The sequence below is a fragment of the Paraburkholderia sp. J12 genome (assembly GCF_905220215.1).
Lineage (GTDB): Bacteria > Pseudomonadota > Gammaproteobacteria > Burkholderiales > Burkholderiaceae > Paraburkholderia.
On record NZ_CAJMZC010000003.1, the window covers coordinates 56,742 to 283,500 of the forward strand.

The window sequence follows — 226,759 nt, forward strand, 5'->3', positions numbered from 1 at the left end:
GCTCGCCATGGCCACGCACGGGCGCCTGTTCGGCGAGAAGATCCCGCTGAATACGACACCCTTCACGCTGTGCGGCGTCGCGCTCACGATCTTCCTCGCGTTTCGCAACAACGCCAGCTACGAGCGCTACTGGGAGGCGCGGCGACACTGGGGCAACGTGCTGATCGCCGCACGCACGCTTGCTTCGCAGGTTCGCCAGTACGTGCCGGCCAATGCCGCCCATTTCGATCACTTCTCGTTTGTCCGGCTGCTGGCCGCGTTCGCCTGCACGCTCAAGCATCAGTTGCGCAGCACGGACCCCAGCGCCGACTTGACGAGGCTGCTCGGCAAGACCCAGGCATCGATCTATCGCAACCGCGTGTTTGCGCCGATCGTGCTGCTCGACGAAGCGCGCCGTCGACTCGCCGTGCTCAATCGCGCCGCCGTGCTTTCCGATACGCAACTCTGGATGATGGACAAGCAGCTCGACGATCTGGGCGCCTCGGCAGGCGCGTGCGAGCGCATTCACGCCACGCCCATTCCGTTCGCCTACGGGGTGCTGCTCCATCGCACCGTGTATGCGTACTGCGGCCTGCTGCCCTTTGGACTGATCGACTCGATCGGCTTTGCCACGCCGCTCATCTGCGTGTTCGTGTCTTATACCTTGCTCGCACTCGAAGCGATTGCCAGCGAGATCTCCGAGCCGTTCAGCCGCTCGCCCAACAGTCTCGCGCTCGACGCGATGACACGCACCATCGAGCGCTCGCTGTTCGAACTGTGCGACGAAACCGTGCCGCCGGCGTTGCAGCCCAATCCGCACTACGAACTGAGCTGACTGAGCTGACTTAGCGGGCGCAAGCCTTGGCGAGCTTGCCCACGGTCATGACCGCCTGCTCGATCTCGCCCGACCACGGGGTGCTGTAGTTCAGGCGAATGAAGTTCCGGTAGCTGTCCGTAATGGAGAACATATAGCCCGGCCCGATCGTGATGCCGTTCTCCAGCGCGAGCTGATAGAGCTTCATCGAATCGACCTGCTGCGGCAACTCCACCCACAGCACGTATCCGCCCGCGGGGCTCGAAATACGCGTGCCGGCCGGGAAAAAACGCGTGACCAGCGTGCGCATCAGGTTCGCCTGCTGCGCAAAGTATTTGCGCAAGCGTCTCAAGTGATGTTCGTAGCCATCGCGCTCGAGAAACTCCGCAATCGCCAGTTGGGGAATCACGGGCGTGGCCAGCGTGTTGAGGAATTTCAGTTTTTCGACTTCGTCGCGATAGCGGCCAGGCAAGGCCCAGCCAATGCGGTTTTCTGCCGTGAGGCTCTTCGAAAACGAGCTGCAATGCAGCACCATGCCCTTCTTGTCATACGATCTCAGCGTGCTCGGGTGCGACTCGCCGAAATAGAGTTCGTTGTAGACACCGTTTTCGATGATGGGAATGTCCGCGTCGTTGAGCAGCTCGACAAGCGCGCGCTTGCGTTCGTCGGGCATGTGAAAGCCCAGCGGATTCTGGAAATTCGGCATCACCATGCAGGCCGAAATTTTCTGCGTCTCGATGATGCCGGCCAGTTCGTCGACATCGATGCCGTACTCGGGATGCGTCGCCACCTCGATCGCCTTCATGCCCGAACGCTCGATGGCGTGCAGCATTGCGTAGAACGTGGGCGATTCCACCGCGATGACGTCGCCCGGCTTCGCCACCGCCTGCAAGCACAGATTGATCGCCTCCGTCGCGCCCACGGTCACGATGATCTCGTTCGGATCGACGGCCATGCCGTTTTCCAGATGGCGCCGCGCGATCTGCCGGATCAGATTCGGATTGCCCGGGGGCAGTCCGTTCGCCACGCCGCGCAACGACTTGTTGCGCCCCGCCGCGGAAGCGTAGCGATTGAGCTTTTCGAGCGGGAAGAGCACCGGGTCTGGATACGGCGAGCCGAGCGGCACCGCGTCGTCCACGCTGATCGAGCGCAGCGTGGAAAGCACGAGCCGGCTCACATCGACCGAAGCGGAAACGGCGATGGGCCGCGTGGGGCGCAGTTCGTTGGTGTCGTCCTGGCTACCCGCCGCGCGCTGGCTCACGAAATAGCCGGACTGCGGGCGGCTTTCCAGCATGCCCCGACTCTCCAGCAGCAGATACGCGCGTATTACGGTTGTAATGCTGATGCGATGTTGCTGGCTTGCCTGGCGCACCGAAAGAATCCGATCGCCTGGCCGGTAGACGCCTTTGCGGATGAGATTCTCGATGTCTTCCGCAAGCTTTTCATAGCGATTCACTGCCTTTTTCTCCCGAACCCGGACACAGTGCGCAAATTATATGAGGACGCCTGCCGAACTGTACTCTAGAAAGTGGACGGATTCTGTGTGCCTTGGAACATGGCCTTTGCTTTTACGCTTTCGCCTAACCCAACGTATTGCGCAACTGCACTGCGTGCACCGCGCGAGAGCGCGAAGTCAACGGAACCAGGGTCATGGACAAGGCAAAGCCCAAGGGCAAAATCGAGGCATATCATCACCCGGCCGCAGGTTGGGGCGCACTGAAATACGTCGCCATCAACCTCATCAAGGAACGCGTGTCGGGCGGCAACTATCGCACGCTGTTCAAGCAGAACCAGCCAGACGGCTTCGACTGCCCGGGCTGCGCGTGGCCCGACCGCCAGCACGCTTCGACCTTCGAATTCTGCGAGAACGGCGTGAAAGCCGTGGCGGCCGAGGCCACCACCAAGCGCGTCACGCCGTCGTTCTTCGAAGAGCACACCGTCGAGTCGCTCATGAAGCAGACCGACTACGAACTCGAACAGCACGGCCGGCTGACCGACCCGATGGCGTACGACGCCGTCACGGACCGATACCTGCCCATCGGCTGGGACGATGCTTTCGCGCTGATCGCGAAGCACCTGAACCGCCTCGATTCTCCCGACGAAGCCGCGTTCTATACGTCGGGCCGTGCGAGCAACGAGGCCGCGTTCCTCTACCAGTTGTTCGTGCGCATGTACGGTACGAACAATTTCCCCGACTGCTCGAACATGTGCCACGAGGCCACGAGCCGCGGCCTGCCTGCCACGGTGGGCATCGGCAAGGGCACGGTGACGCTGGACGACTTCGAGCACGCCGACACCATCATCATCTTCGGCCAGAATCCGGCGACGAATCACCCGCGCATGCTGGGCGAGTTGCGCGAAGCCTCGCGCCGCGGCGCCATCATCGTTTCGGTGAACCCGCTGCGCGAGCGCGGCCTCGAACGCTTCGCGAGCCCCCAGCATCCGGTGGAAATGCTGACGTTCGGCAGCACGAAGATCGCCTCGACCTTTATCCAGCCGAAGCTGGGCGGCGACTTCGCGCTCATCAAGGGCGTGGCCAAGCACCTCGTCGAACTCGACGACAAGGCCGTCGAGAACGGCACGGAACGCCTGCTCGACCTCGACTTCATCGCGCAGCACACGCTCGGCTTCGAAGCCTTCGCACAGGACCTGCGCGAAGAAAGCTGGCCGCGCCTCGAAGCGGAGTCCGGCGTCGCCCGCGAAGATATCGAAGGCCTCGCCCGCATCTATGTGAACGGCAAGCGCGTGATCGCAACGTGGGGCATGGGCATCACGCAGCACAAGAACTCGGTGCAAACCGTGCACATGCTCTCGAACCTCCTCATGATGCGCGGCAATATCGGCCGCGAGGGCGCGGGCCTGTGCCCCGTGCGCGGCCACTCGAACGTGCAGGGCAACCGCACGGTGGGCATCGAGGAAAAGCCCAGCCAGGCGTTTCTCGACCGGCTCGGCGAGGTCTTCCACTTCGAGCCGCCGCGCGAGCACGGCCTCGATGTGGTCGAGACCGTCGAGCACATGATCGAAGGCAAGGTGAAAGTCTTCATGGGTCTCGGCGGCAACTTCGCCATGGCCACGCCCGATACGCTGCGCACCTTCGACGGCCTGCGTTCCTGCGATCTCACGGTCCACATCACGACCAAGCTGAACCGCAGCCACCTCGTCCACGGCGCCGACGCGCTGATCCTGCCCACGCTCGGCCGCACCGAAATCGACGTGCAGAACGGCGTCGCCCAGGGCGTGACGGTGGAAGACTCGATGAGCATGGTGCACATCTCGTACGGCATGAACAAGCCCGCCTCGCCGAACCTCATGTCGGAGACAGCGATCATCGCGAACGTGGCTCATGCGACGCTCGGCGACGAGAAGATCGACTGGCTCGCCCACGCCGCCGACTACGCGAAGATTCGCGACGCGATCGAACAGACGATCGAAGGTTTCGACCAGTACAACGAGCGCATCCAGCACCCGGGCGGCTTCCATCTGCGCGTGGCCTCGCGCGAGCGCGACTGGAAAACGTCCACGGGCAAGGCGAATTTCGTCGTGCACGCCATCCAGGAGGACACGCCGATCGCGCGCGCCAAAGCGCTGCACGGCGAGCGCCTCATGACGCTCATGACCACGCGCTCGCACGACCAGTACAACACCACCGTCTACGCGCTCGACGACCGCTATCGCGGCGTGTTCGGGCAGCGGCGCGTCGTCTTCATCAATCCGGCGGATATTGAAATGCTGGGTTTCAGGAATGGCGACTGGGTGGACATGACCACCGTCTGGAACGACGGCGTCGAGCGCCGCGCGGATTACTTCCGCCTCGTCGAATACGACATTCCGCGCGGCTGCATCGGCGCGTACTACCCGGAGACCAACCCGCTCGTGCCGCTCTCGAGTGTGGGCGACGTCTGCAACACGCCGACTTCGAAGTCGATTCCCGTGCTGCTGCATCGCTCCTGCGAGCCGGCCGTGCTGCCCGCATTCTGATCGATTTCCCCTTGACCAGCCGGGTGTGCCCCCTCTGACCGTTGTACCGGTTCTCGGGGCGCCGCCCTGTTTTCTACCTGCCTGGTGATTATCATGTCTGTCGAAGCCCTCAACCTGGCGCGCGGTCAGTTCGCGATGACCGCGATCTTCCACATACTCTGGCCGATCCTCACGATCAGCCTTTCCGCGTTTCTGCTCGTCGTCGAGATCCTCTGGGTGAAGACGAGCGATGTGGTCTGGTATCGCCATGCGCGATTCTGGAGCAAGCTGCTGATCCTCAACTTCGCCGTGGGCGTGGTGAGCGGCATTCCCATGGAATTCCAGTTCGGCACCAACTGGGGCCCCTTCTCCGAATACACCGGCCAGTTCTTCGGCAACATCCTCGGCTTCGAAGGCGCGATGGCGTTCATGCTGGAAGCGGGTTTTGTCGGCATCATGATGCTGGGCTGGGGCCGCGTGCCCAAGGGCGTGCACCTCTTCGCCACCGCCATGGTCGCGCTCGGCTCCTCGCTCTCCGCGTTCTGGATCATGGTGGCGAACTCGTGGCTGCAAACGCCGCGCGGCGTGGCCGTGGTGAACGGCAAGCTGGTCGTCACCGACTACGTGCAGGCGATCTTCAATCCGGACATGGCGTGGGGCGTCTCGCACATGTGGTTCGCCGCACTCGAAACCGGCCTCGTGGTCGTTGCCGGTATTTCGGCGTACTACCTGTTCAAGCGCCGCAACCCCGAGTTCTTCGTGCGCTCGTTCAAGCTCGCGCTCGTGATGCTCGCGTTCGTGGCGCCGGTGCAGATCTGGCTGGGCGATTCGAGCGGCGTGGACGTTTTCGCCACGCAACCGGCCAAGGGCGCCGCCATCGAAGGCCACTGGGAAACGAATGCGCCGGGCACGGGCGCAAGCTGGTCGCTGCTCGCCTGGCCCGATGCCGCGAAGCAGCGCAACGACTGGTCGCTCGAAATCCCCGGCATGCTGAGCATTCTGGGTACGCATAGCCTGCACGGCCAGGTCACGGGTCTCAAGGACATTCCCGTGGAGAACCAGCCGCCGATGATGCCACTCCTCTACTACGCGTTCCGCGCGATGGCCGGCATCGGCTTCCTGTTCATGGTGCTCGCCTTCTGGACCGTGTATGCATTGCGCCAGTCGCGCGGCCGGCTCGAAGCCCTGCTCGCACGCCGCAAGCTGCTGCTCGCCTGGGTGCTGGCGATTCCGCTGCCCTATCTCGCCGTGGAGTGCGGCTGGATCGTTCGCGAAGTGGGCCGCCAGCCGTGGGTCGTGTACGGCCTGCTGCGCACGGAGCATGCCGCCTCGGCCATTCCGGCCGCCACCGTGACGGGCAGCATGATCATGTTCGCCGCTTTCTTCGTCGTGCTGATTACTTCGTTCTTCGTGTTTGCACGGCGCTGGCTGCGCCGCGGTCCCGATCTCCAGTTGATGCCGGCCGTGGAGCCGGCCAGGCCGGCGGTCGCGCACGCAGTCGAGTACTGACCGGCTCCGGTCCGTTCATCCGCTCATTCACATTCAACGTACAGGACGTCACCATGACACCCACCTCCGTACAGGACCTGTTGAGTCACGCGTGGTTCGGCCTCATCGGCCTGATGCTCGTGCTTTACGTCGTCACGGACGGCTTCGACCTCGGCGTCGGCGCACTCACGCTGCTGCGCCGCCGCGAGAGCGACCGCGACCTCATGATCCAGTCCATCGGCCACGTCTGGGATGCCAACGAGACCTGGCTCGTCGCGCTCGGCGGCGCGCTCTTCGGCGCGTTTCCTTCGGCCTACGCGATGATTCTCTCGGATCTCTACGTGCCCGTGATGGTCCTCATCGCCAGCTTCATCATGCGCGGCGCCGCCATCGAGTTCCGTCACGCGGCTCACACCAGCAAGGCCGTGTGGGACCGCGTGTTCGGCATCGGCAGCCTGCTCGCGGCGATCTCGCAGGGCATCGTGCTCGGCAAGATTCTCACGGGCTTCGTACCGGGCCTCTCGAGCCTCGGCTTCATCGTCGCGACGGTGATCGGCGTAGTGTCCGGCTACTGCCTGCTCGGCGCCACCTGGCTCGTGAAGAAGACCGTGGGCGGCATCGAACACTGGGCACGCCGCTGCGCGACCTTGGCGACCTTTACCACCGTGGCCGCCGCGCTCGTGGTGTCGCTCGCCACGCTCGAACTGAGCCCGGTGGGCGTGACGCGCTGGCAGGAGCACGGCATCTTCCATCTGCTGATCGCGCTCGGCGTGCTCGCGGCGCTCGCCACGCTTTACGTGCTCTACGCCATCCGCATGCGCGGCGAGCACGGGCCGTTCGTGGGCTCCACCCTGCTCTTCGTGATTTCGTTTGCCGGCCTTGCCATCAGCATGTTTCCCTACATCGTGCCGGGCCAGCTCACCGTGAGCGACGCGGCCTCCGACAGCACCACGCTCACCTTCATGCTGTTCGGGATCGGCATCGTGCTGCCCATCATGATCGGCTACAACCTCTACCAGTACCACCTGTTCCGCGGCAAGGTCGTGCCCGTCAAGCACTGAATCAAGCACCAAAGCCCGAACTGTACTGCTGGAATTGCACGGGGACTGTGCCCCCGATACCGCCGGCCCTCGCCGTATGCTGGGAGGGTGTCGTATCGGGGCGCCTTCGAGGCTGCACGGCAGGTCGCCTGCCACGCGCCTGCGCCCCGGGCTCTTACCCGCTTTGCCAAGCATTGACGACGAGATCGTGAACGCCATCGCCGAACCCGTATTGCACCCGCCGATCCCGGCCACCACGAAGGCGCCCGTTCTGGACACGCTCGAACGCCCGCTACGGGACCTGCGGCTTTCCGTGATCGACCAGTGCAACTTCCGCTGCACGTACTGCATGCCGCGCGAGGTCTTCGGTGCGGACTATCCGTTCCTGCGCGCTTCGGAGCGGCTGTCCTTCGATCAGATGGTGAAGATTGCGAAAGCGTTTGCCGCGCTCGGCGTCGAGAAGATCCGCATCACGGGCGGCGAGCCGCTCCTGCGGCGCGGGCTCGAAACGCTCGTCGAACGCCTCGCCGGGCTCACCACGGCAAACGGCAAGCCGATGGATATCGCGCTCACGACGAACGGATCGCTCCTCGCAGCCAGGGCGCGCGCGCTGCGCGACGCTGGCCTGCGCCGCGTGACCGTGAGCCTCGATGCGATCGACGACGCCGTATTCCGGCGCATGAGCGACACCGACCTGCCTGTGGCCCGCATTCTGGACGGCATCGAAGCCGCGCAGGCAGCCGGCCTCGCGCCGGTCAAGGTCAACACCGTGATCGAGCGCGGCGTGAACGACGGCCAGATTCTCCCGCTCGTGCGCCACTTCCGCGGCACCGATATCGCGTTGCGCTTCATCGAATACATGGACGTAGGCGGCGCGAGCACCTGGTCGAACGCCACGGTGCTCACCGCGCGCGAGATCCGCGCCGTGGTCGAATCCGAATTCCCGCTGGTCGCGCTCGCGCCCGAGCACGCCTCGGCCACCGCCGTCAATTACCGGCACGCCGATGCACGCGGCCAGGTGGGTTTTATCGCCAGCATCTCGCAGCCGTTTTGCGGCGACTGCACGCGCGCGCGCGTGTCCGCCGACGGCCAGCTCTATACGTGTCTCTTCGCCACGCGGGGGACCGACCTCAAGCCTTGGCTGGGAGACGCCGAGCCCGTTGAAGCGCTGGCCGAAGCGCTGCGCCGCCGCTGGAGTGCGCGCGACGACCGCTACTCGGAACTGCGCTCGATCCGGCGCACGTCCGGCACGGGCAAACCCTACCCTACGGTCCGCATGTCGCTCGTCGGCGGCTGAGACGGTCCGTGCAGAGCGGTTATAAACACTGGAGAACAACACAGGAGAACGAATCATGAGGACAGCCGTATCCCAACCCGGCTCCCCGTCTGAAGACTTGCCCGACCACGATGCCGAAGCCCCCGAAGAGCCGCCGCGCGCGAGCATTGCCGCCGGCTTCGAGGTGCGCGTGCAGCGCACCAGCATCGACATTCACGCCGAAATGGCACCCATCATCCGCAATCCGAACGTCGGCGCCGTCGTCAACTTCGTCGGCGTCGTGCGCAACAGCGGCGACAGCGACGACGTGATCGCGCTCGAACTCGAGCACTATCCGGGCATGACCGAGCAATCGCTCTGGAGCATCGTCGAGGAAGCCAACGCGCGCTGGAAGGTGGACGCCGTGAAGATCGTGCACCGCATCGGGCGCGTCGCGCTCGGCAGCCCCGTCGTGCTCGTGGTGGTGGCGGCAGCGCATCGCGTGGCTGCCTTCGAGGCGTGCGAATTCCTGATGGACTTCCTGAAAACGCACGTGCCGCTCTGGAAGAAGGAAATTCGCCGCGACGGCGTCTCCGAATGGGTCGAAGCCAGAACAGGCGACGAGCAGGCCATGCTGCGTTGGGGCTAGGACCACGCCGCCTTCAATTCAAGCTACGGAAAAACCAGCGATGAAACTCACCATCAAGTATTTCGCGAGCCTTCGCGAGCAACTCGGCATCGATCAGGAATCGCTCGACATCGATGTGGCCGCCATCACGGTACACGCACTGCGCTCCCGGCTCGCCTCGCGGGACGAGCAGACATCCCAGGCGCTGCGCGAAGGCCGTCCCGTTCGTGTCGCCGTCAACCACGAAATGGTCACGGAAACATTCGTCGTACGGCAAGACAGCGAAGTGGCGTTCTTCCCACCCGTCACCGGAGGCTGACATTTCCTGAAAACCCCATGCGCTTGGCGCTTTTTTTTGGCCCTCGATGTATCCACAAAAATACAGCGAGGCAAGGCGCCATTCGCGTATCTCCAACCTACCCTACCCACCCCCACACGCTACAGAACAATGAAGAAGACAGTTCTTGCCCTCACGGCATTTGCGCTATCCGCAGGACAAAGCTACGCACAAAGCAGTGTCACGCTTTACGGTATCGTCGATACGGCGCTCATCTACGGCAACAACGAATCCACCGGCGGCAAAACGCCAACGGGCCACCCCGGCATCGAAATGGACAGCGGCGGCATTAGCGGCACGCGCTTCGGCCTGCGCGGCCAGGAAGACCTGGGCGGCGGGCTCTCCGCCATCTTCCGTCTCGAAGACGGCTTCTCCAGCGCGAACGGCAAGCTCAGCAACGCCGGGGACATCTTCGGCCGCCAGGTGTACATGGGCCTCAGTTCGACGACCTACGGCCGCCTCACGCTGGGCCGCCAGTACAGCTACATGTCGCAGTATCTCTCCGCGATCAGCGCGGAGGGCCTCGGCTGGGCCGGCAACCTCGCGGACCATCCGTTCGACAACGACGACATGATCCGCCATCAGAGCATCCGCAATTCGATCCGCTACGAGACGGTGAATTACGAGGGATTCAAGGCGGGCGCCATGTATGGCTTCTCCAACGAACCCGGCGAATTCTCGAATGATCGCGCCTATAGCTTTGGCGCGCGCTACGATCACGGCCCGGTCACGCTGATTGCGAGCTTCCTGCAGATCGACCGCTCCGCAGGCGCCTCGAACGTCAATACGGATGGCGCCGTCACCAACAACGACAGCGATGCCGTGATTTCAGGCGGCCGTCAGCAGATCTGGGGCATGGGCGCAAGTTATGCCATCGGCGCCGGCACCCTGGGTTTCGTCTGGACGCATTCGGCGACCAACGACGTGACGGGTGTGTTCCAGAACGGCAACCTCACGCCGCTCGAAGGCGACCTGCTGCGCTTCGATAACTTCGAGCTCAACGGCCGGTACTTCTTTACGCAGGCGTTCAGCCTCGCCGCGTCCTATACCTATACCGATGGCCACTTCGACTCGTCGACCGGCACCCTCTCGCCGAAGTGGCACGAGGCCATCGTGCAGGCGGACTACCGCTTCAGCCGACGCACCGATGTCTATCTGGAAAGCCTCTATCAGACAGTGAGCGGCGGCGGAGGCAATCCGGTCTTCAATGCGTCGATGTTCAACGTACCGCCTTCCGACGACAACCGGCAATTGCTCGTGGTGGCAGGCATTCGTCACCGCTTCTGATACGGGACGCCCGACTACAAAAGGCGGCTGACCATTCACATGGTCAGCCGCACAAACCACCGATCGCGATTGAATTATTTCAATTGCAATCGAATAAAAATCGGCACAAGACATTTGAAACGAATATCATCACGGAAGTCGCCGTTCAGCCTTCTCACAGGCCTATTATAAATTCTTCTTCATCGATAACGACACGTATTTCACCCTATGTCGATTGCCATTTCCAAAGAATTACCAATTCGAAAATAATTAGATTTTTCTGATTGTTTCCTTCCAGAAAATCAACTGTTTTACTGCGGATGAGCTGGCTAATATCGCATCCAAGGTCAGCGACATATCGAGTGCTCTCTGGACCTGGTCGACTTGCAGCACGACTGCCGGCCCTGCGCGATAGCGCATCTATCGCGAGTCTTTATCTCATCCGCAATGGAAGGAAATGCAAATGACTGATCTGTCGAGACGCAAGATGCTGGTGGGTGCGGCCGCTTCGGCCGCCGCACTCGGCGTGGCCGCCACTGCGAAAGCAGCCACCTTCGGCAACCCCGACAATCCCGCCGAAGGCGCGATCAACGCAAAGAGCCCCACCAGCCTGGACGATCCGGGTCCCAAGAACCCCGGCCTCGCCAGCCAGTTCCCGGACACGGGCAACCCGCCACCCACCGACGTGAACGGCATGGCCGAATTCTGGGCCTCGTTCAACAACGCGCCCAAGCGCATCCAGGACGGCGGCTGGGCCCGTCAGGTCACGCAGGAAGACTTCGCAATCTCCACCGAAATCTCCGGCGTCAACATGCGTCTCGCGAAGAACGGCATTCGCGAACTGCACTGGCACCAGCAGGCCGAATGGGCCGTGATGACCGACGGCAAATGCCGCATCACGATCATCGACGAACTGGGGCGCCCGCAGGTAGCCGACGTGAAGGCCGGCGACCTCTGGTACTTCCCGCCAGGCCTGCCGCACTCGCTGCAAGGCATCGGCCCGACCGGCGCCGAATTCGTGATCGCCTTCGACAACGGCATGGCGTCCGAATTCAACACGCTGCTGCTGACCGACTGGATCGCGCACACGCCGCCGGAAATCCTCTCCGCCAACTTCGGCGTGCCGGCCGACGCCTTCAAGAACATTCCGCTGAACAACCTGTGGATTTTCCAGGGCAAGGACCCGGGACCGCTCGCCGCCGACCAGGCCGCCGTCAAGTCTCCGCTCGGCCCGCCCACGTTCCCGTTCGTCTTCTCGCTGAGCGACCTGCCGCCGGTGCGCAAGACCGCGGGCGGCATGGTGCAGATCGCCGATAGCCGCAACTTCCGCGCTTCCAGCACGGTGGCGGCCGCGCTCGTCACGGTGAAGCCGGGCGGCATGCGCGAGCTCCACTGGCACCCGAATGCCGATGAATGGCAGTACTACATTTCCGGCGAAGGCCGCATGACGGTGTTCGATACGGGACCCCGCGCCATCACCAACGACTTCCGTGCCGGCGACATCGGCTATGTGAAGAAGAGCCTCGGCCACTACGTGCAGAACACGGGCAACACCGACCTCGTCTTCATGGAAATCTTCCGCTCGGATCACTACGCGGAAGTGTCGCTCTCCGACTGGCTGACCCACACCCCGCCGCAGATGGTCATGGAACACCTGAACATCACCCCGGACGTGCTGGCGAAGTTCCCGCGCAACCGCCCGGACATCGTGCCGGTCTGACGCTGCAACGTCCCTGCCCCAACACCTGCCCCGGGGCGTTTGCTCCGGGCAGGTGCGCGCAACGGCGGCAACGCCCGCCCCGCAACCGCTTCAACTCCCGGCAGCCACTCCATAAAGGCTGTTGCGGCCGATGGCGAACGACTTGAAGGCGTTGGCCATGCCGGCGAGTTCCTTCTCGGCGCGATGAACGATATGCCAGTTCCGCACCACGGGAAAGCCGACCACGTCCAGTACCGCAAGCATGCCCGCATTCAGTTCGAGCGATACGGCATGCGTAGAGAGGAAAGAGATTCCCATCCCCGACATGACCGCCTGCTTGATCGCCTCGGTGCCGCGAATCTCCACCGTGTCGCGCAGATCCATCACGCCGGCAAAACGTTGCTGCATGGTGCACCACGTGTCCGATCCTTTCTCGCGAACGATGAAGCGCTCGCCCTGCAGCGCGGCCAGATCGATGCGTTCCTTGCCCACGAGCGGATGCTGCGGCGAGGCGACGATCGCGAACACGTTCGGCGCGAACGGCGTGCTGCTCAGTTTCGGATCTTCCGGAGGATTGGCCATGATGGCCAGATCGACGCGGTTTTCCACGAGGCACCCCAGCAACGCTTCGCGATTCTCGATGGTGAGATCCAGTTCGACGCCCTGATTGCGGCGGGTGAATTCGGCGAGCAGTTTCGGGAGAAAGTAGCTCCCGGTGCTGACCACGCCAATGTTGAGTTTGCCGCCCGGAACCCGGCGCATGTTCGCGAGCGCCTCCTCGGCTTCGCGAAAGCAGCGGATGATCGTGCTGCAATGGCGCAGCATCTCGCGCCCCGCGGCGGTTAGGTAGATCTTCTTGCCGAGCTGCTCGAAGAGCGCCATGCCCGCGTGCTCCTCGAGATGCTTGATCTGTGTGGAAACGGCCGGCGCAGACAGATGTAGTTCGTTGGCCGCGCGCACGAAGCTCAAACGACGGGCAACGGTTTCGAAGGTTCTTATCTGGCGCAGCGTGGCATTTTTTACGTTCACGATGTAGAGGCAAAAGTCGAAGACGGTGAAGGCATCTGGAACGCCGGGTCGCGTCTCGTCGTGACCGGCGTTGGGGGGACCGCCGTAGCATAACCTCGCCGGTGGGCCCACCGGTATCACGCAATCATTGCAGGAATTTCATGTTCCCGGAGCGCCCGTGAAATGGGGACTTCGGCGCTCTCGTTACAGATGAAATCCCGTTGCGCCGCCTTGCAATAAACCGGTAATTCCACTTCGAAATCATTCGCTTGACTAAAGACATTCGAAACGCTCGCTCGTCCCGTCAAGAACAGGTACTCCGGTGAACCATGCGCATCCTTTTTGCCTCCCCGCCTCATCCCGAATCCGACTGGTTGTGCAAGGCGCTGCGCGAAAGCGCACATAGCCTGCAACGCACCCGAACCCTCGAAAGCGCCGCGGACGAAGCCGCGCGAGAGCGCTTCGACGCCATCGTCCTCGTAGTCAGCGATCCGGCGCGGTGCAGCGAGATCGAAGCCGTGCTGGAGCGCGTGTGCGCGGTCGCACGAGGCGCCATCGTCATGGCTTTGCTGCCGGCGGCCAATGCTCAGGACCGCGTGAAGATGCTGCGCGCAGGCGCCGATGCCTGCTTCGCAAGGCCGTTTTCGTTCCTCGAAGTGCACGAGCGGCTTCAGGCGCTGCGGCGCATGTCGGCCACCCAGTTTGCGCCCGTGTCGGAGCAGTTCGATATGAGCGAAGCGCTGCGGCTCGACTCGGTCACACGCGAACTCGTCAACGGCGAGCAACGCCTCCCGCTGACGAAGCGGGAATACCTCTTTTGCGAATGCCTGATGCGCGAAGTGGATGCGCCGGTCGCGCACGACCAGTTGATCCGCTACACGTGGCCCGAAAAGAGCGCTTTCGACTTCAGCAGCGTGAGCCCGCTGGTCTGGCGTTTGAGGAGCAAGTTAAAGAAGTCGCTGCCGTCGGTGCATATCAGCACCGTCAACGGCTTTGGCTATCAATTGCGCTTCGCGTAAGCGAAATATAAGGAGAGAATCATGCGCCCGTGATCACGCGAGTCCGACTGCAGGACCCCGGCCGCCCTGCGCGGCCCATAGCGGTAACTTGAAGTACCGGCCCATAACGACAACATGGCCGGCACCCGTGACGGGGTGCCGGCCATGTCGTGTGCAACGGCGCAGCACGCTGCGCCCCGTACGTCACCCATTACGAATGGGCGTAGACCGTCGAATTCAGGTAGGCAAGCTGGCCGTCCTGCTCGGCCTGGATGAGTTCGTTGTACACCTGTGCACGGGTCTTCTCCGCGACCGGCTGGCCATACGGCGGCACCCATTGACCGGCCTGCGCGGGCTGGCCGGCTTGTGCGACCTGCGCGGGTTGAGCCGCGGTGTTGGCGTCGTTCGATTGAGCAAAAGCAGTAGTCGTAGCCGTGGCACCCAGCATTGCGATCGCGATCATCAGGTATTTCATGACGGTTTTCCTTGAAACGGTGAGGGAGAGAGCCTGACGGCGTTTGCGTTGCGCCGTTCGGTGATCAAACGATACGCACCTGCCTCTAGCCGGGCCATTTCATCAAGATGAAATCAAATTTAAACGGCGGCGCGCGGTCGGCGCATCGCCCATGAGATCGCGTGTCATTCGAGCGGGCGCGAAACCGGGTACCCTGTCGTGCCGGCCCTGCGTAGCGGCCGCCCCTCCGTCCCGTTCAATCACCCGGATAATCGATGAAACCGATGCCCGTGACCACGCCGATACTGGCCGCCCTTGGGGCCGCCCTCGCCCTTTCCTGCCTGCTGCCCGCGGCCGCTTCGGCCGAGCCCGTGGCAACGCCGGAACAGCTTGCCGCCCCCGGCACACAAACGGTTCTCTCCCTGGAGGCCAGCGGCGTGCAGATCTACGAATGCAGGCAGGATCAGGAGGGCAAGCTCGCCTGGGCGCTCAAGGCGCCCGAAGCCGATCTCTACGACGATGCCGGCGTGCTGGAAATCCATCATTTCGCCGGTCCGTCCTGGCGCGCGAACGACGGCAGCCAGATCGAGGGCAAGCTGCTGCGGCAAGTGCCGGGCGACAGGCCCGGCAGCATCGCCCAGTTGTTGCTGGAGGCTAAAAGTGTAGGCTCGGACGGCGTCCTCTCGAACGTCCGCTTCGTGCAGCGCCTGGCCACGGCGGGCGGCGTGGCCCCGGCGCAGGCGTGCGCCACCGCGGGCCAGACGGGCCGTTCGCCCTATATCGCGCGCTATGTTTTTCTAAAGTGACGAGGCGCGAGGCGCACCGTCTCGCGAACCGCGCGTCCGGCGAAATGAGGGCGGCGCCTCGTAACCCTCCGGCTGCTCGCTCCTGAGCGCATGGAACATGCGCCCCAGCCGGCCATAGGCCGTGTCGTACGCCACCAGCGGCGCAACGTGCAACTGGCAGTCGTGCAGATTCACGAAATCGGCGAACTGGTGGTAGGTCGCTTCGTCCAGGCACCAGCGCCCCGACCGCTTGCCGGTATCGAGCACGTGCGCAATGGCGCGTTGCGCGCGTGCCATCGCCTCCTTGTCGAGAATTCCATATCCGCTATCGCTCAGGAATCCTGTCAACATGAGCATGCGCGTCATGGTCTCGGCAGCACCGAACCAGCCCTTGCCTCGCCGCAAGGCTTCGAGTGCGCCATGAAAGCGAAGGGAAATCAGGTCTGCCCGAGCCCGGCTCATGGGCAGGAGTGCCGCCTTTTTCGCGCGGGCCTGGAGGCCTTGCTTCAAGCGGTTATACGGGTTGGAGTGTGACATGGGCTATCAGGAAATGAAGGGTGAAACGCTTTGTCAACCAGCATAGCAATGGCCCCTTGACACCCATCTGTTGAAACCGTGAAAAACGTTTCATTCGCCCCATAAAACATCCTTCATCAAGGCGAAGAGTTATTTCAACAAGCAGTGCGAAATGCTGCGGCACAATCGTTCGACCTGTCTGTCCTCTTCCCACTCCTCCAGACCATGAATCAGCTACAAGCGATGCGCGTGTTCGTACGTGTAGTCGATCTGGCCAGCTTCAACCTCGCGGCCAGACAGCTCGGCATGTCGGCGGCGGCCGCGACGCGCAGCATCAACACGCTGGAATCGCACCTCAAGATTCGCTTGCTCAACCGCACCACGCGCAGCTTTTCGCTGACCGAAGTCGGGCGCGAGTATCTCGAAGGCTGCCGCACGATCATCGAAAAGCTCGACGAAATCGAGTTCAACCTCACACAGTCGAGCAGTTTTCCGAGCGGCAAGCTGCGCATCGGCGCGCCGGCGACTTTCGCAAACGCGCGGCTGGGCATGCTGCTGGCCGGCTATCGCCTCGCATACCCGGACGTGGATTTCGAGGTCACGACCTTCGACACGCAGATCGACCCGGTCGAGAACGGCTTCGACGTCTGCTTCGTGGACGACCGCAGCTTCAGCAGCTCGACGCTCGTGACGCGCTCGCTCACGCGTGTCGAGGAAGTGCTCGTGGCATCGCCTTCTTATCTGGCCGCGCACGGCACGCCGCAAACGCCCTCCGAGTTGAACGACCACGGGCTGCTGGCCGTGACCGACGGCACATCGAAGAGCTGGGAATTCGCCAACGACGAATGCGTGAGCCGCGTCAACGCCGGGAAGACGCTGAGCTCGACCAGCAGCACGCTCGTGCGCACGGCTGCGCTCCAGCACATGGGCATTGCCCTGCTCTCGCGCGAATTCGTGCAGCGCGACCTCGACCGCGGGCGTCTCGTGGCCTTGCTCGCGGACTTCAAGATCAACGGCGGCCCTCGCAGTCTTTCGATGCTGTATTCGGGCCGCAACTATCTCTCGATGAAGGTGCGCAGCTTCGTGGACTTCGTCGTCAACGAGTATCGCCATGCCGGCAAGCGGGCGAGGGCGGCACAGGCGGATTAAGCGCCATGAAAAGAAGCCTGCCGATCCCCGCAGCGAGCCCGAACCCGCCTGCGGGCGCTCAAACCATGGCAGGCGATCAACAAACACAACATCTTGCGTTCGACCTATATTTCGAATATATTGGAAATATGGAAGAGAACGATGTTATCCGCGCTCTCGGAGCGCTTGCTCACGGGCTACGTCTGCGTGTGTTCCGGATGCTGATCGTAGCCGGTCCGGATGGACTGACGCCCGGCGCCATCGCCGAGCAACTTGACGTTCCCAACGCAACCCTCTCCTTTCACCTGAAGGAGTTGACGAATGCGGGGCTGGTTACGCAGGAACGCGACGGGCGCAGCCTGATCTACCGCGCGGCGTACGAGCAAATGAACGGGCTGCTCGGCTATCTGACCGAAAACTGCTGCCAGGGCCAGCCCTGCCTCGAACCGGGCGCAGGGGCATGCCGGTGCTGAGCCGCCAGAACGAACCATCGTCAGAAGCGCCCGACTGCTGCCGGGACTCACCGCCATGACCACGAACATACTCATACTCTGCACGCACAATTCCGCACGCAGTGTGCTCTCCGAAGCGATGCTGAATCACTGGGCGCACAAGCTCGGCAAGGACGTCCGCGCGTTCAGTGCAGGCAGTGCGCCGAGTGGCCGGATCCACCCCTTCGCCATCGAAGCGCTGACCCGTGCGGGCATCGATACGCAAGGCTATCGCAGCAAGAGCTGGGATGAGTTCGTTGCGAACGGCGCGCCGCAGATGCGCATCGTCATCACGGTCTGCGACAGCGCGGCTGCCGAAGCTTGCCCCTTCTGGCCGGGCAGCCCGGTCAAGGTCCATTGGGGTTATGCGGACCCGTCGAACACGCCGGGCGGCGACGAAGGCAAGCGACAGGCGTTCGAACTCACACGCCAGGCGATCGGCTATCGCATGTTGCAGTTGCTCGCGCTGCCACTGGGCTCTCTGAGCGACGCCGGGTTGCAGCAGGCACTCAACGACATCATGCAGAGCTGAACCCAACTCTATCGATTAGTCTCATGAACACCCCCCATGTCGCCGCTTCGGAGAAAACTGCCTCGAAGCCGGCCATCGGCTTTTTCGAACGCTACCTGACCCTCTGGGTTGCGCTATGCATCGTCGCGGGCATCCTGCTCGGCCAGCTATTGCCCGCGGTATTCCAGGCGATTGGGCGGATGGAGTACGCCCACGTCAATCTCCCGGTCGGACTGCTGATCTGGGTGATGATCATCCCGATGCTGGTCAAAGTCGATTTCGGCTCGCTGCACGAAGTGCGGCAGCACATCCGGGGGATCGGCGTCACGCTCGTCGTGAACTGGCTGGTCAAGCCGTTCTCGATGGCGTTGCTCGGCTGGCTCTTCATCAAGCATCTTTTTGCCCCGATGCTGCCCGCCGCGCAACTCGACAGCTATGTGGCCGGACTGATTCTGCTGGCCGCGGCGCCCTGCACGGCAATGGTGTTCGTCTGGAGCCGGCTGACGGGCGGCGATCCGCTCTTCACGCTCTCGCAGGTGGCCTTGAACGACAGCATCATGGTGATTGCGTTTGCGCCGCTCGTCGGCCTGTTGCTCGGTATCTCCGCGATAACGGTGCCGTGGGCGACGCTGCTCACCTCGGTCCTGCTCTACATCGTGATCCCGGTGGTCCTCGCACAGATCCTGCGTAAAGCGCTGCTCCGCAAGGGGCAAACCGCATTCGACGCGGCAATGGCCAGGATCGGTCCCTGGTCCATTACGGCGCTGCTCGCGACGCTGGTGCTGCTGTTCGCCTTTCAGGGCGAAGCCATCCTGGCGCAGCCTCTCGTCATCGTGCTGCTTGCCGTGCCGATCCTGATCCAGGTGTTCTTCAATTCGGCGCTGGCCTACTGGCTCAACCGTGCGGTCGGCGAGAAGCACAATATTGCCTGCCCCTCCGCCCTGATCGGCGCGTCGAACTTCTTCGAGCTGGCCGTGGCCACCGCGATCGGCCTGTTCGGCTTTCATTCCGGCGCCGCGCTCGCAACGGTCGTGGGCGTGTTGATCGAGGTACCGGTCATGCTGATCGTGGTGCGTATCGTCAACCGCTCGAAAGACTGGTACGAGTGTGTATAAGGATTACGAAATAACTCCATGAACATCTATCACAACCCCGACTGCGGGACCTCGCGCAACACGCTCGCGATGATACGCAACGCGGGTGTCGAGCCGACGGTCATTGAATACCTGAAACAGGCCCCTTCGCGTGACGAACTGCGCGAGCTCATCCGCCTCGCGGGGCTGAGCGTACGCGATGTGTTGCGTCAAAAGGGCACGCCCTACGCAGACCTGCACCTGGACAATCCGGCCTTGACGGACGACCAGTTGCTCGATGCGATGATGGCGCACCCCGTGCTCATCAACCGCCCCTTCGTGATGACCTCGATGGGTGTGCGGCTGTGCCGCCCGTCCGAAGTGGTGCTCGAAATCCTTCCCGTGCCGCAGCGCAGCGCCTTCACGAAAGAAGACGGCGAGCCGGTGATCAACGCGGAGGGCAAGCGTGTCAGACTCGATAGCTAAACTCGCGACTGAACTGCCTCAGCTCGACCCATCACTGTTTCGCCTACCCGATATCGAGCACCTGCGGCCCGCGAAAGCCTCGACTCACCCGCCGCGCATCCTGCTGCTTTACGGTTCGCTGCGAGAGCGCTCGTTCAGCCGCCTGTTGACCGAAGAAGCCGCTCGCCTGCTCACGGTCATGGGTGCCGAAGTCCGCACGTTCAACCCGAGCGGCCTGCCGCTGCCGGACGACGCGCCGGACACGCACCCCAAGGTAGCCGAACTGCGCGACCTGGTGCTGTGGTCCGAAGGCATGGTGTGGTGCTCGCCGGAGCGGCACGGCGCGATGACGGGCATCATGAAGTCGCAGATCGACTGGATTCCGCTCTCGGTGGGCGCGATCCGGCCGACGCAGGGCAAGACGCTCGCCGTGATGCAGGTGAGCGGCGGCTCGCAGTCGTTCAATGCGGTCAACCAGATGCGCGTGCTCGGCCGCTGGATGCGCATGCTGACCATCCCGAACCAGTCTTCGGTCGCTAAGGCCTACGCTGAGTTCGACGAAGCCGGCCGCATGAGACCGTCTGCCTACTTCGACCGCGTGGTGGACGTGATGGAAGAACTGGTCAAGTTCACGTTGCTGACCCGCGACATCGGACCGTATCTCGTGGACCGGTATAGCGAACGCAAGGAAAGCGCCGCGGAACTGACCGGGCGCGTGAATCAGGCCAGTATCTGACCCACGACGGGTTGCGAGCCCGATAGTAAGTTAAAGCAGGTGACGCATTTGCTCCGGCTGCCGGATGGTCACCTGCCGTACCGTCTTTCGTGCCTCGCGATCAGAAGCTATGCCGCAAGCCGATGCGCGTAACAAGCTGCTTGTCGTTCGACGACGGATTGAACCCGGCAATCTGCGCCACCGCACCGCCCCCCGCCTTCTGAAGCGCCGCCAGCACATAGACGGCAGTCCGCTTGGACAACTCGTATTCGGCGCTCAGATTCAGTTGCTCGTACCAGGGCTCCTGGCCCGTCGCATGGTCGCGGCCATCGGTATAGGTGAAGCCGGCACCGAGGTTCAACTGCGAGGTCGCCGCGAAGGTACTGGCGATTTCGTAGTTCTGGAACTTCACGTCCTGGCCCGCGTCGCCCTGCTGGAAATCCACGTCCGAGAAGTTGCCCATGAACTTGAAGGCATTGACCTGATACGAGAGACCGGCCACGAAAATGTTCTGGCTGCGGGCGTTCTGCAGATAGCTGCCGTACACGGCATTGGTGTAGCCGTCGCCGTTCTGGTAGCTCTGAATAGCCGTTTCCGGATCGTTCACGCGCAGATAGCCCACACCGGCCGAGAAGCTGCCGCCCGTCCACGCGCCTGCCGCACTCCAGGCGGAATCGTTCGAGAACTGCCCGGGCTTGCCGCCGAACGAGTACAACGCCTCGCCCGTGAAGCCGCCGATTTTCGGGCTGGTGTACTTCACCGCGTTGCTGACCGCGAACCCGTTGTCCAGGTTGTCCATGTCGTTCGGATGCGAGAAGTACCAGCCGCCGTACTGGCTGTTCAGCGAATAGGGTTCGAGGAGATCGACTACCGGATCCCACTGGCGGCCTAACGTCACCGTGCCGGCCGTGGCGCTGGCGAGACCGACGAACGCGTTGCGCGAGAACGCCAGGCTGCTGCCGAGCGCGCCATTGGTCGAGTCGAAGCCGCTTTCCAGATCGAATACGGCCGAAAGACCGCCACCCAGATCCTCGCTGCCTCTCACGCCCCAGCGGCTACCCGCGCTCACGCCGCTGGCTTCCTGCCACAAACGCTGCCCGTTCACGTTGCTGGCGAAGTCCAGGCCGGTATCGATCACCCCGTACAGCGTGACCGTGCTCTGGGCGTGGGCGGCGCTAGCCACACCGAACGCCGCCACCACGCCTGCAATATACTTTGCCACCGCTGCTCTCTTCACGATTCCTCCGATATTGATTCGCATACCAAATTAATTATCAGGCCGCTTGATAAACGCGAAAACCTGCGGTGGACTATATCGGAGCAAAAGGCGATACGCGCTGAAACCCAGTCTTTCAGCCAGTTTGTCTCAATTACGCATCAGGGGTATCGCGGATCAAGGCTTTGTTCTGGCATAGCGATCCCACACAGGCTTTTCCTCTCGCGACGCATTAACTTTCCTTCATCGATATAACAAACACCCGCTCTTCCCCGCCAGGTACGCTTGATTATCGACGAACGATGCTCGTCGTCATTCGATACTTCACTCAACGGGAAAACGATCATGAAACTGGTACTCAGAACCACCCTCGTGGCAGCGCTTGCGGTCTGCAGCGCCTCGGCCTTCGCCGGCCCGCACCTCACGCCCGCGCAATGCAACGACTATCCGTTCACGCCGCTCAAGGGCGAAGTGACCCACGCGCAACTCATGCAGGAACTGGCGGAACTCGAATCGGTGGGCTATGACCCGTCTGCCGACGACGAGTTCTATCCCCACGAACTCCACGTCGCGCAACGCAAGCTCCAGGCGGAATACCATGCGGACTGCCTGCCCGCAGGCGCGCAGAATGCCCCGGGCACGGCGGCCAATGGCGTACCGGCAACGCCGGCAGGCTGAGGATCGGGATGACGCCCGGGGAGTCGCTCCGCGGGCCGTTACTGGGTCAGCCGGTGCAATGCGCGGTGCAGGGCGAGCGCGAGGTCTTCCGCGCGCAGCGGCTTGCATAGCAGTGCCACCGCGCCCACCTCGCGAGCCTCGCGCTCGAGCGCGGCATTGCCATATCCGCTGCACAGGATCACGGGCAAGGAAGGCTGAATGGCGCGGATACGCGCCGTGAGTTCCAGCCCCGTGAGATCGGGCATCGTCTGGTCGGTGAGAACCGCATCGAAGCGCGCAGGCGCCGCTTCGAATGCCGCGAGCGCCGCCAGGCTCGAGCCGTAGCCCACGGGTTCATAGCCCAGTTCGGCCAGCACGTCTTCGGCGAGCGAGACAAGCACCGGTTCGTCGTCCACGATCAGCACGACCTGGCCATCGCCGCGCGGTAGCGACTTCGGCATTTCGTCGGTAGCGGGCGGCGGCGCATCGGTCACGGGCAGATAGACGTCGAATTGCGTCCCCTCGCCCACCACGCTCGCGATATGAATGCCGCCGCCGTATTCGCGCACGATGCCATCGACGAGCGACAGGCCCAATCCCGTCCCCTCGCCGGTTTTTCGCGTCGTGAAGAACGGATTGAAGATGCGTTCGAGCATGTCGGGTGCAATACCCGTGCCGGTATCCGCCACGGTAAGCCGGAGACATTCGCCAGGGCCGACCACGCCATTCGACAGCGTAGTAGCAACAGGCAGGTGCGTCCTTTCGAGCACAACCGTCAGCTTGCCGCCGCCCGGCATCGCCAGCACCGCATTGCTGCACAGATTCATCACGACCTGGTGGATGTGGGTCGCATCGCCGGCCACGTAGGCGTCGGCAGCTTCGAGGCTCGCCGCGAGGTCGATGCTTTCCGGCAGCCTGACCTTCAGCAAATCGAGCGTCTCCATCACAACCGGTTGCACGCGCACCGGTACGCGTACCGTCATGCCCGAGCGGCTGAACGTCAGGATGCGCTCGACCAGCGTACGCGCCCGATTGCCCGCGTTGAGGACATGCTCCACGTAGGACCGCACTTCGCTGGCCGCCGGCAGCGCGCGAAACGCGCGCTCGCCATAGCCGAGAATCGCACCGAGTATGTTGTTGAAGTCGTGCGCGATTCCGCCGGCAAACGTGCCGAGCGCTTCGAGTTTCTGCGACTGCCTCAGTTGCGATTCGAGGCGCCGCCGCTCTCTTTCCGCTTCGCGGCGCAACGTGATGTCCTCGACCGTCACGACGAGCATGCCCGCCGGTAGCCGTGCACCGACGGCCAGCGGCGCCTGATCTCCGGCCACGCGTGCCATGCCCACATCGGTCCACACGATTTGACCGTCGCGATGCAGGTAGCGCACCTGAAAGCGGATCTTGTCCAGCGCGCCCGAAAACAGTTGGTTGGCGTGCTCGCGCGTCGATTGCACGTCTTCGTCATGTATCAGATCGAATGCATTCAGTCGTGCGAGATCTGCAGCCGAATAACCCACCATGCGCTGGAAGGCCGGGTTCGTCGCCTGACACGCCCCCTCCCCGGTCAACACGACGATGCCCAGCGGCGCATTCTCGAACACCGCGCGCCATCTTCGTTCGCTCGTGCGCAACCGCACATTCACTTCTTCCAGACGGCGCATCTGCCGGATCAGCGCATAGGCCAGCAACGCGACGAAGGCCGAGATCAAGGCAGTGCGAACGAACGCGTTGATCGACGTGGTACGCCAGTCGGCCAGCGCCACCGACTGGTCGCGCGAGACCTGTACCTCCAGCGCGAAGCCGGGCACCGGCTTCACCACCGTGCGCACCTCTTCCGATGCGCGCCCCGGTTCTGCGGCCGGATACTGGACAATTGGAATGCCGCCGTCGCGAAGGAGCTCGATCGAAGCGCCGGGCCCGAGATCGGTGCGCCGGTAGAAGTCGCGAAAATAGTCTTCCTCCACGAGTGCGCGCGCTACCCCGGCAAAATTGCCATCGGCATCCTGCAGGCGAATCGCCATCGCAAACGTGGGCCTGCGGCCCAACAGGCTTTCCAGCGGCTCGCTGATGACGAGCGCATTGCCCGAAGCGTTCCTGAGTTCCTGAAAGTAACGGCGCCCCGAGATATCCGGATCGGATTTCGACAACACCATCGTGGACGCGATGCGCATGCCGTTCGTGTCGGTAATGGTGAGCTCGCGAATCTGCGGCAGTCCTTCGATTTGCCGGCGCAGGAAGGCCGTTTCGTCTTCGGGGCCGATGGTCTGCGTCTTCGCTTCGCGTTCCCACACAGCCGTGCGGCGCAGAATCAGATCCACTTCCTGGAGAGAACGGGCCGACTGCTCCGCAATGGCGTTCGCGAGGCTCGACATCTCGCGATCGTTGTCCGCCAGCGTAAAGCGCCGCGCGCGCCACGCATCCCAGCCCGACGCCACCCAGACCAGCAACACGATCAACGCAGCGCCCACGGCAATCACGCGGTACAGATTCGTTCCGCCGATGATCCGTCTGGTTCGTTGCGCGTCGTTCATGATGCTCGCGAGATTAAGGAATGCGATCGTTATGATATACGCAACATCGCGTGCATAGCGCAATGCGAAGTAAAGCACTCGGGCATTTCAAATGTAACCCGAAGCCTGCCGGCTGAAACGCGCGCGTAACCCCACGGGTTTTCAATAGGTATCGACAGGAAGCAGCGTTTTTCAAGGAGAAAATCCGTGGGTTCATTAAGCATCTGGCACTGGCTGATCGTTTTGCTGCTGGTAGCAATCGTCTTCGGCACGAAGAAACTTCGCAACGTCGGCAGCGATCTGGGCGGTGCCATCAAGGGATTCAAGCAAGGTATGCAGGAGTCCGACTCACTTCCGCAAGTGGAAGCACCGGGCATCGCTGCCGCCACCAGCGGCGCGAAGGACAGCGTCCACACGCCGCCGCTCTGAGACGGGCGATCGATCAAGCGCTAAGGAATCTGCCGCCATGCTCGATTTTTCCTTGACCAAGGCCGCCGTGATCGGCGTCGTCTCGCTCGTCGTGCTCGGACCGGAGCGCCTGCCGCGTGTGGCCCGCACCGCGGGCGCACTGCTCGGCCGCGCCCAACGCTATATCGACGAGGTGAAGACGGAGGTCAACCGCGAGATCGAGCTCGACAAGCTGCATCAGTGGAAAGGCGATATCGAAGCGGCAGCCGCCGAAGCCCGCAACGCTGTCGACGAGGGACTGCGCGAGCAGCATGCGCAACTCCAGTCGGTAGTCGAAGCCGTGGATGCCGAAGGCGCGGCTTTGCGCCGTGCGATCGAATCCGATTCGCCGTCCGGTCCGTCGATCGAGGCACTGCCCGAACGGGAGGGCTGGCTGAAGCCGCGTCATGATCTGACGCCCCAGCGCGCGCCGCGCAAGAACTGGCGCATCAAGCGTGGCGCAGCGTCCGCATCGCGGCGATGGGCAACGCTCGCGCATGGCGGCAATCGCCCGCCGCGCACCTTGAGGCGCCCCGCGCTCGCGGCCGGTCAACGCCGCTATTTCCTTTAACCCGCCCCACCGCCCATGGACCTCCGCGTGAGTGAACTTCAGCAGACTCCGAACGAGTCCATCGCCAGCCCCTTTGTCGCCCACCTCGTCGAACTGCGCGACCGGATCATCCGTGCCGGCGTAGCGGTGATCGTGGTGTTTCTCGGCCTCGTGTACTGGGCGCCGGACATCTTTCGCATCCTCGCCCACCCGCTCATGGCGAATCTGCCCGCCGGCGGCAAGCTGATCGTCACGGACGTGACCGGCTCGTTCTTCGTCCCAATGAAGGTCACGATGCTCGTGGCTTTCGTGATTGCGCTGCCAGTCGTGCTCTACCAGATCTGGGCCTTCGTGGCGCCCGGCTTGTATCAGCACGAAAAGCGTCTGGTCGCGCCGCTCGTCGGCTTCAGCTATGGGCTGTTCCTGTGCGGCATGGCATTCGCCTACCTGATCGTGTTTCCGACGATCTTTCGCGTGATGGCGCACTACAACGCGCCGCTCGACGCGGCCATGAACACGGACATCGACAACTATCTGAGCTTCGTGATGACGATGTTCATCGCGTTCGGCGTGACGTTCGAAGTGCCCGTCGTGGTCGTGCTGCTCGTGCGCATCGGCGTGGTTTCGGTGGAAATGCTGCGCAAGAGCCGGCCCTATGTGGTGGTGGGCGCGTTCGTCGTCTCGGCCGTGGTGACGCCGCCCGACGTGCTGTCCCAGCTGATTCTCGCGCTGCCGCTCATTCTGTTGTACGAAGCAGGCGTGATCGTGGCGCGGCTCGGCGGGCGCAAGCGCAGTGCGACGGACTAGAGCGACGCGGCGCTGAACCGCTCCACCGGCGCGGCGAAGATATAGCCCGCGCCCCGCTCGGTTTTGATGAACTGCGGATTCGAAGGGTTCGCCTCGATCTTGCGGCGCAGCCGCAGAATCTGCACGTCGATCGACCGGTCGATGACGTCGTCGTAGAGGCGGCTCGCTTCGAGCAATTGCTCGCGCGACAGCACGCGCCCGGGCGCCGCGAGAAATGCGCTCAGCAGCGAGAATTCGCCGTTGGTGAGTTCCACGCGCAGGCCTGCCGGCGAGGTGAGCTTGCGTGTGCCGGTATTCAGTTCCCAGCCCGCAAAGCGGTAAGCGCGCACGTCGGGCTGGCGCCCCGTGAGCAACTGGACCGCCGCTGTGCGGCGCAAGACGGTGCGAATGCGCGCGAGCAACTCGCGCGAGCTGAACGGCTTGGTCACGTAGTCGTCGGCGCCCAGTTCGAGCGCCATCACGCGGTCGGCCTCTTCGATCCGTCCGGAGACGATGATGATCGGCAGCGACGAATGATCGCGAATGCGCCGGGCAATCTGCATGCCGTCCTCGCCCGGCATCCTCACGTCGAGGATGATCAGATCGATGGCATGTTCTTTGAGCGCCTCGGTCATCTCCTTGCCGCTCGAAGCCACGGTCACGCGCATGTCGTGGTCCCGAAGGTAGTCGGCAATCAATGCGGTCATCGCGGGGTCGTCGTCCACCGCAAGAATATGAGGCGGGTTTTCGTTACTCATGCGTAGTGCTCCCATGGCAACACAGGGCCATGGCGATGAATTATAGCGTGGGCGCCCAGTGGGAATCCGCCTTGCCGGCAGGGTTCACCTTCCTGATGCGCGCCTCGACAGGGAAAGAACGAGCAGGGGAACAGGCAGCGTCAGCAAGAGCAGTATCCAGACGAGCACATACACCGACTGTACCCCGTCGTTCTGCAGATTGACGAAGAGCTTGACCGGAATCCCCTGCGGGAAATAAGAAAATACGGCAACAATGCCGAATTCGCCGATGATGCGAACCCACGCGACCACCGCCCCGACCAGAATCTCGCGCGCGGCGAGACACAAACTCACGTGCCGGAACGTGCCCCACGGCGAACACCCCAGATCCTGGGCCGCCTCTTCGAGCAGGCGCGGGACGTTTTCAAAGGCGGTCCGCGCAGCCATGACGAAATAGGCGAGGCCGCCATAGACCTGCGCCACGATGAAGGAAGACGCGTTGTTGTTGAGCGAAATACCAATACGGTCGAGCAACTCGCCCACCGAACCATACGGACCATAGACCGAAACGAGCAGGATGCCGGTGGCCAGCGACGGCGTCAGCAGCGAAAGCAGAACCAGGGTCTCCACGGCTCCCTTGAGGCGGCATTCGGTTCTCGCCAGCCAGAACGACAGCGGCAGGCCAAGGCCCACGATGGCGATCATGGCCACCGCGCTCAACGTGACCGACACCTCGACAGCATGCCAGTCGCCATACGCGGCTTCCAGTTGCGTCCAATGCGTTTGCCCCACGAGCGCTACCAGCGGCAGCACCAGTAAAACCAACGCGGGCAGCAACAGCGCCCCCGTGGGCGCGCTATTGAAGCGGACCGCCTTTGGGAGGTCCATAGCCGTTCTGTTTGAAAAGCGCCTGCCCCTCGCTGCTCAGCGCGAAGTCCACGAACTGCCTTGCTTGCGTGGGATCCGGGGCATTCTTCAGTACTGCAGCATAAAACACCAGCGGTTGGGGCCGCAGGGTCTTTACGTTGCCGTCCGCATCGCGCAGGTCGAAGGAAACCGTGTCGTACCAGCTCTGGCCGTAGGCCGGATTGCTCAGGTTGATCTCGTCGGGCAGCGCGATGTATGGTAGTCCCGCCGAAATGACCGCGCTCTCATAACCGGAAGACGCATCCACCTGCCCGGCTTCCAGCCGCGTCAGCAAACCGCCGTCCGCAAAGACTTCCTGCGGATTTTCGATCTCGCCCAGCACCTGCTTTGCCAGTTCCGGCTGACCGTAGTAGCGCTGCGCGAGCAGCAGGGTAAAGACGATGTTCTGCCCTTGCGGGTCGATCGCCGGATCGGTGCGCCCGAAGCGCAGTCCGGGCGTGAGCAGCACCTTCCACCATGGGTTGGCGCCGCCGGCCCGGCTCGCCGCCAGCGCCTTCGCGAACGGGCTGCGCGGGTTATACGCGATCACCATGCTCGTGCTCGCGACCGGAACGGCCTGATCGATCAGCCCCGCCTGCTTTAGTATCCGCATGGGGCCCGGCGTGATCGAAACGAACACGTCCGCCACGATCTTGCGCGAGGCGAGGAGTCGCGCCATACCGTAGGCACCCTCGCCCTGCCCCTGATACTGCACATGGTTCACCCGTGCAAAGGCCGGCCCCAGTGCCTTGTCCATGACTACGCCCATGGATCCCGCATAGGTCACGCGTATCGACTCCTCCGCCCGGGCGCTGCCGATCGTCAGCGCAGCAAGAAGGGCTGCCGCCCCCCATACGGTCATGCGTCGTTTCACTTTCATCCTGTTGCGAATCCTCTCGCGATTCGTTGTGGCAACACATTATTCCTCGACATGCAGCATGAAATATAGCGATCCGCGAGGACCCGGTAGAAGCACAGTTCGCGAACCGCGCGAGGAACACAGTCGAAAGCGCGCACCGCCCGGGTGCGATCCCCGGTTGCGGATCAGTTGCCAGGCAGGCCCGGAATATTCACGCCGAACGTCTGCAGAATCAGCACGATGTTGAGCACCAGAATGATCACCGTTCCCGCAATGGCCGCCGTGCTCACGAGCCTGCTGCTCGTGTAGGCGCCCATGATGTCGCGCCGGCGCGTAAACATCACCAGCGCAATCATCGGCACCGGAAGCGCGAAACTCAGGACCACCTGGCTATAGACGAGGGCATCGGTGGGGTTCAGGCCCAATGCGACCACGATGAACGCGGGCGCCATGGTCACCACCCGGCGCAGCCACACAGGGATGTGGAAACCCACGAAGCCCTGCATGATCATCTGCCCGGCCATCGTGCCCACCACCGAACTGGAAACGCCCGACGCCAGCAGCGAAACGAGGAACACCCCTGCCGCACCCGCGCCCAGCAGCGGCGTGAGAATGTGGTAGGCCGTTTCGATTTCGGACACATCGGAGTGCCCCGCATGAAACGCGCTGGACGACATGACGACCATTGCCATGTTGACGAGCCCGGCCACGCTCAGCGCGATGAGCACCTCGCGATTGGAAAAGCGGATCAGCATGCGGCGGCCTTCTTCCGTGCGCGGCACCACGCGCTTCTGGGTCAGGCCGGAGTGCAGGTAGATGGCATGCGGCATGACCGTCGCGCCCAGAATCCCGACTGCAACCGTGAGCGCTTCGCCCGAGTGGAGCACCGGCACGAACGTGCCGTGCAGGGCCGCGCCCCACGCCACCGGCGCGATGAACAGTTCGACCACATAGCACAGCGTAATGGTCGCAACGAGGCCGCCGATAATCAGCTCGATCGGCCGGAAGCCCTGTCTTTCGGCAAGCAGCAGCGCATAGGTCACCACGCCGGTCACGATCATGCCGTCGATCAAGGGGAAATGGCACAGCAGCGACAAGCCGATCGCCCCGCCCAGAAACTCCGCGAGGTCGGTCGCCATGGCCGCGATTTCGCTCACGGCCCACATGCTGTACACCACGCGCGGCGGAAAGTGCTCGCGGCACAGTTCCGCGAGATTGCGGCCAGTCACGATGCCAAGCCTGGCGGACAGTGCCTGAAACAGCATGGCAATCACATTGGCGGCCAGCACGACCCACAGCAGCGAATAACCGAATTGCGCACCGGCCTGAATATTGGTGGCGAAATTGCCCGGATCCATATAGGCAATCGACGCCACCACGGCCGGTCCCGCAAACAGCAACCGGCTCAGCCCGCTGCTTCGTCGGCGGCCGGCCAGGACATCGTGAATTGCCAGCATCGTTCTATCGGTCAATCTTTGCGACATTTCACCCGTGTTCATGACAAAAACCTCTCGACGAATATTGAACGGTAAAAATCTGGGACCGTAGCCGCGAGCGCGAGCCACAGCGTTCCGGGATATCCCCGGTGCCATATCGGGTTAAACAAGATCAGTGAAAAAGTTACGATAAGCTTCCCATCTCGAACGAGACGGCAGCTCTTGTCGAATCGCTGCGGGTGCCCGATCTGCCGGGTCAGCGCCGCGGATTCATATGGTCGCAAGAATACGGTATGAAGCCGTTCTCGCGGCATCACCAATCCATGAAGGAAAATTCATGGATTGAGCCATGCGATTTCCCCCGCCCTTTTTAAAACTGTCCGAAAGCGGCAGCCGCGCTGTTCGGCATTGCGCTTTATGTCCACCGGCTGAAACTGCCGTTCGAGGCCGCTTCAGGTCAACCCTCACGCCAGATAACAGATTGGTAATCAAGGCGTCATTGGGCTGGAAACTTCAACCTCATAGGATGCATGCACCTTCATACCGTGCCAGGAACATGATGCTCGCCTCCCGCTCCCGAATTGCAACCGTTGCCGCAACCGTCGTTGCGATGATCGTACTGGCCGCCGGTGCCACCCTCGTCTTCATCCAGTCCGGCTGGTACGACGTATCGGCCAGTTCGAAAGACAACCCGCTGCTGGCGTGGATGCTGCACAGCACGTATGAAGCCTCGCTGCACCGGCACGCGAAATCCGATAGCGCGCCCGCCGATCTGCTCTCCCTCGAAAACATCCGCGCGGGCGCGCAAATGTACGACGCCAGCTGCGCGGCGTGCCACGGCGCCCCAGACCGGCCGCTCAGCCCCATCGGCCGCGGCATCCAGCCGGCGGCGCCGTCGCTGCTGGCCGCGAGCCGCCGCAATAAGCCCGACCTGATGTTCTGGACGATCAAGCACGGCGTGAACATGACGGCCATGCCCTCGTTCGGCAAGACGCAATCCGACCAGACGCTCTGGCAGGTGGCCGCGTTCATCTTCGCCGAGCGCGGCGTATCGAAAGACCATTACGACCAGATCGTGCACGGCGACACGCCGGGTGCCTATGCGGCAATCTCGCAGACAGCCGTCGTGCCGCCGTCCCACTAGCGGTCCCCTGCCCGCGGTTCCGAAGTGGAAATGTCCGAAATTCCGAAGTGTCTGTCCAAACAGCCGTTCGCATGCAAGCTAAAGTCCCCCTAACGACAAAGGACGGACTGTCACGCGGGCTGGAGGTCAGATACACGGGGCAGACACGATCGACGGAGGAATATAGTGGACGTACTCACAGCCATGCGGGTGTTCGTCAAGGTAACCGAAGCGAACAGCTACGCGAACGCGGCGGATGCGCTGGACATCAGCGTTCCGCGCATCAGCCGCATCATCAGCGACCTTGAAGAGCACCTGGGTGCGCGGCTCTTGCAGCGCACGACGCGCAGAATGTCGCCCACCGAAGCGGGGCGCCTTTATCTGGACCGCTGCCGCCAGACTCTGGGCGAGATCGAGGAAACCTACTCGATGCTTTCCTCGAACGCGAGCAGCACCTCCGGGCGGCTGCGTATCGTTGCGCCCGCACTCTTTGCCATGCGCAAGCTCGCGCCCATTCTCACGGCTTACCGGCAAGCCTACCCTAACGTCACCGTCGACCTCTCGCTGGCCGATCGGGCCGTCGACCTGATCGAAGAAGATTTCGATCTCGGCATTCTTGCCGCGCGCAACGTGACGGGGCAAACGCTGGTGTCCCGGCACCTCACGTCGACGGACTATTACACCTGCGCTTCGCCGGAGTACGTGGCGCGTCACGGCACGCCCGCTCATCCTCAGGACCTCGAACGACATCTCTATCTGGCGTTCCGGACCCGCCACACGAGCAACGAAATCGTATTCCACGGCCCGGACGACACGGAAACCATCGTCGCGCCCAAGCCCGTCCTGTGCACGGACAACATCGGCATGGTGCGCAAATGCGCGCTGGCCGGCCTCGGTGTCGCGACGCTCTCGGCCTATCTGGTGGACGACGACATTCGCACCGGCAAGCTGCAACGCCTCCTGCCCGACTACAGCCTGCCCGACCGCGAGTTTCGCATCGTCTACTCGAACCGCAAATTTCTCCCGCTCAAGGTGAAGGCGTTTGTCGAGCTGGCCGTCGAGCACTTCCAGCAAGAGTGATCCTCCTATGTCTATCGCCGCGCCGCCGAACCTCCCGGACGACATCCGACTACTCGAATGCGAATGGAAGCCTTTTGAAAAACTGATTTTCGAGTTTTCTTTCCAGCCTCGACTCACTATGCTTTCTCTTTCGCGAAGCCTATGGTTCCTATAGGCGTACAGATCGCTATAAATCCTGGGAGCACAGTGAAAAAGAACCCGGTTTTTTATGGATCGAAACCGGATTTGCTGCTCCAATTCCGCTCCGGCTGCGCGCGTCGCTGCAGCCGCCTTGAAGTGCCCGCGTGGAAACCATGCTGAAAGGGCACACCCCGGAGTCACGCATGTACGCAGACAGCATCGATAAATTCGCCAAAATCGGCGCCCACAAGGCGTTTTCCATTCTTAACACGCCCCTTGCCTTTCTGATTGGTGCCGCCATGGCCGGCGCCTATATCGGATTCGGTGACATCCTCATGTTCTCGGTCGGCTCGCATGTCGATCCGGCCTACGTTCACCTCGTCATGGGCGCCGTGTTTGCCTGTGCGCTCACCATCGTCATCTTTGCCGGCTCCGATCTCTTCACCGGCACGGCCATGTACATGCCGTTCGCACTCCTGCGCGGCGAATCCGGCGTGGGGCAGGTGCTGTTGGTGTGGGTGGTGAGCTGGATCGGGAACCTGATCGGCGCGGCGGTCCTCGCCGCAATCCTCCATGCAGCCGGCGGCGGCGTGCTGCTGACCGATGGATCCGCGGTGTTCTTCAAAGCCGTGGAAGTGAAGATGTCCACGCCGGCGATGCCTCTCTTCGCCAAGGGCCTGCTGTGCAACTGGCTGGTGTGTCTCGCCGTGTGGATGACGAGCCGCACGCAGAACGACGGCGCCAAACTCGGTCTCATCTTCTGGCCCGTGTTCGCCTTCGTGGCGAGCGGCTTCGAGCACAGCGTGGCCAACATGTTCGTCTTCGCGCTCGCGCTCATCGGCAGCCATCCCGCCGACGTCACGCTTGCCGGCGCCATCCACAACGAAATCTTCGTCACGCTGGGCAACCTCGTGGGCGGCGCACTCTTTATGGCCATGGGCTACTGGCTGCAGGAAGGCGGTATCGGCCATCCCTCGAATGCGAAGGTGCCGACTGCCGTCACGACGGTACGCACGCACTGATAGCGGTTCAGGCAGGCGCTCAGGGGACGGTTGGACGAACTGTCATGCGCCTGCTCGCCCATTGAAAACGACCCGAATATTCCGGGCAATCTCTGATGACTTGCGACGACGCCTGAGCGGGCGTCGTCATCCGCATAAACGCCGTGTACCGCGTACGGCGTACAATCGCCACCCGTCTCTTGTTCTGACCTTCCCGCCTGACTCGCTGCGCTCGCTCGTATCCACCTGGACCGTGAAGCGGCTGGAAATGCATCTCCCTCTTTTTCATGAATGTGTCTGCACGTCGATGCAGGCGCCGACCCGCATGCACGCGGAAGCGGGCAACGCAGCCCGAAGGATTCATCGAGGAAGTCGCATCCAAACAACAGCGCGCGCATGAAACGGCCTCACGCAGGCGGCTTCTTTCCGCTTTCTCAACCGTGCTCCTGCGATGCAGCAAGCATTGGGAAAGATGTGTCTTTTTTGTGAACGGAAATTTCGAATTCTGAACAATTCAGTTTCATACGACGAAGCCCACGCTCATTAGGGCTATCCCTATACTCCGCCCGTTCCACAGTCGCCGTAATCGTTGCGGGGAACGGAATCTAGAACGGAGAAGAATCTCATGAACTACCGGCAATTCGCCGTCGCGGCATCGGTGCTGTTCGCCAGTGTCGCCGCACATGCTCAAAGCAGTGTGACGCTGTTCGGCGTCATCGACACCGGCGTGGTCTACAGCAGCGACGCCCGCGCCAACGCAGCGAAACCCGCCGCCGGCGGCGGAGCGCAATGGCAAGAGTTCGCAGGCAGCGTCTACACTCCGCGCTGGGGCCTGCGCGGCACGGAAGACCTGGGCGGCGGCCTCTCGGCGGTCTTCTGGCTGGAAAACGGCTTCAATTCCGCTAACGGCACGCTCAAGAACGGCGGCGACCTGTTCGGCCGGCAAGCCTGGGTGGGCCTGAGCTCCACGCAATACGGCACGCTCACGCTCGGCCGCCAGTACGACTTCATGGTGAGCTATCTCGCGCCGCTGAGCGCAACGGGCTCCGGCTTCGGCGGCAACATTGCCGAGCACCCGTACGATAACGACAACCTGAACAACGACCTGCGCCTGAACAACTCGGTGAAGTTCAGCAGCGCCTCGATCAACGGTCTGAAGATCGGCGCGATGTACGCCTTCGGCGGCGAAGCCGGCGACATCTCGAACAACAGCGCCTACAGCGCGGGCCTCGCCTATTCGTTCGGCCCGGTCAACCTCGCGGCCTCGTACCTGCAGATCAACCGCGATCCGAATGCACAGAACGCCACCGGCGCGGTCAGCACCGGCGACGGCGACGCACTGACCATCGGCGGCACGCAGAAGATGTTCGGTCTCGGCGCGCAATACATGTTCGGCAAGTCGTCGGTCGGCCTCGTCTGGACGCACACGTCCACCGACAGCGTGTCGAGCCTCTGGTACGGCGGCAGCACGAGCAACGGCGCGCTGCCCGGCCCCTCGAACGGCGCCGGCAACTACATCAAGTTCGACAACTTCGAACTCAATGGCCGCTACTTCGTGCGTCCGGACTTCAGCCTGGGTGCGTCCTATACGTACACCATGGCAACGTTCAACTCGTCGGCCACCAACGCCCACCCGCACTGGAACCAGGTCATGGCGCAAGCCGACTACCTGTTCTCGCCGCGCACGGACGTGTACCTGGAAGGCGTGTATCAGCGCGTTGGCGGCGGCAACAACATCTCCGCCTTCGACGCCGGCGTCTATACGCTGAACCCGTCGACGGGCAACCAGCAGGTGGTTGTCGCGGTCGGCCTCAAGCATCGCTTCTAAGCGTTGGCTCGATGCGGGCGAGGCTTCGGGTGCCGCGTGCATCCGGGGCCTCGCCCGTTGTCGTTTGCGAATCGTATGCGAGGTATGAAAACGACTGGAAACGAAGGATCCGGCGCGACGGAATAATCCGGATGAGGTGACTGTTCTCTTGTTTCGGGCGTGCGGCAAGCACGAACCCTTCTCCCCATTGCAACGGAACTCTCGCCATGATCCCATCGCAACTTTCACGCCGTCAGCTGCTGACGGCCGGCTCGCTCGGCACGGCCGCGCTCATGATCTCGAAGCTGGGCCTCGCCGCCTCGACCAACATGCCTGCCCCCGGGCATCCCGACGACGCAGCGATCCTCGCCTACCTGGGCACCTCGCCACTCACGCTGCCTGAGCTGCCGTTCGCCCAGAATGCGCTCGAGCCCGTGATTTCCGAACGCACGATCGGCATCCACTACGGCAAGCATCACCGGGCTTACTTCGACAATCTGCACAAGCTGCTCGACGGCACGCCGATGGCCTCGCTGCCGCTCGAACAGATCGTGCTCGAATCGCACGGCCGGGCCGATCTGGAAGACGTGTTCAACAACGCGGCGCAGGCGTGGAATCACAACTTCTACTGGAAGTCGCTGAGCCCCGTGAAAACGGCGCCGGACGAGAAGCTGCAGGCTGCGATCGACAGCAAGTTCGGCTCGCTAGAAGCCCTCTCGAAGCAGCTCGTGACCACTTCGGCCTCGCAGTTCGGCAGCGGCTGGGGCTGGCTCGTCGCGGATCGCGGCGAACTGGCGGTCGTGAAGACCGGCAACGCGGAAACACCCTATACGCGCAGCGGACAGCTGCCGCTGCTGACCGTCGACGTGTGGGAACACGCCTACTATCTGGACTATCAGAACCGCCGTCCTGACTATCTGATGGCGACCATCGGGCAGCACCTGAACTGGAAGTTCGCTTCGGAGAACTACGCACGTCTCCGAGCTTAGACGGCGTGCGAGCGTGTTGCCCGCGCAGCGGGCAACACTTCGTCGCTCTTTATTCAGGACTCCGCTATGAACGTGCTGACCGGCTAGCCGGCAGCAGGTTCGAACCCGCCGTCTGCGATCTGCTTCGCGATCGCGGTCAAGCCTTTGGCGTCCGGGTCGCCAATCAAGGCATAACCGAGCTGATTGCGCCGCCAGGTGACGACGGCCATGGAGTCCACCTGTGCAGCGCGCGGCGACGCATCGGCCCCTGCTTCCTGCATCACGCACAGCGCGACCGGTGCGCCCTGCTGCGGCAGATACACGATCTGCACCAGCGGGCGGCCCTGAAACCGCAGGCGCTGGATACGCTTGAACGTCAGCCCGGCCGGCCGTAAATCCGGAATCGCAATGGCGAGGCCATCGTCGCGATGGATTTCCGCCACGGTCTGCGCCACCACCGGGTCGTTCACGGAGACATGCGCGAGCGTGTCGCGCGTGTAGAGCGCCTGATAACCCGCCGCAGCCGCGACCCATGACGAAGCGAGGCTCGCCGGCGGTTCGACGGGCCGTGTCAGAACGTGCAAACCGACGCCGGCCACCAGTAAGCCCGCCGCGAAGGCCGCGCCCAGCCAGTGCGGCGCAACCTTCGCCGCCGCAACGCCGCCGCGGTCCCGGCGCTGATCGGCCAAGGCACGTTTATCGGGTTTCGCCGACGTATTGCGCCGAAGCGCAGCCTGCGCTTCAACGAAAGTCCGCAGACTATCCGGCAGCGGCGGCACATTCGCATGCTCGAAGGCCGTCACATAGGGCAACTGCGACGCGCGCAACAACCGCACCTCTTTCGCGATCTCCGGCGAGGTCGCCACGAGCCGCTCGACTTCCACGCATTCCTCGCGCGTCAGCCTGCCTTCCACGTAATCCAGCAGTTGCAGGGAGGTGATCTTCATAGCGCCGTGCCTTTGCCGAGCACGGCCAGTTTCGCTTCGACCGTGCGTGCTTCCTCGAACCGCGCGCCGATAGCAACCCGGGCACGATACAGCCGGCTCATGATCGTACCGATCGGCACATCGAGCACTTCTGCGGCTTCACTGTAACTCAGTCCCTCCACCGCCACCAAAAGCATCACCACACGTTGTTTTTCCGGCAGCGCGAGCACTGCCCCGAGAATCTGGCCATGGATCGCATTCTGTTCGGGTGTCTGCGCACTCGGGTCGGCCACCTGGGCGAGCAGGTCGTCGTCCCATTGCACCATGGCGCGGGTGCGTACCGCCCGCATGCGCAGTTCGTTGATCCACGTGCTGTGCATGATCGAGAACACCCAGCTCAGCGTGGACGATCCGGGCCGGCATTGATCCGCGCGCTCCAGTGCGCGCACGCAGCTGCGCTGAACCAGGTCCTCGGCGTCCTGGCGGTCGCCCGTCAAACGCAGCGCAAAGGCCCACAGGCGCGGCAGCAATTCGGGCAGCACAGTCGCCACGTCCGGACTGGCATCCGGCGAGCCGGGCTCGTGCGCGGTCCATCGCTCGCGTAATCTCATCCAGAACATAGTGGTGTGCTTAGCCCGCGTCGATGTCTTGTGCGACGGCGACCCGCAAGGGTGCGGGCCAGCCGGCCGGAGTCCGGCATGGCGGCATTATTCAACGTCTGGCGTGCGGCGAATAATTGGACCTTTTTATGGTCATCATTGACGGCTGCTATGGGAAGCGGTGCATGTTGTGAAACGCTTTCAATATCCATGCAAGAACGGGATGGGCTGCCAGGCGGCTCTATGTTTTCCTTTTATGCGAGGCCCGTCAATGTGGGCAGTACAGCGGCGAATGCCCCATGGCGATGGAGAGCGCCGTGCGCCGACCGTTTTTTGAGTCTCGGTCAATCTCGTGGAAGGTCTCGAGAGCGGCAAGCTAAAGGCTCCGATCATCGCCCATCGCTTCGATCTCGAATACGGGCAGGATGCCTGCCTATCGTGCTGTCGCTGCGGGAACTGCGGAGACTGCGGGGCGGGTGGTCATCAATATGTAGTTCTTCGTTTGGAATTTGCCTCGAGAGACAGACCACCGCGAGCACGGCCTGTCTCTGCGCGGTTGTCATGTCCGCGAGATTGGGACGGGTCGTGACAGTCGCAGAGCCTGGACGGGACCGTATAAGGCATAACGATGACCGAAAGATGAAGCGGGCTTGATCGCCGACAAGATATCCTGGCTTCGTTAGCGTTAACTTGCCGAGTCCACCAGATCAGGGAGACACCGTCATGCCGGCCGTCCATCCACGCACGCGCCAACCGTTACATCATCCACAGCAGGTCGGCTGGCGCGAAAAGCCTGCCAGCGTCGTTCCACCTTCGTCGCAACAAGCCCTTCGGGATGCGATGAAAGAGGAAGGCGTCTCTTCCGCCGACTACGACGACCTTCTATGGATCATGGCCCAGGAGTCTGCGGGCATAGTCGATGCACGGAACGGTGGTTCTACGGCTCGCGGCCTGTTCCAGCTTCTACACGCACAATACGAATTAAACCCGCACGGCGAAGCATCGTTCGGCAACGCAGTCGAGGAGTGTCAGGGCGGAATCCGCTACATTTACGGGCGCTATCAAACAGCGCACCGTGCACGCGACTTCTGGAAACGTCACCACTGGTACTAACCCATGCGCAAAGCACTCATCCCCATCGCGCTGTGCGTCCTGTCTGCTGTGTCAGGCGTTGCGCACGCGCAGCGTGCGCCCGCGCTCGAGGACTGCCCGGCAACGGTCCAGGCGAAACATGCACTGCCGCGCCTGAGGTTCGACGCCCCCTCACACGCATACCGTAGCGCCATTAAAGAAGCCGCGCGTGGTCCGATCAATTTTGCAGGACACTACATACTCGCCGAATGGGGCTGCGGTGCCGGTTGCATTATGGCGGCGGCTGTCGATACGGCAACCGGCCGCGTGACTTCATTGCCGTTCACCGTTTCCGACTGGCCGCTGGACGTGACGAAGCCGCTAACCTACCGCGCGAATAGTTGCCTGCTGATCGTCCGGGGAAGTCGCAACGAGAGCGCGGAACACGGCACCTACTACTATCGCTTCGACGGCAACGCATTCCGGCTCGGCGCAACAGTCTTGCAACCGGCACACCAGGCGCACCGGAACACCCAGATAACAAATCCGTAATTTCCGGGTCAGCAGCAGGTAAGCGCCCGATTCCCATACTTGTGTCCATCCCGCCGCCCCGCGGCCGCCGGCAAGCGTCATACCGGTGGCCGCGGGTCGTCCCTGCCTCGAACCGGACACCGTCATGTGGATCGTCAAGCTGGCCCTCAGGCGCCCCTACACGTTCATCGTGCTCGCCGTGCTGCTCTTCATCCTCGGGCCGCTCGCGATCATGCGCACGCCCACGGACATCTTCCCGAACATCAACATTCCCGTCGTCAGCATCGTCTGGACGTATAACGGGTTTTCCGCGGAAGACATGGCGCATCGCATCACCTCGAACTACGAGCGCGCCCTCACCTCCGACGTCGACGACATCGAGCACATCGAATCGCAGTCGCTCAACGGCGTCTCGGTCGTCAAGATCTTTTTCCACCCCGGCGCCGACATCAACCGCGCAATCGCCGAAGCCGCGTCGAACTCCGCGTCGATCCTGCGCATCCTGCCGCCGGGCACGCTGCCGCCCAACATCATCACGTACAGCGCCTCCACCGTGCCGGTGCTGCAACTCGGCCTCTCCAGCAAGACACTGTCCGAACAGTCGCTCTACGACCTCGGCAACAGCTTCGTGCGCACGCAGCTCGCCACCGTCGAAGGCGCGGCCGTGCCGCTGCCCTATGGCGGCAAGATTCCGCAGATCATGGTCCAGCTCGACCCGAAAGCCCTGCAGGCGAAGGGACTCGCGCCCATCGACGTGGTGAACGCCGTCAACGCACAAAGCCTGATCCTGCCGGGCGGCACTGCCAAGATCGGCACGCGCGAATACAACGTGGAGATGAACGGCGCGACCCAGACCGTCCAGGAACTGAACGACCTCCCCGTGAAGACCGTGAACGGCACCGTGATCTACGTGCGCGACGTCGCCCACGTGATCGACGGCTTCGCGCCGCAGACCAACATCGTGCGCGCCGACGGCATGCGCGGCGCGCTCCTGACCGTGGAAAAGACCGGCAGCGCCTCCACGCTCACGATCGTCCAGCAAGTCAAGGACATGCTGCCGAAGATCGCTGCGGGCCTGCCGGGTGCACTGAAAATCACGGCGCTCTCCGATCAGTCGGTGTTCGTGAAGTCGGCCATTTCCGGTGTCGTGCGCGAAGCGCTCGTCGCCGCGGGCCTCACGGCCGCGATGATCCTGCTCTTTCTGGGCAGCTGGCGCGCCACGCTCATCATCGCCGTGACAATTCCGCTCGCGGTGCTCACGTCGATCATTGCGCTCTCGGCACTCGGCGAGACCATCAACATCATGACGCTCGGCGGCCTCGCGCTCGCCGTCGGCATACTCGTGGACGACGCAACGGTCGCCATCGAGAACATCACGCATCACCTCGAACGTGGCGCGCCGCTCCACGACGCCATTCTCAACGGTGCGGGCGAAATCGCCGTGCCCACCTTCGTCTCGACGCTGTCGATCTGCATCGTGTTCGTGCCGATGTTCCTGCTCTCGGGCGTCGCGCGTTATCTGTTCGTGCCGATGGCCGAAGCGGTGGTGTTCGCCATGTGCGCGTCGTACTTCTTCTCGCGCACGCTGATCCCGACGCTGGCCATGTATCTGCTGCGCGCGCGAGCGAAAAATGCTGTGCCCCGGCGGGGTCTCGCAGGCGTATTGAGCCGTTTCCAGGCCCGCTTCGAACGGCGCTTCGAGGCCCTGCGCAACCGCTACCGCGGCGTGCTCGCGGCCGCCGTTTCGCGGCGCGGCCGCTTCATCGCCGTGTGGCTCGCGCTGTGCCTCGGCTCGCTCGTGCTGGTGCCGTTCGAGGGCCGCGACTTCTTCCCCTCGGTCGATACCGGCGAAATCCGCCTGCACCTGCGCGCCCCCACGGGCACGCGCATCGAACAGACCGCGCGCATTACCGACGAGGTGGAAGCGAAGATCCGCACCGTGATTCCGGCGAGCGAAGAAGCCCTCGTGCTCGACAACATCGGCCTGCCGGTGAGCGGCATCAACCTGACCTACGACTCGTCCGATCCGATCGGCTCCGAGGATGCGGACGTCCTCATCACCCTGAAGCCGGACCACAAGCCCACTGCGCAATACGTGGCAAAACTGCGCAACGTGCTCAATGCGTCGTTTCCGGGTGTGACCTTCGCCTTCCTGCCCGCCGACATCGTCAGCCAGATTCTGAACTTCGGCCTGCCTGCGCCTATCGACGTGCAGATCGTCGGCAACAAGCTGGCGCAGAACCGCGTGGTGGCGAACCATCTGCTCGATGAGTTGCGCGGCGTGCGCGGTCTCGTCGATGCCCGCATCCAGCAGCCCGGCGACGAACCGACGCTCAACGTGAACGTCGATCGCACCAAGGCGATCCAGGCCGGACTCACGCAGCGCGACGTCGCGCAGAACCTGCTCATCGCGCTCTCGGGCAGCTCGCAGACCACGCCCAACTTCTGGCTCAATCCGAAGAACGGCGTGAGCTACCCGCTCATGGCCGAGGTGCCGCAGTACGACATCCACTCGCTGCAGACGCTCGCCAATATCCCCGTGACGACGCCCGCGGTCGCGTTCAATCCGCAGAACCAGATCGGCACGCTCGGCACGATCTCGCGCAGCGAGGAGGAGGCCGTCGTCTCGCACTACAACGTGCAAACCGTGCTCGACATCTTCGCCTCGACGCAGGGACGCGATCTGGGCGGCGTAGCCGACGACGTAAGCCGGCTGGTGGACGCGGCGCGCGCGCAACTGCCGCCCGGCTCCTCGATCGTGATACGCGGCCAGGTACAGTCGATGAACACGTCGTTCGCGGGCCTCGGATTCGGGCTCGTGTTCGCCATCGCGCTCGTCTACCTGCTGATGGTCGTGAACTTCCAGTCGTGGGTCGATCCGCTCATCATCATCAGCGGCCTGCCTTCCTCGATGGCGGGGATCGCGTGGATGCTGTTCGTCACGCAGACCACACTGAGCGTCCCCGCGCTCACCGGCACGATCCTCTGTATCGGCATTGCGACGGCCAACAGCATTCTGGTCATCAACGCTGCGCGCGAAGCGCTCGACGGCGGCATGGCGCCGCTCGCCGCTGCGCTCGACGCGGGCTTCAACCGCTTCCGCCCGGTGCTCATGACGGCGCTCGCCATGATGATCGGCATGCTGCCGATGGCGCTCGGCCTCGGCGACGGCGGCGAGCAGAATGCGCCGCTCGGACGCGCCGTGATCGGCGGCCTGGCGGTCGGCACGATTTCCACCCTTGTCTTCGTCCCCGTGGTGTTCGGCATGGTGCACGGCTGGCTGGCGAAGCGCCGCGCCGCCCGCCCCGCCGACGCGACGGACACCGCACTCGATACGAATACTCACGCTGAATAAGGATTCCTCATGACTGCGTCCACTCCGCCCGACGACCGCGATACCGCCGGCCAAGAGCCGGCGGCGCAAGCCGGATCCGCTCCTTCTACGCCTTCCGCGCCCGACGCCGAACCCGCGCCGGCTGCCGCCCGCGTGCCGCGCCGCGCCATCGCACTGGCCGCAGGCATCGCCGCCGTGCTGCTCGTGGCCGGCATCGTGCCGCGGCTCGACGCGCGCCGGGCACAAGCCGCGCAGGTGAGCGTCCAGCACGAGCTGATCGTCTCGACTCTCACGCCGACGCGCGCACCCGCCACCCAGGAACTGCTGCTTCCCGGTTCGGTCACGCCGTGGGCCGACGCGGCAATCTACTCGCGCACGAGCGGCTATGTCCAGAACTGGTACGTCGATATCGGCGCGCATGTGAAGTCGGGGCAGTTGCTCGCACAGATCGACACGCCCGAACTCGACGCACAGCTTCAGCAAGCCCACGCCGACGAAGCCACGGCTCAGGCGAACTACCAGTTTGCCGACAGCACGGCCCAGCGCTGGCAGACCATGCTGCAAACGCAATCGGTCTCGCAGCAGGACACCAATGCGAAGACCAGCGACGCCGCCGCGAAGCTCGCCACGCTTCAGGCGGCGCGTGCCAACGTCGCGCGGCTTTCGGAGCTGGTGGGTTACCAGAAGGTGAGCGCCCCGTTCGACGGCGTGATTACCGTGCGCAACGTGCAGGTCGGCGCGCTCGTCACGGCGGGCGGCACGCCCGGCCTCGCCACCCTGCCGGGCGAGCTTTTCCACATCGAGCAGACCGACCGGCTGCGCGTGTACGCCGACGTGCCGCAGGACGACGCAAGCCTCGTCACGCCCGGCACCTCCGTGTGGCTCACCACGCAGCAGTATCCGGGCCGCCATTTTCCCGCCACGGTCGCGCGCGACTCGCAGGCCATCGATCCCGTGAGCCGCACGCTGCACGTGGAAGTCGATGTCGACAATCGCGACGGCGCGCTCATGCCGGGGGCCTATGCGCAGGTTCATTTCGCGCTCGCCACGGCCACGCCCGCGCTCGAACTGCCGGTCAGCACCCTGCTCTTTCGCCCCAACGGGGTAACGGTTGCCGTGGTCGATGCGCAGAACAAGGTGCAATTGCGCGAAGTGACCATCGGCCGCGACTTCGGCACTTATGTGGAAATCGCCACGGGTCTCGCGGCCACCGACCGCGTCATCAACAACCCCGGCGACGCCATCGCGAACGGCCAGACCGTGAAGGTGGCCGCGACTGCGCCGGCCGCCGGGGCTTAAGGCGGCTCATCATGACCGACAAACTCGACACACCGATGGCCGCCCTGCGCCGTATCGCGGCAGCCTGCCTCGCAGCCACGCTGGCCGCGTGCACGACGCTGCCGCATTACAGCGTGCCGGACGTTGCGGTACCGTCGCACTACGCTTCGGCACCGCAGCCCGCGCAGGGATGGTCCGTCGCCGCGCCCGCCGATGCGCAGCCGCGCGGGCCCTGGTGGAACCTCTTCGGCGACAACACGCTCGACGGGCTCGAATCGCGCGTCGATATTTCGAATCAGACGGTGCAGCACGCCGTGGCGCAACTGCAGGCCGCCCGCGCGATGCTCGCTTACCAGCGCGCCGGCTACTCGCCCGTCGTCACCGCAGGCAGCGGCGTGCAGCGTTACCGCACTTCGCAGAATCTCATCGACCATTCGCTGGCCGGCAAGACGATCCCCGACTATTCGGCGGGCGTGGGTGCGAGCTGGGAACCGGACCTCTTCGGCCGCGTGAAGGATGCCACAGTCGAAGCGCGCGATAACGCGCAGGCCAGCGAAGCCGATCTGGAGTCGGTGCGTCTCGCCGTCACGAGCGAGCTGGCCACCGACTACTTCGACCTGCGCTCGCTCGATCGCCAGAAGAAGCTGCTCGACGACACCGTGACTGCCTACGCCGCCGCGCTCGGCATCGTGCAGCAGCAACTCGACGACGGCGCCATCGATGCCTCGGCCGTGGCCGAGGCGCAAACGCAGCTGGAAAGCGCGCGCACCGCCGACCAGGACATCGACGTGCAGCGCGCCCAGCTGGAGCACGCCATCGCCACGCTGACCGGTGTACCGGCCTCGTCGTTCGCGCTGCCCGCGAGCACCGCGCCCGCCGTGCTTCCCGCCATTCCGGCGGGCGTTCCCGCGGCGCTCCTCGAACGCCGGCCCGATATCGCGGCGGCCGAGCGTCGCGTGGCCGCCGCCAATGCGAAGATCGGCGAGGCCCGTGCGGCCTTTTATCCGGACCTCACGCTCTTTGCCTCGGCAGGGCTCGAAAGCACGTTCTACGCGCCCTGGCTCACCGCATCGAGCCTCTTCTGGTCGCTCGGCGGCCAACTTGCGGGCACGATCTTCGACGGCGGGCGGCGCGACGCCACGCTCAAGGGCGCCGATGCGCAGTACGACGCAACGGTCGCCGGCTATCGGCAAACCGTGCTCACGGCCTTCCAGCAGGTGGAGGACAACCTGAGTGCACTTGGCACGCTGGCCGGCGAAGCGGCCAGCCAGCAACGCGCGACGCAAGCCGCCGAGCTTTCCCTCAAGCTCACGACCAATCGCTACCAGGCCGGCGCCGTGAACTATCTGGACGTGGTGACGGCGCAGACGATCGCGCTCCAGAACGAGCGCAACGAAGAGACGATCGAGCAGCGCCGGCTGGAAGCGAGCGTGCACCTGCTCGAAGCGCTGGGCGGCAACTGGAACCGCACGACGCTCAGCGGCGCGGGAACGCCAGGATGAAGCGGTTGCCGTCCGCGCCGCTCCCGGCGCGCGCCGTGCCGCCGTGCAGCGTCATGATCGTGCGCACGATCGCGAGACCCAGCCCGGCCGAGGCACCGGCATGCCCGTCGCTATGCCGCGACGCGTCGGCCCGGTAGAAGCGGTCGAAAATGCGTTCGAGCAGCGCCGGGTCGATCGGCGTGCCCGGGTTCGTCACGGCCACTTCGAGCATTTCGTTCTTTTGCTCGACGCTCAAGGTGATTTCGGAACCGCGCGGCGTATAGCGCAGCGCGTTGGCGAGCAGGTTGCTCACGGCGCGGCGGAAAAGCTCCTTATCCGCGCGCAGGCGACCGCTTCCCGCGACGTGAATAGACACGCCCGCATCTTCGGCCGGCCCTTCGAAATAGTCCGCAATCTGCTGCAGGGCTTCGCGCGCGTCGAATTCGGCGAGCGTCGTGATGAACTGCGGATGCTCCGCACGCGCGAGAAAGATCACGCTCTCGATCATGCGTGAAAGTCTGTCGCACTCCTCCAGATTCGATTCGAGTAGCGCCTCGTACTCCGCCGTGCTGCGCGGCCGCGCAAGCGCCACTTCGTTCGCGCCGCGCAGATTGCCCAGCGGCGTGCGCATGTCGTGCGCGAGATCGGCCGTGTATTGCGACATCCGTTCGAAGCCGCCGTGCAGGCGGTCGAGCATGGCATTGAGCGACTGCGTGAGCGCTTCGAGTTCGCCCGGCGCGCGCTCGATATCCACGCGCGTATCGAGCTGGTCCACGGTGATGGTGGAGGCGCGCGCGGCCATTTCGCGCAGCGGACGCAACGACTCGCGCACGAGCAGCCAGCTCATCAGAAAGGCCAGCAGCATGCCCGCGAAGCCCGCGGCGTAGAGCCGTTCGCGATAGCGGTCGAGCAACCGCCAGCGGTCGGTCATGTCGCGTGCGATCACGACCGTCACCGGTGCGCCGTCGCGCAGGGTCGCGTCGATGGCCAGCCCGCGCACCGGCGTGCCGCGCGCGTTCTGCCACTCCACCACATCGCTGCCGGTGATGCGTTGCGTGGCGCCCAGGCGCCGCGCGAGCGCCACCGCCGGAAACCCGGCATCGGCCACGCTCGCGGTGTTGTGCTCGACGAGGTTCGTGCCGCTGGCGTCGCGCACCTCCATGGAAAGCGCAGGATTGCCAAGTACCTGACTCGTCAGCCGCTCCGCGTGATCGCGCACGTCGGCGGTGGAGCCCAGTTCCTCGGCCAGTCGGCGCGTGTGCCGGGCGATCAGCACGATGTCGAGATCGTCCTGCTGCTTGATTTCGCTGTTGAGCGTGTAATACAGCGAACTGCCGACCAGCGCGAACACCGCGAGCGTCGTGCCCGCGAAGCTCAGCGCCAGGGTCGTGGTCAGCGAGCGCGCGGCCATCAGTCCGGCTCTTTGATTTCGGCCACGTAACCCGCCCCGCGCACGGTATGAATGAGCTTGACGGGGTAGCCTTCGTCGATCTTCGCGCGCAGGCGCCGGATCGCCACTTCGACCACGTTGGTGTCGCTGTCGAAGTTCATGTCCCACACATAGGAGGCGATCTGCGTGCGCGTGAGCACTTCGCCCTGGCGGCGCACGAGCAGTTGCAGCAGCGAGAACTCCTTCGGCGTGAGGTCGATGCGGGTGGCGCCGCGCCGCACGCGCCGCCGCGTGACGTCGACTTCGAGGTCGCCCAGCTTCATCACGTCGGTTTCGCGCGGCGGCCCGCGCCGCGCGAGCGTGCGCACGCGTGCCAGCAGCTCGACGAACGCGAACGGTTTGACCAGATAGTCGTCGCCGCCCAGCTCCAGGCCCTTGACGCGGTCGCTGATGTCGTCGCGCGCGCTCAGGAACAGCACCGGCGTCGCGTGCGTGGCGCGCAGCGTCTTGAGCACCGCCCAGCCGTCCATGGCCGGCAGCATGACGTCCAGCACGATCACGTCGTACTCGGCCTCTTTCGCGAGGATCAGCCCTTCGGCACCGTCCGCCGCCACGTCCACCGCATAGCCCGATTCCTCCAGGCCACGCTTGAGGTACGCGCGCGTCTTGGGTTCGTCTTCGATCACGAGGATCCGCATGGCCAGTCTATTCCTCTGTCTGTCTCGTACGATTGTAAGTGCTTCCGGATGAAAATACGGGCGGCGCGCAACGACGCGACAAACCCGCTTCTTTTGCACCGCGGCGCATGCCATCGAATACGAAGCTTACAGCTATGAAAACGAGCGCCTCATCCCGCCATTCCCGGCAACCGGTCCGTGCGCCTGCACGGGTTGCGCCGCCCGATTCGGACTAGACCGATACCGTGCACAAGGCCGCTTCGGGACAATGGCGGTACTGGGTGGCAACAGAGTCGCCGCCCAGCCTCCTGTTGGTGATTCTCTCTTTGCGCCGCCCTTCCCGGGCGGCGTCTTTTTGACACCACGGCCCGACCGTGAGTGCACGCCCCCCGGAATTCCCTCATGAAAGATCGCGCGACCGTATTCTGCCGGCGCGGCGACCGGATCCTCCTGGTCGCGCGCTCACAACAGCCCCGCTGGACCTTGCCAGGCGGCATGGCAAAGCGCGGCGAGTCGCTTTATGAAGCCGCTCGCCGTGAACTGGCCGAAGAAACGGGGCTCGTCTTCGCCGGTGCGCAGCACCTGTTCGCCGTGGAGGGCGCGCACAAGCGTCATCACGTTTTCCTCGCCACGCTCGATGCGCAAGCCGTTGCCCAGCCGGCAGGGGAAATCGCGCACTGCGCGTGGATCGACCGGCAAACGCTCGGGTCGATGAAGTGCAGCCGGCCTACGTGGGCCATCGTCGAGCTCGCCTTCGCCTGGATGGAACTCGACGATGCACGCGAGGCGCCGGTGCACGCAGCGTAATAGACGACCGTGGTCCGTGCAGCGGACCACGGTCGCGCTAACGCCTTCAGATCTTCAGCTTCGTGACCTTCGTGCCGTTGATGGAAACATCGCCCATCAGGCCGGCATTCGTCAGGACAACGACCTCGACCGGCGCGGTGGCCGTAGTCGTGTCGATCGCGCCATTCGCGCCTACGTTCAGGAGGGCCACCGCCGCGCCGGCACCGGCCGTCCAGCCTTCCGACTGGCGGAATTCGTTGAGCGCGTCCTGCGTCATGAACAGAAACACGACCGACTTCGACTGCGCGCCGGCCTGCAGACCCACCGAAAGCGACGACGTGTTGTAGTAACCGATCGTAGCGCCGCCCACGCGCAGCGCGCCGTTGCCCGACTGGCCGCCGACGATGAAGCCGGCCTGGATCACGTCCGGAAACACCAGCACGCCGCGCGACTTCGCCACGAGTTCGCGCGAACCCTTGACGGTGGAGTAGAGGCGCGTGAGCGTGCCGTCGACGCTTGCGTCGATGGCCTGGCGCTTCGACGCATTGGTCGCGGCGTTATCCGGCTTGTCGGGTGTCACGGTGCAACCGGCCAGCGCGAAGGTACCAATCGCAAGCGCGGCTGCCGCTTTGAGTGTGATTTTCTTCAATTGCATTCTTCTTCTCCGGCAGATGATGTGCGAACCCATGTTCGATCGGTGAACCGATCGCGACGAACGTTATAGCACGCACGTTACGCTTCTGTTCAATTCGTGCACTTATTTCATGCGCCAGGACCGGCTTGATTTCATGGGCGCCGCGACCACGCTAACCTGCAGGCGCGTGGCGTCAACAGCCGGCTCGACAGCGGTCGACAGCTCGACCGCGGCTTTGTTTTTTGGGCCGGCTTATCTCTCTCAGGTTCCGGTTTCCGGTCTGCCGCCGGTTCGCTCAATGCGGCTTCCTGCCGAACTCATCGCCCAGGTTTGCCGAACATCCGCGACAATGCCTGCGCCAGTTCTTTCACTACCTTGTCCGCAGTGGGCCGATGGAGCAGCGCGATATCCACGGTTTCCACGGGCGGCAGGCCGCTCTTGCGCGTCAGCACGGTATGTTCGGCAGTGACCGCCCGCAGGGGCAGCAGACTGATGCCCAGACCGTCGGCCACGGCCGCCTGGATGCCGCTCAGGCTCGAACTGATGAAGCTCATGCGCCAGCGGCGCCCGAGCCCTTCGATGGCGTTGGTCATGTCGTCGCGATACAGCCCGCGCGGCGGAAAGGCCACGAGGGGCACGGGATCGAGATCGATCGACGGATTTTTCGCACTGTCGATCCAGCGCAACTGCTCCGGCCACGAAGCCACCGCCTCGCGGCTGTTGCGTCGCTGCTTCACCAGCGCGATGTCGAGATCGCCGCGATCGTAACCGCTGGCCAGATCGCGGCTGAAGCCGCTCGTCACCTCGAGCTTGATTTGCGGATGCTTGCGATTGAACTCCGCCAGCACATGCGTGGTCTGTCCGCCGACGAAGTCCTCCGGCAGCCCGAGGCGCACCGTCAACCCCACCGTCTCGCCGGCGAGCGATTCGAGCATTTCGTCGTTGAGCGCCAGCATGCGCCGCGCGTAGCCGAGCAACGTTTCGCCCGCGTCGGTGGGACGCACTTCGCGGCTGCCGCGCTCGAGCAGCTTGTGTCCGGCCATCTCCTCCAGACGCTGCACCTTCTGGCTCACGGTGGACTGCGTGGAATGAAGCCGCGCCGCGGCCGCCGTGAACGTGCCGCAATCGGCCACCATAACGATGGCCTTGAGCAGATCAAGATCGAATAGCGGCCGATGGCCTTTTGCATTGCCTTTCATCCGGCCATTTTACTACCGGGCTTTGTGCGTCTGCGGCGTGCCGAGCGTGAGTTTCATGTGGCGGTTGACGTCCTTGTACAGCAGGTAGCGGAAGCGCGACGGACCGCCCGCGTAGCAGGCCTGCGGGCAGAATGCGCGCAGCCACATGAAATCGCCGGCTTCCACTTCCACCCAGTCCTGGTTCAGGCGATAGACGGCCTTGCCTTCGAGCACGTACAGGCCGTGCTCCATTACGTGCGTTTCCGCGAACGGGATCACGCCGCCGGGCTCGAACGTGACGATGTTGACGTGCATGTCGTGGCGCATGTCGCTCATGTCGACGAAGCGCGTCGTGACCCAGCGCCCCTCGGTGCCGGGCATGGGGATCGGCTCGATGTCGCGCTCGTTCGTCACGAACGCTTCGGGCAGCGGCACGCCTTCCACTGCTTCGTAATGCTTACGGACCCAGTGGAAGCGGGCACAATCGCCCGAGCGGTTATGCAGCGACCAGTTCGTGCGCGGCGGAATGAACGCATACCCGCCCGGCGACAGCAGGTGCTGGACGCCATTCAGCGTAAGCGAGATCTCCCCTTCCACCACGAAGAGCACGCCCTCGGCGTTTTCGTCCTGTTCGGGACGCTCGCTGCCGCCGCCAGGCCCCACTTCCATGATGTATTGCGAAAACGTTTCAGCAAAACCCGAGAGCGGACGCGCCAGCACCCAGAGACGGGTCTTGTTCCAGAACGGCAGATGGCTCGTGACGATGTCGCGCATCACGCCTTTCGGAATGACCGCATACGCCTCGGTGAACATGGCGCGATCGGTCAGCAATTCCGTCTGGGCGGGATGGCCGCCGTGCGGAGCATAGTAAGGAGTCTTTAACATAGGGTACCTTCTATAACGATGGATACGGCTACTTTTGATGAAACCGCACGTGTTACCAGGCCTGCGAAACCACGAACTGCGAGCCGGCGGCCTCCGACCCGAACTGCCCACGCCGCACGACGATCCGCTCCGCCGGCGAGGTTGAAACGGCCGCCGCCGCATTCTCCGCGTCGACGACGACAAACGATGCCTCGTTGCCGGCCTTCAGGCCGTAGTCCTGCTTCCCGAGTACCGCCGCCGCGGCATGCGTTGCCATATCGAGCGCCACCCGCAGTTCTTCGTCCGTATAGAAGCCGGAGCGATAGCCCACCAGCATGGCCCGCTGCAGCATGTCGCCGTTTCCGTACGGCCACCAGGCATCCTGGATGTTGTCGTTGCCGGTGAACACGCGCACGCCCGCAGCGCGCAGTCGTAAAACCGGGGGAAAAGCCCGGTCGCCTGGCGCGTTCGTCATGATCGAGACGTCTGCTTCAGCCAGCGCTGCGGCAATGCGGTCGACCTTCGCGGCATCGACATCGCCCAGCGCATAGGCATGACTCACCGACACCCGGCCTTCGAGCCCGCAAGCCCGCGTGCGGGCCGCAATGCGATGCAACTGGCGTATGCCCTGCTCGCCGGCCTCGTGCAGATGAATGTCGATCTTGACGCCACGCCGCTCTGCAATGCCGAAGACGATGTCGAGCTGGCCTTCTGCGTCGCCGTCCAGTTCGGTCGGATCGATTCCGCCGACCACTTCCACGCCTTCGCATGCGGCCCTGTCGAGCAGATCCGCCGTGCCTGGGCACGACAGGACCCCGGCCTGGGGAAATGCAACGAGTTCGATGTCCATGAGTTCACGGCACTTTTCGCGCGCTTCCATGACGGCATGAAGGTGGGTAAGGCCCGTCGTCGCGTCGACGTCGACATGGCTTCTCATCGCCACCGTGCCGAACGAGGCGGCCCGGCGAATCAGCGCTTCGGCGCGCGTCGCAATGGGTAATGCGCTCGCCAGCGCCTCTTTTTCGATGGCAAGACGCTCGCGCAGCGTTGCCGCCGGGCGATGAGGGCGCCAGCGGTCGCCGACAAAACTCTTGTCGAGATGGATATGCCCGTCCACGAAGCCCGGCAGCACGAGTTGCCCTTCCAGATCGACGACCTCGGCGCGGCCGGACTCGGGACGCTCGGGGCCCACCACGACGAAGCGTCCATCGTGCACGGCGAGATTCAGAGGGGTGCCGTCGGCGCCGGTGGCGTTGACGAAAATGCGGTCGATCATAGCGATAGCTGGGCGAATCGGAGCAAATCGGGGCGCGCACATTGCGTCCGGATATCGATTGCCGTTGCAACGCCGCGTGTTCTTGTCGAGATGAGTCTCGACAAGATATCGGACGCCATTTGCATTTACAAATTAAATGTTGGAATGCAATCCATTCATTTTCTGGATGGGTTACCCCTCGACGATGACAATGTCACTCAACGCCGCGATAACCCGGCAAAATCGTGTCAGAATCCCTGCGGTCATAGCCACGAGCGGGAGAGATTCAATGATTCAGGGACGCAGGCAGATTGTCATCGGCGGGCTACTCGGTGCGGGCGGGCTGGGCATGTCCGCGCGCGCCTTCAGCGACACCGGTTCCATCGCCCGGCAATTTGCCGAGCGGCTGAGCGCTCACGATATCGAGGGCTTTGGCGCGCTCTTCGCCGACGACTACGTCAACCACCAGACCAGCGCTGCGGCACCCCCTTCGCCTAAACTCACGCCGAAAGAGGCAACGGTCGCCTTCTTCAAGGCACGCCTCACGGGCATGCCGGATCTCAAGGTGGAGATCGAAACGCTGGTGGCGTCCGAAGACAAGGTGGCCGCCAGCTTCGTCTACACCGGCACACATCAAGGTGTGTATTTCGGCATCGCGCCGACCGGCAAGTGGTTGCGCTTTACCTCATGCGATATTTTCAGGGTGCAGTCGGGAAAGATCGCCGAGCACTGGGGCATGGGCGATATTGCCGGCGTGCTCGCCCAGCTCAAAGCGTAGGCGGCACCAACCGTCTTCGCCTGAGCGCCAGGTACGCAATCGAGCAATTGCAACGCGCCGGCCCGCTCGGCGAAACCGTCCGCGTGACGCTCACGGCGCCGACCACTAGCCTCGCGCGATTCTCCATCAGGATGTGCCCGCGGTAGCACAGGATGGCCCGGCTCTCGCGGCTCTTCCTGAATAATCGCGCCTCCAGATCAGTAGTCGACTCGTGCGTGGCATTGCCACGTCGCTTGCCTTTCTAGTCGGTGTCCACGTAGATGACACCGAACAGCCCGTTGAGCCGTTTCAACGCATCATTCGCCGGCAACCGGTTCGGCGACTATCTGATGGATCCTCCACGCGTCGCTCCGCCGCTCGAATCGACCACTTATTTCTATTTAAAATCAGCGGTTTAGACCAAGATGCGCGCGGCGGATTTTGAAGAATCCCGGGCAGGCGTCCGATTGTTCCGAGTGGTTCGACAGTCCGCGTCCGAAGGGCATCTTCTGCATTTTCCTCAATTTCGGGTCCTGGTTTTGCGTCGCGCTCCCGGACTTGTCCTACCTATTTGGCGTGCCGTTCTCCGGGTGGCCGATGTTTGGTGGCCGCTCTGAAATCCATACTTTCATTCATGGTGAGCGGGTGCGGTCAGGACGGTTAGGCCCACGAAACCCCAAGGTATCTGCCGGCGCGGTTGTCAAGTCCCGACGCCGATTCCTGCCTGTCCGCCTATGACTGTCCCGATAGACGGACTGCCTGGCCTTCCTGATCAAACTGAACTGAAGACATTCTCTGGAGAATGAAATGCATAAACTCAATCGACTGACGCTGATTGCTGCGACTGCTACCGGTCTGGGCGTGTTGTGCGGACAGGCAATGGCATCGGCCGTGTTGCCAACCACTTCGGTTCCGATCATCAACGATAAGGGTGCCCGGCACCGTCAACGACGCGAACTACGGCTACATCATCAGGAGCACGCACACTGAGACAACTTTTCAGTCGTCACTGTTCCTCGATCACGGCTACCGAAAGAATACCGACCTCGCTGTGTTCGATTCGACCGGCAATGCTGCAGTCGCCAATACGCACGCGTTTTCTTTCAACGTGTATTCGCAATTGAACACTTCGTCGGCAATCACGACCTCGCAGGAAGTGCCGTTCAACGATACGGCGCAGTTCTACGTGCACTATTTCTAACAGCAACAAAACCGCATTCCTTTAACCACGAGTATTTATCATGCGTATTTCCAAACTTGCAACCTGTTTGGCCCTGCTGGGCACCTTTGCCTCAGCCGGTACCGCTCACGCCCAGTCGACCAACGTCAATGTGCAGGGCCTGATCGTACCGCCGGCGTGCTCGGCGCAGTTTGCCGGCGGCGCCGATCTCGACTGGGGCACGATTTCCCACAACTCGCTGAGCGACAAGACCATGACCGTGCTCAAGTCGAAGAGCGTCACGCTGCAGACGCAATGCGACGACGGCCTGACGACGCACATGGCGCTCTGGGCAGTGGATGCCAATCCGCAGTCGGCACTGACCGGCATCCGGGTGCCCGGCACCAACGGATTAAACGGCGATGACTCGACCCGTATTTTCGGAATCGGCATGGACCCGCTCACCAACCAGAAGCTTGGCAACTTCACGATGATTCCGACCACCTCATCGTACGATGGCACGGTCAATTCAAAGAATTACGGTTTTGTTCGTACGTCTACGCATACCGAGACGAACTTTAGCACCTCGTCCTTCACTGACAATTCCGGTTATGAGACGAACACGGACCATACAGTGGTGGATGCGGCCAATAATCCGGCGGTCGCCAATACGTTTACATACTCGTTCGATGTGTATCCGCAGTTGAACAAGAAATCGGCGATTTCGAACTCGCAGGAAGTGCCGTTCAATGGTACGGCGCAGTTCTATGTGCGCTACTTCTAACCAGCGCTTCGACGCGACGGCCGTGCAGTGTCCTCGCGACGCCTGCCGAGGTAGGCACGGCGCTGGCACGAAGAAACAGGTGGCAACAGGATCGACGCGCCGGTTTCGGGCGGCACGGCAGATGCGACAGCCGGCCCGCCACGCGGTCGTGGCGGGCGGCGATGCCTCGACCATCGAGGCGGCCACCGCGTCGATATGAGCCTATGCCGCGCGCGTGACGTGCATGGGCGAAAGCGGCGCGGGCTGGTTCGGCGACCGCCACGGCAGAAGGCGCGTGTTGATTGTCTCGACGATCGGCATGGGCCTCGTGCCCACCTATGCAAGCTGGGGGCTCGCAGCGACCTGCCTGATGATCGGCCTGCGGCTCGTTCAGGGTTTCTGCCTCGGCGGCGAGTTGCCGGGCTCGATCATGGGCAGCGCGTTTCTACTGTGACGGAGACCGCAAGCCGTGCCCACCATCACCGGTAGCGGGCCAAATGTAAAGCGCAACCGCTCCGCGCCCGGACGCCTGACAAGCTCTTGCAACGATCCGGTTACGGAACCAGAAGGTGTTCGAGACAACCGGCGTTCCCGGCGTCAGCGTCTGGTCCAGCAAAGCGCTGACACGCGCCATCTTGCCCGGCATCAGGTAGCAGATGATTGCGTTCGCAACCGTTAGCTCGCTTCGAAAGAAGCTACCCCATTTCAACGAGACGTTGCGAAGCCGATATGTCCTGAGCCGCGACACGAGGTAGGGAAAGGGAGAAATCTCTATGCCTCGTATCTGCGCCTCGGGAAACTCCTTGGCCAATGCGATGAGGAGCGTCCCCCAGCCACTTCCAAAATCGTAGATAACGGGCCGAGGTGGAAGAGCGGCGTACTTGAGCAGGGCGACGATATCCTTCACTTCGGATTGACTCGATGGCAACGATGGCACGCCCGTCAGGATCGCCATCAACAGGAGCGACAAACAGACAACGACGGCCACCGAGATCAGCGCCCACGATAGAAAAACTGTCATAGTCTGGTTTCGCTGGATTGGAATCCCGAGTCGAACAAGGATGCCAGGTTGCCTTGCGACCCGTTTCCGGCTAAGGCATACGGGCCGCGAGGCCAGCAACAGCACCGTTATGCCGTCGCGTTTTCGGTGTTGAGCTTCGACACCACTCCCGTCGTCACATCGTAGCGATAACCTTGCCGTTCGAGCTGGGCATTGATCGCATCGACGATCAGTTGCTGCTGGACGTCCTTGCGCAGCAATTCGTGCTCCGGCCTGGCTTCGCCGAGCTCGGCGACAAGCCGGCGCGTCAACGCGGCTTCGCCTGCACTGCGGGCATGTGCGACCATCGTCTTCTCGTTGGACTGAACCAGTTGCTGCTTCAGTCCGTTCGCATACTCGGACCACTTCTTCATGTTCTCCCGCGCTTCGTTCATCGCAGCGGTGTGGGTCTGCGCATCGCGCGACAACTGGGCCTTCAGGTCCTCCAGGGCCTGCGAATCGGCACCCGCAGCCGATGCCGATTCGGCAGCCTCAGCCGGCTCGCTCGCCGCTGCGCTTTCGGCGAGTTCGGCGGCGCGCTGCACGGCGATATCGGCGCGCTCTTGCGCCTCGGACAGGCTGACCGTCAGCCTTTCGATTTCGGAGGCGTTCGCGTCGCGCTCCCCGGTCAGGCTGGCAAGCTGCGTCTGGGCATTCTGGAGTTCGACGGCAGCGGCGTCGCGTTGCGCGTGCGCTCCGGCGATCTCTTCGCGCTGGGCGGCATGTGCTTCCTGCTCGGCCTGCAGCGCGGCGCGCGTCGCTTCCAGTTCGCTTTCGAGTCGGGAGACCGCTTCCGAATGCTCGGCCACCAGTGCGGCACGCTCCGCTTCGCCATCGAGGTCCGCCGTCGCGCCGTCGCCCTCGTGCGCGGCGTCGGCCTCCTCGCGGGCGCGCGCTTCGCGCTCCGCGGCGAGTTCGGACAGCGCGCGCTCCAGCTCCGCTTCGAGAGCCGCAACACGCTCCACGAGCTCCTGCGCCCGCTTCTCGGCTACGTCGGTCCGTTGCACCGCAAGGGCGATGTCTTCTTCCAGACCGGCCACCGCATCGACCTTCGCGTCGTGGGCGCGGGTCATGTGCTCCAGCTGCCCCTGCAGCGTATCGAGCTCCTGAACGGTGTTCTGCAGTTCCGCGAGGGCGTCGTCGCGCTCGGTGCACGCATCGTCGACGCGCTGGCGCATGGCGCCGAGGCGTCGCGCGACGGAGCGCTCGGCCTCGTCCTGCGCCGAGGTCCACAGACGGTCGAGCGCCTCGCGCATCGTATCCGTCACGGTCTCCGGCAACGCCGGACGCTCCACGACCTGCGGCACCCGCCGCGTACGCTCTTCGCGCCACTTGCGCAAAGACGCAGCCACGCCGACGACCGATCCGGTATGCACCTCGGACCAGATGGCCAGTGGGGATACCGTCTGGCCTTCGTCCGCCATCCGGTTCGCGATTTCAGCAATCTGCTCGTCCGTGATCGTAATGCTGCTTGACATATCTGCCTCGAAAAAGCGCGAGCGGTGACGAAAACCGTTTCGTCGTTCGACCGGTAGGCGCGCATGCGACCCACCTCGCGTAATACCAGATTGTGGGGTAACGGCCCGGCGGTTAATCGGCCGAAATACCGGGTGTACGGGCGGGTATTCATGCGATCAGGGTCGATCGGCTGCCCGTTTGCGCCGCCGCCACGGCATTCCGCGGATGCCGCAACTCCATCGCGCCCTCCTTTAGCCCCATGCCTTGCAGGCATGCCGGCAAGCCTACAAAGTCTTTTTCGTCTGCGCGGGCGGCAACTAGAGTACGGCACATGGCAGCACGCACGGCACGACGGGCAGAAACGCCGTCCTGTGCGAGCGCATCCGGGCATGCCGCGCAGCGATGGCTCGCGGGCACGGCCGGACCCTTCCACCGGTTCGTCAGGAGATCCGTCATGTCCCAGCTCACGGGCAAGACCGCGCTCCATGACGGCAATCGCCGCGGCTACGCCGACTATCCGGCCGTAAGCGCAGCGGTTGCGGCGCAAGCCCCGGTTCCATCGATCAAAGGATAACGACCATGACGACCGAAGCTCCCGTGCTCTACGAGTCCAAAGCCTCCCCCAACTCGCGCCGAGTGCGAATTTTCATTGCCGAGAAAGGCATCGAGATCGCCACCCGCGCCGTCGACCTCGGCGCAAAGGAGCAGTTCTCCGAAGCCTACAAGGCAATCAACCCGCGCAGCCAGGTCCCGGCTCTGGTGCTTTCCGACGGCACGACGATCGCCGAAGTCACGGCAATCTGGCGCTACCTGGAGGAAGCCTATCCGCAAAGGCCGCTGCTCGGACGCGACGCGCAAACGAAAGCGCTGGTCGCCATGTGGGAGCGGCGTGCGGAACTCGACGGCTTCGCTGCCGTCATGGAGGGCGTGCGTAACGCGGCAGCGGGCCTGCAGGGGCGTGCGCTTTCCGGTCCTCATGGGTACGAGCAGATTCCGGAAATCGTGGCGCGCAGCAGCAAGCGCGTAGCCAACTTTTACGACGACTTCAACGCGCGGCTCACCGCCGAACGTTTCGTGGCCGGCGATGCGTATTCCGCCGCCGACATCACGACGCTGGCGACATTGGACTTCGCAACGAACGCGTTCCGGATGCCGGTGCCTGAGCACCATCGGGCACTGCGCCGCTGGTACGAGGAAGTCACCGCCCGGCCGTCGGCCAGCGCGTGAGCTCCAGCCGACCGGAGTGGCAGAGTGGCAGCGCGACTGCGCCCATGCACGCGAAGCCACCCCGCCGGCATCCGAAGCGACGGGATCCAGTTTGATCAGCAGTCCTTTTTACCAGGCGAGGTCTATCATGTCCCTCTCTGTGCCTCTCCCAGAACGTTCGCTGCGATGGATACAGGTTCTGCTCGCCGTGGCCTGCGGCCTGACCATTGCCAACCTTTACTACGCGCAACCGCTGACGGGTCTGATCAGCACCGGCCTCGGCATGCCGCATTCGTCGGCCGGCCTGCTGGTCACCCTGCCGCTTGCGGGCTATGGCACAGGACTCCTGATGATCGTGCCGCTCGGCGACCTGTTCGAGAACCGGCGCCTCGTGCTGCTCCTGCTCGGCATCGAGCTGCTGGCTGCGCTGGCGCTGAGTTTCGCGTCCTGGCCGCCGCTCTATCTGTTCGTCGCATTCGTCATCGGCCTGGTCGCGTCCGCCGTGCAGCTGCTCGTGCCCTACATCACTTACCTGGTTCCCGAAGCCGCCCGCGGGCGGGCAGTGGGCCGCGTGGTGAGCGGTGTCATGCTCGGCATCATGCTGGCGCGGCCGGCATCCAGCCTGATCGCCCATGCCGCGTCGTGGCGCGAAGTATTCCGCGTTTCCGCGCTGCTGATGGCCAGTGTGATGGTGGCGTTGCGTCTTGCGCTGCCGACGCGCCAACCCGCGCCAGGGCTCACCTACGGCGTACTGTTGCGCTCCATGCGCACGCTGTTCGTGCAGACCGAATTGCTGCGCCGGCGCGGCATCTATCAGGCGTTCCTGTTCGGCGCGTTCAGCGTCTTCTGGACCGCGCTGCCGCTCTGGCTGAGCGGACCCGCATTCGGCCTTGGCCAGCAAGGCATCGCATGGGTGGCGCTCGCGGGCGTGGCCGGTGCAATCGCGCCGCCTTTCGCGGGTCGCCTCGCCGACCGGGGACTCGCGCGCACGGGCACCGCCGCCGCCATGCTGCTGGCCTCCGTGTCGTTTGCGCTGAGCCGCTTCGCACCGGCTCACACACCGCTGTCGCTCGGGATCGTCGTTGTATCCGCGATACTCCTCGACTTCGCGGTCTCGGCAAACCTGGTCCTGAGCCAGCGCGCCATCTATTCGCTCGGCGCCGAACAGCGCAGCCGCATGAACAGCCTCTTCATGACGACGTTCTTCGCGGGTGGCGCGATCGGCTCGGCGCTCGCCGGCTGGGCATACACCCATGCGGGCTGGACCGGCGTCGCGGTATTGGGCACGCTGCTGCCCTTGATTGCCCTCGCCTACTTCGCCACGGAACGGCGGGAAACGGCTCCCGCTTGCACCGCCCCCAGCCTGCCCTAAGCCACGGCAACAAGAGGGGGATAACGCGGCGCAGGATTTTTCAGATCCCTTCAGCCAGTTCCAGCAACGCTTCGCCGGATCAGGGGTATCGTCAACGCTGCCTTGACCTGCCGGATTCACCCATTTGGAGGACACGAGCCATGACCCGCCACACGCACCAGACCGCGCCGACCCAGTATGTCGAAGCGAACGGCATCCGCTTCGCGTATCGCCGCTTCGGCAACCCCGAGGCAGTTCCGCTCGTCATGAACATTCATTTCACGGGCACGATGGATCACTGGGATCCGGCCATCACCGACGGGCTCGCCCAGGGCCGCGAAGTGATCCTGTTCGACAACGCCGGCATTTCGGCCAGTTCCGGCACTGTCCCGGAATCAATAGAGGAAATGGCCGCGAATGCGGCCGCGTTCATCGAAGCGCTGGAATTAAAGCAGGTTGACGTGCTGGGCTTTTCGATGGGAGGGCTCATCGCCCAGGAACTCGCCATCGCCCGACCCGGACTCGTGCGCAAGCTGATTCTGGTCGGCACCGGCCCGCGCAGCGGCGACAGCATGGACTCGCTGACGCCGGAAGCACAGGAGATCTTCGGAGCAAGCTATGAGGAGCCCGATCATCTCTGGCTGCGCGTGCACTTCGCGCCTTCGGCCGCGAGCCAGGCAGCCGGGCATGCCTTCCTGAAGCGATTCCGCCTGCGCACGGAAAACCGCGATCCCGAGGTCAACGAGACAGTCGCGCCGGCCCAGCTCGCCGCACTCGCGAAATGGGGTGCGCCGCGCGAGAATCCCTACGCTTATCTGGAAGCCATCAAACAGCCCACGCTGGTGGTCAATGGCGACAACGACGTCATTATCTATTCGATCAACTCGTGGATTCTCCAGCAGCATATCCCCGACGCCCAACTCATCATCTATCCCGATGCGAATCACGGCTCGCTCTATCAGTACCCGGAGCGATTCGTTGCGCACGTCGCGCAGTTTCTCTCAGAAGAACCCTGATCTGCCTGACCAGCCGGACGCCGGGCAGGACTCCGGCTGGATTGCGACCGAGCGGCGCGGTCGCAGTGCTTGCTCGATTGGGGCGCGGCGGCGCCGGTTTTTTTTTGCGCACTTCATGTAAGTGCGCGCTCTTTTGTATGTCGATATCACAATGATCCGTGGGAATAAAGTGCGCCAGGCCGTCGCCTGCAAGATCATTGATTTTTAAAGAAAATTTTCATACGCAGACAATTCAAAGTCCAATAGCTGAACCATCATGCAGCTTGCCCTCGTTGAGCGGCGGCCCAATTCTTCTCGAACGTCATGGGGCTGACGTAGTTCAATGTCGAATGCAGCCGGCGAGTACTGTAGAAACCAAGCCAGTCGACGATTTCATCCTTCGCAGCACGCCGCGTCGCTAAGTGCCGACCATGCGGTCGCGCGACCTTCAGCGAACCCCACAGGCTTTCGGTCGGCGCATTGTCCCAACAATCGCTATGCCAGTTCATCGACGAACGCATGCCACCGGCATCCTTCCGTCGAGGTGCGACCTCTCTCTTAACCTGACGCCACAAAATAGAGTGGCCGAGATTGTGAGAGCCACGTGCACATATTTGAGCAAGACTTCATATACTGAAGCGGGTTGTTACGTCCTTGGTACGCGACATCACGCCCGGCTCATCGAACATCAATGCATCGAATATGGCGTTCGCACGCAATTGGTGCGGTGTATGGCCCGTTGCGTTCTTGATAAATCGCCGGAAGCTTCGGGCGTCGGAATATCCAAGCCGTAGCGCGATTTCCCTGATGCTGTACGTTCCATCGCCGAGTAGCGTAAGGCTCGCATCCATCAGCATTTCTTGGCGTAAGTCGCGAAAGCGCGTACCTGCAGTGACCATCCTTCTCCGTAAGGTGGATGTGCTAATGTCCAAGCAGGTTGCTAGCACTTTCTCGTTAAGCTTCGTGAGCAACCCGCCTTGACCGGCGCACTCGAGATAGTGCCGCCCGCGGGTACATGAAAGCCAGTGCTGGGAGATACCCCACCAGATGTCGTCAGCAGGCGAACCCTGTCGCTGTTCGGCGAGAAGAATGGCGGGGAAGATCAACGCCGTCGTGCGACCAAATCGCACCGGCGCGCACATGGAATAATGCTTTTTTCCTATAAGCCAGTGCCCTTTGTTGCGAGTCGTCACTTCAAATGCGGGTAACGGCTGCCCCAAAAAGTAGCTAAGGATGCCAAAGAGTATACCCAGGTAGATTTCCTCAACGGAATGTGTGTTCGCACCAGCAAACTTCTCATCGCAATTAACACTCAGCGCTGCGTATATCCCCGACGTTCGAAGACATATTCGGAGAGGGTCGTTGAAGCTGTGAAATTCGGAAATCCCCCTAATCGCTGCGTCCAGTGTACTGCAACCAAGCGCTATGCGCGCAGCCAGAACTTGTCGACTGCCAGACATTGGGTATCGCCCAAGCCCCAGAAAGGTGTCACCCGTCTCAAGAGTCGCGATGAGATGCACCAAGCCGAGCTGCGCGAACGAGATATATTCAGCCGATTCATTAATTAAACTCTGGTTGAATAAGTTCCCCCGATGCAAACCCAGGGCCGCCAAAGAGTCCGAGCGCGCATAAGCCCACGAAATAGGGATACGTTGGAGTACTCCACTGTGCGGACCATTCATTCAATTCCCCCTCATGCATGCCGTTTCACTGAACACCCCCAATCGGCTCGATGGCAGTACGCTGCGGTGTTTAACACGACAAGAACTACCGCCTGGTGGCAGCCGGCATCTCCTTGGAGAATTCAGCGTAGCCGACCGCGCCAGCGAGGATCATAGTTTCGACCACGGCGGTCACCATTTAATCGCGGCCCGTTCGGTGCATCGATTGCTTCACGTGATGCTTGCCGCAAGATACTCGATCAACAGGCTGTACCGTCTGACATGTTTGCTTGCACTTCTCGCAACGACCTATATCTATTGCCAGAGTCACCACTGGGCATCAATGACCACCACGAACACCAAATCTTTCTTTTTCCTTTCACAAATCTCCCCCCCCAAGCTCACGCAATTGAAGCATTATCTCCGGCGCCCCAAGTGTGCTTCGAGTGGTCAAAATACCGCTATCAAGGCACTGCCACTGGTCGGGTGTGATTTCCTCAGAGAAGCTACGCTCGCAGGCACAGATCCAATCAAACCGCGCTGCGCGATGTATTGCGGCGAGAGCATGGCGAGAACGCACCATGGGATCGTAGTGCCCCAAAGCGGGCATCGCGCTGCCATAAGCCTACCGCATGGCAAGCATCTGAAGATCGTATTTTTCGCACTCCCCTCCCTACGCTAACCTATCCATATCGACTCGCCGCTGACAAGTAACACAAAAACGGCGAGTCCGATACTGCAATCCGTGACAGGCATCGTTATCACCGGGATGCTGGAATAGTTCCCCTCAACAGTTGTTTGCTTGCATGAGAAGTACAGACGAATAACGTCGCATACACTCTCGATCAAGCACAAATTTTACTAAGGAGTTCAAAATGAATACGCGCAATGCAATCGCTCTTTCTATTCTTGCCTTGGCTTCCGCGGGTTTCGCCTCCGCGGCTTCTGCACAAGCCCTCACTCGCGCCGAAGTGCGCGCGGATCTGATCCGCGTCGAGCAGGCCGGTTACAGCCCGTCGATCGGTAACGACGTGAACTATCCGGAGGACATTCAGGCAGCCGAGGCTAAGATCGCTGTGCAAGACAGCCAACGAGCGACGAACGATGCTGTGGGGGGTGCAACGATGACCGGCACTTCTGCCTCCGGCTCCCCCCTGCACCTGCCTAAGCCCTCGCCGTCGTCGTGCGTCGGTCCCGCGAGCTATTGCAACGTCTATTTCGGAAGTTGATTGTTTTTTGTCGCCCATTCAAAACTATCGCGCGATAGGCCTGCCCTCGGTACACGCCCCATTCTGCGATCAAATCGAGGACTTTCACCGGCGGCGAGCGGCTCATTGAATCGAGCCGCTCGCCCGCAAACCACCCTGCCGACCACGGAACGACCCGAATCTTCAAAGCCTGCATCTGCAAGATGGGTTTCAGCGTCTTCTAAACGACGCCGTCCTGGACCCACCTATCTGCCGCCTCAAAAGATTCAGCAACTGACGCTTTCTGGCATGACACATGCCGCCCTACACTTCAAGCAACATATAAAAAGTCGCTTCTCTTCGCTTCGGCAAACATCAATGCACGGGCCGGTTGTCTTCCTGCGGCAACGCGGCGGCTCCAGCGGCGCAAGGAGCCTGGCATGACTAATGTGCTCTCCAACCAGATCGTCATTGGTAGCAACGCCTATGATGAATACACCCATGTTACCTGGCTGGATCGGCACGTCTACCGCCGCATAGTGCAGCTAAGTAACGTCTGCTTGCAATAGCAGAATGCGACTCGCCAGTGCAGGGACAACCGATCCTCACGAGGAAAAAGAAACAACACTCAGCGGTGCGAACCGTAATAAGGTCGCATGGAACTTCTTTTCGCATCATTTCAGGTTTTCAAAGTGATGCAAAAACATACATCCCGATGCGTGATGTCAATGTCGTGTCAAGTCCATTCGGACTTGGCGCACCGCATGCAAAGCAACGCAGTTAAGCAATCCGATGAGGATGAGACATGGACATACATGACAACCTGATCGAACAGGTGCCGCGCTTGCGACGCTATGCGCGGGCGCTGGTCAACAACCGGGAACTGGCCGACGATCTCGTGCAGGACACGCTAGAGCGCGCGCTCGGACGTAGCAAACTGTTTTGTTCGGGCACCGACCTGCGTGCGTAGTTCTTCACGATCATGCATAACCTCTGCGCAAACCAGGTACGCAAGTCGTCGTCGCGTGGCACGCACATCTGTCTGGATAACGAGAGCGTGTCCGAAGCCGAGTACGCGATTTCTACGGGCCAACTGGGTATGCTGGAAGTGCGCGACCTCGACTATGCGCTGCAACGCCTTGCTGCCGAGCAGCGTGCGGTGGTGTTACTTGTGGGCCGGGAGGAAATGGGTTGCGCCGATGTGGCACTGCCTCTCGATATTCCGGTTGACACGGTGATGTCGCGGCTGTCGAGAGGGTGGCAGAGACTGATGGCACTCATGGACTGGAGGACGATACGCTTGTCGAAGCGCGAGTCAGTGACTAACTCTTGCCAAACCGCCTGATGCGCACCCGCTACGACCGCGTGTTAGCTAAACCGTCGCTGGCATCGATATCGCCCTGATGATGAGGCTCGATATCGACGGAGGAACGTAACTTTCATGTATAACCGTCATGATGCCATCGCCGAATACTCCAGGCAGCTACCATGCCGCCACCTACTGTTTTAGTAGTCTCGCACACCGTATGATGATCGTTCCGCTGCTGCCATGTACCAACCGCTCTCACTCACTTCGCCGACTCGAAGGCCGCATCGTAAGGCATGCTTGGGCAACTGCGCTTTTATGGCCGCTGCGTCTTCGATGCGTATGCGCTGCGGACGCACAACGATGTCCATGATGCACTGAAGGCGCTGATCGCGTTCACGGTCGAGTGGCAGCGCGTGTCCGACAAACCAGCGTCGCCGTTCGGTCGCCGGCCCACGACGTACCCTGCGGTCTCAATACGGAGGTAGTGTGCGAGGGAGCCCTACCGCGGCCCTTTCCATGTGACGTGCGTACGCCCGGTAACTTTCAGACCGACGTACCTGCATGCGTATTCGAACCGATGCGGCGAACCAGATGTGCGAACAACGTCCCCAGGATCAGCAGCGTTGCGCCGGCAACACTGTTATCGGCACGCAGCAATGCGTCGGTGACATAGAGCGTTATGGAGGTCAACATCATCTGACAGGCGATGCGTATCGGCTTCGGGTTCATCGCTTCACCTGGCTTGTGTGCGACTATCAGAGGAGGGGGCGAATGATGGCCCTGCCCAATACCACGGACGAAGCCGGTTCAATGGCGGGATCGTCCTGGCGGCATCGGGCGGACCATCGACAATCAGCTGCCCGCGAAGATATTGCAATAGCTCACGGGACCGACACAGGCCGGTCGCACGTCTCCCGCCGCGGCAACCGGCGCGCCGGCCGCGGAGGTGCCCGACATCGACGAGCCACCTACCGAACTGTCCGCCTGCAGCGCGGCGACCTTGGCCTCCGCGGCCTGAATGTCCTGCGGATAGTTCTCTGCCGTCCCATTCGGGTTGTAGCCCGCCTGATCGAGGCGGATCAGGTCCGCGCGCACTTCGGCGCGTGTGAGGCCCTGTGCGAAGGCGGTCACCTCGATGCCGAGGCTACCGATCAACAGAATGGACAGTGCTGTTATACGGATAACATACATTTCGAATTCCTTATGTAAATCGATATTCAACTGAAAAGGAACCGATGCGCCGATTTCTCTGTATCCCACAACCGCAAAAACGTGACCGAGGCGACTATTCCAGGCAGCTATCTGCTATCGGCGTCGACTGGTTCTGCTACTTCGCGTTGATCGTCAAGATCCTCAGTAGCGAGCCGATGATTCAAGATTAATGGAAGGGATGCTGCACGAAAAATACGATGTTGCAATGCGTGCCATGTCCTGCAGCTATGGCAATGAAGTCATGTTTTCAGCATCCGGCCGTGCATACCTGGTCAGCCTGGATTGCATAGCTGGGCGTCTTCGTGTCGGATGCTGGCGCCTCTTCTACGCATCGGCGCTCCGACACGAGTTGCAGGCCTGCAAGAACCCGCTTCGCTATCTGGCGGAACCGCTCGACAGTTTCGTTTGATGGCGCCCCGACTGGACGGATGAGTCGGATCTGCCTTTGCACCACGACATCGCATACCGGAAGTAGAGAAAATTTTCCGCTGCGGATTTCCTCGATGACCGACATCAGAGGCAGGTAAGCTACGCCGCCTTGCATCAACAATAAGCGCTTGATGCCTTCCTGACTGTTCATGCGGAACCGGGGGTTGATCTTCAATCCGATGTCGGCATAGGCAGACGTGACGGCCGAGCTCAACCCGGAATGCGGGTCCGTGAGAAGCAACTCCCGATCGACCAGGTCACGTGCGACCGTACGCCGGCTCAGAAGCGGATGCGCCGGTATCGTGACGGCAACGATAGGATCGGCACCGAGGACTTCCGTTTCGAGATCGCCCTGATCGAACTTTTCTTCGACTATCCCAAACGAATTGACGCGCCGACGCACGGCGAGCGCCGCATCGGTCGAGCTCGCGAGCATTACTTCAACATTGAGATCCGGGAAGTCGTTCTGCAACTCGTGAATGATGGCCGGCACGAGATATGCGGCGACGCTTTCGGTCGCGCCAACCTTGAGCGTTGCATCCGTTCCGTTGGTAAGCTGCTTGATTTCGCGCTGCGCGTCGAATGCGAGACCGAAGATCGTCTCGGCATAGCGGAACAGCACGCTACCAGCGTGCGTCAGGATAACCCCGCGCGAATGCCGATCGAATAGCGTAACGCCAAGTCTCGCTTCGAGGTCCTTGATCTCTCTCGTGACGGCAGGCTGACTGACGCATAGCTTCTCTGCGCCGCGGCTCACGCTACCTACTCGTGCGACCTCGAAGAACGCCATCAGGTGTGTGAAATTCATGGTTGCTTCTCCACGTTATCGGTGACGTCGCCAATCTGGTGTGAACCTGCATCGAATGTTCCCGCGATGGACGACGGGAATTTATCCACGCGAACTGGATGGTCTCGAATCGATTTGATCGTGCGCGATTGGACCCATATTGGCGACTCGTTGCATGTTGCATCGAGTGTATGCAGCCATTTGCGGATCAGAAAGCGTCAGTTGATGAGTGTTTTTGGGCAGCAGACAGTGAGGGAACTCGAAGGTGCTGCTTGCTTGAAGCCGCGAAGATAATTCGGAGAGGAGAGTTTTGAGGGAGGCAGAGCGTGAATCCTCGTCGGGCTTGACTAGACTCGATCGTGAAGGATTGTTTTGTACTGCTCCTGGAATTAAAGAAGCTAGACGGGTTACCGTTGCTGCAGCGTGACGAGACGTGTATCGATCGACTCGGTCATCGTGCGGGCAATTCGACGTATTCCTTCCGTCATCTGGTCGTTGCCCGTTCCGCCGAAGGACAGCCGGATTTTCTGGCTAACGACATGTTCGGGGTAGAACAGTGCCCCAGGAGCAAAGATGACACCGCGCGGAGCGGATTGGTCGAGCAGTTTTGCGGTATCGCAGTCAGGCAGCGACCCCCATGCGAACATCCCGCCCTGTAGCGGGTTGGTATCGACAATGAGGTCCCTCAGTTCCCGCCGCAGAATACGCAGCATTGCGGCTGCTTTTGCATGGTAGTGACGGCGGATGCGGCCTAGCGCAACTTCGAACCGACCGGTGTTCAGATAATGATAGGCGACGAGTTGCGTAAGGTGCGACGCGAAATCCGCCGACCGGAACCGCCTGGTCGCATGCCTGAGGAGCGAAGCGTCAGCAACGAACCATCCCAGGCGCAGCGTTTGCGGAAACAGGCTTTCAAGACTCGACGCGTAGATCACTTGCCGGCGTTCAACGTCGTTCGCCAGACTGATCAGTGGCGGTGGTGGAGACTCATGGAAATAGAGCTCTGCATACCCATCATCCTCGAGTACGAAGCAATCGTAGGCCACGGCAAGCTGCAGAATCTGCTTGCGTTTGCGCAGCGACGTGACGAACCCCGTCGGGTTGGCGAAATTCGGTGTGATGCAGAGGAGCGCAGGCCGATGCCTCGCCAACGCGAACTCGAGCTGGTCAAGCATCACGCCGTCCCGATCGACCGGCACTGGCACCACATGAGCGCCGGCCCGCGTGAGCGTATCCACTGATGAGGGTGGCGAAGGCGTCTCGACGAGCACACGGTCGCCTGGAGCAAGCACGGCCGCAGCGATGGTCATCAGCGTGTGCTGGAGATTGCTCGTCAGTACGAGTGCACTCGCATCGACAGGAATGCCTTTCGCTCGCATACGCTCCGCAAGCAGTTCACGTAACGGCAAGTATCCTTCTGGTGCGTTCTGCCGGAAGAGTTCCGTCCCGGAGGCCTTCGCCACGCATTGCATTGCTTCGCGGATGCCCGCAGTATCGATGACGCGGTTGCTGACCGTACCCTGGGCAAACGAAATCAGGCCGGAGGCGGCCGCCATATGGCCTTGTTCTAGCCCGGACAGAATGCAGGCATTCTTCCAGCAAGGATGATTGTGGAGGTTCATAACGGTTTCTATCCAGTCTGCATCCGCTTTCGCGGGCCATGATGCGCGTGCATGGGCGCACGCCGACCTGTGGATAGAAGATATTTCCAACGAGACGGTGTTGACAGCAGCAGATCGCGTTTATTTTGCGGCAGCAGTTTTCGGAAGAGGTTATGTGGTCGTCGTCGACTTTCGGCAGCTCAACTGATGTTCGGGCGGGTTGCGTCGTCGACCGGCAGCAAAGGCTGGGATGGCGAAGGCAACGCGGCGTGGTCATCCCGCGACAGTAGTGTGTCGAGGAGTTCGCCCAGCGTCTTGATCGCGTCGGCCATCTTCGGTGTCCATGGATGTCCGCAGTTCAAGCGAATGTAATTTCCATAGAGGTTGCCGCGGCTGAAAATGGTGCCGGGGGTCACGTTGATGCCATGCGTCAGCGCGCTGGCATGCAACTGCATCGCATCGACTTCCGCCGGCAGGCGCAGCCACAGAAAGTAGCCGCCGGCGGGCCGGTGATAACGGATGCTGCGCGGCAACGCAGCCTGAATGGCCTCCTCCATCGTTTCCATTTGATGATTGAGGGTCGTTCTCAGCTTTCGCAGATGTTTCTCGAATCCGCCATGCTGCAAATATTCGGCCAACCCTGCCTGAATCGGTCCGCTTGTCGAGATACTGGTCATCAGTTTTTGCCGCCGCACAGCGTCCGCGAAGCGTCCGGCCGCGACCCAGCCCAGGCGGTACCCCGGTGCGAGCACTTTCGATAGTGACGTGCAATGCATCACGAGTCCTTCCGTATCGAATGCTTTCGCCGGGGGCGGGCGCTCGGGACCGAAGTACAACTCTCCGTATACATCGTCTTCGATCAGCGGGCACTGGTATTTCGCCAGGAGTGCGACGAGCGCCCTCTTCTTCTCCCGCGAAAGGGACGCACCGGTCGGGTTCTGAAAATTCGTCATCGCCCAGACAGCCCGCACGGGATGCGCCCGGAGTGCGGACTCGAGTACGCCCAGATCGAGGCCAGTGACCGGATCCACCGGAATTTCTACGGCGCGCAGGCCAAAGCGCTCGACGGCCTGCAACGCGGCATAAAAGCACGGCGACTCGATGGCCACGATGTCGCCGGGTTTGGTGACGGCAAGAAGGCACAGGTTCAACGCTTCGAGCGCACCATTGGTGATCAGGATTTCGTCGAGCGTCTGCGGCGCCCCCATCGTGGTGTAGCGCAGTGCGATCTGCCTGCGCAAATGTTCGTTTCCCGGCGGCATGTCGAGCACCGAGTTCCACGGGCCGAGCGTGCGACCCGCCTGGGACATGGCCCGGGAAAGTCGATAGAGCGGAAACAGCATCGGCGACGGGAAAGCCGAGCCGAGCGGCACGATCCCCGGGTGCCGAACCGCGTCCAGCACCGAAAAGATTACGTCACTGACGCTGACGAGAGCCGGCGCCGGTGACTCGTCGCGGGCCGGGTTCTGTTGAACGTTCGCGACGACGCCCTGTGCGACGTAATACCCCGAGCGTTCGCGGACCTGGATGAGCCCACGCTCTTCGAGCAGGTAATAAGCGCGGAATACTGTGGTTTGACCAATCCCATACTGGGTAGTCAGCGTGCGGACCGACGGAAGCCGTGTACCTGCCTTAATGCGGCCCGCAGCAATCTCCGTCGCGATCGTATTGGCGAGTTCTTCATAGCGCTTCATTATCGCCTCACGGACGGACACTGGAAATAAATCGTACGCGTTAGAATCGCACTCCCATTCCGCCGTGCCGGCCACTCCGCGATCTCACACATGGTGAATGACCTCGACGTACTAAGGCGACTGGATCTGTACTGGAGCACCCATGCTTTCCGGCTGCCCCGGAACGATCACCAGATAGCGCCGCTCTGGGGTGGCTGTTTCACTTACCAGTTGCCGAATAGCCCCATCGGCATTGACGATTGCGCTACCCGCTGGATTGGTCATGAAGGCCGCCAAGGGCTGCAGCACTCCATGCCCATCGGGTGAATGCGCCAATGCCAGCACATAGGGTGACTTCGGCACAAGACCCGTAACTGCGGCCTGTAGCACCTGCACAAGTCCTTGATCAAACAAACTCACGCTAGTCATCGGCGCAGCACCTGGTGCCGCCAGTGAGATGTGGGCCGTCTCCCCCGCCAGGCCGAGCGGCTGGAGGTGCTCTCGATCGTCTCCGGGCGCCGCAGCGCCGGACACGTAGGTCACTGCCTGGGGGGCCTGCCCGATAGGGATCGTGGCGATGACACGGTTTTCCAGCGTGTCGATCGCAACATAGCATCCTGATTCTCCAGGCCCACGTAGACCCGCGTTCCATCGCCTGACGGCCATATCCCATGAGGAAGCTTCCCGACTGGAATGGTCGCCACCTGCGCAAAGTTATCCCGGCGGAAAGCCAGAACCTCGTTGAGGCCACCGACCGTGACGTATGCGAATCGGCCCTTCGCGTTGTCCGCGAAATTGACATGGTTGGTGATCGGACCGGTGTCGAGAATCTTCAACGTGTTGAACGGTGGTCGACCATTGATCACAACGGTTTTGCCAACATCCTTGAGTGTGTACCAAACCTGCTCGCCATCCGGGCTCGCCGCGATGTTCGGGCAAAACGGGCTGGGCTGGGGAACCCGCCCGACCTCACTGTGGGACTTAACGTCGAAGACCACCAACTCGGGTATGAAAGAGGAACACACGTAGCCGTACTTCCCGTCGGGAGAGAAAATTGTCATGCCGGGGCCATTCGGCGTGTGGATACGCCCAATCTCCTTGTAGGTCCGGCCATCCAGCACGGCCACGTAATCCTCGCCGCGCACGGTTACCCAAACCTCGCTGCCGTCGGGGGTGAAGAAAGCCTCATGCGGCGAGCGACCGACGTAGGTCGTGGCCTTCACTGTGTTTGTCTTCGTGTCGATAAAGGTCACCGAATTCGATCCGATCGACACTACCGCGATCGTCTGCCTGTCCGGAGAGAAGCCCATACCATGCACAAGGACCTGGCCGCGATAAAGTGGGCTGAAATTGCCCGGCTGCGGGTCTCCCAACCGAATAACGCCCAGCAGTTCGTTCGACGCGGGGTCGATGACCGAAACGGTATTGGAAAATTGCTCCGCCGCATACACCCGATCAGCATGGCTAACCGAGATGTTCGACGCGGAGGTCGCAAAAGGAGCTTGTCCAGCTTGCGCAGCACTGGCCAGGCAACAAACGCTGAATGCGACAGCCAATATCTCTTGGGTCTTCATTTCGACATATCCTCCATCGGATGACCGGTGGGAGTTGGGCCCGAACCCGGTGCGAGAGACGCCCCGGTCTGAGTCGGTGCCGCTGTCGGGGGTGGTAGCTGCTGCCCCAACGCCAGCCGCATGGCGGCGATCTCCTGCTGCTGATCGACGATGATTTCCTGGGCGATCCGGCGCAGTTGCTCGTTGCGCCCGTAGCGCAATTCAAGTACCGCCATGTCAATGGCGCCCTGATGATGAGGGATCATCGTCGCCGCGAAATCCTCATCCACATCGCCTGTCGGCTTTGTCACCATCCCCGTCATCATCTTGTCCATTGCTCGCTGGTTCCCAGCCAGGAACAGCCGTTCACTTTCTCCTGCGGCCGCAGCTCGAGCGGAACAAAGACCGGTATCCGCTACGATTGCACGCTCGCTATCCTTGCCGCTCGCAGTTCGGACAGCGCTTAAAGAAATCGCGGCGATAACCGATAAGACACCGCATAATAGCGAGCCGAAAAAATTCCCTTTTACCATATGGAGTCCAGAATATCTTGAGAACTTCTGCGAAGCGCTATTCGGTGAATGCCCATCGAATGGTAAGGCGAGGTTAAGTCGATGCGACGGCGTTTCTGATCTTTGTGCCCGTATCGGGATCTATGTTGTCCCAATACCAAAGGAAGCGCTCCCGTATTTCTTCGAGCCGAAGTTGCCGATATTGACCGACGAGAGTCTGGATCAGGCGAGCCCGCTGGACTTCACTGTAAACCTCTCGCACAAGCACGCCGGCCTGGCGGAAATCATCATCGTCCGCGCGCCTGGTATACGCTGACCGCATTAGATCCCCGTCAGCCCTCCACCCCCCGATCTCCGCAGCCAGCGTCGGATCGGCCTTCGGGCCACCAAAGGAATTTGGCGCGTATACCGGCATCTTGCCTGGTTTAAAAAAATGACGGAGGTGGCCGTCCTTGGCGTAGCTGTGTACGTCACTTTGGGGCCGATTCACGGGAAGCTCGTTGTAGTTCGAGCCGATGCGGTAGCGGTGCGCATCGGCGTACGCGAACACACGCGCAAGCAACATCTTGTCGGGACTAACATCGATCCCGGGTACGAGGTTTGACGGTTCGAACGCCGCCTGTTCGATCTCCGCGAAGTAGTTCTCCGGATTGCTGTCCAGCACAAACTCGCCAATTCTTACCAGCGGATAATCCGAATGTGGCCACGTCTTGGTGAGATCGAACGGGTTGATCCGGTAGGTCTTCGCCTCTTCATATGGCATCACCTGGATGGATACCGTCCACCTTGGAAACTCGCCGCGTTCGATGGCCTCAAACAAGTCTCGGATATGATAGTCCGAATCCCGCGCCGTGATTACCGCCGCCTCTTCGTCGGTGAGGTTCTGCGAGCCCTGCTGGCTGTGGAAATGATACTTGATCCAGAAGCGCTCGCCGGCGGCGTTTATCCATTGATAGGTGTGCGAGCCGTAGCCGTTCATTTTGCGCCAGTTGGCGGGCAAGCCACGATCGCCCATGAGGTACGCGACCTGATGGGCGCTCTCAGGAGAGAGCGTCCAGAAATCCCACTGCATCTCCGGGTCCCGGAGATTTCTGTCGGGCAACCGCTTCTGCGAGCGGATGAAGTCAGGAAATTTGATCCCGTCGCGGATGAAGAATACCGGCGTGTCGTTGCCGACAATGTCGTAATTTCCTTCGGACGTATAGAATTTCAGCGCGAAGCCGCGGAGATCGCGCCAAGTGTCCGGCGATCCCATTTCTCCCGCAACTGTTGAGAATCGCGCCAGCATCTCCGTCTCGACACCGGGCTGAAAAAGGGCGGCGCGCGTATACGCACTAACGTCTTCGGTAACGGTTAGCTTGCCAAAAGCTCCACCGCCTTTTGCATGAACGACGCGCTCTGGAACGCGCTCACGATTGAACTGAGCGAGTTTTTCGACGAGGTAAACATCGTGCAGAACAACCGGACCATCGGAGCCAACCGTCCGCGAATATTCATCGGACGCTATCGCAGCACCGGCAGTCGTTGTCGTGAAGTTCCTGGCAGTCATGGTCCAGCTCCTCGGCGAGGGTAGCCGCCCCCGATACGCGCGACCAAAGGAAGCCGTGCCGTGAGCGGTGGAAATTCTCGGGCCAGGCATTTGCACTAGTCGCGCACGGTATTCTGAAGATACGACGAAGTCACGATCTTCATGGATCGCGCCAAACTAGAACTGCCATGCGGCCGCTCCGGCTAGACGCTTCCATTGTTCGAACACCTAACCCTTAATGAAGGCCAGGAGATCCGGGTTGATCACGTCCGCATTCGTCGTGAGCATGCCATGGGGAAAGCCTGGGTAAATCTTGAGCGTGCTGTTCTTGATCAACTTGGCCTGAAGCACCGATGCGTCCTTGTAGGGCACGACTTGATCGTCGTCGCCCTGGATGACCAGCGTCGGTACTGTAATCGCCTTCAGGTCCTCCGTCTGATCGGTCTCCGAAAAGGCTTTGATACCCTCATAATGTGCATTAGCGGCACCCATCATGCCCTGGCGCCACCAGTTGTCGATAATTCCCTGAGAAACCTTTGCGCCCGGGCGATTGAAACCATAGAACGGCCCCGACGCCACATCGAGGAAGAATTGCGTCCGGTTGTCGGCGAGAGCCTTGCGGAAGCCGTCAAACACACCGATCGGTGTACCGTCGGGGTTCTTCTCGGTCTTGAGCATCAGCGGTGGAACGGAGCTAACCAGAACGGCTTTGGCGACGCGGCCCTGCGGTTCACCAAATCGCGCGACATACCGGGCAACTTCGCCGCCGCCAGTCGAATGGCCGATATGGACAGCATTCCTGAGGTCAAGATGCTCGGCCACGGCCGAGGCATCCGCAGCATAGTGGTCCATGTCGTGACCGTCACCGACTTGGGTTGAACGGCCATGCCCACGGCGATCGTGCGCAACGACGCGGTACCCATGAGCGAGGAAAAAGAGCATCTGTGCATCCCAATCGTCCGAGCTCAGTGGCCAACCGTGATGGAAGACGATTGGCTGAGCATTCTTGGGCCCCCAATCCTTGTAGAAAATATCAACCCCGTCTTTGGTCCTGACGAATGACATGATGTTAGCTCCTGTTGGCTGCGTGGACTTGTGAGATGCCGCTCCGGTTTTCGTGCCGACTGCAAAGACGGGCGCGCTCACCGCAGAGACTGCGAGAGCTCCCGCGCCGACTAGCACGTCCCGTCGAGAGACAGTAGAGCGTGATGCGTCTGAAGTTGTTTTCATTTTCATGCTCAAGAGAGTGGGGAGACGAACCCGATTCCTGAAACAAACAATGCGAGTTCAGGCGACTATTCACTTCATTTCATTGTCTTACCCTATAGCCTTTCGACTAAACGGCGGGAGACACACGAAAGTTTATCCAGTTGGCTGAAACGGACAAGCTGACAACTTCGCTTAAACTGGGATGCGGATGGGGACAAATTCGCTCAGCAGTTGAGACAGCCCGACGTTGATGCTCCGTTCGGCTATCTTCTTTCATGGATTTCCAATTGTGCCTACGAAAGAATGCGAATTAGCGGCTAAGCCCGTTGGCCACCCCCATGATGCGGGCAATGACTTCGGGTTCGAGCGCCCCCATCGAGGTGGCGTCACTGTTTGTTCGAAGTTGATCAGGCGTTAGCCCGGTTGCACCCTTGATGAAACGCCGGTAACTACGGACGTCGGCGTATCCAAGTTCCGCTGCAATCGAACTTATGCTCCGCGAACCATCGGCCAGGAGGCTGAGACTGGCTCTGACCAACGTTTCCTCGCGGAAATGACGAAAGGTACCTCCAGAGGCGCTATTCTTCCGTCGAAACGTGGCGGGACTGATTCCGAGTTCGTCACAAAGCGCCGTGGTATTGAGTTGCCGGATCGAGGCGGCGCAGTGGCTTACTCTCGTGTGAACTCCGTGGGCGTGCGAGAGCCAGCATTCAAGTACGGCCCACCAGATATCGTCAGTCGGAATACCTTGACGGCGCTCGGCCAACAACGACCTGGAAAACCGGATCGCCGCCACCGGGCCAAGGTGTAGCGGAACCGCAATCGACCAGTGGCGGGTGCTAGAGGCGAAGGCTCGGTTGCGGGTTACGATAGCGGTCACCGGAAAGCGTCGGCCGAGGAAGTAACTCAATCCCCCAAACAGGGTGCTAATGTATATGTCTTCGATGGCGGGCGCGTTCTCACCACCCAATGCGTCGTCACAGAATACGCAGAGTTCGGCTTCCGACGCGCGGATCCTTAGACCGATGGAGATCGACTGTCCCGTTTCATGAAATCGCGCAAGACTACGCAGCGCACATTCAAGCGTGTCACAGCCCATCATCACTCGGAGCATCAGAACGATTTGAGATGGAGGGAACGAGCGCCGCCCGAGGCCGCCAAATTTGTCGTCGGTCTCTTTGATTGAAATTAGATAGAGTAAAACGAGTTGGGCAAAGGAAACATCCGTCTGCGTTTTTGGATCGACGAGAGCCTCTCGAAATATAACGTCGCGTGATAAGCCGCGCGATACCGCACCTTCAGAACGTGCGTACGCCATAGCAATAGGGACGGCAGGCGGATGGCTGATCAGGGGTTTTAATGTCACGCGCTCCCCCTCCCTTTGGGTGAGGTTTAAATTCTAGACGATAGTGGGTCGCCGAACCGGGGCGAGCGTATCTGCACCCGCCGGGCTCACCGAGTCCTTCTTCCCCGTTCGGCTCACCTCAGTCATCATATTTTGACTCATGTCGTTGCCCCCTATTTCTTCGCAGTCAATCCATACCTTGTCGCGACGGAGTCACCGGCACCACCAGCGCACCGCTTCAGCGTGTTTCTTTTCACCGCCTGGCCAACCAGCAGAAGCGCCGCGCGACTGATGGCAAGTCGCAACGAGCTGCCGCGAACACATAGGCTGTTATAAGGCAAGCTCCCCGACAGCCTTGTTGGCCCTCGATACGGCATCGGCGGCCAAATCGGGAATGTTCATGCCCTCGGCCCGAACGGTCTGCACATCCACGATGCCAATGAAGCCAAGAATTTGGCGAAGATAGGGCTCGACAAAATCCCAGGAGCGCCACGGGCCTCCGGTGAAGACGCCTCCTGAAGCCAGAACCAGAATGGCTTTCTTGCCTTTTGCCAGACCGAGGACGCCGCCGTCAGAGTATTGGAAGGTTCTTCCTGGCCGAACGACCAAATCGATCCATGCTTTGAGGGCAGAAGGAATGCCGAAATTCCACATCGGCGTCGCGATAACCAGAACGTCGGATTCCAGGAGCTCGTCTGTTAGTTGATCCGACTGGTGGGCCACTTCCTTCAGCCTTTCCGCCTCGGCCGGGTCCTTCGTCGAGATGGCTGGGAGCGTGATTTCGTCCAAATGAGGAAGATGCTCGGCGGCCAGGTCGCGGCGCACGAACTTTGCCGACGGATAGTGGTCGGTGAGCCGTGCAGCGAGCATATCGGCGACCGCTCGACTCGCCGAGTCCTTGCCCCTCGGGCTCACCTCGATCATCAAAATTTGCGTCATATCGGTATCTCCTAATTCTTGGCAGTCAATGCATTCCAGGCCGCATGAGAGTCCATGTAGTCCCTCCAGGACGTGATCTTCCGGTTTCCGATCTTGATGATTGAGCAGAACCGATTGTTGTATTTCGTGCCTGTCGCGAGGATGGTTCCGTGGACCTCGTATTCGATGACGCAACCGTCGCCCGTCCTGTGGGTAATCAACTTATCGGCGGACTGAAGTGCAATGTTGTCGACATACCCCCTGAACGCAGCCATCAGAGCGGTCCGTCCTTCGATAACGCGAGGCCAACCCAGATCGTAGAGAACCTCGTAGATGACGTCGTCGGCGACGATGTCGAAGAAATGTTCACCATCGACGAAGTCACCTAGCGCTCCTCGAACCAGATTGAAGTAAGGGTCTGCGGCCTCGTAGGCAGCATATTTGGGCTTCGGCATTCCAAACTCCTTGCGCGCTTCGGCAGGTTACTTACAGAATGAGAGTTGAATATAAATCGGAAGCTTTTCTCAAGGAAGAAGGCACCTTAAATTCAGTCACTAACGTCGAGGTAAGTTATGAAGAAGTCGGGCAAAGGCAGTCAACTGGACCCCGCTGCGATTTGCAGAAGCTCGGACCCGATGGCGGTTCGGGAACTGCTGACGAAGATCGGCGACAAGTGGACGATCTTCGTCGTGCTGTCGCTCGACCTCCTCGGCGGACGCGCACGATTTTCCCAGCTTGAACGTGCGGTTCCGGGGATCTCGCAGCGAATGCTTTCCGTGACCCTGAAGAATCTCGAGCGCGACGGACTGGTGATTCGCGAGGTGTTTCCTGAAGTGCCGCCGCGCGTTGAATACGAGATGACAGACCTCGGGCGGAGCCTGCTGCTCCCGACACAGGGATTGGTCGATTGGGCCAAAGACAACTGGGAACAAGTCAGGCAGGCTCAATCCACCTATGACGCGAAATAGCGGCTCTCTTATGCGAGACCGGCACCGAGTGTTTTTGCCGCGACTTATCGCCTGGCACTATCCAGCCGTTAGCCATGCCAAATGTTGTGCCTACAACCTCGAGCCGAATTTCCGCTTCAGCGAGAACCAGCACATGCCGAGCGCGAGTGGCCGACCCAGACGAGCCCTCTGCTCTTCTGAAACTCCGACCGGCCGATGGGATACGGGGCTGACGAAACCATACACGCCGGCCAGGCCTCTCTCCTCCTCCAGGCTGATCAGCCCCGCTGTTCTCAGACAGGAAATCACGGCTCCCCATTTTGCTGCGTTGTAGCTCGGGTCATTCAATGCCGTCAGGCTTTCCGCAAGGTCGACAGCCAGCGTTTCTAGCGCGATACGTGCGTCGTTAAGAGACGCGTTGTAATTCGGAGGTGTCGCACGAAACATTACTGTCGATTCGTTGATCATGCGGGGCGCGGTGCGCCGAAACGATCATGGCCTTCTGGGCTCCGCAGCGAGGACTCTTACACCCGGAGCTCGTGCGGGAACACATCGTTGCCCTCTATTTGGCACTGTCATTCCTCCGCGAAAGCTCAAACGATTCGAGCGGTTTATTAGAACAACAACACCTGACGCACTTTATTCCCACGGATCACACAACACCCTATTGAAACCAGTGTCATCGCCCATATCGTAGAATTACGATATAAACTTCGTCCAGTTACGATGCACCCCGTATGAAGAAACCCGCTTCCGTCCCTGCCGAGCTCGACATCGACGCCATCCACAAGGCCCTCGCCAACCCCGTGCGGCGCGAGATCCTGATGTGGCTGCGCGAGCCGCAGATGTATTTTCCGGAGCAGGAGATTCCGCTCGACCACGGCGTTTGCGCGGGCAAGATCGACGCCCGCTGCGGCCTGTCGCAATCCACCGTCTCGGCTCACCTCGCGGTGCTCCAGAAGGCGGGGCTCGTGACGTCGAAACGCGTCGGCCAGTGGGTTTTCTTCAAGCGCAACGACACCGTCATCGAGGCGTTTCTCGCCCACGTGAACGCCCAGTTGTGACGGGGTCATCGTCCGTTCATTCCCTGCACAAGCACGACGCGGGCCGCGCCCGCCCAAGGTGACATATGGCAACCCTGTTCGACCCCATTCAGATCGGCGACCTCACGCTGCCCAATCGCGTGATCATGGCGCCGCTTACGCGCCAGCGCGCCGGCGAGGCACGCGTGCCCAACGCGCTCATGGCGAAGTACTACGCCGAGCGCGCATCGGCCGGCCTCATCATCAGCGAAGCGACTTCGGTCACGCCGCAAGGCGTCGGCTACGCCGAAACGCCAGGCATCTGGTCGCAGGAGCAGGTTGAAGGCTGGAAACTCGTGACCGATGCCGTGCACGCCGCGGGCGGCCGCATCTTCCTGCAGCTATGGCACGTGGGCCGCATTTCCGACCCCATCTTCCTCGACGGCGAACTGCCGGTCGCGCCGAGCGCCATCGCGGCGCAAGGCTTCGTGAGCCTCGTGCGTCCGCAACGCGAATTCGTGACGCCGCGCGCGCTCGAAACCGACGAAATCCCGGGCGTCGTGGCCGCATTCCGCCAGGGCGCGCTGAACGCGAAGGCCGCGGGCTTCGACGGCGTGGAAGTGCACGCCGCGAACGGCTACCTGATCGACCAGTTCCTGCAAGACAGCACGAACCGTCGCACCGACGCCTACGGCGGCCCGATCGAGAACCGCGCACGCCTGCTGCTCGAAGTCACCGACGCATGTATCGACGTCTGGGGCGCGAACCGCGTGGGCGTGCATCTGGCACCGCGCGGCGACGCGCACACGATGGGCGATTCGAACCCCGCAGCCACGTTCGGCTACGTCGCACGCGAACTCGGCAAGCGCAAGATCGCGTTCATCTGCGCGCGCGAATCGCTCGGCGACAATCGCCTCGGTCCGCAACTGAAGGCCGAATTCGGCGGCCCGTACATCGCGAACGAGAAGTTCTCGCTGGAATCGGCGCAAGCGCTGCTTGCCGACGGCGAAGCCGATGCCGTGGCCTGGGGTCAGCTGTTCATCGCGAACCCCGACCTGCCGCGCCGCTTCGAACTGAATGCGCCGCTCAACGCGCCGAATCCGTCCACGTATTACGCGCGTGGCGAAACGGGCTATACCGACTACCCGGCGCTCGAAAACGTCGCGTGATGTCGCGGGGCGCGCTCGCGCCCCGCATCAATGAAAAAGGGGTGGCCACGGCCGCCCCTTTTTTCGCATGGCGCAACGCGCAACGACTGCGCGCGCAAACGCCGAAAGTCGGCGAGGACCTCCCTTCCTCGGCGCCTATTCCATAGCGCGATTCAATTGGCGCCTGGCGCGCCCGTGCTCTCTAATGGGAACCCTGCCTTTTGCCCCCGCCCCTGCCTCGCCCCGCTGACTGGAGACCCCTCATGCCTCAAGCCGACGTCGCGCAAATCGTCCAGACCATCGCCACCGAAACCAACACGCCCGAGGAAACCGTCGCGCGCATTTACGCCGACACTTTCGACAGCTATCGCGAAGACGCACGCATCCAGGACTATCTCCCGCTATTCGTGGCACGCAAGGTGAGAGCCACGCTGCGCGAGAAGCAAAAGTCGCGACACTAGGCTTTTTCCGGGCGCCCGCCCGGTCTCACTATCTGGACTTTATTCGCGCGGATCGTTCGATCCGTGTGCTCACGCGCAGCCGTTTTTCGGTTGCCGCGTCGCTTCGGCACGCAGGTTCGCTGCATCGCCCCCTCTTAAGCTTCATTTAATTCTTCACTGTAACCATACGATCACCCCTGTTGAGCCGCCGGAGCATTGGCGGCGTTTTTTTATACGGTGCCGTCGCCTGTCTCGCGTCGGCAGTGGCCGGCGAGGCGAAGAAGAACGAAGGAGCCAGTTCATGGTTGAAAACGACGTGCTGATGCACCTGCAGGCGCTGCTGAACGACGGCGCGCGGGCAAACGTCGCGAGCTGCCGGGTTTCGGGTCCGCTGCAGCAGCCTTGGGGCCGCCCCTGCCTGCTCGTCGAATGGACCACGCCGCTCGACGACGGCGCGCGCCGCCAGGTCGTGCCCGCCGATAGCACGGCGCTCGACATCGCGCGTCTCGTTGCCGCGCACGTGCCTGGCCGCCGCATCCTGCTCAACGGCGAACCCGCCGAGCCCGAAGGCGAACGCCCCCGCCGCCGCCGGCGCGCCCGCTCCGGCGCGAGCGTGCGCGTGGCACGCTGAAGGCGCGGCGGCACGCTGCCCTGCCGCAGCCTTACGCCACCCGCTCCCCCAATTCAGCCTCGAGCGCTGCGCTCGCCGTCGTCATCGGCGCGCGCAGTTCGTTGCGGATCAGTCCGCAGCGAGCAAGCGCGGCCTTCACGGGCGCCGGATTCGGTTCCGCAAACGACGCACGCACCAGCGGCACCAGCGCGTGCCAGAGCGAACGCGCCTCGGCCAGCCGCCCCTCGCGCAACGCGTGCTCCATCGCCACGAAGCGCTCCGTCTGCAGATGCGCCGATGCCGCGATCGCCCCGCTTGCGCCCGCGCACAGTACGCCGAACATTTCCAGATCTTCGCCGCAGAGCACCTGCAGCCGCCCGTCGAGAATCAGCGAAAGCGTCTTGTCGAGCGAGCCGCCGCAATCCTTCACCGCGACAATGCGTTCGTGGCCCGCGAGTTCCAGCAGCGTCGGCAGTTCGAGCCGCACGCCGGTGCGCGCCGGAATGTCGTAGAGGATCACGGGCTTGCGGCTCGCGTCGGCGATGGCCGTGAAATGGCCGATCACGCCGGCCTGCGAGGGCCGGATGTAGTACGGCGCGGCCGCCAGCACGCCCGCGAGCGGTAGCGCGTTCAGCTCGCTCACGCGCTCGCACACCGAAGCCGTGTGGTTCCCGCTCACGCCCGCGACCACCGGCGCCGCGCCGGCCGCCGCCAGCACGGTCGCGAGCACGGCATCCTGCTCGCGCGCATCGAGCGCGGCGGGCTCGCCTGTCGTGCCGAGCGCCACGAAGCCGGCCACGCCGGCGCGCACGTAGTGGCGCACCAGCGCGTCGAGCGCGGCGTGATCGACCTCGCCCGCGTTGAACGGCGTGATGAGCGGAATCCAGATACCCGAAAAGTTGGACATGACTTTCCCTAGAACTCGACCGTATCGAAAAGTCCGCAGTGCGGTGCGCAGGAGGGAAGCAAGCCGGGGATGCGGGAGGCAGGGCGCCTTCGACTGACTGTTCCGTCGCACCTCATCTGACGGAACAGCAGGCCCCGGTCAGATGAGCAGCTGTTTTTTGGCTTTGGATTTCACGCGGGCCGCCACGGTGCGCACGAACGCCGGCACCGCGCGCGCAGCGGCGGTATTCGGTCGATCGTGACGGACGGGGACGCGTGACATGCTGCGCAGTGTAACCGGGATGCGGCGATTGCGGGCGCCGCGCTCCCGCCCGAACCGCGGCCGCCTTTCGCTGCGGCACCGCTCCCGACAAAAAGTCTTGACTTCTGTCGGCGTCCAACTAATATACGCACCGCGTACATCAACCCGACTCAAAGGTGCCTGCATGAGCGTCCCGCAACAAGCTTTCCTTCGCGACGCCATGCGGCGTCTGAACATGACCCGCGACGTGTTCGCGAGCCGTATCGGCGTTTCGCGCCGGGCGCTCGACACCTGGCTTCTGCCCGAGGAGTCGCAGGAATCGCGGGCCATGCCGGAGATCGTCGAACGCTTCGTCTCGGAAATCGTCGGCAACGGCGAATTGCGCGAAGGCTATACGCAAAGCGTAGACCCACAGTCGCTCGCCAGCCAGATCCAGTTCGAAGGCCGGCCGCAGCTGCTGTCCGTCGATCAGTTCTCGCGCGACTCCGTCGAAGCCCTCTTCCGCGTGGCCGACATCATGCAGCCCATCGCACGCCGCCGGAAAATCTCGCGCGTGCTCGAAGGCGCGGTGCTCGGCAATCTGTTCTTCGAAGCGAGCACCCGTACGCGCGTGAGCTTCGGGTCCGCCTTCTGCCGCCTGGGCGGTTCGGTGTGCGACACGACCGGCTTCACGTTCTCGTCGATGGCGAAGGGCGAGTCGATCTACGATACGAGCCGCGTGATGGCCGGCTACGTGGATGCGATGGTGATTCGGCATCCTGATCAAGGTTCGGTGGCCGAATTCGCGCGCGCCGTGAACATCCCCGTGATCAACGGCGGCGACGGCCCCGGCGAGCACCCGAGCCAGGCCCTGCTCGATCTCTACACGATCCAGCGCGAGTTCTCGCGCCTCGGCAAGATCGTCGACGGCGCGCACATCGCGCTCGTGGGCGACCTGAAGTACGGCCGCACCGTGCATTCGCTCGTGAAGCTGCTCGCGCTGTACCGCGGCATCAAGTTCACGCTCATTTCGCCGCCGATGCTGGAAATGCCGGCGTACATCGTGGACAAGATCTCGACCAACGGCCACGTGGTCGAGCAAACGACCGATCTCGCGGCGGGCCTGCGCGGCGCCGATGTGGTGTACGCCACGCGCATCCAGAAGGAGCGCTTCACCGACGAATCGTTCGAAGGCTACACGCCCGACTTCCAGATCAACCAGGCGCTCGTCGATTCGGTCTGCGGCCCGGACACGCTGATCATGCACCCGCTGCCGCGCGACAGCCGCCCCGGCGCGAACGATCTTTCGACGGACCTGAACCACGACCCGCGCCTCGCGATCTTCCGCCAGACCGACAACGGCATTCCGGTGCGCATGGCGATCTTCGCGGTGCTGCTGGGTGTCGATACGCTGGTGCAGCACTCGATGCGCGACGCCGCCTGGCGCCCGCCCGTCTATCTGGGCCCGGACGACGCCGTGTTCCACGGCATCGACTGAACCGCGGTCTGATCTTCAGGCCCTGCGGGCCGGGCAGCGCGATGCGTCCCGGCCCGCACGCGGGTTTTACGCATCCACATCCACCACATCCACCGCATCCACCACTATGCAGCGCAACCCTTCCGCCCCGGCCGCCGCGTCGATGGCGGCTTCGAGCTGCCCGAACGGGTAACGCTCCACCTCCACCGCATCGAGCGGCAACTGCCCCGACGCCGCGAGCGCGATCAGCGCCCGGTAATCCGCGCCGCTGTACATGAAGTGACCCATCACCTCCCAGTTATGGATGAGCATCTCCCCGTAACTGAGCGGCAGATCGCACTCCATGCTGCCCATCAGCACCATGCGGCCGTTGCGCCGCAGGCTGCGCAGACAGGCGAGCGTCGCATGGGGATCGGTGGCGTGGCCCACCATGTCGAAGGCCAGATCGGCGCCGCCGCCGGAGGCTTCGCGAATCGCGGCGATATCGCGCGCGGCATCGCCGCTCAGCGCGACGGTGACGACTCGCGTCCCCGCTCGCTCCGCGATCGGCGCCAGTGCCGCCGCGCGGCGCCCCACGGCCACCACCCGGCTTGCGCCCAGCGCCAGCGCATCGAGCACCGCAGCCGAGCCGAACGCCCCAGCCGCACCGTTCACGATCACGGTCTCGCCCGCGGCAAGCCGCCCGCGCCGCAATCCGCCGAACGGCACGACGAGCTTGCCCAGCGCGGCAAGCTGGGCGGACGGCAGCGCGTCGAGCCCGTCGAGCGGAAATACGGTCGAAGCCGGAAACTCGGCGGCTTCGCGCAGGGTGCCGTGCGGAAAGTCGGCCAGCATCGCGTCGCTGCCGGGGCTGATGGCGGTCAGCCCGATCAGGGCCTGCTCCGGCTCGCGCAACGCTTCGTCGGCCACCCAATACGGGCTCAGCGCCACGCGCTGGCCGGCGCGGTAGCGCCCATAGACGCCCTCGCCCACCGCAATCACACGCCCGATACCGTTGGTGCCGGGCGAGAACGGCCCAGGCGGATAAGCGTAGGGCAACTCGCCGCGCAGATACTGGCGGGTATAGCTCAAGAGCGGCACGGCTTCCACGCGCACCAGCAGCGTGCCGCGGCGCGGTTCCGGTTGCGCTTGATCGCGCAGCGCGAGCGGCTGGCTGGGGGTATCGAGCATCCAGGCTTTCATGGTCCTCTCCGTTTGGAATCGATTGACGGATTGAACTGTAGGTGCGCGCCACATATTCTTGAAATCAATTCCTCCGATTCCACCCATCCACGTGACTGATCTCTCCGGCATCGACCTGAACCTGCTCGTCTCGCTCGATGCGTTGCTCGCCGAGTCGAATGTCACGCGCGCCGCTGCGCGGCTGAACCTCTCGCAGCCCGCCGTATCGGCCCAGCTTGCGCGGCTGCGCCAGCTGTTCGGCGACCCGCTCCTGATTCCGGCCGCGAACGGCCGGGGCATGACGCGCACCGCCCGCGCGCTCGAATTGATGGAGCCGTTGCAGTCCGCGCTGCGCACGCTCGAAACCGTGGTGCGGCGGCAGCCTGTTTTCGACCCGCTCGCGGACACGCGACGCTTCGTCGTCGCCGCGAGCGACCAGTCGGCGGTCGTGCTGGGATTGCCGCTGATGGAGAACTGGCCGCGCCTCGCCGGGCCGCAGGTGCAACTGGCGTTCGTCTCCGCCGAACTCGCGGGACTGGCCGAGCGTTTCGAGCAAGGCGAGCTCGACCTGCTGCTCGGCTCGGAACGCATGCTGCCGCCCACGCTCAAGGCGCGGCGCCTCTACGAAGAACGCTTCGTGGCGGCGCAGCGCAAAGGGCATCCACGCGGCACCGCGCCCTACACCCTCGACGATTACTGCGCCTTCGGCCACGTCCTCGTTTCCACCTCGGGCGGCAGCTTCTTCGGCTTCATGGACGAGCATCTGGAAGCGCTCGGGCGCGCGCGACGCGTAGCCCTGTCGGTGCAGCATTTCACGCTCGTGCCCGACGTGCTCGCCCGCACCGACTACATCGCGACGCTGCCCGAGCGGCTGATCGCGCGTTATCAGGACCGGCTCGACCTCTTCGAACTGCCGTTCGATGCGCGCGGCTTCACCATGCTGGCGGGCTGGCATCCGCGCAGCCAGAACGATCCGGCGCATGTGTGGCTGCGCGAGACGGTGGCGGCGATGGTGCCGGTCGCGGGTGGCGCGCAGACGTAGAACGTCGCTCCCGCCGACCAGGCGATTCCTCCGGCATCAATGCAAACGCTTCTCAATTACTAATTTATTGAATAGAATGCTGATCGAAAGAATTTTGTAATTTCTCGCAATGAATCGGTAAGGAACGCCGTCCTCATTGCGACCCACCATGAGGACGAGAGGTATGAAGTCGCGCGCCGACGAGCTGAAGCTCGGCAAACTGAGCACCACCCTGTGCAGCGTGCTCGCGGCGAGCCCCGCGCTCGCACAAACCGCCGCCACCGAGCGGGCTGCCGACCGCGAGGGCCAGCTTGCGCCCATCCAGGTCTCGGGTCAGAACGCGCCCAGCTTCAAGACCGATCACGCCTCCGACATCAAATTCACCGCCCCGCTCGTCGATACGCCGAAGTCGGTCACCGTGATTCCCGAGGCGCTCATCAAGAGCACGGGCGCGAGCACGATGTCCGAAGCGCTGCGCACCGTGCCGGGCATCACCTTCGGTGCGGGCGAGGGCGGCAATCCGCTCGGCGACCGGCCCTTCATCCGCGGCTACGACACCCAGGGCAGCCTTTTCGTGGACGGCATGCGCGATATCGGCGCGACGACGCACGAAGTCTTCAACACCGAAAGCATCGAAGTCATAAAAGGCTCGGATGGCGCGTACGGCGGCCGCGGCGGCGCGGGCGGCAGCATCAACATCGTGAGCAAGGCGCCGCATCTCGGCAATGCGGCCGAAGGCAACGTGGGCCTCGGCACCGACAGCTACCGCCGCTTCACGGCCGACGGCAACTGGCAGTTCGCCGACCACGCGGCCTTCCGCCTGAACCTGCTCTCGCACAACAACGACGTGGCCGGCCGCGACGCCGTGAACAACGAGCGCTGGGGCGTGGCGCCTTCGGTGACATTCGGGCTCGGCACCGCGACGCGCGTGACCGCGAGCTACTACCACCTGCAAACGGACGATCTTCCGGACAGCGGTATTCCGTACTACTACACGAGTTCGAACAAGCCGAAGGGCATGAGCACGCTCTACCCCGCCGATGTCGATCGTCACAACTTCTACGGTCTCGCGGACCGCGATTTCCGCAAGACGCAGTCGGATATCGGCACGGTGCGCATCGAGCACGACATCACGCCGTCGCTCTCGATCCGCAACACCACGCGCTACACGAAATCGAGCCAGGACTATATCTGGACCCAGCCCGACGACAGCCAGGGCAACGTGGCGGACGGGATGGTCTGGCGCCGTGCGAACACACGCGCGAGCGACGTGTGGAGCATCGCGAACCAGACCGAGCTCTACGGCGAGTTCAAGACGGGCTTCCTCAAGCACAACTTCACGACCGGCCTCGAATTCTCGCGCGAGAGCAGCGAGAACGACGCGTACACGGTGGCCACGGGCACGGGCGCGATCTGCCGCACGGCGGGCATCGGCGCGCCCTCGGGCTACAACTGCACGAGCCTGTGGACGCCGAATCCGCACGACCCATGGGCGGGTTCGATACGCAAGAACAACGACCCGACCTACCAGCGCACGATCACCAGGTCGCTCTACGCCTTCGACACGATCGACCTCGCGCCGCGCTGGCAGGCCAATGTGGGCCTTCGCGTGGACGACTACTCCACGCGCTTCCAGAACACGATCGCAAACGGCGGCGCGAAGATCGACCGCGACGACACGCTCTTCAACTACCAGCTCGGCCTCGTCTTCAAGCCCGCGCGCAACGGCAGTGTGTATGCGTCGATTTCCACCTCGTCCACGCCCGCGGGTTCGCTGCTCGGCCAGGGCAGCGAAACGCAGTCGCTCACGCCGGGCCGCGGCGGAATCGGCGCCAATGCGGCGGACCTCGGCCCCGAAAAGAACCGCAGCATCGAATTCGGCACGAAATGGGACCTGCTGAACAATCGCCTCTCGCTCACCGGTGCGCTGTTCCAGATCGATACCACCAACGCGCGCGTGACGCTGCCCGACAACACCTATGCGATGGTGGGCAACAAGCGCGTACAAGGCCTCGAACTCGGCGTGGCCGGCAAGCTCACCGACAAGTGGCAAGTCTTCGGCGGCTACACTTATCTGAAGAGCGAACTGCGCGACAACGGCAAGACCACGTCCGACAACGGCCACCTGTTCCCGAACACGCCGAAGAACAGCTTCACGATGTGGACCACCTACGACGTGCTGCCGCAGTTCACGATCGGCGGCGGTGCGTTCTACATGTCGCAGGTGTATGGCGACACCGCGAATCTGCATGCCGTGCCTTCGTACTGGCGCTTCGACGCGACGGCCGACTACCGCATCAACAAGCATCTCGAAGTACAACTGAACGTGCAGAACCTCTTCAACCGCACGTACTTCGACCAGGCGTACCCCACGCACTACGCGTCGATCGCGCCGGGCCGCTCGGCCTTCGTCACGCTCACGGCGCGGTACTGATCGCCATGCGTCCGCACCGTGAAATCGCTTCGCCCAAGCCCGTGAGCGGCGAATCAGTCAGCGACATTCCGCTCCACGAACGCGTGCCGCTGCGGCAGCTCGCGAACGTCTCGGCCGAGGAATTCGCGGCCATTCTCGCGGGGCCGCCCGAGCGCGCCGCCGCGTGGGTGGCGGCGGCGGCCCACAACGGCATCGTGGAAGCGCAGGCCGTCTATGGGCAATGCCTGCTCGACGGCCACGGCGTCGAACGCGACCTGGAGGGGGCGTTCACGTGGTTTCGCCACGCGGCGCGCCGCGATCATCCGATGGCGATGAACATGCTCGGCCGCTGCTACGAGCATGGCTGGGGCACCCTCGCGTGCGCACCGGTTGCCGTGTACTGGTATCGGCTCGCCGCGCGCGCCGGGCTCGACTGGGGTATGTACAACTATGCGTCTTCGCTCGCGCTTGGCCGAGGCACCGAGGAGAATCGCGCCGAAGCGCTCGCCTGGTTTCGCCGCGCGGCAGCGCTGGGGCATGCGAAGTCGCTGAACTTCATCGGCAGCTTCTACGAGGACGGCTGGGTGGTGGACGCCGATCTCGAACAGGCCCGGCACTTCTACCGCGAGGCCGCGCACGGCGGCGATTTTCGCGGCCAGTTCAACTATGCGCGGCTACTCGCCTCGCACGGCGAAATCGACGAGGCACTGGTGTGGCTCGCCCGCGCCCGCGCGCACGCCACGCCCGCCTTCATCGCGCAGATGCAGGCCTGGCTCGCGCATGCGCCGCTCGATGCGTTCCGGCGCTTCGCTGCCGCGCTCGGCCCGGCTCGTGTGGCGCCCCGGAGTGTCGTCGCATGATGCTGCATATCCCCGGCGTACTTTGCGCCGAGCAGGTGCGCCAATGCCGCGAGGTGCTCGACGCCGCCAGCTGGATCGACGGCAATGCCACCTCGGGCGTGCAGTCGGCGCAGGTCAAGCGCAACGAGCAGTTGCCCGAAGGCTCGGCCGCCGCGCGTTCGGTGGGCCGCGCGATAGAGGACGCACTCGTAAGGAATGCCAGGTTTTTTTCGGCTGCGCTGCCGCTCAAAGTGTTCCCGCCGCTCTTCAACCGCTACGCCGGCGGCGACGGCTTCGGCACGCACGTGGATAACGCCATCCGCCTTTTGCGCGGCAGCGATTTTCGCGTGCGCAGCGATCTTTCGGCCACCCTCTTCCTTGCCGACCCCGAGAGCTACGACGGCGGCGAACTTTGCATCGACGATACCTACGGCACGCACCGCGTGAAGCTGCCCGCCGGCGACATGGTGCTCTACCCCGCTTCGAGCCTGCATCGCGTAACGCCCGTGACGCGCGGCGTGCGCGTGGCGTCGTTCTTCTGGATCCAGAGCATGGTGCGCGACGACGCGGAACGCGCGCTGCTGTATCAACTCGACAACGACATCCAGCGGCTCAACGCCCAACAGGGGGCGAACGACCCGACGGTGGTCAGCCTCACTGGCATTTATCACAATCTGCTGCGACGCTGGGCCGACGCCTGAATCGCGCCAGGCCGGGACGCGATGGTCCGGAACAATTCCTGTCCATCCCGCCAGCCTGACGTCAGCCCCTTGCCATCCTTGCGCCATGCTCGCGCAAGTCACGAAAGTTTCTCTGCCCAACCCTTTACTTTCGCTCCCGGCAGGCGCAACGTGCAGATCTGACGAAACGGCCGCCGGGTTTTTCGCAGCGCCGCTCGTCGCGTATCACGTGGATCGCGCCCGTGCATCCACCGCGTTCGCGGCCGCCTGACGCCGGCCGCGAACCGGAGCACTCTGCGCGAATTCGCGGTATCGGAATTGCTATCAAGCCGAGGTCCGCACGCTGCTGCCGGCCGAGTGTCAAGCGACCGCGCGCAGGTGCGTTTCCGTCCTTCGATGGAGCCACCGAACGCCATGTCCAAAGATCTCCCCAACGACGCGGGCGAGCCCGCGCCGGCCGATGTCTCGCGCCGCCGTTTCCTGCAGTCGGCGGCGGCCGCCGCCGCACTGGGCGCCACACCGCATCTGCATGCACAGAACGGTCCACCTTCCGCCGATCCCGCTGCGCCTCCGCGTCCGACGCCGCCTCAGCCGGTGCACCTGAGCATCAACGGCCGCGAGTATGTTTTGCATATCGAACCGCGCGTCACGCTGCTCGACGCCTTGCGTGACTACGCAGGCCTCACCGGCACGAAGAAAGGCTGCGACCGCGGTCAGTGCGGCGCGTGCACCGTGCTCGCGGATGGCCGCAGAATCAACTCGTGCCTGACGCTTGCGGTCATGCACGAAGGCGAGCGCATCACGACCGTCGAGGGCCTGGCGAGCGCGACGGCCCTGAGCCCCGTGCAGCGCGCCTTCGTCGACAACGACGCCTTCCAGTGCGGCTACTGTACGCCGGGGCAGCTATGCTCGGCCACCGCGTGCATCAGCGAGTTCAACGCGGGCACGGCGAGCGCCGCGACGCACGACGTGAGCGCGCGCCCCGCACAACTGACCGACGCCGAAATTCGCGAACGCATGAGCGGCAACCTGTGCCGCTGCGGCGCCTATGCGAACATCGTGGCCGCGGTGCGCGACGCGCACGCGGCCAGCGCGTGAACGGGGGGCACTCGCGATGGATGCCATCTCCTACCAGCGCGCCGCCGACGTCAATGGCGCGATCCAGGCCGCGCAGCAGCCGGGCGCCGTCTTCATCGGCGGCGGCACGAACCTGCTCGATCTCATGAAGGGCGGCGTGGCGCACCCCGTGACGCTCATCGACATCACGCGGCTCGCGGCCCTGCAGAACGTCGAAACGCTGCCCGACGGCGGCCTGCGCATCGGCGCACTCGTGCGCAACAGCGACGCCGCCAATCACGCCCTCGTGCGCACGCGCTACCCCCTCCTCACGCAGGCGCTGCTCTCGGGCGCCTCGGCCCAGTTGCGCAATATGGCGACGGTGGGCGGCAACCTCATGCAGCGCACGCGCTGCGGCTACTTCTACGACACCGCCTTCACGCAATGCAACAAGCGCATGCCGGGCAGCGGCTGTGCCGCGGCGAGCGGCTTCAGCCGCATGCATGCGATCCTCGGCGCGAGCCCGCAATGCGTTGCCGTGAATCCTTCCGATATGAGCGTCGCGCTCGCCGCGCTCGAAGCCACCGTACAGGTAAGTGGTCCTAACGGTGCTCGCGCGATTCCTTTAGCACAGTTTCATCGCTTGCCCGGCGACCGCCCCGATCTCGACACCACGCTGCAACCGGGCGAGCTGATCACCTCCGTCGATCTGCCGCCACCGGCGTTTAGCGACCACGCGCATTACCTCAAGGTGCGCGACCGCGCGAGCTACGCGTTCGCGCTCGTTTCCGTGGCAGCGGCTTTGCAGATGGACGGCCATACGGTGCGTGCAGCGCGCGTGGCGCTGGGCGGCGTCGCGCATCGTCCCTGGCGCGCAAGCGTCGTGGAGGCGCGGATCACGGGTCAGGCACTCAACGCGGCGACGCTGCGCGAAGCCGCCGCCGCCGAACTCGCGAGTGCGCAGCCGCTCAAGGGCAACGCGTTCAAGGTCGCGCTCGCGCAGCGCTCGATCGTCCGTTCGGTGATGCTGGCCGCGGGCCAGACGGGAGATTTCGCATGAGCAACCTCACGGGTCAGCCGCTCGACCGCATCGACGGCATCCTCAAGGTCACGGGCAATGCGCACTATGCCGCCGACTTTCCCGAGTCGCGCCTCGCGCATGCCGTCCTCGTCACGAGCACGATATCGAGCGGCACGATTACCGCCATCGACATGCGCCGCGCGCAGCAAATGCCCGGCGTGCTGCTCGTGATGACGTATCAGAACGCCATGCGCCTGCCCAACGGCGGCCGCCCGCCGCTCAGCCCGCCAGCAGGGCGGCACCTCACGCTGCTGCAGGACAACGTCGTGCGCTACAGCAACGAGCCGGTGGCAGTGGTGGTGGCCGACACCTTCGAGCATGCAACGGATGCCGCGCGCCACGTGAGCATCACGTACGCGGCCTCGCCGGCCACGCTCGACTTCACGAGCGCGAAGGCCACCGCCCACATCCCGCCCGGCCAGCCGGGGCGTCCGGTCGACTCGGAGCGCGGCAACCCGGATGCGGGGCTGCAGGAAGGCGCGGTGCGCCTCGACGCGGTTTATACGACACCCATGCAGTTCCACAACCCCATGGAGCCCCACGCGACGATGGCGCACTGGGACGGCCCGGACCTCACGCTCTACGACGCCACCCAGGGCGTATCGGGCACCCGCGCGGCAGTGGCAGGAGTGCTTGGCATTCCTGCCGATAACGTGCGCGTGATTTCGCCGTTCATCGGAGGCGGCTTCGGTTGCAAGGGCTCGTCGTGGTCGCACGTGAGCCTCTGCGCGATGGCGGCCAAACAGACGGGGCGGCCCGTGCGCCTCGCGCTCGCGCGTCCGCAGATGTTCGGCTCAGTGGGCAGCCGACCGCGCACCGAGCAGCACATCCAGATCGCGGCCCACCCGAACGGCACGCTCACCGGCATGCGTCACGACACGTTCGCGCACACCTCGACGTTCGAAGACTGGACCGAAATGTCGGGCCTCGTTACGCGCATGATGTACGCCGTGCCGAACCAGAGCACGAGCCATCGCGTGGTGCCGCTCAACGTGGGCACGCCCACTTTCACGCGCGCGCCTGGCGAAACCACGGGCTCGTTCGCGCTCGAATCGGCGATGGACGAACTGGCCTGGCAACTGAACATGGACCCGGTGGCGCTGCGCCTCGCGAACTACGCCGAAGTCGAGCCGCAGGACGGCAAGCCGTGGTCCTCGAAGGCGCTGCGCGAATGCTACGAAACGGGTGCCCAGCGCTTCGGCTGGTCGCGCCGCACGGCCGCGCCGCGTTCGATGCGCGAAGGCAACACGCTGATCGGCCTCGGCATGGCGAGCGCCACCTATCCCGCGAACCGCAGCGAGGCCGCCGCGATCGCGCGCATCCTGCCCGACGGCAGCGCAATGGTGGCCTCCGGCACGCAGGACCTCGGCACCGGAACCTATACGGTGATGACCCAGGTGGCCTCGGACGCACTCGGCTTTCCACCCGATCGCATTCACTTCGCACTCGGCGACTCCACGCTGCCGCGCGCGCCGGGCTCAGGCGGCTCGCAGTCGGCGGCGAGCGTCGCGCCCGCGGTGCAGGCCGCCGGGCAGCAGGTGCGCGACAAGCTGATCGCGCTGGCGCTCGCGGACCCCGCGTCCCCGGTTCACGGCGCGGCGCCCGAAGCGGTCGCGGTGCAGGACGGCTGGGTCGTCCTGCGCGACGACACCTCGCGCCGCGATCCTGCTGCAGCCATTCTCGCGCGCGCGGGCGGCAAGCCCATCGAAGCCGTGGCCACGACGAAGCCCGGCAGCGAGCGCCAGCAGTACGCGTTCCACTCGTTCGGCGCGGTCTACGCGGAGGTTCACGTGGATGCGGATCTCGGCACGATTCGCGTCGCGCGCATCGTGGGCGTGTACGACGTGGGGCGCCTGCTCAACGAAAAGACCGCGCGCAGCCAGTTGATGGGCGGCATGGTCTGGGGCGTGGCGACGGCGCTCGAAGAGGAGGCGCTGCTCGATCCGCGTTTCGGGCGCATCGTGAACGGCAATCTCGCGGAGTACCACGTGCCCGTGAATGCCGATATCGGCGAGCTGGACGTGCAGTTCGTCGGGCCGCCCGATACGCGCTTCAACGCGCTCGGCGTGCGCGGTATCGGCGAGATCGGCATTACCGGCGTGCCCGCGGCGATTGCGAATGCCGTGTACCACGCAACGGGCGTGCGGGTGCGCGATCTGCCCATTACGCTCGACAAGGTCATGGCGCCGATGACAGCCTAGCCCGGCTTCCGGTTCGGCTTGCCGTTCACCCGCGCCGCGCGATCCGCCCACCCCGCGTTCCCATCGGAAACGCTCCCGGGCAGACGGACCGCGCACGCGGGTCTTGCCTCGCGCGCGCTTGCGCCGCACAATCGACGCTTCCCTTCCTCGCGCGCGAGACACCCATGGCCTACGCATCGCTTGCCACCGGCGTTCTTCTCGCCGCCGGCACCGGGTCGCGCTTCGACCCGGAGGGTCTGCGCAACAAACTCCTCGCCCCGCTGCCCGACGGCACCGGCGTCGCGCGCGAAGCCGCGCACCGGCTGCTGCTTGTCGTTCCCAAGGTGATCGCCGTGGTGCGCCCCGGCGCGGAAACGCTCGCCTGGGTGCTCAACGAAGCCGGCTGCGACGTGGTGTTTTCCGCGGATGCGGTGAGAGGTATGGGCGCGAGCCTCGCGGCCGGCGTGAGCGCGGCCCAGGATGCGGAAAGCTGGATCGTGGCGCTGGCCGACATGCCGCGCATCGCGGTCGACACCATCGGCGAGGTGGCGCGCGCCATCGACGAAGGCGCGTCGATTGCCGCGCCCTTCTACGAAGGGCAGCGCGGACACCCGGTGGGCTTCGCCTTCGAGCATCGCGACGCGCTGATGGCGCTCGACGGCGATGCCGGCGCGCGCGCGTTGCTGGCCAGTTATCCGGTCACGCGCATCGACGTGAACGACCCCGGCATCCTGCGCGACGTCGATACGCCGGCCGACCTGAGCCGGATGTAGCGCCGCACGCGCCTCAGGGATGATCGATTGCGGGAGTTTCGGCTGCGGCGGCTGCACCCGCATCCGCAACTTCGGTGGATGACGCAACTGGCGCCGGCACCGTGGCAACTTGCGGCTGCGGTTTGGCATGGGCTTCGTTGTGACCGAACAGCGAGGGCACGCCAAGCAAGCCCGCTACGAACACCACCCCAATCACCACCGCACCCATGACCGCACTCCGCCTGAACAAACCGGGGACGCCTCGCGTCCCCTCAATTTTGAGAAAGGCAGGAGTCTAAGGGCTGAGGTGCGATTGTGAAACCTCGATGACATACAAACAGCGTTGCTTCAACCGCAACAATGGGTGCCGCATCCGTGTCGCGGTTCACGCCTCGTGCCTCATGCCGCGCGAAACTGCGCAGGACGCGCGGCCATCGCCTACGCTGTAGATTGAAGAACGGCCCCGCCGCCACGGGGGGCGCCGCGACACACGAGGTATTCGCGATGATCTGCTCGCACACGAATCCACTGCCCGATCCGCTCGCCGATCCAACGCGCGATCCCGAGCGCGACCCGCTCACTCCACCGCCGCCCGGCCATCACGGCGAAGAGCCGCAACGGCCTGAAGGACCGCCGAGCAAAGACCCGGTATAAGCGCGTCCCACCCACGCCACCCAGGGCGCGACTGCCGCGCCCGCCCACCCGCGCACGCTCGCTATCGTCGGACGAAAAATCCGCCCAACCCGCCGCACCTTCGCGGATGGCTGGATCTTGGCGTAAACAGCCAGAACCATCTCGCTAGACTGAAATCCGGGCAAGTCGTGCGCGCCACCCCCGCGCGTACGAAAAACGAAGCCCGAAAAAGGCGCGCCGCAAGACACCTGGCATCTGGCTGCACACGAGCGGCGCACCCTGCGACAGGAGACCGGGTGGACAGAGGACGCGTCCGCCGGCGTGGAGCGCGCCGGCCATCGCACACCGCTTGCCCATCAGCACGACATGAACGGGTGACCGATGACGACCGTACAAGACCGCGCCCTGCGCGACGGCCTGCTGCCGGCTGCCCCCGCCGGCGCGGCGCCCGCTCGCGCAGCCCATTCGCTTTTTCATGAGCCGTGGTGGCTCGACATCGCCACGCAAGGAAACTGGGCGCTCGCCACGGTGAGGCACAACAACGAGACCATCGGCGAGATGCCCTACACGCTCGCGCGCAAGCATCTCTGGCGCATCTCGCATCTGCCGCCGCTCACGCGCACGCTCGGGCCGGTGATCCCGTCCGTGACGGGCAGCGCATCGCGACAGACCCGCCACCGGCTGGACGTCACCGGCCAGTTGATCGACCAGTTGCCCCATTGCGACAGCTTTTTCCAGGTGCTCGATCCGCGCATCGGCGACGCGCTCGCGTTCGCGCTGCGCGGCTTCACGGTGTCGGCGCGCTACACGTTTCGCATCGGCGCGCAGGCCACGGCCGAAGAAGCCTGGGCGCGGCTCGACAGCAAAACCCGCAATGTGATCCGCAGCGCCTCGCGCGAACTCACGGTCGCGCCGATCGCGACACCCCGCGAATTCCTCGCGTTCTATGAGGCCAATCTCGCGGCGCGCTCGCGCACCAACGCCTATGGCGCGGGCGTGATGCGCCAGCTCGTCAATGCGTTCGTGGAGCGCGGCGCCGGCACGCTGCTCGGCGCCTATGCGGACGGCGCGAGACTCGTCGCCGCGATCGGGCTCGTGTGGGACCAGCAGGCGATGTACTACCTGCTCTCGTCGCGCGTGCAGGACGCGCACTGCGGCTCGATCAGCCTGCTGCTCTGGAACGGCATCCTGCGCGCGCTGGAGCAAAGGCTCACGTTCGACTTCGACGGCTTCTCGAGCCCGGCCACCTTCAGCTTTCTCAACGGCTTCGGCGCCACCCTGACCCAGCGCCTGGGCGTGGAACGGCTCAGCACCTTCTATCTGCTCACGCGCACGCTCAAGCGCAGGTTCACGCCTGCCTCGGAAGTCGTGTTCGTCCCTACGCTGTGATTGGGTGACTCGACGGTTTGGCGTGCAGGCAACGCCCGCGCGCCTCATACGAGGCCATGCCGCGCCGCGCCGCGAGCGCCGCGCAGGGTGGCTTCGGCAAGCTCCAGCGCGCTCGCGGCAAACAGATGCGGCGTCCAGTGCCGGATCGTTTCCAGCGCGCGCGCGGCGAAGCGTTCGCGCAGCGCCTCGTCCTGTCCCAGCCGTTCAATGCGCCGGGCGAGCGCAGGCACGTCGCGCGGCTCGACGATAAAGCCGTTCACCCCATCGAGCACGATTTCGCCGGCCACGCCGGCCGTGCGTGTGACGATGGCCGGGCATCCTGCCGCGAACGCCTCGTTCACGCACAGCCCCCATTGATCGAACTCGCTTGCGAGCACAATGAATTCCGCGAGCGCGTAGAGGTTCGGCATCTCGTCGTTGGCGACCGATTGCAGGATCGTCACGTGCGAAGCGAGTTCAAGCACCGCGATACGCTCGCGCAGCTGCGCCTCGAGCGGCCCCTGGCCGACCAGCACGAGCCCGACGCCCTCGCCGTGCAGGCCGGACTGCGCGTAGGCTTCGAGCACGGCGTCCACGTTCTTGCGCGCCACGAAACGGCTCACGCAAAGCAGATAACGCTGCGGCAGACCGTAGCGCGCACGCACGGCCGCGGCGTCCTCGCGCGCGGCCCCGGCGAGCCGCGAGAAATAGTCCACGTCGATCACATCGAAGCCGACGCGCGAGCGTTCCATCGGAATGCCAAGCGATGCCGCATAGCGCCGATGCCGCTCGCCCGCGACGAGCGCGCCGTCGAAGCGGCTCACGACGAGACGCTTGAGTTGCTCCTTGACCCGGTGACGCACGCCGTCGTCGGCCTTCGAATCCGACATGTAGATGAGCCTGAAGCGCCGCGTGACGAGCCGCAGCAGGCCGAGAATCGCCGAATAGCTCGTGTTGTAGCCGAGCGTGATGACCACGTCCGGCGCAAACGCGCGCAGCCGCGCGACCAGGTGGGCACATTCGCGCGGGCTCAGCGAATCGCCTTCGGCGCCGTCCGCAACGAGCGTTTCGGCCCGGCCGGACCGGTTCGCGAAGAACGCCGCGCGGCGCGGCTGGGGAAAACCGTACACGCCGGAACGCCCGAAGACTTCGATCAGCGCCACTTCGTGCCCGAGGCCCGACGCACTATTGACGAGCGCCTCGTAGCGAGGCACGTGGTAGTCGCCCAGATTGCCAATGACGAAAAGAATGCGCATGGACAATGACCGCTCGATGTGGAGTTACCGGGGACTGCGATACGACGTGTCGGCGTTACGTTACGTCGCAACGTCTTCAGCGTAACCTGAGCACGCCGCCTTGCGGCGTCGTGGCGAGAATCAGCGAAGGTTTGTCCGGGCGGACCCTGTGTCTCCGACAGCCTCCCCGCACCGGCAAAGAAGGCCCGCGCGCGCCTTTCGTGAAGCTTGCGTCTTCGCGGCCGCCCACGTAAAATGCGAACGATTCCCATTTGCACCATCGATACGGCCGTGGTTCCCATCGCGATTGTTACCCACGTGGCGCGCCCCGGCGCTGCCGCATGAGACCCCTGCTTGTCCGCCTGCACCGCTGGTTCGGCCTCGGCACGGCGGCCTTCCTGTTTCTCGCCGGGCTCACCGGCGCGGTCATCGCGTGGGACCACGAACTGGACGCGTGGCTCAACCCGTCGTTCTATCAGGCCCATACGGCCGGCACGCCGTTGCCGCCCGTGCAACTGGCCGAGCGCCTCGAAGCCGCCGACCCGCGCCTGCAGGTGACCTACCTGCCGCTCTCGGTCGAGACGGGCAGCACGCTGCTCGTGCGCGTACAGCCGCGCATCGATCCGGCCACGAAGGCGCCCTACGCACTCGATTTCAACGAGGTGTCGCTCGACCCCGTCACGGGCGCCGTGCAAGGCCGCCGACTATGGGGCAAGCCCTCGCTCGCGCGCCTGAACCTCATTCCCGCCATCTACCAGTTTCACTACACGCTGTTCCTGCCCACCCGCGCCGGCATCGACCTCGGCGTATGGGCGATGGGCGTGGTCGGCATCGTGTGGCTCTTCGACGGACTCGTCGCGATCGTGCTGGCGTTTCCGAATCTCAAGAGCTGGCGCAAATCGCTCGCGTTCCGCGTGAAGCGCGGCGGCTACGCACTCACGTTCGACCTGCACCGCTCGGGCGGCGTCTGGCTTTGGGGACTCCTGATGATCGTCGCGCTCACGTCGATCTCGATGAACCTCGCCACGCCCGTCGTGCGCCCGATCGTCTCGCTCTTTTCGAAGCTCACGCCCGACCCGTTCCTCACCGCGGTGCACGGCCCGCGCCTCACGCCAGCCGAAGAAACGGCCGCGCGCGAGCGTATCGTGGCCGCCGCGCCCGAAGCGGGCCGCCGCGAAAAGCTGGCGCCGCCGCCGGGCGGACTCTTCTTCGTGCCGTCGCTGGGCACCTACAGCGTGGGGTATTTCGCGGCACGCAACAGCCACGGCGATGCGGGTCTCGGCAATCCATGGCTCGTGATGGACGCCCGTTCGGGCAAGCTCCTCGGCACGCAGATTCCGGGCCGCGGCACCGCCGGCGACGTCTTCATGCAGTTGCAGTTTCCGCTGCACTCGGGCCGCATCGCGGGGCTGGCGGGCCGCATCATGGTCAGCTTCGTCGGCCTGTTCGTCGCAACGCTCAGCGTGACAGGCTTCCTGATCTGGCTGAAAAAAGCGCGCGCGCGGCGCAAACCGGCCAGACAGACGACGGCGGTTGCAGCCGCGCGCGAGCGTGCGGTGAACTGAAGCGGGCAACGGCGCTTGCCTGAGAACCCGCACACGCGGCGGTCACCGCGGCGCGGCGCCTGTCTCCTGCGATTGCAGCAGTACCTCCGTCACTTCCTCCGAAAAAAGCGCCGGCTGGCCGTCGATCAGAACGCGTTCGGAATTCGAGGGATCGCGCTCGACCTTCGGCAGCCCATGCATCGCGAGCGCACGGGCGCATGCGCCCCAGTCGCGATAATCGGCGAGAGCCGGTTCGTTCTCCGAAGCCCATGACAGCGTGCCGAGCACATTGTCCCCGTGACCATGCCGCTCTCGCCAGCTGGCCCCATGATCGAGCAGGAAAGCCGTCATATCCGCATCGCCGCGGAACACGGCGTGATTGAGCGCGGAGGCGTCCCAGTCTCCTCCGCGCGCGCCAATCGGCCAGCCGAGTTCGACCATGAGCTTGACCGCGTCGCGCGAGCCCCATGCCGCGGCGTCGGGCAACCTGCGCAGCCGGTCTTCGGGAAGCGAGCCGGGCAAGTCCGGTCGTCGTGCCTGAATGCGGCGGGCCTCGGGGGCGTCGGCGCGCGCGCAGGCCGCGATGAACTCGTCCTCCTCGTCAAGCGCTTCCTCGGCCCCTGCCGCGCGCAGGAGCGCAGCCGCTTCGGGCAAGCCGGCCTGCATCGCCAGCCGGTACGCACTCACGCCCGCTGCCGTTTGCGCACGCGGATCGGCGCCCGCCGCGAGCAACGCGGCGATAGGGCGAGCCGAACGGCGCAGCGCGATCGCGCGCAGCAGCGGTGTCCCCCAAACCTTCGTGGGGCCGCCGGCCGGCGGCGCATTCGGATCGGCGCCATGCGTGAGCAGCATTTCCAGCGCATGCGGCTCGGGCATGTCGAGTGCCCGCCATACGGCGTTCGTACCGTCGACCGCCGCACCGCGTTCGAGCAGCAGACGGGTGACCTCGGGATTCTCCAGCGAGTGGTACACCGATTCGCCGTCGTTGGGGTCCGCGCCGGCCTCCAGCAGCATCGCCGTAAGAACAGGATCGTGGTTGGCACCGGCCGCGCCGTAGAGGGCCGAGAGCGGCTCCGTGTCGTCGGGTTGCGCGAGCGAAGCCGGAGGAAGCCGGTTGCCGATGCGCTGGTTGGGGTCGGCACCGGCAAGCAGCAGCCGGCGAGCACACGCGTGCAGGCGCGCGGCGAATTCGGGAATCTGCAGGAGACACGAATGGGTCACGGCCACGAGCGGCGGCAGATTCAACGGACCGCCCGCGCGCGCCACCCAGCCGGGATCGGCGGCAATGGCTCGCTCCACGACATCCAGGTTCCCCGCTGCGCACGCCGCGTAGGGATCCGCCGCGGCAAGCGCGGGATATTCCGCCAGCAATCGGGCCGCTACGCGCGGACGCGCCGCGGTATAGCTGCCCGTGACATCGCCGCCATAGACGAGCCCGAGCCAGCGGCGAACCCGCAGCGACTGCGCGTGCTCTGCCACAGCGTTCGTTTCGACATAAGCGGCCAGGTCGGCCCACGACGAAAAACCATACTCGCGGGCAAGGCAGGACTGGGCATCGTGCAGCCGCAGCCCGAGTGCCATCACTTCGTCGTGCGTGCGATGCGCGGCAGCCGGCAGGGACCGGGCAAAACGCCCGGTTGCCGCGGCATCGCCCTGGCGGTACAGGCGCAACAACTCCTTGGCCTGCTTCTTGAGGTGTTCGGGATTGGCTTGGTGAGGCAGGATTTTCATACGCATCCTCGTGCATGAATGGCCGAAGGTCCGCAATACCGCCAGCACAGGATGAAAAGACACGCGTTTTCGCTGCTACAGGTGGGTTCAACCCTTTCCGCGGACCCGGAAGCGGCCTGCACCGCTCGCCTTCATGCTAGGTGAGCGCAGATAGTTTCGTCAAGGATGAGGCCGCGCCGGCCGTCCCCGCGCGCGTTCAAGGAGCGTCCGGTCTTTTGATCGCCGTATTGGCCGCATTCAAGGGCCGGCCGTCGTCATGCCGCAGCGTCTGCTTCTTGACCGCGCGCCCGCTCTTTCGATCGATCAGCACGGCGCGCTTCTCTCCCGCGGGAAACAAATTCGCCTCGGCCCACTGGCGCAGCATGACGATCACGGGGAAAAGCCCCTCGCCCTTTTTCGTCAGGACATATTCCTGATAGGCGCTGCCGTCCGAAGCCGGCACGCTCTCCAGCACCCCCGCTTCCACGAGCATCTTGAGCCGGTCGGAGAGGATATTGCGAGCGGCGCCGAGGCTCGCGAGAAAGTCGCCGAAACGACGCACCCCGTCGAACGCATCGCGCACGATCAGCAGGGCCCAGCGGTCCCCCACGATATCGACCGCGCGGCCGACGGGACAGGGCGAATCCGCGAAACTTTTTTGCCTGGCCATCCTGATCTCCTTCGCTGATGCTGCATCGTCCAGACAACAGGTTGCATTTTAAAACAGGTTTTCGCGCCCCTGGTCAGGCTGCATGAGACTGGAGAACCGCCGGGCCGGAACGACGATTCCGGCCCGGCGGTCGATCGGAATGCGCGCTCAGCGCACGATCTCGTCGAACGCCGCCAGCAGCCGTTCGACATCGGGCGCGTGGATATCGCCCATGGTGGAAATGCGGAACAGCTCGGCGGAGAGGCCGCCCTGCCCCGCATAGATCACGAAGCCGCGCGCCTTCAGCGCATCGTGCAGCTTCGGATAATCGACGCCCTGCGGCAGCCGGAACGCACGCAGCACCACCGACGATTCGTCCTTCGGCAGCACGCCCGGCATGCCCCGCGCCGCGAGCCCCGCGCGCACCTGCTCCGAAAGCGCCGCGTAACGCGCGTGGCGCGCCTGCCAGCCGCCTTCGTCGGCGAGTTCGCGCAGCGCTTCGACGAGCGCGTAATACGCGTGCACCGAGGGCGTAAACGGCGTGTTGCGCTGATCCTGCAACGTAGCGAGACGCTTGAGGTCGAGGTAGTAGGTCCGGCTCGCCGCGTTGGCCAGCGCCGCGCGGCGCACGATCACGAAGGCCGCGCCGGGCACGCCGTGCAGGCACTTGTTCGCGGTGGCGGCCACGGCGGCAATGCTGGCGTCGCCGAAGTCGATCGTTTCCGCGCCGAAGCTGCTCACGCCGTCCACGAGCATCTGCACGCCGCGCGCGCGGCATGCTTCGCCCAGCGCGCGCAGGTCGTTCAGGCGGCCCGTGGTGGTCTCGTGATGGATGATCGCGACGTGCGTGATCGCACGATCCGCGTCGAGATGCGCCACGATGCGCGCGAGGTCGGGCGCCTGCATCCAGTCGTGCTTCGCGACTTCATGGGCGATGCCGTACTGCTTCGCGATCTGCGTGATGCGCTCGCCGTACACACCGTTTTCGACGATCAACAGCTTGCCGTTCACGGGCACGAGCGACGCGATCATGCTCTCGACCGCGGCGGTGCCGGAGCCGGTCATCAGCACGGCTTGCCATTGGGTGGCGTCGAGGCCATAGACGTCCACGAGACGCGTGCGCGCTTCTTCCTGCACGTCGAAGAACTCGCTTTCGCGGTGGCACAGGTCTTCCTGCAGCAGGCTGCGGCGCACGCGTTCGGTCAGCGTGACGGGGCCCGGGTTGAGCAACAGCATCGGCCTATCCTTATTGAGCGGACGCGCCGATGTGGCGCATCAGGCGCGTCTTCACATCGGGCGGCGTGATCGTGGGGCGCGGCAGGCCATCCGGCGTGCCGCGGCGGATCGTGAGGCGCACGAAGCGCGTGCCGCTCACGCCGTGGGCGCCGGCGCGGCGCTCGCGCGCGGCGGCCAGCACTTCGTCGAGCGCGGCGAGGTCGTCGCTCTCGACGGCGTCGGCATAACCGCACGCCGCCGCGACGTTCGCGAACGACACCTGCTGCGAAACGGTGGCCTGGCCGCCCGTCGAGTCGTGCGCGCCGTTGTCGAGCAGCACGTGCGTGAGGTTCGACGGACCATACGCGCCGAGCGTCGCGAACGCGCCCATGCGCATCAGCGCGGCGCCGTCGCCGTCGAGCGCGACCACGTTCAGGTCCGGGCGCGCGAGCGCGAGGCCCAGCGCGAACGGTGTGACGCAGCCCATCGAGCCGACCATGTAGAGCTGATTGGCGCGGTCGTCGAGTGCGTACAGCTCGCGACCGCAAAAGCCGGTGGAGGCGACCACCACCGTCGAATCGGCGGGCGTGCCCGCGATCACGCGTTCGAGCGCATCGCGGCGCGACGGCCATTCATCGGCAGTCCTGCCGGTCCACTTCGGCTGCGCGGCAGCCAGCGCATGCTTTGCGGGCGCGGCGCCGTCCTTGAGCTCGACCGGCGCGACGCTGCCCTTCTGCATCACGAGCGCATAGGGCCGGCCCGTTTCGTCCATGTGGCGAATCGCGCGCTCCAGCGCCGGCGCGATCTGGTCGGCCTCGGTGGGGAACGTCTCCCACGGAATCTCCATGGTCTCCAGCATCTGCGGCGTGACGGGGCCCATCAGCGCGTGCTGCGGTTCGTCGGACACACCGGGCTGGCCGCGCCACGTCACGATCAGCAGTTGCGGCAGACGGAAGGTCCACGTGAGCGAAGTGAGCGGGCTCACGGCATTGCCAAGGCCCGAGTTCTGCATCATCGTGATGCCGCGCTTGCCCGCGAGCGCCACGCCCGCGATCAGTGCGACGGCATCGCCTTCGTTGGCCGCCGAAACGTAGTGCAGCGACTCGTCCTGCAGCACGTAGTTGATGAACGGCGTGAGATACGAGCACGGTACGCCCGCATACCACTCGAAGCCGCGCGAGCGCGCCGCTTCGACGAACTGTGCCGCCTCGATCATGCCTTGCCCTCCGCACCCTCGGCGGCCGGCGTTTGCGCCGGCGTATAAACGCCCTGGGCGAAGTCGCCCGCGCTGCGGAAATCGTCGAGGTCGTTCACGCCGCGCCAGTGGCCATGCACGTACTGCACTTCGATCTTCTCGCCGTCTTCGATCAGCGCGTTGAGGAGCGCCGGCATGTCGAGCGTGTCGAAGTCGGCGCGCGTCTGCAGCTGCGCGAGCTTCTTCGCGAGCTTCTCGCGGCCCGCGCCGCGCACGTTCATGAGGCCGATCCAGCGGCCGTGCGGCGCTTCACCCGCGCCCGCGGCGCCCACGTCGCTCGATACGCGCGAGAGCAGCACCTTGTTGCCGAGACCGCGGTCGTCGGCCGAGCTGCACCAGGCGAAGTCGCGCACGCTGCGGTTTTCCGTCGCCGGCGACGAATCGATCACCACGCTGAAGTCCGCCTCGCTCTCCACCAGATCGCGCAGGATGTAGCTGCGGAACACGAGGTCGCCATACGCAATCACGGTGTCGTTCTTGAGCGCGTCCGCGGCGCAGGCGAGCGACGCCAGTTCGTTGGTCTGCGCGTAGCGTTCGTTGCGCACGAGCTTGATGCCGGCGGTGTCGATGGCGTCGGCACGATAGCCGCCCACCACGGTGATGTCGTTCACCTGCTCCTTCTTGAACGCATCGACGAGCCAGCGCAAAAGCGGCTTGCCCGCCACGGGCAGCATGACCTTGGGTTTGTCTTCGGTCACGGCGTCGAGGCCCGAGCCGCGGCTCGCGGCCAGCACGATCGCCGAACCTGCGCCGCGCGAGGTGGACAGGTAGCGGTCTTCCGCTTGCGCGTATTCGTCGGCGTCCTGCAGGCGAAAAATTTCGTTGACCGAAGCAATGCGGTCTTCCACGTCCACCAGCGTCTCGGTGTCGTGAATGGTCTTCGCCACGGCCTGCATGGCCGAAGCCGAGGCGCGCACGAGATGGTTCGCCCAGATCACAACGCTGATGCCCGCCTTGCGGAACACGTCGGTCGGCGTGCTGTAGTACTTGGTCGGCACGATCACGAGCGGGCCGCGGCCGGCCCACTCGCGGGCGAACGTGAGAATCTCGTCGGGCTTCGAGAGCTTGCTGTGGATGAGGATCGCATCGGCGCCCGCGAGGCGGTAGGCCTCGGCGCGCTTGAGCGCTTCGTCCATGCCCCAGCCCGCGATCAGCGCTTCCACACGCGCGACGATCGAGAAGTTCTCGTCGGTCTGCGAGTCCTTGCCGGCCTTGATCTTGCCGCAGAATTCGTCCATGTCGGCGAGCGGCTGCGCTTCGCCCTTGATGAAGCTGTTGGTCTTCGGGAACTGCTTGTCTTCGATGCAGACGCCCGCGATGCCGCGCTGCTCCAGCTTGCGCACGAGGCGGCGCACGTTGTTGAAGTTGCCGTAACCCGTGTCGCCGTCGAGCAGGATCGGCAGGTCGCTCGCGTCGGCCATGAATTCGAGGTTGTCGACCACCTGGGTCCAGCTCGCTTCATTGTTGTCGCGCACGCCGAACTGCGCGGAGATCGAGAGACCCGAGCCCCAGATCGCCTTGAAGCCGGCTTCGCGCGCTATGCGCGCCGAGAGGCCGTTGTGGGCTTCCATCAGGAATTCGAGCTCGTTGGAAAGAAGCATCTGGCGCAGACGGGCGCTGCGGGATACCGGAACCATGGCGGGTTCGCGTGCGTTCATCGTGTCACTCCTACTGGACGGCGCAGTTGCGGCAGCACCTGCTGCGCGGCGCGCGTCACATCGTTGGGAAAATCAATTTCTATCCAGGGGGCGCCGGTCACATCGGCCGTGTCGAACTCCTGGCCGCGTTCGAGCAGCAGGTCGCGCAGGGCCTCTTCGTGCGGCAGGTTGGCGCGGCCGCTTTCGACATAGCCGGCCACGATCTGCGCAAAACGCCGCGCCGTGGCCTCGTTCAGGCGAAAGAAGCCCACCGACTCGCCGATCGTGTCGTACTGCAGGCCCACCGCGAGCTGCTTGCGCAGTTCGACGGGCACGCCGTCACGCAGACACAGCTTCACCGGCTCGTCGCCGGTTTCGAAGTCGCGGTCGATCAGAAGACGGTTCGTGGGCGCGCTGCCGGCCACGAGCGGCGCGAGCACGCGTTCGTCGTAGAGCACGTCGGCGTCCATCAGCAGCACGTCGCCGCCGCGCGTGAGCGCCTCGGCCACGCAGTGCACCGTGAGCACGCTGCCCAGGTCGAAGCGCGTGTTGAGCACGGTTTCGACGCTGTGCGGCCAGCCGGTGCGGGCAACGACGCGCCCGAGTTCCGCCTCCACGCTGTGCGGCTGGAAGCCGAGCGCGAGGACGACCTCCGTCACGCCCGCCGCTTCGAGCAGGCGCAAATGCCGCTCGAGCAGCGACGTGCCGTCGAACTGCAGCAGGCACTTCGGAAACTGTTCGCCCTCGGTTTGCTGAAGCCGCAGGCCGAGCCCCGCGGCAAGAATGATCGCTCGCATGCGTTTTCCAAGGGTGTCGTTCTGGAGCGGTCGGCACCGCCCTCTCTGGTCGCGGCCCACACGGCGCCGGCGCGGCAGGGCCGCGGCGGCCTCTGCTGGTCCTTTGTCTCATGTGGGCCGAAGTCGCGACTATAGCGGAAACGATTCCCAATTGCCTTGCCACACCGCCAATCGTGGCAAAACATGGTGTTGCAGTGAAATTTGTGGCTTTGATGCGGGTTTTTTTGCGTTTTTCCCACATTTCGATCCGGGCGGCGCCAGAGGCTTGATTCGTCGGATGAATTCCGATCGGCACCGGGTTCGCCCTGGGTCACGCGGCCATACCGAAAGGCCGTTAACACAAGGAGGGCAAGAAGGCGCGCGCCGTCCTGCCCGCCCCTCGCAGCCACGAGAAAGAACGACCCCGACCGACCATGACACTGACCAAAAAACTCCGCTCGATGATCACGATCCTCTGGATCGGTCTCCTGCTCATCGTCGCCTTCGGCGCATGGCAAAGCCGCAACGCGATGATCGGCGAACGCGAAGCCCAGTTGAAGACCCTCGTGGAAGAAGCCATGAGCATCGCCAACTACTACTACACGCTCTCGCAGCAGAACAAGCTGTCCGAAGCCGATGCGCAAAAGCAGGCGCTCGCCGTGATCGGCTCGATCCGCTACGGCACCGACGGCTATCTGAGCATCAACAACTCGCAGTCCGTGATGCTCATGCATCCGATCAAGCCCGAACTGGTGGGCAAGTCGCTCGCCGGCTTCACGGACCCGGCCGGCAACCACCTGTTCACCGACCTGTCGGAAGCGGCCAACCGGCCCGAAGGCGGCTTCGCCGACTACCTCTGGGCCAAGCCCGGCCACGACCAGCCCGTGCCCAAGAAGAGCTACGCCAAACGCTTCGCGCCGTGGGACTGGTGCATCGTCACCGGCATGTACATGGACGACGTGCGCGCCGCGTTCTACGAAAGCCTCGGCATCTGGCTCGCCGTGACCTTCGTGCTGGGTGCGATCGCCACGGTCGTGATGATTTTCGTGGTGCGCAGCGTGCGCGCCTCGATCGGCGGCGAACTCGAAGTGGCCGTGGATGCGGCGAACCGCATCGCCGGGGGCGACCTCACCACGCGCGTGCCGGTGCTGGGCGAAAACGAACGCAGTCTCATGCACGCGCTTTCGACGATGCAGGGGTCGCTCGTGCAGACGGTGTCGCGCGTGCTGGGCGGCGCGGAGAACATCAACGTGGGCGCCAACGAGATCGCCGCGGGCAACACGGATCTCTCGCAGCGCACCGAGCAGCAGGCCGCCGCACTCGTGCAAACCGCCTCGAGCATGGACGAGATGACGACCAACGTGCGCCAGAATGCGGACAGCGCCCAGCACGCGGCGCAGCTCGCGAGCCAGGCCGCCGACGTGGCGACGCGCGGCAGCGAAGTCGTGGAAAACGTGGTCCGCACGATGGGCGACATCACCACGAGTTCCCGCCAGATCGGCGACATCATCGGCGTGATCGACGGCATTGCGTTCCAGACCAATATTCTCGCGCTGAACGCGGCCGTGGAGGCCGCGCGCGCGGGCGAGCAGGGACGCGGCTTCGCCGTGGTCGCCGCCGAAGTCCGCAGCCTCGCGCAGCGTTCGGCCACGGCGGCCAAGGAGATCAAGGCGCTGATCGAAAAATCGACCGGCACGGTCGCGGAAGGTGCGCAGCTCGTGACCGACGCGGGCACGACGATGGGCGAGATCGTGCAGTCGGTGCGGCGCGTGCACGAGATTCTCGAGGAGATCAGCCATGCCTCGCGCGAACAGAGCGCGGGCATCGAGCAGGTGAATCGCGCCGTGGGCGAGATGGATCAGGTAACGCAGCAGAATGCCGCACTCGTCGAAGAGGCGGCCGCCGCGGCCCACTCGCTCAAGGACCAGGTGACGAACCTGCGCGAGGCGATTGCGAGCTTCAGGCTGCCCGCTTTCGCCTGACGAAGCCGATGGATGTCTCCTGGGCCGGCCGATCTGTCCGGCCCAGGCTGCGATTTACCCTCCCTGCTTTTCCCCTGGTTAGTCCTCCCATCTTGTTCCTGGGTGCTCCCGCCCTTCGGCAAGCGCAGCGTTGCCGCTCGCCCGCTCGCCCCGAATATTTCATTTAAATTACACTGCATTTACAATCAGCCCCATGACACCCCCGCACGCCACTCGATGACCCGCCGGAACCCGCCGCCGCGCGACCCGCACGCCACGGCCACCCGCCATCCGATGCTCTCCCCGAGCCTGCCCGCGTGGCGCTCGAAGTTCGTGGTCTTCGTGGCGTTCGCCGCCTTCGCGGCGCTCGCCGGCCGGGCGCTGTGGGTCCAGGTGGTCAACCACAACTTCTATGTCGCGCAGGGGCAAAAGCGCTATCAGCGCACGCTCGCGCTCGACGCGATGCGCGGGCGCATCGTGGACCGCAACGGCGCGCTGCTCGCCGTAAGCCTCGAAACCTTCGAAATCTGGGCGAGCCCGAAACTCGTCGACGAAACGGCGCACGAACCGCTCGCGAAGCTCCTCGGCATGCCGGCGGCCGAGTTGCGCCGCCGTCTTTCGGGCGACCGCTCGTTCGTGCTGCTCAAGCGCCAGGTGGATGCGGAAACCGCCGCGCACATCGACGAGATGGCCACCGGCGGCATCACGCTGATCACCGACTCGAAACGCTTCTATCCCGAAGGCGAATCGGCCGCGCACGTGGTGGGCTTCACCGATATCGAAGACGCCGGCCAGGAAGGGGTCGAGCTCGCCGCGAACGACCGCCTGCGCGGCACGCCCGGCCAGCGCGAAGTGATCCGCGACCGGCTCGGACGCGTGGTGTCGGAACCGCGCGAGCGCGTGTTGCCGAAGAACGGCCAGACCGTTCAGCTCACCATCGACCGCCGCGTGCAGCAGCTCGCCTATGCGCAGCTCAAGGCCGCCGTCACGAAGCACAATGCTCAAGCGGGCAGCGTGGTGGTGCTCGACGCACGCAACGGCGACATACTCGCGCTCGCGAACTGGCCGTCGTACGACCCGAACGACCGCGCGCGGCTCACGGGCCGCCAGTTGCGCAACCGCGCCGTGGTCGATACGTTCGAGCCCGGCTCGACCATCAAACCCGTGGTGGTCGCGCTCGCGATGGACCAGCGCAAGGTGGGCCCCGGCACGATCGTCGATACCTCGCCGGGCACGTATCGCATCGGCCCTGCGACGATTCACGACACCTCGAACCACGGCCGCATGACCGTGGCGGAGGCGATCCAGAAGTCGAGCAATATCGCGCTCGCCAAGATCGCGCTGAACCTGCCCGCGCAAACCATCTGGGACACCTATCAGGCCTATGGGCTCGGGCAGAAGCCCGAGGTCACGTTCCCCGGCGCCGCGGCCGGCCGCGTGCGGCCGTGGGCGCGCTGGCGTCCCATCGAGCAGGCGACGATGGCCTACGGCTACGGCCTGTCTACCTCGCTGCTGCAGATCGCCCAGGTCTACACGGCCTATGCGGGCGACGGCACGATGCATCCCGCGCGGTTGTTGCGCACTCCGGGGAATCCGGCAGCCGGCCAGCCCGCGGACGCGACCGGTGCGCCCGCCACCCTGGCCCGCCGCGTCACGACGCCGGCCACGGCCGCGGCGATGCGCGCCATGCTCGAAATGGCGACGAGCGAGGGCGGCACGGGCCGCACGGCGAACGTCGACGGCTATCGGATCGGCGGCAAGACCGGCACGGCGCGCAAGCAGATCGGCGCGGGCTACGCGAAGAACCGCTATCGGGCGCTGTTCGTCGGCATGGCGCCGATGAGCGCGCCGCGCGTGATCGTCGCCGTGATGATCGACGATCCGGCGGGCCGCACCTACTATGGCGGCACGGTCGCGGGGCCGGTGTTCTCCGGCGTGACGGCCGGCACGCTGCAACTGCTCGGCGTGCCGCCGGACGCCTGAAGCCGAGGCGCGGGAGAGCGCGGCAGCAAGGGGGCTTTCACGGTATCCTTGGTGCTTTGCTCTCCACCGCGCAACGAGGCGCACGCCGATCGCCATGAATTTCCTGCCTCAACTCGCCGCCATTGCCGGCGTCATGCTGCTTGCCTGCGCGAGCCCCGGTCCCGACATGCTGGCCGTCACCTCGCACGCATTTGCCCGCCGCCGCGCCGGCCTTTTCGCCGCAGCCGGCATTGCCACTTCGCATGCGCTCTGGGCCACGCTCGCCGTGTTCGGCCTCGGGCTGATACTCGCGCAACTGGCCTGGCTCTATGAAGGCATCCGCATTGCGGGCGCGGTCTATCTCGTGTATCTCGGCGCGAAAACGCTGATGAGCCTGCGCCAGTCGTCCGGCGCAGCCGCTGCGCCCGCGGCCGCGGCGAAAACGGCGAGCAGCGCGCATTCGTATCGGCGCGGCCTGCTGGTCGGCCTCACGAACCCGAAGGCCGCCGCGTTCTTCGGCAGCCTGTTCGTGACGCTGCTGCCGGCTCATGCGCCGATGTGGGTCCACGGCGCGACGGTCGCCACCGTGGCCGCCGTGTCGATCACGTGGTTCACGGCGATGGCACTGCTGTTCTCGACGGGCAGCGTGCAGCGCGGCTACCAGAAGCTGCGCCGCCCCGTGGACGCCGTGATGGGCGGCGTGCTCGTCGCGCTAGGCGCACGGCTCGCGCTCGATCATTAAACGCGTGGCGGCGCGCCCGCGCCGCCGTTTTCAGTGGTGCGGGTACGCCTGCGGCGCTTCGCCCGCCGGTGCATGCGGTCCGTGCGGTACATGCGGCACGTTCGCCGCAGCGGGCGCGCCCGACTCCCCGCCCGGTTCCGGCGGGTTGCCGTAACCCGAGTCCGCCACCTGCCGCTCCTGCGCAAGACGCGTGTCGTTGGCGCGCTTTGCGGCCAGACGCTGCATCGCCGCCTGCGTTTCCTCCGGATAGGTGGCGTCGTTCACGTGCGCCGGGTTGTACCCCACCGACTCCAGATCGACGATCTCCTGCATCACCTGCGCTCGCGTCAGCGGGCCGTTGCCGGCGGTCTGGGCAAACGACATCGCGGGGATCACGGCCATCATCGAAACCAGTGCCGCGCATAGCATGGGGCGCTTCATTTTGCTCTCCTTACGAATGAACGAGACCCGTGCCGCGGACCGAAGGCCGCAAGCGGCGCACGAGTCGATGCACAAAGCTTACGCAGGATGGCCGGCCCCAAAAACCGCCCGCGCCGGAGGAGTCCCTTCCAATCCGCGCAACACTGGGAGGAGAGGCGAGTGGTAACGGGCGCGCAGCGGACTCAGAGCTGATCGCGCCCGTAGGCCCGCAAGCCGTCCAGGTCGAGCACGTCCACGCGGTTGTACGAAAGCGTGACGAGCCCCGCTTTCTCGAGCGCCTGCAACGCCTGGTTGACCCGCTGCCGCGAGGCGCCCGCCAGCATGCCGATCTCCTCCTGCGAGATCTCCAGTGCGCTGCCGGTCTCGGGATAGAGGTCGGGATTGAACATTTGCGCGAGCGATTGCGCCACCCGCGCGTCGATATCGAGCAGACGGCTGTTCTGGATCAGGCCGATAAACTCGCCCATGCGGTTGTTCAACTGATGGATCACGAAGCGGTTGAACGGCAGGCTGCAGTCCATCAGCCGGTGAAACGTATCGGCGGGCACCGCCATCACGAGCGAGGGCTGAAGTGCGATCACGTCGTACTTGCGCGGCTCGCGCTTGATCACGCTGCCCTCGCCGAACCAGCCGCCGTGCGGCACGCCCGAGAACGTGCAGCCCCGCCCCGAAGCGTTGAAGATCGCGAGCTTCACGAGACCCGCGCTGACGCCCAGCCAGTGCAGCGAGGGGGCCTCGCGCGCGGCCACGATCGCGCCCGGCGCATACGTCTGCGCGTGCGAATCGGCCAGCACCCACGCGCGATGCTCCGGCGCGAGCGCGCGGAACCAGGCGCAGCGCGCGAAGAGAGCCGCGAGGCGCGCCGGGTCGGCAGCGTCGATGCGGGACACGGGACGGCCAGCCTCGCCAGAGACTTCGCCGCCCGGCGGTATAGTGAACTGCGTCATCGCGCACACTCTCACGGGAAGGGAAATGGCGGGCCGCTCTGTCGCGCCGGCGACAGACTAAAGCGCGCGGTCCTGCCACGATAGCGCGCATCATACCGACAAAGACAGCGACGGACACACGGCAGACGGCAGGCGCCGAAGTCGTCGTCGTGAACAGGACTCAAGGAGACAACGCCATGGCGCACCCCTACGAAGCCGGCCTCGAACAACGCGACGCCAACTACGTGCCGCTCACTCCGATCGACTTCATCGTGCGCGCGGCCGAAGTGTACGGCGAGCGCCTCGCGGTCGTTCATGGCGACGTGCGCCGCACCTGGCGCGAGACCTACGCGCGCACGCGCCGGCTCGCCAGCGCGCTCGCCCACGCCGGAATTGGCCGCGGCGACACGGTAGCGGCGCTGTTGCCCAACATCCCCGCGATGGTCGAAGCGCACTTCGGCGTGCCGATGGCGGGGGCCGTGCTCAACACGCTGAACACGCGGCTCGACGCCGCGACCATGCTGTTCATGCTGCGCCATGGCGAGGCAAAAGCGCTCATCGTCGATACCGAATACGCGGCGCTCGCCCAGCGCGCGGCGCTGGAGATCCCCGGCCTGAAAATCATCAGCGTGGCCGACATCGCGCCGGCCGACCCCGGGTACTTCCCAAACGCCATCGACTACGAAACCTTCCTCGAAGGCGGCGATCCCGCGTTCGAATGGATCCCGCCCGCCAGCGAATGGGACGCCATCGCGCTCAACTACACCTCGGGCACGACGGGCGACCCCAAGGGCGTCGTCTATCACCATCGCGGCGCGTGCGTGACCGCGGTCAGCAACATCCTCGAATGGGACATGCCGAAGCACGCGGTGTATCTCTGGACGCTGCCGCTCTTTCACTGCAACGGCTGGTGCTTCGCGTGGACCGTCGCGGCGCGCGCGGGCGTGAACGTGTGCCTGCGCAAGTTCGACGCGAAGCTCGTGTTCGACCTGATCCGCCGCGAAGGCATCACCCACTACTGCGGCGCGCCCATCGTGCAGGCCGCGCTCGCCGATGCGCCCGCCGAATACCGCGAGGGCATCGCGCATACGGTGCGCACGATGGTGGCGGGCGCACCGCCCGCGCCGGCCGTGATCGCGAAGATGCAGGCCATCGGCGTCGAGCTCACGCACGTCTATGGACTCACCGAGGTCTACGGCCCCGCCGCGGTGTGCGCCGTGCAGGAGCACTGGAAATCGCTCGACGCCGACGAGCAGGCGCGCCTCGCCGCACGCCAGGGCGTGCGCTATCACCTGCAAAGCGGCCTTTCCGTACGCGACGCCGAGACCATGGAGCCGGTGCCCAACGACGGCCAGACGCTCGGCGAAATCATGTTCCGCGGCAACATCTGCATGAAGGGCTACCTGAAGAACGAACGCGCGACCGAAGACGCGTTCCGCGGCGGCTGGTTCCATACCGGCGACCTCGGCGTGATGACGCCCGATGGCTACGTGCGCATCACCGACCGCAGCAAGGACGTCATCATTTCGGGCGGCGAGAACATTTCGAGCATCGAGGTGGAAGATACGCTGTACCGGCACCCGGCCGTCGCGCTCGCGGCCGTGGTGGCCATGCCCGATGCGAAATGGGGCGAAGTGCCGTGCGCGTTCGTCGAACTGCGCCCGGGTGCGAATGCGACCGCCGAAGAAATCATCGCGCACTGCCGCCAGTTTCTCGCGCACTACAAGGTGCCGCGCGTCGTGCAATTCGGCGAACTGCCGCGCACGGCCACGGGCAAGATCCAGAAATACGAGTTGCGTGCGAAGGTGGGCTCGCAAAGCGCGATCGATTTGAGCGGGGCCACGGCCGCAAAGCGTCCGTCGTGAAACTCGGCCCCCCTGCACGGCCCGCGAATGTAACGTGAGTTGACAACTCGACCCCATTAAGCGCGAGCGGAAACTGTCAAGTTCACTGCTTTATCCTTTCCGCATCAAGGGCCGATTGTCAGGTTGGCCCTTTCTTCAGCCGTTTCGCACTGAAATTTACGCTTACAAGTGCTCACGTATGGGTCGCCTCCCGGCCTATAAGCTCGATTCGTGGGTGACGGCAAGGCATCTCACGCCGCGCTGCCACAACGCAACCTAGAGGAGGAACGAAATGAACATGAAGAGCTGGAAGACCCCCGCTCGCGCCATGGCCGCGGCCCTGATCGCCGGTGGCGCGCTGATGGGCGCGACGAGCGCCTTCGCGCAGTCCGCACCGTTCGCATTGCGTGCCGATTCGCAGCCGCAGTACGGCGCTCCGCAGATGATCCCGGTGGACGTTCACGTCACCATCGGCTGGCATGGCGACCGCTACTGGGACGGCCATCGCTACTGGGCCCACGACGACTGGATGCACCATCATCCGCACGATCCGGGCCCCCCGGGCTGGCACGACGATCACCGTCCGCCCCCGCCGCACTATTGATCGGTTCGGCAATCCGCCGTCACGCATGACGGCGGCTCGCGACGAGGCCGGTTTTCCGCAAGGGAAACCGGCCTCGCGCGTTTACCGGCATTTCCGGCGCGCGGTGCACCAGCGCCATTCCAGAGTCGCTTCGGGATATCAGATAATTTGATTCGCTGTCCGTACGATTCGCCCGCCGCACCGGATGCAATCGCGAATACCCGATCCAGCAGGCATCGCGCCCCGCCGGAAAGGCCATCGCAAGTAATTGCAAGTAATGTGTGAGCCATTGCCTCCGGGCAGGCGGGCAGGTAACTTATCCCTGCGTTTCGTTCCCCGGAGCGCACGGTGTATTCTCATTCGCCCCGGCCGGCAACGCCCGGGGCTTTTTTCGCTTCCGGGCACGAACTTTTATTTTCACATTGCCGTTTGATTTTGGCGGGCGTAAGGTTGAATCGCCTCTTGAGAACAGGCGAGCCTTATGAACCCCCGGTCATTGGAGAAGTCCTGACCGGGGATTTTTTTGTCTGTTGGCACAACCGGGAAACTGCCGGAAAGCGTCGCTGCGGCGTATCGAACGCAGGCGCAACGAGCAGAAAGAAAGGAAATGACGGATCACCGAATGAGGAGTTCGGCTTCGCCCCAGCCAGAGCTAGACCCGTCACGTGACGCATTATCGGGCCTCGAGGCCGGTGCGTCATTACCAGAACCCGCAAGTATCCATTACAAAAACTGGCAAAATTTGGGGCCGGACGTGCTGCTGGCCCTTGGCCGGATCGCTGGCCGGTTCTCTAGCCACATCGGTTAACATGGCGGTTTAGTCTGTGCCGCCCCGCCTGTCTTGCCCACCTTCACGCTTGCCACCCCCGTCAGCGCGGAACTCGAAATCCGCAAGAGCCGATTCATCGCGCATGCCATTCCGGTTGCCGGCCGCGAGGCCGCCATGGCCGAACTGCGCCTGCTGCGCGAGGCGCATCCCACGGCGACGCATGTGTGCTGGGCGCTGCTCGCGGGCGGCCAGTCCGGCATGTCCGACGACGGCGAACCTTCCGGCACTGCCGGGCGGCCTATACTCGAAGTGCTTCGCCATCACGATCTGGACGGCGTGCTGGCCGCTGTCGTGCGCTATTACGGCGGAGTGAAGCTGGGCGCGGGCGGCCTCGTGCGCGCCTATACCGACGCCATCGCCAGCGCCCTGCAGGGCGCCACACGGATCGAGCGCATTGCCCTCGCGCGCCTGACCGTCGAGGTGGGTTATCCCGACGAAACGCGCGTGCGCCACTGGATCGAGCAAACGCAGGCAACGCTGGTGGACAGTGCCTACACCATGACCGTGCGCCTGACGGTCGAACTCCCCGCCACCGCAGCCGATGCGGCCCGCGACACCCTTCGGGATCTCACCCAGGGCCGCGCCGGTTTCCCGAAGCACGACTGAAACGCGAGCAGAAGACGCGGCGATCGATGCGCGCGCACGGAATGCCCGCGCTGACGCAGGGCGAAAAAAAAGCCGCCGATAAAATCGGCGGCCCAACAGGGGACGTGAAGAACAACCGCGAATCGAACTATCGAATCGACCCGACGACTCCATCATGGCGATGCAAAATTAAGGCAAACTTAAATGCCGCCCGAACTTCGCAAAAACTTCCGTCCCGGCCGGAGCGCACCCAGAAAGCACGCCGTCGCGCGGCCGATATAATCGATTGATCGAAGGCACGCAGGCTGCATCGCACCCGCTGGGGTGTTTCGCCCATCGCCAGGGCCGCTGCTGGTTCCCCTGGCTCATCTGGAAAGGCCGCCCATGATATTCGACCGACTCAGGGAAGGCGCCGGCCCCGAACGGCGCCATCGCGTGTGGAGCAAGCTGCGCATCCTCGTCGCGGCCATCGGCACGCTAGGGTCCGCCGCCGGCATCGCCATCGCCGTCTTCGGACTCGTTCAGTTCGACAACAAAATGGTGATCACCGGCGTGTTGGTCATCATCGTCTCGACCACGGTGTATGTGTCGATTCTCGTGCGCGACCGCAACCGGGTCGATTAGCGCGGGTTGGCGCGTCGCGCCAACCGCCCGTTTTGCCGCAGCACGACAATTAATCAGAACAAATGGGCGGATGAAAAGCGCAGATGAAATGCGGGATGCCAGCCGCAAAATGAAATATGCACATAAAACCGCCCATGAAAACCGGCCAATCGGCCCTGCCCGCAAGCCTCGATCGGTAAAAACGAAATACGCAATGCTCATGCGCATTGTTGAGGATTTCGCAGTCGTTTCATTTTTTCCGATAGTCCACGATATCGAGCAAGTCAAGCAGACTATTTTTTTCCGCGCTATACACATTCCCTACAAAAACAATTATTAATATTCGTTGCGGAACGTGATCGCGTTTCGCAAAACACGCGCTCCCCCGAAGAGCGCGCACTTCGCCGTCCGCTACAGGCCAGGCGTCACTATCGCCGGCGCAAGGCCGTGGCAAGCGACAAGACCCGCATGCAGGAACCAGGGTTGACAGCTGTGCATGTGACCCGGCAAGCGCCAAGGCATCCGATGAGGCGCCCGCCCGGATCGACAGGAGCGGCATATCCGCCATGCCGCACTCCCGGAATCTTTCGTCGACGAGTGATCAAATGCTTACCCGAACCGAGAACTTGCCAAGCGTCACGAGAAGAATGGCCGCTGGCCAGATGCTGATCGAAGGCGCAACGGTGAATAGTGTCGCAGACTCCCTGCACCTCTCCGCCCAGACGGTGCGCCGCTACAAATCCATCGTCGAAGACGGGGGCCTCGCCGCGCTCAAGCAGATGAGCGTGGGCGGCCGGCCCTCCGTGCTCGACCAGGCCGCGCTCATCTGGATCGCCAGCGCACTGCACGGCTCCGCGCGCGATCACGGCTTCCCGAGCGATGCCTGGACCAACAGCCGCGTGCGCGAGCTGATCGGCCGCCAGTTCGGCGTGCACTACTCGCGCGTCTATACCTGGCAAATCGTTTCGAACCTCGGTCTCGGCCATCGCCTGTCGAAATCGGCACGCTGACCGGAACGCCCGGGCGGCCGTGCCCCGGGCTCCGCTCCCCGAACCGGACGCGGGTTGAACCTCCCCGATCCTCTCAACCCGGCTCCGGAAGATCGTCGCCCGCCGTGCCGCCGCCCTGAGCCCGCTCAGGAGGCGGCCGGCGGCCCCGCCTCGGCCGGCTCGACGCCGTCCCCGTTCCACTGTTGCGCCTTCACCTGGTTGCGGCCGCCTTCCTTGGCGTCGTAGAGCAGGTGGTCCGCGGCGGCGAGCAGCTTCGCCGCGCTGCCGCCCTGCGGCGGGTTGCAGCTCGTGCAGCCCACGCTCACCGTGACGCGGCCAAAGCTCGAGCCGTCGTGCGCGAGGTTGGTCGCCTCGATCCGCTTGCGGATCTTCTCCGCGATCTTCACGGCGCTCGCGAGCCCGGTGTTGGGCAGCACCACGGTGAACTCCTCGCCGCCGTAGCGCGCGGCCATGTCCGACGCGCGCCGCGTGCCCGCGGCAATGCGCTCGGCCACGAGCGTGAGCACTTCGTCGCCCGCCGCGTGACCATAGGTGTCGTTGAAACGCTTGAAGTGGTCGATGTCGAAGAACAGCACCGCAAGCGGCTCGCGCTCGCGCACCGCGCGCTGCCATTCGGACACAAGGCGCCGGTCCAGCGCGCGGCGGTTGGCGAGGCCCGTGAGCGGATCGGTCACGGCGAGCCGCATCAATTCCCCTTCCGCAACCACCTTGTCGCGCAGCGCGAAGGCCAGCACCCACGAGACGACCACCCACGCGCCGCCGAAGAGCGCCGTCATCGCGATGACAAACGACGCGCGCCGCCGCCAGGGCGCGAGCACGTCGTCCACGGCGGGCGCGATGGCCACGATCAGCGGGGTCGTCCCCACGTGTTCCCAGGTAAAGATGTGCTCCCTGCCGTCGAGGCGCGAGCGCCCGGTGTAGGTGCCCGAGGGCTGCTTCTCCATTCTCTCGAAACTGGATGAATCGGCGTAGCTCGCGCCCGGCCCACGCGGGCCCTGCGGCTTGCTCGCGATCATCGTGCCGTCCTGCATCATGATGAACACGCCGCCGTGGCGGCCCACGTCGATGCGCTCCAGCAGGTGATCGAAGTATTCGATCCGCACGCCGAGCAGCGCGACGCCGGCAAACCGCCCTTCGCGCCCGTCGATGCGCCGCGAGAGCCCCACGGTGAGGCCGCCGTCGCGCAGGCGCGAGCGATAGGGCTTCGAAATGAAGAGGCCGGTGTCGGGGCTGCGCTCTTGGGCGAGAAAGTACTCGCGGTCGGAAGCCGGAATGCCGATCGCCGAGTCGCTGCTCTGCGACGCCAGCACGTAACCGTCGGCGCCGATCACATACGCGCCGCCGAGCGACGAAGCCGCCGTCGCCCGGTTGAACAGCACCTGCTGGCGCAGCGCTTCGGGCAACTGCCAGGTGAGCGGCTGCTGGGCGCCCGTCACCACGGCCTGCAGCGCGAGGTCGTAAAGCTCGACGTTGCGCGCGATATCGCTGCTGACGATCCGCACGATGTTGCGCGAATTCTCCGCCGCATGACGCAGCTCTTCCGCGCGCCCGCTGTAGATGGCGGCAAACGTCACGCCCGCCATCACGGTGGCGACGAGCGTGCCCGCGAGACCGGCGAAAAACGGATAGTTGCCGATGAAGCGCGTCGCGTGCTTGCCGCGCGCAAAGAGCCACCGGCGCGCGCGATGACTGAGCGAGAGAACCCGTCGTGGCACTGGCGCCATCCTCCCTGGTTCATAACGGTTCGTAATGCCGCAAACGTCTGATGATTGCTGTCCATCCAGCCTATACCGCAAGCGCTCCCATTCTCGCTATTTTTGTCAATTGGGGGCCAAAGCTTGCACGGAACTGTCATCAAGCCGACACGCCCGCAAGCCAACATCGGGACGTTGCATTTGCGTTTTTTTTATACAGACAGAGGAGCATGCGGGCCATGCCGGATATTTCCCTCACTCCGCCGCCGGGCGGCGCTACCGAAACGCGCGGGCGCAGCGTGAGCACGCTCGCCTTCATTGCGGTTATCGCCATCGGCGCGGTCTATGTGGGCATGCATCTTTCCGACGACCTGTCGCCCATCCACCAGAGTTCCGTGCTGCCCTGGGTGCTGCTCGGCATCGCGCTCGTGATCGCGCTGGGCTTCGAGTTCGTCAACGGTTTCCACGATACCGCGAATGCCGTGGCCACCGTCATCTACACGCACTCGCTTTCGCCCAACCTCGCCGTGATCTGGTCGGGCGGATGGAATTTCCTCGGCGTGCTGACCTCCACCGGCGCGGTGGCGTTCGGCATCCTTCAGTTGCTGCCCGTCGAGCTCATCCTGCAGGTGGGCAGCAGCGCGGGCTTCGCCATGGTGTTCGCGCTCCTCATCGCCGCGATCATCTGGAACCTCGGCACGTGGTATTTCGGCCTGCCCTCGTCCAGCTCGCACACGCTCGTGGGCTCGATCATCGGCGTGGGGCTCATGAACCAGCTGATGCACGGCAGCTCCGGCACGAGCGGCGTGGACTGGAGCCAGGCGATCGGCGTGGGCAAGTCGCTGCTGTTTTCGCCGATCGTGGGCTTCCTGCTCTCGGGCCTCCTGCTGATCGTGCTGAAGGCGGTCGTGCGCGTGCCCGAGCTCTATGCCGAACCCAAGGGGGACGAGCCGCCGCCGTTCTGGATCCGCTCGCTGCTCATCCTCACCTGCACGGGCGTTTCGTTCGCGCACGGCTCGAACGACGGCCAGAAGGGCATGGGCCTCATCATGCTGATCCTGATCGGCACGGTGCCCACGGCCTACGCCCTCAACAAGGCGGTCACGCCCGCCGAAACGCAGACTTACCTCGCCGTGGCCCAGCAGGCCGCGCGCTCGCTCAACCAGTATGCGAACGGCGCGGCCGCGCCCGCCGAGCCGCGTGCCGAAGTCGAGCGCTACGTGAGCTCGCGCACGCTCACGCCGCAAACCGTGCCCGCGCTCGCCGCACTCTCGAACCAGGTGGGCGAGCAGGTGGGCGGCTTCGGCTCGATGTCGAACGTGCCGCAGTCGGTCGTGGATAACGTGCGCAACAACATGTATCTGACCTCTGAAGCGATCCGGCTGATGCAGAAGAGCAAGCAGCCCGCCTTCGCGCCCGCCGACGCCAAGGCGATCGAAAATTTCCGCACTCAGACCGATCACGCCACCAAGTTCATCCCGACCTGGGTGAAAGTGGCGGTGGCGATCGCACTCGGCCTCGGCACCATGGTGGGCTGGAAGCGCATCGTCGTGACGGTGGGCGAGCGCATCGGCAAGCAGCACCTCACCTACGGCCAGGGCGCCTCGGCCGAAGTGGTGGCGATGGTGACCATCGGCATGGCCGACGTGTACGGCTTGCCCGTCTCCACGACGCACGTGCTCGCCTCGGGCGTGGCGGGCACGATGGCGGCAAACGGTTCGGGCCTGCAATGGAACACGGTGCGCAGCCTCATTCTCGCGTGGGTGCTCACGCTGCCGGCTTCGATCGCGCTGTCGGGCCTGCTGTATTGGGTGTTCCGCCACGTGTTCTGAGTACACCGCACGACACCGTACAAGCCGCAATAAACAACGCCGCGCTCCTCATCGGAGCGCGGCGTTTTCGTTCGTGCCGGTTACGGCGTGTGCACTACCACCCCATCAGTAAATATCCGGCACGACCATCTCGCCCGGCACCGGCTGGCGGATGTAATCGGGATGATGCTCGCGCGCGGGCAGCATGACCTGCGGATGCTCGATCTCGTGATACGGCACCTGGCTCAGCAGGTGATGGATACAGTTCAGGCGCGCGCGCTTCTTGTCCACGCCTTGCACGACCCACCACGGCGCCTCGGGAATATTCGAGCGCTGCAGCATCACTTCCTTCGCCTGCGTGTACGCTTCCCAGCGGCGGCGGCTTTCGAGGTCCATCGGCGAGAGCTTCCACTGCTTGAGCGGATCGTCGATGCGGCTCTGGAAGCGGACTTCCTGCTCGTCGTCGGTGATGGAGAACCAGTACTTGACGATCTGGATGCCGCTGCGCACGAGCATCTTCTCGAACTCGGGCACCGAGCGGAAGAACTCCTCGTACTCGTCGTCGGTGCAGAAGTTCATCACGCGCTCCACGCCCGCGCGGTTGTACCAGCTACGGTCGAACAGCACCATTTCGCCGCCGGCCGGCAGATGCTGCACATAGCGCTGGAAATACCACTGCGTGCGCTCGCGGTTGCTCGGCGCGGGCAGCGCGGCCACGCGGCACATGCGCGGGTTCAGGCGCTGCGTGATGCGCTTGATGACCCCGCCCTTGCCCGCCGCGTCGCGGCCTTCGAAGATCACCACCATCCGGTGGCCCGTGCTCACGATCCAGTCCTGCAGCTTGACGAGCTCGCCCTGCAGGCGGATCAGCTCGCGGAAATAGACGCGGCGCAGTGCGCGTGCATCGTCGCCGATCTCGAGACCCGTACCGTGAAGGTGGTCGTCCACCTCCATTTCGAGCTCTTCGTCGTAAGCATCGATCAGCTCTTCGTCGAGCCGGCGGCGGCGATCCCGCTCGGCTTCCAGTTCGCGGTCGATTTCGTTCATGGCGACTCTCCTGTGTCGATCAAATGGCAATCCGCATCGCCTTCGCGGCAACGATATCCCAGCACTATCGGCGCGGTGGGTGTCATTCGTATTTCAAACGCGTCGATTCCGGCGCGCCCGGACGGTGTCCCGGCGCTCATCCCAACAGTTTCGCAAAGCTCAGTTCATGGCCATCCGGGTCGACCAGATGGAAATAACGCTCGCCCCAGGGCGCGTCGCGCGGCGCGAATTCGGGCCTGTGGCCCGCCGCCAGCGTCGCGCGATAGAACGCGTCCACGTCGGCGACGTAGAAAATCACGCGGCCCCAGCCCGCCACCTCGCCGTGGCCGCCTTCGAGCAGGTTCAGGTACGCGGGCGACGCCTCGCCCAGCGCGAACGACGCAAAACCCGGCACCGCCGGCCCCGGGCGCTGCCGGAAACCCAGCGAGGCGTAAAAGCGCACGGAATGCGCGACGTCCCGGACGGTCAGCGTCACGGCGCTCAGCGATTCGATGCGCGCTGCAGGGTCTTCCATGCCGCGTTCTCCTCTTGTCTCTCGTGCCGGCTAGTCGGGGCGCTTCAACGCAGCGGCTTGCACATATGCTCCTCGTCGTAAAAGCGACCGTCAACGCAAATGGCACGCGGCTCCACGCCAAAGGTCCGGAAACCGAGCGAAGCGTACAGACCCTTCGCGGCGGCGTTTTCTGCATTCACGCAGAGCATGAGCTGGGCGCTGCCCCATTGCTCGTCGGCATGCCCGGCGGCAGCGGCCAGCAGGTCCTGCGCAATGCCCTTGCGGCGATGCGACGGATCGACGAATACGCCCCAGATCGTGGCTTTGTGGCGCACCTGGGCGAACGGCTCCCGACGCACGCCGGCGATCCCCACAAGCGCCTCGCCGGCAAAAGCGCCGAAGACGGACTGGTTCGAAGTCGTCCGGATGCGTGCCGCGACTTCGTCGATCGAGCGGCTCGCCTCTTCCTCGCGCGTGGGCCAGACGGCGGTGGGGGACGTCTCGATGGCAAGGAGACGCAGGGCTTTGAAGCGGTCTGCATCGGCGGCGGCGAGCGCCCGGATCGTGGTCATGGACGAAGAGCGGGTGATGAAAACTCCCAGCATAGCAGCCGCCCGCCGGCCGCTTATTCCGGCTCGGCCGCCGGAACCGGCACTGCAATGCCGCACTGCGCGATCACGGCGTCGACCAGCTCGCGCGGATCCTCAAAGGCATCGCTGGCCGCGGCAATGCGCGTGAGGCGGTTGTCGATGAGCAGCGTGGCGAGGCCATGCACGTAGGCCCAGACCGCAGTCATCGCCACTGCCTGCGGGCCGCTGAGCGCAGCAAACGCGTCATGCGACGACGAACCCGGTGTGCCGCCCACCACATCGCCCAGCTCGCGCCCGGACAGCCGCCGCGCCTCGACCAGCGACGGCCGGTCGACATCGAGCAGCTCGTTGCGCGACATCAGGCGAAACAGATCCGGATTATTCAACGCAAAGTCGATATAGCCTCGCGCGGTGGCCCTGCTGCGCTCGACGCCCGGCGGCACGCCCCGCGCATGATCGACCATCGAGGCGGCCAGCCTGCGGTGGCCGCTCGCGGCCAGTTCGCTCAGCACGCCCGTCGTATCGCCGAAATGATGCTGGGGCGCCGTGTGCGATACCCCCGCTTCGCGCGCGATCGCGCGCAGCGTGAGGCCGCGCAGGCCATCGCGGCGCAGCACGATTTCCGCTGCCTGCAACAGCGCCTCGGGCAGCGAACCGTGGTGGTAACGCCGGGCCGGCGCCGGCTCCTTTTCGCTGCCGCCCGGCTGGCCTGCCGCCGCGCTCCCTGCCCTGATCTTCTTCTGCATGATTGACTTCGACTGCGCGATTGATTTGTCCAATGGAAAAATATCTTGACCACGTTCGGCGCCCAAGTCAAAATCTTTCCATTGGAAACATACGGTGGACCCAGTTGATCCGGAGCATCAGCATGAGGAGAGCGGCATGGCCGTATTCGGACCCGACGTGACGCTGCATCAATCCGCCTTTGTTCACGACACCACGCATCTGTACGGCAAGATGACGGTCCACGAGAACGCTTTCTTCTGGATCGACGTCGTAGCGCGCGCCTGAATACCTGGTTGTACTACCGGAATGCGCTGGCTCCAGGCACGGAACCGGACGCGGAACCGCACATGCAGCAAGACGCGCATCGCGCGCTCGACGACCAAACGCAGCAGATCAATCCCGCGTCACAAGGAGATTACGGTGTCTTTGCCTTTCCCGACCCACGAGCCGTTTCTCAACGGCTACTACGCACCGCTGCACATGGAATGCGACGCGCCCAATCTGCCCGTCACCGGCGCGATCCCGCAGGGACTGCGCGGCACGCTCTACCGCAACGGACCGAATCCGCAGTTCGCGCCGCGCGGCCCGTATCACTGGTTTTCGGGCGACGGCATGCTGCACGCGTTTCATATCGAAGACGGACGCGTGTCCTACCTCAACCGCTGGGTGCGCACGCCGAAATGGCAAATGGAACATGCCAACGGAGAAGGCATGTCGGGCGGCCTGATGAACCGTCACCTGACCGACCCGGCGCTGCTCGAGCTCAATTCCACCGTGGCCAACACCAACGTCGTCTGGCACGGCAACCGGCTGCTGGCGCTCGAAGAAGCCCATGCGCCCTTCGAGGTGGACCCGGCCACGCTCGCCGCGCGCGGCTACCATCGCTACGACGGCAAGCTGCCGGGCGCGATGACGGCGCATCCCAAATACGATCCCGTGACCGGCGAACTGGTTTTCTTCGCGTATGCCGCACGCGGCCCGTTCACGCGCGACCTCATGCTGCACATCGCCGATCGCGACGGCACGCTGCGGCGTAGCGTGCCTGTCGAAGGGCCGTTTCCGAGCATGGTTCACGACTTCGCCGTCACACGCACGCACGTCATCTTTCCGGTGTTCCCGCTCACGGGATCGATGGAGCGGGCAAGGAGCGGACGGCCGCCCTATGCGTGGGAGCCGGAAAAAGGCACGCATATCGGCATCCTGCCGCGCGACGGCAGCGCCGCCGACGTGCGCTGGTTCACCGCCGATCCATGCTACGTATTCCACGTCATGAACGCATTCGACGACGGCAGGCGCATTGTCTGCGACGTGATGAAATACGACACGGCGCCGCTCTTTCCGCGCCCCGACGGCACGCCGGTCAGCGAGGATTCGCCGGACGCCCGGCTCGTGCGCTGGACCCTGGACCTGGACAATCCGGGCCGCGTCGGGGAAGAACGGCTGGACGACCGCCCGGGCGAATTTCCGCGTCTCGACGAACGCTACGCCATGTCGCCCTACCGGCATGGCTATTTCCTGAGCGCGCCCGTCACGGACGGCGCGAAGGGCGACCCTGCGCGCGCGGGCCTCGCGCACATCGACCTGGCCCGCGGCCGCACCGCCGAGTGGCTGCCCGACATCGGCGACTACTGCAGCGAACCGATCTTCGTCGAGCGCCATGCCGGCGCGCCGGAAGGCGACGGCTGGCTGCTCACGGTCGTCTGGCGCGGCAAGGAAAACCGCAGCGACCTCGCGGTGCTCGACGCCACCGACCTCGGCGCCGGCCCGGTTGCGCTCGCGCATCTTTCTCACCGCGTGCCGGCGGGCTTTCACGGCAACTGGCGCCACGCCGCCGCCGGCTGAACGCCACGCACGAATCGACGATCCCGCAGAGGGTGCATTCATGCAGCACTCCGAATCGATATCCGGCGATGCCCGCGCCACACGCTATCGAACCGTCAACGCCGCGGGCGTATCGGAAACCTGATCCGGACGTCTGCGGTTGGCCGATGCGGATCGCCACCATTCCCGCAAGGGCCGAAGCAGCTTATCATCGCCAACGCGCGCGAACGCACAGCATTCGACGCCGCCAGGAGCGAGACATCTGCGAGGCCCAATGAAGCGAATCTGTTTGAACATGATTGTGAAGAACGAGGCGCCGGTCATCGCCCGGTGCCTCACGAGCGTCAAGCCGTGGATCGACAGCTGGGTGATCGTCGATACCGGATCGAGCGACGGCACACAGGCTATCGTCGAAGAGGCGATGAGCGGTACGCCGGGCGTGCTGCACGAACGGCCGTGGCGCGATTTTGCCCACAATCGCAACGAAGCCCTGGAACTGGCAAGGCGCCACGGGGACTATCTGCTCTTCATCGACGCGGACGAAGTCCTCGAAACGGAGCCGGGATTCGGGTGGCCGCAACTGCATCTGGGCGGCTATCAACTGCGCTGCAAGCTGGGCGACTGGAGCTACAACCGCAACGCCCTCGTCGCGACGCATCAGCCCTGGCGCTGGGAAGGCGTGCTGCACGAGTATCTGACCCAGGACGGCGAACACGCGTGGGACCTGCTGCCCGGTGCGTCGATCGTGGTGTCGAGGGACGGCGCGCGGGCGCGCGACGCCAATACCTATCTGCGCGATATCGAGGTGCTGGAGCGGGCCGTGCGCGACGAGCCGCTCAATGCGCGCTACCGTTTCTATCTCGCCCAGAGCTACCGCGATGCCGGGCGCTTCGAGGAAGGCCTGCGCAGCTATCGCGAACGCGCGGCCATGGGCGGCTGGGAGGAGGAACGCTGGTTCAGCCTGTATCAGGCCGCCGCGCTACTGGAGACCACCGGCGCACCGCGCAAGGAGGTCGTGGATGCCTACCTGTGCGCATGGGAAGCGCGTCCTCAACGCGCGGAGCCTTTGTACCAGCTTGCCCGTTATCACCGGTTGCGCAACGAGTTCGCGCTGGCCTGGCTGTTTGCGGGGCAGGCGGTTTTGATACCGCGTCCCGCCGATATCCTGTTTCTCGACGATTCGGTGTATGCGTGGCGCTCGCTCGACGAACTGGCAGTGAGCGCCTACTATGCCGGCGCCGTGGAGCAAGGACGCGCTGCGCTGCGAAAACTGCTCGATGAACGCCTGTTCCCCGCCGAGGAGCGTCAGCGCATCGAGGGAAACAGGCAGTACTTCGGACTATAGGGTGTGAAGCGCGCAGCGGGCCGCATGTCAACGCGCGGCCCGCTTGCCGGGTGGGAAGCCGCTCCTAGCTCGGCGCGATGCCGGTCACGCAGATCATGTAGGTCATGTTGGGATCGGGAGCCAGGCCGGTCAGATTGGGCAGTTCGAAAGTTGAGCCGCTCACGCCGTACGTGGTGCCGATCAATGAGAAGAGTTCCGCGTAGGTGGTCTCGGAGAGGAACTGGCCGTTGGCCGGCAGCGAGTTCGTCATGTGGGCAATGGCCGTGGAATTGGCCGCCGTCAGCCAGACGGAGCCCACCGTGCACGCGGTCGGACCTGTTGCGCCCGTTGCACCGATCGGGCCCGTAGCGCCTGTAGCGCCCGTCGGGCCGTTGGCGCCGGTGGCACCCGTCACGCCCTGAATACCCTGGATGCCCTGCGCACCCGTGGCGCCAGTGGGTCCGGTCGCGCCAGTCGCGCCGGTGACACCCGTTGCACCGATCGGCCCCGTTGCACCCGTGGCCCCTGCGGCGCCGATGGCGCCCGTCACGCCAGTCGCACCCGTTGCGCCCGTGGCACCCTGCGGCCCCGTCGCACCGGTCGCACCTACGGCCCCCGTCGCGCCGGTGACTCCCGTGACGCCCTGAATGCCTTGCACGCCCTGCGGCCCAGTCGCGCCCATGGCACCGGTCACGCCAACGGCACCGGTGGCGCCTGTTGCGCCCGTGGCACCCTGAAGGCCCTGCGGCCCGGTTAACCCGGTCGCTCCCGTGGCACCAGCGGCCCCCGTGACGCCCGTTGCTCCGGTTACGCCCTGAACGCCCTGCACGCCTTGCGGCCCGGTGGCTCCCACGGGCCCCGTGGCGCCCGTCGCACCGGTGAGTCCGTCCGCCCCGGCGGCGCCAGTGGCCCCCGTTGCCCCCGCCACACCCGCAGCGCCCGTGGTGCCGGTCGAGCCCGTAGCGCCCGTCGCTCCCGTGGCGCCGGTTGGGCCCACATTGCCGCTCACCACCCGCTGAGCCACGGTCGTCAGGCTCGTATTCGTGCTGGCGAGCTGCGTCTTCAGTTGCTCCAGCGCATCGTCATACGCATCGCCGTTCGCCGGCTGAAACGACTGATTGAGCAGATTCAGCGACCCGGCGCTGACCCCGAGGTTCGTCAGCAATTGCGTGGTGCTCGAGACCGAATCCGCAAGACGCGCCGAGGCAAGCGATGCCGACGCCGACGAGAACGTATTGAAGAACGTATCGGTATCGGTGCTCATGGCAATGCCGGCCGTCACGAGTTCCGTGAAGGGCGTGACGTCGGTATTGCCGGGCTGCTCGATATAGGAATGAAGCACCTCGCCGGTCGATGTCGCGACACGCGCGACGCAAGGCAACACCAGCCCCCCGGTGGAAACGCTCCAGCTTCCGCTGGCAGAAGTCGTGGTCGTCGCTTGCCCCGACACGCAGTTGAGCGCAAGGCTCGCATTGGCGACAGGCGCGCCGGTGGCCGCAGTGCCGCTAATGGTGGCGGGCGGCAGCGACGGCGTGCTGGAGCCGCCTCCGCAACCGGAAAACAAGGACGCAACCGCCATGGAAACCAGTACCGCTGAATGCTTTTTTCTCATTGTGATCTCGCATAACAGGCTCGCACGACGTGTCGATCGACGACCGGTCGCGCGATGGATAGACGTGAACCCGGTTCACGATGAAAGCCGCGTCGATTGCGTGTTGTTCGTCGTGCTTTTTGCAATCGGATGGACGCGGTGAAGGGCAAGGCATGCAGCAGGCGACGGATTGGCAGGATTCCCTCGGAAATCGCCTTCGCGGCCCGGCCCAACAGGATGGTTATCGGCCAAGCGATTTCGTTCTTTAGGTTTTGAAAGAAATAGATGCGCACGCAACCAGCGAGGTCGCGTCGAACGGTTCGAACGCGCTTTAAGCGACGTTTAAGCCCTACGCCCTACTCTGAATCCGTGCCGTTCGCCGACGCGCCACGATCGCGCCGTGCAAACGTTTGCACGCATCGTCAATGGAGGTCGAAATGAAAGCACGCTCAACCCCGTGGATCGGCGCGGCACTCGCGCTCGCTGTCGTGTTCGGCACACCGGCCGCCTTCGCTGCGGACAACGGCAGCGCCGCACTCACGGCGCCCGCGGACGGCGCCTCGCGCCTGCCGCCGCTCCAGCACTCGGGCGATATTGCGTATCTCTCGGGCGGCATCGGCAGCGACCAGTCGGCGGCATTCAAGGAAGCGATGCCGCGCTACCCGCTCTCGCTCGAATTCGCGCAGCACACCCTGGCAAACGGCAACGAATATCTCGCCAACGTGCCCGTGACCATTGCCGACCTGCACGGCAAGACCCTGCTGCACGCAAACGCGCGCGGCCCGTTCATGCTCGTTTCGATTCCGGACGGCCGCTATGTCGTAACCGCTCACTACGGCGGCAAGACACAGCAGCGCACCGTGGAAATCGGCAAGGCCACCCGCACCCACGAGGCCTTCGTCTGGTCGATGTAACGCGCCAGTCCTCTCGCTCAACCCGGACCCGCGCGCACGATGAACCGTCGCGCGGATTCACCGCTCAGGCACCGATCGGATTCCTCACCAGGTCCGGCACCGTAGCCCCTCGCTCCAGTCCGCACGTCATTCGTGCGAGACATCGTCGTTACCGTGCCTGACACGCATGTGCCCGCTCACGACACGCCTGAACCCGATGACGTAAGACCCGCGGCCATGCAGCCCGCAAAAACGGCCGGTCCGGTCCGAAAAACCCGCTCCCGAGGCCGCCACTCATGCCACGCGCATGAACCCCGCCCCCGTTTCCAGCTATGATCGTGTGCTAGGGCGCCCCGGCATCCGGGGCGCCGCCCCGCTCCCGTCCTTCAATCACGCAGGCGATCAACCGGAGACTCACGCATGGTGTTGGGATGGCTCGTCGTTCTCCCGTTTGCCGCCGCGGCGCTCGTTGCGCTCGCGATGCGCCTCGCCCGTCCGCTCACGACCTGGATCGCCTTCGCGGCGGCTCTCTTCGGCCTGGGGCTGCTGGCCAGCGAGCGGGTAGGCATGGCCACTTACGGGGTGCTGCAATGGCGCCAGGACTGGGTGCCGGAGCTCGGACTCGCACTGAGCCTGCGCCTCGACGGCCTTTCGTTCATGTTCGCGCTGCTGGTGCTCGCCATCGGCCTGCTGGTCTTCATCTATGCGCGCTATTACCTCGCGGGCAGCGAGTCGCTGCCGCGCCTCTATCTGCTCCTGCTGCTCTTCATGGGTGCGATGCTCGGCCTCGTGCTCTCGAACAATCTGCTGCTGCTCGTGATCTTCTGGGAGCTGACAAGCCTCGTCTCCTTCCTGCTGATCGGCTTCTGGCCTTCGCGGCCCGACGCGCGGCGCGGCGCGCGCATGGCTCTCACGATCACGGGTGCGGGCGGCCTCGCGCTGCTTGGCGCCGTGCTGCTGCTCGGCCACGTGTGCGGCAGCTACGAACTCACCACCGTGCTGGCGCAAGCCGGCAAGGTGCAGCAGAACCCGCTCTATCCGGCGATCCTGCTGCTGCTCCTCTTCGCGGCCTTCACCAAGTCGGCGCAGTTCCCGTTCCACTTCTGGCTGCCGCACGCCATGTCGGCGCCCACGCCCGTTTCGGCCTACCTCCATTCGGCGACGATGGTGAAGGCCGGCGTGTTCCTGCTCGCGCGGCTCTACCCCGTGCTCGAAGGCACGGACTGGTGGTTCTACATCGTGAGCCTCGTGGGCCTCGTCACGCTCACGGGCGGCGCGGCCATGGCGCTCGTGCAGCGCGACCTCAAGGGCCTGCTCGCCTATTCGACGATCAGCCATCTCGGCCTCATCATGCTGCTGTTCGGCCTCGACACCGAGCTCTCCACCGTGGCCGCGCTGTTCCATACGTTCAACCACGCGGTCTTCAAGGCGTCGCTCTTCATGGCCGCGGGCATCATCGACCACGAGACCGGCACGCGCGACCTGGGCATGCTGCGCGGCCTGCGCCGCTATCTGCCGTGGACCGCCGCGCTCGCGGGCGTCGCCTCGCTGGCGATGGCGGGCGTGCCGCTCCTCAACGGTTTCCTCTCCAAGGAAATGTTCTTCGGCGAGACGCTCGCGCAGGGGCTTTTCGGCGCCTTCAACTGGGTGATTCCGGCGCTCGCCGTGGTGGCGGCCGGGCTTTCGGTGGCCTACTCGCTGCGCTTCGTCTACGGCGTCTTCTGGGACGGCACGACGCCGCGCGACCTGCCGCAGTATCCGCCGCACGAGCCGCCGCGTTTCATGCGCCTGCCGGTGGAAATTCTCGTGGTGCTCTGTCTGCTGGTCGGGCTCTTTCCGGAGCAGACCATCGGGCGCATGCTCGAATCGGCGGCATGGTTCGCGCTGGGCGGCAAGATCCCCGCCTATAGCCTCAGCATCTGGCACGGCTTCAATCTGCCGCTCATCATGAGCGCGGTGTCGTTCGCCGCCGGTGCGCTGCTGTTTTTCTTCCGCCGCGACGCATTCCGCCGCCACCGCTCCGTGCTCTCCGAAATGAACGCGAGCGAAGGCTTCGACCGCTTCGTGCAGCGTCTCGAACAGATGGCCGCCGCGGTCGTGCGCGTGTTCGAAACCGGCTCGCTGCCCACGTATCTCTCGTGGATGGTGGCCGCGATGATCGTCGTGCCCGGCACGGCGCTCCTCGCCTTCACGCCCGTCGGCGGCACGCTCGCCCGCACGCCACTCGACCCCATCACGCTGACCGGACTCGTGCTCACCGCGCTCCTCGCGCTGGCCGTCGTGCGCGTGCGCACCCATACGCTCTTCGCGCTCGTCATGCTGAGCACCTGCGGGCTGCTCGTGACGCTCGCCTTCGCACGCTTCTCCGCGCCCGATCTCGCGCTCACGCAGATCTCGGTGGAAGTCGTCACCATTCTGCTGCTCGTGCTCGCCATCTACTTCCTGCCCGACGAGCAGCGCGTGATCGAAAGCGTGCCGGCGCGCGTGCGCAACGGCGTGCTCGCGATTGCGGGCGGCACGCTGCTGGCCGTGCTGGCCTATGCCGTGATGACGCGGCCCGCCACGGAAGGCATCGCGCCGTTCTTCCTCGCCAACGCGCTGCCGGGCAGCGGCGGCCACAACGTCGTGAACGTGATTCTCGTGGACTTCCGCGGCTTCGACACCATGGTCGAGATCAGCGTGCTCGTGGTGGCGGGGCTCGCCGTCAAGGCGCTCCTGCGCGGACTGAGGCTCCCCCCGCCCGCCACCGGGCCGGGCGGTCTGCCGTGGTCGTCGCAGTCGCACCCGCTCCTGCTCTCGCTGCTCGCGCGCCTCATGCTGCCGCTCACCACGCTCGTTGCCGTGTTCGTCTTCCTGCGCGGCCACAATCTGCCGGGCGGCGGCTTCATCGCCTCGCTCATCGTTTCGGTCGCGCTGCTGCTGCAATACGTGGCGAGCGGCGTGCTGTGGGCCGAATCGCGCATCCGCATCAACTACCGGGCGCTCGCCGGCATCGGCATCCTCGTGGCGGCGGCGACCGGCCTCGGCAGCCTCGCCTTCGGCCAGCCGTTCCTCACAAGCGCATTCGGGCACCTGCACCTGCCGGTCATCGGCGAAATCGAACTGAGCACCGCCATGCTGTTCGATCTGGGCGTGTTCTGCGCCGTGGTCGGCACCACGCTCACGATCATCTCGCACCTCGGCACGCGAGACAAAGACCTGCAATCCGTGGAGAAAAGCTGATGGAAGCCGCTTTTGCCGTGACGATCGGCGTGCTGTGCGCGTGCGGCCTCTATCTGCTGCTGTGCGCACGCGTGCTGCCCGTGATCCTGGGGATCACGCTTTTCTCGTATGCCGTGAACCTGTTCCTGCTCGGCATGGGCCGGCTCTCGCTGGGCAAGCCGCCCGTGATCGCCGCCGGCGCCCAGTACGCCGACCCGGTGCCGCAGGCGCTCGTGCTCACGGCCATCGTGATCGGCTTCGCCATGACCGCCTTCACCGTCGTGCTGGCGCTGCGCTCGCTCGCGCTGACCGGCAGCGATCACGTGGACGGCAGGGAGGTCCCCGCCGAATGAACCACGGCCTCATCCTGCCCATCCTGATTCCGCTCTTCGCGGCGGGCGCCATCGTCGCGCTGCCGGTGCGCGCGAAGCGCCTGCAGCGCGCGCTCAATGTGATCGCCACCGTCGCGCTCCTGCCCGTTGCGATCGCTCTCGCGGCGCGCGCGTCGACCGGGGAGATCGCCACCTACGCGCTCGGCGCGTGGCCTGCGCCCTTCGGCATCGTGCTGCAGCTCGACCGGCTGGGCGCGCTCATGCTGCTGCTCACCGCCGTGCTCGCGTGCTGCTGCCTGCTCGGCACCTCGAGCGCCGACGCGCGGCGCGGACGCTATTTCCGCGCGCTGTTCCAGTTCGAGCTGATGGGTCTGAACGGTGCGTTCCTCGCGGGCGATCTTTTCAACCTGTTCGTGTTCTTCGAACTGCTGCTGATCGCTTCCTATGCGTTGCTGCTCCACGGCGGAGGCGAGCGCCGCGTGCGCAACGGGCTGCATTATCTGTTGCTGAACCTGGTGGGCTCGTCGTTCTTTCTGATCGCCCTCGGCGTGCTGTACGGCGTGGCGGGCACGCTCAACATGGCCGATATGGGCGAGCGGCTCGCACATCTGGACGCCGCCTCGCTGCCGCTCGCGCAATTCGCGGGCGCCATGCTGATGCTCGTGTTCGGCCTGAAAGCAGCCGTGTTTCCACTCTCGTTCTGGTTGCCGCAAGCCTACCGCAGCGCGATCGGCCCGGTGGCCGCACTCTTCGCGATCATGACGAAGGTCGGGGTCTATGCGATGCTTCGCTGCGATGCGCTCGTATTCGGCGGGGCCGGCCTTTCGGGCTCCGGCGGCCTGCTCGATGCATTCATGCACGACTGGGCATGGTGGCTCGCCATCGCCACCATTGCCTTCGGCGCGCTGGGCGCGCTTGCGGTATCGAGCCTCAAGACCACCACGGCCTATCTGGTGCTGGTCTCGGTGGGATTGCTGATCGCGGCGGTCACGATGCAAAGCGCGGCCGCATGGAGCGGGCTGCTGTACTACCTCATCAGCACTACGTTGTGTTCCGCGGCGCTCTTCCTGCTGGCCGACACGCTGGAGCCGGAAGCGCGGGAATCCGCGGCCGACGAACTGGCTTCGCACGCTGCGCTCGACGACACCACGGCGCCTGCGATCTCGCCTGCCGCCGACGTCGATCACGATACCGAGGCTTCCGCCACGAACGGACGCGCCCGCTCGCCGTGGCCCGCCACACCGGCCGCGCTCCTCTATCTGGGCGCCGCCGTGGGCGCAGCGGGCCTGCCGCCGCTCTCGGGCTTTCTCGGCAAGGCGATGGTGCTGGCCGCCACGCCCATCGCGCAAGCGGCCGTGCTGTGGCCCGCCGTGCTGCTGTCCAGCCTCCTTTTGATCGTGGCGCTGAGCCGCACCGGCACGCGCATCTTCTGGGCCATTCCGGCTTCGCAGGCCTACGCGGCCGCACCGCATACGGCACCGCGCGGCACGCCGGCGAAGCTGGCCGCCTGCACGCTGCTCCTTGCCTGCGTCGTAGCCGTGACACTCGGCGCAGGCGGCCTCAAGCATTATCTCGACGCCACCGCCGCGCAGTTGCTCGACCGCGCGGCCTACGTGCATGCGGTCCTGCCCGCGGCCACGGCAGCGCCCTCGCAGGGCAACGGGAGCTGACCATGCTGAAACGGCTCTTCCCCCATCCCTGGCTCAGCATCATTCTGCTGGTCTGCTGGCTGCTGCTGATGAACGACGTTTCGCCCGGCAACATCCTGCTCGGCGCGGTGCTCGGCTGCGTGATCTCGTTCATGATCGGCGCGGGCCTGTGGATGCGGCCCGTCCACTTCGGCCGCCCGTGGCTGCTCGTGCGCCTCGCGCTGCACGTGCTCGTCGATATCGTGGTTGCGAACGTGGAAGTGGCCCTGCTCGTGCTCGGCCGCACGGACAAGCTGCGCCCCGCGTTCATCGAGGTGCCGCTCGACAGCACGCATGAAATCGCGCTCACCGCGCTCATCAGCATCGTGTCGCTCTCGCCGGGCACGCTCTGCGCCGAACTCTCCGACGACCGCACGCGCCTCATCGTGCACGTGCTCGATCTCGACGACGAAGCCGCGCTCGTCGCGCAGATCAAGACCCGTTACGAAGCCCCGCTGATGGAGATCTTCGCATGCTAGCCATCGCCATTCCGGTCTCGTTCGCGATACTGGGCCTTGCCTTTCTGCTCACGCTCGTGCGTCTCGTGCGCGGGCCGTCGCTGCCCGACCGCATCGTCGCACTCGACACGCTCAACATCAACGCCATCGCGCTGATCGTCGTGTACGGCATCAGCCTGCGCTCGACGCTGTTCTTCGAAACCGCGCTGCTGATTGCCGTCATGGGCTTTATCGGCACCGTTGCGCTGACGAAGTACCTGCAGCGCGGCGACATCATCGAACTCAACTGACGGGAGGGGCCTCATGCAAACCGTCATCGAAGCCATCGTGAGCGTGCTGCTGCTGCTCGGCAGCCTCTTCATGCTGGTCGGCGCAATTGGGCTGGCGCGCCTGCCCGACTTCTTCATGCGCCTGCACGGGCCGACCAAATCGACGACGCTAGGCGTGGGCGGCGTGGTGCTCGCGTCGGTGGTCTATTTCAGCACGCACAACAACTTCGCCAGCTTGCACGAGCTGTTGATTCCCGCGTTCCTCTTCCTCACCGCACCGATCAGCGCACACATGCTCGCGAAAGCGGGCATCCAGCAGCGCGTGCCGCTCACGCCCGCCACGCGCGGCAGGCCGCCCATGACGGGTGCCTGCGAGGCGCCCGACGACGACCCGGCAGGCACACACAACGATAATGCACCGAGTACCTGAGCGCTCGGCTGCACTGCACTTCAGGCCGCTGCCGCACCGCGCCCGGTCTTGCGCGCCTCGTCCAGCACGAATTCGATGAAGGTGGACGCCGCCCGCGTGTGATGGCGGTTCGGCATGTAGAGCATGTACATGTGCGTGCCGAAGATGCTGAGCCGCCACGCGTCGAGCGACGTGACGACCTCGCCGCGGCGCAGGTCGTCGTGCACCACGTAGTCGGGCACGATGCCCACACCGAGCCCGGCCAGGATCGACTGGCGCAAGAACAGAAAGTTCTCCGAAATAATCGACGGCTCCAGCAGCACCTCGTGACGTTCCGCGCCCAGATAACCGGCGAGGCGCAACTGCCTGCCCACCACGGCCGCGGTAATCACGGGCGCGGTGGCGAGATCCTCCAGCCGCTGCGGCATGTCATGCTCGCTCGCCCACTGCGCCGAAGCGCACGCCACGTATTTCACCGGCCCCATGTCGCGCGCGACGAGATTCTGCGGAGGCTCCGACATCACGCGCACCGCGATGTCGACTTCGTCGCGCAGCAGGTCTTCCACGCGGTTTTCGAACATCACGTCGAGCACGATGCCGGGGTAGCGCCGCTTGAACTCGATCAGCCAGTCGGACATCACGAGCTGACCATAGCCGCTCGGCACCGATAGCCGCACACGGCCCTGGAGGCTCTGGCCGAGCGTCGAAACAGACTCGCGCGCGGCAAAAAGCGCATTCTGTATCGCGCGCCCGTGCTCGTAGAGCTTGAGGCCGATCTCGGTGGGCTCCACGCGTCGCGTGGTGCGCCGCACGAGCTGCAGCCCGATCGACTTTTCGAGGTGGTTGAGGTGGTAGCTGACATTCGCCCGGCTCATCTTCAGGCGCCGGGCGGCCTCGCTCAGGTTGCCCGCGTCGAGGATCTCCACCAGCAAGGTCAGCGCATTGACATCCACAATCGGCCCACTGTCAAAGATATTTTGACAGTCTGTCAACAAGCTATGCGATTGTCAATAAAGCTTGGCGAGCCCACAATCGAACGAACATCCGATAATCGGCGCTCCGTGCATGCGCCGCCCGAATTCCTCTCTGGAGACAAGGCAATGGCATCCGACACCGCTTCTTCTGCTGCTTCCACCGCTTCCAATCCCGTCTCCCACGAACTGCGCGGCAAGGTGCTGCTGGTCACGATCGACAATCCGCCCGTCAATGCGCTCGGTGTCGACGTGCGCCGCGGTCTCGCCGCCGCCATCGATTACGCCGAATCGAACGACGCCGTGCAGGCGGTGCTGATCGTCGGCGCGGGGCGCAACTTCATTGCGGGCGCGGATATCCGCGAGTTCGGCAAGCCGCCGCAGCCGCCCGCGCTGCCCGACGTCTGCAACCGCATCGAAGCCTGCCGCAAGCCCGTGATCGCGGCGATCCACGGCGCGGCGCTGGGTGGCGGCCTGGAAGTGGCGCTCGCCGCGCACTACCGCCTTGCCGTGGCCGGCGCGAAGCTCGGTCTGCCCGAAGTGCAGTTGGGCCTCTTGCCCGGCGCCGGCGGCACGCAACGCACGCCGCGCCTGATCGGCGCCGAAGCCGCACTCTCGCTGATGCTGAGCGGCCGCCATGCAAGCACGCAGGAAGCGCTGAAGCTGGGCCTCGTGGACCGCGTGGGTACGAGCGATGACGTGCTCGCCGAAGGCCTCGCCTACGCGCAGGAATTGCTCGCCGCGCACGCGCCGGTGCGCCGCACGCGCGACGCGCAGGGCCTCGCAAATCGCGAAGCCGCGCAAGCGGCCATCGACGCCGCGCGCGCCGACACCGCGAAGAAGTCGCGCGGCCTGTTCTCGCCGCTGAAGATCGTCGATTGCGTGCAGGCCGCGCTGAACGAGCCGTTCGACGAAGGCCTGCGCTTCGAGCGCAAGCAATTCCTCGCCTGCCTCGAAAGCCCGCAGCGTGCGGGACTCGTGCACGCGTTCTTCGCCGAGCGCGAAGTGCAGAAGGCGCCGGAAACGAAGAACGCGACGCCGCGCCCCATCGAAAGCGTGGGCGTGGTGGGCGGCGGCACGATGGGCGCCGGCATTGCGGTGGCGGTGCTCGACGCGGGCCTGCCCGTCACGATGATCGAGCGCGACGAGCCCTCGCTCGCGCGCGGCCGCGCGCACGTCGAGAAGGTGTACGACGGTCTTATCGCGAAGGGCCGCATGACGCCCGAAGCGAAGGCGCAAGTCCTCGCGCGCTTCTCCGGCAGCACCGCTTACGATGCGCTCGCCAGGACCGATCTCGTGATCGAGGCCGTGTTCGAAGACCTCGACGTGAAAAAGGCCGTGTTTGCCGAGCTCGACCGCGTCTGCAAGCCGGGCGCCGTGCTCGCCACCAACACGTCGTATCTCGACATCGACGCCATTGCCGCCAGCATCTCGCGTCCCCAGGACGTGGTGGGCCTGCACTTCTTCTCGCCCGCCAACATCATGAAGCTGCTGGAAGTGGTGGTGCCGAAGCAGGTTTCGGCCGATGTCGTGGCCACCGCGTTCGAGCTCGCGAAGAAGCTGCGCAAGGTGCCGGTGCGAGCGGGCGTGTGCGACGGCTTCATCGGCAACCGCATTCTTGCCGTGTACCGCACGGCCGCCGACCACATGATGGAAGACGGCGCCTCGCCCTACCAGATCGACAAGGCCGTGCGCGAGTTCGGCTATCCGATGGGCCCGTACCAGGTGGTCGATCTCGCGGGCGGCGACATCGGCTGGGCCACGCGCAAGCGCCGCGCCGCCACGCGCGATCCGAAAGCGCGCTACGTGCAGATTGCCGACCGCCTCTGCGAGCGCGGCTGGTTCGGCCAGAAGACGGGCCGAGGCTTCTATCTCTACCCCGAAGGCGCGCGCACCGGCACGCCGGACCCGGAAGTGGAAGCAATCATCGCCGCCGAGCGCGAGCGCGCCGGCATCACGCCGCGCAGCTTCACCGACGAGGAAATCATCCGCCGCTACATGGCCGCGATGATCAACGAAGGCGCGAACGTCGTGCACGAAAAGATCGCGCTGCGCCCGCTGGACGTGGACGTGACCTTCCTCTACGGCTACGGTTTCCCGCGCTACCGCGGCGGCCCGATGAAATATGCGGACATGGTGGGCCTCGCAAACGTGCTCGCCGATATCCGCGAGTTCGCGAAGGAAGACCCGCTGTTCTGGCGCCCCTCGCCGCTTCTCGTGGAACTGGTGGAGCGCGGCGCCACCTTTGCCAGCCTGAACGAGTCGGCCTGATCGCGGCTACGTGATCGTGCCTACCTGAGCTCACGCGCCTGATGGAGTGAAACAAGCATGGACCTGAAATTCACGGCGGAAGAAGAAGCCTTCCGCACCGAAGTGCTGGACTTTCTGCGCGAGCGCCTGCCGCAGCGCATCGCCGAGAAGGTGCAAAACGGCAAGCACCTCACGCGCGACGACATGACCGCGTGGCACGCGATCCTCGACGAAAAGGGCTGGCTCGCGAACCATTGGCCGAAGGAGTACGGCGGCCCGGGCTGGAGCGCGGTGCAGAAGTTCATCTTCGAGAACGAATGCGCGATTGCAGGCGCGCCGCGCATCGTGCCGTTCGGCGTGAACATGCTCGGGCCCGTGCTCATCAAGTACGGCAGCGAAGCGCAAAAACGCTACTGGCTGCCGCGCATCCTGAACGGCGCCGACTGGTGGTGCCAGGGCTATTCGGAGCCGGGCGCCGGCTCCGACCTCGCCTCGGTGCGGACCACCGCGGTGCGCGACGGCGACCATTACATCGTGAACGGCCAGAAGACGTGGACCACGCTCGGCCACTACGCGAACATGATCTTCTGCCTCGTGCGCACCGCCACCGACGTGCGCAAGCAGGAAGGCATCAGCTTCCTGCTGATCGACATGAACACGCCGGGCATCGAGGTACACCCCATCGTCACGCTCGACGGCGAACATGAGGTGAACGAAGTGTTCTTCACCGACGTGCGCGTGCCGGCGGCGAACCTCGTGGGCGAGGAAAACAGGGGCTGGACCTACGCGAAGTATCTGCTCACCTACGAGCGCACCAACATTGCGGGCGTGGGCTTTTCAGTGGCGGCGATTGCGCGCCTGAAACGCGCCGCGCAGAAAGTCATGCGCAACGGCAAGCCGCTCGCCGACGATCCGCAGTTCGCCGCACGCCTCGCAAGAGTCGAGATCGATCTGGAAAACATGAAGACCACGAACCTGCGCGTGATCGCAGCGGTGGCGGGCGGCGGCGTGCCGGGCGCGGAAAGCTCGATGCTCAAGATTCGCGGCACCGAGATCCGCCAGGAGATTTCGTCGCTGCTGCGCCGCGCGATGGGACCGTATGCGGCCCCGTTCGTCGAAGAAGCGCTCGAAGAAGGCTACGCGGGCGAAGCCATCGGTCCCGACGAAGCGGCGAGCGCCGCCGCGCAGTATTTCAACAACCGCAAGCTGTCGATCTTCGGCGGCTCCAACGAAATCCAGAAGAACATCATCGCCAAGATGATTCTCGGTCTTTAAGAGGTCCGGTCATGAACTTCCAGCACACCGAAGACCGCCGGATGCTCGCGGATACGCTCAACCGCTTCATCGCCGAGCAGTACGGATTCGCCACGCGCGATACAATCGCGCGCTCCGCAGAGGGCTTTAGCGCGGACCTGTGGCGCCGCTTCGCCGAACTGGGCGTGATCGGCGCGCTTTTTCCCGAGGCGCAGGGCGGCTTCGGCGGCGCGGGCTTCGACGTCTCCGTGGTGTTCGAGTCGCTTGGGCGCGGGCTCGTGGTCGAGCCGTTTCTCGACACGCTGATCGTCGGCCGCGCGCTAACGCATGCGGGCGACGAGACGCAGCAGGCGCACATTGCCACGTTCATCGACGGCTCGCAGATCGCCGCGTTCGCGCACGACGAACCGGGCTCGCACTACGAAGCCTCGCGCGTGACCACGCGAGCCGCGAAGAACGACAACGGCTGGGTGCTCAACGGTGCGAAGGGCGTCGTGCAGCACGCGGAGCACGCCGATCTGCTGCTGGTCTCGGCACGCACCGAACCCGGCCAAACCGGCGACGAGTTCGACGAAGCGGGCATCTCGCTCTTCCTCGTGCCGCGCACCGCCGCGGGCGTGAGCGTGCGCGGCTACCGGAAGATCGACGGCGGACGTGCGGCCGAAGTCGCGCTGCACGACGTGCAGGTGAGCGCCGATGCGCTTGTCGGCGCCGAAGGCAGCGGCTTCGCCACGCTCGAGCACGCCACGGGCTACGGCCTGCTCGCGCTCGCCGCCGAAAGCGTGGGCGCGATGGAGGTGGCGCGCGACAACACGCTCGAATACCTGCGCACGCGCAAGCAGTTCGGCGTGCCCATCGGCAGCTTCCAGGCGCTCCAGCACCGCATGGCCGACCTGCTGCTCGAAATCGAGCAGGCGCGCTCGGCGGTCATCAACGCGGCGGCGGCCATCGACGCGCCGCGCCGCGAACGCGAGCGCGCGCTCTCCGCGGCGAAGTACACGATTGGACGCATCGGCGCGCGCGTGGCCGAGGAGTCGATCCAGCTGCACGGCGGCATCGGCATGACGTGGGAGCTGCCGCTCTCGCACTACGCGAAGCGTCTCGTGATGATCGATCACCAGCTGGGCGACGAGGATCATCATCTGGCGCGCTACATCGCGCTAGGCCGCGCAGCAGCCTGAGGGCGCGCGGCCTGGCGCGAGGCCTGCCACGAAGCGGCCCACACGACGCGCCGATGCAGGAACCCGGCGAGCCCCGCGCCCGCCAACGAACGAGGACCCTTTCCCGATGCAAACCGAAGCCAGGACCCTGCCGCTCGCCGGCGTGCGCGTACTCGACCTTTCCCGCATTCTCGCGGGACCATGGAGCGGGATGGTGCTCGGCGACCTCGGCGCCGAGGTCATCAAGGTCGAGCATCCGGGCCGCGGCGACGACACGCGCGACTGGGGCCTGCGCATCGGCGAGACCGAAACGGCCTACTTCAACAGCGTGAACCGCAACAAGCGCTCGATCACGCTCGACCTGCAGACGCCCGAAGGCCAGCGCATCGCGCAGGACCTCGCGCGCACCTGCGACGTGGTGATCCAGAACTTCAAGTTCGGCGGTGCGGAGAAACTCGGCCTCGGCTACGCGCAACTGAGCCGCGAGAACCCGCGTCTCGTCTATTGCTCGATCTCGGGCTACGACCGCACCGGCCCCGAAGCCGCGCGCCCCGGCTACGACCTCGTCGTGCAGGGCGAAGCGGGCCTCATGGCGCTCAATGGCGAGGCAAACCAGGCGCCGCTCAAGTTCGGCGTGGCGGCCGTCGATCTGTTCACGGGCATGTACTCGGCGCAGGCCATGCTCGCGGCGCTCTACGAGCGCGAGCGCACCGGCCGCGGGCGCCACATCGAAATGGCGCTGTTCGACTGCGGCCTGATGATCACGGCCTACTACGGGCTCGAGGCGCTCGTGATGGGCGAGGACCCGCCGCGCTACGGCAACGCGCATCCGTCGATCGTACCGTATGGCGTGTTCGATGCCGCGGATGGCCCGCTCGTCATCACCGTGGGCAACAACAGCCAGTTCGAGCGCTTCTGCCGCGAGGTGATCGAGCGTCCCGATCTGGCGGACGACGCGCGCTTCAAGACCAATATCCAGCGTTCGCAGAATCGCGCGGTGCTGGTGCCCGAGCTCACGCGCGAACTGGGCAGCCGGCCGCGCGCGCTGCTGCTCGAACGGCTCGCGCGCGCCGGCATTCCGTGCGGCGAGGTGGCGGGCCTGCGCGAGGCGCTGCTTTCGAAGCGCGCCACCGACGCGGCCCTCGTGACCGAGCAGCCGCATCCGCACACCGCCAGCGGCACGACCCCCGTGCTCGCGCCGCCGTGGCGCTTCGACGGCGAGCGCATGCCCGTGCGGCGCGCGCCGCCGCAGCTGGGCGAAGGCACGCGCGAGGTGCTGCAATCGGTGCTCGGGCTTTCGGAAGCGGCGCTCGCGGAGCTGAAAGACAAAGGCGTGATCTGATGGCGTGGCACGGCAGGTGCGCTGAATCCGGCGCCTGGACCGGCGTCGAGCCTTTGCTCATCCCTTCGGCGACTCGCAGTTGATCCCGCAGGTGGTCCCGCTGTTGATCCCGCAGTTGATCCGACACTCAGTCGCACATCCAGCGCGGCGCCCGGGTATATTGCGCACTACGCGCATCGCCCGCCCCTGGTTCAGGGCATCGCGCCCCTGCCCGCCACCCAGCCCGCCACGTCGATGGAGCACGCCTACGCCCACCTGATGCACCTGCTCGCCGCGCACGCGGGGTGGACGCTTGCATTCGTCCTGGTCGCCGCGTTCCTGGAGTCGCTCGCGCTCGTCGGCACCTTCATTCCGGGCAGCACGGCCATGTTCATCGCGGGAGCGTTCGCGGGGACGGGCGCGCTGAACCTCGGCTGGCTGTTCCTCACCGCGATCGCCGGAGCCGTGGCCGGCGACGCCCTGAGCTTCTGGATCGGCCACCGCTACCGCGACTCGCTCGCGCAGATGTGGCCGTTCTCGCACTATCCGGCCATACTCGAAAAGGCCCAGGCCTACTTTCGCAAGCATGGCACGCGCAGCGTGATCCTCGCGCGCTTCATCGCGCCGCTGCGCGCCGTCGTGCCCATCGTCGCCGGCATGGCGGGCATGGCGCCCATGCGCTTCCTGGCGATGAACCTCATTTCGGCGCTCGTCTGGGCGCCGGCGCACATCCTGCCGGGCGTGGTGTTCGGCGCCTCGTTGCAGATCGCGGGCGCCGTGTCGTTCCGCCTCGTCGTGATCGTCCTGATCCTCGCGCTCGCGGTCTGGCTCATCTGGCGTTTCGTGCGCATCCTGCTGCTGCACGCCGATGCCTGGGCGAGCGCCTCGCGCCGCAGGGTCGCGCGCTGGGCCGAGCAACACGAAGGCGCGGCGGCACGGCGCCTCGCGCGCGCGCTCGACCCCAAGCAGCCCGCGCTCGGCGCCCTCATCGTGGTCACGGGGCTCGTGCCGGTGGGCGCCGCCGTCTTTTCGTACGTGCTCGACAACGTGCTGCACGGCGACCCGCTCGTCCAGGTGGACCAGTCGGTGCGCCAGTTCATGCACTCGATCCACGCCGTCTGGGCGGACACCGTGTTCGCGCGCGTGGCCACGCTCGGCAGCAATCTCACGCTCGCCGCCATCATCCTCACGGTCACGGTCTGGATGTTCTTCGAGCGGCGCTGGCGCACCATCGCCTACTGGATGATCGCGGCCGCGTTCTCGCAGATCGTGATCCTCGCGATCCGCCTCGCGGTCCATCACGCGCCGTTCGCGCGGCAAAGCGTGGACGCCTACGTGTTCCCGAGCGACCGCGTCTCGTCGATGGTGATCGTCTACGGCTTCCTGATGTTCCTGCTGGTGCGCCGCGCCAGCATGCTCGAAGCGGCGCTCGTGGCCGCGCTCGGCAACGGCATCATCGTGGCCGTGACCTTCGCGGGGCTCTACTTCGACCGCTTCCTGTTCTCCGATGCCATCGGCGGCGCGGCCCTCGCGTCGATCTGGGTCTCGGCCGTCGTGCTGCTGTCGTTGTGGCGCTATCCACAGCGCCCGCCGCAGCGCAACTTCATGCCGCCCGTCGTGCTGGCCGTGCTTGCCGGGGCGTTTCTGCTGCAACCGGGCGAAGTGCCGCCGAGCGTCGGGCCCGCCGAGGCGCCCCCCATGGTGGTTTCGCAGATGGAGTGGAGCGACACGCTGTGGCGAGACTTCGCGTGCTACCGCTTCGACATGAAAGGCGAGCGCCGCGAACCGATGACGCTGCAATGGGCCGGCAGCCCCGACGATCTGCGCGCCGCGCTGCGCGACGCGGGCTGGAGCGAGGGCGCGCAGTTCTCGCTGCGCAACGTGCTCGCGCTGGTCGCACCGCACGTGGACGTGATGACGCTGCCGCTTTTGCCCAAGCTGAACAACGGCCTGCCGTCCCCGCTCATCTTCTCGCGCGCGCTGGCGCTGACCGATCCCCAGCATCCGGACGGCAGGCGCGACGTGCTGCGCTTCTGGCCCACGGGCTACGCGCTGCGGCCCGAGGGCGGCGACGCGACGGTGCCGATCTGGACCGGCTCGCTGATCCACGAGCGGCTGCGCCGCGCATCCTGGCCGTTCAACGTGCTCGTGAGCTATCCCGACGAAGACGGCGTCGAGCCCGACCTCGCGGCGCCGGGCCACCCCGCGCCGTGGCGCGTGCTGCGCGTGCCGGGCGCGGTGGGCTGCGAAGGGCGGCCAGTTACGCTGATTACCTCTTCCAGCACAAACCGCTAAGCGCGGAGCAGGGTTGAAGCCGCGGAGTTCGCCGCAGCGCAGCATCGCGTTGCGAACCCAGCCGCGGGCATTGCCGCCCGCCGCGATCTAGGCCCAGCCGCCGCTCGCGTGGAAGTGGTCGATGCGCCTGCGGGCATCGGCATAGGCGGCGTCGAGCGCGGCATCGGCGCCCGTGTAGTTGCGCATCATGTCGTGAAAACGGATGCTCTGTCCGTCCAGATGGGCGTCGGCGCCATGCCGGCAGATATAGCCGCTGTAGTGGAACAGCGGTTCCGGCGAGCGCGGCCCGAACGCGGGAATCGGCAGCACCCAGACCTCGAAGCCTTCATGCTCGGTGTGATCCCACATCATGTGTCTCCCCCCGGGTGTCCCGGTCCTGACATGCGGTTATCCTCGCACGATGCCCGCTCCACCTGCAAACGCGGATTGTCCCAGTTAGCTAAACTATGCGCTCGCGAGGCCGCCATGCTATTGCGGCGGAACCGGGCCTTGCCGTTGACTTGCCTCTGCCACACCTTTGCCACGCTTTTGCCACATACACGTCCAGCCAAACTTCAGACCATGACGCCGTCTTCCGCCCCGCCCGAATCCCAGGCCGTCTCCACCTCCGTCACGAAGAGCGCGTTCTTCATCGTGGTGACGGTCAACGACGACGCCGCGGCCCGCGCCACCGTACGCGCCTGGTGCGCCGACGTCGCCAACCTCACGCGCGCCGTCGGCAAGCGCGTGCCGACGGGCAACCTCAGCTGCGTGGTGGGCTTCGCCTCCGACGCCTGGGACAAGCTCTTCGGCGAACCGCGCCCGGCCGAGCTGCACCCGTTCCGCGAGTTCGGCACCGGCGAGCGCGTCGCGGTGGCGACGCCCGGCGACATCCTCCTGCATATCCGCGCGGACCAGACCGACCTGTGCTTCGAGCTGGCCTCGCAGCTGATGAAGCGCCTCGACGGCGCGGTCACGACCGTGGACGAAGTGCACGGCTTCCGCAACTTCGACATGCGCGCCATGATCGGTTTCGTCGACGGCACGGAAAATCCGGTGGGCAACGAAGCCGTGCACTTCACGGTGATCGGCGAAGCCGACCCGGACTTCGCGGGCGGCAGCTACGTGCTCGTGCAGAAATACCTGCACGACATGAAAGGCTGGAACGCGCTGCCGGTGGAGGCCCAGGAGCACATCATCGGGCGCACCAAGCTGGCCGACATCGAACTCGAAGAAGGCGTGAAGCCCAGCTGGTCGCACAGCTCGCTCACCACGCTCGAAGACGCCGACGGCGACGAGATCAAGATCCTGCGCGACAACATGCCGTTCGGCCGCCCCGGCCAGGGCGAATTCGGCACCTTCTTCATCGGCTATGCCCGCTCGCCGCAGCCCATCGAGCAGATGCTCGAGAACATGTTCGTCGGCAATCCGCCCGGCAACTACGACCGCCTGCTGGACTTCAGCCGCGCCGTGACCGGCACGCTCTTCTTCGTGCCGTCCGAGCCGCTGCTCGAAGCGCTGGCCGGGCGCGACCCCAGCACCGCACAGACAGTGAGCAGCGCTGGCAGCAGCGCCGCAAACGAATCCGAAACCGTCGCCGCAGCAGTATCCGGCGACGGCTCGCTCGCCATTGGATCTCTCAAAGGAGCCCCCCGGTATGAATAACCTCCATCGCGAACTGGCGCCCATCTCCACGGCGGCCTGGTCGCAAATCGAAGAAGAAGTCGCGCGCACCTTCAAGCGCTCGCTCGCAGGCCGTCGCGTGATCGACGTGGACGGCCCCGGCGGCGCCGATCTGGCCGGTGTGGGCACCGGCCACCAGAACGGCATCGAGGCGCCGCTCGACGGCATCCGCGCGCGCCAGCGCGAAGTGAAGGCGCTCGTCGAACTGCGCGTGCCGTTCGAACTCTCGCGCGAAGCCATCGACGACGTCGAGCGCGGCGCCGAAGACTCCGACTGGCAGCCGGCCAAGGACGCGGCCACGCGCCTCGCCTTCGCGGAAGACCGCGCGATCTTCGACGGCTACACGGCCGCGCAGATCACCGGCATCCGCCAGGGCAGCTCGAACCCCGTGCTGCCGCTGCCGGCCGACATCGCCGACTACCCCGCCGTGATCGCCAAGGGGCTGGAGCAGTTGCGCCTGCAAGGCGTGGATGGCCCGTACACGGTGCTGCTCGGCTCGGACGCCTATACGGCCGTGAGCGAAGCGAGCGACCAGGGCTACCCGGTCCTCGAACACCTGCGCCGCCTCGTGAACGGCGAGATCATCTGGGCGCCGGCGATCGTGGGCGGCAGCATCCTCAGCACGCGCGGCGGCGACTTCGCGTTCCACCTCGGGCAGGACCTGTCGATCGGCTATCTGAGCCACGACGACAAGAGCGTGCGCCTGTATCTGCAGGAGAGCTTCACGTTCATGCTGCTCACGAGCGAAGCTTCGGTGGCGATCAAGCCGGAGTGATCGCGCCGGCCCGGCGGCCGGCCGCATGACGAGAGGGGCGCCGCGTGCGCCCCTCGTGCGTTTTGCGGGGCCTGGGTGGCCCGTATTCCGCCCGTATTCCGCTCATATCCTGCCCATGCCCCGCCGTGGTGCACTTGGCCGGGCCCAACGCCGGTATCATGGCGGCCTCGCGCCAGGGGCGCGCCCGGGCGCTCCGCGCGCGGCACGCCACCGGCGCCAGACGCTCCAATCACGATGACTCAGAGGAAGACCGCCATGACGGCCGCAACGCAATTCGACCAGGTTTCCGTTGTCAAACGCGCCAACGTGTATTTCGACGGCAAGTGCGTCTCGCACACCGTGCTGTTCGCCGACGGCAGCCGCAAGACGCTCGGCGTGATCCTGCCGGGCACGCTCAACTTCGGCACCGATGCCCCCGAACTCATGGAAGTGCAGGCCGGCAAATGCCGCATCCGCCTGGAAGGCAGCAACGAATGGCAGACCTACGGCGCGGGCGAGACGTTCCCGGTGCCGGGCAAGAGCCGCTTCGATATCGACGTGATCGAGACGCTCGACTACGTTTGCAGCTATCTGTGATGCGCCGCGCGGGGCATCTTCCCCGCATCGGCCGCTGATGGCCGCGCTGGTGGTCGCGCTTATGGTCGCGCTTATGGTCGTATAAAAGGCCCGACCGCTGCCCCACACGCCCGCCCGGCACGACGCCCGGCGGGCGTGTGCGTTTTCGGACGCGTGCATCGCCACGAGCGCACGGCCCACACGCGCTCGCTACAATGAAACGCGCCCTGCCCACCGGATTCATCGCCATGTCCCAGCCCCGCCCCGAAGCCGACCGACCGCCTCCGCGCAGCCCGCTTGCCACGCTCGCCGTGGTCACCGTGCTCACGGGCATCGGCGCGGGACTCGGCGGCATGCTGCTCGCGATGCTGCTGCACGAAATCCAGCACGTCGCCTATGGCTACAGCCAGGCGCACATCATCAGCAGCGAGAGCTTCCTGCAGGGCGTCACCGGCACCACGCCCGCGCGGCGCGTGGCCGTGCTCGTGGTGTGCGGCCTCGTGGGCGGCTTCGGCTGGTGGGCGCTCTATCGCTACGGGCGGCCGCTCGTGAGCATCAATGCCGCGATCAAGCCCGGCGGCGCGCGCATGCCGCTCTTCGCCACGACCGTGCATGCGCTTCTGCAAATCGTCACCGTGGCGCTCGGTTCGCCGCTCGGGCGCGAAGTCGCGCCGCGCGAGATCGGCGCGGCCTTCGCCACCTGGATTTCGAAGTCCACGGGGCTCACGGCGGCCGAGCGCCGCGTGATGGTCGCGTGCGGCGCCGGTGCTGGCCTTGCCGCCGTGTATAACGTGCCGCTGGGTGGCGCGGTGTTCGTGCTGGAAGTGCTGCTCGGCACCTTCGGCTGGTCGGTGGCGATCCCGGCGCTCACCACCTCGGCCATCGCGGCCGTAGTCGCGTGGATCGGGCTCGGCGACGAACAGCAATACCGCGTGCCGTTCTATACGATCAACGCACAACTCGTCGTTTTCTCGGTGCTGTGCGGGCCGCTCTTCGGCGCCGCGGCGCACGGCTTCGCCCGCATGACGAGCCGCGCGCGCGACGCCTCGCCGAGGGACTGGCGTCTGCCGCTCTACTCGGTCGCGAACTTCGCGGGCATCGGCCTGCTGGCGATCGTGTTTCCGCAACTGCTCGGCAACGGCAAGGGTCCGGCGGGCCTGAGCTTCAACGACGACCTCGGCATCGGCCTGGCCGCCGCACTGCTCGTGCTCAAGCTGCTCATCACCACCACGAGCCTGCGCGCGGGCGCCAAAGGCGGCCTGCTCACGCCGGGAATCGCAATCGGCGCGCTCTTCGCGATCGTGATCGCCGGGCTCGCGAACCATGTCTGGGCCGGCCTTGCGCCCGGCGCGTTTGCGATCGTCGGCGCGGCAGCGTTTCTTGCGGCATCGATGCAAATGCCTGTCACGGCCGTCGTGCTGATGCTCGAATTCACGCACGTCAACTACGACCTCGCCATTCCGATGCTGCTTGCCGTGGCCGGATCGGTGGCGACGCTACGGCTCATGGCGCGCACGCAAAGTCCGGCGAAGCCGCGCAGTGAAGCATCCTCGGCCCGTGCGGACAACACGGCGGCTCCCGCTACGCGCGAAACCCTGGATTAGCAGGCGGCGGGCGGCAGGCCCGCTGCGCACGCCGTATCATGGCGCCTACACGCCGCGCGCCATGTTTCCAGTGCTTCCAGCGCGCAGCCCGATCACGAGGACCCTCGCATGACCACCGAAAATTTCCGCGCCGATGTCGATCTCGCACGCTGCACGCGCCTGCTCAATCACGGCCCCGTCACGATCATCACGAGCCAGCACGGAGACCGCGCGAACGTGATGTCCGCCTCGTGGGCCATGCCGCTCGATTTCGATCCGCCGAAGGTCGTGGTGGTGATCGACAGCCATACGCTCACACGCAAGCTCGTGGAGGAAAGCGGCGTGTTCGGCCTTCAGTTGCCGGGCGTGGCGTTCGCGCAGCAGACGCTCGCAGTGGGCACGAGCAACGGCGTCGAGCTCGACAAGTTTGCGGCGTTCAAGCTGGAAACCTTTCGCGCCCGGAAGATTGACGTACCCATGCTCGCCGCGTGCACGGCATGGCTGGAGTGCAAGGTGATCCCCGACGAGAGCCAGCGCTACGACCTGATTCTGGCCGAAGTGGTGGCCGCCTATGCGGACAGCCGGGCGTACTCGAACAATCGCTGGCACTTCGACGCCGCGCCCGAACTGCGCACCTGCCACTACGTGGCGGGCGGCACCTTCTTCGCGACGGGCGAGCCGTTCGAAGTGCAGGCCACGCCCTCGGCCGTGACCGAGAGCAGCGCGCCGCCGGCCTGAACGCCGCGCGGCGCGAGCCGCCGCGAATCGCGCATCCCGCCCGCGATCAGGCGCCCAGTCCGGCCAGCGGATGGGCGTCGCCGGACCACGGCGAGGCGAGGAAGTGCTGCACGCGCGCGGGTCGCAGTTCGGCCAGCGTGGCCGGCACCCAGTGCGGCGTGCGGTCCTTGTCGACGAGATGCGCGCGCACGCCCTCGCAGAAGTCGCCCTCCCCGATCGCCCGCGTGACGATGCCGAGCTCCATACGAAAGCACTCGGCGAGCGTCATTTGCCGGCCGCGCAGCAGCGCCTCGCGCGTGACTTCGAGCATGGTGGGCGAATAGTGCGTAAGCGCATCGAGCGTCGCGCGGCGCCAGGCCTGCTCCGCCTCGGGGGCGTCCGTTTCGCCGGCCAGATCTGTTTGCAGCGCGTGGACGATCTGCTGCACGGTTTGGTCGCTTTCGAAGTAGCGGGCGATCAGCGGTGCGTTCTGCGCCAGCGCGCCGGCCTGTGCGTCATGCCCCGGCGCATCGAAGACACGGCGCAGCGCGGCGCGCACGTCGCCTTCCATCGATGCCTGCGCGAGCCGCGCCTCGAAACCGTCGAGCCATTCGCCCGGCACGCAGAGATCCGCGAGCCCGCAATGCAACGCATCGGCGCCCGTTAGCGTCACGCCGGTCAGACCGACATAAAGCTCCGTTTCCACCGGCATCACCGAAAGAAAATGCGTAGCGCCCACGTCGGGCAGCAGGCCGATGCGCGTCTCCGGCATGGCGATCTTCGTGCGCGAGGTGGCCACCCGCAGCGTGGCCGCCTGGCCGAGTCCCATGCCGCCGCCCATCGTCACGCCGTCCAGCAGCGCGACAAGCGGCTTCGGGAACGTGTGCAGCGCGTAGTCGAGCTCGTATTCGTCGACGAAGAACTGCCGCCAGCCCGTCTCGCCCAGCATCTCGCCGTGCTGCGCCGCCTGGTAGATCGCGCGCACGTCGCCGCCCGCGCAGAAGCCCTTCGGGCCGGCTCCGTTGAGTACCAGTGCAACGATCGCATCGTCGGTGCGTACGCGCTCGAGCAGCGCGGCGAGCGTGCGCACCATGCCGTGCGAGAGGGCATTGAGCGCCGCGGGCCGGTTCAGCGTGACGATCGCGACGCGGTTGACCACGCGAAATAGCACTTCGGCATCGGCTTCCCGTGACGTCTCGACGGCAGCCGGCGTTGCATTCATTATTTCGTTCTCCATGTCAATTTTTATCGAAGCTCGGGGAAGTCCTCTTCCCAGTACTCGTCGGGCATGCGCGCCATGTCGGCGGTGCGTTCCATTTCGCGGCGGCGCAGCTCGACGCGGCGAATCTTGCCGGAAATGGTCTTCGGCAACTCGCTGAACTGCAGGCGCCGGATGCGCTTGTAGGACGCGAGCTTGTCGCGCGAAAAGCGGAACACTTCGCGCGCCAGTTCGGGACCGGCCTCGTAACCCTGGCGCACGATCACGAACGCCTTCGGCACCGAGAGACGCAATGCGTCCGGGCTCGGCACCACGGCGGCCTCGGCAATCGCCTCGTGTTCGATCAGCACGCTCTCCAGTTCGAACGGGCTCAACCGGTAGTCGGACGACTTGAACACGTCGTCCGCGCGGCCCACGTACACGTAATAGCCATCGTCGCGGCGCATGGCGACATCGGACGTGTGATAGTAACCGTTGCGCATCGCGTATTCGGTGGCCTTTGCGTTGTTGGCGTAACCCGTCATCAGGCCGAGCGGACGGTGCGCAAGCGACAGCGCGATTTCGCCTTCGGCTGCGGGCTGGTCGTCGGCATCCACGAGTTCCACGCGATAGCCCGGCAGCGGCCGCCCCATCGAGCCGGCCACCACGGGCTGGCCCGGCGGGTTGCCCATCTGGCAGGTGGTTTCGGTCTGGCCGTAGCCATCGCGGATCGTGATATCCCACGCATGGCGCACGCGCTCGATGATCTCCGGATTGAGCGGCTCGCCCGCGCCGACGATCTCGCGCAGCTTCACCGGATACGAGGCGAGCGGCTCCTGCACGAGCATGCGCCACACCGTGGGCGGCGCGCAGAGCGTGGTCACGCCGCACTGCACGAGCGCGTTCAGCGTGTCCTTCGGCACGAAGCGCGCGTAGTTGTACACGAACACGCACGCCTGCGCATTCCACGGCGCGAAGAAACAGCTCCACGCGTGCTTGGCCCAGCCCGGCGAGCTGATGTTCCAGTGCACGTCGCCAGGTTGCAGGCCGATCCAGTACATCGTCGAAAGATGGCCGACCGGGTAGCTCTCGTGCGTATGCTCGACGAGTTTCGGCTTCGAGGTCGTGCCCGATGTGAAGTAGAGCAGCAGCGGGTCGCTCGCGCGCGTGGGCGCATCCGGCTCGAACGCGGCACTCGCCTCGTAGGCGCGGGCGAGATCGATCCAGCCGTCGCGCTGCGCGCCCACGGCGATACGCTTCACGCTCGCGTCGAGCGCGTCGAACTTGGCCAGTTCCGCGCCGTCCACCACGACGTAGCGCGCGCCGCCCGTCTCCACGCGCTCGCGCACGTCGTCGGGGGAAAGCTGCGTGGTGGCCGGCAGCACGATCGCGCCGAGCTTCATGGCCGCGAGCATCACGTCCCAGAGTTCGGCGCGATTGGGCAGCATCAGCAGCAAACGGTCGCCGCGCGCCACGCCCTGTTCGCGCAGGAAGTTCGCCATGCGCGACGAACGCTCGGACATCTGCGCGAAGGAGAGACGCAGGCCGCCGCCCGCCGGGTCGTCCACGATCCACAGGGCCGGGTTGTCGTTGCCGCGCGCCATGACGTCGAAGTAGTCGAGCGCCCAGTTGAACGTGTCGAGCTTCGGCCACGCGAATTCGGCGTAAGCACGCGCGTAGTCGGTGCGATGGCGCAGCAGCAGGTCGCGGGCCGCGAGGAAGGCCTGTGCGCAAGGGGAATACACGGTCATCGTTGTCGTCTCCTGTCGGCCAGGGTTGGCGTGTTGGCCAGAGTTAGCGTGTCGGCCAGAGTTAGCGCTTTAGCGCTTACTCTAGCCCCATAGCGCTTACTCTGGCCCCATGCTGCGCAGCCGTCAGGCTGGGCAGCACGCATGCAAACCGAGGGGGCACTTTTGTGCGCTATTTCAACGCATCACTTTTACTTCGCCCTACTAACCACTCAAAGCTGCCGGGCAATCACCATCCGCTGCACTTCGCTCGTGCCTTCGTAAATCTGCGTGATGCGCGCATCGCGATAGTGCCGCTCCACCGGATAGTCGTTGAGGAAGCCATACCCGCCATGAATCTGGATCGCGTGCGAACAGACTTCCTCGGCCATTTCGGATGCGTAAAGCTTGGCCTGCGAAGCCTCCGAAAGACAGGGCTTGCCGAGCGTGCGCAGCTTCGCCGCATGATGCACGAGATGGCGCGCCGCGTTGATGCGCGTCTGCATGTCGGCCAGCATGTTGGCCACGCTCTGGTGACGGATGAGCGGCTCGCCGAACTGCACGCGCTCGTGCGCATAAGTCCGCGCCGCATCGAACGCCGCGCGCGCGATGCCGAGCGCCTGCGCCGCAATGCCGATGCGGCCGCCCTCCAGATTCGAGAGCGCGATCCGCAGGCCCTCGCCGCGCTGGCCGAGCAGGTTCGCCTCGGGAATCGCGCAGTTTTCGAGCGCGATCGGGCAGGTGTCGGAGGCGCGGATGCCCATCTTCTTCTCGGGCGGACCGACGTTGAACCCCGGGGTGTCGGTGGGCACGATGAACGCGGAAATGCCGCGCTTGCCCACATCGGGATCGGTGACGGCAAACACGATCGCCACGTTCGCGCGCGAGCCGTTGGTCACGAACTGCTTGTTGCCGTTGAGCACCCACTGGCCGTCGCGCAATTCGGCGCGCGTGCGCAGGTTGTTCGCCTCGGAACCCGCCTGGGGCTCGGTCAGGCAGAATGCGCCGATCAGCTCGCCGGCGGCGAGCTTGCGCAGATAGCGGTCCTTCTGCGCCTCGTTGCCGTATTGCAGGATCGGGCCGCACCCGACCGAGTTGTGAACACTCACGAGCGTCGCGCACGATGCGCAGCCCGCGGCGATTTCCTCCATCGCGAGCGCGTAGGCGACGTAGTCGGTATAGGAGCCGCCCAGCTCCTGCGGCACGATCATGCCGAGAAAGCCCAGCTCGCCCAGCTGCGTCACGACTTCGGCGGGCAGTTTGCTGTCGCGGTCCCATTGCGCCGCGTTCGGCGCGAGACGCTCGGTGGCGAAGTCGCGCGCGGCGTCGCGGATCATGCGTTGATCCTCGGTGTAAAACTCGTCCATCTGTGTCCCCTTCCTGTCTCTCGTCCAGAGTGGGCGCGTCGAGGCCGGCTCCGGTTCCCTGCCCATCGCGGCAACACGGGCCGCCGTGCTGCGCCGCGACACGAAAAACCGTGACGCGCGTGCCTTCCACTGTCGCGCCCCGCGGCTCCGGCCGCAAGGCTTGTGAAAAGTGTAGGGATCCGCGCGCCACCCTTCTATGTCCGCCGCGATCAAATTTTCTGATCGGATTTACCATATCGACTCTGATAACGCCTTCTGGAGCGCCTTCTTTGCAACACGACAAGCCAATCAAGCTGAGCGAAAAAGGCACTATCGCGATGAGCCTCGTGACCGAGACGCTCGCGCTGGCGCGCTCGCGCGGGCTCGACACCGCGCCGGTCGTCGAAGCGGCGGGCATCGCGCAGACCGCACTGGCCTCGCCGCGCGCCCGCGTGAGTGCGGCGCAATACGGCGCGCTGTGGTCCGGCATCGCCCGCGCGCTCGACGACGAATTCTTCGGCCAGGACCCGCACGCCATGAAGAGCGGCAGCTTCGTCGCGATGACCCACACGGCGCTCACCGCGCGCACGGGACGCCACGCGTTGCAGCGCGCGGCCGGCTTCATGCGCCTCGTGCTGGACGACCTGGCCGGTCACGTGGAGATCGACGCGGCGCGCGCACGCATCGTTTTCATCCACCGCGCGGGCACGCCGGTGCCGACGATGTTCGCTTACGCGACCTGGTTCATCCTCGTGTACGGGCTCGTGTGCTGGCTGGTGGGGCGGCGCATTCCGCTTCTCGCGGCGCGCTTTCGCTGCCCGGCGCCCGCCGCCGTGGAGGAATACCGGCTGATGTTCTGCGACGACATGGCCTTCGGCCAGGCGGCGTCGTACGTGGATCTGGCGCCCGGCTTTCTCGACCTTCCGGTGATCCAGACACCGGCCTCGGCGCGCACGTTCCTGCGCAACGCGCCGGGCAGCTTCGTCGTGAAGTATCGCAATCCCGGCTCGTTCGCGGCACGCGTGCGGCGCGCGCTGCGCGCACTGCCGGCCGCCGCATGGCCCGACGCCGACGCCCTCGCGCGCCGCCTGAACGTCGCGCCCGCCACGTTGCGGCGGCGGCTCAAGCAGGAAGGCCACAGTTGCCAGTCGATCAAGGACGCCTTGCGCCGCGACCTCGCGATCGCGGCGCTGGCGGACCCGGCGCGCACGGTGGCGGACGTGGCGGCGGCCGTGGGCTTCGCCGAGCCGAGCGCATTTCACCGCGCATTCCGCAAGTGGACGGGCATGCGCCCGGCCGACTATCGGCTGGCCCGCCAGCGGGAGGCGGCGCAGCGCGGGACGGCAGACTAACAGGCGGGAACGTGGGGGCGCACCAGGACCCGGGACTTTCCCCTTTCGTTTATCGAGATACGGCCTATACTAATTAGGGTAATCCCTAATACGAAAGGTATCGCCATGTTCTCCCTCTCGCGCATCACGCTCGGCCTGCTGGTGGCCGGGTGCTCGCTCGCGTCGGTTTCGGCTTTCGCGCAGACCTACGATCCCTCCGCCCCGAAGACCCGCGCCGAAGTCCGCGCCGATCTCGTCGAATGGCGCGCGGCCGGCTACGATCCGCTGGACTGGATCGACTATCCCGAGAATGCGCAACGCGCAGGCGCCATCGTGGCGCAGCGCCGCGCCGCCCGCATGGGCGCGATGGCCCCCGCGCAGTAACGCGACGCGCCACTGCAGAAACCGCATGACCCGCGCCAGGCCCTGACCTGCCGCACCGCAACACCGCCCGCATGGCACGAACCTTTGCGGGCGCATCGATCTGCCTCCTTGCGCGAGGCAGCGTTCGCTTTGTGCACCGGCACGAGCGCATCGAACAGCCCTTCCCGCCGCACCGCCCTGTTGCACCCGCTCCACGCCCGCTGCCGCAATTCGGCACTTTGCCGACAAGCTTGTTTACAATCCCGCCCGTAGCGGTGCTGTCCACGCAACCGCAGGCAACCGCCGCCGCTCTTCACAACAACGCAATCCGCTCGACACTCAGGGGGCCGATCCATATGGACGCCATCAAACGCTATTTCGGTTTCGAAGAAGCAGGCACCAACCTGCGCACCGAACTGCTAGCCGGTTTCACCACCTTCCTCACGATGGCCTACATCATCTTCGTGAACCCGGCCATCCTCGGCGACGCCGGCATGCCGAAGGAATCGGTGTTCGTGGCCACCTGCCTCGTTGCGGCGCTCGCCTCGATCGTCATGGGCCTCTATGCGAACTACCCGATCGCGCTCGCGCCGGGCATGGGCCTGAACGCCTACTTCGCCTACGCCGTCGTCAAGGGCATGGGCTTCACGTGGCAGGCAGCGCTCGGCGCCGTGTTCATCTCCGGGTGCCTGTTCTTCATCGTCACGCTGCTGCGCGTGCGCGAGGCGATCATCAACGGCATTCCGCATTCGATCCGCGTGGCGATCACAGCCGGCATCGGGCTCTTCCTCGCCATCATCTCGCTGAAGACCGCAGGCATCATCACGGGCAACCCGGCCACGCTCGTCACGCTCGGCAACCTCGGCGACCCGCACGCGATCCTCGCCATCATCGGCTTTTTCGCCATCGTCACGCTCGACGTGCTGAAGGTGCGCGGCGCGATCCTGATCGGCATCGTGGGCGTCACGATCCTCTCGTTCTTCTTCGGCGGCAACCAGTTCCACGGCATCTTCTCCGCACCGCCCTCGATCGCGCCGACCTTCGCGCAGCTCGACATCAAGGGCGCGCTCTCCACGGGCGTGCTGAACGTGATCCTCGTGTTCTTCCTCGTCGAGCTGTTCGACGCCACCGGCACGCTGATGGGCGTCGCGAACCGCGCGGGCCTGCTCGTGCACGGCAAGATGCACCGCCTGAACCGCGCGCTGCTCGCGGACAGCACCGCGATCCTCGCGGGCTCGGTGCTCGGCACGTCGTCGACCACGGCCTACATCGAAAGCGCCTCGGGCGTGCAGGCGGGTGGCCGCACCGGCCTCACGGCGCTCACCGTGGCCGTGCTGTTCCTCGCGTGCCTCTTCGTCGCGCCGCTCGCGGGCGTGGTGCCCGGCTACGCAACCGCGCCCGCGCTGCTCTACGTCTCGTGCCTGATGATGCGCGAGATCGCCGGGCTCGACTGGGAGGACGCCACGGAAGCCGTGCCGGCCGCGCTCACCGCGCTCACCATGCCGTTCACGTATTCGATCGCGAACGGTGTGGCGTTCGGCTTCATCTCGTATGCGGGCCTGAAGCTCCTGACGGGCCGCGCGCGCCAGGTGAAGGCGATCGTCTGGATCATCGCCGCGGTGTTCCTGTTCCGCTACTTCTACCTCGGCGGCGAATAAGCACGGGAAGTACGCAGAAGTCAGCCGTACATCGGGCGGCCCTGGGGCCGCCCGATGCGTTTTTGCGGGAGAGGTTCGTCACGGTCGGCCGCTTTTACCCCTGCGCGTCAAGTCCGCCGGCCGGCCAACTGCACGCCGCACCCGGACCTCCTTATCATAGGGAGAAACGGCCCCATATCGGCCCCTACGCCAATACGTTTCCCGACACCAGGAGAGTGCCCTGTGGCCACCTTCCCCGCCGCCGACCGCTATTCCCGGCCCGCCATCTTCTTTCACTGGGCCATCTTCCTGCTCGTCGCGCTCGCGTATCTGGCCATCGAAGTCCGCGGCCCGAAGGGCTCGGACAGCCGCGCGTTCTGGAGCAACGTGCACTTCTGGGCGGGCACGCTCGTGCTCACGCTCGCCGTGCTGCGACTTCTATGGCGCCTCTGGCACGGCGCACCGGCCGAAATCGACGCGAACCGCCTGCTCGCGTTTCTCTCGCGGCTCGTGCAACTCGCGCTCTACCTTTTCATCTTCGTGCAGCCGCTGCTGGGCATCCTGATGATCAACACGGGCGGCCATCCGGTCACGCTGGCCGGACTCGATCTGCAAATCACGCTGGCGGGCCCCGATCCCATTGCGCGCAAAGCGATCAAGGACGCGCACGTGCTGATCGGCAATGCGTTTTACTGGGTGATCGGTCTGCATGCGTTCGCGGCCATCGCGCACCATCTCGTGCTGCGCGACAACACGCTGCGGCGCATGATCTGAGCGCACAAACGCAACGCCGGGCAGGAAGCCCGGCGGCAGGGATCGTACAGGCGAAGACATGGGCGAACCATCGCCCACGAGAGGAAACGCCCGCCAGCCCGGCGGGCGCCGTGTTCAGGACACCGAGCCGTGCGCCTGCACGAAGCGGACGTAACCGCTACGCAGCACGAGGCATTGCGCGCGCGTCTCGGAAAGCAGCCGGCGTGCAACCGCCTCGATGCGCTCGCGGTGATGATCGAAGGCATCGAGCATGTCTTCGGCGCGCGGCGAAGCCGCTCCGAAGTGATCCTCCAGCGCCGCGGCCGTGATCGTGCACTCCACCCTCTCCCCATCGACCATGGCCGGAAACGCCAGGGTCAGCTCAGGCCCCGAATACTCGGGCACTTCATCCGGAAAAATGATCTGCATGGGAATGGCCTTCGGTAGAGGGTGAACGGGCCGCGCTACAGATGCCCCTCCCTGGCGCACGCGGATAAGCTCATCAGCCGCCATCTCCAATGTGTGACGCGATACGTTTGCGGCGGTTGATTGGATTCACTTTAGACGACTTCTGCCGAGCCGCAAGTCCCACGTTGCCGCACTGGGGAAAATACGTGCCCTGGCCCCATCCGGGGGCCATTTTCTGCCGCCCGCGACCCGTCCTTCAGGTTTCGCGATGCCGATGTTCTTCCACGTCCCTCGGGTGCAGCGTCAACATCACCACGAACGCGACAATGCCGCCCGCTATCGTCGCGGCGCCATACAACACGAGGTTGTCGAGGTCGAAAAAGAGTCCGTGGATCACGAGCGCCACGCCGAACAGCGCGACGAACGTGGCGAGCGTCGCCACGACGATTCTCAATTCGCTTTGCACCATGATCGTCTCCGCAAGACGGAGCCGGCGCGCACGCATTGCGCGTCCACGCTTGAATCCTGGCACTCGTGCAGACAAAGGCAAGTCGAAAATACCCCGGTCGCGCCGACAGCCGGAACGCGGATCTGGCGCCGGCGCTTATCCTGTACCATGAGACGACGTTCGCGCCGTGCGCACCGCCATGCTGCAACGCAGCGGCGCGCACCGCGGGCGCCCAGAACAACTGGAGACACGAGTGACCCGACGCCCCGTCACGCCGCACGACGCGGCCCACGCGGACGCAATCGCGCAGGCTCACGCGCGCTCGCGCGCGATTGGCCTGCGCGCCGCCGAAGCGCCCGAGTTCGAGGCGCTGCGCGCGGGCGAGTTGCGCGATCTCATCGACACGAACCACACGCTCTATCACCAGGCCCGTCCGGTGATGGACGCCCTGCACGCGCAAATCGTCGATACGCAGAGCATGGTGCTGCTCACCGACCGCAACGGCGTGATCCTGCACAGCCTCGGCGACACGGACTTCGTCGAGAAAGCGCGGCGCGTGGCGTTGCGCCCGGGCGTCTCCTGGTCGGAGCGGCATCGCGGCACCAATGCGATCGGCACGGCGCTGGTCGCGGGGCAGCCCACCACGGTCCACGCCGACGAGCATTTCCTGCGCGCGAACCACATCCTCACCTGCTCGTGCGCGCCGATTGCCGATCCCTACGGCCGCACGCTCGGCGCGCTCGACGTGAGCGGCGACTCGCGCGGCTTTCACAAGCACACGCTGGCGCTCGTGCGCATGTCGGCGCAGATGATCGAAAACCAGCTCTTCAACAGCGATTTCGCCGATGCGGTGCGCCTGCAGTTTCATGCCCGCGCCGAGTTCATTGGTACGCTCTACGAAGGATTGGCCGCGTTCGCGCCCGACGGGACCCTGCTGTGCGCGAACCGCAGCGCGCTGTTCCAGTTCGGCGCGCCGCTCGCGGACCTGCGTCAGCGCGACTTCGCCGCGCTCTTCGGCATCGGCTTTCCCGCCTTCATGCAGCAGTTGATGCGCGCGCCCGGCGATCTGCTCACGCTCACATTGCAAAGCGGCGTGCGCGTGCTCGCGCGCGGCGCGCCGGGCACTGCGCTGAGCCTGCGGGATACACCGGGGGCACCGGCTGCACCGGCCTCCGGCAAGCGCACGCCGCCGCGTCCGCCCGCTGCGGAAGACAAGACATCTGCCGTGCCGCAACCCACGCTCGCCGAACTCGATACCGGCGACGCGCGCGTGCACGCCGTCCTGCAGCGCGTGGCGCGCGTGCGGGGCCGCGATATCCCGGTGCTCGTGCTCGGCCGCACGGGCACCGGCAAGGAATGGCTCGCGCGGGCGCTGCATGAGGACTCGCCGCGGCGCGATGCGCCTTTCGTCGCGCTCAACTGCGCGGCGCTGCCCGAGACGCTGATCGAAGCCGAGCTCTTCGGCTACGAGGACGGCGCGTTCACGGGCGCGAGACGCCGCGGCAGCCCGGGCAAGATCGCCCAGGCGCACGGCGGCACGCTCTTTCTCGACGAAATCGGCGATATGCCGCTCGCGCAGCAGGTGCGCCTCATGCGCGTGCTCCAGGAGCGCACGGTCGTCCCGCTTGGCGCGAGCCGCGCGGTGCCGGTGGACCTGCGCATCGTCTGCGCAACGCATCGCGACCTGCGCGCGATGATCGCCGAGGGCACCTTCCGCGAGGATCTCTACTACCGCATCAACGGGCTGGTCGTCACGTTGCCGCCGCTCGCGGAACGCAGCGATCTCGACGCGCTCGTCGAAAGCATGCTGGGCGCCGTGCGGCGCGAAGTGCGCGAAGCGCCGGCGCGTCTTACGCCCGCCGTGCGCGACGTGTTCGCACGCTGCAGATGGCCGGGCAATCTGCGCCAGCTCGCCAACGTACTGCGCACTTCGGCGATCCTTGCCGAAGGCGAAGCGGCCATCGATCTCGACCATCTGCCCGAAGACCTGCTGGACGATTGCGAGAGCGCGACACTGCCTGCGCACACGTCGCGCCCCGGCCGCCTGGAAGAGTGGCAGGCAGCACTCGTGGAAGAAGCGCTCGCGCGCCATCGCGGCAACGTCTCGGCCGCCGCTCGCGAACTGGGCCTCGCGCGCAATACGGTCTATCGGCACATGCGGCGGCGGCGCTAAAGTCGGACAGGTAGCCGTGCGCGCGCGGCGCCTGTGCGCCAGGTTAAGCTTGGCGGACTCCCTTTCCGCTCGCGCCTCATGGCCTCCGCCCACGAACTGAAACGCTACCGGCGCCACCTCGCCGACGAACTCGACAGCGCCGCCGTCTACGACACGCTCGCCCACGCCGAACAGGACAGCGAGCGCAGCAGGATCTTCGCGGAACTCGCCGCCTCCGAGCGCGAGCATGCGCACGTCTGGCTGGAAAAGCTCGCGGCCAACGGCGTGCATCCGCGCCCGCACCGGCGCAGCGCGAAAACCCGGCTCCTCCAGACGCTCACGCGCCTGTTCGGCGCCTCGATCGTGCTGCCCACCGTGGCCGCCACCGAATACGCGGACCGCGACCGCTACGCCCACGAACCCGGCGCCGAAAAACTCTCGGCGCAGGAACAGCAGCACGCAGCCACCATCCAGGCGATCGTCGCGAACAAGGCGGCGCGCGGCAAATCGAAAGGCCAGCAGATCGCCGCTGCGGAGTCGTGGCACAAGGGCGCGACTTCGGGCAACGATCTACGCGCCGCCGTGCTCGGCGCCAACGACGGGCTCGTCTCGAACTTCTGCCTCATCATGGGTGTGGCGGGCGCGGGCAGCGGCAACCGCACGATCCTGCTCACCGGGCTCGCGGGACTCGTGGCGGGCGCCTGCTCGATGGCGCTCGGCGAATGGCTCTCGGTGACCAACGCGCGCGAGCTGGCGCGCACCCAGCTCGCCAAGGAAGCCGACGAACTGGAGCACACGCCCGACGCCGAGCGTCATGAGCTCGCGCTGATCTACCAGGCGAAGGGGCTCGACGCCGACGAAGCGCGCCGCGTTGCCGCGCAGATCATGCGCGACCCCGATCAGGCGCTCGATACGCTCGCGCACGAAGAGCTCGGCATCGACCCGAAGGAGTTGGGCGGCAATCCGTGGTCGGCAGCGGCGGTGTCGTTCTGTCTTTTCTCGCTGGGCGCGGTCTTTCCGGCGGCGGCGTTTCTCTGGGCGCAGGGAACCTCGGCGATCGTCCAGTCGATACTCTTGAGCGCGCTCGGACTGGCGGCGGTGGGCGTGTTCACGTCGCTCTTCAACGGCCGCAGCGCGGCGTTTTCGGCGTTCCGGCAGATCGCAATCGGCCTCGTCGCCGCGGCGTTCACCGCCGGGGCCGGGCGCTTGCTGGGGGTATCGCTTTCGTGACGAAGGATCGGGACGAAACGACCGTGCCGCGCGTGCGCGTGGAACCGCTAGGTGTCACGTTCGAGGCGCCGCCGGAACTCACGCTGCTCGAAGCAGCGGGATTTGCGGGCATACGCCTGCCGCGCATGTGCCGCAACGGCACCTGCCGCACCTGCCTGTGCCGCGTGACAAGCGGCGAGGTGCGCTTCACGATCGAATGGCCGGGGCTCAGCCGCGAGGAAAAAGCGGACGGCTACGTGCTCACCTGCGTGGCCGTCGCGCAAACCGATCTCGTGCTCGACGCGCCGGATGCATCGGTTTCCTGACGAATCTGCTTCCGGTCCATCAGGCTTGAAATTCAGGCGCAAAAAGCAAGAAGCCCGCGGCTTGCACCGCGGGCTTCGACTTCCTTTGCAGGACGCTATGCGCCCGAGCTACGTGCTCAGGATCCGCCGAAGTACACGGCATGCGGGCCGCCACGCGCGGCTTCCGACACGTAGCCCGCACCGGCCATCGACGAGGTGCCGCTGACACCGCCGAACGAACCGTCGTTCTGCACGGCCGGGGCGCTCACGGCTTCGCCGCCTGCGGCCTGGTTGTGGCTCGTTTGCTGGAATTCGATGAGTTGCGCGCGCACCTGATCGCGCGTGAGGCCCTGGTCGGCGGACTGGGCGAATGCGGCGACGGGCGCCGCAAGAACAACCGCCACGGCGGCGGCATAGACGAGCGATTTCATGGGTGACCTCCGGATTGTTCGAGTTGCCTGCGAAACCGCAGCGATACCGCTCGGCTGCGAGCTTGCAGACGGTGACTCGATTCTAGGCAAGCGCCCAAGCCGGATATATGCCGTTGTCGGCGAATTCCCATTGCGTGTTTCGTAATAATCGGCGGCGTCCGGCGCCCCTCCCAGGCCCTTTTTACCTCTATTTGTATGAATAATCGGGGTGCGACTGTTGTCGCCAGGAGAACACTGAATTCGCTTTTTAGGTATTTACCCTAATCTGGAAAACGCTTACATTGACGTCATGGGCAAAGCCTTCCGGGTCACGCCCCCTAAACAAAATATTGGAGGTTCGTCATGAAATCGCTTCTCAAGGCAGTTTTGGTCGCCGCCGTGCTGGCCGTTCCGGCCGCATCGTTTGCCCAGTCGCAGCAGCCCGTTACCCGCGCCGAAGTGAAGGCCGAACTCGCGCAACTGCGCGCCGCCGGCTACGATCCGAGCGACTGGATGCACTACCCCGACAACATTCAGGCCGCCGAAGCCAAGGTCGCAGCCGAAAAGGCCGCAACCGCCTACGGTCCCTCGACCAGCGGCACGTCGCAATCCGGCCAGTAAGCTGTAGCGAGTTTGAACGCCGGCCCGGAGCCGGCGCGATGCCCAGCGCATCGAACCGTATTGAAAGCATCAGGCCCGCCCCTCGAAAGAGTTGGCGGGCCTGATGCTTTTCGGGCCGCGCAATGGCACCTGTAGCGCCGTTCCCGGTGCGGCAGCGTGGTGCGTCAGAAGCGCTTGCCGAGCGCCTCGTCGATCTTGCGGTCGGTTTGATACTGGCTGAGCGCGTAGACGGCCCAGATCGCGGCGGGAATCCAGCCGAGCAGCGTGATCTGCAGGATCAGGCAGATGATCCCCGCAACGGGCCGGCCGATCGTGAAAAACAGCAGCCAGGGCAGGATGAGCGCAATCAGAAGACGCATAGTCGGTTCGACCTCGGTAGGGCGGGAAAAAGGAAGCGGAGTTCGGACGTCAGTTGACGGGAGCGAAACGCGGCACGAGGGCGCCTTCGTGCTCGACGAGTTCGAAGAACACCGAAGCGGGCCGTGTCCAGATCGTGCCGTTCGCGGCGCGGTACACGATCATCGTGACCGAAGGATCGGATTCGAGGGTCGCCTCGCACACCAGTTCGTACATGCCGCCCTTGTAGTGCCGATACCGCACCATTGCGTTCCCCTCGTGGATAGCGCAAGCGATCGTTGCGCAACCTCGCTAGTTTAACCATGGATGGATCGTGCAGCCCACCGGTTCCGGGGCGTCATGCGCGGCGCGCGGGCGTATGGGCCTTCTCAGGGGCGGCTGAGGAAGACACATCGGCGCCGCAGATCAGCGCGATGCCGGCCGCCGCCGTCGCGCGCAGCGAGGCGCGCGAGTCACCGGCACGCGCGCGCAACGCGGTACTGTGCAGCAGTGCCGAAGCCACGCGCGCAAGCATCGCCGGGTCCGCTTCGGGCGGCAGCTCTCCGTGCTCCACGCCGTAACGCAGGCGCCGCTCGAATGCCTTGTCGAAGCTGCGCAGCCCCGCCCCCAGCCGCTCACGCACGGCCTCGTCGTTGACGGCCTCCACCGCCGCAGTCCCGATCAACAGACACCCGCGCGCCGTCTCGCCCGCGGGCTGGTACCACCTGAGCGCCTCGTCGAAGACGCGCATCAGGGCGTCCGGCAGCGGCAACGCGTTGTCCAGCATCGCTTCCATGGCCATGCGGCCCGCTTCCACGTAGCCCTCGACCGTCTGCAGATACAGCGCGTGCTTGTCGCCGAACGCGCCGTAGAGGCTCGGGCGGTTCATGCCCGTGGCCGTGCTCAGGTCGTCGAGCGAGGTGCCCGCATAGCCGTTGCGCCAGAACGTGTCGCGCACCTGGGCGAGTGCGGTGCCGGGATCGTAGGCGCGCGGACGCCCACGCGGACGACTATCCTTTTTTGTACTGGATTGCATAGAAATATTGGTCAGGCGATATTTTGTTCAATATAGTACAAAATCCACATGGAGGAAGATCACGATGGAACTCTACTTTGCCCCGCTCGCCTGCTCGCTCGCCACGCGCATTGCGCTCTACGAGGCCGGCGCGGACACACACTACGTGCAGGTCGATACCCAGTCGAAGCAGATGGCCGAAGGCGGCAACTTCTATTCGGTCAATGCGCTCGGCCAGGTGCCCGTGCTGCGCGAGGACGACGGCTGGCAGCTCACCGAAAACACGGCCGTGCTGCCCTACGTGGCCGACCGCTATCCCGAGGCGCGGCTCGCGCCGCCCACGGGCACGCGCGAGCGCGCGCAGATGCAGCAGTGGCTGGGCTTCATCGGCACGGAGCTGCACAAGGCCGTGTTCCTGCCGCTGCTCACGCAGGAGACCAGCGAGGCCGTGAAGGACTACGCGCGCAGCAACGTCTCCTTGCGCTTCGACCTGCTCGAACGGCATCTGGAAGGGCGCACGTATCTGCTCGACACGTTCAGCGTGGCCGATGCCTATCTCTTCGTGATGCTGAACTGGGCGCCGCACGTGCAGATCGATCTCGCCGCGTGGCCGGCCATCGCGGCCTATGGTCGGCGGCTGCACGAACGGCCCGCTGTCGCGAAGGCGTTGCGTGACGAACTCGAGCTTTTCATGCGCGAACGCGCGAAGCGTACCTGAGTATTGACGTAACGCAGGGGTAACACAGAGGCAACGCGCAAGGTTCGTGCGCTTGCGAAGCGCTCGCGTGGTGGTTACAGTTTGAGGCGCCCGCCGCGCGCCTCACCGTCGGCATTCGCCGATACGGTGTTGCGCGGCGGCCCCGATTCCGTTGCTTGCGCAACGGCATGCCCACCTCGAACTGCGCGGCAACGCGCGAGCCTATGGATTTCGACGTCATCGTTCTGGGAGCCGGCATTGTCGGCGTGAGTGCGGCGCTGCATCTGCAGGATCGCGGACGCCGCGTCGCGCTCGTGGACCGGCGCGGCCCCGGCGAAGAAACGAGTTACGGCAACGCAGGACTGATCGAGCGCTCGTCGGTGGTGCCTTACGGTTTTCCGCGCGACTTCGGCACGCTGCTGCGCTACGCGCGCAACCGCTCGACCGACCTCTACTGGGACTATCGTGCGCTGCCTTCGTACGCCACGTGGCTCGCGCGCTTCTGGTGGGAATCGTCGCCGCAGCGGCACGCTGCCGCCGCGCGCGACATGCTGCCGCTCATCGAACGCAGTGTCGCCGAGCACGACGCGCTCGTCGCGCGGGCCGGCGCCACCGCGCTCGTGCGCGCGAGCGGCTGGCTACAGGCGTATCACAGCGGGCCGCGTTTCGAGCGCGAAGCGGCGCGGGCGCAGCGCACGGCACGCGAGCACGGCCTGAGCGTGACCGTGCTAGACGCAACCGCGCTGCGCGCCCGCGAGCCGAGTCTCGCGCCAGGCTTCGCCGGTGCGCTGCATTGGCTCGATCCGAAGACCGTCGCCAATCCGGGAGCGCTTGTCGCACGCTACGCGCAGCTCTTCGCGCGAGAAGGCGGCACGCTCGTCACCGGCGACGCCACCACCCTGCGCCGCGAGAGCGACGCGTGGATCGTCGATACTGCGCAGGGCTCCCTGGCCGCACGCGAGGCGGTGCTGGCGCTCGGGCCGTGGTCGGACACGGTGTTCGAGCCGCTCGGCTATCGCATCCCTCTGCGCGCGAAGCGCGGCTATCACATGCACTACCGGCCCGAACGCGGAACGCTCTGCGCGCCCGTCGTGGACAGCGAACTGGGCTATGCCATCGCCCCCATGGAACAAGGTGTGCGGCTCACTACGGGCGTGGAGATCGCACGACGCGGCACGCCGCCCACGGGCGTGCAACTCGCGCGCGTGGAAGCCGTGGCAAAGCCGATCTTCGGACTGGGCGAGCGCGTCGATCCCGCGCCCTGGCTCGGCATGCGGCCCTGCACGCCGGACATGCGCCCCGTGATCGGCCCGGCGCCGCGCCATGCGGGCCTCTGGTTCGCGTTCGGCCACAACCATCACGGCCTCACGCTCGGTCCCGTCACGGGCCGGCTGCTCGCCGAAATGATGACCGGGACGCCCACCTTCACCGATCCCCATCCGTGGCGTGCGGAGCGCTTCGGTTGAGCAGGCAGGACTTTTTTGCCGGCGATTTTTGGTGAAGTGGTACGCGCAATTTTGTCGTGCGATAACAGCGTAATCGCAACACCCGCTGGAGCCCACGCGATGGCCACGCTCGAAGCCTTCCGCGCCGTTCTCGACGACCGGCATACGCCCGAAATCATCCGCAATCACATCATCGATTCGTTGCAGTACGCTCTGCGCAATCACGGCCAGGTGTTCGCTTCGAAGGAAGTGGAATGGCTTGCGACCTGGGACGACGCACGCATTCCGCTTGCCGCCTCGAAGGAACTGCGCAAGCGCTGCGAGCAGGTGTAGGCGGCGCGGCGGCAGCTTAAGCGCCAGCCGCCGGATCGCCGGCCGCCGGATCGCCGGCCGCTCAAACCTCCGCGAATACGGTCTTCAGGTCGCGGCCTGACCGCATGCGCACCTGCTGAACCACCCGCTCTTCCAGTTCGGCCAGGTGCTGGCGCATGGCGTCGAGCGCCGCTGTCGAATCGCCTTCGGTGAGCGCCGCGATGATCTGTTCGTGCTCGTCGGGCGCGCAAAGCGAGCCTTTGGACGGATCGAACAACGCCTTGTAGAGTTCGGTCTTCGCCACCAGCGGCGCCAGCGCCGCCACCAGTGCCTCGCCGCCCGCGAGCCCCGTCAGCAGCAGATGAAACTGCCCGGCGAGCCGCACCGCGTCGTCCACCCGCCCTTCCTTGAACGCCTTGCGCTCGCTGCGCACATGCGCGGCGAGACTGCGCCGCCCCGCGGCATCCAGCGCGCCGGAGAGGCTCACCATCACCCCCGCCTCCACCACCTGGCGCGCGCGATAGACCGCACGCACATCCTCCTCCGAAGGCGACGGCACGAACGCGCCGCGATTGGGCGCGAGCACGAGCTTGCCCTCGTGACCGAGCCGTGCGAGCACCTTGCGCAGCGCGCCGCGCGTGCAGCCGAATGCGGCGGCCAGTTCGCGCTCCACCAGTTGCTGCCCCGGCGCGAGCTTGCCCTGCAGCAGCGCGGACGAAATCGACGCATAAACGAGCGCCTCGATATCGGCGGGTTCGCCCGTTTGCGCCACGGGCAGGGAATCGGCAGGACGGGAAGCGTGGGCCATGAAAGCGTGCGGGATAGCAGGATCAGGCTGGAATTGTAGCGATGCACGCAACGCAGCGAAACACGTACCGAAGCGCTTCGGCGCGCATCCCTCATATGCCGGGCATAGCAAAATGGTCAACCATAATTTGATATCATGGTTAACCATTTTGCAACTCAAAGGTTGACCGAGTGACGTCCCGCTCCACCTCGACGGCCACCGCCAGCACGGCGGCCACCTTCGCCTGGTACGCGACCATCGTCGCGATCGGCCTCAATCTGCGCCCGCTGCTCACCTCGCTCAGTCCGCTCATGACCACCATCCGTGCGGCAACGGGACTCAGCTTTTCGGGTGCCTCGCTGCTCACCAGCCTGCCCGTCATCGCGATGGGGCTGGGCGCGTTCGGCACCGGCTGGCTCGCCCGGCGCATCGGCGAAACGCGCGGCGTGGCGCTCGGGCTCGTGGCCATCGCCGCGGCCTGCGGCGCGCGCGCCGTCGCCTCGAGCGGCGCGACCCTCATGCTGAGCGCCGCCGTGGCCGGCGCCGGTGTCGCCGTCATTCAGGCATTGCTGCCCGCCGTCATGAAGCAGCGCTTCGCGCACCGCGTGCCGCTTGCGATGGGGCTCTTTTCGGCGTCGATCATGGGCGGCGGGGGCCTCGGCGCGAGCCTCAGCCCCTGGGTCGCCCGCCTTGGCGCGTCGTGGCATGCGGGCCTCGCCGTGTGGGCGCTTCCCGCGCTCGTGGCGCTCGCGGTCTGGGCGGCGCTCAATCGCCGGGCAGGCGCGCAGGCGGGCTCAGGCCCAGCGAGCGTAAGCAGTCCCGCCGCGATTCACGTTCCCCTCTGGCGCAAGCGCCGCGCGTGGACGCTCGGCCTGCACTTCGGGCTCGTCAACGGCGGGTATACGAGTCTCGTCGCCTGGCTGCCCGCCTACTATCAGCAGCACGGCGCGAGCGTAGCGGCCAGCGGCTCGCTGCTGGCCGCGATGACCGTCTTCCAGGCCGTGAGCGCCCTGCTGCTGCCGCTCGCGGCGGCGGCGTTCACCGACCGGCGGCCGTGGCTCGTCGCCGGCCTCTGTGCGCAGTGGATCGGCGTGGTCGGCCTCGCGGTGCGCCCCGAAGCAGCGCCGCTCCTGTGGGTGGCCGCCGCGGGCGCGGGTCTCGGCGGGACGTTTTCGGTCACGCTCGTCACCGCGCTCGACCATTGCGCCGATCACCGGGTGGCGGCGCGGCTCGTCGCGTTCGTGCAGGGCGTGGGCTTCGTGATCGCCGCACTCGCCCCGCTCGTGGCCGGCCGCGTGCGCGATCTGACCGGCAGCTTCACCGCCGCCTGGATCATGCTCGCGATCTCCCTCACCGCGATGATCGCGCTCACGCTCGCGTTCTCGCCGCGCAGCTACGGGCGCTGGCTCGGCCTGCACGCGAAGGTGCCAGAGGGCCAGAACGCCTGATCCGCCGGCGCGTGTCCCGCCCTCCGTGTTCGTCCTGGAGCACTTCGGGCGCCAGAGCAAGCCTGGCCAGGCATTCACGCAACATGGGCACGCCGGCGCGTCCCAAACGTTTGCAATAGCTGCTGTATGAATGTACAGTGCGTGCAGCCTGCCGGCCTTTGATCGGGTCGCGCCGGGAGCGCCGCAAGGCACGCGCCGTCGAGCGGGCCGCCAGCAGCCTCAGGGGCCGGAAGGGACATCAGAACGGAGAAGTCGACGTGCGATTCATCTTGGCGGGGACCATGCTGTGCGTCCTCGCGTCCACCGCGCTCGCCGGGGAACACTACATCGAGATCTGGAATCCGCCCGAGGCGCGAATGCCCGAGGTACGCACGCCTGCGCTGCGTCCAGGTGCGGCCGACAAGAAGACGCCGGGGCACCACGGCGCGAAACACAAGCTCGCCTCCGCCGACCCGCCGCCCACGCGCCGCGTCGCCGAGCCCGCCTTGCGCGCTCCCGCACCCGTGATCGCACCGGCCGCGCCCGGGAGCAAGGCGTCGCCCCCCGACCACATCCCCGAGATCCCGCCGCAGATCGGCCCGGACGGCAATATCCTGCAAGTGAACTACCGCGTGCCGACCACGCACTGAGCCTCGGCGCCAACGCGCCCAAACCGTCTTCCGGAAAAAAAGCGACCCCGTCACCGTGAGGTGCGGGGCCGAATCCCATGTCAAGGAGATGTCATGGAGGAGACGGTTTCATCTTAGCCAGACACCCTCGCGCAGCCCAACCAATGGTTTCGTATATCCATATGGTGCGCTGCGCCTCGTCGCTCAGTCGCCAGGCACTGCAAGACGCATATCGGACCGCATATATCGTTAGAACAAAAAGTCGGTTCGTGCCGCATGGCGCGCTGGCTAAGATGGCGAATCAGCCCTGATTTTTCCGGTGCGAGGCTCACCTGGCACCGAGCCCCGCTATCGAAGGAGCCCCCCTTGAGCATTTCCGATACGCAACGCCGCCCGCTCGTCGTCGGCATCGGCGGCACGACGCGCGCCGCTTCGTCGACCGAACGCGCGCTCGGCTTCGCCCTGCGCGGCGCGGAGCAGGCCGGCGCCCGCACCCGCCTGTTCGGCGGCACGTTCCTGCACAGCCTGCCGCACTACGCACCCGAAAGCGACACGCGCACCGTCGAGCAGAACGAACTGATCGAAGCCGTGCGCGCCGCGGACGCCATCATCATCGCGACGCCGGGCTATCACGGCGGTGTCTCGGGTCTCGTGAAGAACGCGCTCGACACGCTCGAAGAACTGCGCGCCGACTCGCGCCCCTACCTCGACGGCCGCGCCGTGGGCTGCATCGTGACGGCCTATGGCTGGCAGGCCGCCGGCTCCGTGCTGACCTCGCTGCGCTCGATCGTGCACGCGCTGCGCGGCTGGCCGACGCCGTTCGGCGCGGGCATCAACACGCTCGAAACGCGCTTCGAGAGCGCGCAGCATTGCTCGGATCCCAAGGTGGTCGACCAGCTTGCGACGGTGGGCCAGCAAGCCGCGCAATTCGCGCTGGCCTTCAATTCGCAACACGCCGCAACGGGCGCACCCATTGCGGGCGCCGCGAACGAGGTCCGCAGCGAAAAGCGGCTAAGCCTCGCGGTTTGAACGTAGTTTGAAGACCGTTTGAATGTTCATACGCACGGCGCGGCGTCTGTCGCGCCGTTGCCTTCATGACGGGCCCGTGATCGCTCCCGCCGCAGCAAAACGTCCCCTCACAAAGCCAACGTCCGCCAGCGCACACACCTCGCGCGCCGCACAAACGCGCGCGTGCGCCATCCCACAGACGCTTTCCGGCCCGACGTCCACATTGACTCCGGGCACGCCCCTCGCGCCATCGCGCTCGCGCTGCTGACGGTTCCCGGCCGCCCCTGATTTGCTTGCGACGAAAGATTGGTTCCGTCCGCGCGCGCCTGCCCCTAACCTTGGTCGTGCCCGCGCCGCCTTGTCTGGCGCGCCACCGCAAGACCCGCAGAGATTCCGACGCCATGAACGCATCCATCCGCTACAAGGGCTACGACGTCGCCACAGCGGCACAACGGCAGCCCAACGGCCTCTACGCCGCGAATCTGACGATCGGCCAGAAGCCCGGCCACGTCCATTCGTTCGACGCGCTCGACTACTTCTTCGACGAAGAGCTCGCGCTGGCCTACGCCTTTCGCTGGGCCCGCATGTGGATCGACGAGCAACGCCGCTGCGCGTGACGCAGCAGCTTTCCTTACGGTTGTGACAGAATAGGAGCCACATCACCGACAACGATCCCGCTCCATGTCCGAAACCCTGATGCATCCGGACGAAGGCGCATCCTTCTCCGCCGACCAGGACGACGCGTTGCGTCGCTGGACCTACGACACGCCAGGGGCCATCAGGATCGGATCGGAGGAGCATCGCAAGATGTTCTGCAAGATGCTGCTCGAAACACACGATCCGTATCGCCCCGCGGTGCTCGACTGGCCGAAGCTCGAGCCCGACGCGCTGCGGCGCCTCACCTCGCTGCCCATCTGGGACATCGCCGTGCAGACCGAGGGCCGCGCCTCGATCCGCGTGCAGACCTACGCCGAAACCGTGCAGGACCCGCTCCTGCGCGCCGCGCTCGAAATGGACGCGGGCGAAGAAGCGCGCCACAAGGTCGTGCTCTCGCACCTCGTGGCGGCCTATGGCATCGAGCTCGCGCCCGAACCCGCCTACCCGCCGCCGCCCAAACCCGAATGGGCGTGGATGTTCACGGGCTACAGCGAATGCATCGACAGCTTCTTCGCATTCGGCCTGTTCCGCTCCGCGCAGCGCTCGGGCTATTTCCCCGCCGAACTCGTCGAAACCTTCGAACCCGTGATCCAGGAAGAAGCCCGCCATATCCTCTTCTTCGTGAACTGGGTGGCGTGGTATCGCAAGACCATGCCGTGGTGGCGCAGGCCCTGGCACTCGATGCGCGTCGCCGCGATCTGGTTCATGCTGGTGTGGGAACGCCTCGCGATCGCGCGCGGCATCGACGCGGACGGCGTGGCGCACGATTCGAACTTCCTGCCCGAGAACCGCGAAACGATCGGTGCCGCGCTCGAGCCGCGCGAGATGCTGGAACTGTGCCTGAGGGAAAACGACGAACGCATGAGCGGCTACGACCCGCGCCTTCTGCGCCCCACGTTCGTGCCCGCGCTGGCGCGCTTCGCGCTGCGCTTCATGAAACGCGGCAAACAGGGCGCATGAGCCCACCGGCATGAGGAGAACGGCAGCATGAGCTGGACCGTCGACAAGCAGGTCGCACTCACCTCGACGCAAGCCGTCGAGGCGATCCATGCCGGCCGGCTGAAGGCCGCCGACTATGCGGCGACCCTGATCGCGCGCGCCCATGCGCTGTCGAACCTGAATGCGCTCACGGTGCTCGACGTGGAAGGCGCGCTGGCCGCGGCGCGACGCATCGATTCGCTCGGCCCGAACGAGCGCGCACGCTTGCCGCTCGCGGGGCTGCCCGTCGTGGTGAAGGACAACATCAACACGCGCGGCCTGCAGACGGCGGCGGCCACGCCCGCGCTCGAAGGCTTCGTGCCGGCGCGGCACGCGCCTTCGGTGCAGCGGCTCGTCGATGCGGGCGCGGTCGTGCTCGGCAAGGCCAACATGCACGAACTGGCCTTCGGCATCACCAGCACGAATCTGAACCCGAGCGCCGGACCCGTACGCAATCCTTACGATCCGGAACGCATCCCCGGCGGCTCTTCGGGCGGCACCGCGGCCGCGATTGCCGCGCGCATCGTGCCTGCCGGGCTCGGCACCGATACCGGCGGCTCCACGCGCATTCCCGCCGCGCTGTGCGGCATCGTGGGCCTGCGTCCCTCGGTCGGCGACGGCGGCACGCACCGGCGCTATCACGATCCGCAGGCCGTGGTGCCGATCAGCCACACGCGCGACACGGTGGGGCCGATGGCACGCACCGTGGCCGATGTCGCGCTGCTCGACGGGGTCATCACGGGGCACGGGCCGCTCGCGCAGGCGGCCGTTGCGAACCTGCGCATCGGGCTGCCCGCGCCGCTCTGGGAAGGGCTCGAAGCGGCTCTCGAAGACGCGATGCACGAGGCCCGGGCGAAACTCGAAGTCGCGGGCGTGACGTTCGTGCCCGTGGAAATGACCGAACTGCTGACGATCAACGACCGGGTGAGCCTAGCGATCGCGCTGCACGAGCCAATCGGCGACCTGGAGGCGTGGCTCGCCGCGAACCAGGCGCCTGTGCGCACCGTGGCCGAAGTGGCGGCGCGCATTGCGAGCCCCGACGTGCGCGCGGCCTACGACGCCATTCTCGCGGACCAGATGGGCGCCGACTACCCCACGGCGCTCGCCGTCTGGCGCCCGCGTCTACAGCAGCTTTACGCGCAGACGTTCTCCGCGTGCGGACTCGATGCACTGATGTTCCCGACCACGCGCCTTGCCGCCGTTCCCATCGACGAACTGAACGGCTCCTCGCGCGTCTCGATCGAAGGCGCGGCGCCGATCGACGAAATGAGCGCCTACCTGCGCAATACCGACCCGGGCAGCAACGCCGGCATTCCCGGTCTCGCGCTGCCGGCCGGGCTTGCGTACGGGCGGCTGCCGGTGGGGCTGGAACTGGACGGCCCAGTCGGCTGCGACCGGCGGCTGCTCGCCATCGGGCTCGCGTTCGAGCAGATACTGGGCACGCTGCCCGCACCGGTGATCTGAGCGGCGCTACGCGGGCGTTTCTGCGTGTCTTTCACGCGAACGCCGCACGCTTTCCGCTACACTCCCCGCTGCCTGTCCGTGGTGCCGCGCCGATACATCGATACGTCGATACGCTGGCGCGACTGCGGCGACACCCTTTCTACTTTGCGGCACACCCATGCGCCCCATCGCCCTGCTCCGGACTCTCCTCCTCGCCCTCTGCGCCGCCGTGCTCCTCGACGCGGCCGGCTGCGTGCACCTCTCCACGCTCGATTCGAACGGCCTCTGGAAAGTGGTCGGCGGCCAGTGCGTGCCCAACCAGCGCGACCAGGGCACGCCCGCCCCCTGCACGACAGTCGATTTCCAGAAACGCTACGCAGTGCTCAAGGATATTGCGGGCCGCGCGCAATATCTGCTGATCCCGACCGACCGTGTGTCCGGTATCGAGAGCCCGGACATTCTCTACGGCGGAGCGCCTGAATACTGGGTGGGCGCGTGGGATGCAGGCCACTACGTGGATGCGAAGCTCGGCACGCGTCTCGCCGCCAATCAGCTTGGGCTGGAGATCAATTCCTCCACGCAGCGTTCGCAGAATCAGCTGCATATCCATGTGGATTGCATGCGCACCGACATCACCGAGGCCCTCGCACCGCATCGCGCCGACGCGCCCGGCCAATGGAGCCCGGCAACGCTCGACGGCAAACGCTACCGCGTGATGCGCGTGACGAGCCTGAGCGACAAGGACAACCCGTTCCGCGTGGTCTATCGCAGTCTCGCCTCGCAGCAGACGATGGACACACAGACAATCCTCGTGACGGGCGCCGGCCCCGATGCACAGCGCGATGGCTGGCTCATCGTCAACAGCGCGCGCGATACGGAAGGCGGCACCGGCACGGCCGAGGGACTCCTCGACCATACATGCGGCCTCGCCCGCGCACAGTAGCGCTTACGCCGGCCCGTCGGCCGTCATGACGAGTACAAAAAAAGGCGTTTCGCTTACGCGAAACGCCCCACAGGGTACACCTCTCACTCGGTTACAGGGTTATCCGGTCAGCTTGCTTCCAGCACCAGCAGTTGCGCGCCATCTGCCACCTGGTCGCCCACGCCGTAGAGCACTTCGGTCACCTTGCCGGCGCTCGGTGCGCCGATCGTGTGCTCCATCTTCATCGCTTCCATGACGATGAGCGGCGCGCCCTTCTCCACCACGGCACCCGGCTCCACCAGTACGGCGATCACCTTGCCGGGCATCGGCGCGGTCAGGCGGCCTTCGCCGTGCTCCGTATCCGCCGCGTGAGCCAGCAGGTTCTGCCACTCGAGCGCCACAGCCGCACCCAGGCAGAACACGTGAAATACGTCGCCGTCGATGAACACCCGGCCCGTCACGCGCGTGTCGCCTATCGTCGCGCCGTATTCGCCGGCTCCGGCACCGCGCCACCAGGAATACGATTCCACGCGGCCCGCGCAAGCGAGCGTCCGCGCGTTCCCGTCCTGCGCGAACGTTGCCGAAAACGCCGTATCGGTGTCCACATCGCGCCAGCCGAGCGATTGCGTGTAACCGCCATTCAGGCGCCAGTGCGAAAGCGCAGCCCAGGGCGACGCGTCGCGCGCGCCGCTCCCCTCGCGCTCGTAGAGCGCGCCGCAGGCCAGCGCCAGCGCCTCGCGAACCGGCTTGGGCTGCGGCGCGAACAGCGCATCGTGATGACGCTCGATCAGGCCCGTGTCGAGATCGGCGCTCGCAAACGGCTCACTGGTCACGAGACGGTGCAGGAACTCGACGTTGGTATGCGGCCCCACCACCTCGCACGCTTCGAGCGCGCGCTGCATGCGCGCCAGCGCATCGTCGCGCGTGGCGCCGTGCACGATCAGCTTCGCGATCATCGGGTCGTAGAACGGCGTGATGGTGTCGCCTTCGCGCACGCCGCTGTCGATACGCACGGGCGCACGTTGCGCCGCCGAGCCGATCGTGAACTCCACGCCCTCCGGCATGCTCAGATGCTTGAGCGTGCCCGTGGAAGGCAGGAACCCTCGCGACGGATTTTCCGCATAGATCCGTGCTTCGAGCGCATGCCCCTGCACGGCAAGTTGCGACTGTTCGAGCGGCAGCGGCTCGCCTGCCGCCACGCGCAGTTGCCATTCGACGAGGTCAAGGCCCGTGACCATCTCCGTCACCGGATGCTCGACCTGCAGGCGCGTATTCATCTCCATGAAGTAGAAGTCGGCGCCCGTCATGATGAATTCGACCGTACCCGCGCCCACGTATTGCACCGCGCGCGCCGCCGCCACGGCGGATTCGCCCATCGCGCGGCGCACCGCGTCGGAAAGACCCGGCGCCGGCGCTTCTTCCAGCACCTTCTGGTGACGGCGCTGCACCGAGCAGTCGCGGTCGAACAGATAAACGGCGCCACCCAGCTTGTCGGCAAACACCTGCACTTCGACGTGGCGCGGACGCGTCAGGTACTTTTCGATCAGCACGCGATCGTTGCCGAAGCTGCTCGCCGCCTCGCGCTTGCACGAAGCCAGCGCTGCCGCGAAGTCCTCGCTGCGCTCGACCACGCGCATGCCCTTGCCGCCGCCGCCCGCGCTCGCCTTGAGCAGCACCGGGTAGCCCATCGCGTCGGCCTCGCGCTGCAGGAGCGCCGGGTCCTGGTCGTCGCCGTGATAGCCGGGCACGAGCGGCACGGCTGCGGCGTGCATCAGCGCCTTGGCCGCGGCCTTCGAACCCATCGCGGCAATCGCGCCGACCGGCGGCCCGATGAAGACGATGCCCGCCGCTTCGCAGGCATGCGCAAAATCTTCGTTCTCCGAGAGAAATCCGTAGCCCGGGTGAATCGCCTCGGCGCCCGTCGCGCGTGCCGCCGCGATGATGCGCTCGATGCGCAGATAGCTGTCCGCCGCGGCAGCCGCGCCGATATGCACGGCTTCGTCGCAAGCGGCCACGTGCTTTGCATTGGCGTCCGCGTCCGAATAAACGGCCACGCTCTTCACACCAAGCCGCCGGCAGGTTGCCGCCACGCGGCACGCAATCTCGCCCCGGTTGGCGATCAGGATCTTGTTGAACATGAGGGTCTCGCTGTCGTTCGGGTTCGATCGCAGGTTGAGTGACGTTATGGGAAACAGCGGCAGCGGCTTAGCTGCGCCAGCCCGGCGTGCGCTTTTCGAGGAACGACGAAACGCCGTCGCGGCCCTCGGCGCTCGCGCGGATACGCGCGATGCGCAGGGCGGTGTCCTCGATAAGCGCGTTGTCGATCGTCTGGCCCGCCACGTCCTGCACCAGCTGCTTGCACTCGCGCACGGCGTTCGGGCTGTTCGCCACGAGCGTTTGCGCGATGCGCGTCACGGCGGCGTCCAGTTCTTCGGCGCTCACGGCTTCGCTCACGAGGCCAAGGCGCTGCGCAGTCGCGCAGTCGAAGGCCTCGGCCGTCACGAAGTAGCGGCGCGACGCCTGCTCGCCCAGCGCGCGAATCACGTACGGTGCGATGGTCGCGGGCATCAGGCCGAGACGCGCTTCGGAAAGGCAGAAGTTCGCAGTGTGCACGGCCACCACGACATCGGCCGTGCACACGAGACCCATGCCGCCCGCGTAGGCGTCGCCGTGCACGCGCGCGATCACCGGCTTCGGGCAGCGGTAGACGGCCGAAAGCATGTTGGCGAGGCGCATGGCATCGGCGCGATTCTCCTCGTCGGAGTAGCCAGCCATCTTGCGCATCCAGTTCAGGTCCGCGCCCGCGCAGAATGCCTTGCCGTTGCCGGCCAGCACGATCGCGCGCACGTCGTCGCGCGCGCCGAGCGCCGTGAACGCGGCCGTCACGTCGGCGATCATGGTTTCGTTGAACGCGTTGCGCACGTCGGGCCGGTTGAGCGTGACGGTGGCCACATGGCCCGTCACGTCCACGAGCAGGGTTTCGTATTGCATCGTCATGTTCTCCTCCTCACAGGCTCCGCGCCTACATGCGGAACACGCCGAAGCGCGTATCCCCGATCGGTGCGTTCATCGCCGCGGAAAGGCCCAGGCCGAGCACGTCGCGCGTTTGCGCCGGATCGATCACGCCGTCGTCCCACAGGCGTGCGCTCGCGTAGTACGGGTGGCCCTGGCGCTCGTACTGATCGCGAATCGGCTGCTTGAACGCTTCCTCTTCGTCCGCGCTCCACGTGCCGCCCTTGGCCTCGATACCGTCGCGGCGCACCGTCGCCAGCACCGAAGCAGCCTGCTCGCCGCCCATCACCGAAATGCGCGCGTTCGGCCACATCCACAGGAAGCGCGGCGAGTACGCGCGGCCGCACATGCCGTAGTTGCCCGCACCGAACGAGCCGCCGATGATCACCGTGAACTTCGGCACCTTCGCCGTGGCCACGGCCGTCACCATCTTCGCGCCGTTGCGCGCGATGCCCTCGTTTTCGTACTTGCGGCCCACCATGAAACCCGTGATGTTCTGCAGGAACACGAGCGGAATCTTGCGCTGGCAGCACAGTTCGATGAAGTGCGCGCCTTTGAGCGCCGATTCGGAGAACAGAATACCGTTGTTCGCAACGATCCCCACCGGGTGGCCCCAGATGTGCGCGAAGCCCGTAACGAGCGTGGTGCCGTAGCGCGCCTTGAATTCGTCGAACGCCGAATCGTCGACGATGCGCGCGATCACTTCGCGCACGTCGAAGGGCTTGCGCGTATCCACCGGAATCACGCCGTACAGGCTCTTTGCGTCGTAGCGCGGCGGCAGCGGCTCGCGCAGCGCAGCGGGCGGCGTCTTCGTGCGGTTCAGGTTGCCGACGATGCTGCGTGCAATCGCGAGCGCATGCGGGTCGTTCTGCGCGAGATGATCGGCCACGCCCGAAAGGCGCGTGTGCACGTCGCCGCCGCCCAGGTCTTCGGCACTGACTTCCTCGCCCGTCGCCGCCTTCACGAGCGGCGGGCCGCCGAGGAAAATCGTGCCCTGGTTCTTCACGATGATCGACTCGTCGCTCATGGCCGGCACATAGGCGCCGCCCGCCGTGCATGAGCCCATCACCACGGCGATCTGCGGAATGCCTTCGGCAGAGAGGTTCGCCTGGTTGTAGAAGATGCGGCCGAAGTGATCGCGGTCGGGGAATACGTCGTCCTGGTTGGGCAGGTTGGCGCCGCCCGAATCGACGAGGTACACGCACGGCAGGTGGTTTTCCTGCGCGATCTCCTGCGCGCGCACGTGCTTTTTCACCGTCACGGGGTAATACGTGCCGCCCTTCACCGTGGCGTCGTTGCAGACGATCACGCACTCCTGGCCCGCAATGCGGCCAATGCCGGTGATGACGCCCGCGCCCGGCGCGTCGTCGTTGTACATGCCGTAAGCCGCGAGCTGCGAGAACTCGAGGAACGGCGTGCCCGGGTCGAGCAGTTGCGCGATGCGATCGCGCGGCAGCAGCTTGCCGCGCGAGACGTGCTTGTCGCGCGCAGCCTCGCCTCCGCCCAGCGAGAGCTTCTGGATCTTCTCGCGCAGGTCCGCTACCAGCGCTTCCAGCGCGGCGGCGTTGGCCTTGAAGTCGTCCGAGCGCGGATTGAGCTTCGATTCGATGATCGGCATCGCGTACTTCCTTTCGTGACCGTGATAGGCGGCGTGATTACATCGTTTCCGCGAACAGCTCGCGGCCGATCAGCATGCGGCGGATTTCGCTCGTGCCCGCGCCGATCTCGTAGAGCTTGGCGTCGCGCCACAGGCGCCCGACCGGATACTCGTTGATATAGCCGTTGCCGCCGAGGATCTGGATCGCTTCGCCCGCCATCCACGTGGCCTTTTCCGCGGTGTAGAGAATCACGCCCGCGCAGTCCTTGCGCACCTGGCGCACGTGTTCCTTGCCGAGCGTGTCGAGCTGGCGGCCCACGGCGTAGAGATACGCGCGGCAGGCCTGGAAGGTGGTGTAGAGGTCGGCCATCTTGCCCTGGATGAGCTGGAATTCGCCGATCGCCTGGCCGAACTGCTTGCGGTCGTGCACGTACGGCACGACCGCATCCATCACGGCCGCCATGATGCCGGTGGGGCCGCCCGCGAGCACGGCGCGCTCGTAGTCGAGACCGCTCATCAGCACCTTCACGCCGCCGTTGAGCTCGCCCAGGATGTTCTCTTCGGGCACTTCGACGTCCTGGAACACCAGTTCGCCCGTGTGCGAGCCGCGCATGCCGAGCTTGTCGAGCTTCTGCGCCACGGAGAAGCCCTTCCAGCCCTTCTCGACGATGAACGCTGTGATGCCGCGCGGGCCCGCTTCGGGATCGGTCTTCGCATAGACCACCAGCGTGTCGCAGTCCGGGCCGTTGGTGATCCACATCTTCGTACCGTTGAGCACGTAGCGGTCGCCCTTCTTCTCGGCGCGCAGCTTCATGCTGACCACGTCGGAGCCCGCGTTCGGCTCGCTCATAGCGAGCGCGCCCACATGTTCGCCGGAAACGAGCTTCGGCAGGTACTTGCGCTTTTGCGCCTCGGTGCCGTTGCGGTGAATCTGGTTCACGCACAGGTTCGAATGCGCGCCATAGGAGAGGCCGACCGAAGCCGAAGCGCGCGAGATCTCCTCCATCGCGACCATGTGCGCCGTATAGCCCATGCCCGCGCCGCCGTACTCCTCCGAAACCGTCATGCCGAGCACGCCCAGTTCGCCGAACTTGCGCCACAGGTCCATGGGGAACTGGTCGGTGCGGTCGATTTCGGCCGCGCGCGGCGCGATCTCCTTCGCGACGAAAGCAGCAAGGCTATCGCGCAGCATTTCGACTTCTTCGCCAAGCGGGAACTGCAGTCCGGGTACGTTGCTCATGAAAGTCTCCTCCATCTCATACGGGCGCAGGCGAAGCACTTCGCCTCATCGACGCTTATTTCACGCCACATTTACGTATACGTCAATAGATATTCTTGAGTAAGGCTCAAATTTCCTGAAGTCGGTAAATTCCTTGGTCATTACGGCACTTTTCGCCGATAATCGAACTCAAGACGCATCCCTAACTGAACCTTACTCAGAATGCCAGAAGCCGTCGCTACCCGAGCCGCCCTGCCCGCCTCCCGGCGGCAGCCCGCGGGGCGCAAGTCGCAGCAGCGCGTGAAGGAGATCCTTCAGGCGGGCCGCGACGTGTTCTCCGAAAAGGGCTACGAACGCGCGACCACGGCCGAAATCGCCCAGCGCCTGGGCGTTTCCGAGGCAACGGTGTTCAGCTATTTCCGGGGCAAGCGGGAACTGTGCGCGCGCGTGATCGGCGACTGGTACGACGAATCGATCGAGGCCATGGAAGCCGGCATGCCGCTCGACGGCTCGGTGCGTCAGCAGTTTGCATTCATCGTGCGCACGCACCTGCGGCTCATGCTCGAAAGCGGCACCGGCATCTGCGAACTGGTGCTCTCCGAGGGCCGCACGCGCCACCACGACCTGAGCGAAGCCCTCATCGAGATGCAGCGCCGCTACACGGCGCCGCTCATGCGCGTGCTCGCGCGCGGCCAGGAATGCGGCCAGATCCGCACCGACATGCCGCTGCGGCTTTTGCGCTCGCTCGTGTTCGGGCCGATGGAGCATGTGCTGTGGGACGCGACGCTCGGCCGCCGCCGCACCGATATCGACGCCACGGCGCAGCGGCTCGTCGACGTGCTGTGGCCCGCGCTGCAACCACCCAATCTCGAACTGGCGGCGCTCGCGCAGTTCAGCCAGGACGTGGGCGACGCGGTGCGCAAGCTCGAACGCGAGCGCGCGGCGCAGCGGCCAGGCAGCACCGCCACCCCCGCCTGATTCTGCGGTACGCTGACGGTTTCCTTACCGCCGTCACGTTCCGCCATGACCGACACGCTCACCGCTGCACACGCCTCCCGCTTCGCCTCGCTCGCCCTCGCGCACCTCACGCGCGAATATCCGAACAAGCTCACGCACTCGCTCGCCGGACCGCAGGACGTTCAAGGGCCGCGAGCCTTGCACCCGGTGTTCTACGGCAGCTACGACTGGCATTCGTGCGTGCACGGCTACTGGCTGGTTTCGCGCCTGATCGCGCGTTTTCCCGATCTGCCGGAAGCGCCGGACATCGTCGCCGTGATCGACGAGCACTTCACGCCCGAAAAGATGGCTGGCGAACTCGCGTACCTCGACCTGCCGCACAACCGCGGATTCGAGCGGCCCTATGGCTGGGGCTGGCTGCTCGCGCTCGCGGCCCAGCTCGATTCCCTGTCCACGCCCGAAGCCGCGCGCTGGGCGCGCACGCTCGCGCCGGTGACCGAGGCGTTCGTCGAACGTTTTGAGGAATTTCTGCCGAAGGCGACTTACCCGCTGCGCGTGGGCACGCACTTCAATACCGCGTTCGCCCTCACGCTCGCGCTGGATTTCGCGCGGCAGACCGGGCGTACCGCGCTCGCGGCACTGATCGAAGAAACCGCGCGGCGCTGGTATCTGGCCGATGCGGGATGCCAGGCATGGGAGCCCTCGGGCGACGAGTTCCTCTCGCCCGCGCTGATGGAAGCCGTGCTGATGAGCCGCGTGCTGCCCGCCGGCGAATTCGTCGAATGGTTCGGGCGTTTCCTGCCCGACCTCGCTGCGCGCTCGCCGGCCACGCTCTTCACGCCCGCGACCGTCACGGACCGCACGGACGGCAAGATCGCGCACCTGGACGGCCTGAACCTGAGCCGCGCCTGGTGCCAGCGCACGCTGGCGCGCGCACTGCCCGAGGGCGATGCGCGCGCGGCCGTACTGCGCGAAGCGGCCGCCACGCACCTGCACACGGCGCTCGACCACGTGGCGGGCGACTACATGGGCGAGCACTGGCTCGCCACGTTCGCGACGCTCGCGCTCGAAGCCTGAACACGTTCTGCCCGCGCCCAGCGCGGGCAGAACGTCACACCGCCACGGCCTCGGCCACGCGCTCGCACAGCGAAGCCGGGTCGAGCAGCATCAACGTACCCTGCCCCGGCAGTTCGACGGCCTCGCGCATGTCGTTGCGCGCGCTCGTACCGCCTTCGCGCGTGAAGAGCGTGGGCACCGTCATCTGCCTGCCGCCGGTGAGCGTCACGATGTCTTCCACCGAATCCACGAGGAGTCCGTACTTCTCGGCGCGATGCTCGACGATCAATATCTTCGCGCGGGCAAGATCCTCGTAGGTCGGCATCGCGTACATCGCGCGCACGTCGATCACCGTCACGAGTTCGCCGCGCAGGTTCAGCACGCCGCGTACGAAATTGGGCAGGCCCGGCGTTTTCACCACGTCGTCGCGATAGTCGATCACCTCGCGCAATTCGCCGATGCGCACGCCGATCAGATGCCCGATGCGAAACGTCACGAGCGTCTGCCGCGTGCCGCCGCGCTTGCCCGCTGCATTCGCGTTTGCGGCCGCATTGCGGTACAGATCGCGATGGCCCGCCGCGAGCGTGGCGATGCGAGAGTTGGCAAAGAGCGCATCGGCGTCGATCAGCAGCACGCCCGCGCCGGAGTCGTGCGCGAGATAACCCGCGAACATCGAACGATGCGCGCTGCCGTAAGACGGCATTTGCAGCAGTTCGTCCTCGCGGCACGCCACGATGCTCGCCACTTCGTCCACGAGCAGGCCGAAATGCTGGTCGCCGCGCGTGAGGACCACGATACGCCGCTCGTCGGCCGACACGCCGCTTTCGGCCGCGCGCGCAAAGCCGAGGAAGGTGCCGAAGTCGATCACCGGCACGGTCGCGCCGCGCAGGTTGAGCAGACCGATGCAGACGTCGTCCGCGAACGGCGAGTGCTGCAGCGCCGGCACGCGGATGATCTCCTGGATCGCACCCATGGGCAGCGCGAGCGCCGTGCCGCCCACCTTGAACGAGACGTTCTGGCGCCGCTGCCCCTGTTGCGCGCGCTGCTGCGTGGCGCGCACTTCCGCTTTCGCGAGATGCGGCACATCGCGCAGACTGAGCAGTGCGGAGGCCGAAAGCACCTGGAGAATGCGCTCGCCGCCGTCGAGCTTGAGCACGGCGCCGATCGCCGAGGGATTGCTGCCCGGCACCGTTTCGATCGCGATCACCTGATCGGCCGGCACACGCAGGATTTCGCCCGTGCCGTCGAACTGCAGGCCCACGCGCGAGCCATCGGTCTCGACGATCGCGATCTTGCGCGCGGTGCCTTCGCCTTCGGCGGGCAAGCGCAGCAACTGGCGCAGGTCCACCACCGGAATCAACGTGCCGCGCAGATTGAAGAGACCCAGCAGGTAAGGCGGCGCGAGCGGCACGGGCGTCAGCGCATCGGAATGGTTGACGACTTCCTGCAAGGCCGCAACGGGCAGCGCGAGCTCCGTGCCGGCCAGGTGAAACGATCCATACAGCTCGACGGGCCCGCCCGCTGACTGCGAACGATGATTCATCTCGAAGCTCCGTAAGGTGAAGCGATCCTAGCCCGGCCGGGTGAAACGGCGGATCGCATAGTGATGCTGCTCGCAGTCGATCGTGAGCTGCCGCCCGCACTCGCCGCCCACGTCCACGTGCACGACGCGAAACCCCGCCACGGCCAGGAGTTGCTGCGCCACGCGAGCGTTCTGGTCGCCGATGGGTTCGTGAATGGGCGTGCGGTGCTGCATCATGTTGGCGCCGCCCGCCAGCACCGCTTCGATGGCGCCTTGCGGCGCGTGCTCCGCTTTCATCATCGCAAGAAGCGCCGGCAGCGCATCGATCACGTACTTCGCACTCCCAGGCGGTCGGCTGGGGCCGCGCGACGAAATCGACGCATCGGTGGGCGGTCCGGGCAGGAGGCAATGCGCGAGGCCATAGACCGAACGCTCGCGCCACATGAGCCCGATACCCACGCACGAGCCGAGCGTCGCACGCAGAATCTTCGAGTCCTCTGCACTACTCACCGCCAGTTCGCACATTCGCACCTGCACGTCACGCGAGCTGCTCATGATCGCGCTCCTCCTTGCGGTAAATGAGCGGCTGCTCGAATGCGAAACCACCGGCCACGCGGCTGAGCGACTCCGATTCGCCGACGATCAGCACGCCTTCCGGGCGCATCGCGCGGCGCACGTTCGCGAGCACGGAGCGCTGGCCGTCCACGTCGAAATAGATCAGCACGTTGCGCAGCAAGACGAGATCGAATGCGCCGATATCGCGCGGCAGGTCGTAGAGGTTGTGACGGCGGAATGCCACCTGCGCGCGCAGCGCATCGCCCACGGCAATGGCGCCGCCCTCGTTGCGGAAGTACTTCTGCAGCAGCGCAGGATGATTCTGCCGCAGCCCCTCCATGCTGCGGCCGTTGTAGCGCCCGCCGCTTGCGCTCGCGAGGATGCCGTCCGAGATGTCGGTGCCCACGATGGCGTAGCGAAACGCCGGATGCCGCGCGCGGAACTCCTCGCACAGCATCGCCATGGACCACGCCTCCTCGCCGCTCGAAGCGGCCGCCGACCACACGCGCAGCGGCACGCCCGGATGCGCGGCGGCCCATCTGGGCAGGTACTCGTTCGCCAGGTACTCCCAGATACGCGGCGTGCGGAAGAACGACGTTTCGTTCGTCGTCACGAGGTCGATGAAATCGCGCACTTCGTCCGCATTCGTGTCGAGCACCTGCAGATAGTCGCGATAGTCGGGCAGCTCGAGCGCCATGATGCGGCGGCGCAGGCGCCCCTTCAGCATGGTCCACTTGCGCTCGTTCATTGCAATGCCGGTGTGCCGGCGCACCTGTTCAAAAAGTGCGCGACGGACCGCCGGCTCGACGTCCTGGTCGATGTCCACGGCAGTCTCCCGAGAGTCAGACGACGAAGCGCGCTACCGTCTTGTCGAGCCCTTCGGCGCCCCCCTTGAGCGACGCCGCCGCACGCGCGATGGTGTCGCAGGCGCCCGCCGACTTCTCGGTCTCCTCCGCCACCTGCTGGATCGCCGTGCTCACTTCGCGCGCTGCGACGAGCTGCTCGTCGGCGCCGCACGAGATCTCCGAAATCGCCTGGGTCGTGCGGCTCACGCCGGCCACGATCTTCTCGAAAGCTTCGCCCGCCTGCTTCGAAATTTCGCTGCCCTGGGCCACGCGCTTGACCGACTCGTTGATGAGCTTCGAAATCTCCTTGGTGGCCTGCGAAGAACGCTCCGCGAGCTTGCGCACTTCGTCCGCCACCACCGAAAAACCGAGCCCGTGCTCGCCCGCGCGCGCCGCCTCGATGGCCGCGTTGAAGGCGAGCAGATTGGTCTGGCTCGCAATCTCGCCGATCACCTTGATGATCTCGCCGATGTCTTCGGACGAGCGGTTGATGAGTTCCATCGCTTCGATCGAGCGCGCCACGGCCTTCGCGCCACGCTCCGCTTCCTGTTGCGTGTCCTTCGCGAGCTGGTCGGCGCCGCGCGAATTGTCGGCGATCGAGTTGATCGACGCAGTCAGCTCTTCGATCGATGCGTTCATTTCCTCCACCGTCGCGCCCAGCAACTGGGCGCCGCCCGCCACCGTATCGGCGCGCGCAGCGATGTCCTGCGACGAATCCTTGAACGTGCCGGCCGATTCGACCACCTTGCCGATCACGCCGGACAGATCGCTCATCATGCCCTTGATGCCGGCGGCAAGCTGGTCGATGGGTTCGCCGCCTTCCACGTCGACGACCCCCGTGAGGTCGCCGGACGCGGCGCGGTTCACCACGGCAAGGAGACGCTCCACCTTGCGCTGGTCGTCCTGCGCGCGGCGCTTGACGCTCTCTTCGAGATCCACCTGGGCCGTCACGTCGATGGCGAACTTCACGACCTTGTAGAGGCGGCCGTTCACGTCGAAGATCGGGTTGTAGGTTGCCTGGATCCACACCACGCGGCCGCCCTTGGCGATGCGTTTGTAGCGGCCCGAATCGAATTCGCCGCGATTGAGCTTGGCCCAGAACTCGCGATACTCGGGGCTCGCCGCATAGGTTTCCTCGCAGAACAGACGGTGATGCTTGCCCTGGATTTCGTCGAACCGGTAGCCGAGGGTGTCGAGGAAATTCTGGTTCGCCTTTATCACGTTGCCGCCGGTGTCGAACTCGATCACGGCCTGCGCCTTGTCGATGGCACGCTGGCGGCCTTCATATTCTGCGTGCTGCTGCTTGATCGCGGTGACGTCGGTGGCGAACTTGATGACCTTGTACGGACGCCCATCGTCGCCGATCACCGGGTTGTACGACGCATTGATCCACACCTCGCGGCCGCCTTTCCCGAGCCGCCGGTACTCGCCGCGATCGAACTCGCCGCGGCCGAGCTTCTCCCAGAACTGCCGGTAGGCTTCGCCTTGAGCATAATCAGGATCGCAAAACATTCTGTGGTGCTTGCCACGGACTTCGTCGAGCGTATAGCCGACCGTGGCGAGAAAATTGTCGTTGGCGTGAAGGATGATGCCCTGCATGTCGAATTCGATCACGGCTTGCACGCGGTTCAGGGCCGCGCTCACCGCACTCAGTTCATGGAGCTCAAGCTGACGTTCAGGCGTCGAATGTTCCATCGTTTTTTCCCTCGCAAATTATCACAGGCGGATCGATGCGCAATCCGTTGTGCCGCCCGCCGGTTGACAAGGCGGATCTCTCGTTTGTTATTGATGGGCGTTCTGATGTCGCCCTGAATTGCACGCGATTTAAACCGATGGCGGGACATGCTCTTTTTTCTGCACCGCACCCCCTGGCGGCATGTCCTACTCGCGTTATATCGGCCCTCCGGCATCGCGACTTGACCAGGGGTTTTCGCCAGGGCAAACGTTTCAATACGAGGTATTTTTAGGGGTCAAGGCATGGCGATTTATGGCGCATCTTTTTCGGTCGAAGTTAATTTTCATTCGGTGAAATAAGTGCCCGGAAAATGTCAGGCCATGCAATAAAAATGGCTTTCTTTCTGGATCGGGTTCTGAAAACGTTATTAGAAAACCTGACGTCTCAAAGGTGTGGATCGATTTACGAATGAATCGCACGATTCAATGGCAATCCTTATTATTTCTTCATTAATCCTTTTTCCGGCGCGGGCGCCGGCGCCCGCGCCCCGCGAACGCCCTGCCGCCCCGCGAAAAACGTCGCGCAAACCGCACCGAAGCGGCGACGCCGCACACCACGGCGATCTCCGATTATTACTTACGCAAACCTTTCATTCCGTACCTCCACTGAAATAGGCCCACGATGCGCGAGGTTGCACGTCGATACGACCCCAATCCGCGCAGCGGGGCGCTGCCGGTTCGGGCGTTGTAACAACTCGAAAAAACGGTGCAACTCGCGTAATTGCATTGGCACCAAGGTTGTCATAGCGTTCGATAATCCACTGGTGGACGCATCCGCGCGTCGCCTATCGTTCTGGAGATCGTTGTGAGAAGGTCGAAACTGTTACTCGGGGCCGCCGCGACAGCGCTCGTGTGCGCGAGCGGCGCCGCGCATGCGGCGCGCGTGGGCGTGTACGTCGGTGTCGGCGGCCCGTGGTACTACCCCGTCGTGCCCGCGCCGTACTACTACGCGCCGGCCCCCGTGGTGGTCGCGCCGCCTCCCCAGGCGCCGGATTATGTCGAGCAAGGGCAAGCGCCGGGCGCACCGGACCCGGGCTATGCCCAGGGGCCCCAAGGGCAGATGCAAGGACCCGCCGCCGGCCCCAACGGGCAGGACGACGGCGGCGACACCTGGTACTACTGCGACGCCTCGAAAACCTACTACCCCTATGTGAAGCAATGCGCATCGGGCTGGCGCACGGTTCCCGCGCAACAGGCGCCGGACAACTGAACCCTTTGACGATATCGAGTTGCACATGAAAACCACTTATCTCGCGCTGCTCGCCATGGCGGGCCTGGTGAGCGCGTGCGCCGTCGTTCCCACGGGGCCGAGCGTGATGGCGCTGCCGGGCACCGGCAAGACCTTCGACCAGTTCCGCGCCGACGACGCCAACTGCCGCGGCTTCGCCTTCCAGCAGGTGGGCGGACCGGGCACCAACCAGGCGGCCACCAACACCGCAGTCGGCAGCGCCGTGGTGGGCACGGCGCTGGGAGCCGCCGCCGGCGCCGCGTTCGGCGGCGGCAGCGGCGCTGCAATCGGTGCGGGCGCGGGCCTGCTCGCCGGCAGCGCCGTCGGCATGGGCAATGTCCAGGGTTCGGCCTACGACGTGCAGCGCCGCTACGACTACGCCTATCTGCAGTGCATGTACGCGAACGGCAACCGCATCCCCGTGGCCGGCCGCATGGTCACCACGCAGCCGTCGCAGGCGCCGCGCTATCTGCCGCCGCCCCCCCCGGGTTCGCCTCCGCCCCCGCCTGCCGCCGGCCAGTACTGAGCCGGGCGCGCATCCCGCCTGCTCACGCAGTCCCGGCAAGCCGTTTCAGCCGGGACTGCGTGAGCGGCGGTTTCCGTCCCAAGCCGAAGATCAGCCGATTGAGCCTCGGCAGCGTATCGGTGCTTAATTAATTAGCTGTACGAATTTTCAAGGCGTGAAAAAATGAGGTGCCGTGCGGCACCTCACCCATCCATCGATCGAACGATCGAGAGCAAGAAAGCCCTAATGGCTCGCCCCCTTACCCGGCCCCGGCTGCCACGACACCTGACGCATGGCCCCCGACTTCGGATCGATCAGCGTCACCTGCACGGGATCGCGCTTGACGTCCGGCTTCGAGCCGTCGCCCTGCCCAGCCTGTTCGTCCAGCAACGGCTGCAGCACGGGCGCCATCGACTTGAGCAATTGCACCGCCAGCGCACTCGTGAACGAGTAGCGCGCCGCATACGGTTCGTGCACCCACGCCGTGAGCGTGCCGTAGAAGCGGTCGCCAATCACGAACACGAACGTTGCGCTGCGATTGACCTTGCGCGATTCGATCAGGCGCGCGCCCGGCGCGTAGACGTTGAAGCGCTGGTCGCCGGTCCCCGTCTTGCCGTACACCGGCAGCGTATGGCCGTCGGGGAACGTCATGCCGTCGGCGAGGCGCTTCGCCGTTCCGCCTTCCACTACCGAAGTCAGCAACTCGCGCACCACCTGCGAGATCTCGGGTGAGACGAGCGGCTGCGGCGGCACCTGCCCATGCACGAAGCGCGTTTCGTACGGCGTGCCGCGCGCGAAGTCGAGCGACTCGAAGCTATGCGTCGGCAGCTTTTCACCGTCGCTCGCGACGAGTCCGATCAACTGCGCGAGCGCGGCGGGCCGGTCGCCCGATGCGCCAATCGCCGCGCCATACGAAGGCGTGATGCTGTCGAACGGATAGCCGAGCGTGCGCCACGACTTGCCGATCGCATCGTAGGCCCGCAGTTCGATCATGTGGCGGATGCGGCGGTTCTGCGTCGCGTAGTAGCGCGTCTTGAAGAGCCAGCTATAGGTATAGAGCCGCACATCCTTGCTGTCCTGCTGGACCTGCGCGAGCGTCGCGTCGGGGTGCTCGCGCAGATAGTTCACGAGCCACAGCTCGAGCGGATGGATGCCCGAAATATAGCCGCGGTCGTTGAGGTTGAACCGGTCGATTGCGTACTTGCCGTAGTATTTCGCGAGATCCTCGTCGTCGAGCCACTGGAACTTCGTGCCCTTGAGCTGCGCGCGCATCTGCGTGTCGAACCACGCCTGCGAGCCGTCCGGCACCGTGCTGCGCAGCACCGTCGCGATGCGCGCCGGGCCCTTGCGCGTGTGCTGCAGCAGCGTGGCCACGGCGTCGTCGATGCTTTTGCCCTGATAGCGCGCGTAGAAGCGCTTCATGTACACCTGGCTTTCGCCGTCGGCAAAGCGCGTGAGGTACATCTTGCGCACTTCGGGGTCGTCGAGGTATTGCGAGGGCGGCCCGGACGTCTGGATCATCTCGTAGTGGACGATGTCGCGCATCAACCGCACGAACACGAGATTCACCGAGTGCTGGAACGCGCGATGCACGGTGAGGATCGCCGCGTTGTCGCTCGACTCGAAGTTGTTGAAGCTCTGCGCGCCGCCGCCCGTGTAGAACGTTTCGCCCGGATTGGCCGAGTACTTGCGCTCCACCGCCGCTTCCAGCATCGCATGCAGCGAACGGTCGTCGGTCGTCGAAAGATAGTCGAGCGCCCATTTCGTGAGCGCATCGGTGGGATCGGGCTGGATCGCGCGCAGCGTCTTCGTATCGAGCGAAGCGTACTTCGCGTGCAGGTCGCTCACGATCTGCAGATACGTGATGAGCGTGCGCAGCTTCGCCGTCGAGCCCAGATTCAGGCGCGCGCCCGAATTGATGTCGAAGGGCTGGTTCACGCTATCGGTCTGCACGCGCACGAGGTTCTCGCCGTTGCGCCGCTCGAAGAGCGTGAAGCTGTACGCGATTTTCGAGGGGTCGTCCCACGGCTGTAGCATCTCGAAGCCGACGAGGCCCGCTGCGCGCGCGCCATCCTTCGTCATGGCGTCGGCAAGGCGCTCGCTCACTGCCTGTTGCACGCCGTCATCGAGCGTCGCCGTGGCCGTGAGGTCGAGGCGGTCGAGATCGTAGAGCGTCTTGAGGCCCAGCGTCTGCATCAGTTGCGTGCGCAGCGTGAGCACGGCCTTGCGGTCGGCGTAGGATGCCGTCGCGCTCGTGCGCGGCGGCTTCGACGAATCGAGCGCGAGCTGCGCGCCCAGCGCGGCGTCGCGCAGCGCGGGCGTAATCACACCACCGCTCGCAAGCAGGCGCAGGTAACTGTCGGTGAGCTTCGCGAGCGCGCCGTTGTCGTGCTGCAGGAAGTACGAGGGCGCGCGCTGCGCGATCAGCAGCGAGAGCACCTGGCGGAACGCGAGCGCCTGCTCGTCGAGCGTACCGGCCGAAACCGGCTCGCGCAGGATGCGGTTCACGTCGCGGAAATCGCGGCCATACCAGGCAGCGAGGCCGTCTCCCAGACCGTTGACTTCGCCGATGCCCGCCTTCGCCGAGAGCGGCACCGAATTGAGGTAGTGCACGAGAATCTTCTGGCGCGCGGGTAAGGTCTGCGGGCCGTCCAGATAGGCGCGCACCGAGGCCGATGCGATCTGCCGCAGCTTTTCCGGCGGCGTGGCCGTACGGCCGCCCGCCGAGTGACGGAATTTTTCGATCTGCGTGGCGAGCGTGCTGCCGCCGGGCGTTTGCTGATGCCGGTTCACGATACGAACGCCCTGATCGACGAGCGCACGGCTGAAGCGCCCCCAGTCGATGGCCGGATTGCGGTTCGGCTGGTCGGGGTCGAGCAGGTATTTGTCTTCGATGAACAGCAGCGAGTCGCGCACGAGCGGCGGCACGGCGTCGAAGTTCTCGTAGGCGCGCTGCGGGTAACGCGTGTGGAACAGCATCGCGCCGTCGGCGTCGCGCAGCACGATGCCCGCCTGGTCCTTTTCTTCATACGGCAGGAAGAGGCCTTCGTCGGCAAGCGCGAGCATGCGCTCCGAATCGCGCGCCTGCGACGCCACGACGAAACCGCGCGCTTCGAGGCGCTGCTGGAACGAGGGCAGCTCCGCATAGCCGAGCCGCACGTCGTAAGGGCCGTTCGTGGTGGGAAAACGAATGCTGTGGCTCGGGCCGTTCTCGACGGTGAAGCCGATGTCGCGCGTCAGTTCGGAGAGATAACGCGCCTGCAATCGCGAGGTATCGATCTCGATCTGGATCAGCCGCGCGATGATGACGAGGGCCATGAGGACGGCAACGACGAATCCCCATTTGACCCATCGCCAAAGCGAGCCAGCCCCAACAGTGCGAAGAGGAAAGCGGATCGACGGGCGGTTCATGTGTTTTCTCCCTGACGTCTCGCCAGATCACGGAACGGCACCTCTCGGATAGTCTATCTCGCTATGTAAGAAGTTGTGTGGCAGTGTGAGGGTGCACGATGAGACAGTCGCGAAGCCGCAACACTCGTGCCTGCGCAACCTGTCACGGCGGTCAGGCAGAGGGCGGCACGGCGCATGCTCTCGCATCTTCTTCTACGCCCTGGCCAATATAATGGCGCGCTATCGGTGCAGGCGGTGCAGCCCGCGCGGCATGCCGGGTGCATTTCACGCATTCAATACAACGGGTCGACAGGAGAAATATGAAGAAGGTCGTTTTGCCACTCGCCGTCTCGCTCACGCTGGGAGCGTGCTCCTGGTTCCAGAGCAATCCGGATTCGGGCCAGCCCGTGATCGATACCACGACCAACCGGTCGGTTCAGGACGTGATCGCCTGCCTCACGGTGGAAGCGACGCGGCATGGCGCCAGTTTCAGCACGACGCCGCTGCCGCAGGGCCAAATGCTTAATTTCGGCGACTCGAACGTAATCAAGGTTCGCGCCGACAACGGCACCACCACGTACCGCTTCTACGCGGGCAAGCGGCACACGTCCAATCTGTGGATCGAAGGCGCCAGCAAGACCTGCGCACCCTGATTGCAGCACGCGGCCACGGGCGTTGCGGAAAGCCTCCGGAAAGGGTTGGGCGGCGCTGGGCGGCATCCTGCACGGCTGTGTAACGTCATGTAGCATGGCGACACACTTTTGGCAGAGGGTTTTAAGAATCGCTTAAGTCTTCGTCCGCATCATCCGCCTGACAGAAAAAACGCAGCAACAGGAGGTACCCGTGAATCAGGACGTATCGAACAACCCGGCCGCCGCGGCCAGGCCCGCGAAGCCCGCAAAGCGCACGATGCTGCGCCGGCTCTTGAGCCATCACGAACTGGCGACCCTCTTGCTGTTGTTGCACGCGCCTATCGACGCCCATGCCAAACCCGAAATCTCGACCCTTCAGGAAGCGGGACTCGTGGAGCAGGTGCCGAGCGATGCAGCGGGCGCGGCGAAGATTCGCCTCACGTCGGAAGGCAATGCCGTACTCCAGGGGCTGGGCCTCGCTCGCTGACCCGGGCCCCAAACTCGATCAGAGATTAGAAAAAAACCGGCGGTGTGCCTGAGCACACCGCCGGTTTCTTTTTGCCGCCGCGCAGCCGCGCGTCCCGGCTCACGCCGTCTCGCGCTCGAGCGCCACACCCGGCAGACGAAGCAGCCGATACCCGCTCTTATAAACCGGCTGCAGCCTGAAACCGTTTTCGTCGTCGATTTCCAGCAGCGCGCGCAGCCGCGAGATATGGCTGTCGATGGTGCGCGTGAGCGTTTGCAGCTCGCGGCCCCACACCGCCGCGTAGATATGGTCGCGCGACAGCACCCGGCCGACATTGGCGAACAGCAGTGCCGCAAGCCGGTATTGCGTGCCCGAAAGCATCACCAGCTTGCCGTTCACCGTGACCGACTGGCGCCGCACGTCGAACCGGTAAGGACCGGTGACAAAGGCCGCATGATCGCTGCGGTCGGGGAATGCGCGGCGCAACAGCGCATTGATGCGCGCCCGCAGCACCGAAGGGCATGCGGGCAGGCCGATGTAGTCGTCGGCGCCCACGGCGAATGCGCGCACGACACTGTCGTCCGAGGCGTCCTGCGAGGCGAACAGCACCGGAATGCGGCCGCCGCTCACCGCCCGCAAGGTCTTGAGCACCTCGCTGCCGGAAAACCGCGTGCCCTCCCAGTCGAGCACCAGCATGTCCACCGTCGACGCGCCAAGCGCCTTCGTGAGCGCAAAGCCGTCGCTGAAAGGCAGGCAGGTATGGCCCGCCTGGGCGAGTATCTGCTCGATCTGGCCGCGCTGCGCCGCGTCGCGCTGCAGGATCGCGATCCGCATGGAAGCCCCCGTGTTGGTCCAATTTGAAAGTGGCGCAATTCTGTTGAAATGTGAAAAGAGCGTCTATCAGATACGTACGATATCGAGGCGCCGCCAGCCGCGCCGTCGGCTTCCTGTAAAATCGCCGGCTGGCTTCCCAGTCGTCGGCGCGCCGTCCTACCCGGACAGGCGCGCCCGTGTCCCGGCCCCCACCCAGCGCCCACTTTCCGACGACGGCCGCTCATGACGCCACGCGCGTGCGGGCCAACTCGAACTTCTCGCAAACAAAAACAGACTTCCCGGAAATGCAAGCAACGGATCTGGGCGCCCGCGCGCCCGCGCCTGCCCGCTCGCTCACGCGCGGCGACTACAAAACGCTGGGACTCGCCGCGCTTGGCGGCGCACTCGAGTTCTACGACTTCATCATCTTCGTGTTCTTCGCGCCGGCCATCGGCCAGCTGTTCTTTCCGGCGTCGATTCCCGACTGGCTGCGCCAGCTGCAGACCTTCGGCATCTTCGCGGCGGGCTATCTGGCGCGGCCGCTCGGCGGCATCGTGATGGCGCACTTCGGCGACCTGCTCGGCCGCAAGCGCATGTTCACGCTCTCCGTGCTGCTCATGGCGCTGCCCACGCTCGCGATGGGCTGCCTGCCCACCTACGCCTCGATCGGCGTGCTCGCGCCGGTGCTGCTGCTCGCGCTGCGCGTGCTGCAAGGCGCGGCCGTGGGCGGCGAGGTGCCGGGCGCCTGGGTGTTCGTTTCGGAGCACGTGCCGCGCCGCCACATCGGCTACGCGTGCGGCACGCTCACGGCGGGCCTCACCTTCGGCATCCTGCTCGGCTCGCTGATCGCCGCGGCCGTCAATCACCACTTCGGCGCACAGGCCATCGCCGCGTATGCGTGGCGCATTCCGTTCCTGATCGGCGGCGTATTCGGCCTGTTTTCGGTCTATCTGCGTCAATGGCTGCACGAAACGCCGGTGTTCGCGGAAATGCAGACGCGCAAGTCGCTGTCCGGCGAAATTCCGCTCAAGGCCGTGCTGCGCGACCACGGCGGCGCCGTGATCGTCTCGATGCTGTTCACCTGGATGCTTTCGGCGGCCATCGTCGTGGTGATCCTCATGACGCCGCCGCTCATGCAGAAGCAGTTCCATCTCGACGCCACCACCTCGCTGCTCGCCAATTGCGTCGCCACGCTCTTCCTCACGGTGGGCTGCGTGAGCGCGGGCGCGCTCTCGGACCGCTTCGGCGCGCGCCGCGTGCTGGCGATCGGCGGCATTGCGCTCGCCGTGTCGTACTACGTCCTGTTCCGCCAGATGGCCGTGGACAGCTCGCTGCTGATGCCGCTCTACGCGCTCGCCGGCCTGCTGGTGGGCACGATCGGCGCGGTGCCGTTCGTGATGGTCAACGCGTTTCCGCCGGTGGTGCGCTTCTCGGGCATCTCGTTCTCGTACAACGTCGCCTACGCGGTATTCGGCGGCCTCACGCCGATCGTCGTCGCGCTGCTGATGAAGTCCGAGCCGATGGCCCCGACTTACTACGTCGCCGCCGTCTGCGTGCTGGGTGCGCTCGCCACGTTCTTCATCAGGAACGACGGGCAGCGCGCGGACTAAGGCGTACATCGTTTTCCGCCGGCCGCAGAAGGCCGCCCCGGGCCGGCTGCGACAGTTCAGGACACACTGAAACGTCGCAGCCGGCCGGCGTCCTAAGATGGGACGCATGAAACCCCATCCCCTCGCCCTCGCCCGCTTCACGCCCGCGCTCGCCCGTATCGTTGCGACCGTCAGCGTGGGCTTCGTCGTCACGCAACTCGACGTGACCATCGTCAACATCGCGCTCGCGCGGCTCGCGACCGACCTCCACGCGAGCGTCGCCCGCCTGCAGTGGATCGTCGATGCCTATACGCTCGCCTTCGCGGTGCTCATGCTCTCGGGCGGCGTGCTCGGCGACCGCTACGGCGCGCGGCGCATGTACGCCGCGGGGCTCGTCGTGTTCGCGCTGGCCTCGCTCGCCTGCGGGCTCGCCGCAGAGCCGGCCCTGCTGATCGCCGCCCGCGCGGTGCAGGGCGCGGGCGCCGCCATGATGCTGCCCAACTCGCTTGCGCTCCTGAACGAGGCCTGCCGGCACGAGCGCACGTTGCGCGCGCGGGCCGTGGGCTTCTGGACGGCGGCAGGGGCGATCTCGATCGCAGCCGGGCCGGTGGCGGGCGGGCTGCTGATCGCGGCGTTCGGCTGGCGCAGCATCTTTCTCGTCAACCTGCCGCTTTGCGCGGCGGGGCTCGCGGCTACGCTCGCGTGGATTCCCGCGCCGCAGCGCAATCCGCAGGCAACTGGCGCGGCCAACGCCGGCAGCCCGCAACGCGCCCCGGTACGCAGCCTCGACATTCGCGGCCAGTTGCTCGCCGTCGTGGCGCTCACCGCGTTCACGGGCGCGGTCATCGAATGGCGGCCGCTCGGCTTCGCCCATCCGGCCGTGGCGGGCGGCTTCGTGCTGGCCTTCGTTGCCGCCTGCGCGTTCCTCTTTCTGGAAGCCCGCGTGGCCGATCCCATGCTGCCGCTCGCCATGCTGCGCAACCGCACGTTCAGCGCGGCGGTGCTGTTCGGCGTCTGCGTGAACCTCACCTACTACGGCACCGTCTTCGTGCTCGCGCTCTATCTGCAGCATGCGCGCGGCGAATCGCCGTTGCAGGCCGGGCTCGCGTTCGTGCCGCTCACGGGCGGCTTCCTGCTTTCGAACATCGCAAGCGGCCATGCCGTCGCACGCTTCGGCACGCGGCCGCCCATGATCGTCGGCGCGCTCATCGCGGGCAGCGGCTACGCGCTGCTGAGCCTCGCGGATGCGAGCACACCGCTCGCCGCGCTGCTGGTGACGTGCCTGCTGATTCCTTCGGGCATGGGGCTGGCGGTGCCCGCCATGACGACGGCCGTGCTGGCGAGCGTCGAGCCGGCTCGCGCCGGCACCGCTTCGGCGCTGCTGAATACGGCGCGGCAAGCGGGGGGCGCTGTGGGCGTGGCGGCGTTCGGCGCCCTCGCGGGCACCGGTGCGGCGGCTCAGGTGGTGGCGGGGCTGCGCGCAGAAACGCTCGTCTCCGCGGCACTGCTGCTGACTGCGGCCGGGCTTGCCTGGTTCGTGAGAGCCGAGACTGCGCATTCGCCGGCGCAGGCTGTCGCCGAACCGGAACTCGAAGCCTCGCGCGCGAAAGCCTCGCGTTGAAGGCGGGGCATTGCCGGCCGGGTATTACCGGGTGCCAGGCGCTAAAGCGACGTCTCCTGTATCGTGCCGGTCGCCACGGCACGATCGATCAGCCCTTCGCTTTCGGCCTTGTGAATGGCGTGCGCAATCAGGCGGTCGGGTTCCTCCAGTTCGGCCTTGAGTGCGCCGAGCAGTCCGGAGGCGTCGAGGATCACGAGTGTCTTCGCCGAATCCGCGTAGCTGATCAGCACGCGCCGCGAACCGTCCTCGGCAAGGCTCGCGCAAAGCCGTTCGGTCTTGCCGTCCACGTTGAAATCGAAGTTCTGTATCAAGGCCCGCTCCTTGTTCGCCCGGGGGATGTTCCAGACCGCCTTCGCGGCACAGGGTGCCGTCAGCCGCGCAGTCCGCCGCGCGGCGCGCGCATGCCGTCGACCGAAGCACGGCCCGCACCCGTCACGCTCAACAGCAGAAAGCCGCCGGCAATCGCCACGTTCTTCCAGAAGTGCACGACGGCGTCTTGCTGCAACGCCGCGTCGGTCATGTTCCAGAAGTCGTGGCCGAGCACCGCCGTGGCGATAGCGTACACGGCGAGCAAAAACGCAACCGTGCGCGTGCGCACGCCAAGCACGATGGCCAGTCCTCCCAGCAACTCGACGGCCACGGCCACCGGCGCGGCGATCTGCACATAGGGTACGCCTCTCGCATGCAGATAGCCGACGAAGCCCGCATACCCCAGCAGTTTCATGGCGCCGCCCCACAAAAACAGGATGGAAAGCGCGAGGCGCGCGATGAAGATGATGAGGGAATCGGCGGGTCGTGTCATGGAGGGCTCCGTCATGCGATTACGGAATGACCTCGGCATGGGCGCACAGTTCCCGCCGCTTCGCTCCGGTTTGCATCATTCGCGTGGATCAACGAGGAATAAGACCGGCGTGCGGCAGGATCGCACCGGGATTCGGCGTGAGCGCAATTGCTTCGCACTACCTGGTAATTTGCGTACCAAACCACGCCGGAAAAATGCATCGCCGGATGACCGCGCCTGCTACCGTGGTTACACACTGAACGACTGCGTGAATCATTGCGCGGGGCCGACAACCAGCGGGCGATCCGTGCGCAACCGATCGCGCCGGGCGCAAGGTGCGCGGCTGGCACGCTCAATGCTTGTGGCGCATGCCGTGACCGCGGTGGGCGTCGAACCAGCGCGCGAGGCGCTCTTCCAGTGCGGCCCCGTAGCGATGCGACAGGACCCACATGGCGGCACACACCAGCAGCATGACGGCCGGACCCAGAAGATAAGCAGCTACGGTTTCCCTCATGGCAATCTCTCCTCGCCACGCCGCCACATACGGTGAGAATTTCATTTTAGGCGATTTGCGCGCTCCCCTCCTGGGCTTCTCGGTCGCACCGGCCAGGAAGCGTGCCAGCAAGCGGACGGAAAAGCGCGCCTCGCCACATTTCCCGCATCTTACCCCCGAGGTAATTGCCGCGCCTATCGGCTTCGCTAGAATCAGCGACATGAACACGCTCGCTCCTCTCGCCGCGGCGCCGTCTTCCGCCCTCGCCGCCTCCGCCCGCCGCAGCGTCGGCGATCTGCTGCGCGACTGGCGCCAGCGCCGCCGCATGAGCCAGTTGCTGCTCGCTGTCGAGGCCGGCATTTCGGCCCGGCATCTGAGCTTCGTCGAGTCCGGGCGCGCGCAGCCCAGCCGCGAGATGGTCATGCATCTCGCCGAGCAGCTCGACGTCCCGCTGCGCGAGCGCAACGCGCTCCTGATGGCGGCGGGCTATGCGCCGCTCTACCGCGAGCGCGCGCTCGACGATCCGCAGCTCGCGGCCGCGCGCGAAGCCGTCGATCTGGTGCTGCGCGGCCACGAGCCCTATCCGGCCCTCGCCGTGGACCGTTACTGGAACATCGTCGCAAGCAACGGCGCGCTCGCGCCGCTCGTCGGCGACGCCTCGCCCGCGCTGCTCGCCGCGCCGGTCAATGCGCTGCGGCTCTCGCTCCATCCCGAGGGCGTCGCGCCGCGCATTCTCAACTGGCACGCCTGGCGCGCCCATCTGCTCGCGCGGCTGCAACGCCAGATCGACGCGAGCGGCGACCCCACGCTCGCGGCACTGCACGACGAACTGGCGGCTTATCCGGCGCCGCCGGGCACGCCGGCCGAGCCGCCCGCCGCCGGGGCGATCCAGAACCACATCGCCGTCCCGCTGCGCCTGCGCACGGCGCTGGGCGACCTGTCGTTCTACAGCACCACGACCGTGTTCGGCACCCCCGTCGACATCACGCTCTCGGAGCTCGCCATCGAGGCGTTCTTTCCCGCCGACGAAACCACTGCCGCAGCACTGCGGACGGTCGCCGGCAATTGACCCGGCCGACCGGGACCAGGGGATTGCAGCGCAAGGTGCGGAGTGCGCGCGCGCCGTGGGGACGCGAAACTGGGCGCCTCTGTCACGCACTTCCGGAGTCGTCATGTCTTTCGCCGCCGAGCGCTCACGCCCGATACAGGACCCGATACAAAGCCCAACACCAGATCCCGCCCTTGCGGCCCGCCTCGACGCCGCCCCGTGGCCCGACATCGAAGACGACCTCACGGCGCGCGGTTACGCGCTGATCCCTCATCTCCTCGACGACGCGCAGTGCGAAGCACTCGCAGCGCTCTACGACCAAGCGGCCCCCTTCCGCAGCCGGATCGTGATGGCGCGCCACGGCTTTGGCCAGGGCGAGTACCAGTATTTCGCCTATCCGCTACCCGGGACGGTGGCCCAGTTGCGCGGCCTGCTGTACGCACGGCTTGTCGGGCTCGCCAACCGCTGGGCGGACTGGCTCGGCTCGAACACGCGCTTTCCGCCCACTCACGCGGACTTCATCGCGCGCTGCCACGCGGCGGACCAGCGGCGCCCCACCCCGCTCCTGCTACGATACGGCCCCGGCGATTACAACTGCCTGCATCAGGACCTGTACGGCGAGCACGTGTTCCCGGTCCAGGCGGCGATCCTGCTGAGTGCACCGGGCCTCGACTTCACGGGCGGCGAGTTCGTGCTGACCGAGCAGCGGGCGCGCCGGCAGTCGCGCGCCGAGGTGGTGCCGCTCGGCAAGGGCGACGCCGTGCTGTTCGCCGTGCACCACCGGCCGCTGCAAGGCGCCCGCGGCGCGGCCCGGGCAGTGTTGCGCCATGGCGTCAGTCGGGTTCGCGCGGGTAAACGTCACACACTGGGCGTAATCTTGCATGACGCCGCCTAAGCCGGCCAGGTGGGACCCGCAACCTGTTACAAGTTGCCGCTGAACTGCCCCAGAGCGGGGAATTTGTAGCAGAGGGTCCGACCACCCGTTACATTTGTATCCTCAGACTTATTAATCCTGCATTCCGTATTTTTTACCTGGCCGGCTAAATCCTTTCAAAACGTTTATTGACATCCCATTGCCAAGCCTGGCATCGCACAAGTCGTTGCGCGTACATCAACCCTCCGCAAAAACCCCTATCTCACGTGCTTTCACGCCCGAAGCCCGTCAAAACGAGGCTTGCAGCCCGGTGTTTTTTGACGCAGCGCAAATGGCAGAAAGAATTACCGAAATTGTGATACATCCCCTGATTATTTTTTTATGACAGGGATTGATTTCCGAGATAAGCCCTCATACAATTCGGCTCAAGGTGTTACGAGTTGTAACACCTTGTATCAAATAGTCAGGCGCCGCCGGGAAACACAAGAGCGAGGGCCGACACATGGACCAGAGAAAATACAACGGCGAAAAACGCCGGGGGGTTAATAATTCGGGGCTTCGGAAAAGAGAGAAATGGACCGTAGCAGCGAGACGCTGGATTCTATCCGCGAGATTAATTTGTCGTACCTGATGCTTGCGCAACGCATGTTGCGCGAGGATAAGCCCGTCGGCATGTTCCGGCTGGGCCTGTCGTCGGAACTGGCCGATCTGCTTGGCGGTTTGTCGCTCGCGCAGATTGTCAGGCTGGCCGCTTCCGACCAACTCCTTTGTTTTTTCCGCTTCGACGACCATGCCATGTTGTCCGCGCTGACGCAGACGACGAAGCATACCGACGTAGCGACCACACACGCGGCCATCCTGCTTGCAGGACAACCCGCCGGGCAATTTGCCTGAGGACGACGTCATGACCACGCGGCGCAGCCTCACCGAAGATGCCCAGGAAGTTTTCCGCGCGATCGCGCTGATCGAGCTGGGCGCGCGCATGCAGGTGCTCGAAAGCGAGCTCTCGCTCTCGCGCGACCGCATGATCCGCCTGTATCGCGAGATCCGCGGCGTATCGCCGCCCAAAGGGATGTTGCCGTTCTCGGCGGACTGGTACATGACGTGGCTGGCGAACATTCATGCTTCGCTGTTCTACAACACGTACCTGTTCCTCAAGAACGAAGCGCGTTGCTCGCATCTCGACGCGCTCACCAAGGGGTTCCGGCTGTATCTGGAACACTGCCGCCACAGCGAGACCGAGCCCGTGCTCGACCTCACGCGTGCGTGGACCCTGGTGCGGTTTTTCGATGCCGACATTCTGCAGTTGACGCCTTGCTGCCGTTGCGGTGGCAAATTCGTCGCGCATCGCCACGACCTGCAGCACAACGTCGTGTGCGGGGCATGCCAGCCGCCTTCGCGCGCCGGCAAGACGAAAAAGGCGGCTGCGGCGCGACGGGGCGCCACGCAGACCGAGAGCGACCTTCCGGAAGTCGTTACGCCGGACGGCATCGCCGAGGCTGCCTAGCGAGGAGAGTAGATCCGGGCCCACCCGGACACGAGACCAAGACGCGAAGCCGTCCGGCGCACCCACCTCGCCGGACGGCGAAGCGCCTTTCTTTCCCTGGCTGTTTCCGTTCCCTCCTGCTTCGATTCCCCTTTTTCCGCTTCTGCTGAACGTCCGCCACGCGAGCCACCGGTTCGCCGCTGCGATCGGTCCTTCAGGTGTACAGGCTCGGCTCCGGGAGTTCGCGCGTGAGTGCGTGACGCCCCACATCGCGGACGCGATAGTCGAGCGGATCGTGCAGCGTATGCACGCGCGCGTTGCGCCAGAAACGGTCGAGCGCGAGCGCCGCCGCCGTGGAGCGTGCACCGCAGGCGTCGAAAAGCTGCTCGCCGGCAAAGAGCGACGCGCGGTGCGCGACGATCTTCGCTTCCGAAATCGCGAGCGAAAGCTCGGCGCGCGTGGACGCTTCGAGGGCGTCGCCCTGCTGCCAGGCCGCGTCGAGCAGCACGGCCGCGCGGTCGGCCAGCACCTCGGCCGAAAGCGACTGGATGCGCAGTTCGCCGAAGCGCTGCTGGAGGTAGGGGTCGTCGCTCGCCTGCGCCACGCCCGAGTTGACCCACGGGCGCCCATTCTTCAGCACATATTCGCGCGCTTCTTCGAGCGCGCCCTGCGCAATGCCGACGAAGAGGTTGGTCAGCACCAGTTGCGAAACGAGCGTGCGCAGCGTGGCGCGCGGCGTCTCGGGCCGCTGCAGCACCTCGGTCGCGCGCACTTCCACGCCTTCGAACGACACCGTACCGCTATCGGTCTGCCGCTGGCCGATGGGGTCCCAGTCGTCGTGCACGACGATGCCCGCGCGCGTGGTGGGCACGACCGCGAACACGGGCAAACCGCTCACGGGATCGTGGGCGCTCACGGTCATCATCTGCGAGCCGAGCGTGCCGGAACAGAAACCCTTCTTGCCGTGCAGGCGCCAGCCGTCTTCCGCCGCGGGCTGCGCGACGAGCCGCGTATCGAGCGGATTGACGGCGTTGCCCCACCACCAGCGGTTCTCCGCCGTGCCGCGCAACCAGCTCGCGCGCTGCGAGGCGCTGCCCCACAGATCGACGCTCGCCACCTGAAGGCACTGGAAGCCCAGCAGATGCGCAAGCGCGCTATCCACGCGCGCGAGCGTGCGGATCGTCTCGTACACCGTCTGCCACGTGGCGCCCTGGCCGCCGAATTCGCGCGGTACGGCAATCGTCAGCAGACCCGCCTCGGCGATCAGCCGCTTTTCGTCTGCCGCGTGGCCGCCTGCGAGATCGCGTTGCGCGGCGCTCGCACGCAGGGCCTCGACCAGGGGCGCGAGGATATCGTTCATGCCTGTCTTCCTGAATGAGTTGCTTAAAGCAGCGCGCGCAGCCGAAGCTGCGCGCGCGTCGTGTAGCGTGGCGTTGCGTTGCGTCGATGGATCGCGCAGGCCGCGGCGCTCAGGTTCGCCGCAAAAGTCGCCGCACCACCAGGTCGCCCGTGAACTGCACGGCAGCGACGATGGCGATCAGCAGCACGATCACCGTCACCATCACCGTCGTATCGAAACGCTGGTAGCCGTAGCGTATCGCGAGATCCCCCAGGCCACCCGCGCCGACCGCGCCCGCCATTGCCGACGAGCCGATCATCGCCACCACCGTGATCGTGAAGCCGCCCACCATGCCCGGCAAGGCTTCGGGCAGAAGCACGTGCCAGACGATGTGGCGGCGCTGCGCGCCCATGGCCTGCGCGGCTTCGATGAGGCCGCGGTCCACTTCGCGCAGGCTCACTTCGGCCACGCGCGCGAAAAACGGAATCGCCGCGATGGAGAGCGGCACGATGGCCGCCCAGACGCCGATGGTGGTCCCCACGAGCAGCCGCGTGAGCGGCAACAGCGCCACGAGCAGGATGATGAAGGGCGTCGAGCGGAAAGCATTGACGGCCGCGCCTACCGCAGTGTTGACCGCGGGGCGCTCGAAAATGCCGCCGCGCCCCGTGGTGACGAGCAGAAGCGCGATCGGAATACCGATCAGGAGTGCGAAGATTGCCGATACGCCGACCATGACCAGCGTATCGCGTATCCCGCCGGGCAATTCGGAAATCCAGAAGTCAGACATAACCCAGCACCTCCACGCGGCTGGCATACGCGCGCGCCGCCACGGCCAGCGCTTGCGCTTCTTCGGCACCGCGCACAGGCGCGGAAACGACGAGACGCCCTTGCGCGCGCCCCTGGATCCGCTCGATGCCGCCGTGCACGAAACGCACGCCGTGCGTGCCGAATGCCTGCGCGAGCACGGCAAGCTCGGGTTCTTCCGACGCTTCACCGGTAAAGCGCACGTCGAACAGCGCATGCGAATCCGCATCGGGCGCCGAACGCAAACGCGCGGCCAGATCGTCGGGCAGATCGTGACCCGGCGTGTGCAGCAGCGCGCGCGTGGCATCGTGCTGAGGATTGCCGAACACGCGCCACACGGGCCCCTGTTCGACCACTTCGCCACGCTCGATCACCGCCACCGTATCGCAAACGTCGCGTATCACTTCCATCTCGTGCGTGATGAGCACGATCGTGACCCCAAGCCGCCGGTTGATATCGCGCAGCAGCGCCAGAATGGAACGCGTGGTTTCCGGATCGAGTGCCGAAGTGGCCTCGTCGCACAGCAGGATATCGGGTTCGTGCACCAGCGCGCGCGCAATGCCCACGCGCTGCTTCTGACCGCCGGAGAGCCGTGCGGGCCACGCATCGCGGCGCTCGGTGAGACCCACCAGTTCGAGCAGCGCATTCACGCGGGCCTCGCGCGCGACTTTGGGCACGCCGGCGATCTTCAGCGGCAGCGCGATGTTGTCGTGCACCGTCTTCGCGGAGAGCAGGTTGAAGTGCTGAAACACCATGCCGGTACGGCGGCGCAGCGCCACGAGCCCGGGCGTGCCGAGCGCGCCCACGTCGATGCCGTGCACGCGCACGGTGCCGGAGGTCGGCTTTTCGAGGCCGTTCACGAGTCGCAGCAGCGTCGATTTGCCGGCGCCGCTGCGCCCGATGATGCCGAACACTTCGCCCTTCGCCACCTGGAGATCGACTTCGGCGAGCGCCGGTTGCGCGGCGCCGCCATACACCTTGCCGATCTTCTCGAACACCACGGCGGGCTGCGAAGGATCGGCGTCGCGTACCGCCTCTCCCGCCGATGGCCCCGCTTCGACGAAGCGCGCCGCGCCGAACCATTTCATCATCGCTGCTCCTCGCTCGCGTCGCTCAGGTCACACATATAGGACAGCCAGCTACTTACCAGGCCACAGCGTAGAGATTGCCGAAAGCTTCGTCGAGCTTCTTGCGCACGGCCGGCGAATGCTGGTAGATGTCGATGAACTTGAGAATGCGCGGATCGTTCACGCTTTCGGGCCGCACAACGAACTGGAGCGCAAAGGCCTTGTTTTCCACGCCGTCGAAGAGCAGTGCGCTGTTCGGATCGGCCGTGCCGGCGAGTTTGATGAAGCTCGGGTAGCCCTGGGCGAGATCGACGTCGTCGAGCGAGCGCGCGAGTTGCGACGCTTCTAACTGCACGATCTTCAGATGTTTGGGGTTCGAAACGATGTCGAGCGTCGTGGCGCGATAGTCCGCGCCGGGCTTGAGCTTGATGAGGCCGGCGCGCTGCAGCAGCAACAGGCCGCGCCCGCCATTCACGGGATCGTTCGCAATGGCGACGGTCGCCCCGTCCTTCAGGTCTTCGAAGCGCTTCACCTTCTTCGAGTACAGGCCGATCTTCATGATCGTGCCGGGCGCGATGGCGACGAACTTATAGCCGCCCTGCTTTTCGGCATTCTCCAGAAACGGCGTGTGCTGGAAATAATTGACGTCGATGTCCTTGTTCGCGAGCGCGGCGTTCGGCGTGTTCCAGTCGGTGAATTCGATGATCTTCACGTCGAGGCCCTGGACCTTGGCCTCACGCGCCGCTTCCTGCAGCGCGCCGATCTGCGGCGTGGTGGCGATGCCCACCTTGAGCGTGGGCGTATCGGCGTGCGCGTGCAGCGCCGATACGGCGAGCGTCACGGCCACGGCCGCAAGCAGCCCGAATCGTTGCAGGGGAAACTGGCGCAACAGGGTACGCACGGCACGGTTCATCGCGGTCCTCGAATGGAAGAAGAACTTCGTTCATTCAGGAGCGACGCGACAGGCCGGCGGGAAAATGCATCCGCGCGCGGAACGCATGAAGGCGTTCTGCGCGCTGCCCATCGCCATCTGCTCCAGATGGGTCCAGCCGATGATAGAGGCGCGCGAACGCAGGGTCTACGAACGGATTACGCAAAGGAAATCGCCGCTGGCGATATGCGGAAAAAAACGTGCGCCGGCAAGAACCGACGCACGTTTTTGGGGCGCTAGAATGCGCCTGGAGCCTAACGCGAAGCCAGCGGCGCCGCCGGCGGCGCACTGCCGTCGTGATTCGGATCGTCGGCCTTCGCATCGCCCCAGCCGCCGCCCAGCGCGCGAATCAGGTTGACCGTCGCCACCGCCTGCGAGCCCTGCAGATGGCTCGCCTGCAACTGCGCGACCAACACGTCACGCTCGCTGTCGATCACGTTCAGATAACTCACCTCGCCTTCGTCGTACTGCGTCCGCGAAAGATGGGCGGAGCGCTCCGAGGCGTTCACGGCCTCGTCCTGCTCGCGGATCTGGTCGTCCAGCAAACACAGGTCGGAGAGGTTGTCCTCCACTTCGCGGAACGCCACGAGCACCTGCTGGCGATACTGCGCCACGTCCTCGTCGTACTTCCCGCGCGCCTGATCGAGATTGGCGCGGCGGCGGCCGCCGTCGAAGAGCGGCAGCGTGAGCGCCGTGCCCGCGAACGGCCCGAGCAGGAACGCACGGCTCGACCACATGAAGAGGTCGCCGAGCGAGGCCGACTCATAGCCGAACGCCCCCGTGATGTCGAGCTTCGGGAAAAACGCCGACTTCGCGAGGCCCACGCGCGCGTTGGCCGCGGCCATCGCGCGCTCGGCGGCGGCGATGTCGGGGCGGCGCTCCAGCAGCGTCGAGGGCAGGCCGGGCGGCACGCGCACGTTCACGGATGCCAGCGGCGTTTCGGGGAACGTGAAGTCCGCCGGCGCCTTGCCGAGCAGGATCGCAAGACTATGCTCCGAAGCCGCGCGCTGGCGCGCGACGCCCACCGCGTCGGCACGCGCGCTCGCCAGTTCGTTGCGCGCCTGCGCGACGTCAAGCTCGCTGATGTCGCCTTCCTTGAAGCGGCGCTCGACGAGCTTGAGCGCGTCTTCGCGCAATGCCACCGTGCGGCGGTACAGATCGACGTCCGAATCGTACTGGCGCAGCTGGAAGTAGTTCTGCGCCACGTCCGCCTGCAACGAAAGCTGCACCGAGCGGAACAACGCTTCGCTCTGCTGAGCGTCTGCACGCGCGGCGCTCACGTTCGAACTCACGCGGCCGAACAGGTCGGCTTCATACGACGCCGTACCTTGCGCGCGCCAAAGCGTTTGCGTGGGCACATAGGCGTTCTGCGACAGGAACTGCGAAGCCGGAGAAGGACGTTCGTAGGTCGGCCCGAAGCCCGCATCGAGCGACGGGAACCACGAAGCCCGCGCGGCCTGCGTTACTGCGCGCGCCTGCTGCACGCGTGCTGCTGCGGCCTTCAGGTCCTGGTTCGCGGCCTGCGCCTGCTCTTCCAGCGCGTTCAGCGTGGGATCGCCGAATACGGTCCACCACTGGCCGCGATGCGCGTCGTCGGCGGGTTGCGCGGGCGCCCAGTTGCCTACGTCGTGCGGGCCGGCGGGCGGCTGCTGCGCTTCCTTGAACGCGGCCGGCACGCCCGCGTCGGGCACGCGATAGGTCGGCTCGACCGAACAGGCCGCGAGCCAGGCGAACAGCGCCACGCCTGCGGCAAGACGCGTGCGGCGCAGCCACGTCGACCTGTTCGCCCCTGCATTCTCTGCCATTGAGTAGTCAGTCATATTTTTCTTCTCCCTCAAGCGTCCACCGTGGGCAGCGGCGCGCGCGCACTGTCCTTCTGCGCGACATGGATCTTGCCGCCCGCAATCGTACGCAGCACTACATAGAACACCGGCGTGAGCAACAGGCCGAACGCGGTCACGCCGATCATGCCGAAGAACACGGCCACGCCCATGGCATGACGCATTTCCGAACCTGCGCCAGTGGAGAGCACGAGCGGCACCACCCCCATGATGAACGCGATGGACGTCATCAGGATCGGGCGCAGACGCATGCGGCTCGCTTCAATGGCCGCCGAGAGCGGCGAGTGGCCGTCGTGCTCCAGCTCGCGTGCAAACTCCACGATCAGGATCGCGTTCTTCGAAGCGAGCCCCACCAGCACCATCAAGCCGATCTGCGTGAAGATGTTGTTGTCGCCCTGAGTGAGCCACACGCCCGTGAGCGCGCACAACACGCTCATCGGCACGATCAGGATCACCGCGAGCGGCAGCGTGAGGCTCTCGTAGAGCGCCGCGAGCACGAGGAACACCAGCAGCACGCTGATCGGGAACACCCAGACACCCGAGTTGCCGGCCAGCACCTGTTGATACGTCAGGTCGGTCCATTCGAACTTCACGCCGCGCGGCAGCACCTCGGCCGCGATGCGCTCGGCTGCATCCTGCGCCTGCCCCGACGAATAACCCGGCGCGGGACCGCCGTTGATGTCGGCGGCGGTGTAGCCGTTGTAGCGCACCACCATTTCGGGGCCGTACGTCGGCGTGACCGTCACGAGCGACGAGAGCGGCACCATGTCGCCCGCGGCGTTGCGCGTCTTCAGTTGCAGGATGTCGTCGGCCCTCTGGCGGAACGGGGCATCGGCTTGCACGCGCACCTGATACACGCGTCCGAAGCGGTTGAAGTCGTTCACATACAGCGAGCCGAGATAGATCTGCATCGTGTCGAACACGTCCGTCACCGGCACGCCGAGCTGCTTGGCCTTGGTGCGGTCGAGATCGACGTTCAGTTGCGGCACGTTGATCTGATAGTTCGAGAACGTCGGGCCAAGCTCGGGCGTTTGCGCCGCGCGCTTGACGAAGTCCTGGGTCGCACGGTTGAGCGCTTCGTAGCCGAGCGCGCCGTGATCCTCGAGCTGCATCTTGAAGCCGCCCAGCGTACCGAGCCCGAGCACCGGCGGCGGCGGGAACACGGCGATGAACGAGTCCTTGATCTGCGCATACTGCTGGTTCAACGCGCCCGCAATGGCGCCCGCCGAAAGTGCCTTGCCGTGACGCTCCTTGAACGGCTTGAGCGTAACGAACACGATGCCCGCGCTCGAGCTATTGGTGAAGCCATTCACCGAGAGACCCGGGAACGCCACGGCGCTTTCCACGCCCGGCTGCTTGAGCGCGATGGCGCTCATGTCGCGGATCACGCCTTCGGTGCGGTCGAGCGAAGCGCCGTTCGGCAGTTGCGCGAACGCGATCAGATACTCCTTGTCCTGCGCGGGCACGAAGCCGCCCGGCACGATGCGCGCCATCAGCACGGTCGCGCCGATCAGCACCACATAGACAGCGAGCATCGCGCCCTTGCGGCGCAGCACGCCGTTCACGCCGCGCCCGTAGTTCTCCGAACCGCGATGGAAAACCTTGTTGAAGCGGCGGAAGAACCCGCCGAGCACGCGGTTCATGACGCGCGTGAGCCAGTCTTCCTTCGCACCGTGACCGCGCAGCAGCAGCGCCGAGAGCGCGGGCGACAGCGTGAGCGAATTGAATGCCGAGATCACCGTCGAAATGGCGATGGTCATCGCAAACTGCTTGTAGAACTGGCCCGTGAGACCGCTCATGAACGCAAGCGGCACGAACACGGCGACCAGCGTGAGCGCGATGGCGATAATCGGTCCGCTCACTTCCTGCATCGCCTTGTAAGTGGCGTCGCGCGCGGACAGCCCGCTCTCGATGTTGCGCTCGACGTTCTCCACCACCACGATCGCATCGTCCACCACAATGCCGATTGCGAGCACCATGCCGAACAGCGAAAGCGCGTTGATCGAGAAACCGAACGCGAGCAGCAGCGAAAACGTGCCGACGATCGACACCGGCACCGCGATCAGCGGAATGATCGACGCGCGCCAGGTCTGCAGGAACACGATCACGACGATCACCACGAGCGCGATCGCTTCGAGCAGCGTATGCACCACCGCCTCGATGCTCGAACGCACGAACTGCGTGGGGTCGTAGACGATGCGATAGTCCACGCCCGCAGGCATGTCCTGCTTGAGGTCCTTCATCGCCGCGCGCACCTGGTCGGAAATCGCGAGCGAGTTCGCGCCCGGCGCCTGATTGATCGCGAGCGCCACGGCGGGCTTGTTGTCGAGCAGCGAGCGCAAACCGTATTCGGACGCCGCCAGCTCGATACGCGCGATGTCGCGCAGATAAGTCACGCCGCCGTCCGGATTGGTCTTGACGATGATGTTGCCGAATTCGCTTTCCGTGCTCAGACGGCCGCGCGCGTTCACGCTCAGCTGCAACGGCGTACCGGGCACGCTAGGCGACGCGCCGATCACACCCGCCGCAACCTGCACGTTCTGCTCGCGAATCGCATTGACCACGTCCTGCGCAGTGAGATTGCGCTGCGCCACCTTCTGCGGATCGAGCCAGATGCGCATGGCGTAGTCGCCCGAACCCCACAGCTGCACTTCGCCCACGCCCTGGATGTTCGAGAGGCGGTCCTTGACGTTGAGCAGCGCATAGTTGCGCAGGTACGTCATGTCGTACTGGTTGTTCGGCGAGATCAGGTGCACCACCATCGTGAGCGTGGGCGAGCTCTTGATCGTCGTGATGCCAAGACGCTGGACGTCTTCCGGCAGGCGCGGCAGCGCCTGGTTCACGCGGTTCTGCACGAGCTGCGTGGCCTTGTCCGGGTCCGTGCCGAGACGGAACGTGACCGTGAGCGTGAGATTGCCGTCGCTATTGGCCTGCGACTGCATGTAGAGCATGTTCTCCACGCCGTTGATCTGCTCTTCCAGCGGCGCCGCCACCGTTTCGGCGATCACCTTGGGGTTCGCGCCCGGATACTGGGCGTGCACCACCACCGAAGGCGGCACGACCTCGGGATACTCGGAGATCGGCAGCTGGAACAGGGCGATCACCCCGGCCAGCAGGATCAGCACGGACAGCACGCCCGCGAAGATCGGCCGGTCGATGAAGAATTTCGATATGTTCATGGGTCGCTCTTTAAGTTGACGCTTAGTTCCACTAATGGATACAGAGGGAACATCTGCGGCGGCACGCCATGGGACTCAGTCCACGGCGCGCCGTCCGCCAACGCCCCGCGTCAGGAGGTCTTGTCGTTTTTCGTGTTGTCGGGCGCGCCGTCCGGCGTTTTGGCAAGCGAGGACGCGGCGTCGCCGTCCGGGTCGCCGTTCATCGGCACCGTGTGGGCACGTACGGCCTCGCCCGGACGCACGCGCTGCGTGCCGTTCACCACCACGCGGTCGCCCTGCTGCAGGCCGCCTGCGATCACGCGCAGATTGCCCTGCAGGCCGGCGATCTGCACCGCGCGGTAGGTCACGTGATCGCCCTTGTCGAGCACGTAGACAAACTTCTTGTCCTGGTCGGTGCCGATGGCGGCGTCGTCCACGAGCAGCGCCGGATGCGGCGCGCTACCGCTCACCTTGATGCGCGCGTAGAGACCCGGCACCAGCGCGCCGTCGGCGTTGTCGAAGCGCGCACGCACGCGGATCGTGCCCGAGGACGTATCCAGCCGGTTGTCCACCGACTCGATCGTGCCTTCGCGCGAGTAGCCCGTTTCGTTCGCAAGGCCCAGCTGCACCGGCACCTTCGAGCCATCCTTCATGCGGCTGATGTAGTCGAGGTAGGTCTGCTCGTCGGCGTCGAACTCGGCGTAGATCGGCGAAACGGACACCAGCGTCGTGAGCGGCGCGGCGCTCGCCCCGGCCGATACCACGTTGCCCACGGTGATTTCCGCGCGCGACACGCGTCCCGCCACCGGCGCGACGATACGCGTGTAGCCGAGGTTGATCTGCGCGGCTTCCAGCGCGGCCTGCGCGGCCTTCAGGTTCGCGCTCGCTTCGCGCGAGGCGTTCTGCTTCTCGTCGTAATCGCGTTTGGCGATGGCGTTGTCGCCAATCAAACGCTGCGCGCGCTCCCAGTCGCTCTGTGCATAGCCGCTACGCGCCTGCGCTGCGGCCAGTTGCGCCGCGGCCTGATCCACGGCGGCCTGGTACGGACGCGGATCGATCACGAAAAGCGTGTCGCCCTTCTTCACGAGCGCGCCGTCGCGGAAGTTGACCGAGACGATCGTGCCCGACACCTGCGGGCGGATATCCACCTTTTCCACGGCCGCGAGGCGGCCCGAATAGCTCTGCCAGTCGGTGATGTTGCGCTGGACCACGGCGGCGACATCGACCTCCGGCGCGGGCGGTGCTTCGGCGGCGACGGCCTGGTGCACGTCGAGGCGGGTGGCGACGACGGTGCCGAGCCCCGCTACCACGATGACGGCAAGCGTAGCCATCGCGATGCGCGTACGGGAAAGCGATTTGAGTGACATGTCGGGCTCCAAGGTAAATGAATCAATGTTCGTTATCGTTGTGCACTGGCTTCAAAGCAGCACTGGAAAAAGCGCACGGCTTCCTTGAGCGCAGCGGGATAAGCTCCGATCTGCGCGTGCGAGACGCTGGGATAGCGCACGACCTGGGTGCGCACGCCCGCGTCGATCAGCCGGCTCGCGTACTTTTCGGCCTCGATATGCAGCACGTCGTTCTGCGCGGTGATGATGAGCGTGGGAGGCAGCCCCGCGAGCCGCGACGATTCGAGCGGCGCCGCGTACGGATGCATGCGCTGCGCCGCTTCCGGCAGGTAAGCCCGGTAACACGCGGCGCACTCGCCCGCCGTGATGTCGGAGCCGAGCCGCCGCTCGTCGCCGAGGCGCGTGAGGCTCGGGTCGAGCATCGGCGCGAAGAGCGCCTGCGCCGCGAGCCGCACGTCGCCGCGATCGCGTCCGATGAAAGCGAGCACGTTGGCGATCTGGCCGCCCGCGTCGTGGCCCGCCGCGATCACGCGTTTCGCATTGCCGCCGAAGGCGCGGGCGCGCGTCGCGACCCACAGCGCGGCGCGGTGGGCGTCTTCGGGCGCAGCCGGAAACGGAAACCGCGGCGCGAGCGAATAGTCCACCGAAACGACCAATGCGGGCAGTTGCGTGGCGAGAAAACGCGAGGCTTCGTCGGCATCATCCAGCGTGCCGCGCACGAAACCGCCGCCGTGAAAATAGAGCAGGACCGGCAGGCCGCTCGCACCGGCGGGCCGGTACAGGCGCAAGCCGATCGGTTGCGCGTGGCCTTCGATCGTCACGTCCGTCGTGAGCAGGTCGCGAGCGCTGTCCAGCGCGACCGGAGCGGCCGGAGCAGAAGTACCCGGCGCCGTGCCGGTTGACGGCGCATCTTCGGGAGCGACCCACGGTGTCGGCGAAGGCTTGAAAGCATCCATGTCGAAACGGCGCAATGCGCGAGAGTAGATTCGAATGGTGCGAATTGTGGGTTCGGCAGACTTTCAAATAAATGCCTATAATCCGGCAACACAATTCGGCGCACCTGAACAATCTGTCTCCTCTTTTGCGCGCAGCGCTTTCTCGCTTGCGGCGCGCGGTGCGGCCGAACTCTTTCGGAGAGTGGCAATGGACCGCCTTCAGGCCATGCAGGTGTTCACCCGGGTCGTCGATACCAACAGCTTCACGCGCGCAGCCGAAACGCTCGACATGCCGCGCGCCTCGGTCACGACGATCATCCAGAATCTCGAAGCGTTTCTCGGCGTGCGGCTCATGCATCGCACCACGCGCCGCCTTTCGCTCACGCCGGACGGCGCCGCGTATTACGAGCGTTGCGTGCGCATTCTCGCGGACGTCGAGGAAACCGAGCAGACCTTCCAGGACCGCAACCGCAAGCCGCACGGCAAGCTGCGCATCGACATGCCGGGATCGATCGGACGACTGATCGTGATTCCGTCGCTGTGCGAATTCCACACGCGCTACCCGGATATCGACCTGCAACTGGGTCTTTCCGACCGGCCCGTGGATCTGCTGCAGGAAGGCGTGGATTGCGTGGTGCGCGTGGGCGCCCTGCAGGATTCCTCGCTCGTGGCGCGGCGCATCGGCCTCTTCGAGGGGGTTTCGTGCGCGTCGCCGGGTTATCTGGAGCGGCACGGCATTCCGCGCACGCTCGAGGAACTGGCCGAGCATCGCGCCGTGAATTACTTCTCGCCGCGCACGGGGCGCGTGATCGACTGGGCTTTTCTCGTCGACGGCAAGGAGGTCGAAATCAAGCTCAAGAGCATGGTTTCGGTCAACGATGCGGACGCCTACGTAACGTGCGGCATCGAAGGTTTCGGCCTGATTCAGGGGCCGCGCTACATGGTGCTGCCGTACCTGAAATCGGGCGAACTCGTCGAGGTGCTGCCGGACTTCAAGCCTCTGCCCATGCCGATTTCCGCCGTCTATCCGCACAGCCGCCATCTGTCACCGAAAGTGCGCGTGTTCGTGGACTGGATTGCCGAAGTGTTCGACCGCTGCCCGCTGCTCTCGGGCCGCGCCTCGCTCGACAAGACCTGCTCGATGCGCACGATCGAAGAGCGCGAATCGGCGCCGGCGCTCGAAACGCCAGTCATTTCGGAGTGGGCGGCCTAAGTCCATCCCGCGTCACACAAGGCACGCGCAACGATTGTTCCGGATTTTCGACAATTCATTTCACTTTCGGAACGTTTATCGCAGCCGCACACTTGCCTACATTTGCTCCTGTCGCCGCTGGTTCCTTTGCCGGGTCCAGCGGCCGCCTCATAAGGAGCAGATCATGAAACGCACTCTCGCAACCGCATTCATCGTTGCACTGGCCGCCAGCGCACCCGCTTTCGCGGGCGGCATCGGGCCCGCGGGCAGCTACGGCCCGCAATGGGCGCACGGCGACAACAGCGCACCGAAAACCCGTGCCGAAGTGAAGGCCGAAGTCGTTCAGGCGTATCGGGACGGCACCCTGCCTTCGCTCAACAAGACGAGCTATCCCGAGCAAGGACTGGTCGGCCGCACGCAGGCCGAACGCATCGCGGCTCAGGAAGGCAACGTGGATACCACGCGTCTTGCACGCGCCGGCCAGTAACGAAACGAACCCGGAGCGAGGCGGTTTCCTGCTTCGCTTAGGATAACGAACCGAAGGAGTTTGCCATGAGCCCCGCCATTCCCTCCGAGCTGGATCATTGGGACGAAACGACGCCCGTCTGGACGCCGTTCCGTCACTAAGATCCTCGATGCCCAAAGCACAACGCCCGGCAGTCTTGCGACTGCCGGGCGTTGTGAATGGACACGTCGAGATGGCAGGTCAGCGTTTCTCGAAGTCGGGCTCGAAAAACACCCAGCGCACTTCCGGAAAGCGCGCCTGCAAGTCCGCCTCGATCACATTGATCGCCTCGACCATTGCGCGGCTCTGTTCGTAGTCGATCATTTCGGCCTGCACGGCCACGACCACCTCCTTGCCCCATTGCAGGGTAATGAGGTTGATGACGCTGCGTATCTCGGGCCGCGCACGCAGAAAGGCCTCGATTTCGCGGCGCCGTTCGGGGCTCGCCGATTCGCCCACGATCATCGACTTCACCTCGCGCGCAATGAACCAGGCGATCAGCATGAGCAGCACGCCCACGCCGATCGAGCCGCACGCATCCCATACCGGATTGCCCGTGATGACCGTGAGCAGCACCGCCGCGAACGCGATGGCAAGACCCGCGAGTGCGGCGATGTCCTCGCCGGCCACGACCAGCAGTTCCGATTCGCGCGTCTCGCGCGCCCAGCGCCACAGCGATTTCGTGGGCGCGCCCTTGCGAATCTCGCGTATCGCGCCGTAAAGCGAAAACGCTTCGAGCACGACGGAAATGCCGAGCACCACGAGCGCCACATACACGTAGTGCAGCGGCTCGCGCAGGATCAGCCGATGGATGCCCTCGTACACCGAGAACGCCCCGCCCACGAAAAACAGAAGCAGCGCGACCAGCAGCGAATAGAAGTTGATCGCCCGGCCCGAGCCCATCGGATGCAGCGCCGAAGGCGGCCTGCGCGACTGGCGCAGGCCGAAGAGCAGCAGCAGTTGATTGCCGCAGTCGGCCGTGGAGTGAATCGCCTCGGCGAACATCGAACCGGAACCGGTGAACGCCGCGGCCGCGTATTTGCAAACCGCAATGCCGGCATTCGCCGCCAGTGCGTAGAAGATGGCCTTCGGCGACTCTGCGCTCATACGCCCCTCATGCAACATCCACGCGCGCCGGGCCCGCGCTCAGTTGACCGATCGTGCGGACGTCGTCGAAGCCTTCCGCTCGAAAGATCGCCAGTACGTCGGCCACACGCTCAGGCGCGCAGGCCACGAGCAGGCCGCCCGAGGTTTGCGGGTCGGTGAGAAGGGCCTGCGCGACGGGCGGCAGACCGGTGCCAAGCGTCACGCTCTCGCCATACGAGGCCCAGTTGCGACCCGAAGCGCCCGTGAAAACACCGTCGGCGACGAATGCTTCCACGCCTGGCAGAAACGGCAGATCGGCATAACGCACGTGCGCGGTCAGCCCCGCGCCGCGCGCGATCTCGAGCGTGTGGCCGAGCAGGCCGAAACCCGTCACGTCGGTCATCGCGTGGACGCCGTCGAGCGCCGCCAGCTTCGCGCCCGGCGTATTGAGCTTCGTTGCGGCCGCGACCATCGCCTGGTAGCCGGCTGCGTCGAGCCGGTCTTTTTTCAGGGCAGCCGAAAGCACGCCTACACCCAGCGGCTTGCCGAGCACGAGCACGTCGCCGGCCTGTGCCGACGCATTGCGCTTGACCCGGTCCGGATGCACCACGCCGATCGCCGCGAGGCCGTAAATCGGCTCGACGGAGTCGATCGAGTGGCCGCCCGCCACCGGAATGCCGGCCGCCGCGCACACGTCTTCGCCGCCGCGCAGCACCTGGGCGATCACGTCGTGGGGCAGCACGTTGATCGGCATGCCCACGAGCGCGAGCGCGAGGATGGGCTTGCCGCCCATCGCATAGACATCCGAGAGCGCGTTCGTGGCGGCGATGCGGCCGAAGTCGTAGGGGTCGTCCACGATCGGCATGAAGAAGTCGGTGGTCGCGACGATGGCCTGCTCGTCGTTGAGCTTGTACACGGCGGCGTCGTCGGCCGTTTCCGTGCCGACCAGCAGGTTCGGGAAAGCGGCCGTGAGCGGCGTGCTACGCGCGAGCAAGGCGGAAAGCACGCCCGGCGCGATCTTGCAGCCGCAGCCGCCGCCATGCGAAAGGCTCGTGAGGCGCGGCGCGGCGCCGGTCTGGGTAGGGCTGGTATTCATATGAGGGGTCGTTCCATAAAGCCTGGGTGACGCACCCTATTATGGAGCAATCGATGAAGCCGGCGATCGGTCGAGTGCGCGCAACGCCGCCACGAGCCATTGCGGATCGTCGTGCGGCAGGTCGTGGCCCGCCCACGGATGTTCGAGATGCCGGGCGCCCCACGCGCGCGCGAGCCGCGCCGAGCACACGGGGTTCACGAGTCGGTCGCCGCGCGCCGAGACCACCAGCGTCGCGCAGCGCGGCACATCGTGCGCCGCGTAGCGCGCGGCGGCGAGAAGCTGGCGCAGCGCGTTCGCCCGGCTCACAGGGGCACTGGCCCGGATCGCGCGCCATGCGTCGAGGTCGGCGGCGAGTGTGTCGCGGCGCGCGCAGGTCCGCGCATGGATCAGCGGTTCGGCGGGGCCCGTCGCGCCCGCATCGCGCCAGCTCAGCGCCACGCGCAGCAGCGCGGGCCACGCGGCGGGCCGCAGGCGTTCATAAAAGCGGCTGTAAGGCCGCATGCTCGTGTTCACCAGCACGAGCTGCCCGATTTCGTCGGGATAACGCAGCGCCCAGGCCGTCGCCACCATACCGCCCAGCGACATCGCCAGCACGCGGTACGGTGCACGCGCGCCCAGCCCCTGCACCTCGGCGCGCACCGCATCGACGAACGCATCGACGTCGCCCGGCGAGCCCACCTGCGCCGCCGTGCCGTTGCCCGGCAGATCGACCGGCAGCACGCCGCCCGCCGCGGCCTCGAGCATTGGCGCGAACTCGCCCCAATGGCGCGATTCGCGCGTGAGGCCGCGCAGCAAAATCCACGGCGGCGCGCTCATGTGCCCGGCTGCCGGTACCAATGCCCGATCGCGCTTTGCAGCACCTGCTGCCGCTGCGTGCCCTCGGGCAGCCAGCGCGGCGCGGAGAAGGCGGCACGCGTGAGGAATTCGAAGAGATTCGCGTGACGGCGCAGCACACGCGCGGTACGGTGCTGCATCACCGGATTGAACATGCCCTGACGCGAAAAGATCTGGCGCGGATTCTTCTTGATCCATAGCCACGAACCCAGTTCGAGCGTAAGCGGCAAGAACACGTTCTGCGCGGGCGCGCGATCGTATGCGCAGTCCCAGAGATCGCCGTGCAGCAGATACTGGTGGCTCTGCGGCTCGAAGGTGTAGCCGTGATGCGGATGCGCGCGCTCGAACATCGTCTTCAGCACGTACATCTCCGGCAGATTGCGCATGAGCTTGCGCGTGCGCGCGTAGGGAAACCAGATGCTGTCGCTCCAGCCGTAACCCGAGTGGCAGTCGAGCGCGAAGCTGAGCGAGCGGTTCGTCAGTTCTTCGTCAACGATCTTCAGGAGCGCGGCCGCCTCCACCTCCATCGGCGCGCCGCGCCGGCCGCGATACCACGGCAGCCACGAACCCACGCGCTGGCCGCCGGCGAGAAACGGCACGCGCTCGTCGGCATCCTGGGGCGCGTTGCGCATGAGGTCCACGCCATTCGGGTTCGCGCGCGTGGCCTGCCACATGCCGCCGGGATTGACGATCGGCACCATCACGAGGCGCACCGACTGGAGTTGCTGCATGAGCAGTTCGTCCCACGCGAGGCGCCCTACCAGCGCGCGCATGTAGTCGAGCACAAGTTGCGAGCCGATTCGTTCGAGACCGTGTATGCCACCGAAAAATCCGATGGCAGGCGCGCTCGGTTCGTTCGATCCGATGCTCGCGACGAACAGTTCGAACGACCGTCCGCGCACTTCCACCTCGCCGGCGCTGCGGATCTGCAGCCAGCGGCTGCCGGCATCGAGGATGCTCTTGAGATCTTCGTATTCGGCGAAGCTATCGGGGAGGAAGCTCAGCGCTTGTCGCATCGATGCACTCGTCCGGCGAGGGTTGGAGGGTGGCCGAAAGATTCGGGCGCGGCCGCGAAACGCGCGAATGAGGGTCAGCACGTTCGCTGCCCACAATATAGCGCCTCATCGGTGCACTGCGCATGACAGGTAGAGGACGTCATGCGTTTGTCACATCGAATGAGGCACGCGGTGTAGTCGTCTAGATGTCTCGACACCTTCACTCAACCGTCATAGTCGCTTTCTAGAATGTCCCCGACACAACGGCACACGCCTGACTTCTGTGACGAAACGACATGGACGCCATCCGCATCGAACGACTGTCGAAGACCTTTGCAAACGGCCGCAAAGCGCTCGACGAAATCAACCTGCGCGTGGGCGTTGGCGAAATGATTGCGCTGATCGGCGCCTCGGGCTCGGGTAAATCGACCCTGCTGCGCCACATCGCGGGCTTTACCGCATCCGACCCACAACCTTCGCAGATCGAAATACTGGGCCGGCCCATTCAGAAGAACGGCCGGATCGTGCGCGAGGTGCGCCGCATCCGGCGCGATATCGGCTTCGTGTTTCAGCAGTTCAATCTGGTGAACCGGCTCACGGTGCAAACCAACGTGCTGATCGGAGCGCTCGCGCGGCTGCCGCTGTGGCGCCGCGTGACCGGCTGCTTTCCGCGCGGCGAGCGCGAACGTTCGGTCGCCGCGCTCGCCGAAGTGGGCATCGCCGATAAGGTCTACGAACGCGCCGCGAATCTTTCGGGCGGACAGCAGCAGCGCGCGGCGCTCGCACGCGCGCTCGTGCAGCATGCGCGGCTCGTCCTCGCCGACGAACCGATCGCCTCGCTCGACCCCGAATCGTCGCGCCGCGTAATGGACATGCTCGCGATGCTCAACCGCAATCACCGCCTGACCGTCGTCGTCTCGCTGCATCAGGTGGATATCGCCATGCAGTACTGCCCGCGCACCATCGCGCTGCGCGACGGCCGCGTGGTATACGACGGCCCGAGCGCGGCGCTCACGCCGCCGGTACTGCAACAGCTGTACGGCAGCGCGGCCCGCGAACTGATCGAACCGTCTGCCGACCCGCTTACCCCAGCCGCTCCCGCCGCCGCCGGCCCGCTTGGGCCACAAGCAGGCCCGCAGGCACGCGCAGCCTGACCCCATTGCGTCCCTTTCCCCTCGACCCGGACTCCAACCCCATGAAGCTGCTCCGTTCCCTTCTTGCCGCCAGTGCCGCCTGTCTCGCATTCGCCGCCCCCGCCGCGCATGCCGAAGACCTGAGCTTCGGCATCATCTCGACGGATTCGTCGGCCGTGCTCAAGCAACGCTGGCAACCGTTCATCGACGACCTGAACCGCCAGACCGGCCTGCACGTGCAGGCGTTCTTCGCCACCGATTACGCCGGCATCATCGAAGCGATGCGCTTCAACAAGGTGCAGATCGGCTATTTCGGCAACGCCTCGGCCATGGAAGCCGTCGATCGTTCGAATGGCGAATTGTTCGCGAAGGTGCTCTACGCGAACGGCGACACGGGCTACAAATCGGTGCTCATCACCAACGTCAACAGCCGCTTCAAGACGCTCGACGATGTGTTCAGGAACACGAAGGATGTGACGCTCGGCTACGGCGATCCGAACTCGACCTCGGGCACGCTGATCCCCGGCTACTATCTGTTCGCGCAGCACAACGTGCCGGTGAACCAGACGACCTTCAAGACCGTGCTGCCTTCGAGCCACGAGGCCAACCTGCTCGCCGTGGTGAACAACAAGGTGGACATTGCGACCAACAACACGATCGAACTGGGCACGCTGGAAAAGAAGAATCCGGAGCTTTTCAAGCAGGTGCGCGTGCTGTGGACCTCGCCGCTCATCCCCTCGGACCCGCTCGTGTATCGCAAGGACCTGCCTGACGCCACGAAGCAGAAGCTGCGCGACTTCTTCTATCACTACGCGAAGACCGATCCGCGCGAAAAGCAGATCATGGCCGACATCACCGGTTACGCGGGCTTCGCGCCTTCGACCGATGCGCAGCTGAACCCGATCCGCCAGATCGCGCTGTTCCAGCAGAAGCAGAAGATTGCCGCCAACAGTAATCTCTCCGACGACGACCGCAAGAGCCAGATCGCGGCCATCGACGCAAAGATCGACGCGCTCAACGCCTCGTCGAAGCAATGAAAATGGCGGACCTCGACGCGTCGCGCCTCGTGCAGGACAGCATGCAAGACGGCACGCAGGACGGCGCGCACGCGGGCAGCGTAGCGCGCGCGCCGGGCACCCCGGCTGCGCCGCCCCCGAAGCGCAGCTGGTTTTCGCTCGCGGGCTGGGCAGTGGTGTTCGTGCTGCTCGGCGTGGGCTGGCACGGTGCCGACATGCGCCCGCTCGACCTGTTCGCCGACTCGGCGAACATGGGCGAATTCGCGCGCGGCTTCTTCCCGCCCGACTTCACCGAATGGCGCACCTATATGCACGAGATGTGGGTGACGCTCGCGGTGGCGCTGTGGGGCACGGCGCTCGCGCTCGTCTGCGCGGTGCCGTTCGGACTCCTGTCGGCGCACAATCTCGCGCCCGCCTGGATCCGCCATCCGGTGCGGCGCCTGATGGACGCCTGTCGCGCGATCAACGAAATGGTCTTCGCGATGCTGTTCATCGTCGCGGTGGGTCTCGGGCCGTTCGCAGGCGTGCTCGCCTTGTGGGTCCATACGACCGGCGTGCTCGCGAAGCTCTTCGCGGAAGCCGTCGAGGCGATCGATCCGCGCCCGGCCGAAGGGGTGCGCGCGACGGGCGCGACGCCGCTCGACGAGATCATCTACGGCGTGTTGCCGCAAGTGATGCCGCTGTGGATCTCGTATGCGCTCTACCGCTTCGAATCGAACGTGCGCTCGGCGATGGTGGTGGGCATGGTGGGTGCGGGCGGCATCGGCGTCGTGCTGTACGAGGAAATTCGTTCGTTCGACTATGGACCCACCTGTGCCGTGATGATCATGGTGATCGTCGTGGTCACGGTGATCGACCTGATCTCGGCCTGGCTGCGCGAACGCGTGATCTGAGGCAGTCAATCGCGAACCGCGTCTTAGCGTTGCCCGAGCGCGAGGTGGGCGGCCATGCCGAACATCATGAGCGCAACGAAGGCGTCGAGCACACGCCACGCCGCGGGCCGTGTGAACAGCGCGCGAAACGAGCGCGAGCCGTACGTGAGGCAGAGAAACCACACGAAGGAAGCCGCAACCGCACCCAGCGCGAAAGGTGCGCGTGTCGGCGCGGCCCGGGCGGCAACAATAGCGCCGATCACGAGTACGGTATCGATCCAGGCGCTGGGATTGAGCAGCGACACCGCCGCGGTGGCAAAGAGCGTGCGCCCGAACGGCGCGCCACGCAGCGTCGCAAGCGACGGCATGCTGCGCTCACCGGCCACGGCTGCACGCAGCGCGAGCACACCATGGCCCGCGAGCCACGCCACGCCGCACCAGAGCGACACCGTCACGACAGCCGGATGACGCGCCAGCACCGCGGCGAACCCGCCCGCGCCCAGCGCGATCAGCAGGGCGTCGCTCCCGGCGCAGACGGCGGCAATCAGAAAGAGATAGCGGCTCGTGAGCGAGCGCTTGATGACAAAGGCGTCTTTGGGACCGACCGAGGCGAAGAGACCTGCGCCCAGCAGCAGGCCTTCGATGAACGACGGGAAATCCAGCGTCGAGGCGTCTAACATGTGGCATGCCGACAACCTCTCAAGCTGGACCGGACCGTGTGGAGTCGGCTCCGACTATACGACGATTTCAACCCCCAAATCAATGGGGGCTTTCGCACACCCTCGCCGCGCGCCGCGTTCGCTGGAATAATCACCTCTTTGCACGCGCA

Annotated in this window: 211 protein-coding genes and 6 pseudogenes (1 of these 217 running past the window's edge); 125 read left to right on the plus strand and 92 right to left on the minus strand. The window is 65.2% G+C overall.

Going from position 1 to position 226,759, the window contains the following annotated elements; genetic code table 11:
• Positions 1-814: the 3' portion of a bestrophin family protein gene (locus U5760_RS08950; RefSeq protein WP_322011160.1), read on the plus strand. 107 nt of this gene lie to the left of the window's left edge; the window shows 814 of its 921 coding nt (coding positions 108-921); the start codon falls outside the window, past its left edge; the stop codon is at positions 812-814.
• Positions 815-824: 10 nt separating this feature from the next.
• On the opposite strand, the gene U5760_RS08955 is transcribed toward U5760_RS08950, so the two are convergent.
• Positions 825-2,249 carry a PLP-dependent aminotransferase family protein gene (locus U5760_RS08955; RefSeq protein WP_322011161.1) on the minus strand — a complete coding sequence of 475 codons (1,425 nt, stop codon included), beginning with the start codon at positions 2,247-2,249 and terminating at the stop codon, positions 825-827.
• A 194-nt stretch (positions 2,250-2,443) separates the two neighbouring features.
• Between U5760_RS08955 and U5760_RS08960 the strand changes: the two genes are divergently transcribed.
• From U5760_RS08960 to U5760_RS08995, 8 genes are all read left to right on the plus strand, one after another.
• Positions 2,444-4,771: an FdhF/YdeP family oxidoreductase gene (locus U5760_RS08960; protein ID WP_322011162.1), complete on the plus strand. Its 2,328-nt coding sequence runs from the start codon at positions 2,444-2,446 to the stop codon at positions 4,769-4,771.
• A 93-nt stretch (positions 4,772-4,864) separates the two neighbouring features.
• Positions 4,865-6,259: a cytochrome ubiquinol oxidase subunit I gene (locus U5760_RS08965; protein ID WP_322011164.1), complete on the plus strand. Its 1,395-nt coding sequence runs from the start codon at positions 4,865-4,867 to the stop codon at positions 6,257-6,259.
• Between the two features lie 53 nt (positions 6,260-6,312).
• Entirely contained in the window at positions 6,313-7,299 is a 987-nt protein-coding gene (gene cydB / locus U5760_RS08970; RefSeq protein ID WP_322011166.1) for a cytochrome d ubiquinol oxidase subunit II, read from the plus strand.
• 187 nt (positions 7,300-7,486) lie between these two features.
• Positions 7,487-8,575, plus strand: a complete 1,089-nt coding sequence (gene moaA, locus U5760_RS08975) for a GTP 3',8-cyclase MoaA (RefSeq protein WP_415914067.1) — start codon at positions 7,487-7,489, stop codon at positions 8,573-8,575.
• Between the two features lie 55 nt (positions 8,576-8,630).
• On the plus strand, positions 8,631-9,182 hold the full coding sequence (locus tag U5760_RS08980; RefSeq protein ID WP_322011168.1) for a molybdenum cofactor biosynthesis protein MoaE: 552 nt from the start codon (positions 8,631-8,633) through the stop codon (positions 9,180-9,182).
• Between the two features lie 40 nt (positions 9,183-9,222).
• Positions 9,223-9,480: a molybdopterin converting factor subunit 1 gene (gene moaD, locus U5760_RS08985; RefSeq protein WP_322011169.1), complete on the plus strand. Its 258-nt coding sequence runs from the start codon at positions 9,223-9,225 to the stop codon at positions 9,478-9,480.
• 129 nt (positions 9,481-9,609) lie between these two features.
• Entirely contained in the window at positions 9,610-10,785 is a 1,176-nt protein-coding gene (locus U5760_RS08990; protein WP_322011170.1) for a porin, read from the plus strand.
• Positions 10,786-11,227: 442 nt separating this feature from the next.
• On the plus strand, positions 11,228-12,484 hold the full coding sequence (locus U5760_RS08995) for a cupin domain-containing protein (RefSeq protein ID WP_322011171.1): 1,257 nt from the start codon (positions 11,228-11,230) through the stop codon (positions 12,482-12,484).
• A 90-nt stretch (positions 12,485-12,574) separates the two neighbouring features.
• On the opposite strand, the gene U5760_RS09000 is transcribed toward U5760_RS08995, so the two are convergent.
• Entirely contained in the window at positions 12,575-13,492 is a 918-nt protein-coding gene (locus tag U5760_RS09000) for a LysR substrate-binding domain-containing protein (RefSeq protein ID WP_322011172.1), read from the minus strand.
• 308 nt (positions 13,493-13,800) lie between these two features.
• On the opposite strand from U5760_RS09000, the gene U5760_RS09005 reads away from it, so the two are divergent.
• Positions 13,801-14,490, plus strand: coding sequence for a response regulator transcription factor (locus tag U5760_RS09005; protein ID WP_322011174.1), 690 nt, complete (start codon positions 13,801-13,803; stop codon positions 14,488-14,490).
• A 190-nt stretch (positions 14,491-14,680) separates the two neighbouring features.
• Here U5760_RS09005 and U5760_RS09010 read toward each other — a convergent pair whose 3' ends face one another.
• Positions 14,681-14,944, minus strand: coding sequence for a DUF4148 domain-containing protein (locus tag U5760_RS09010; RefSeq protein ID WP_322011176.1), 264 nt, complete (start codon positions 14,942-14,944; stop codon positions 14,681-14,683).
• A 254-nt stretch (positions 14,945-15,198) separates the two neighbouring features.
• On the opposite strand from U5760_RS09010, the gene U5760_RS09015 reads away from it, so the two are divergent.
• A complete protein-coding gene (locus tag U5760_RS09015) occupies positions 15,199-15,729 on the plus strand; it encodes a DUF3455 domain-containing protein (protein ID WP_322011178.1) in 531 nt (176 codons plus the stop codon).
• Here U5760_RS09015 and U5760_RS09020 read toward each other — a convergent pair.
• Positions 15,721-16,245, minus strand: a complete 525-nt coding sequence (locus tag U5760_RS09020; protein ID WP_322011179.1) for a hypothetical protein — start codon at positions 16,243-16,245, stop codon at positions 15,721-15,723. The genes U5760_RS09015 and U5760_RS09020 overlap by 9 nt on opposite strands.
• A 204-nt stretch (positions 16,246-16,449) precedes the next feature.
• Here U5760_RS09020 and U5760_RS09025 point away from each other — a divergent pair, with 204 nt between their 5' ends.
• The 6 genes from U5760_RS09025 (at position 16,450) to arsH (ending at position 20,628) form a co-directional block, all read left to right on the plus strand.
• Positions 16,450-17,373 (plus strand): LysR family transcriptional regulator, encoded by a 924-nt coding sequence (locus U5760_RS09025; RefSeq protein WP_322011181.1) that lies wholly within the window; start codon positions 16,450-16,452, stop codon positions 17,371-17,373.
• 128 nt (positions 17,374-17,501) lie between these two features.
• Complete coding sequence (locus U5760_RS09030; RefSeq protein ID WP_322011716.1) at positions 17,502-17,825, plus strand: metalloregulator ArsR/SmtB family transcription factor; 324 nt, start codon at positions 17,502-17,504, stop codon at positions 17,823-17,825.
• 55 nt (positions 17,826-17,880) lie between these two features.
• On the plus strand, positions 17,881-18,375 hold the full coding sequence (locus U5760_RS09035; protein WP_322011182.1) for an arsenate reductase ArsC: 495 nt from the start codon (positions 17,881-17,883) through the stop codon (positions 18,373-18,375).
• Positions 18,376-18,398: 23 nt separating this feature from the next.
• Entirely contained in the window at positions 18,399-19,469 is a 1,071-nt protein-coding gene (arsB, locus tag U5760_RS09040; protein WP_322011183.1) for an ACR3 family arsenite efflux transporter, read from the plus strand.
• An 18-nt stretch (positions 19,470-19,487) separates the two neighbouring features.
• Positions 19,488-19,913: an arsenate reductase (glutaredoxin) gene (gene arsC / locus U5760_RS09045; protein ID WP_322011184.1), complete on the plus strand. Its 426-nt coding sequence runs from the start codon at positions 19,488-19,490 to the stop codon at positions 19,911-19,913.
• The gene (gene arsH / locus U5760_RS09050) at positions 19,894-20,628 is read left to right on the plus strand and encodes an arsenical resistance protein ArsH (RefSeq protein ID WP_415914068.1); all 735 of its coding nucleotides are present in this window, start codon (positions 19,894-19,896) and stop codon (positions 20,626-20,628) included. The genes arsC and arsH overlap by 20 nt, the downstream gene beginning before the upstream one ends.
• A 100-nt stretch (positions 20,629-20,728) precedes the next feature.
• On the opposite strand, the gene U5760_RS09055 is transcribed toward arsH, so the two are convergent.
• Positions 20,729-21,817 carry a porin gene (locus tag U5760_RS09055; RefSeq protein WP_322011720.1) on the minus strand — a complete coding sequence of 363 codons (1,089 nt, stop codon included), beginning with the start codon at positions 21,815-21,817 and terminating at the stop codon, positions 20,729-20,731.
• A 351-nt stretch (positions 21,818-22,168) separates the two neighbouring features.
• On the opposite strand from U5760_RS09055, the gene U5760_RS09060 reads away from it, so the two are divergent.
• Positions 22,169-22,501 (plus strand): DUF4148 domain-containing protein, encoded by a 333-nt coding sequence (locus U5760_RS09060; RefSeq protein WP_322011185.1) that lies wholly within the window; start codon positions 22,169-22,171, stop codon positions 22,499-22,501.
• A gap of 38 nt (positions 22,502-22,539) precedes the next feature.
• On the opposite strand, the gene U5760_RS09065 is transcribed toward U5760_RS09060, so the two are convergent.
• Complete coding sequence (locus U5760_RS09065; protein ID WP_322011186.1) at positions 22,540-25,008, minus strand: ATP-binding protein; 2,469 nt, start codon at positions 25,006-25,008, stop codon at positions 22,540-22,542.
• A 186-nt stretch (positions 25,009-25,194) separates the two neighbouring features.
• Between U5760_RS09065 and tatA the strand changes: the two are divergent.
• The 3 genes and pseudogenes from tatA to tatC all read left to right on the plus strand — a co-directional run.
• Positions 25,195-25,338, plus strand: a pseudogene (tatA, locus tag U5760_RS09070) (Sec-independent protein translocase subunit TatA); the annotation flags it as partial.
• 115 nt (positions 25,339-25,453) lie between these two features.
• On the plus strand, positions 25,454-26,005 hold the full coding sequence (locus U5760_RS31635) for a twin-arginine translocase TatA/TatE family subunit (protein ID WP_415914069.1): 552 nt from the start codon (positions 25,454-25,456) through the stop codon (positions 26,003-26,005).
• Positions 26,006-26,032: 27 nt separating this feature from the next.
• Complete coding sequence (tatC, locus tag U5760_RS09080; protein WP_322011187.1) at positions 26,033-26,791, plus strand: twin-arginine translocase subunit TatC; 759 nt, start codon at positions 26,033-26,035, stop codon at positions 26,789-26,791.
• Here tatC and U5760_RS09085 read toward each other — a convergent pair.
• From U5760_RS09085 to U5760_RS09100, 4 genes are all read right to left on the minus strand, one after another.
• Entirely contained in the window at positions 26,788-27,528 is a 741-nt protein-coding gene (locus U5760_RS09085; RefSeq protein WP_322011188.1) for a response regulator, read from the minus strand. The two genes, tatC and U5760_RS09085, sit on opposite strands and share 4 nt — an antisense overlap.
• Before the next feature lie 84 nt (positions 27,529-27,612).
• Positions 27,613-28,344 (minus strand): molybdate ABC transporter permease subunit, encoded by a 732-nt coding sequence (locus U5760_RS09090; protein WP_322011189.1) that lies wholly within the window; start codon positions 28,342-28,344, stop codon positions 27,613-27,615.
• A 19-nt stretch (positions 28,345-28,363) separates the two neighbouring features.
• On the minus strand, positions 28,364-29,293 hold the full coding sequence (locus U5760_RS09095; protein ID WP_322011191.1) for an extracellular solute-binding protein: 930 nt from the start codon (positions 29,291-29,293) through the stop codon (positions 28,364-28,366).
• Between the two features lie 164 nt (positions 29,294-29,457).
• Positions 29,458-30,771 (minus strand): Nramp family divalent metal transporter, encoded by a 1,314-nt coding sequence (locus U5760_RS09100; RefSeq protein ID WP_322011192.1) that lies wholly within the window; start codon positions 30,769-30,771, stop codon positions 29,458-29,460.
• A gap of 493 nt (positions 30,772-31,264) precedes the next feature.
• Here U5760_RS09100 and U5760_RS09105 point away from each other — a divergent pair, with 493 nt between their 5' ends.
• From U5760_RS09105 to U5760_RS09125, 5 genes are all read left to right on the plus strand, one after another.
• Entirely contained in the window at positions 31,265-31,852 is a 588-nt protein-coding gene (locus U5760_RS09105; RefSeq protein WP_322011194.1) for a cytochrome c, read from the plus strand.
• A 165-nt stretch (positions 31,853-32,017) separates the two neighbouring features.
• On the plus strand, positions 32,018-32,911 hold the full coding sequence (locus U5760_RS09110; protein WP_322011195.1) for a LysR family transcriptional regulator: 894 nt from the start codon (positions 32,018-32,020) through the stop codon (positions 32,909-32,911).
• 323 nt (positions 32,912-33,234) lie between these two features.
• Entirely contained in the window at positions 33,235-34,053 is an 819-nt protein-coding gene (locus tag U5760_RS09115; protein ID WP_322011196.1) for a formate/nitrite transporter family protein, read from the plus strand.
• Between the two features lie 604 nt (positions 34,054-34,657).
• Positions 34,658-35,860 (plus strand): porin, encoded by a 1,203-nt coding sequence (locus U5760_RS09120; protein ID WP_322011198.1) that lies wholly within the window; start codon positions 34,658-34,660, stop codon positions 35,858-35,860.
• Between the two features lie 308 nt (positions 35,861-36,168).
• Positions 36,169-36,828 carry a superoxide dismutase gene (locus U5760_RS09125; RefSeq protein ID WP_415914077.1) on the plus strand — a complete coding sequence of 220 codons (660 nt, stop codon included), beginning with the start codon at positions 36,169-36,171 and terminating at the stop codon, positions 36,826-36,828.
• 83 nt (positions 36,829-36,911) lie between these two features.
• Here the strand turns inward: U5760_RS09125 and U5760_RS09130 are convergent, their stop codons facing one another.
• A complete protein-coding gene (locus U5760_RS09130) occupies positions 36,912-37,754 on the minus strand; it encodes an anti-sigma factor (protein WP_322011199.1) in 843 nt (280 codons plus the stop codon).
• Positions 37,751-38,344, minus strand: coding sequence for an RNA polymerase sigma factor (locus tag U5760_RS09135; protein ID WP_322011723.1), 594 nt, complete (start codon positions 38,342-38,344; stop codon positions 37,751-37,753). The genes U5760_RS09130 and U5760_RS09135 overlap by 4 nt, the downstream gene beginning before the upstream one ends.
• A gap of 711 nt (positions 38,345-39,055) precedes the next feature.
• Here U5760_RS09135 and U5760_RS09140 point away from each other — a divergent pair.
• The 5 genes from U5760_RS09140 (at position 39,056) to U5760_RS09160 (ending at position 46,048) form a co-directional block, all read left to right on the plus strand.
• Positions 39,056-39,445 (plus strand): hypothetical protein, encoded by a 390-nt coding sequence (locus U5760_RS09140; protein WP_322011201.1) that lies wholly within the window; start codon positions 39,056-39,058, stop codon positions 39,443-39,445.
• 3 nt (positions 39,446-39,448) lie between these two features.
• Complete coding sequence (locus U5760_RS09145; protein WP_322011202.1) at positions 39,449-39,955, plus strand: hypothetical protein; 507 nt, start codon at positions 39,449-39,451, stop codon at positions 39,953-39,955.
• Between the two features lie 124 nt (positions 39,956-40,079).
• Positions 40,080-43,289, plus strand: a complete 3,210-nt coding sequence (locus U5760_RS09150) for an efflux RND transporter permease subunit (RefSeq protein ID WP_322011204.1) — start codon at positions 40,080-40,082, stop codon at positions 43,287-43,289.
• A gap of 9 nt (positions 43,290-43,298) precedes the next feature.
• Complete coding sequence (locus U5760_RS09155) at positions 43,299-44,567, plus strand: efflux RND transporter periplasmic adaptor subunit (RefSeq protein WP_322011206.1); 1,269 nt, start codon at positions 43,299-43,301, stop codon at positions 44,565-44,567.
• A 35-nt stretch (positions 44,568-44,602) separates the two neighbouring features.
• Complete coding sequence (locus tag U5760_RS09160; protein ID WP_322011725.1) at positions 44,603-46,048, plus strand: efflux transporter outer membrane subunit; 1,446 nt, start codon at positions 44,603-44,605, stop codon at positions 46,046-46,048.
• Here U5760_RS09160 and U5760_RS09165 read toward each other — a convergent pair.
• Together U5760_RS09165 and U5760_RS09170 are read right to left on the minus strand one after the other, a co-directional pair.
• Positions 46,023-47,438, minus strand: coding sequence for a heavy metal sensor histidine kinase (locus tag U5760_RS09165; RefSeq protein WP_322011208.1), 1,416 nt, complete (start codon positions 47,436-47,438; stop codon positions 46,023-46,025). The genes U5760_RS09160 and U5760_RS09165 overlap by 26 nt on opposite strands.
• The gene (locus tag U5760_RS09170; RefSeq protein ID WP_322011209.1) at positions 47,438-48,115 is read right to left on the minus strand and encodes a heavy metal response regulator transcription factor; all 678 of its coding nucleotides are present in this window, start codon (positions 48,113-48,115) and stop codon (positions 47,438-47,440) included. Before U5760_RS09170 ends, U5760_RS09165 begins: the two co-directional genes overlap by 1 nt.
• A 381-nt stretch (positions 48,116-48,496) precedes the next feature.
• Between U5760_RS09170 and U5760_RS09175 the strand changes: the two genes are divergently transcribed.
• Positions 48,497-48,901 carry an NUDIX hydrolase gene (locus tag U5760_RS09175; RefSeq protein WP_322011211.1) on the plus strand — a complete coding sequence of 135 codons (405 nt, stop codon included), beginning with the start codon at positions 48,497-48,499 and terminating at the stop codon, positions 48,899-48,901.
• Between the two features lie 46 nt (positions 48,902-48,947).
• Here U5760_RS09175 and U5760_RS09180 read toward each other — a convergent pair whose 3' ends face one another.
• The 4 genes from U5760_RS09180 to U5760_RS09195 form a co-directional block, all read right to left on the minus strand.
• Positions 48,948-49,535, minus strand: a complete 588-nt coding sequence (locus U5760_RS09180) for a YSC84-related protein (protein WP_322011212.1) — start codon at positions 49,533-49,535, stop codon at positions 48,948-48,950.
• A 296-nt stretch (positions 49,536-49,831) separates the two neighbouring features.
• Positions 49,832-50,713: a LysR family transcriptional regulator gene (locus U5760_RS09185; RefSeq protein WP_322011213.1), complete on the minus strand. Its 882-nt coding sequence runs from the start codon at positions 50,711-50,713 to the stop codon at positions 49,832-49,834.
• A gap of 12 nt (positions 50,714-50,725) precedes the next feature.
• Positions 50,726-51,577: a bifunctional allantoicase/(S)-ureidoglycine aminohydrolase gene (locus U5760_RS09190; RefSeq protein ID WP_322011214.1), complete on the minus strand. Its 852-nt coding sequence runs from the start codon at positions 51,575-51,577 to the stop codon at positions 50,726-50,728.
• Between the two features lie 52 nt (positions 51,578-51,629).
• The gene (locus U5760_RS09195; protein ID WP_322011215.1) at positions 51,630-52,832 is read right to left on the minus strand and encodes an amidohydrolase family protein; all 1,203 of its coding nucleotides are present in this window, start codon (positions 52,830-52,832) and stop codon (positions 51,630-51,632) included.
• 268 nt (positions 52,833-53,100) lie between these two features.
• Here U5760_RS09195 and U5760_RS09200 point away from each other — a divergent pair, with 268 nt between their 5' ends.
• Positions 53,101-53,589, plus strand: a complete 489-nt coding sequence (locus U5760_RS09200) for an ester cyclase (RefSeq protein WP_322011216.1) — start codon at positions 53,101-53,103, stop codon at positions 53,587-53,589.
• 2 nt (positions 53,590-53,591) lie between these two features.
• Here U5760_RS09200 and U5760_RS09205 read toward each other — a convergent pair.
• Positions 53,592-53,845, minus strand: a pseudogene (locus tag U5760_RS09205) (IS5/IS1182 family transposase); the annotation flags it as partial.
• Positions 53,846-54,499: 654 nt separating this feature from the next.
• On the opposite strand from U5760_RS09205, the gene U5760_RS09210 reads away from it, so the two are divergent.
• The 3 genes from U5760_RS09210 (at position 54,500) to U5760_RS09220 (ending at position 55,944) form a co-directional block, all read left to right on the plus strand.
• Complete coding sequence (locus U5760_RS09210; RefSeq protein ID WP_322011218.1) at positions 54,500-54,769, plus strand: hypothetical protein; 270 nt, start codon at positions 54,500-54,502, stop codon at positions 54,767-54,769.
• 40 nt (positions 54,770-54,809) lie between these two features.
• Positions 54,810-55,511 carry a DUF1120 domain-containing protein gene (locus tag U5760_RS09215; RefSeq protein ID WP_322011220.1) on the plus strand — a complete coding sequence of 234 codons (702 nt, stop codon included), beginning with the start codon at positions 54,810-54,812 and terminating at the stop codon, positions 55,509-55,511.
• 223 nt (positions 55,512-55,734) lie between these two features.
• Positions 55,735-55,944 carry an MFS transporter gene (locus U5760_RS09220; protein ID WP_322011221.1) on the plus strand — a complete coding sequence of 70 codons (210 nt, stop codon included), beginning with the start codon at positions 55,735-55,737 and terminating at the stop codon, positions 55,942-55,944.
• On the opposite strand, the gene U5760_RS09225 is transcribed toward U5760_RS09220, so the two are convergent.
• Both U5760_RS09225 and U5760_RS09230 read right to left on the minus strand, forming a co-directional pair.
• On the minus strand, positions 55,936-56,511 hold the full coding sequence (locus U5760_RS09225; protein ID WP_322011222.1) for a hypothetical protein: 576 nt from the start codon (positions 56,509-56,511) through the stop codon (positions 55,936-55,938). The two genes, U5760_RS09220 and U5760_RS09225, sit on opposite strands and share 9 nt — an antisense overlap.
• Positions 56,512-56,618: 107 nt before the next feature.
• Positions 56,619-58,007 carry a DNA-binding protein gene (locus U5760_RS09230; protein WP_322011223.1) on the minus strand — a complete coding sequence of 463 codons (1,389 nt, stop codon included), beginning with the start codon at positions 58,005-58,007 and terminating at the stop codon, positions 56,619-56,621.
• 559 nt (positions 58,008-58,566) lie between these two features.
• Here U5760_RS09230 and U5760_RS09235 point away from each other — a divergent pair.
• From U5760_RS09235 to U5760_RS09245, 3 genes are all read left to right on the plus strand, one after another.
• Positions 58,567-59,214, plus strand: coding sequence for a glutathione S-transferase (locus U5760_RS09235; protein WP_322011224.1), 648 nt, complete (start codon positions 58,567-58,569; stop codon positions 59,212-59,214).
• Positions 59,215-59,341: 127 nt separating this feature from the next.
• Complete coding sequence (locus tag U5760_RS09240; RefSeq protein WP_322011225.1) at positions 59,342-60,565, plus strand: MFS transporter; 1,224 nt, start codon at positions 59,342-59,344, stop codon at positions 60,563-60,565.
• Between the two features lie 140 nt (positions 60,566-60,705).
• Positions 60,706-61,560 (plus strand): alpha/beta hydrolase, encoded by an 855-nt coding sequence (locus tag U5760_RS09245; RefSeq protein ID WP_322011227.1) that lies wholly within the window; start codon positions 60,706-60,708, stop codon positions 61,558-61,560.
• A 254-nt stretch (positions 61,561-61,814) separates the two neighbouring features.
• Here the strand turns inward: U5760_RS09245 and U5760_RS09250 are convergent.
• A pseudogene (locus U5760_RS09250) lies at positions 61,815-62,069 on the minus strand (integrase core domain-containing protein); the annotation flags it as partial.
• 96 nt (positions 62,070-62,165) lie between these two features.
• Positions 62,166-63,221, minus strand: coding sequence for an AraC family transcriptional regulator (locus U5760_RS09255; protein WP_322011229.1), 1,056 nt, complete (start codon positions 63,219-63,221; stop codon positions 62,166-62,168).
• Between the two features lie 854 nt (positions 63,222-64,075).
• Between U5760_RS09255 and U5760_RS09260 the strand changes: the two genes are divergently transcribed.
• From U5760_RS09260 to U5760_RS09270, 3 genes and pseudogenes are all read left to right on the plus strand, one after another.
• A complete protein-coding gene (locus U5760_RS09260) occupies positions 64,076-64,429 on the plus strand; it encodes a DUF4148 domain-containing protein (RefSeq protein WP_322011231.1) in 354 nt (117 codons plus the stop codon).
• A 398-nt stretch (positions 64,430-64,827) separates the two neighbouring features.
• The gene (locus tag U5760_RS09265; RefSeq protein WP_322011232.1) at positions 64,828-64,956 is read left to right on the plus strand and encodes a hypothetical protein; all 129 of its coding nucleotides are present in this window, start codon (positions 64,828-64,830) and stop codon (positions 64,954-64,956) included.
• A 236-nt stretch (positions 64,957-65,192) separates the two neighbouring features.
• A pseudogene (locus U5760_RS09270) lies at positions 65,193-65,732 on the plus strand (RNA polymerase sigma factor).
• Between the two features lie 507 nt (positions 65,733-66,239).
• Here the strand turns inward: U5760_RS09270 and U5760_RS09275 are convergent.
• The 12 genes and pseudogenes from U5760_RS09275 to U5760_RS09330 all read right to left on the minus strand — a co-directional run bounded on the left by U5760_RS09275 (position 66,240) and on the right by U5760_RS09330 (position 78,918).
• Complete coding sequence (locus U5760_RS09275; RefSeq protein ID WP_322011233.1) at positions 66,240-66,425, minus strand: hypothetical protein; 186 nt, start codon at positions 66,423-66,425, stop codon at positions 66,240-66,242.
• Positions 66,426-66,548: 123 nt separating this feature from the next.
• Entirely contained in the window at positions 66,549-66,887 is a 339-nt protein-coding gene (locus U5760_RS09280; protein WP_322011234.1) for a DUF4148 domain-containing protein, read from the minus strand.
• 268 nt (positions 66,888-67,155) lie between these two features.
• A complete protein-coding gene (locus U5760_RS09285) occupies positions 67,156-68,145 on the minus strand; it encodes a LysR family transcriptional regulator (protein WP_322011236.1) in 990 nt (329 codons plus the stop codon).
• Between the two features lie 386 nt (positions 68,146-68,531).
• Positions 68,532-69,746 (minus strand): PLP-dependent aminotransferase family protein, encoded by a 1,215-nt coding sequence (locus U5760_RS09290; RefSeq protein WP_322011237.1) that lies wholly within the window; start codon positions 69,744-69,746, stop codon positions 68,532-68,534.
• Positions 69,747-69,925: 179 nt separating this feature from the next.
• Positions 69,926-71,419 (minus strand): PLP-dependent aminotransferase family protein, encoded by a 1,494-nt coding sequence (locus U5760_RS09295; protein ID WP_322011238.1) that lies wholly within the window; start codon positions 71,417-71,419, stop codon positions 69,926-69,928.
• 111 nt (positions 71,420-71,530) lie between these two features.
• Positions 71,531-72,972: pseudogene (locus U5760_RS09300) on the minus strand (YncE family protein).
• Positions 72,969-73,433 (minus strand): DUF305 domain-containing protein, encoded by a 465-nt coding sequence (locus U5760_RS09305; RefSeq protein WP_415914078.1) that lies wholly within the window; start codon positions 73,431-73,433, stop codon positions 72,969-72,971. Before U5760_RS09305 ends, U5760_RS09300 begins: the two are co-directional and overlap by 4 nt.
• A 124-nt stretch (positions 73,434-73,557) precedes the next feature.
• A complete protein-coding gene (locus U5760_RS09310) occupies positions 73,558-75,012 on the minus strand; it encodes a catalase (protein ID WP_322011240.1) in 1,455 nt (484 codons plus the stop codon).
• A gap of 207 nt (positions 75,013-75,219) precedes the next feature.
• Positions 75,220-76,056, minus strand: a complete 837-nt coding sequence (locus U5760_RS09315) for an alpha/beta hydrolase (protein WP_322011241.1) — start codon at positions 76,054-76,056, stop codon at positions 75,220-75,222.
• A gap of 454 nt (positions 76,057-76,510) precedes the next feature.
• Positions 76,511-77,566 (minus strand): helix-turn-helix domain-containing protein, encoded by a 1,056-nt coding sequence (locus U5760_RS09320; RefSeq protein ID WP_322011242.1) that lies wholly within the window; start codon positions 77,564-77,566, stop codon positions 76,511-76,513.
• 309 nt (positions 77,567-77,875) lie between these two features.
• Positions 77,876-78,484, minus strand: coding sequence for an FMN-dependent NADH-azoreductase (locus U5760_RS09325; RefSeq protein ID WP_322011244.1), 609 nt, complete (start codon positions 78,482-78,484; stop codon positions 77,876-77,878).
• Between the two features lie 11 nt (positions 78,485-78,495).
• A complete protein-coding gene (locus tag U5760_RS09330; protein ID WP_322011245.1) occupies positions 78,496-78,918 on the minus strand; it encodes a nuclear transport factor 2 family protein in 423 nt (140 codons plus the stop codon).
• A gap of 117 nt (positions 78,919-79,035) precedes the next feature.
• On the opposite strand from U5760_RS09330, the gene U5760_RS09335 reads away from it, so the two are divergent.
• Positions 79,036-79,431, plus strand: coding sequence for a helix-turn-helix domain-containing protein (locus U5760_RS09335; RefSeq protein WP_322011246.1), 396 nt, complete (start codon positions 79,036-79,038; stop codon positions 79,429-79,431).
• 90 nt (positions 79,432-79,521) lie between these two features.
• Here U5760_RS09335 and U5760_RS09340 read toward each other — a convergent pair whose 3' ends face one another.
• Positions 79,522-79,878, minus strand: a complete 357-nt coding sequence (locus U5760_RS09340; protein ID WP_322011247.1) for a hypothetical protein — start codon at positions 79,876-79,878, stop codon at positions 79,522-79,524.
• 269 nt (positions 79,879-80,147) lie between these two features.
• Between U5760_RS09340 and U5760_RS09345 the strand changes: the two genes are divergently transcribed.
• The 4 genes and pseudogenes from U5760_RS09345 to U5760_RS09360 form a co-directional block, all read left to right on the plus strand.
• Positions 80,148-80,474, plus strand: a complete 327-nt coding sequence (locus U5760_RS09345) for a metalloregulator ArsR/SmtB family transcription factor (protein ID WP_322011248.1) — start codon at positions 80,148-80,150, stop codon at positions 80,472-80,474.
• Positions 80,475-80,539: 65 nt separating this feature from the next.
• Positions 80,540-81,601: an alkene reductase gene (locus tag U5760_RS09350; protein WP_322011249.1), complete on the plus strand. Its 1,062-nt coding sequence runs from the start codon at positions 80,540-80,542 to the stop codon at positions 81,599-81,601.
• 242 nt (positions 81,602-81,843) lie between these two features.
• Positions 81,844-82,041: a DUF3562 domain-containing protein gene (locus U5760_RS09355; protein WP_322011251.1), complete on the plus strand. Its 198-nt coding sequence runs from the start codon at positions 81,844-81,846 to the stop codon at positions 82,039-82,041.
• A 280-nt stretch (positions 82,042-82,321) separates the two neighbouring features.
• Positions 82,322-82,552, plus strand: a pseudogene (locus U5760_RS09360) (DUF2866 domain-containing protein); the annotation flags it as partial.
• A gap of 130 nt (positions 82,553-82,682) precedes the next feature.
• Here the strand turns inward: U5760_RS09360 and dapA are convergent.
• On the minus strand, positions 82,683-83,537 hold the full coding sequence (gene dapA, locus U5760_RS09365) for a 4-hydroxy-tetrahydrodipicolinate synthase (RefSeq protein WP_322011253.1): 855 nt from the start codon (positions 83,535-83,537) through the stop codon (positions 82,683-82,685).
• 424 nt (positions 83,538-83,961) lie between these two features.
• Here dapA and U5760_RS09370 point away from each other — a divergent pair, with 424 nt between their 5' ends.
• The gene (locus tag U5760_RS09370; protein WP_322011254.1) at positions 83,962-85,254 is read left to right on the plus strand and encodes an aspartate carbamoyltransferase; all 1,293 of its coding nucleotides are present in this window, start codon (positions 83,962-83,964) and stop codon (positions 85,252-85,254) included.
• 66 nt (positions 85,255-85,320) lie between these two features.
• On the opposite strand, the gene U5760_RS09375 is transcribed toward U5760_RS09370, so the two are convergent.
• Positions 85,321-86,415, minus strand: coding sequence for a zinc-binding dehydrogenase (locus tag U5760_RS09375; protein WP_322011256.1), 1,095 nt, complete (start codon positions 86,413-86,415; stop codon positions 85,321-85,323).
• Positions 86,416-86,506: 91 nt separating this feature from the next.
• Here U5760_RS09375 and U5760_RS09380 point away from each other — a divergent pair, with 91 nt between their 5' ends.
• The 8 genes from U5760_RS09380 (at position 86,507) to U5760_RS09415 (ending at position 96,437) form a co-directional block, all read left to right on the plus strand.
• Positions 86,507-87,436, plus strand: coding sequence for a LysR family transcriptional regulator (locus U5760_RS09380; RefSeq protein WP_322011258.1), 930 nt, complete (start codon positions 86,507-86,509; stop codon positions 87,434-87,436).
• A 163-nt stretch (positions 87,437-87,599) separates the two neighbouring features.
• Positions 87,600-89,849: a TonB-dependent siderophore receptor gene (locus U5760_RS09385; RefSeq protein ID WP_322011259.1), complete on the plus strand. Its 2,250-nt coding sequence runs from the start codon at positions 87,600-87,602 to the stop codon at positions 89,847-89,849.
• Between the two features lie 5 nt (positions 89,850-89,854).
• Positions 89,855-90,688, plus strand: coding sequence for a tetratricopeptide repeat protein (locus tag U5760_RS09390; RefSeq protein WP_322011261.1), 834 nt, complete (start codon positions 89,855-89,857; stop codon positions 90,686-90,688).
• A complete protein-coding gene (locus tag U5760_RS09395) occupies positions 90,685-91,368 on the plus strand; it encodes a Fe2+-dependent dioxygenase (protein ID WP_322011262.1) in 684 nt (227 codons plus the stop codon). The genes U5760_RS09390 and U5760_RS09395 overlap by 4 nt, the downstream gene beginning before the upstream one ends.
• Positions 91,369-91,761: 393 nt before the next feature.
• Entirely contained in the window at positions 91,762-92,445 is a 684-nt protein-coding gene (locus U5760_RS09400; RefSeq protein WP_322011264.1) for a (2Fe-2S)-binding protein, read from the plus strand.
• Positions 92,446-92,461: 16 nt separating this feature from the next.
• The gene (locus U5760_RS09405) at positions 92,462-93,463 is read left to right on the plus strand and encodes a xanthine dehydrogenase family protein subunit M (RefSeq protein ID WP_322011265.1); all 1,002 of its coding nucleotides are present in this window, start codon (positions 92,462-92,464) and stop codon (positions 93,461-93,463) included.
• Entirely contained in the window at positions 93,460-95,685 is a 2,226-nt protein-coding gene (locus U5760_RS09410) for a xanthine dehydrogenase family protein molybdopterin-binding subunit (RefSeq protein ID WP_322011266.1), read from the plus strand. Before U5760_RS09405 ends, U5760_RS09410 begins: the two co-directional genes overlap by 4 nt.
• Before the next feature lie 164 nt (positions 95,686-95,849).
• Positions 95,850-96,437, plus strand: coding sequence for a nucleotidyltransferase family protein (locus U5760_RS09415; RefSeq protein ID WP_322011267.1), 588 nt, complete (start codon positions 95,850-95,852; stop codon positions 96,435-96,437).
• Positions 96,438-96,450: 13 nt separating this feature from the next.
• Here the strand turns inward: U5760_RS09415 and U5760_RS09420 are convergent, their stop codons facing one another.
• Positions 96,451-96,645 (minus strand): hypothetical protein, encoded by a 195-nt coding sequence (locus tag U5760_RS09420; protein ID WP_322011268.1) that lies wholly within the window; start codon positions 96,643-96,645, stop codon positions 96,451-96,453.
• A 785-nt stretch (positions 96,646-97,430) separates the two neighbouring features.
• On the opposite strand from U5760_RS09420, the gene U5760_RS09425 reads away from it, so the two are divergent.
• Positions 97,431-98,438 (plus strand): GNAT family N-acetyltransferase, encoded by a 1,008-nt coding sequence (locus U5760_RS09425; RefSeq protein WP_322011269.1) that lies wholly within the window; start codon positions 97,431-97,433, stop codon positions 98,436-98,438.
• A gap of 44 nt (positions 98,439-98,482) precedes the next feature.
• Here U5760_RS09425 and U5760_RS09430 read toward each other — a convergent pair whose 3' ends face one another.
• Positions 98,483-99,673: a glycosyltransferase family 4 protein gene (locus U5760_RS09430; protein WP_322011270.1), complete on the minus strand. Its 1,191-nt coding sequence runs from the start codon at positions 99,671-99,673 to the stop codon at positions 98,483-98,485.
• Positions 99,674-99,993: 320 nt separating this feature from the next.
• Here U5760_RS09430 and U5760_RS09435 point away from each other — a divergent pair, with 320 nt between their 5' ends.
• Positions 99,994-101,217 (plus strand): PepSY-associated TM helix domain-containing protein, encoded by a 1,224-nt coding sequence (locus tag U5760_RS09435; RefSeq protein ID WP_322011272.1) that lies wholly within the window; start codon positions 99,994-99,996, stop codon positions 101,215-101,217.
• 42 nt (positions 101,218-101,259) lie between these two features.
• On the opposite strand, the gene U5760_RS09440 is transcribed toward U5760_RS09435, so the two are convergent.
• The 6 genes from U5760_RS09440 to U5760_RS09465 form a co-directional block, all read right to left on the minus strand.
• Complete coding sequence (locus tag U5760_RS09440) at positions 101,260-102,927, minus strand: ankyrin repeat domain-containing protein (RefSeq protein ID WP_322011274.1); 1,668 nt, start codon at positions 102,925-102,927, stop codon at positions 101,260-101,262.
• Positions 102,928-103,123: 196 nt separating this feature from the next.
• Positions 103,124-103,576 carry a helix-turn-helix domain-containing protein gene (locus U5760_RS09445; RefSeq protein ID WP_322011276.1) on the minus strand — a complete coding sequence of 151 codons (453 nt, stop codon included), beginning with the start codon at positions 103,574-103,576 and terminating at the stop codon, positions 103,124-103,126.
• Between the two features lie 147 nt (positions 103,577-103,723).
• Positions 103,724-104,791: a 2-aminoethylphosphonate aminotransferase gene (locus U5760_RS09450; RefSeq protein WP_322011277.1), complete on the minus strand. Its 1,068-nt coding sequence runs from the start codon at positions 104,789-104,791 to the stop codon at positions 103,724-103,726.
• Positions 104,792-104,801: 10 nt separating this feature from the next.
• Complete coding sequence (gene aepY / locus U5760_RS09455; protein WP_322011278.1) at positions 104,802-105,986, minus strand: phosphonopyruvate decarboxylase; 1,185 nt, start codon at positions 105,984-105,986, stop codon at positions 104,802-104,804.
• The gene (gene aepX, locus U5760_RS09460) at positions 105,983-107,683 is read right to left on the minus strand and encodes a phosphoenolpyruvate mutase (RefSeq protein WP_322011280.1); all 1,701 of its coding nucleotides are present in this window, start codon (positions 107,681-107,683) and stop codon (positions 105,983-105,985) included. The genes aepY and aepX overlap by 4 nt, the downstream gene beginning before the upstream one ends.
• On the minus strand, positions 107,680-108,459 hold the full coding sequence (locus U5760_RS09465; protein ID WP_322011282.1) for a phosphocholine cytidylyltransferase family protein: 780 nt from the start codon (positions 108,457-108,459) through the stop codon (positions 107,680-107,682). The genes aepX and U5760_RS09465 overlap by 4 nt, the downstream gene beginning before the upstream one ends.
• A 413-nt stretch (positions 108,460-108,872) precedes the next feature.
• Here U5760_RS09465 and U5760_RS09470 point away from each other — a divergent pair, with 413 nt between their 5' ends.
• From U5760_RS09470 to U5760_RS09480, 3 genes are all read left to right on the plus strand, one after another.
• Positions 108,873-110,420, plus strand: coding sequence for a methyl-accepting chemotaxis protein (locus tag U5760_RS09470; protein ID WP_322011284.1), 1,548 nt, complete (start codon positions 108,873-108,875; stop codon positions 110,418-110,420).
• Between the two features lie 216 nt (positions 110,421-110,636).
• Positions 110,637-112,382: a penicillin-binding protein 2 gene (locus U5760_RS09475; RefSeq protein ID WP_322011285.1), complete on the plus strand. Its 1,746-nt coding sequence runs from the start codon at positions 110,637-110,639 to the stop codon at positions 112,380-112,382.
• Between the two features lie 94 nt (positions 112,383-112,476).
• Positions 112,477-113,103, plus strand: a complete 627-nt coding sequence (locus tag U5760_RS09480; protein ID WP_322011286.1) for a LysE family translocator — start codon at positions 112,477-112,479, stop codon at positions 113,101-113,103.
• Positions 113,104-113,133: 30 nt separating this feature from the next.
• Here U5760_RS09480 and U5760_RS09485 read toward each other — a convergent pair whose 3' ends face one another.
• Together U5760_RS09485 and U5760_RS09490 are read right to left on the minus strand one after the other, a co-directional pair.
• Positions 113,134-113,523, minus strand: coding sequence for a DUF4148 domain-containing protein (locus tag U5760_RS09485; RefSeq protein ID WP_322011287.1), 390 nt, complete (start codon positions 113,521-113,523; stop codon positions 113,134-113,136).
• Between the two features lie 182 nt (positions 113,524-113,705).
• Positions 113,706-114,470: a Crp/Fnr family transcriptional regulator gene (locus U5760_RS09490; RefSeq protein WP_415914070.1), complete on the minus strand. Its 765-nt coding sequence runs from the start codon at positions 114,468-114,470 to the stop codon at positions 113,706-113,708.
• 176 nt (positions 114,471-114,646) lie between these two features.
• Between U5760_RS09490 and U5760_RS09495 the strand changes: the two genes are divergently transcribed.
• The 7 genes from U5760_RS09495 (at position 114,647) to U5760_RS09525 (ending at position 119,903) form a co-directional block, all read left to right on the plus strand.
• Complete coding sequence (locus tag U5760_RS09495) at positions 114,647-116,314, plus strand: acyl-CoA synthetase (protein ID WP_322011290.1); 1,668 nt, start codon at positions 114,647-114,649, stop codon at positions 116,312-116,314.
• Between the two features lie 277 nt (positions 116,315-116,591).
• Positions 116,592-116,897, plus strand: coding sequence for a hypothetical protein (locus U5760_RS09500; protein WP_322011291.1), 306 nt, complete (start codon positions 116,592-116,594; stop codon positions 116,895-116,897).
• Between the two features lie 820 nt (positions 116,898-117,717).
• A complete protein-coding gene (locus tag U5760_RS09505; protein ID WP_322011292.1) occupies positions 117,718-118,311 on the plus strand; it encodes a YigZ family protein in 594 nt (197 codons plus the stop codon).
• Between the two features lie 41 nt (positions 118,312-118,352).
• Entirely contained in the window at positions 118,353-118,580 is a 228-nt protein-coding gene (locus tag U5760_RS09510) for a hypothetical protein (protein ID WP_322011293.1), read from the plus strand.
• Positions 118,581-118,674: 94 nt separating this feature from the next.
• Complete coding sequence (locus U5760_RS09515; RefSeq protein ID WP_322011294.1) at positions 118,675-118,914, plus strand: DUF2964 family protein; 240 nt, start codon at positions 118,675-118,677, stop codon at positions 118,912-118,914.
• A 70-nt stretch (positions 118,915-118,984) separates the two neighbouring features.
• Positions 118,985-119,233, plus strand: a complete 249-nt coding sequence (locus U5760_RS09520) for a hypothetical protein (RefSeq protein ID WP_322011295.1) — start codon at positions 118,985-118,987, stop codon at positions 119,231-119,233.
• 265 nt (positions 119,234-119,498) lie between these two features.
• Positions 119,499-119,903: a helix-turn-helix domain-containing protein gene (locus U5760_RS09525; RefSeq protein ID WP_322011296.1), complete on the plus strand. Its 405-nt coding sequence runs from the start codon at positions 119,499-119,501 to the stop codon at positions 119,901-119,903.
• Between the two features lie 125 nt (positions 119,904-120,028).
• On the opposite strand, the gene U5760_RS09530 is transcribed toward U5760_RS09525, so the two are convergent.
• Positions 120,029-121,618, minus strand: coding sequence for a diguanylate cyclase (locus tag U5760_RS09530; protein WP_322011297.1), 1,590 nt, complete (start codon positions 121,616-121,618; stop codon positions 120,029-120,031).
• Between the two features lie 218 nt (positions 121,619-121,836).
• Between U5760_RS09530 and U5760_RS09535 the strand changes: the two genes are divergently transcribed.
• Positions 121,837-123,429, plus strand: coding sequence for an inorganic phosphate transporter (locus U5760_RS09535; protein ID WP_322011298.1), 1,593 nt, complete (start codon positions 121,837-121,839; stop codon positions 123,427-123,429).
• 105 nt (positions 123,430-123,534) lie between these two features.
• On the opposite strand, the gene ppk2 is transcribed toward U5760_RS09535, so the two are convergent.
• The 4 genes from ppk2 to U5760_RS09555 form a co-directional block, all read right to left on the minus strand.
• On the minus strand, positions 123,535-124,455 hold the full coding sequence (ppk2, locus tag U5760_RS09540; RefSeq protein ID WP_322011299.1) for a polyphosphate kinase 2: 921 nt from the start codon (positions 124,453-124,455) through the stop codon (positions 123,535-123,537).
• Between the two features lie 136 nt (positions 124,456-124,591).
• On the minus strand, positions 124,592-124,969 hold the full coding sequence (locus tag U5760_RS09545; RefSeq protein WP_322011301.1) for a VOC family protein: 378 nt from the start codon (positions 124,967-124,969) through the stop codon (positions 124,592-124,594).
• Positions 124,970-125,013: 44 nt separating this feature from the next.
• Positions 125,014-125,520, minus strand: a complete 507-nt coding sequence (locus U5760_RS09550; protein ID WP_322011302.1) for a GNAT family N-acetyltransferase — start codon at positions 125,518-125,520, stop codon at positions 125,014-125,016.
• A gap of 53 nt (positions 125,521-125,573) precedes the next feature.
• Positions 125,574-126,284: a TetR/AcrR family transcriptional regulator gene (locus U5760_RS09555; RefSeq protein WP_322011303.1), complete on the minus strand. Its 711-nt coding sequence runs from the start codon at positions 126,282-126,284 to the stop codon at positions 125,574-125,576.
• A gap of 136 nt (positions 126,285-126,420) precedes the next feature.
• Here U5760_RS09555 and U5760_RS09560 point away from each other — a divergent pair, with 136 nt between their 5' ends.
• The 3 genes from U5760_RS09560 to U5760_RS09570 all read left to right on the plus strand — a co-directional run bounded on the left by U5760_RS09560 (position 126,421) and on the right by U5760_RS09570 (position 129,430).
• Positions 126,421-126,549, plus strand: a complete 129-nt coding sequence (locus U5760_RS09560; protein ID WP_322011304.1) for a hypothetical protein — start codon at positions 126,421-126,423, stop codon at positions 126,547-126,549.
• A gap of 135 nt (positions 126,550-126,684) precedes the next feature.
• A complete protein-coding gene (locus tag U5760_RS09565; protein WP_322011306.1) occupies positions 126,685-128,106 on the plus strand; it encodes a carotenoid oxygenase family protein in 1,422 nt (473 codons plus the stop codon).
• 274 nt (positions 128,107-128,380) lie between these two features.
• Positions 128,381-129,430, plus strand: a complete 1,050-nt coding sequence (locus tag U5760_RS09570) for a glycosyltransferase (protein ID WP_322011307.1) — start codon at positions 128,381-128,383, stop codon at positions 129,428-129,430.
• A 64-nt stretch (positions 129,431-129,494) separates the two neighbouring features.
• Here the strand turns inward: U5760_RS09570 and U5760_RS09575 are convergent, their stop codons facing one another.
• Entirely contained in the window at positions 129,495-130,751 is a 1,257-nt protein-coding gene (locus U5760_RS09575; RefSeq protein WP_322011309.1) for a tail fiber protein, read from the minus strand.
• A 52-nt stretch (positions 130,752-130,803) separates the two neighbouring features.
• On the opposite strand from U5760_RS09575, the gene U5760_RS09580 reads away from it, so the two are divergent.
• The 8 genes from U5760_RS09580 to U5760_RS09615 all read left to right on the plus strand — a co-directional run bounded on the left by U5760_RS09580 (position 130,804) and on the right by U5760_RS09615 (position 138,271).
• Positions 130,804-131,163: a hypothetical protein gene (locus tag U5760_RS09580; protein WP_322011310.1), complete on the plus strand. Its 360-nt coding sequence runs from the start codon at positions 130,804-130,806 to the stop codon at positions 131,161-131,163.
• Between the two features lie 274 nt (positions 131,164-131,437).
• A complete protein-coding gene (locus U5760_RS09585) occupies positions 131,438-131,914 on the plus strand; it encodes a carboxypeptidase regulatory-like domain-containing protein (RefSeq protein ID WP_322011311.1) in 477 nt (158 codons plus the stop codon).
• 399 nt (positions 131,915-132,313) lie between these two features.
• Complete coding sequence (locus U5760_RS09590) at positions 132,314-135,115, plus strand: monovalent cation/H+ antiporter subunit A (protein WP_322011313.1); 2,802 nt, start codon at positions 132,314-132,316, stop codon at positions 135,113-135,115.
• Entirely contained in the window at positions 135,115-135,447 is a 333-nt protein-coding gene (locus U5760_RS09595; RefSeq protein ID WP_322011314.1) for a Na+/H+ antiporter subunit C, read from the plus strand. Before U5760_RS09590 ends, U5760_RS09595 begins: the two co-directional genes overlap by 1 nt.
• A complete protein-coding gene (locus U5760_RS09600) occupies positions 135,444-137,096 on the plus strand; it encodes a monovalent cation/H+ antiporter subunit D (RefSeq protein ID WP_322011315.1) in 1,653 nt (550 codons plus the stop codon). Before U5760_RS09595 ends, U5760_RS09600 begins: the two co-directional genes overlap by 4 nt.
• Positions 137,097-137,098: 2 nt before the next feature.
• Complete coding sequence (locus U5760_RS09605; RefSeq protein WP_322011316.1) at positions 137,099-137,593, plus strand: Na+/H+ antiporter subunit E; 495 nt, start codon at positions 137,099-137,101, stop codon at positions 137,591-137,593.
• A complete protein-coding gene (locus tag U5760_RS09610) occupies positions 137,587-137,862 on the plus strand; it encodes a K+/H+ antiporter subunit F (protein WP_322011317.1) in 276 nt (91 codons plus the stop codon). The genes U5760_RS09605 and U5760_RS09610 overlap by 7 nt, the downstream gene beginning before the upstream one ends.
• A 13-nt stretch (positions 137,863-137,875) precedes the next feature.
• Positions 137,876-138,271 (plus strand): Na+/H+ antiporter subunit G, encoded by a 396-nt coding sequence (locus tag U5760_RS09615; RefSeq protein ID WP_322011318.1) that lies wholly within the window; start codon positions 137,876-137,878, stop codon positions 138,269-138,271.
• A gap of 20 nt (positions 138,272-138,291) precedes the next feature.
• Here U5760_RS09615 and U5760_RS09620 read toward each other — a convergent pair whose 3' ends face one another.
• Positions 138,292-139,203, minus strand: a complete 912-nt coding sequence (locus U5760_RS09620) for a LysR family transcriptional regulator (RefSeq protein WP_322011319.1) — start codon at positions 139,201-139,203, stop codon at positions 138,292-138,294.
• 147 nt (positions 139,204-139,350) lie between these two features.
• On the opposite strand from U5760_RS09620, the gene U5760_RS09625 reads away from it, so the two are divergent.
• From U5760_RS09625 to U5760_RS09645, 5 genes are all read left to right on the plus strand, one after another.
• Positions 139,351-141,492: a 3-hydroxyacyl-CoA dehydrogenase NAD-binding domain-containing protein gene (locus U5760_RS09625; RefSeq protein ID WP_322011320.1), complete on the plus strand. Its 2,142-nt coding sequence runs from the start codon at positions 139,351-139,353 to the stop codon at positions 141,490-141,492.
• A 57-nt stretch (positions 141,493-141,549) separates the two neighbouring features.
• Complete coding sequence (locus tag U5760_RS09630; RefSeq protein ID WP_322011321.1) at positions 141,550-142,746, plus strand: acyl-CoA dehydrogenase family protein; 1,197 nt, start codon at positions 141,550-141,552, stop codon at positions 142,744-142,746.
• Between the two features lie 11 nt (positions 142,747-142,757).
• The gene (locus tag U5760_RS09635) at positions 142,758-143,906 is read left to right on the plus strand and encodes an acyl-CoA dehydrogenase (protein WP_322011322.1); all 1,149 of its coding nucleotides are present in this window, start codon (positions 142,758-142,760) and stop codon (positions 143,904-143,906) included.
• 106 nt (positions 143,907-144,012) lie between these two features.
• The gene (locus tag U5760_RS09640; protein WP_322011323.1) at positions 144,013-145,227 is read left to right on the plus strand and encodes a CaiB/BaiF CoA-transferase family protein; all 1,215 of its coding nucleotides are present in this window, start codon (positions 144,013-144,015) and stop codon (positions 145,225-145,227) included.
• Positions 145,228-145,461: 234 nt separating this feature from the next.
• Positions 145,462-147,501, plus strand: a complete 2,040-nt coding sequence (locus U5760_RS09645; RefSeq protein WP_322011324.1) for a VTT domain-containing protein — start codon at positions 145,462-145,464, stop codon at positions 147,499-147,501.
• Positions 147,502-147,588: 87 nt separating this feature from the next.
• On the opposite strand, the gene U5760_RS09650 is transcribed toward U5760_RS09645, so the two are convergent.
• A complete protein-coding gene (locus U5760_RS09650) occupies positions 147,589-147,849 on the minus strand; it encodes a hypothetical protein (RefSeq protein ID WP_322011326.1) in 261 nt (86 codons plus the stop codon).
• Between the two features lie 213 nt (positions 147,850-148,062).
• Between U5760_RS09650 and U5760_RS09655 the strand changes: the two genes are divergently transcribed.
• From U5760_RS09655 to U5760_RS09675, 5 genes are all read left to right on the plus strand, one after another.
• Positions 148,063-149,145 (plus strand): Dyp-type peroxidase, encoded by a 1,083-nt coding sequence (locus U5760_RS09655; protein ID WP_322011328.1) that lies wholly within the window; start codon positions 148,063-148,065, stop codon positions 149,143-149,145.
• Positions 149,138-149,938 carry a family 1 encapsulin nanocompartment shell protein gene (locus tag U5760_RS09660; RefSeq protein ID WP_322011330.1) on the plus strand — a complete coding sequence of 267 codons (801 nt, stop codon included), beginning with the start codon at positions 149,138-149,140 and terminating at the stop codon, positions 149,936-149,938. Before U5760_RS09655 ends, U5760_RS09660 begins: the two co-directional genes overlap by 8 nt.
• 255 nt (positions 149,939-150,193) lie before the next feature.
• Positions 150,194-150,514 (plus strand): pyrimidine/purine nucleoside phosphorylase, encoded by a 321-nt coding sequence (locus U5760_RS09665; RefSeq protein WP_322011332.1) that lies wholly within the window; start codon positions 150,194-150,196, stop codon positions 150,512-150,514.
• A 227-nt stretch (positions 150,515-150,741) separates the two neighbouring features.
• Entirely contained in the window at positions 150,742-152,097 is a 1,356-nt protein-coding gene (locus U5760_RS09670; protein WP_322011334.1) for a chloride channel protein, read from the plus strand.
• Positions 152,098-152,205: 108 nt separating this feature from the next.
• A complete protein-coding gene (locus U5760_RS09675) occupies positions 152,206-152,814 on the plus strand; it encodes a flavin reductase family protein (protein ID WP_322011336.1) in 609 nt (202 codons plus the stop codon).
• A gap of 46 nt (positions 152,815-152,860) precedes the next feature.
• Here U5760_RS09675 and U5760_RS09680 read toward each other — a convergent pair whose 3' ends face one another.
• The 3 genes from U5760_RS09680 to U5760_RS09690 form a co-directional block, all read right to left on the minus strand.
• The gene (locus U5760_RS09680; protein WP_322011337.1) at positions 152,861-154,015 is read right to left on the minus strand and encodes an enoyl-CoA hydratase/isomerase family protein; all 1,155 of its coding nucleotides are present in this window, start codon (positions 154,013-154,015) and stop codon (positions 152,861-152,863) included.
• A 23-nt stretch (positions 154,016-154,038) separates the two neighbouring features.
• Complete coding sequence (locus U5760_RS09685; protein ID WP_322011339.1) at positions 154,039-155,742, minus strand: AMP-binding protein; 1,704 nt, start codon at positions 155,740-155,742, stop codon at positions 154,039-154,041.
• 209 nt (positions 155,743-155,951) lie between these two features.
• A complete protein-coding gene (locus U5760_RS09690) occupies positions 155,952-157,085 on the minus strand; it encodes an acyl-CoA dehydrogenase (RefSeq protein ID WP_322011340.1) in 1,134 nt (377 codons plus the stop codon).
• Positions 157,086-157,402: 317 nt separating this feature from the next.
• On the opposite strand from U5760_RS09690, the gene U5760_RS09695 reads away from it, so the two are divergent.
• The 4 genes from U5760_RS09695 (at position 157,403) to U5760_RS09710 (ending at position 161,169) form a co-directional block, all read left to right on the plus strand.
• Entirely contained in the window at positions 157,403-158,416 is a 1,014-nt protein-coding gene (locus U5760_RS09695) for an AraC family transcriptional regulator (RefSeq protein WP_322011727.1), read from the plus strand.
• 105 nt (positions 158,417-158,521) lie between these two features.
• Positions 158,522-158,779, plus strand: a complete 258-nt coding sequence (locus U5760_RS09700) for a DUF4148 domain-containing protein (RefSeq protein WP_322011342.1) — start codon at positions 158,522-158,524, stop codon at positions 158,777-158,779.
• Between the two features lie 335 nt (positions 158,780-159,114).
• Positions 159,115-160,416, plus strand: a complete 1,302-nt coding sequence (locus U5760_RS09705; RefSeq protein WP_322011344.1) for an NCS2 family permease — start codon at positions 159,115-159,117, stop codon at positions 160,414-160,416.
• 222 nt (positions 160,417-160,638) lie between these two features.
• The gene (locus tag U5760_RS09710; RefSeq protein ID WP_322011345.1) at positions 160,639-161,169 is read left to right on the plus strand and encodes a cytochrome b; all 531 of its coding nucleotides are present in this window, start codon (positions 160,639-160,641) and stop codon (positions 161,167-161,169) included.
• Positions 161,170-161,283: 114 nt separating this feature from the next.
• Here U5760_RS09710 and U5760_RS09715 read toward each other — a convergent pair whose 3' ends face one another.
• Both U5760_RS09715 and U5760_RS09720 read right to left on the minus strand, forming a co-directional pair.
• Positions 161,284-161,577: a DUF1488 domain-containing protein gene (locus tag U5760_RS09715; protein WP_322011347.1), complete on the minus strand. Its 294-nt coding sequence runs from the start codon at positions 161,575-161,577 to the stop codon at positions 161,284-161,286.
• A 235-nt stretch (positions 161,578-161,812) separates the two neighbouring features.
• The gene (locus U5760_RS09720) at positions 161,813-162,025 is read right to left on the minus strand and encodes a DUF2964 family protein (protein WP_322011348.1); all 213 of its coding nucleotides are present in this window, start codon (positions 162,023-162,025) and stop codon (positions 161,813-161,815) included.
• 232 nt (positions 162,026-162,257) lie between these two features.
• Between U5760_RS09720 and U5760_RS09725 the strand changes: the two genes are divergently transcribed.
• The 3 genes from U5760_RS09725 to U5760_RS09735 all read left to right on the plus strand — a co-directional run bounded on the left by U5760_RS09725 (position 162,258) and on the right by U5760_RS09735 (position 165,691).
• The gene (locus U5760_RS09725) at positions 162,258-164,177 is read left to right on the plus strand and encodes a sigma-54-dependent Fis family transcriptional regulator (protein ID WP_322011350.1); all 1,920 of its coding nucleotides are present in this window, start codon (positions 162,258-162,260) and stop codon (positions 164,175-164,177) included.
• Positions 164,178-164,255: 78 nt separating this feature from the next.
• Entirely contained in the window at positions 164,256-165,386 is a 1,131-nt protein-coding gene (locus U5760_RS09730) for a VIT1/CCC1 transporter family protein (RefSeq protein WP_322011352.1), read from the plus strand.
• Positions 165,383-165,691 carry a 2Fe-2S iron-sulfur cluster-binding protein gene (locus U5760_RS09735; RefSeq protein ID WP_322011353.1) on the plus strand — a complete coding sequence of 103 codons (309 nt, stop codon included), beginning with the start codon at positions 165,383-165,385 and terminating at the stop codon, positions 165,689-165,691. Before U5760_RS09730 ends, U5760_RS09735 begins: the two co-directional genes overlap by 4 nt.
• Positions 165,692-165,807: 116 nt before the next feature.
• On the opposite strand, the gene U5760_RS09740 is transcribed toward U5760_RS09735, so the two are convergent.
• A complete protein-coding gene (locus tag U5760_RS09740; protein ID WP_322011354.1) occupies positions 165,808-166,101 on the minus strand; it encodes a DUF4148 domain-containing protein in 294 nt (97 codons plus the stop codon).
• A 342-nt stretch (positions 166,102-166,443) separates the two neighbouring features.
• On the opposite strand from U5760_RS09740, the gene U5760_RS09745 reads away from it, so the two are divergent.
• Positions 166,444-166,701, plus strand: a complete 258-nt coding sequence (locus tag U5760_RS09745; protein WP_322011355.1) for a DUF4148 domain-containing protein — start codon at positions 166,444-166,446, stop codon at positions 166,699-166,701.
• A gap of 164 nt (positions 166,702-166,865) precedes the next feature.
• On the opposite strand, the gene U5760_RS09750 is transcribed toward U5760_RS09745, so the two are convergent.
• The 3 genes from U5760_RS09750 to U5760_RS09760 all read right to left on the minus strand — a co-directional run bounded on the left by U5760_RS09750 (position 166,866) and on the right by U5760_RS09760 (position 168,073).
• A complete protein-coding gene (locus U5760_RS09750; protein ID WP_322011356.1) occupies positions 166,866-167,060 on the minus strand; it encodes a YqaE/Pmp3 family membrane protein in 195 nt (64 codons plus the stop codon).
• A gap of 49 nt (positions 167,061-167,109) precedes the next feature.
• Positions 167,110-167,304 carry a DUF1653 domain-containing protein gene (locus U5760_RS09755; protein WP_042339429.1) on the minus strand — a complete coding sequence of 65 codons (195 nt, stop codon included), beginning with the start codon at positions 167,302-167,304 and terminating at the stop codon, positions 167,110-167,112.
• Between the two features lie 91 nt (positions 167,305-167,395).
• Positions 167,396-168,073 (minus strand): TetR/AcrR family transcriptional regulator, encoded by a 678-nt coding sequence (locus U5760_RS09760; RefSeq protein WP_322011357.1) that lies wholly within the window; start codon positions 168,071-168,073, stop codon positions 167,396-167,398.
• Between the two features lie 64 nt (positions 168,074-168,137).
• Here U5760_RS09760 and U5760_RS09765 point away from each other — a divergent pair, with 64 nt between their 5' ends.
• From U5760_RS09765 to U5760_RS09775, 3 genes are all read left to right on the plus strand, one after another.
• The gene (locus tag U5760_RS09765; protein ID WP_322011358.1) at positions 168,138-168,770 is read left to right on the plus strand and encodes a glutathione binding-like protein; all 633 of its coding nucleotides are present in this window, start codon (positions 168,138-168,140) and stop codon (positions 168,768-168,770) included.
• A gap of 203 nt (positions 168,771-168,973) precedes the next feature.
• Complete coding sequence (locus U5760_RS09770; RefSeq protein WP_322011360.1) at positions 168,974-170,215, plus strand: FAD-binding oxidoreductase; 1,242 nt, start codon at positions 168,974-168,976, stop codon at positions 170,213-170,215.
• Between the two features lie 99 nt (positions 170,216-170,314).
• On the plus strand, positions 170,315-170,527 hold the full coding sequence (locus U5760_RS09775; RefSeq protein ID WP_028229149.1) for a hypothetical protein: 213 nt from the start codon (positions 170,315-170,317) through the stop codon (positions 170,525-170,527).
• Between the two features lie 61 nt (positions 170,528-170,588).
• On the opposite strand, the gene U5760_RS09780 is transcribed toward U5760_RS09775, so the two are convergent.
• Positions 170,589-171,314, minus strand: a complete 726-nt coding sequence (locus U5760_RS09780; protein ID WP_322011363.1) for a GntR family transcriptional regulator — start codon at positions 171,312-171,314, stop codon at positions 170,589-170,591.
• A gap of 170 nt (positions 171,315-171,484) precedes the next feature.
• Between U5760_RS09780 and U5760_RS09785 the strand changes: the two genes are divergently transcribed.
• From U5760_RS09785 to U5760_RS09815, 7 genes are all read left to right on the plus strand, one after another.
• Positions 171,485-172,741 (plus strand): cyanate transporter, encoded by a 1,257-nt coding sequence (locus U5760_RS09785; RefSeq protein ID WP_415914071.1) that lies wholly within the window; start codon positions 171,485-171,487, stop codon positions 172,739-172,741.
• Between the two features lie 257 nt (positions 172,742-172,998).
• Entirely contained in the window at positions 172,999-173,370 is a 372-nt protein-coding gene (locus tag U5760_RS09790; RefSeq protein WP_322011364.1) for a hypothetical protein, read from the plus strand.
• A 345-nt stretch (positions 173,371-173,715) separates the two neighbouring features.
• Positions 173,716-174,378, plus strand: coding sequence for an NAD(P)H-dependent oxidoreductase (locus tag U5760_RS09795; RefSeq protein ID WP_322011366.1), 663 nt, complete (start codon positions 173,716-173,718; stop codon positions 174,376-174,378).
• 380 nt (positions 174,379-174,758) lie between these two features.
• On the plus strand, positions 174,759-174,974 hold the full coding sequence (locus U5760_RS09800) for a transcriptional regulator (RefSeq protein WP_322011368.1): 216 nt from the start codon (positions 174,759-174,761) through the stop codon (positions 174,972-174,974).
• Positions 174,975-175,038: 64 nt separating this feature from the next.
• On the plus strand, positions 175,039-175,974 hold the full coding sequence (locus U5760_RS09805; protein WP_322011370.1) for a ferritin-like domain-containing protein: 936 nt from the start codon (positions 175,039-175,041) through the stop codon (positions 175,972-175,974).
• A 27-nt stretch (positions 175,975-176,001) separates the two neighbouring features.
• On the plus strand, positions 176,002-177,456 hold the full coding sequence (gene iaaH / locus U5760_RS09810; protein ID WP_322011372.1) for an indoleacetamide hydrolase: 1,455 nt from the start codon (positions 176,002-176,004) through the stop codon (positions 177,454-177,456).
• Between the two features lie 157 nt (positions 177,457-177,613).
• Positions 177,614-178,378, plus strand: coding sequence for a CDP-diacylglycerol diphosphatase (locus U5760_RS09815; RefSeq protein WP_322011374.1), 765 nt, complete (start codon positions 177,614-177,616; stop codon positions 178,376-178,378).
• A 107-nt stretch (positions 178,379-178,485) separates the two neighbouring features.
• On the opposite strand, the gene U5760_RS09820 is transcribed toward U5760_RS09815, so the two are convergent.
• From U5760_RS09820 to U5760_RS09835, 4 genes are all read right to left on the minus strand, one after another.
• Positions 178,486-180,495, minus strand: a complete 2,010-nt coding sequence (locus U5760_RS09820) for an acetyl/propionyl/methylcrotonyl-CoA carboxylase subunit alpha (protein WP_322011376.1) — start codon at positions 180,493-180,495, stop codon at positions 178,486-178,488.
• A 67-nt stretch (positions 180,496-180,562) separates the two neighbouring features.
• On the minus strand, positions 180,563-181,348 hold the full coding sequence (locus U5760_RS09825) for an enoyl-CoA hydratase/isomerase family protein (RefSeq protein WP_322011730.1): 786 nt from the start codon (positions 181,346-181,348) through the stop codon (positions 180,563-180,565).
• Positions 181,349-181,379: 31 nt separating this feature from the next.
• Positions 181,380-182,987, minus strand: coding sequence for a carboxyl transferase domain-containing protein (locus U5760_RS09830; protein WP_322011377.1), 1,608 nt, complete (start codon positions 182,985-182,987; stop codon positions 181,380-181,382).
• A gap of 37 nt (positions 182,988-183,024) precedes the next feature.
• The gene (locus U5760_RS09835) at positions 183,025-184,206 is read right to left on the minus strand and encodes an isovaleryl-CoA dehydrogenase (RefSeq protein WP_322011379.1); all 1,182 of its coding nucleotides are present in this window, start codon (positions 184,204-184,206) and stop codon (positions 183,025-183,027) included.
• Between the two features lie 201 nt (positions 184,207-184,407).
• On the opposite strand from U5760_RS09835, the gene U5760_RS09840 reads away from it, so the two are divergent.
• Together U5760_RS09840 and U5760_RS09845 are read left to right on the plus strand one after the other, a co-directional pair.
• Positions 184,408-185,163 carry a TetR/AcrR family transcriptional regulator gene (locus U5760_RS09840; RefSeq protein WP_322011380.1) on the plus strand — a complete coding sequence of 252 codons (756 nt, stop codon included), beginning with the start codon at positions 184,408-184,410 and terminating at the stop codon, positions 185,161-185,163.
• Between the two features lie 45 nt (positions 185,164-185,208).
• A complete protein-coding gene (locus U5760_RS09845) occupies positions 185,209-186,219 on the plus strand; it encodes a DUF2891 domain-containing protein (protein ID WP_322011381.1) in 1,011 nt (336 codons plus the stop codon).
• Between the two features lie 34 nt (positions 186,220-186,253).
• Here the strand turns inward: U5760_RS09845 and U5760_RS09850 are convergent, their stop codons facing one another.
• From U5760_RS09850 to U5760_RS09865, 4 genes are read right to left on the minus strand one after another with little or no spacing between them, the layout of a single operon-like run.
• Entirely contained in the window at positions 186,254-187,741 is a 1,488-nt protein-coding gene (locus U5760_RS09850; RefSeq protein WP_322011383.1) for a chemotaxis protein CheW, read from the minus strand.
• 27 nt (positions 187,742-187,768) lie between these two features.
• Complete coding sequence (locus U5760_RS09855; protein ID WP_322011384.1) at positions 187,769-188,275, minus strand: chemotaxis protein CheD; 507 nt, start codon at positions 188,273-188,275, stop codon at positions 187,769-187,771.
• Positions 188,259-189,101: a protein-glutamate O-methyltransferase CheR gene (locus U5760_RS09860; protein WP_322011386.1), complete on the minus strand. Its 843-nt coding sequence runs from the start codon at positions 189,099-189,101 to the stop codon at positions 188,259-188,261. The genes U5760_RS09855 and U5760_RS09860 overlap by 17 nt, the downstream gene beginning before the upstream one ends.
• A 16-nt stretch (positions 189,102-189,117) precedes the next feature.
• Positions 189,118-190,815, minus strand: coding sequence for a PAS domain-containing methyl-accepting chemotaxis protein (locus tag U5760_RS09865; protein ID WP_322011388.1), 1,698 nt, complete (start codon positions 190,813-190,815; stop codon positions 189,118-189,120).
• Positions 190,816-191,659: 844 nt separating this feature from the next.
• Here U5760_RS09865 and U5760_RS09870 point away from each other — a divergent pair.
• Together U5760_RS09870 and U5760_RS09875 are read left to right on the plus strand one after the other, a co-directional pair.
• Complete coding sequence (locus tag U5760_RS09870; RefSeq protein ID WP_322011389.1) at positions 191,660-192,064, plus strand: hypothetical protein; 405 nt, start codon at positions 191,660-191,662, stop codon at positions 192,062-192,064.
• 25 nt (positions 192,065-192,089) lie between these two features.
• Positions 192,090-192,608 (plus strand): YMGG-like glycine zipper-containing protein, encoded by a 519-nt coding sequence (locus U5760_RS09875; protein ID WP_028229131.1) that lies wholly within the window; start codon positions 192,090-192,092, stop codon positions 192,606-192,608.
• 222 nt (positions 192,609-192,830) lie between these two features.
• Here U5760_RS09875 and U5760_RS09880 read toward each other — a convergent pair whose 3' ends face one another.
• Complete coding sequence (locus tag U5760_RS09880; protein ID WP_322011390.1) at positions 192,831-195,998, minus strand: transglycosylase domain-containing protein; 3,168 nt, start codon at positions 195,996-195,998, stop codon at positions 192,831-192,833.
• 299 nt (positions 195,999-196,297) lie between these two features.
• Between U5760_RS09880 and U5760_RS09885 the strand changes: the two genes are divergently transcribed.
• Together U5760_RS09885 and U5760_RS09890 are read left to right on the plus strand one after the other, a co-directional pair.
• The gene (locus U5760_RS09885; protein WP_322011391.1) at positions 196,298-196,630 is read left to right on the plus strand and encodes a hypothetical protein; all 333 of its coding nucleotides are present in this window, start codon (positions 196,298-196,300) and stop codon (positions 196,628-196,630) included.
• Between the two features lie 256 nt (positions 196,631-196,886).
• Positions 196,887-197,096: a hypothetical protein gene (locus tag U5760_RS09890; RefSeq protein WP_322011731.1), complete on the plus strand. Its 210-nt coding sequence runs from the start codon at positions 196,887-196,889 to the stop codon at positions 197,094-197,096.
• Positions 197,097-197,195: 99 nt separating this feature from the next.
• Here U5760_RS09890 and U5760_RS09895 read toward each other — a convergent pair whose 3' ends face one another.
• A complete protein-coding gene (locus U5760_RS09895; protein WP_322011392.1) occupies positions 197,196-197,909 on the minus strand; it encodes a response regulator transcription factor in 714 nt (237 codons plus the stop codon).
• Positions 197,910-198,193: 284 nt separating this feature from the next.
• Here U5760_RS09895 and U5760_RS09900 point away from each other — a divergent pair, with 284 nt between their 5' ends.
• Positions 198,194-199,498: an MFS transporter gene (locus U5760_RS09900; RefSeq protein WP_322011393.1), complete on the plus strand. Its 1,305-nt coding sequence runs from the start codon at positions 198,194-198,196 to the stop codon at positions 199,496-199,498.
• Between the two features lie 106 nt (positions 199,499-199,604).
• A complete protein-coding gene (locus U5760_RS09905; RefSeq protein ID WP_322011395.1) occupies positions 199,605-201,098 on the plus strand; it encodes an MFS transporter in 1,494 nt (497 codons plus the stop codon).
• A 41-nt stretch (positions 201,099-201,139) separates the two neighbouring features.
• Here the strand turns inward: U5760_RS09905 and U5760_RS09910 are convergent, their stop codons facing one another.
• From U5760_RS09910 to U5760_RS09920, 3 genes are all read right to left on the minus strand, one after another.
• Positions 201,140-201,409, minus strand: a complete 270-nt coding sequence (locus tag U5760_RS09910) for a hypothetical protein (protein WP_322011396.1) — start codon at positions 201,407-201,409, stop codon at positions 201,140-201,142.
• 59 nt (positions 201,410-201,468) lie between these two features.
• On the minus strand, positions 201,469-201,900 hold the full coding sequence (locus U5760_RS09915; RefSeq protein ID WP_322011398.1) for a DoxX family protein: 432 nt from the start codon (positions 201,898-201,900) through the stop codon (positions 201,469-201,471).
• A gap of 331 nt (positions 201,901-202,231) precedes the next feature.
• Positions 202,232-202,393, minus strand: a complete 162-nt coding sequence (locus U5760_RS09920; protein WP_322011400.1) for a hypothetical protein — start codon at positions 202,391-202,393, stop codon at positions 202,232-202,234.
• A 199-nt stretch (positions 202,394-202,592) separates the two neighbouring features.
• Between U5760_RS09920 and U5760_RS09925 the strand changes: the two genes are divergently transcribed.
• The 4 genes from U5760_RS09925 (at position 202,593) to flhC (ending at position 205,801) form a co-directional block, all read left to right on the plus strand.
• Positions 202,593-203,441, plus strand: a complete 849-nt coding sequence (locus U5760_RS09925) for a helix-turn-helix transcriptional regulator (protein WP_322011401.1) — start codon at positions 202,593-202,595, stop codon at positions 203,439-203,441.
• A gap of 103 nt (positions 203,442-203,544) precedes the next feature.
• Positions 203,545-204,315: a 2OG-Fe(II) oxygenase gene (locus tag U5760_RS09930; RefSeq protein ID WP_322011402.1), complete on the plus strand. Its 771-nt coding sequence runs from the start codon at positions 203,545-203,547 to the stop codon at positions 204,313-204,315.
• A gap of 552 nt (positions 204,316-204,867) precedes the next feature.
• Entirely contained in the window at positions 204,868-205,188 is a 321-nt protein-coding gene (flhD, locus tag U5760_RS09935) for a flagellar transcriptional regulator FlhD (RefSeq protein ID WP_322011404.1), read from the plus strand.
• Positions 205,189-205,198: 10 nt separating this feature from the next.
• On the plus strand, positions 205,199-205,801 hold the full coding sequence (flhC, locus tag U5760_RS09940) for a flagellar transcriptional regulator FlhC (protein WP_028229122.1): 603 nt from the start codon (positions 205,199-205,201) through the stop codon (positions 205,799-205,801).
• Positions 205,802-205,994: 193 nt separating this feature from the next.
• Here the strand turns inward: flhC and U5760_RS09945 are convergent, their stop codons facing one another.
• The 8 genes from U5760_RS09945 to U5760_RS09980 form a co-directional block, all read right to left on the minus strand.
• Positions 205,995-207,140 carry an acyl-CoA dehydrogenase family protein gene (locus U5760_RS09945; RefSeq protein ID WP_322011405.1) on the minus strand — a complete coding sequence of 382 codons (1,146 nt, stop codon included), beginning with the start codon at positions 207,138-207,140 and terminating at the stop codon, positions 205,995-205,997.
• A gap of 109 nt (positions 207,141-207,249) precedes the next feature.
• A complete protein-coding gene (locus tag U5760_RS09950; protein ID WP_322011407.1) occupies positions 207,250-207,906 on the minus strand; it encodes a methionine ABC transporter permease in 657 nt (218 codons plus the stop codon).
• Entirely contained in the window at positions 207,899-209,014 is a 1,116-nt protein-coding gene (locus U5760_RS09955; RefSeq protein WP_322011409.1) for a methionine ABC transporter ATP-binding protein, read from the minus strand. The genes U5760_RS09950 and U5760_RS09955 overlap by 8 nt, the downstream gene beginning before the upstream one ends.
• A 52-nt stretch (positions 209,015-209,066) precedes the next feature.
• Complete coding sequence (locus U5760_RS09960) at positions 209,067-209,903, minus strand: MetQ/NlpA family ABC transporter substrate-binding protein (RefSeq protein ID WP_322011410.1); 837 nt, start codon at positions 209,901-209,903, stop codon at positions 209,067-209,069.
• A 272-nt stretch (positions 209,904-210,175) separates the two neighbouring features.
• Complete coding sequence (locus U5760_RS09965; RefSeq protein WP_415914079.1) at positions 210,176-211,726, minus strand: efflux transporter outer membrane subunit; 1,551 nt, start codon at positions 211,724-211,726, stop codon at positions 210,176-210,178.
• A 29-nt stretch (positions 211,727-211,755) separates the two neighbouring features.
• Positions 211,756-214,941, minus strand: a complete 3,186-nt coding sequence (locus U5760_RS09970) for an efflux RND transporter permease subunit (RefSeq protein WP_322011412.1) — start codon at positions 214,939-214,941, stop codon at positions 211,756-211,758.
• Positions 214,942-215,051: 110 nt separating this feature from the next.
• Entirely contained in the window at positions 215,052-216,287 is a 1,236-nt protein-coding gene (locus U5760_RS09975) for an efflux RND transporter periplasmic adaptor subunit (protein ID WP_322011413.1), read from the minus strand.
• 32 nt (positions 216,288-216,319) lie between these two features.
• Positions 216,320-217,222: an alpha/beta hydrolase gene (locus U5760_RS09980; protein ID WP_322011414.1), complete on the minus strand. Its 903-nt coding sequence runs from the start codon at positions 217,220-217,222 to the stop codon at positions 216,320-216,322.
• Positions 217,223-217,409: 187 nt separating this feature from the next.
• On the opposite strand from U5760_RS09980, the gene U5760_RS09985 reads away from it, so the two are divergent.
• Both U5760_RS09985 and U5760_RS09990 read left to right on the plus strand, forming a co-directional pair.
• Complete coding sequence (locus tag U5760_RS09985) at positions 217,410-218,414, plus strand: LysR family transcriptional regulator (protein WP_322011416.1); 1,005 nt, start codon at positions 217,410-217,412, stop codon at positions 218,412-218,414.
• 163 nt (positions 218,415-218,577) lie between these two features.
• On the plus strand, positions 218,578-218,880 hold the full coding sequence (locus tag U5760_RS09990; protein WP_322011417.1) for a DUF4148 domain-containing protein: 303 nt from the start codon (positions 218,578-218,580) through the stop codon (positions 218,878-218,880).
• Between the two features lie 219 nt (positions 218,881-219,099).
• Here U5760_RS09990 and U5760_RS09995 read toward each other — a convergent pair whose 3' ends face one another.
• The 4 genes from U5760_RS09995 to U5760_RS10010 are packed head-to-tail and all read right to left on the minus strand — an operon-like array spanning position 219,100 to position 222,930.
• Positions 219,100-220,005, minus strand: a complete 906-nt coding sequence (locus U5760_RS09995; RefSeq protein WP_322011419.1) for a cation diffusion facilitator family transporter — start codon at positions 220,003-220,005, stop codon at positions 219,100-219,102.
• A gap of 7 nt (positions 220,006-220,012) precedes the next feature.
• The gene (selD, locus tag U5760_RS10000) at positions 220,013-221,080 is read right to left on the minus strand and encodes a selenide, water dikinase SelD (RefSeq protein WP_322011421.1); all 1,068 of its coding nucleotides are present in this window, start codon (positions 221,078-221,080) and stop codon (positions 220,013-220,015) included.
• Between the two features lie 39 nt (positions 221,081-221,119).
• A complete protein-coding gene (locus tag U5760_RS10005) occupies positions 221,120-221,896 on the minus strand; it encodes an alpha/beta hydrolase (RefSeq protein WP_322011423.1) in 777 nt (258 codons plus the stop codon).
• Positions 221,893-222,930 carry a M14 family zinc carboxypeptidase gene (locus U5760_RS10010; protein WP_322011425.1) on the minus strand — a complete coding sequence of 346 codons (1,038 nt, stop codon included), beginning with the start codon at positions 222,928-222,930 and terminating at the stop codon, positions 221,893-221,895. The genes U5760_RS10005 and U5760_RS10010 overlap by 4 nt, the downstream gene beginning before the upstream one ends.
• A 275-nt stretch (positions 222,931-223,205) precedes the next feature.
• Between U5760_RS10010 and phnC the strand changes: the two genes are divergently transcribed.
• Genes phnC through phnE form a run of 3 tightly spaced genes read left to right on the plus strand, consistent with a single transcriptional unit; the run spans position 223,206 to position 225,951 of the window.
• Positions 223,206-224,063: a phosphonate ABC transporter ATP-binding protein gene (gene phnC, locus U5760_RS10015; protein ID WP_322011426.1), complete on the plus strand. Its 858-nt coding sequence runs from the start codon at positions 223,206-223,208 to the stop codon at positions 224,061-224,063.
• 41 nt (positions 224,064-224,104) lie between these two features.
• Complete coding sequence (phnD, locus tag U5760_RS10020) at positions 224,105-225,079, plus strand: phosphonate ABC transporter substrate-binding protein (RefSeq protein WP_322011427.1); 975 nt, start codon at positions 224,105-224,107, stop codon at positions 225,077-225,079.
• A gap of 41 nt (positions 225,080-225,120) precedes the next feature.
• Positions 225,121-225,951: a phosphonate ABC transporter, permease protein PhnE gene (phnE, locus tag U5760_RS10025; protein WP_415914080.1), complete on the plus strand. Its 831-nt coding sequence runs from the start codon at positions 225,121-225,123 to the stop codon at positions 225,949-225,951.
• A 23-nt stretch (positions 225,952-225,974) separates the two neighbouring features.
• On the opposite strand, the gene U5760_RS10030 is transcribed toward phnE, so the two are convergent.
• Positions 225,975-226,610: a LysE/ArgO family amino acid transporter gene (locus U5760_RS10030; protein ID WP_322011430.1), complete on the minus strand. Its 636-nt coding sequence runs from the start codon at positions 226,608-226,610 to the stop codon at positions 225,975-225,977.
• Positions 226,611-226,759: the final 149 nt, after the last annotated feature.

Excerpts from the sequence above, each read along its gene's own strand:
- iaaH (WP_322011372.1), top strand. The coding sequence starts at position 176,002 with ATGAGCTGGACCGTCGACAAGCAGGTCGCACTCACCTCGACGCAAGCC.
- U5760_RS09570 (WP_322011307.1), top strand. The coding sequence starts at position 128,381 with ATGATTGTGAAGAACGAGGCGCCGGTCATCGCCCGGTGCCTCACGAGC.
- U5760_RS09295 (WP_322011238.1), bottom strand. The coding sequence starts at position 71,419 with ATGAAGCGCTATGAAGAACTCGCCAATACGATCGCGACGGAGATTGCT.
- U5760_RS09765 (WP_322011358.1), top strand. The coding sequence starts at position 168,138 with ATGGAACTCTACTTTGCCCCGCTCGCCTGCTCGCTCGCCACGCGCATT.
- U5760_RS10030 (WP_322011430.1), bottom strand. The coding sequence starts at position 226,610 with ATGTTAGACGCCTCGACGCTGGATTTCCCGTCGTTCATCGAAGGCCTG.
- U5760_RS09760 (WP_322011357.1), bottom strand. The coding sequence starts at position 168,073 with ATGCAATCCAGTACAAAAAAGGATAGTCGTCCGCGTGGGCGTCCGCGC.
- U5760_RS09610 (WP_322011317.1), top strand. The coding sequence starts at position 137,587 with ATGCTAGCCATCGCCATTCCGGTCTCGTTCGCGATACTGGGCCTTGCC.
- U5760_RS09170 (WP_322011209.1), bottom strand. The coding sequence starts at position 48,115 with ATGCGGATCCTCGTGATCGAAGACGAACCCAAGACGCGCGCGTACCTC.
- U5760_RS09275 (WP_322011233.1), bottom strand. The coding sequence starts at position 66,425 with ATGAACCCGAAGCCGATACGCATCGCCTGTCAGATGATGTTGACCTCC.
- arsB (WP_322011183.1), top strand. The coding sequence starts at position 18,399 with ATGAACACCCCCCATGTCGCCGCTTCGGAGAAAACTGCCTCGAAGCCG.
- U5760_RS09370 (WP_322011254.1), top strand. The coding sequence starts at position 83,962 with ATGAGCGTCCCGCAACAAGCTTTCCTTCGCGACGCCATGCGGCGTCTG.
- U5760_RS09150 (WP_322011204.1), top strand. The coding sequence starts at position 40,080 with ATGTGGATCGTCAAGCTGGCCCTCAGGCGCCCCTACACGTTCATCGTG.
- U5760_RS09475 (WP_322011285.1), top strand. The coding sequence starts at position 110,637 with ATGACCCGCCGGAACCCGCCGCCGCGCGACCCGCACGCCACGGCCACC.
- dapA (WP_322011253.1), bottom strand. The coding sequence starts at position 83,537 with ATGTCCAACTTTTCGGGTATCTGGATTCCGCTCATCACGCCGTTCAAC.
- U5760_RS09815 (WP_322011374.1), top strand. The coding sequence starts at position 177,614 with ATGCGCCCCATCGCCCTGCTCCGGACTCTCCTCCTCGCCCTCTGCGCC.
- U5760_RS09435 (WP_322011272.1), top strand. The coding sequence starts at position 99,994 with ATGAGACCCCTGCTTGTCCGCCTGCACCGCTGGTTCGGCCTCGGCACG.
- U5760_RS09990 (WP_322011417.1), top strand. The coding sequence starts at position 218,578 with ATGAAACGCACTCTCGCAACCGCATTCATCGTTGCACTGGCCGCCAGC.
- U5760_RS09315 (WP_322011241.1), bottom strand. The coding sequence starts at position 76,056 with ATGTCATTCGTCAGGACCAAAGACGGGGTTGATATTTTCTACAAGGAT.
- U5760_RS09415 (WP_322011267.1), top strand. The coding sequence starts at position 95,850 with ATGGCCTACGCATCGCTTGCCACCGGCGTTCTTCTCGCCGCCGGCACC.
- U5760_RS09850 (WP_322011383.1), bottom strand. The coding sequence starts at position 187,741 with ATGAATCATCGTTCGCAGTCAGCGGGCGGGCCCGTCGAGCTGTATGGA.
- U5760_RS09390 (WP_322011261.1), top strand. The coding sequence starts at position 89,855 with ATGCGTCCGCACCGTGAAATCGCTTCGCCCAAGCCCGTGAGCGGCGAA.
- U5760_RS09230 (WP_322011223.1), bottom strand. The coding sequence starts at position 58,007 with ATGTCAAGCAGCATTACGATCACGGACGAGCAGATTGCTGAAATCGCG.
- U5760_RS09715 (WP_322011347.1), bottom strand. The coding sequence starts at position 161,577 with ATGCAGATCATTTTTCCGGATGAAGTGCCCGAGTATTCGGGGCCTGAG.
- U5760_RS09060 (WP_322011185.1), top strand. The coding sequence starts at position 22,169 with ATGAAACTGGTACTCAGAACCACCCTCGTGGCAGCGCTTGCGGTCTGC.
- U5760_RS09185 (WP_322011213.1), bottom strand. The coding sequence starts at position 50,713 with ATGAAAGGCAATGCAAAAGGCCATCGGCCGCTATTCGATCTTGATCTG.
- U5760_RS09015 (WP_322011178.1), top strand. The coding sequence starts at position 15,199 with ATGAAACCGATGCCCGTGACCACGCCGATACTGGCCGCCCTTGGGGCC.
- U5760_RS09900 (WP_322011393.1), top strand. The coding sequence starts at position 198,194 with ATGCAAGCAACGGATCTGGGCGCCCGCGCGCCCGCGCCTGCCCGCTCG.
- U5760_RS09525 (WP_322011296.1), top strand. The coding sequence starts at position 119,499 with ATGCTTACCCGAACCGAGAACTTGCCAAGCGTCACGAGAAGAATGGCC.
- U5760_RS09825 (WP_322011730.1), bottom strand. The coding sequence starts at position 181,348 with ATGCAATACGAAACCCTGCTCGTGGACGTGACGGGCCATGTGGCCACC.
- U5760_RS09600 (WP_322011315.1), top strand. The coding sequence starts at position 135,444 with ATGAACCACGGCCTCATCCTGCCCATCCTGATTCCGCTCTTCGCGGCG.
- U5760_RS08965 (WP_322011164.1), top strand. The coding sequence starts at position 4,865 with ATGTCTGTCGAAGCCCTCAACCTGGCGCGCGGTCAGTTCGCGATGACC.
- U5760_RS09260 (WP_322011231.1), top strand. The coding sequence starts at position 64,076 with ATGAATACGCGCAATGCAATCGCTCTTTCTATTCTTGCCTTGGCTTCC.
- U5760_RS09385 (WP_322011259.1), top strand. The coding sequence starts at position 87,600 with ATGAAGTCGCGCGCCGACGAGCTGAAGCTCGGCAAACTGAGCACCACC.
- cydB (WP_322011166.1), top strand. The coding sequence starts at position 6,313 with ATGACACCCACCTCCGTACAGGACCTGTTGAGTCACGCGTGGTTCGGC.
- U5760_RS09510 (WP_322011293.1), top strand. The coding sequence starts at position 118,353 with ATGCCCGCGCTGACGCAGGGCGAAAAAAAAGCCGCCGATAAAATCGGC.
- U5760_RS09855 (WP_322011384.1), bottom strand. The coding sequence starts at position 188,275 with ATGAGCAGCTCGCGTGACGTGCAGGTGCGAATGTGCGAACTGGCGGTG.
- U5760_RS09255 (WP_322011229.1), bottom strand. The coding sequence starts at position 63,221 with ATGAATGGTCCGCACAGTGGAGTACTCCAACGTATCCCTATTTCGTGG.
- U5760_RS09470 (WP_322011284.1), top strand. The coding sequence starts at position 108,873 with ATGACACTGACCAAAAAACTCCGCTCGATGATCACGATCCTCTGGATC.
- U5760_RS09835 (WP_322011379.1), bottom strand. The coding sequence starts at position 184,206 with ATGAGCAACGTACCCGGACTGCAGTTCCCGCTTGGCGAAGAAGTCGAA.
- U5760_RS09920 (WP_322011400.1), bottom strand. The coding sequence starts at position 202,393 with ATGAGGGAAACCGTAGCTGCTTATCTTCTGGGTCCGGCCGTCATGCTG.
- U5760_RS09650 (WP_322011326.1), bottom strand. The coding sequence starts at position 147,849 with ATGTGGGATCACACCGAGCATGAAGGCTTCGAGGTCTGGGTGCTGCCG.
- U5760_RS09655 (WP_322011328.1), top strand. The coding sequence starts at position 148,063 with ATGACGCCGTCTTCCGCCCCGCCCGAATCCCAGGCCGTCTCCACCTCC.
- U5760_RS09775 (WP_028229149.1), top strand. The coding sequence starts at position 170,315 with ATGGCCACGCTCGAAGCCTTCCGCGCCGTTCTCGACGACCGGCATACG.
- U5760_RS09560 (WP_322011304.1), top strand. The coding sequence starts at position 126,421 with ATGGCCGTATTCGGACCCGACGTGACGCTGCATCAATCCGCCTTTGTT.
- U5760_RS09635 (WP_322011322.1), top strand. The coding sequence starts at position 142,758 with ATGAACTTCCAGCACACCGAAGACCGCCGGATGCTCGCGGATACGCTC.
- U5760_RS09740 (WP_322011354.1), bottom strand. The coding sequence starts at position 166,101 with ATGAAATCGCTCGTCTATGCCGCCGCCGTGGCGGTTGTTCTTGCGGCG.
- U5760_RS09335 (WP_322011246.1), top strand. The coding sequence starts at position 79,036 with ATGAAGAAGTCGGGCAAAGGCAGTCAACTGGACCCCGCTGCGATTTGC.
- U5760_RS09945 (WP_322011405.1), bottom strand. The coding sequence starts at position 207,140 with ATGAACGATATCCTCGCGCCCCTGGTCGAGGCCCTGCGTGCGAGCGCC.
- U5760_RS09625 (WP_322011320.1), top strand. The coding sequence starts at position 139,351 with ATGGCATCCGACACCGCTTCTTCTGCTGCTTCCACCGCTTCCAATCCC.
- U5760_RS09100 (WP_322011192.1), bottom strand. The coding sequence starts at position 30,771 with ATGAACACGGGTGAAATGTCGCAAAGATTGACCGATAGAACGATGCTG.
- U5760_RS10010 (WP_322011425.1), bottom strand. The coding sequence starts at position 222,930 with ATGCGACAAGCGCTGAGCTTCCTCCCCGATAGCTTCGCCGAATACGAA.
- U5760_RS09085 (WP_322011188.1), bottom strand. The coding sequence starts at position 27,528 with ATGAGTAACGAAAACCCGCCTCATATTCTTGCGGTGGACGACGACCCC.
- U5760_RS09965 (WP_415914079.1), bottom strand. The coding sequence starts at position 211,726 with ATGGCAGAGAATGCAGGGGCGAACAGGTCGACGTGGCTGCGCCGCACG.
- U5760_RS09490 (WP_415914070.1), bottom strand. The coding sequence starts at position 114,470 with ATGACGCAGTTCACTATACCGCCGGGCGGCGAAGTCTCTGGCGAGGCT.
- U5760_RS09660 (WP_322011330.1), top strand. The coding sequence starts at position 149,138 with ATGAATAACCTCCATCGCGAACTGGCGCCCATCTCCACGGCGGCCTGG.
- U5760_RS08990 (WP_322011170.1), top strand. The coding sequence starts at position 9,610 with ATGAAGAAGACAGTTCTTGCCCTCACGGCATTTGCGCTATCCGCAGGA.
- U5760_RS09745 (WP_322011355.1), top strand. The coding sequence starts at position 166,444 with ATGAAATCGCTTCTCAAGGCAGTTTTGGTCGCCGCCGTGCTGGCCGTT.
- U5760_RS09980 (WP_322011414.1), bottom strand. The coding sequence starts at position 217,222 with ATGGATGCTTTCAAGCCTTCGCCGACACCGTGGGTCGCTCCCGAAGAT.
- phnC (WP_322011426.1), top strand. The coding sequence starts at position 223,206 with ATGGACGCCATCCGCATCGAACGACTGTCGAAGACCTTTGCAAACGGC.
- U5760_RS09095 (WP_322011191.1), bottom strand. The coding sequence starts at position 29,293 with ATGAAAGTGAAACGACGCATGACCGTATGGGGGGCGGCAGCCCTTCTT.
- U5760_RS09615 (WP_322011318.1), top strand. The coding sequence starts at position 137,876 with ATGCAAACCGTCATCGAAGCCATCGTGAGCGTGCTGCTGCTGCTCGGC.
- U5760_RS09290 (WP_322011237.1), bottom strand. The coding sequence starts at position 69,746 with ATGAACCTCCACAATCATCCTTGCTGGAAGAATGCCTGCATTCTGTCC.
- U5760_RS09450 (WP_322011277.1), bottom strand. The coding sequence starts at position 104,791 with ATGCTGTTGCTCAACCCGGGCCCCGTCACGCTGACCGAACGCGTGCGC.
- U5760_RS09970 (WP_322011412.1), bottom strand. The coding sequence starts at position 214,941 with ATGAACATATCGAAATTCTTCATCGACCGGCCGATCTTCGCGGGCGTG.
- U5760_RS09225 (WP_322011222.1), bottom strand. The coding sequence starts at position 56,511 with ATGACAGTTTTTCTATCGTGGGCGCTGATCTCGGTGGCCGTCGTTGTC.
- U5760_RS09670 (WP_322011334.1), top strand. The coding sequence starts at position 150,742 with ATGTCCCAGCCCCGCCCCGAAGCCGACCGACCGCCTCCGCGCAGCCCG.
- U5760_RS09375 (WP_322011256.1), bottom strand. The coding sequence starts at position 86,415 with ATGAAAGCCTGGATGCTCGATACCCCCAGCCAGCCGCTCGCGCTGCGC.
- U5760_RS09730 (WP_322011352.1), top strand. The coding sequence starts at position 164,256 with ATGGCCTCCGCCCACGAACTGAAACGCTACCGGCGCCACCTCGCCGAC.
- U5760_RS09700 (WP_322011342.1), top strand. The coding sequence starts at position 158,522 with ATGTTCTCCCTCTCGCGCATCACGCTCGGCCTGCTGGTGGCCGGGTGC.
- U5760_RS09165 (WP_322011208.1), bottom strand. The coding sequence starts at position 47,438 with ATGGCCGCGCGCTCGCTGACCACGACCCTGGCGCTGAGCTTCGCGGGC.
- U5760_RS09630 (WP_322011321.1), top strand. The coding sequence starts at position 141,550 with ATGGACCTGAAATTCACGGCGGAAGAAGAAGCCTTCCGCACCGAAGTG.
- U5760_RS09025 (WP_322011181.1), top strand. The coding sequence starts at position 16,450 with ATGAATCAGCTACAAGCGATGCGCGTGTTCGTACGTGTAGTCGATCTG.
- U5760_RS09330 (WP_322011245.1), bottom strand. The coding sequence starts at position 78,918 with ATGCCGAAGCCCAAATATGCTGCCTACGAGGCCGCAGACCCTTACTTC.
- U5760_RS09780 (WP_322011363.1), bottom strand. The coding sequence starts at position 171,314 with ATGGCCCACGCTTCCCGTCCTGCCGATTCCCTGCCCGTGGCGCAAACG.
- U5760_RS09930 (WP_322011402.1), top strand. The coding sequence starts at position 203,545 with ATGTCTTTCGCCGCCGAGCGCTCACGCCCGATACAGGACCCGATACAA.
- U5760_RS09555 (WP_322011303.1), bottom strand. The coding sequence starts at position 126,284 with ATGCAGAAGAAGATCAGGGCAGGGAGCGCGGCGGCAGGCCAGCCGGGC.
- U5760_RS09995 (WP_322011419.1), bottom strand. The coding sequence starts at position 220,005 with ATGAGCGCAGAGTCGCCGAAGGCCATCTTCTACGCACTGGCGGCGAAT.
- U5760_RS09675 (WP_322011336.1), top strand. The coding sequence starts at position 152,206 with ATGACCACCGAAAATTTCCGCGCCGATGTCGATCTCGCACGCTGCACG.
- aepX (WP_322011280.1), bottom strand. The coding sequence starts at position 107,683 with ATGAACGCACGCGAACCCGCCATGGTTCCGGTATCCCGCAGCGCCCGT.
- arsC (WP_322011184.1), top strand. The coding sequence starts at position 19,488 with ATGAACATCTATCACAACCCCGACTGCGGGACCTCGCGCAACACGCTC.
- U5760_RS09640 (WP_322011323.1), top strand. The coding sequence starts at position 144,013 with ATGCAAACCGAAGCCAGGACCCTGCCGCTCGCCGGCGTGCGCGTACTC.
- U5760_RS08980 (WP_322011168.1), top strand. The coding sequence starts at position 8,631 with ATGAGGACAGCCGTATCCCAACCCGGCTCCCCGTCTGAAGACTTGCCC.
- U5760_RS09445 (WP_322011276.1), bottom strand. The coding sequence starts at position 103,576 with ATGGCCAGGCAAAAAAGTTTCGCGGATTCGCCCTGTCCCGTCGGCCGC.
- U5760_RS09840 (WP_322011380.1), top strand. The coding sequence starts at position 184,408 with ATGCCAGAAGCCGTCGCTACCCGAGCCGCCCTGCCCGCCTCCCGGCGG.
- U5760_RS09340 (WP_322011247.1), bottom strand. The coding sequence starts at position 79,878 with ATGATCAACGAATCGACAGTAATGTTTCGTGCGACACCTCCGAATTAC.
- U5760_RS09695 (WP_322011727.1), top strand. The coding sequence starts at position 157,403 with ATGAGCCTCGTGACCGAGACGCTCGCGCTGGCGCGCTCGCGCGGGCTC.
- U5760_RS09140 (WP_322011201.1), top strand. The coding sequence starts at position 39,056 with ATGCCGGCCGTCCATCCACGCACGCGCCAACCGTTACATCATCCACAG.
- U5760_RS09770 (WP_322011360.1), top strand. The coding sequence starts at position 168,974 with ATGGATTTCGACGTCATCGTTCTGGGAGCCGGCATTGTCGGCGTGAGT.
- U5760_RS09160 (WP_322011725.1), top strand. The coding sequence starts at position 44,603 with ATGGCCGCCCTGCGCCGTATCGCGGCAGCCTGCCTCGCAGCCACGCTG.
- U5760_RS09325 (WP_322011244.1), bottom strand. The coding sequence starts at position 78,484 with ATGACGCAAATTTTGATGATCGAGGTGAGCCCGAGGGGCAAGGACTCG.
- U5760_RS09030 (WP_322011716.1), top strand. The coding sequence starts at position 17,502 with ATGGAAGAGAACGATGTTATCCGCGCTCTCGGAGCGCTTGCTCACGGG.
- U5760_RS09215 (WP_322011220.1), top strand. The coding sequence starts at position 54,810 with ATGCGTATTTCCAAACTTGCAACCTGTTTGGCCCTGCTGGGCACCTTT.
- U5760_RS09195 (WP_322011215.1), bottom strand. The coding sequence starts at position 52,832 with ATGATCGACCGCATTTTCGTCAACGCCACCGGCGCCGACGGCACCCCT.
- selD (WP_322011421.1), bottom strand. The coding sequence starts at position 221,080 with ATGAATACCAGCCCTACCCAGACCGGCGCCGCGCCGCGCCTCACGAGC.
- U5760_RS09035 (WP_322011182.1), top strand. The coding sequence starts at position 17,881 with ATGACCACGAACATACTCATACTCTGCACGCACAATTCCGCACGCAGT.
- U5760_RS09430 (WP_322011270.1), bottom strand. The coding sequence starts at position 99,673 with ATGCGCATTCTTTTCGTCATTGGCAATCTGGGCGACTACCACGTGCCT.
- U5760_RS09120 (WP_322011198.1), top strand. The coding sequence starts at position 34,658 with ATGAACTACCGGCAATTCGCCGTCGCGGCATCGGTGCTGTTCGCCAGT.
- U5760_RS09590 (WP_322011313.1), top strand. The coding sequence starts at position 132,314 with ATGGTGTTGGGATGGCTCGTCGTTCTCCCGTTTGCCGCCGCGGCGCTC.
- U5760_RS09400 (WP_322011264.1), top strand. The coding sequence starts at position 91,762 with ATGTCCAAAGATCTCCCCAACGACGCGGGCGAGCCCGCGCCGGCCGAT.
- flhC (WP_028229122.1), top strand. The coding sequence starts at position 205,199 with ATGACCACGCGGCGCAGCCTCACCGAAGATGCCCAGGAAGTTTTCCGC.
- U5760_RS09005 (WP_322011174.1), top strand. The coding sequence starts at position 13,801 with ATGCGCATCCTTTTTGCCTCCCCGCCTCATCCCGAATCCGACTGGTTG.
- U5760_RS09280 (WP_322011234.1), bottom strand. The coding sequence starts at position 66,887 with ATGTATGTTATCCGTATAACAGCACTGTCCATTCTGTTGATCGGTAGC.
- U5760_RS09425 (WP_322011269.1), top strand. The coding sequence starts at position 97,431 with ATGACGACCGTACAAGACCGCGCCCTGCGCGACGGCCTGCTGCCGGCT.
- U5760_RS09800 (WP_322011368.1), top strand. The coding sequence starts at position 174,759 with ATGAACGCATCCATCCGCTACAAGGGCTACGACGTCGCCACAGCGGCA.
- U5760_RS09115 (WP_322011196.1), top strand. The coding sequence starts at position 33,235 with ATGTACGCAGACAGCATCGATAAATTCGCCAAAATCGGCGCCCACAAG.
- U5760_RS09135 (WP_322011723.1), bottom strand. The coding sequence starts at position 38,344 with ATGAGATTACGCGAGCGATGGACCGCGCACGAGCCCGGCTCGCCGGAT.
- U5760_RS09955 (WP_322011409.1), bottom strand. The coding sequence starts at position 209,014 with ATGATGAAATGGTTCGGCGCGGCGCGCTTCGTCGAAGCGGGGCCATCG.
- U5760_RS09180 (WP_322011212.1), bottom strand. The coding sequence starts at position 49,535 with ATGCAATTGAAGAAAATCACACTCAAAGCGGCAGCCGCGCTTGCGATT.
- U5760_RS09130 (WP_322011199.1), bottom strand. The coding sequence starts at position 37,754 with ATGAAGATCACCTCCCTGCAACTGCTGGATTACGTGGAAGGCAGGCTG.
- U5760_RS09500 (WP_322011291.1), top strand. The coding sequence starts at position 116,592 with ATGAAGAGCTGGAAGACCCCCGCTCGCGCCATGGCCGCGGCCCTGATC.
- U5760_RS09515 (WP_322011294.1), top strand. The coding sequence starts at position 118,675 with ATGATATTCGACCGACTCAGGGAAGGCGCCGGCCCCGAACGGCGCCAT.
- U5760_RS09105 (WP_322011194.1), top strand. The coding sequence starts at position 31,265 with ATGATGCTCGCCTCCCGCTCCCGAATTGCAACCGTTGCCGCAACCGTC.
- U5760_RS09405 (WP_322011265.1), top strand. The coding sequence starts at position 92,462 with ATGGATGCCATCTCCTACCAGCGCGCCGCCGACGTCAATGGCGCGATC.
- U5760_RS09875 (WP_028229131.1), top strand. The coding sequence starts at position 192,090 with ATGAAAACCACTTATCTCGCGCTGCTCGCCATGGCGGGCCTGGTGAGC.
- U5760_RS08995 (WP_322011171.1), top strand. The coding sequence starts at position 11,228 with ATGACTGATCTGTCGAGACGCAAGATGCTGGTGGGTGCGGCCGCTTCG.
- U5760_RS09145 (WP_322011202.1), top strand. The coding sequence starts at position 39,449 with ATGCGCAAAGCACTCATCCCCATCGCGCTGTGCGTCCTGTCTGCTGTG.
- U5760_RS09665 (WP_322011332.1), top strand. The coding sequence starts at position 150,194 with ATGACGGCCGCAACGCAATTCGACCAGGTTTCCGTTGTCAAACGCGCC.
- U5760_RS09585 (WP_322011311.1), top strand. The coding sequence starts at position 131,438 with ATGAAAGCACGCTCAACCCCGTGGATCGGCGCGGCACTCGCGCTCGCT.
- U5760_RS09155 (WP_322011206.1), top strand. The coding sequence starts at position 43,299 with ATGACTGCGTCCACTCCGCCCGACGACCGCGATACCGCCGGCCAAGAG.
- U5760_RS09680 (WP_322011337.1), bottom strand. The coding sequence starts at position 154,015 with ATGAATGCAACGCCGGCTGCCGTCGAGACGTCACGGGAAGCCGATGCC.
- U5760_RS09020 (WP_322011179.1), bottom strand. The coding sequence starts at position 16,245 with ATGTCACACTCCAACCCGTATAACCGCTTGAAGCAAGGCCTCCAGGCC.
- U5760_RS09645 (WP_322011324.1), top strand. The coding sequence starts at position 145,462 with ATGGAGCACGCCTACGCCCACCTGATGCACCTGCTCGCCGCGCACGCG.
- ppk2 (WP_322011299.1), bottom strand. The coding sequence starts at position 124,455 with ATGAACGAAATCGACCGCGAACTGGAAGCCGAGCGGGATCGCCGCCGC.
- U5760_RS09720 (WP_322011348.1), bottom strand. The coding sequence starts at position 162,025 with ATGGTGCAAAGCGAATTGAGAATCGTCGTGGCGACGCTCGCCACGTTC.
- U5760_RS09410 (WP_322011266.1), top strand. The coding sequence starts at position 93,460 with ATGAGCAACCTCACGGGTCAGCCGCTCGACCGCATCGACGGCATCCTC.
- U5760_RS09890 (WP_322011731.1), top strand. The coding sequence starts at position 196,887 with ATGCTGCGCCGGCTCTTGAGCCATCACGAACTGGCGACCCTCTTGCTG.
- aepY (WP_322011278.1), bottom strand. The coding sequence starts at position 105,986 with ATGATCGAGGCGGCACAGTTCGTCGAAGCGGCGCGCTCGCGCGGCTTC.
- U5760_RS09830 (WP_322011377.1), bottom strand. The coding sequence starts at position 182,987 with ATGCCGATCATCGAATCGAAGCTCAATCCGCGCTCGGACGACTTCAAG.
- U5760_RS09705 (WP_322011344.1), top strand. The coding sequence starts at position 159,115 with ATGGACGCCATCAAACGCTATTTCGGTTTCGAAGAAGCAGGCACCAAC.
- U5760_RS09605 (WP_322011316.1), top strand. The coding sequence starts at position 137,099 with ATGCTGAAACGGCTCTTCCCCCATCCCTGGCTCAGCATCATTCTGCTG.
- U5760_RS10005 (WP_322011423.1), bottom strand. The coding sequence starts at position 221,896 with ATGAGCGCGCCGCCGTGGATTTTGCTGCGCGGCCTCACGCGCGAATCG.
- phnE (WP_415914080.1), top strand. The coding sequence starts at position 225,121 with ATGCAAGACGGCACGCAGGACGGCGCGCACGCGGGCAGCGTAGCGCGC.
- U5760_RS09885 (WP_322011391.1), top strand. The coding sequence starts at position 196,298 with ATGAAGAAGGTCGTTTTGCCACTCGCCGTCTCGCTCACGCTGGGAGCG.
- U5760_RS09190 (WP_322011214.1), bottom strand. The coding sequence starts at position 51,577 with ATGTTAAAGACTCCTTACTATGCTCCGCACGGCGGCCATCCCGCCCAG.
- U5760_RS09495 (WP_322011290.1), top strand. The coding sequence starts at position 114,647 with ATGGCGCACCCCTACGAAGCCGGCCTCGAACAACGCGACGCCAACTAC.
- U5760_RS09420 (WP_322011268.1), bottom strand. The coding sequence starts at position 96,645 with ATGGGTGCGGTGGTGATTGGGGTGGTGTTCGTAGCGGGCTTGCTTGGC.
- U5760_RS08960 (WP_322011162.1), top strand. The coding sequence starts at position 2,444 with ATGGACAAGGCAAAGCCCAAGGGCAAAATCGAGGCATATCATCACCCG.
- U5760_RS09480 (WP_322011286.1), top strand. The coding sequence starts at position 112,477 with ATGAATTTCCTGCCTCAACTCGCCGCCATTGCCGGCGTCATGCTGCTT.
- U5760_RS09895 (WP_322011392.1), bottom strand. The coding sequence starts at position 197,909 with ATGCGGATCGCGATCCTGCAGCGCGACGCGGCGCAGCGCGGCCAGATC.
- U5760_RS09175 (WP_322011211.1), top strand. The coding sequence starts at position 48,497 with ATGAAAGATCGCGCGACCGTATTCTGCCGGCGCGGCGACCGGATCCTC.
- U5760_RS09690 (WP_322011340.1), bottom strand. The coding sequence starts at position 157,085 with ATGGACGAGTTTTACACCGAGGATCAACGCATGATCCGCGACGCCGCG.
- U5760_RS09200 (WP_322011216.1), top strand. The coding sequence starts at position 53,101 with ATGATTCAGGGACGCAGGCAGATTGTCATCGGCGGGCTACTCGGTGCG.
- U5760_RS09240 (WP_322011225.1), top strand. The coding sequence starts at position 59,342 with ATGTCCCTCTCTGTGCCTCTCCCAGAACGTTCGCTGCGATGGATACAG.
- U5760_RS09010 (WP_322011176.1), bottom strand. The coding sequence starts at position 14,944 with ATGAAATACCTGATGATCGCGATCGCAATGCTGGGTGCCACGGCTACG.
- U5760_RS09345 (WP_322011248.1), top strand. The coding sequence starts at position 80,148 with ATGAAGAAACCCGCTTCCGTCCCTGCCGAGCTCGACATCGACGCCATC.
- U5760_RS09395 (WP_322011262.1), top strand. The coding sequence starts at position 90,685 with ATGATGCTGCATATCCCCGGCGTACTTTGCGCCGAGCAGGTGCGCCAA.
- U5760_RS09550 (WP_322011302.1), bottom strand. The coding sequence starts at position 125,520 with ATGACCACGATCCGGGCGCTCGCCGCCGCCGATGCAGACCGCTTCAAA.
- U5760_RS09880 (WP_322011390.1), bottom strand. The coding sequence starts at position 195,998 with ATGAACCGCCCGTCGATCCGCTTTCCTCTTCGCACTGTTGGGGCTGGC.
- U5760_RS09220 (WP_322011221.1), top strand. The coding sequence starts at position 55,735 with ATGGGCGAAAGCGGCGCGGGCTGGTTCGGCGACCGCCACGGCAGAAGG.
- U5760_RS09520 (WP_322011295.1), top strand. The coding sequence starts at position 118,985 with ATGAAAAGCGCAGATGAAATGCGGGATGCCAGCCGCAAAATGAAATAT.
- moaD (WP_322011169.1), top strand. The coding sequence starts at position 9,223 with ATGAAACTCACCATCAAGTATTTCGCGAGCCTTCGCGAGCAACTCGGC.
- U5760_RS09285 (WP_322011236.1), bottom strand. The coding sequence starts at position 68,145 with ATGAATTTCACACACCTGATGGCGTTCTTCGAGGTCGCACGAGTAGGT.
- U5760_RS09465 (WP_322011282.1), bottom strand. The coding sequence starts at position 108,459 with ATGCGAGCGATCATTCTTGCCGCGGGGCTCGGCCTGCGGCTTCAGCAA.
- U5760_RS09865 (WP_322011388.1), bottom strand. The coding sequence starts at position 190,815 with ATGGAACATTCGACGCCTGAACGTCAGCTTGAGCTCCATGAACTGAGT.
- U5760_RS09905 (WP_322011395.1), top strand. The coding sequence starts at position 199,605 with ATGAAACCCCATCCCCTCGCCCTCGCCCGCTTCACGCCCGCGCTCGCC.
- U5760_RS09125 (WP_415914077.1), top strand. The coding sequence starts at position 36,169 with ATGCCTGCCCCCGGGCATCCCGACGACGCAGCGATCCTCGCCTACCTG.
- U5760_RS09915 (WP_322011398.1), bottom strand. The coding sequence starts at position 201,900 with ATGACACGACCCGCCGATTCCCTCATCATCTTCATCGCGCGCCTCGCG.
- U5760_RS09350 (WP_322011249.1), top strand. The coding sequence starts at position 80,540 with ATGGCAACCCTGTTCGACCCCATTCAGATCGGCGACCTCACGCTGCCC.
- flhD (WP_322011404.1), top strand. The coding sequence starts at position 204,868 with ATGGACCGTAGCAGCGAGACGCTGGATTCTATCCGCGAGATTAATTTG.
- U5760_RS09235 (WP_322011224.1), top strand. The coding sequence starts at position 58,567 with ATGACGACCGAAGCTCCCGTGCTCTACGAGTCCAAAGCCTCCCCCAAC.
- U5760_RS09685 (WP_322011339.1), bottom strand. The coding sequence starts at position 155,742 with ATGACCGTGTATTCCCCTTGCGCACAGGCCTTCCTCGCGGCCCGCGAC.
- U5760_RS09950 (WP_322011407.1), bottom strand. The coding sequence starts at position 207,906 with ATGTCTGACTTCTGGATTTCCGAATTGCCCGGCGGGATACGCGATACG.
- U5760_RS09485 (WP_322011287.1), bottom strand. The coding sequence starts at position 113,523 with ATGAAGCGCCCCATGCTATGCGCGGCACTGGTTTCGATGATGGCCGTG.
- U5760_RS09440 (WP_322011274.1), bottom strand. The coding sequence starts at position 102,927 with ATGAAAATCCTGCCTCACCAAGCCAATCCCGAACACCTCAAGAAGCAG.
- U5760_RS09310 (WP_322011240.1), bottom strand. The coding sequence starts at position 75,012 with ATGACTGCCAGGAACTTCACGACAACGACTGCCGGTGCTGCGATAGCG.
- U5760_RS09925 (WP_322011401.1), top strand. The coding sequence starts at position 202,593 with ATGAACACGCTCGCTCCTCTCGCCGCGGCGCCGTCTTCCGCCCTCGCC.
- U5760_RS09960 (WP_322011410.1), bottom strand. The coding sequence starts at position 209,903 with ATGAACCGTGCCGTGCGTACCCTGTTGCGCCAGTTTCCCCTGCAACGA.
- U5760_RS09545 (WP_322011301.1), bottom strand. The coding sequence starts at position 124,969 with ATGGAAGACCCTGCAGCGCGCATCGAATCGCTGAGCGCCGTGACGCTG.
- U5760_RS09755 (WP_042339429.1), bottom strand. The coding sequence starts at position 167,304 with ATGGTGCGGTATCGGCACTACAAGGGCGGCATGTACGAACTGGTGTGC.
- U5760_RS09975 (WP_322011413.1), bottom strand. The coding sequence starts at position 216,287 with ATGTCACTCAAATCGCTTTCCCGTACGCGCATCGCGATGGCTACGCTT.
- phnD (WP_322011427.1), top strand. The coding sequence starts at position 224,105 with ATGAAGCTGCTCCGTTCCCTTCTTGCCGCCAGTGCCGCCTGTCTCGCA.
- U5760_RS09805 (WP_322011370.1), top strand. The coding sequence starts at position 175,039 with ATGTCCGAAACCCTGATGCATCCGGACGAAGGCGCATCCTTCTCCGCC.
- U5760_RS31635 (WP_415914069.1), top strand. The coding sequence starts at position 25,454 with ATGCTCGATTTTTCCTTGACCAAGGCCGCCGTGATCGGCGTCGTCTCG.
- U5760_RS09595 (WP_322011314.1), top strand. The coding sequence starts at position 135,115 with ATGGAAGCCGCTTTTGCCGTGACGATCGGCGTGCTGTGCGCGTGCGGC.
- U5760_RS09985 (WP_322011416.1), top strand. The coding sequence starts at position 217,410 with ATGGACCGCCTTCAGGCCATGCAGGTGTTCACCCGGGTCGTCGATACC.
- U5760_RS09845 (WP_322011381.1), top strand. The coding sequence starts at position 185,209 with ATGACCGACACGCTCACCGCTGCACACGCCTCCCGCTTCGCCTCGCTC.
- U5760_RS09820 (WP_322011376.1), bottom strand. The coding sequence starts at position 180,495 with ATGTTCAACAAGATCCTGATCGCCAACCGGGGCGAGATTGCGTGCCGC.
- U5760_RS09065 (WP_322011186.1), bottom strand. The coding sequence starts at position 25,008 with ATGAACGACGCGCAACGAACCAGACGGATCATCGGCGGAACGAATCTG.
- U5760_RS09245 (WP_322011227.1), top strand. The coding sequence starts at position 60,706 with ATGACCCGCCACACGCACCAGACCGCGCCGACCCAGTATGTCGAAGCG.
- U5760_RS09355 (WP_322011251.1), top strand. The coding sequence starts at position 81,844 with ATGCCTCAAGCCGACGTCGCGCAAATCGTCCAGACCATCGCCACCGAA.
- U5760_RS09535 (WP_322011298.1), top strand. The coding sequence starts at position 121,837 with ATGCCGGATATTTCCCTCACTCCGCCGCCGGGCGGCGCTACCGAAACG.
- U5760_RS09265 (WP_322011232.1), top strand. The coding sequence starts at position 64,828 with ATGACTAATGTGCTCTCCAACCAGATCGTCATTGGTAGCAACGCCTAT.
- U5760_RS09750 (WP_322011356.1), bottom strand. The coding sequence starts at position 167,060 with ATGCGTCTTCTGATTGCGCTCATCCTGCCCTGGCTGCTGTTTTTCACG.